We start from the raw sequence: 230,686 nt of genomic DNA, 5'->3' as shown, positions 1-230,686 counted from the left end.
CATATCTCCTATGAATGCGGTAAAAAAGATGCAAGACAAGCCAGTTATGCTCATTCATGGTACTGGAGATCAGCAAATCAGTTATAAAAATACAGAAATTATTTACGAGTCCTTAAAAGATAACCCAAAAGCAGAAGTATGGTACCCGCAAAATACGGAGCACATCGATGCCATCAACCATTACCCCACTGAATATTTCAAAACAGTAGATCGCTTTTTGGATGAGTATGTAGGAAAATAAATTCACTCCAAGAGAGCCGACTAGCGAAAAAGCTTGTCCTGACGAAGTAAAAATACCCAATAATATCAAGCATTTTTAGCCTGTAGTGCAGAAAACCACTACAGGCTTTTATTTGCGTTTTAAATGAAAATACATAGCAAAATAGCTATTATTTAAGCGAAAAAAACGGTAGTACGAGTACAGAGCATGTTGATAAAGACAAAAGACAAGTGTATGCTGTTTGCTGGTCAGGAGAAGATCCTTTTTGGAGATCATTTGAATAAAGACTCGGAATTGAATAAATGAACTAGAAAACAACGCGTTCTCTACAAGAGCAACGCGGCTTCAAATATCTCCTTATCCATTATCCCTTCTGCTTGTAAAATTCATGGTACAACTTCATCAGCGCGCGCTTTTCAATTCGTGACACATACGAGCGTGAAATTCCCAGTTCTCGTGCAATTTCCCTCTGTGTTCGTTCTTCTCCTCCAGCTTCCAGACCAAATCGGCCAATCACCACTTCTTTTTCACGGTCATCTAAAATATCCAGATTGCGATAGATTTTGCTCTTCTCGATTTTGAGCTGTACCTTATCTACAATATCGTCCGCCTCGGAACCAAGGATATCAATTAAAGTAATCTCGTTTCCTTCCTTGTCAGTCCCTATAGGATCGTGGAGAGATACGTCTTTGCGTGTCTTTTTCAGGGACCTTAAATGCATCAGAATCTCATTTTCTATACAACGGGCTGCAAATGTTGCCAGTTTTGTTCCTTTTCCGGTCTGAAAGCTTTCAATAGCTTTGATCAGTCCAATGGTGCCGATGGATATAAGATCCTCCAAATCTTCGCCGGTGTTATCGAATTTTTTTACAATATGGGCCACCAGCCTTAGGTTATGTTCAATAAGTGTGTTACGGGAATGTGCGTTGCCTTCGGCAAACAGCTTTAGGTGTCGAGCTTCCTCTTTCTCAGTCAATGGCTGCGGAAAGGCGTTGTTTTTCACATAGGAAACGAGTAGCGTCAATTCCTTGATGAACAGAGCGATAGCACTAAATAGTCCGGGCACGGATGACACCTCCTGAGGTAGTTGCGAACTTACCGGCCTTTGTTACTTACCGGGCTTGCGGTCTGTTTATTGTATGTAGGCAGGTGCCCATCCGTGCCTGTACTCCGAAAACTGCTCCGTAACAATTTGCCGGATATCTTTCTCGAGCAATCTCCAATACTTAATTTGAAACTTAGAGATCTCTTCGACAAATCAACGCACTCCTATAGCCAGAGGGAAACACGGGATAGCTTTACATTATTCATCACTTGATTTCCCCATTTTCTTTCAGTAGAGTATTAACTTTTTTCTAAATATGACATCGGAAGTGGGGAATAGACTATCGTATCTCCATCTTCATCTCGTTTTAAAATAATAGCGAACTCAGCACCATTACTCTCATCGCCTCTTGGCAACGGGAAGATCATTGCGGGACAACGCAACTCATAATTATGAGGAAATTCTTTTTGAAAATCCTCTAAAGCATAATTCAGAATTGCATCTATTTTATCAGTAAGCACATGAAATCCACCTATTACAAAATCATTGGACTCTTGGGAAGCGGTATACTTCTCAAATAATTTGGTTTTGTATTCCTCAACAGTATTAAAACAAACTTCCCAATCCAAAGGGAATACGCCATCTGCTAAATAATAAGAGTATATTTTCATATTCCATACATTCTCCTTCTCGCACCTAAAATAGTTTTTATATTGTTTCTCTCAATCTTTTTCGATATAAATTAGCCTAGCCTTTAGAATGAGCTTGTTAAAGACCCGAAAATAGCACCCTTTTCTTATTTCCTCCTATATCGTTTGAATTTTTTAATTACGTAGGTTCTTATCCCGTCCATTGCTAGTATAGTCATGAAATAACTGGTTGCTATTATAATGCTTGGCCACTCATTTATGATTATGCCTTTTTTAATTAAGGAATACATTCATTGAGAGTTTCATATAGATCATATACAACAACATATTTAGCAAATTAGAAATAATAACTAAGGGAGGTAGTTCAACATGACAAAATTCAGTCAAAATCCAGATAGTTATTCGTTTTCCATGGAACCTGTCGTTATAGCTGAAGATAACGTTTCAACGAATGGAGATACCAAAAATACTTTTCCGAAAAATGTTTTGATCGATAATAATCTCTATTGGGAGAGCAGCTTAAGTGGTAAAGGTGGGGAAATCATCTTCAAATTAGATACGGGAAAAACGATCAATGATATCCTCTTAGCCCAGCCACCTTCTCGCGCTTTTATACTTTCGTTTTCGTTTCATGGCTCGAGTGACGGAGAAAACTGGTATAGGTTAGGACAAGTCGAGGCTGTACCAAGCACTGCAAAAATAACCTATCAGTTTAGTAATGAAATTCCTTTTTCATATTATAAAATAGCTGTACTTTCCTCTGGATTGAATAATACAACCACCTATTATGGTATCCGATACATTCAACTAAGAACCGCGCTAATCAATGGCGTTCCTGCCTACAGAGCGTCCAATATAAATCCCGCTATTGCGGAATAAGCCAGTACAAAATACAAAAAGGAGGCTGGACAACGCCTCTATGAGTAATGGCTATACTTGAGACAAAAGTTATTCTTACATTCCTAAAATTTCTAGTTATAAGTGATACTTTCTTGCTTTATAACTGAGACTTATCCTCCAACAATAACATAATCACACCCTAATATGATCACTCGTCATTCTATAACTGTGAAGAGAAATGAGAACCAGTAGATTCCTTTTAGCTACTGGTTCTACTGAACCGCAACAGCGACACAACATCCGTTTGAGTAAACTGTAGGCGATCTGCCCGGCTAATAAAGTCTCAGACATATACCAAAAAAAGTATAGCCAAATTCGTCTCATGTATTACCGTAACTCATACCTGCGTCAATATGCCGGAAGTGTATTCAATAAGATATCCTTTTTCACGAGCATATTTGATTGTGTTTCTAATCCGACGCTGAAACTCCATTGGTGATTTAACCTTTCCGATATGAATTTCTATCGTATTATCCCACCGAAAATAGCCGTAAATATTCGTCCCTTTACCAGGAACTCGTAGCCACCAGACTATTCGTGTTAAAGCCAAGCAATCCAAGAAGAATGCCATAATGTCGATTGACAACCATGAAACCGGTGCATGACCTAAATACAAGAATAATCCAACGAGAAAACTAAATATAAAACTTATGCAAACAGTTTCAAGCGAACGCCCTTGATAAAGCCTGAAGCAAAATTTGAATAAAATCCCCCTTTTCAAGTCCTCAATTATTGGCATACATATCGACCTGCACCCAGCTACAGGCTGGCCACTTCTCCAATCGATCTGATTGACTCCGCAGCCGCTTCCAGGTCCTCAATCAATTGAACTCAATAGGTTTCAATATATTTGATTACTTGATCTACAGTCGAAAAAGGTTCTTTATCTAACTTTACCAATCGATCAAAAACCTTAATTTCAAATCCCGATTCATTTCTCCATACTTCAAACCGGATGTTCTCCTCTACCGCCGGCCCTCCAATTGTAACTTGATCTCCTATCAGCATACCTTCAAGATTAGCTTTTCGACTTAGGCTTAGTTTCATAAAACTCATCCTTTCCTTATTAATTAAGTCCAACTGATCGACTCCACAGCCCGTAGCAGTTATTCAATCAATCTTTACCTCTAAAAATTTTCTCCCGCTGGATTGATGGCTGAACCGAAACATTGTTATCTCCTGACTACAATCAATCATTTTAAGCCCATTATCTTCAAACAGGCATTCGCATATCCTTGTTTTTATAGATTACAACAGTAATCTCCTGTCGTGCTCTCGTTAGCATTTGGTACAGCATTTTGTCCATACGATAGGGAGGTGCCCCCGCTTCTCTAGTAGACAAAAGCTGCCCAGAATCGTTGTAATAAAAACGCTCGTTTATTACAACGGCAACTTTATCAAATTCTTGTCCAATAACATGATGAGCGTTTCGATTTCCCACTGAGTACTTATCAATTGCGATCCCCATGGTTTTTGTACACTGCGGCTTTAACGCAGCCCCGTTGTTTATTTGCACTCCACCTAGGCGACATTCTTTAGCTTAGCGTATTGTTGCAGGTGTAAGGCTTTTGCCGAAGCCCAACCGCCGATGACAAATTGACATCGGACAATTTGTCCGATATAATCAAAACAAAACGGACAAACTGTCCGAATTTATAATATGAAGGGTGAAACTGGGATGTATATTGAAAAGTTGTATTTTTTACCTGTAGGTGAATGTTTCCTAGATCAATCGGCAGTTAATCGAACCCTTGCCCCCGGGAAATTAGTCGGAATGCCTGTGTGGTCTTTTCTATTGGAAACGACCAGCGGGCCGATACTCATCGATACGGGAATGCCCGACGCTTTTATCAACAATCCCGATTACTACAAGAGGACTAGACGTGAAGGGCGCGTCGTCCCCAACATGTCTGACGGCGACTCGATCGTAAATGTGTTAAAGCGTGTCGGTTATCGACCTGACGATATTCAAATGGTCATTAGCTCCCATTTACACTTGGATCATTCTGGGGGAAACGGGCATTTCCGCAATACGCCGATCCTTATTCAAAGGGCAGAGTATGATGCGGCCATAAACAATGAGGATTACTCTCCATTAGAGTGCAGGCTGCCCGATTTACAATATCAAATCATTGAGGGTGACCATGAATTGATTCCGGGGGTTCAAATTTTATTCACTCCGGGTCATTCCCCTGGCCATCAATCAGTCCTTGTCACAACGGAAAAGTCGGGTCCAGTGCTACTGACAATTGATGTTGCTTATACTCGGGAGAACTTCGAGAATAGCGTACCGTTCTTGACATTCGATCAAGAGATGGCTGCCAAATCGATTACTCGCATGCAGGAGTTAATTCAGGATGTTCGGCCGTCCTATGTTTTCTTGGGACACGATAGAGATCAGGCGCAAAAATGCCGCACCTTTCCTGACTTCCTGTAATGGAGGGACAGGCTATGGATACTCAATCAATGGCTTTATCCGGCAATGAGCGGAAATTAATGGGGACACTTTGCTTGCTCATTATTTTCGGAAACATCAATATGACCATGTTTAATTTGTCTATACCTTCGATTTCCGCTGACTTTGCCCTGACCTCCTCGCAGGTGAGCTGGGTTATGGTCGGTTACAGCATTTTGATGGCTATCGGCGCCGGTACTTACGGCAAGTTAACGGAGTCCTTTTCCTTTCGCCAGCTGTATGTCATTGGTTTAATCCTTTTAGCTTTCGGCTCTATGATCGGCTTTTTTGCAGCTTCATACTTGCAAGTTATCATTGGAAGACTGCTGCAGGCAGCAGGGGCCTCATCCATCTCTCCCCTGTCTTATGCGGCAGTAACCCTGTATTTTAAGCCTACAGTCAAGGGACGGGTGCTGGGAACCTTATCCGCCACGATTGCCTTTGCTTCCGGCTTCGGGCCTGTGTTCGGCGGTTTCGTGGAGCAATACTTTGGTTGGCGTGCTTTGTTCATCGTGTCCAGTCTGAGCCTATTTGTTATCCCTTTGATATTCAAGTATGTTCCTGACAAGAAACACGACCGCGGTTCATTCGATTTTCTCGGAGCTGTTTTGTTCTCCGCGGGACTGGCGTTGGTGTTGCTAGGGGTTACGAACTATTGGTTTATGCTCATTGCAGGAGCAGCAGTTCTTCTATGGTTCGGTACTCATATTCAGAAAAAAGAACATCCATTTATCGATGCATCTTTCATGAAAAATGCTCCTTACCGACGAATTCTATGGATTGGATTCCTTACCTTCGTATGAAACACGGGGTTAACCTTTACTCTTCCTGTCATGATGAAGAATTCCTTTCATTTACCAACTAGTAAAATCGGTCTGCTGATGCTTCCCGGTGCCGCCTGTGCAGCCTTGCTCGGATCCCGGATCGGAGGTTGGACAGATCGTTTCGGAAGCTCCCGCGTGCTTGTCATATCGCAAAGTCTCGTCATCAGCGGATTTATACTACTGGGGGTATCCGTACATTTGCCGCCATGGATCGACGCTATATTGATCATTATCCTTATGATTGGATTCAACGGTGTCCTCACCTCTAGCAGCAATTTAGTTTCGACGACACTCCGTTCGGCTGAGCTGGGTGTGGGGATGGGTATTTTCACACTGGCCTATCTCCTAGGCGGAGCATTCGGCCCTGCGCTGGTCGGCCGACTGATTGATCTAAAGATGCCTTTTTTTGTTGTTTATTTTACCATTTCCCTGTTGGCAATCCTGACATACTTATTCGCAAGAAAAGCAAATCCTAGCGGAAGCTATGGTAATTAGTTTGGTAGACTTACGACATGTCCGAAAGATATGGAGGATGAATAGATGAGTAAATTAAATTTCCAACTGTCCTTTGCTGCTATTCATGAGCTGGCCGAGGGGATCCGAACAAGGAAAATATCCCCGGTAGAGATTACAGAACATGCGCTTCACCGCATCGAACGTTTGAATCCGAAACTGAACGTTTTCGTTACCCAAACGTCCGAACTGGCGATTGAACAAGCGAAGCAATCGGAACGCGATATTATGCATGGTCGGTACAAAGGGCCCCTTCACGGGATCCCCATCGTTCATAAGGATCTATATTACACTAAAGGGATCCGAACAACTGCCGGTTCAAAAATATTGAACAGCTTCGTCCCCGATTACGATTCGACGGTTGCAGCTAAGCTACATGAGGCTGGAACAGTTCTGCTAGGCAAAGTACAGACTCACGAGTTCGCTGCGGGATTGACAACAACTAGCCCGCACTTCGGTCCTTGCCTCAATCCGTGGAACACTGAACTTGTAACGGGAGGTTCAAGCGGCGGTTCGGCTTCTGCTTTAGCGGCTGGACTTACTTATCTGGGCACAGGCTCGGATACCGGAGGTTCGATCCGCATACCCGCTGCTTTGTGCGGTGTCGTAGGGATGAAGCCGACGTACGGTCGGGTCAGTCGGTATGGTATCATTCCAATGGCCTGGTCATTGGACCACCCGGGTCCGTTGACCCGCTGTGTCATGGATGCGTCCCTGTGCTTGGATGTGATGTCTGGCTTCGATCCAAAGGATGAATCGACTGTCGATCTGCCTGCGCCAGGTATCAAGATGTATCCGAATGGTCTCAGGGGTGTGCGTATCGGATTGCCGACAAGCTACTATTACGAGGATTTGATGCCGGAAGTGGAAGCTGCGATGAAGGCCGCTATCAATAAATTCCGAGAACTGGGAGCAGAAATCATCGAAGTTAGCCTGCCCCTGATCAAACATGTTAGAAGTGCGACGATGGCCATTATGATGACGGAAATGTACTCGTACCACGAGAAGTGGCTTGAGACAGAATTGGAACAGTATGGACCGGACGTCCGAATGTTTCTTGAAAGCAGTAGAGATATTCCGGCTTCCATTTACCTTCAGTCTCAGCGGGCCCGGCAACTAATTGTCAATGATTTTTTGAATGCATTGTCCGGAATCGACATCTTGTTGACGCCGGCAACACCGATCACTGCGCCGCGTGCAGATGATGATGCTAGTGTATTCAGATTGAACTCATTTACGCTTCCGACCAATTTGACTGGCTTGCCTAGCCTGAGCATGCCTTGCGGCTTCTCACCTTCCGGTCTGCCGATTAATATGCAATTGATTGGCCGCCCCTTCGAAGAAGCGACAGTACTAGGTATCGGCAATACTTATGAAATGAATACAGACTGGCACAAGAGACATCCGGATTTGTAAGCCTGACTATATTTGATGGAGGGTAATCTATGGATCAAAAGCAACTTAACTCTGAAGTTAGCAGGAAAGCATCAACCGTAACCGGAACAGATACGACGAGCGACAAGAAAAAAGCATACGAGCAGTTTATTCATACGATCGCAAGTTTAAAGGAACTGGACCTATCGGGCATTGAACCGCATTTGCCTCCAATTTACAAAAAGCACTATACCAAGAAATTAAAAAAAGCTCATCGGTCACCCAAATGAATGTATTTTTAATTTTTCACGAAATGTATTATAATTATGAAGACGGACAACATGTCCTATACACGAAAAACGGACATATTGTCCGTTTTTCGTGTTAAATAACAGTTAAATTAATGATGAGGGGAGATATTTATGGTAAATTCAGAATCGCAATCTGTCTCTCTGAAAATTCCCAGAGAGGAGTTAAACCGAAGACGAATTTTGGCGGCGGCTAGAGAACTTTTCATCAAAAACGGTGTTTACAATGTCAATATGCATCAGATTGCGAAGACTGCTGGAGTAGGACAAGCAAGCCTATACCGCCGCTACTCGGATAAGGGCAACATATGTCAGGAGATCGCGTATGAAGAATACCAACCTTTGTTTGATGAAGTTCAAGCATTTCTTGATCAATCCCCAGAAACCGCTGCCTTGGACCGGCTTTACCATGTAATCGTAAGATATGTCTCTTTTTTAGAGGCGAAAGTTCCTTGGCTCTGTGAGGTCAGCCGGGCCTCAACCGGGCATCGTCCGTTACAATCTCCGTTATGTCAATGGATGCGCAATATAAGCAGAAATCTGCTAAATGAGGCCGTTGAACAGGGAGACGTATCCGGGGTGGACATTTCATATACTATTGAAGCCCTGCTGGCCGTGCTTCACAATATCGATTACCATCTCCAAGATGAAGGCTTTACAAGCCAACGAGTTCTTGATGGATTACACCGCATATTTATTGAAGGTTTAAGAGCTAATAGACATTAATTGAGGGGCTGGCCACAAAGCCACATAACATGGATGAGGGATAGTCCTGCGTAACTCCTCTTTTTATCTCATAATGGTATATTGAATGTACAAAGAAACCATATCCTTTCAAATGGTCGGGTGGTACCTCCATTTTACCCAGGAACGGTTTCTTATTGTTTTACAATTGGAGAATAGGACGTCCCTAGTCATTTTTATGACTTATGGGACAACCCTTTTTTTCTGCCAATGGCTGCTATGCGAGTTGAAGAGATTTGTACAGCACTTGGGGATTTTATTAAAATTTAGTCTATCTTTCTCCTTACGGATATACAGTAATACTTCGTGCATAGATTTATATAAAGTATGGTAAGATACCCACGTGTATTCTAATACTGTACAAACTGTTATCCGGCCGGCTTTTTGGAGCAAATAGGAAATCACGAAGTCTACATCAGCCTTATATTTATTGATTCTTTCCTGTCTTAGTTTCTCTTTAGTTTCTTCTATTTTTGAAGTTATTTTATTGTTTAATTCGTTATAATTCGTGATTATATTGCTATAAGACATCCCTAAAAATGTGACTACATCCCTTAATGTAATTTGTTCATGATCGTGTGTTTTGATGTACTCATTTGCAAGTGACCAAAGGTATTTTTCCTTTAACTTTTTCTTGTTGTGGTTTTGCTTTCTAATTGCTTTAGAGATTCTATTACCCAGTCCGTGCTCCCAAGGCAGAAAATGGAATTTTTAGATATCGAGCAATTGCCTTATGAGATATTTTAAGATTTTCATACACAAATGTTTGAAGAGCTTTCTCCAATTGATCTACAAGTTCAGCACTGTTATAATTCTGACGTTCTATTGTTTTCCTTTGATAATGTTCTTTATCAAATAGGGCATTAAATATAAAATACCGTTGCACAGCAGGATCAAATAAATAATAGTAGAACGTTAATATTCCAACCTAAAATCGCTCTTGAGTTCTGAAGTAATCCGAGTTTACCCTCCCAATTTAAAAGCCCTCTAAAAATCTGTACCAAATCACTACTACATGTTCTGGTTGGACCGAATTTTTTAGATAACTCCCTTGACAAAAGCTTATTTTTATTTAAATATCCCATGATCTTGTACACAGTATTATTGGACCTTTCTAGTCGACGTGCTATTTCACTCACCGATTGTGTATTCTTTAGAATCTCCCGTGTTCTCTCAATCATACCAACCCAGTCATTAATTGATTTCCACATGTTATCTGAGGTATCAATCCCGTATTCCATCCAACATACTGTACAGATGGAATGCCTATTATATTTCTGACCTTGTACCATATGTTAGCATATATAGAATATATATAGTAAATAGAAACACAAAAAAACCAATAGAAACAAGGGGTTTTGTTTCTATTGGTTTAAAAATGTCTCAAACATATACCCAAAAATGTCTCAGTTATCAACCATATCAGTCTCAATTATTACCGTTACTCACAGCCCCCCTCCCTAATTTTGGTTATTTCATTTGAAGCATATTATAAATCATCTCAGCAGCTTCCGCACGCGTAACTTTCTGTTTGGCACGGAAGCTGCCATCTGGATATCCTTGCACTAAATTAATCTCGGTTAGGCCAAGCACATCCTTTCTGGCCCACTCAACAATTTGAGAAGAATCTGAGTATACATTGCTTTCTTGCTGTGGTGTAGCCTTGATAATGTTATTCACCATTTTAGCGGCCTGCTCCCGATTTATGACCCGATCTGGACCGAAGGCTTTGCTACTAAAACCTCGAGCAACTTGATCCTTAATTGCTGTTTTGAGCAGATCAACATACCATGCAGATAGATCAATATCCTCGAAGTCTAGAGTCACATCTGTTTCGAGCGGTAATTTAAGAGAACGAACAAGCATCGAAGTAAATTCCATACGTGTTACGGGTCTATTCGGTTCAAAAAGTGTGCTGGATGTTCCTTTAACTATACCCAAATTAGCAAGCGTATTTATCTTCTCTCTATTAAATACCCGATCAATGTCACTAAAATGATTTGGCTTCGTCTCGATTGTTGAGCCTTGAAAGAACTCTGTTTTTGTTTCTATCGGTTCCTCGACAACAGGCTGAATCGGTTTTACACCCCCCGCGCCTCCTGCTCCAACACCTGTGTCCACAGCATTCCCTGTAGTTTTACCACTCGCTTCTTTTGCCTCTGTGCGTTTTCCTTGACTATTTTCTGCCCAAAGTTGAACGGTATACAATTGCTTTTCTCTCAGCTGTCTCCAGATAAAAGCTCGATCCTTACCACGATATAGGACTACTCCTTCACTAGCGAGAACAAAAATATCATTTTCATGCTCTGACTCCCAATGGATGATAAATTCACTATTGGTTGTTTCTGTCTTCGAAAACGCAAATGCTGAAGACGGTAACGTCTCGACCTGACCTTCTGATTGCTTACCTTCACCGCTTGTGTTCACTGGCTTAACAGTAATATGATACAATGTAGAACTATCTAATCCGTCTACTTTAAACTCTTGAGTAGTCGTATGGCCGATAAGCATCTCGTTTTTGTAGACATTGTAAGCATCCGCACCTGGAGCTTCTGGCCATGTAATAAGCAAATCGGTATCCGTTACGCTTTTCACAACCAACCTATGATTTGGTATTTGACCTGGCAATGTACGATACGTAAAGGGAGCAACGTCGCCTTCTCCCGTAGTATTCATCGCCTGTATACCAAACGAGTAAATTATACCAGGCTGGATATCTGAAAGTATGATGCAAGCTTCTCTAGTGTCAAAAACTTCCCCTGTATCTTTGCGGATTACTGCATATTGGGAAGCACTCTTAATTTCATTCCATGTCAGCGAAATCTGTCCATTCCCAAGTTCCGTAACTTTTACATTTTGTACTTGAGGCGGGAGTGTCAGCAGTTCACCCAACGCTGGCGGGCTGTAACCACTGCTGTTCCCACTACTCACTTGAAAAGTGTAGTTTTTCCCACCTGTTAAACCAGATACAACTACCCGTGGTTCCGTACTATAATAATTTTGACCGTTGATTGTTACCTTATATTGAGTTACCCCGTCAACCGGAGCCCATATCAATGTGGCATCGTGCTCGCGAACATCTACAGCTGCAAGTTGTAAGGCCGAATTAGGTAGCGTTAATGCATTGATAGAAGCATCCAAACCTGTACCACTTCGATTGTAAGCCCGAATTTTTATATTGGCAGATCTACCTGCTGGCAAACCTTCAAAAGTATAAGAATGGATACCACGCGGAATTTGCACCTTTGGTTCATCGTTAACATTCAAAATGTACCCTTCAGCCCCCTGCACATCTTGCCACGCTACACCAACAGAATATACATCCTTCGTTACACTTGAAAGTGTAGTTACCCGTTCTGGTAATGTCATAACGCCGAGATGAGCATAGTCTCCAAATCCTGTTTCATTTTCAGCAGATATACGATAGTTATACTCCGTTCCCGCCTGAAGCTCAGTATCGGTGAATTCTGTATACACATCGTTATATACCGAGACCTTATCTCGCTCTAGAGCATAGTAGGTGGCAGTGATTACAGAATTCCACTTCAAGTCGATTCCATCTTCTCTTACGGTTACATTCCGGAATCCGCTTGGGCTGTCTGGTAGACTTAAAAAAGATACATGCTTTGCTGCCCCCTCTCCCATGGCGTTTATAGCGGATACAGAAACTTCATAATACTTACCAGGCTCCATCCCCTTAATCGGATTATACACATCTTGTGTAACCGTATCCTTAAATATGATTTCTCCCGTGCTTGCGTCCGCTGCTGTAATAATATATTTATTAGCTGAAAAAACTGGCGTAAAGTCGGCCAAGATTTCTGCTGAATAACGAGAGACCGGTCGCAACTGAACATGCTCAGGGGCATCAGGTAACGTTAATACACGGACTCGATTAGAATATGCATTGCCTCCTACATAATTACTGCAACGCAGTTCATACTCATATTCATGTCCTCCCAATAGCCCTGTATCTGTAAAAAAATTTGTCGGATGGTTAACATCCCAAACCTCATTTGTTGTTAGATTTCGGACTGTATAGACATAACCATCATCAAGACCAGAGGGGAGAGTCCATTGCAAATCAACCTCTGTGTTGCGTACAGATGTCGCCGAAAGCACAACCGGCTGCGGTTGCTTTTGAATGCGAAGTGCACTGCTGACCGTTTCATACATGTTTCCTGCCTGGTCTTTCACCTTCGCATGGACATACCATTCACCTTCATTTGAAAGATCCAACTGGACTATGGGATCGACTGCAGCCTCCCAGTTTTCAGGTGAATCGGAGCTGTTCGTGACTTTGTACTGCCTTGACGATGGTTCAATCCCTGAGTACTGGTCAGCATATCGCATGTTCACATGAATATTAGTATCTTTCCATTCACGCATATTGGGTGTCAGTTGAATGCTCGGCGGCTCCAAATCGATATAAGACATTGCGTTCACCGGAACGCTTCGATTTCCAGCTGCATCTACAGCTTGAGCAGTCACTTTTACAATTCCCGAACTATTTAATATTCCCGATGAACCAGGCACATAAGCGCCAGAACCCAATTGATATTCATAATGCACTGCTGTAGTATCCGTTGCACCCGAGAGTGTAAACTGTACTGGTTTATTGATATATCGGTTAGGATTCGTTACCTCAGAAAACATAACTTTCGGAGGGGTGGGTTTGGTACGATCAATCATGACCGATTGAGTCACAATGGGACTAGACACATCAAGATTATTGATCGTCCGCGCTGATAGTTCGTAACTCCCTTCTGCATTTAATGTAAAAGTGCCGTTATATGTCAGCCACTCCCCAGTTGGACTCAAACGATACTGTGTCTTCTTAATTCCATTTGTAGAGTCACTTCCTGACTCAATGGCAATGTCCACATCACGGTTCGTTGGACCCGTTTCGCTAGCCCGTATAACAGGAGCCGTCGGCCCCTTTTTATCAACGGTGACTTCTTTGCTTACCTCCAGGCTCACATTACCGACATTATCAATGGAACGAGCATAAATCGTGCTTTTGCCATCTTGGTTCACATGAAACACTCCACCATAATCCTGCCAAGCCTGATTCACAACACCGGACAATCGAAATTGAGTATGGGCTAGTCCAGAATAATCGTCTGCGCCCGGTTGTAATGAAATGGTATATTCATTACTGTTTCCTGTTGCATCTATAATGGGGGGAGTGGGTGGCATCCTGTCTATTCGGACATTGGCGGAAGAAAGACCACTATACTGGTTATTGACGTCCACTGTTCGGGCATAAATTGTATTTACACCATGATCATTGACAGTGAAGGGACCAATATATTGCTGAAATGCTACTCCATTCAGGCTATATTCATAGTACTTTAATCCTTCAGGAGCCACATCCCCATTGATCCACACGGTTACAGGCTCTTTCGTCCACCCTGTAACCGCCTGTCCCTCTGTGTCTGCATGAATCTGGGGTGGTTTAGGCATCAAGTCTGATTTGGGAATAACACGGATTCCAAACTTGGATATTTCATTACTTGTCTGTTGACTAGTTCCCATCGCTCTGAAATATCGTACATCCCTTAATGTAATAGAGTCAGTGATATCTATCCATTTCCCCTGGTAATAGCTATCGGCATAGAATTTCGTTACATTGGTCCATGTATATAAATTCGTTCCGTTGGGTCTCCAGCTGTCGCCTGCGGCGGCATTAGATGTATATATATCTGTATGATAAGACCCCTCAATGTAAACAAAAATCCTGTAATCCGAAGTCTTAATAGATCTTCCAATATCAATAAAACGATTTGTCGGCTGTTTAGTTCCATCACATGTATACCTTGCCGACCCCATGCCAGTGTATACTTCCGTTGCTCCTACTCCACTTCCTGACCAAGAGCCCCAACTATCGCCTCCACCTGGCAAATTATTTTGGCAAAAAGGACCTCCGATGATTTCTTGGGTAGCAGCCGATACCCTTTCCGGAAATATGGGAATGGCCATTAATAAGAGGAGTAAAGCCAGTACTCCATACACCCATTTATTGTGCTTCCTAACCTTTCGTTTATTTTTTCGATACATACACTTCTCCTTACTTTATTTTATTTTCAAAGAGTTCTACGTACTCGCTTTGACTAAAATAGAAAAAGCACCTCAAACGAAGGCAATAATGCCTAGGTTCGAGGTGCTTCCTCAAGTTCACGAGTATGTTTTGAAGTTATTATACTTCGTTTCAAACAGGATGTAAACAGAACAGCAAAATGAACTGTAATAAATTTTCGAAACACTCATCCCAGAGACCCTTTGACGCTTTAATTGACCTGAACACCCAAGTTCCGAAAAAATCCCCGCATATTCTGCATGTAAGAATCCTCAGTAGCAGAAGATTCCTTAAGAAGATTTTGCATACTATTCATAAACGCGGAAGCTGAGGATGTATCCGCTTTGTCAAACCGATTCGTTAACTGTGGTTTATTTAACAGCTCTTCAGTCTGTTCTGTACGTTCCTTGTATTTATTAATCCAATCGGGGTTTTGAGGAACCTTTTGTGCAAAACTCAACAGCTGGCTTAATCCATTTCCTCCACCCTTAATGTCATTCATGAACGCAGTATATTTTTGAGGATCGACCTGTTTCATCACTTCCGACAGCTTGACGTAGTCCTCAGGGGCACCTATCGGACGATCTGTAGGAGTCGTGTAGCTAATATCTCCGGTCTCTGAATCAATGGTTCGTGTCAAGGCAATACCAGCTATCTGGTTCATGGTTTGCATAAATTCCTTGGCTTTATCGCCTTCCATATAATGATCCGCAATATACTTGGACTGGGAAACTCCCATCTCCAGCAATACCGCGCGCTGCTTCTCATCCGTTACCGTTCCATCGACGATAAAATTGGATTGAATCATATTGTACACAGCATCGGATACTTCTTCCGGTTGGCCCTCCAAAACCCGGTTTAATGCATCGTTGATCTGAGTTGTGCCAAAATACTTGGCAGCATGTGACACGATATCCCCCTCAGCCAGCTTTCTGCCAGCTTCACTAATCTCCACGGTGTCCTGAACGACGAACCTGGACACTTTTTCTTCATGTAGCTGGGGGGACGGAACTTGCTTGCTTGTCGGATTGATCCGTAAGCTACCAGAGCTAAGAACCGCTTGTTGTGCTTTAAGAGGTTCAAAATTCATTCTACTTCCTCCTGTCATGTTTGTAACAGGCAATCTAAGGCGTATGTACGATGTAATGTAACCCTGTTGCTATATATATCGGACAAAGCATATATGGAATGAATATATGCTTTGTCCTAAAAATGAACAATTTTTGAAGCAAGATCCTGACTCTGAATATAAATTGTTAAAATAAACAATCTGACGTTGTCATTGCTTTATAGACAGTACATCAACCGCCATAAATGCTATAAGCAAAGTGATATACAATATCTGTAGCTGTAAGTGAAGTACCTGACACCTGGGCAGCTACACCTGAAAGATCATAGTAATGTGTAAAGCTTATGGGACCAGACAAGTATTCTGCAATACTTCCCGTAGAATGCGGCAGGGAAAGGGTCACACTAAAGGCTCCATTTTGATCCGTATAACCAGTACCTGTACGAGTTCGATTCCCGCTGCTTTCAGTCCAGTTCTGGTTCAACCATGTCACATTAACTGGTGCATTTGCTACTGGATAATTATCCGTTGTAGTAACAACACCCTTTACAGTCAGGCTGGTGTTTCCATTAACCCGATAATGGCGACCGTAAGAGTAGGATGGATAGTCATTCGGACCGTTTTTAGAGTCATAACCGTTAATTACAATTTTTCCAGCCCGAAGTACTGGTTTAAGTGTGAGTGCATATAAATGGTCCGGTGAATACTGGTTTGTGGTGTACACTCGCACATAGTAGGTTCCCGTATTCAAAGTGACATTATGATTGGTTTGCGGCAGAAGCGCCATTTGGTTGCCACTAAGAGCCCCATAAACTTCCGCTTTGTAACCGTAGCTTTCCGAAGTGCTGTCCAGTTTGACATTCAAACCATCATAATTGCGATTCGCAGGAATTGTGATTTGATACCAATCATTGTCAATTCCTGAATGAATGGAGCGTGAATTAAGGGTAGATCCCCCTGTACTAAATGTAAAGTTATAGGCATGAAAAGCACTCTCATCCGGTTCATAGGCATCATATTGGGAGTTTACATCCACGGTTAAATAGAAAGGATCATTTATGCTCGATCCCTTTTTGGAATGGACTGCAACTGCGTAAGCTTTCTCAGATCCGGTAGCATTGCGGCTTCCTACGTTTTCAGGAAGTGATGCCGATCCCTGTTCATACTTGTTAAAATAGGTTCCATAGGTGGAGGCGTCAATAGCATTGGGGTTGATATCCCCTGTTGTCATATCAAATTCGTACAAGTATAAGTCATAGTCAAGCTGCTCTGAAAATGGACCATCCAACTGTGCCTGCAACAATTCACCTGGCTTCACATAAATCGGATATAAAAACTGCGTGCCTCCCTCTTCCGTAATTGTACCTGAATACGTAGCAGAAGAAGCTGTGGCTGCCGTTGGACTAGCTTTCAGGGAAGGAAGGGTCTCCCTTTTCAAAGAGAATGTCTCTGGTGCTTTAAAATTGATATTTTCCTGCATGTTATAAACGGAGGATGTAATACCTTCAGGCTTGTCCACCCGGGTTAAATGCTCAATAACATCTTCGTTGTTCGTTGTTAGCTGAAAACTGGAATCAGCTTCAATAGCTTGTTTTTCCTTGTTCAACTCTGTACCTTGACTCGCGTTTGCAGTCATCCCAAAAGCAAACAGGAGCATCAAGCTTAGCATAACTGAAATAGCCTTTCTGAACCTCTTCATACTGAAATCCCCTCTCAAATGGTTTAAGGAATTCCCGCTATTCCCTGGAGAATCAGGGTATCTTCTAGGCTGTTGTCTCTATCATAAAACATTCTTGGTTCTAATGGAATATATTGTAGCAAATATTTTTAGTCGTCATTTCCTAAAATAGAAAGCTCTAGAATCCATAGATTAAATGATAATACTAGGATAATAGACTTACTTTAGACACCTTTTTACCATAAAAACCCTACCATTCTCTTATTTATACGATATAATAAACTGATATGGGTAGTTCTTTTAGACTAATCAATATATCTAATTACCCATAAACATACATAGAAAAAGGGGAATACAGATGAAAAAACTTAGTATATTTATGTTAGTATTGTGTTGCTTTTCAATTTTGGCAGCTTGCTCTACCGATCCGGTAAAAAAAGATTTAATTACCTATGTGAATGATGGAATGCTTCCATTAACACAAGATGAAAAAGCAGTAACTGAAAAATATGAATCTGTGACCGGGGATAACTTCACAGATGATGAAACACTATATAATACGTTACGAGATGATATTATCCCAGAATACACCAAATACCTCGATAAAGTTGAAGCAGTAAAGACGGAAACTCCTGAGGTACGGGCCGTCCACGAAACCTACATCAAGGCGGTTAGCACTCAAAAAGAAGCACTCATTACGATGATCGATGCGTTGGAAAAAGGAGATCTAAACTTAATTAATGAAAGTAACACCAAGCTTAGCGAGGGTAAAAAGCTATTTAGAGATTTTGGTGAACAGGTTAACACACTGGCTAAAGAGCACGATGTGAAGATCAATAAGAAATAAATTTTAAAGCTCCCATCTCGGGAGCTTTTTCTATATCCTAGGAATACTCGAAGCAAATTATCGCTTTCCTTAATTCTCTATCATAAAATAAGTAAACCTTATCGGCTCCAAACGCTTGAAAATAATATCCGGTGAAAGAACCGATATAGGTAAATGTCTCACCATTGGCACGTTTAGGCACATGAAGCAGATTGGTTTGCTCGAACTTGAGCATTTCTTCCAAGGATTCGTCATATTCCTTGATGTAGCTTTGGGCCTCTTCAGACTGAAATGCGATGTCATCCAGAATACCGTTGACTTCGGGAAAGCTTAGCCCCCAACCACTGGATTGTTTTTCCTCAAAATCGTGAGTGAGCTCTTCCACAGACTTTTTGGCCTCTCCAAAGGAGGAATATGGATAAATTTTATGGTTTTCCAGGAAAAATGCTTTGCGAGCTTCGTAGTCTTGTTCATTAGCTATGTACACCTGTTCCAGTCCGTCCAGTGCCATGACTTCTCTCTTCATACGTAGGTACGCTTTATCTCCGGTAGATTTCAGCGCTTCATAGGTAGCCTCCAACTGCGCTTTCTGATGAAGACTAAAATAATTCCAGTCTGCTTCAAATTTGTATTTGCCGTCAATTACATCGAATCCCAGCATATCTTCCTTGGTATATAAGGTATGAAATTGCTGAGTATTTTCACCCACACAGCCTTCGTGGATTTCTTTTACGGAAACAAAATGAAGCCACTCGTCCTGCTCTGGAAATAAGAACTGGAGATTAATCGAGCAAATTGGCAGAAAGTGCTTGCGGTGATGTTCAAGATCGCTGGCAAATACGTCCTCGTATGCTGGAAAACGTTTGATAAATCTCTCTGGTATGTTCATGGATGCTCCTCCTAAATTGTACGGTTCTATGGTTGCTTTTCGATCCGAAACGTCCCCTCACTCGAAATCACGCTGTAAATTTCATCAAATCCTTCTTCGTAACTTGGGACCTCTAGTTTACTCATTACACTTTTAATACCGATTTCAGGAATATACTCTTTGCCTGTGCGCTGCTCATTACGCTTAATAGATTCTGCATAATCAGGTTCAAAATAGTAGCCTATGATTCTGAATCCCTTATTTTTACAAGCATCTATATATTTCTTTCGTTCTTCAACTGTTGGATTGGTATTGTCCACTACAAAACGTTGCATCGTTTCGATGGAGGTCTGAAGGTACATATTTTCCCTATTCCGTGTTTTAAGCATATCAAGATTTATTCGCATATGTGTTTTGAAGAATCGTTCTTTATAAAAAGTCGATTTGCCCGAAGCCTGAATTCCTATAAAAATGACACACTCCAAACCTCACACATCCTTGTCCAGGTATACATATTGGTTAATATAATCTCTATTTTGTGAAAAGATTGGCGTGTCATGATCAACATCCCACTTGCTTCTGACGGCTTCTCCTTTGTTATACTGTTGTTTGGTAATACAGATTCCCCGCTTTTGCCAGACCGGAAGGTCATTCCAGTTCAGCCCTTTTTCCACAAAAAGCTTGTCTTGAAGCTGATTTCCGTTCAATCCTTGTAGTTCTGAATGCCTGAAATGAGCTTGAGCTACCATAGAAATGCTGTTTTTAGTAGCGTCTTGTTGTCTCCATAGAAAGTAGTTTGCAACCTCATCGTGAGGCAAAACCCATGCTCTTGCATCAAAAGTAGCTAGAGGCTTATCTGGATAAACTTTCTGGATTTCCTCGTTAAATTTGGCAGTAGCCAGAGAGGCAGATATAGACACCATCTTTTGAAGATTATTTTCAAACCATGATTGTGTCGTTAATTTGTCGTAATTCGTAAGAAGCAGAGAGATTTCATCACTCTGATGGTACACCAGTTTACATCCCATAATATTATAGGCTAGATATTTGCACGTCTCCCATAACGCAAAGATTAGCTTCTCATCAAAAGGTTTCGTCATCCCACGTGTAAAGGTATGAAAATGAGCACCATCGATTCTGATAATTACGGGTAAACGGCGGGGTAAACTTAATCTATAAGCATTTTCATATTCCTTCATTCTATTTCCAAAATCATCTTTTTTCATAAACTATGTAGCTCCTTCGCTTTTCATAGTATCTATTAATCAAAGGTGCTGCTGAACTCTCCAACAATATACAATCCAATGTCGGTTTCACCTTCTCTTTTTATTTCACAGCAATATTATCCTCAAATACAAAAACGGAGATGGCTATATCTTCTTCCACTTTAATATCTGAAAAGAGATGCAGTAAGCGGGAATCCATATAATCCTCCAGTTCTTTATTGAACTGTGCAGGATAGATTTTTTGTACCATTTTGGTTCGAGCTGCATGCACCATCTCTCTTCCTGCATCCTCTTGCGCAAGAAACTTTTCGGATGGAGTTAAATTACCGTATAGCATTGTGATGGCCATATTATCTACAAAGGTTGTATGTATGCGTTCCGGGCCTTTTCCAAATAGCTCTTTACGTACTTTTCGAATAATTTCGTTAAAACCCGTTTCCTTTCTCATATCGCACCGCTCTCCTAAATCTACTAAAATCCTTGTTACTATTTCCATCATAACCGATTCCTATCATATAAAACAGAGATGAAGCGAAAGTGATTCTTGGAACATGCTTACCATTGAACGTCATAGAAAAGAAAACGCAGCCCGCCCGATCGGACAGACTGCGTATATTACTGAATCCAAACGGACTAGTCCTTCACCAGTCGATTCGATAGCATCAACATGATAAAAGAGAATAGGATAATGACGGCTACCCAGCTCCAGGAGAGTGTCATATTTCCGACCTCGGACGCGGTGTAAATCGCCGTAGGCAAGGTTTGAGTCTGTTCAGGAATATTACCCGCAAGCATCAGTGTAGCACCAAATTCCCCTAACCCTCGGGCAAATCCGAGAATGTACCCTGAAATAAGCGGTCGGTAGGCAAGGGGCATCGTAATATGGCGAAACACTTGCCATTCGTTGGCACCTTGCGCACGTGCAGCCTGCTCTACTTCGGGTTCTACAGCTTCAAAACCTGCTTTGATCGTCCGATAAGCCAGTGGAAAAGCAACAACTACCGCCGCCACCACTGCGGCTCCCCATGTAAATACAATCGTCTGCTGGAACAGGCTTTCAAAGGCAGCGCCAATCCAACTTTTCCTTCCCAGCAAGATGAGCAATATAAAGCCGACAACAGTGGGAGGCAAAACAAGTGGAAGAAGTAGAACGGTCTCAATCACACTGATTCCTCTCCGCAGCTTGCAGTTCGCCATCATCCGAGCTACCACAGTTGCTAATAAAAAGACAATGATGCTGGCAACGACAGCGACTTTAACAGATACGATAACCGGAGGAAGAAAAGCCGACCAATCCAACGGGACCCCCTCCTTTATCTGTGAATTCTATTTCCCGGTTGTTTCTGCTGGAGCTGAAAATCCATCTTTACTAAATACGCTCATGGCTTCATCTGTACGCAGAAAATCAACAAACTCGCCCGCTTCCTTGCTGTGCTTGGTTGCCTTTACGATGCCTTCTGGATACAGGATAGGTGCGTGCAATTCCTCAGGTACTTCTAGCGCTACGACCGTTTTATCGGATGATTTGGCATCCGTCAAATAAACGAGTCCAGCATCGGCATTGCCTGTTTCAACATAATTTAATACCTGTCTTACGTCTTTGGCGAATACCATTTTCGGTTCCAGCTTGTCCCATAATCCGGCCTTTGTCAGCGATTCTTTGGAATACTGTCCGGCCGGAACAGTAGTAGGTTCCCCAACGGCAAGCTTCATGTAAGAAGGACTTGTCAGATCATTGAGCGTAATACCCTTGTTGTCTGTGCTCTTGGCTTTATCTTGCGGAACAACCACAACCAGTTTATTTTGAAGCAGTACGCTATCTTTTTCCACTAATGATGCATCGGTTAAAGCCTTCATTTGCTTCATACCTGCCGAAATAAATACGTCAGCGGGTGCACCCTGCTCAATTTGTTTCTGTAAAGTACCGGATGACGCATAGTTAAAGGTAAGCTTGATATCTGGGTGCTGCTTTTCATACTGTTCCTTGAGCGTATTCAGACTATCTTGAAGACTCGCAGCGGCAGATACGATCAACTCTGTTTTAGGCGCAGACGCTGTCGACTGTACAGCAGCTTGAGACGAGCATCCAGCCAGAACCAATGCCAACAATCCAACGAAGGTGAATATGTACCCGAATTTCTTTTTCAACTTGTTCTTCCCCTGTCCTCTATATTCCGTAATGAGGTGACAGTGCGCAGCTCATTACGGTCTGAATCTATTGGGTTAACCCAAATATTTGTGATAAATAGACCTCGCCTCGGCGATATCCTTGGTGCCATGGATCAGAACGCGTCCATCCTGAAAAAGAACCAACCGATGCGCTCCAATGACAACGGACACTAGATATGGATTATGCTCCACTTGGCCCCCCTGACGGGATAGCAGACGGGCCGCTTCGTTCAGATTGCGTACAGCGCCCGTGACCGGTCGGATCTGAACCGTATCACGTCCGCACAGTACAGCCGTTTTAGCCTGATGCTCCAATTGTAGAAATGGATACACCGGATGCTCTCCACACGTCGGGCAATCCGTTTTTTTCATGGCGCTGATTTGGATCGCCTGATGTTGATTATTCCATAGATCGAAGGAAATCAGCTTGCCCTGCAAGGCTGAATTGTCCCCAGTGAGCAGCTTCAATGCTTCGGCACTTTGGTAAGCTGCCACCATCTGTACAGCCGGGCTGATCACACCGACCGTATCACAGGTTGCGCCGCCGAGCGGTACGGTTCCGAGCAGGCAATGCAGACAGGGTGTCTGTCCTGGAACGATCGTAAAGGTTGTTCCGTAACTACCTACACACGCTCCATAAATCCAAGGGATTTGGTGCTTGACGGCGTAATCGTTAATAAGCAGACGTGTATCAAAATTGTCAGTAGCATCTACGATGAGGTCCACTCCTGCTGCAATGTCGCCGATTTCCTCTAGTGATACGTCTTGGACGAGCGCGCGGATGTCTACGTCCGAGTTGATTTGCTGCAATCGCCTCTGGGCGGCCACTGCCTTGGGTATCTGTTCACGAGCATCTGCTTCGTCGTAGAGCTGCTGGCGTTGTAGGTTACTCCAGTCTACATAATCTCGATCTACCAGCGTCAACCGTCCGATGCCCGCTCGCACCAGCATATCCGCGTTGGCCGTTCCTAGTGCTCCAGCACCTACCATTAACACATGCTTGCTGCGGATATTTTGTTGTCCTGTCAGCCCGATCTTTCCGAATAATTCTTGTCTTGAATATCTGGCGTGGGACGCCTGCGTGTGTGCTTCTGCATCCACATCCGTTGTTGGGTCCTTTTTCATTTCAGACATCGTTATTTACGCCCCCATACTTCTAATCCATTAATTGCTGCAAGTCGATCAGACAAGATAAAAGTTCAGATGTCCCGCCTAACTCAAAAGTTATGGGGTGTTATGAGGATTCCAGCCACCCAGTTGGTGCCCCTTCCACTCGGAGCCATCCTCCCACACTTCCTTTTTCCAAATTGGTACGATTTGCTTCAAGCGTTCAATAGCATGGCGACTGGCTTCGTAGCAAGCATCACGGTGTGCAGCAGAAACGGCAATCACGACACTGGTCTCTCCAATCCTTACCGTACCAAGCCGATGTGTAATGGCAGTGCGCGTTGACGGCCAGCGATCAGCAATTTCGTCACCAATTTGCTTCATCGTGTTCATCGCCATCGGCACATATGCTTCATATTCAAGCAGCACCGTTCGCTGACCTTGTGTAAATTCCCGAGTCGTGCCATTAAAGGTCAATGAAGCCCCATGAGAAGGGTCGAGTACCTTTGAGGTTACCTCATTGGCATCAATCGGGTCGTAGGTAATAGCATATAATCCGCATTTAGAAACGACCGTCTCCATTCCGGGAGCTGACTGATGAAGAGCAATTGCGTCTGTTGGAAGCACAAGTTCATCTGGAGAAGCCAACTTTTGATGATGGGTAAAAAAACAACTAGACAGTTGTGAAGCTACCTCCGGGTACAACTCATTCAGCCTGGTTCGAATGTCTGCAATGGTCACCGTTTCCTGTGATAGTTCCACAGTGAGCACGTCACCAAATTGCTCCGCCATACCTGCGAATAATTGAATATGGTATTGCAAATGCATCTGACCCCCTTTGTTCCCTTATCTATCGAATTCACCTAGCCTGCTACTGGAGCTTATCCTCCTGAAACCGGAGGAATAATTGCAATTTCATCATGTATACTAACCAGATCCTCAGGAGCGGCATAGGCTTGATTTCTGGCAACAAAAGCCCCCTGCAACTGGGCCGCTGCTTCAGGGAAATATTGGGACAACAAGTCTTTTAATGCGTTGACGGTCATCGTCTCCTGATCAGCAGGCACCGTAATCATAGGTCTTCCCATCAGTTCTGCAAGTCCGGCAAATACTTGAATATGATAGTTCATTAAGTAGGTTCCCCCCTTTCAGTACAAGGACTAACCATCGCATATACACCAAGAAAAACCAACATGAACTAATACCTCGAAAGGTTTTATTCCATGCTGGTTAACTATGATGGTCTACATTGATATTTTTATATTATATTTTAGATTCAACCAGTTCATCAATCCGCTCCGTGTGCGTATACACATTCAAAGAACGACTTCGTATAAAACCGATGGTAGTAATCCCCAGATCCTCTGCCAATTCAAGTGCAAGCTCTGTGGGAGCTGACTTGGACAAAACAACCTCACAACCAATTTTCGCAACCTTCAACAAGATTTCAGATGAGATGCGCCCACTGAATACGATGATTTTATCTTGTAATATAATATCATGCTTTAGGCAGTGCCCATAGATTTTATCAAGCGCATTGTGGCGGCCGATATCCATTCTGGACAGGATTATTCCGTCTTTGTCACACAGCGCAGCATTGTGAACGCCACCCGTCTCCTGAAACGTATGTGCCGAGGTTTGCATCAAATTCATCAGGCGGAAACAGTCATCAAAAGACACCGTAACATGGGCATCATTCATTCTTTTTGCCACTTTAGCATCATTTATAAAGTAAAATCCCTGTCTACTTTTTCCGCAGCAGGAGGTAATGTATCGTTTGGAATGAAAGTTTTGATAAAACTCATTCATCCGACGGGTTTTAATATGAACAAAACCTTCTTTTTCCTGAACCCAAATATCTTCGATATCATCATACCGTTGAATGACGCCTTCAGAGGCCAAAAAGCCTACTACCATATCCTCTACATACTCTGGTGTACAAACCATGGTGGCAAATTCCTGCTGATTGATTTTTATGGTCACTGGATACTCCGTCACCACTGTGTCTTCAAAACGCTTGATCTGACCGTCCCGATAACGTAGGATCTCGCGTTTTACCTCAGCCGGCTTTTCCATGTGCTCAACTCCCTTGTTTCTGACAGGCTGGCTCTCCGGTCACCCGCCGATATGTGACATTTCAATTTTGGACGATGCTTGCTTCGTATGAGTCAATCGTTCCTCTGAATAGCGGTCGGTACGTCCTCTCCAAACACGCTCAATGTAAGATCTAATCTCATCATCGGATTGCTCGGACCGCAGCATCGTGCGAAGCTTGTACCCTTTAGACGCAAACAGGCATGTGTACAAGGAGCCCTCAGCAGAAATTCTCGCCCGTGTACATGTGGAGCAGAAAGCGTCCGTAACGGATGAAATGATGCCGATTTCCCCGTCTCTGTCCAGATACCTGTAGCGCGTCGCCACCTCACCTTTGTATTGGGGTGGAACAGGTTCTAACGGCATGTGCTCATGGATGGTTTCGATGATCTGCTGCTTGGAAACAACCTGATCCAATTTCCAGCCATTGGTGTTACCTACATCCATAAACTCAACAAAGCGCAAAATATGCTTTTTCTTTTGAAAATAGTCGGCCATAGGCACAATATCCTGATCGTTAAAGCCCTTTTGCACGACCATATTTATTTTCACCTGCATTCCCGCTTGAGCTGCAGCCTCAATACCTTCCAGCACCGCCTTGACACTGCTTCTCCCCCCGTTCATGCGGCGGAATCGATCGTCATCCAGCGAATCCAGACTAACCGTCACTCTCTTCAGCCCCGCCTCCCGTAGTGGCGCTGCATATTTAGGCAAAAATACACCGTTCGTCGTCATAGCAATATCTTCAACCCCATCGAGTTGAGTTAACGAATGAATGAGTGAGGACAAATCTCTTCTCAGCAACGGCTCACCCCCAGTAATACGCAGCTTTGTAACGCCGAGCGAGACAAAGATACGCGAGAGGCGGGTAATTTCCGCAAAGGTCAATATTTTTTCTTTTGGCAAAAAAGGATAGTCATGGCCAAATATTTCTTCAGGCATACAATATCGGCACCGAAAATTACATCGGTCTATGACGGATATTCTCAAGTCCCGTAACGGACGATTCCATTGATCGTCGCTGCGGTTCGCCATCCCGTTCACCTCAATCCGTCTTCATTAATAAATCTCTTTTAACTGTAAACTGAACCAAAAAACCGGCATCACAACAACTTCTTCGCTTATGAATATCGAAGAATCTGCTAAATGCCGGTTAATTTATCTACATCAGGATTTTACGAATCCTCACATCATGTGATATAGAAAAATCAAACTAACAAGCGCTGCGCCAAATAAAATATACGCGATTCCCACGTACACTCCATTCACGAATGCTCTCAAATAGATACATTCCTATTGTTAGCAATCCTGGAACGTTTGTCAATGATTTTTCGCTTTCTCAATTGATAATCATTATCAATTAAAAATTTTAATAAATCACCGTTGAACTATCTTAAATTTTACGCTATAGTTACACCAGATGACATGCAGAAAATGACATATTCAATTTATTGATATACAGGCGGTGCGTACTGTCTGGTATTAATACATACTCCAATGGCGGATTGGCCTCCAGGACCTAGAGCTTGGTCACTACTCCACCATAAACACAAGTGCTTAAACACGAGCACTTGTGTTTATGGTGGAGTTTTTTTGTTCCCAATTTTAAAATTCAAAATCTGAAAGGAGCCTGAACCGTGGCGGATAATACGATCAAAATTACATTAAACGGACAGGAACTGAAAACAAATAGCAGCGCAACCATTCTTGAAGTGATCAACGAAAACAATATTGCCCACCCCCAACTGTGTTACGTTCCCGAAGTGGATCCAATCCGCACCTGTGACACATGTATTGTGGAAGTGGACGGAAAGCTTATGCGTTCCTGCTCAACGCTTGCTACAAATGGAATGGATATTCATTTACATTCAGATCGCGCAAAAGCGGCACAAACCGAGGCTATGGACCGTTTGCTGGAGAATCACCTCCTCTACTGCACGGTGTGCGATAACAACAACGGTAATTGTAAACTGCATAACACCGCAGAGCTTATGGAAATTGAACATCAAAAATATCCATATCGACCGAAGGTTGATCCCACAGAAGTAGATATGTCCCACCCTTTTTACCGCTATGATCCCAATCAATGTATTGCATGCGGCCAATGCGTAGAGGTATGTCAGAACCTGCAGGTCAATGAAACACTGTCCCTCGACTGGGAGGCTGAACGCCCTCGCGTGATCTGGGATGATGGAGTTGCCATTAACGATTCCTCCTGCGTCAGCTGCGGTCAGTGTGTAACGGTCTGCCCATGTAACGCCTTGATGGAAAAGTCCATGCTGGGAGAGGCCGGCTTCATGAGCGGCATAAATAAGGATTTATTAAATCCAATGGTTGATCTAATTAAGGAAGTGGAGCCAGGCTACAGCGGTATTTTTGCAATTTCGGAAGCTGAAGCAGCGATGCGTGAAACACGTACGAAAAAAACTAAAACCATCTGCACGTTTTGCGGTGTAGGTTGCAGCTTTGAGGTTTGGACCAAAGGCCGCAAAATTTTGAAGGTACAGCCTACCTCTGAGGGGCCTGTTAACGGCATTTCGACATGCGTCAAAGGGAAATTCGGCTGGGATTTTGTGAATAGCGATCAACGTTTGACCTCGCCTTTAATTCGTCAAGGAGACGAATTCGTGGAAGCAACCTGGGAAGAAGCCTTGAGCCTGATGGCCAGCAAAATGGGAGCTATCAAAGAAATCTACGGAGGCGAGGCACTCGGTTTTATTTCTTCATCCAAATTTACCAACGAAGAAAATTATCTGATGCAAAAGCTGGCTCGTCAGGTGTTCCAAACGAATAACGTTGATAACTGCTCACGGTATTGCCAATCTCCTGCATCATGGGGGCTACAATATACCGGAGGCATCGGCGGCGACAGTGGCACGATTAAAGACATTGCCTCCGCAGGTTTGGTCATACTAGTCGGCTGTGCGCCGGGAGAAGGACATCCCGTGCTGGCTACCCGCATCAAACGTGCGCATAAGCTGCATGGTCAAAAGTTGATCTCGGTAGACCTGCGCAAGCATGAAATGGCAGAACGCGCAGATTTGTTCATGCGTCCGAAGCAAGGTACTGATTATGTATGGTTATCCGCTGTAGCCAAATACATCATTGAGCAAAACTGGCATGATGCTAAATTCATTGAGAAACATGTAAATTTCTATCCTGAATATTTGAAATTGCTGGAGAACTTCACCCTGGAATTCGCTGAGCAGGAAACTGGTATTTCCCAAGAGACGCTCATTCAGGTAGCGACCATGATTCACGAAGCGGATGGCACGGCCATTTGCTGGGGCATGGGCGTGACGCAAAACATCGCAGGCTCCTACACTTCGATCGCGATTGCCAACCTGCTGCTGGTGACTGGCAACTTTATGCGTCCAGGTGCAGGCGCATATCCGCTTCGAGGGCATAACAATGTTCAGGGTGCTGCCGATATGGGTACCATGCCAGATATTTTTCCTGGCTATCAGCCCGTAACGAACGATGCCATTCGGTCCAAGTTCGAAGCGGCCTACGGCGTACAAATTCCAAGCCAGCGCGGACTGGACAACATTCAAATGCTGGAAGCCATTGAGACGGGTAAGCTCAAAGGTATGTATATCGCTGGAGAAGAAATGGCATGGGTGGATGCAGACTCCAATCATACCCAAGAAATGCTGGCGAATTTGGATTTCCTTGTCGTTCAGGATGTATTTCTGAGCAAGACAGCTGAATTCGCTGATGTCATTTTGCCAGCTGTACCTTCACTCGAAAAGGACGGTACCTTTACGAACACCGAACGTCGTGTACAGCGTTTATATGAGGCCCTCCGCCCTGTAGGAGACAGCAAACCGGATTGGTGGATTTTCAGCCAATTTGCCAAGCACATGGGATTTGATTGGGATTACAGTCATCCGAGTGAAATTTTTGAGGAAATGGCGGCGCTCACTCCATTTTTCTCCCAATGTAATTATGACGTATTGGAAGGCTGGAACAGCTTCCATTGGGGATCGCCGGATGGTAGCAACACTCCGCTTCTGCATACCAACGGCTTTAACTTTCCAGATAAAAAAGCACGCTTGGGACTCTTCGAATATGTACCACCAAAAGAGTATCCCGCTGAATTCGATCTGACCTTAAATAATGGCCGACTGCTCGAACAGTTTCACGAAGGGAATATGACGACAAAGTCAACAGGCCTTCAGCTCAAACTCCCAAAAGTATTTGTGGAAGTGTCCCCTGAGTTGGCAGAGGAGCGCGGAGTTACAGACGGATCGCTGGTTCGACTGGAATCTCCCTATGGGGCGGTCAAGCTGCATGTTCTGGTGACGGACCGGGTACAAGGAACAGAAATTTATGTACCGATGCACTCTACCAGTCATGAGGGTGCTGTCAATCTATTAACTGGTGGAGCATTTGATGTAGTCACCCGTACACCTGCCTATAAACAAACCAAAGTACGGATGCAAGTTTTGGAATTCGATGGTCAAAATCCACTCCCACATATCAATCCACGTTATAAAAAGCGGCATCCGCAAAATGGGGTTGAAGTGAACCGTAAGTGGAATCGTCCCGGTTACATCGATTTGGTAGATCAAAAATAAGGAGGTCGAACCATGGCTAAGCCTATTTCAATTGTGAGAAAACGTATATTGACAGCAGAAGAACAGCAAAAACAATCGCTGGATCAACTTACTGCCGACCTGGCAGACAATGGGGCAGCATTGCAGAAGACGCTTGAAATTGTACGTGAACTGCATAACAGTGGTCTTCTCGAAGCAGCTCAGTCTATGCTAAAAGCCAAAGAAACCATTGCCAAAATCGCTGTAGGACAAGCGACGCGCAAGCCTGTGACGAACATCATCAATAATCTAATGGGTGCAGCAGGGATGCTGTCCGAGGTAGACCCTGAGCTGATGAAAAAACTGGCAAGCAGCGTCACTACGGGCCTGAATGAAGCCGAAGAGCACCTAAAGCAGAATAAAAAGACGCGGCTGCGTGATCTTATGAAGGCAATGAATGATCCAGATGTAAACCGGGCAATGGGGTTCGGTATTCATTTTCTCAAGGGCGTGGGAAAAGGTTTGTCTGATAAATAGCTTAATAGATATGAAAGTGGAAGGCTACTAACCACAGATAATAAAAAGAGCTGGCTCCGAAAAAAACGGGGCAGCTCTTTTTATTATTTTTTATCCACCTGCAACAAGGTCACTGTTTTAAGAGAAACGGCATCTTTTATTTGCTCCTCCGCGATAACCTTAAGTTTTAGCAAGCTGGAAATTTTTGAAGTGTCCGGCTTGGAAAACAAACGCCATAATTGAGGATCAGGCAATGAATCATACAATTTCGCATGATCGTATTCCTTGCGGTGCTGCTGTACAATCCTGACTCGGTAGTTGCCAATTTCCCAATCGGATCCTTCCTTCTCTGCACAATGGGCGGTAATGTCATTGCGCAAATCAGCCAGTTCACCTTCAATTTCTTTTTGCTTTTGCTTTAACTGGTAATAGCGACGCACCTTGTCTTCCAATTCCATCACGCTCCTCTGCTTACATATGTATGTTGGCAGATGCGTTTTAGGACAAGTTTTATCATGTTAGGATGGAAGGTGTATCTATAACTGTAACAGCATTTCCCGGGTAATGGTAACGTCGACCAATTGAGTCCTCATTACTTAAATTTTATTTCAGGATTTTTGCAAAATCCTCATTTAGGTACATTCGCCCCTGGAGTTACAGGCCCCGCTCCTTTGGACTTCCCCTTGCGCTTCATATAATTGGCCCAGTATGCCGTCAAAATAGGCACCAAAATGGAGGTCACTATGACCGAAGCGGCTACTAATGCCGTTGCAGATTGGGCAACAGGTAAAAATTCAGGCTTGATATTGGCAACAATGACTGGATTCGCTACTGCTGCACCTGCGGTGCTGGAGGCTGCAATCCCTGCCGTACCGTTGCCACCCCCAATATATTTGTCCGCTAGAATCAATGGAATACCTGTAAAGATAATTACAAAAACACCCAACAAAATACCTAACACACCTGTCTGGACAATAACACTCAGGTCAATGGAACACCCCAATGCAAATCCAAAAAATGGAATAAGGGCTTGTGTCGCGTTTCCAAAATATTTACGGAAATCATGATCCAGATTGCCCAACATAAAGCCGACCAAAAACGGTAATACGGCCCCGACAAATGTTTGCGGTTCAAAAACGGCCAGTCCGGTACTCCCTAAAATAAGCATGGTTACCAACGGACCCGATTCCAGTGACATCAGCACGAATGCTCCTGCCTCTTCCTTGGAGCCATACTGCTGCATAATGGAGGCGTAGAGACCGCCGTTCGTCATATCCATAGCCGAGATCAGCGCCAGCACCGACAAACCTGCAAATAGCCCACTTTCTACGCCGCCAACCGGCAGCAATCTAGACGCAATGATCGCCACGACCCAAGCGACCGCGATTTTAGTCAATACGAGCGTTCCTGATTTACGCAATACGGTGCCTGTCGCTCGCACATCTATGGAAGCGCCCATACAAAAAAACCACACTGCCAAAATGGGCACCGTACCGGTCATCAATCCCTTGGTAAAAGATCCAAAATAGTCGCCTGCCCATGGAGTAAATGTATGAAAAAGTGCGCCGATAAACAGCGGCACCAGCATAATGCCCCCTGGAATTTTATCGATGTTTTGTTTGATTTTCATAACTTCATTCAACCCTTTCGTTTTTGCCAATGCAAAAACAAGGCCGTTTTACTTGCGGCTTAAGCCGAGCTCAGGAATCAGTTTTGCGAAAGTATCATGACTATCCTTCAGTTGACGCGCGAATGCTTCTGCATCCTGGACACGCAATCCTAACCCATGCTTTCGCATTTCCTCCCTGAATTCCTCGTCTTTCGTCCCCTTGATCAGTGCATCCGCTAACGTTCGAGCCACTTCATTGGGTGTATCCTTAGGTACAGCCAGCCCTCTCCAGGTGCCGATAAAATGGACACGCAGCCCAGTCGCCTGCTGAAGTGTCGGCACTTTTGGAAACGCTTCCGAAATGGTGTCTGCCTGGATCGCCAGTATGCGAAGTTTTCCTTCGTCCACGTATTTCTTCACCTCTGCGGGACTGACAGGTACAGCGTCCACGAATCCGCTCATTAAAGCAGAAACAGCTGGACCTGCTCCCTCATAAGGGATATGGGTGAAGCGGACTCCGCTTTTCTGCTCCAGCATCGCGGCAGCGAGGTGCCATATACTTCCTGTGCCTGCATTACCCATTTTTAGCTTGCCTGGATGAGCCCTAGCATCCTCCAGAAATGCTTTCGCCGTCGTCCACGGGGCGTCCGCCCGGACCGTAATGGCAGAAGGGTCCATATTGGTCTGAAGCAGCGGCTTAAAGCGCTCATAGGTGATCGGCAGCAGCCCCAAATGTGGCAATGTAGTCAGTTCAGCGACCAGATACGTTACGGTGTAACCGTCCGCCTGCGCCTCAGCTCCCTCCATCAACCCAACAGAACCACCACCGCCTGTTCGATTAACGACGATGATCGGCTGTCCGAGATGCTTTTCGGCGGCCTTTGCCAACGCTCTTGCGGTAATATCCGTACCGCCCCCCGCCGCATATGGAACGACAAGCGTTACTGGCTTCGCAGGAAATATACGACTGTGATCCTGCAGGGTGCGGTGATCCACATATTCACTGATACTCAAGGCAGAAAGCATAGCCACTCCTGCCGCAACCAGCACATATTTTTGCCATGGCTTTTTCTTCATTACGTTTCCTCTTCTCCACAAATAAACTGGGCCTATTGCGCCCGTCGTCACCTCCAACGTTTTTGGTCATTTGTTCACGCTTACATGAAGTCAATGTACCGCAACGTGGAGGCCCACATCTATCGTCTAATCTTCGTGTTTATCTTCCATTTCACCAAAGTATCGATCTTTTGACCGATCTGCATATTCATTAGAGGATTTGTTGATTTGTCTGAATTTCCCTGGGGTCACTTGCTTATACTTGCGAAATACACGAATAAAGCTGTTCTCGTTTCGATACCCGACCTGCTCTGCAATTTCACCAATTTTCAAATGCGTTTCACACAGCAATATGCATGCCTTTTTGACACGTAATCCAGTCAAATAATCATATACGGTAGTCCCCGTTTCCTCTTTGAACATACTACTCACCGAAGACACGCTCATGTGAACATGATCCGCAATTTCCTGAAGCCCGATGTTCAAATGCAAGTGATGTTCCATATAGTCGATCATCTCTTGTACACGTGCAAAATCTTTGGACTGTTGGCGTCCATGCCATTTCTCTTCAATATCAGTCAACATGATGGCCAGCAGCGCCTCAATGTCTTGAAGGTCTAGCGTCAGAATCTGATTCCAATGATAATCAGCGAGCTGATCTGGCGGAGTCACGCTTTGAGTGGTACACCATTTTAACAAATCTTCCAGTAGTTCATGAACAAATAGGTAGACCTGGTTTGGAGATGTCCTAAAGAGTCGAAGTTCTTCTACCCACTGGCTGACTAGCTTTGCACTTGCACCAGGTTCCTGCGACTCCACAGCACGAATCAGATCCACACGCCGATGGTCCAGTAATCTTGCATCCTGAGCCTGATCCTGTGGCTGCATATCCACTATGCAATCCTGTTTGACATTTATGTTGCTGCTCAAATTCATATGTGAACGTCCATACCCCTCATACAAACGCAAATTAAGCGCCTCTTTTCCTTTTATAAAAGACGCCCGTGCCTCTTGAATATCTGTGACCCTATGCCCAATCCCTACCGAAATCGTCATAGGAAGATATTCCCCAACAACCTGAATTAGCCTGTCAACGCTGTTGCGAAGCCATGCTCTCTCTTTAGCAGCTCCCTCCGCTTCAACTTCATATGTGCTTTCTCTGAACTGCAGCAGTACAACCAAACCACTCTCTTCCTCCGGCGCACTAACTGCTTTCCAATGAGGCTCAAGCATCTCCAGCAAAATATTGTTCAGCGCATATTTGAGCAGCATTTTGTCCTCGTCTGGAAAGCTTGCAGTCCACGTAGAATACCGATCAATCGACACGATCATAACAACCAAAGAATTATTAGCCCAATCGGAAAAATACTGCTCCCATTTCGTTCGCATTTCCTGTACACCCATTCTACGCTGGAAGACATCTTCTATATATTTGGAACGCAGCTCCGGCAAGCTTCGCTCTACCACCAATGATTTACGGTGAAATTCTCCAACCAACTTGCTAATCACAGGTTCCAGATCATACAATCCTCCCTGACGCGTTCCCTTGTTGCCTAAATTCAAGAGATTATTAATTTTTTTCATAGGGCGAAAAGCGGCATAACTGTAATAGTACACTGCCGAGCACCCAGCCAGGATAGAGATCAAGGCCAGCCACAGCATCATATTGCGCGCCAGCTTCACATTTTTCAGTAGCTTGTCCATCGGTACAAGTGATACTAGACGCCAGCCCGTGACATCAGAAAAGGTCTGGTTCGCCATATATTCCATATCCCCGATTTCTACATAAGCATAAGGATTCACATCCAGCTCTTTCAAAACCCTGCTCATATCATTTAAGGGTATGGACGATCTCAGCTTGGGATAGATCAGCTCGCCCTCCAGATCATAGACGTATTGCGAGTTGGATAAATGAATATACAGTTTGGAGAAAAAACGGTCGTAATCCAGATTGATTAACACCGCACCCCTGACCTGTCCATTCTCTACTATAGGCCTAGCCAGCGAGAGCAGCTCTATCGTGCCATGCTGTTGATCCGTGCCATACCATCTTCGCTTAATCAATAGCGGCTTTTTTTGAATGTCCTGAATCCAGGGAACCCAGGTTGTATCCGGTGCTTGATTCCAATCTGGCAAATAACCATAATTGCTGGACACGAGAGCATGATTATCCAAAGAAATGACTTCAATCGAAAAAATTTCTTCGTGTGAAGAAAGGGTTTTCAAATATTTCTGAAGCCGATCTATGACAGTAACGTTGTTGGATAACGACTTTCCATCCTTCGTGACACGTACAAAAGCCTCTACATCGAGATGATAAGCCGCATCCAGCGCCTTGTTGTCCGACTCACGGAAAGCCCGATTGGTCACATCCAGATTGATTTGCAACAATTCTATATTAGGTGTGTTCAGCTCGGTATCCAAACCTTCACGGTATCTTGAATACGATAGCAAGCCGATCACGCTGATCACGAGCGACACGCACAGCGTGAGCAGCAGAATCAGTCTTGTCTGCTTATTTTTCAGTATCAAACGAAGCTTAAGTCGCAACATACCTGTAACTTCATCCTTCCGGACTACGTTGTCCATCTTCCTCTTACTCTATATTAGATGACATATTACCTCTACATCTATTTGACGCATGAAGTGGAATTTCCTGCCTTTACAAATCAAACTTAACAGAAGTCACATCATTAAAAATAAAAAGAAGAAGTCTCCCTGTAGAGGGTAAACTTCTTCTTTATTTACTTTGCCTGTCCTATTTCACGAAGCTTTTTCTCCCATTGGTCAGTCATTTCTACACTTGCAGGAATTGATTTACCGATCGATTGGATGAGTATTCTACCTTTTGAGGTTGAGTAAACCAAGTTCCTTTTTATTTCAATGTACTTTTGTTGCTTGAGTTTACCTATCATCCTCGAATGGTAGCTTAGTGCCCAAACCATTACGCTTCCCGGCACTTTCCAAACCCACCAGCACGCCCAACACGCAAAAAGAGACCGCCCCGAACGGAAGCCCGGGAACGATCCTTTTAAAGATCCATTTAACAGTGCTTTAAACAATTCTTTTACTACAAGCTTCAGTTATCTGCTTAGATCCGTTCCGCCTGAGGCGATCACTTTTTTATACCAGTAAAAGCTTTTTTTGCGGATACGCTTCAGCGTCCCATTCCCCTCATCGTCCTGGTCCACATAGATGTAACCGTACCGCTTGCGCATCTCCGAAGTGGAAGCAGAAATCAGGTCGATGCAGCCCCAACTGGTATAGCCCATCAGTTCTACACCTTCGGCGATCGCTTCAGCCATCTGCTCGATATGCTCGGCCAAATATTCGATGCGGTAATCATCCCGGATGTTGCCGTCCTCTTCAACAATATCTACGGCTCCAAGCCCGTTTTCAACAACAAACAACGGAATCTGGTACCGGTCATGCATCTCTTTTAACACGACCCGCAGGCCAGTCGGATCGATCTGCCAGCCCCACTCAGACGTGCGCAGGAACGGATTGGACAAGCCTGAAGAGAGATTCCCCTCCGTTTTCGCCGTAATGCTGTCATCCGTGCTGACAACAGAGGACATGTAGTAGCTGAAAGACAGGAAGTCTACGAGATTTTCCTGTAAAATCGTTTCATCCTCCGGCTGCATTTTGATGCTTATCCCATGCCGCTTAAGATGATGCTGGATATAAGAAGGATAATAGCCCCTTACCTGAACATCGGTGCAGAACTGGGCCATCTGGTTCTCACTTTGAGCTTTCTCCACATCTGCTGGACGGCAGGAATACGGATACAGCAACTTGCGGGCCAGCATACAGCCAATTTGAAACTGCGAGTTGATCTCTCGCGCGCGTTTGACGGTCAAGGCGCTGGCGACAAACTGATGGTGCAGAGCTTGAAAAGCGATCTGCTTGACATTGGCTTTGCCGTCCATTATGATACCTGCACCGAGAAACGGCGCTTTTAGAGTGCAGTTGATCTCATTGAAGGTCAGCCAGTATTTCACCTTGTCTTTGTAGCGACGTAATACCGTCTCCGCATAGCGGACAAACAGGTTCACTAGTTCGCGCGACTCCCAGCCGTTATACTTAGTGACCAGATGAACTGGCATTTCATAATGGGAGATCGTAACCAGCGGCTCAATGTTATATTTGCGTAATTCATCAAATACAGCGTCATAGAAACGAAGCCCCGCTTCATTCGGAACCGCCTCATCCCCATTCGGAAAAATGCGTGGCCACGAAATGGACAAGCGGAACACCTTGAAGCCCATCTCAGCGAACAGGGCGATGTCTTCCTTGTAGCGGTGGTAGAAATCAATCCCTCGCCGCTTGGGATAGTTGCCCTGCCCATTGTCCGCAATAGCGGCTTCCAGCTTCGACCGGGACATGGATAATAACTGTTCCAGACTCTGGCGCTCCTCCGGCGGACAATATTTGACCACATCGGCGGTGGATAGCCCTTTGCCGTCTTCGTTAAAAGCGCCTTCGACCTGGTTGGCCGCTACCGCGCCACCCCATAAAAATCCTTCTGGAAAATGTTTTAGCATCCTATACACCCCCTTTTTTTATTAGTTGGCAGTAGCCTTTTCCTCAGCCTGTTGTTCCTGCTCGTACGCCTCGGCGTCGGCTTTTTTGAAGAACGGGTAGTAGATCAGGAAGCTGACGGCGATCATGACCAACTGGAACGCAGCCACACGCCAGCCGCCGTTCATCCAGCCATTGACCAGAACCGGAATGCCCAGCGGTACCTGAATGCCGTGCAGTACCGGCAAAATCCCCAGTGAGGTCAGCAAAATCGCCAAACCGCTGCTCACAAGCGGAGTTACAATGAACGGAATCATGAACCGCACGTTCAGCACCAACGGCATCCCGAAGATAACCGGCTCGTTGACGCCGATAAAGCTTGGAATAATCGCCAGCTTGCCCAGCATTTTATAGCGTTTGGACTTAGCGGACAGCATGGCGATGATTAGCCCGAGCGTCGCCCCCGCGCCGCCGATCAATACATAGACTGGGAAAAACGGCGACCCAATAATATGACTGCCTTCCACGCCGCGTTGATACGCGTCCAGATTCTCAAGTCCCAGCGCCACCCAAATCGGACCGACAACAGAATAAACGACCAGCGTTCCATGAACGCCGAAGAACCAGAGCAGGTGGATAACGAAGATGCAGATCAGCATTGCCCACCAGGTTCCGCCCAGGCTCGTCAATGGCAGCTGAATGATGGAAAAAACAAACTCATGCATATTTCCATATTTTGTAGCCGCAAAAATCGCAGAAAGTATAAGCATCAGAACGGTAACAACAAAACCCGGCGTTAATGCGGCAAAAGATTTCTCGACGGTAGGCGGAACGCCCTTCGGCATTTTGATATAAAATTTCTTTTCAAGTACAAAGGTATACACCCTGCCGACAATTAGGGCCAAAATAATCGCCACAAACAACCCTTTGGCGCCCAGCCAAGAATAGGCCAACGCTTTGGTCGTGCCATCGTCGAGCATTCCCTTCGGCGTTACCAACAAAAAGCTCATCAGAGCGAGAATGCCCGCTGAGAAGCCCTGCTGCTTGTGCTGCATTGCGAAATTATAAGCGATTGAAAAAACCGCATACAAGGCGATCAGGTCCGTCGTTATCGTCGCAGGGATTGAGGTGTAATTTTTCAGACCCGTGCTTTCCAGAAAGTTCTGATAAGGCTCCAGCTTCAGGGCATTGATCAGGGAAAAAATAGCGCCTAGAATCAAAACGGGCATAAGGGCCATTAGACCATTGGAAACGGCGCTGATGTAGGTGTTCTTTTGAATTTTGGTGCTGACTTTCTGTATCTTGGCTCTCCATTCTGCGGCGCCTGCCATGAACTAGGCCCCCTTCTCCATCATTTTCATGGCCGTTGCCAGCACTTTGTCGCCGTCCATCAGGCCATAATCCATCATATCGATCGTTGTTACCGGGATGTTCGCGTATTCCACGGCAAGTTCGTCTTCAGCATGGCCCATTTGCGGCCCAAGCATTATGATATCGAATGGCGCCTGATCGGCAATATCGCTCTCCGCCACCGCATCGATGACAACCTCGATCCCTTGGGCACGAGCCGATTCCTTCATTCGTTCCACCAGCATGCTTGTCGAGAATCCCCCTGCACAGGCGAGCAGTATCTTTTTCATATTACTTCACCAATCCTTTTAATTGTTCTTCTAGCGCTTTGCGCTCTTTCACTTCTTCAATCAGTTCTACAGCCAGTTCCCGTACCGTCAGAGCATTCATCAAATGGTCTTGCGCATGGATCATCAGCAGCGTGATATCCGTTTTTTCGCCGCGGCCTTCAGCCTGAATAAGACCGGTTTGCACCTTATGCGCTTTGGTCAGGCTCTCCTTGGCGTTTTTGATCAGCCCGGCTGCTTCCTCAAATTGGCCGCTGCGCGCGGTGCGCACTGCTTTCAGACTAAGGCTGCGCGCCTCGCCACTGCTGGAAATAATCTGCATTACCATTTGTTCGTATTCCATCGTTATTTCACTCCCGTATCTTTTTTATAACAGGTTCTTTTATAGCAGGTTTTCTATCTCGTTCATAAATTGTTCATAGCTGTTTACGGCGAGCAGCCGGTTACGACTATCCTCCTTTTCCATGAGCACAAGCAGCAGCTTGCTGATTTCCTTATGCAAAAACAGCTGACCCGGTCGCAGATTAATCAGAAAAATCAACTGGACCGATTTGCCCTCATATATGACCGGCTTTTTCAACAGAGTAACATTGATACAATCGCGAATGGCACTCATGCGCATCGGGTGCGGGCCGGCGACGCCATTTTTATAGATGGTTGTGAATTTATTCTCCCGGAACAACACCTGCTCGGGAAAATCCTTTGCCGCAAAGTTCAAGCCGACAATTTCCTGGCAGCGCTGCTCCAACAGCTCCTTGTAATCCTCCGGCCCCGAGAGATGGAACAATTCCTTGCGGAACAGATCTTTGAAATCCATCAGCTTGTGGGACGGCTGAGTTCGGTTCATCTGCAACGACAGAATCTCCTTGATCCGCTGGATCTCGTGATCGTCCAAAAGCTGCTTGATGTGGATAACCGGCTTCTCCCTGATCTCCGTATCCAGCGGCACAGTGGTCAAAATAAGATCCACGGGCTTGCTGCTAAGATCCCCCAACTCGGCAATGGGCGCAGTAATGACCGAAGCTTTTGGAAAAACCGCCTCTAGCTTCAGCCGAATCAGGTGGGCGCTACCTGCGCCCGTTGAGCAGATCACGGCGATCCGCTTGAAGCGCTCCAGATTACGCTGCTGCATCCTTTCCAGATGGGTGGCGAAATGGAGGGCAACATAACCAGCCTCGTCACGCGACATTTTGAACCCATATCGCTCCTCGATAATCTCGGCAAAACGGAAAGAGATCACAAAGACATTGGCATACTGGCTGTACACATCCTCCACCAGCGGGTTGCCTAACTGGAGGTTGTAGTACAGGCGGTTAAGTAGCGGAAACATATGCAGAAGCAGCGCTTCCCGCAGTTCGTTATCCTCGTTGAAAGAAGTCAGAAATTCGCGGTCCAGCCTGTCCAAGATGGCACTGATCCCGTCCCGCAAATAAGCTTTGGTCTCGGCCGACATATGCTCCATAATCGTTTTACCGGAAATATGCAGTGCAAGATACTCGATTTCATCAGCGGGCAGCTTGATTCCGTAGTTGTATTCGATCCAGCTCGCTAGACTACGAGCGATATCAAGGTAGACCGGCTCAGTCGCGCTCTGCGGCTCCGGCCCGGAGACAATAAAATTGTGTTTGGAAATCCGGTACAGAAGAATGGACAGATGTGTCACGATATTATCCAGGAATACATCGGATATTCTTAGTTCCTTTTCTTTCAGCACCTGAAGCAGATAGACCTTCAGCTTCTCTTTGTCGAACTCCCGCTCATAGGCATGGAAATCTTCGGTGTGCTGGAGGGCATGGCTCGTCTGCAAAATGAAGTAGGAGAATGCTTTGCGGAAATCTTTTTCATCCCCTTCAATCTTCATGCCGTAATGGGCTCTGCGTGTCAGACTCAAGCGAAATGCGGCAAGCTGCTGCTCCACCTCTTTCAGATCAGCAATAATAGTCGAGCGACTGACGCCTATCTCCTCCGCCATTCGGTCCATAGACTGGAACGTATCGCTTTGCAAAAGATTGAAAAGCAGATACTGTTGCCGTGATTGCTTGTTGCCCTGATCCACCCGATCGCGCTGGACTAGCCCTTTTTCCAGGTAAACCTTGAATCGTTCGCTATTCTTTATCTCAAGCAAATATCCCTGATTGCGAATCATCCTAATCCGAAAGCCGTGTGCCTCCCCCATCCTGGCTAGAGAACGCAGCACATCCCGGATCGTTCGTTCGGAAAGTCCCACCTTCGTGATCAGCTCGCTCATTTTAACAGGAACCTGTCTGGTGAATAAAATATGGACAATCGTATATTCCTTCATCGGTCTCCCTCTTTTGTGATACTAGTATCGGATGAAGCCACGCTGCGTTAAATCTATAGTAACTTGGAAGCGTTATCTGTTAACAGTGTGTATTCTGCAGTTTAGAACGGCAGAAGTTAACGGAATGTCACAGCCGACCTTTGTCAAGGATAGCATATCCATTTTGAGAAAAGATGAATGTTAGGCCGGAAGGTCGTGAGATGATTTTTCTGGCAGTTCTCTTGGACTTCTTCAGCTTGGCCTCTGCTCCACAACATGCAAAAAAGACTTATTCCTCCTTATGTTCAAGTGGAATAGGCCTCTTCGGTGAAATTTTGGATATTTGATTCAAATTTGCCTAGGGTGTGTCTTCAAACTTAAGTAAGCCACACTACAATGGATGCCAAGGTCAAAAACGCCTTGAACGTACACGCTAATTTATCATAGCGAGTAGCCAAACGACGGTAGTTTTTTACTTTGTTAAAGAAACATTCTACTAAGTGACGTTCTTTGTAGATGTCCCGATCATATTTCGGGGGCACTCGGCGGTTTTTCTTACCCGCAATCACGGGGATGGCTCGCTGTTCTTCCAAAAAAGCTCGGATTGCATTCGTATCGTAAGCTCGGTCGGCCAAGACTTGCTTCATCGTCAGTTTCATGGCTTTAAGCATTTCGTATCCATGGACGGAATCATGCGCCTCGCCTCCGGTCAATTCAAAGCGAAGTGGGTTGCCTAACGCATCCACCACAGCATGAATTTTGGTGCTTAATCCACCACGGGAACGTCCGATCGCTTGCTTGCTTTGCCCCCTTTTGCGCCTGATCCATGCTGGTGAACTCGCACAATCGTGGCATCAATCATCACGCTTTCCTCATCGGAATCCAGCGAAACGTGTTTGAACACTTCATCCCAAATCCCTGCTTTCTGCCAGCGTCGAAAGCGGGTGTAGACAGATTTCCAATTGGGAAAGAAAGCGGGCAAATCACGCCAAGGGGCGCCTGAACGGGCCACCCATAGCATGGCATTCAACATGATTTGATTGTCCACTGCAGGACGTCCTCCTTGTGGTTTTCGTTCAGGTGGAAAAAGATCTTGAATCTGCCGCCATTGTTGATCTTGAATTTCATATCGTGTACTCATTTAATGGTTTTAACCAATATATTCCTACTTAAACACTTTGAAGACACGCCCTAGTGAAACATATTCATATGCAATTCCAAATGGATTAATAATACCAGACTTTAAGTACCTATTCGTCATGGCTTCACCATTAAACTTGGTCGTTTAAAAGCTTATTCCATACTATCCTCAAGCATAAAACCTACAGGACGACCAGATTTCTTTTATTTCTCTCTATAATCCAAGAATAAATCATCATTAACTAATGCAATATCACTACATCAAGCTGGTTCAATTTAACTTCACTTTTAAAATCCATATTACAGTGTTAGCTCGTCTTTTCCACCTGAAAACGATTCAGTTCCCGCTGCATCTCCTCGCGAATCTGGCGAAGCTCCTTTACCTTCTCAGCCGATTCCTCGAAGGAACGCTTCTGCTCCACCGTGGAAGCCGTAATCTCTTCACTGCCTGCGGCGGACTGCTGAGTGATTGCGCTAATATTCTCAATAGCTTGCTGCACCTGTACACTCAGTTCTCGTGATACATTCATGTCTATGGATAATTTGCTGACTTGGCCGGCAATTTGCTGCACTTTGCCACTAATCTCTCTAAACGATTCTCCGGTGGAGGAGGTTGCCTTCTCCTGCTCGCGGAACAACTCCTGACTTTGTGCCACAGAAGTCTTCACCTTATCCATAGCCTGCGTGATCCCCTCAACAGCGGTATAAATTTTCTTTACAGCAGATTCAGATTGACTCGCCAGCTTTTTCACTTCATTGGCAACAACAGCAAAGCCTTTTCCCGCTTCACCCGCACGTGCAGCCTCAATCGAGGCATTCAAGGACAACAGCGACGTTTGGCTGGCAATTTCAGATACATAACCGGTCATAGTTGTGATCTCAGCTGCATTAGATTCCAGCTCTCTAACGGTTTGTTCCACTTCGGACATTGCCGAACGGTTCTCTGCAACAATTCGCATTTGATCACTCATGACACGCGCACCCTGCTCAATGACACGCAAAGCATCCTCACTATACGTGGTTGATTGCGTAGTCTCCAGCAAATTAGATTCAAACTTCTGCTGCATATCATCCACCACGCTAACTGTCGATGACAGGTCCTCAGCAATTTTCTGACTTCCTATCGCAAGTTCCTCTGTTGATGTGCTGACTTGTGTCACAATTTCCTTCATGGCCTCATTGTGCTGATCAATATCCCGAGCCATCAGATCGACACGATTACCCGCCTGATCAATGGAGAGTACAATGCTGCGCAAGTTCCCGATCATAACACGGAAAGATTCATTGAGCTCGTCCAGCTCGTCTCGGCCCTTTGTTTGAGGAAGTTGAACAGTTAAATTCCCCTCGGCAATTTGCTTCGCTGCATCCGTTAACTTGCGGGTTCTAAGGGCAAGCTGCCTGGAGGTATATGTATTATATAGCCCAACCGCCACCAGAAGTAGAACTGCACCTGCCAAGGCTAATTGCCAAGTAAAACGAATACTTTTGGTCAGGTCTTCTGTGTATTGGTCGTAGCGCGCCTTGGTCAGCAGATCCAGCATAAATACATCGTTCTGAATCCCCTGGGCACGCATGGCCTCTCGTTTGGATTCTGGGCTGTTCTGAGCACTCATCGCTTTTTCCGTTGCTACTTTCAATTGGCTGAATTTTATTTTAATCGAATCCAGTCGCTTTTGCTGTGCTTCGGTCTGCATCATGCCCTGTGAAAGCAAAGTAATCGTTTTTTCAGACTGAGTTAGCTGATTTTGCACATCGGCTTTGTTGCTCTCCGTCATGGAAGTAGAATAATTTTGCAGTGCCTGCCCCGACTGAATCAAATAGGCATTAAGCTGCTGTACATTCAACATAGCTGGAACAAGATTACTACTTTGAGCGTTAATACGTAACAATTCAAAAATGATATAAGCTACTAAAGCCAGGCAAGCGATCAGGGAAATCATCGCGTTAAGCACCAGTTTACCTTGCAGTTTCATCAGCATTCATCCTCCGTTTGCGAAAATTTATTGGGTGGGTACAGTAAGTGTGCCGGATTTGATTTTTTCCATTAAATCATCCATTACCTTTTGCTGATCCGGATTCAGTGTCACGACACGAATAGGCGCCAAACCTATACCTTCTTCCGCAAGTCCAAACACCATATCCTTCTCCGTAAATTTTCTTTGATGGTCTGCAAAGCCTTTGACTACTGTATAAATTGCACTGTCTACGTTTTTAATCATTGAGGTCACCACCGCTTTTTCTGCAATAAAAAACTGGTCGCTATCGACCCCGATGGCGAATTTGTGCTGCTTCTGCGCTTCCTGTAGCGCACCTACACCGGTTAGCCCTGCTGCTGCAAAAATGACATCAATCTGGCCCTGATTGATCATGTCATCCGCAATTTTCGTACCCAGCTCCGGTTTGCCAAAATCTCCTGCATACGTTGCCGTAACTTTGGCATTAGGCTTGACTGATTGCACCCCTGCACGATACCCAATTTCAAACTTTTTCAACAGAGGAGATTCCGCACCTCCGAGAAAACCCACCTGTTCCGTACGACTCGTCAAACCGGCAACAACCCCGGCCATAAAACTGCCCTCTTCTGCTTTGAAGGTAATGGAGGCCACATTCGGCAATTCCGATGTTTCATCCACGATTAAAAACTTACGGTCCGGATTCTTTTTGGCAACAGCCTCCAAACTGTCCTTCACCATGTAACCCAACCCAATGATTAAATCTGCTTTTTCTTGAACAAGCTGATTAAAAGCAGCCTCATACGTCTTGGTCTCAGTTATTTCCCGGTATTCAAAAACAATCTTCCCCTCATCCCGTGCCTTGACCAAACCTCGAAAAGCCGCATCGCTGTAAGATTGATCACCCAGACCAATATCTGACAGCACGATTCCCACCTTAATGGGTTCGGCCTTGGTTTGTACGTCTGATTGCCCACATGCACTTAGCAATAATGCAAAGATCGTGACAATGGGAATCCACCTAAAAGTTAATAATACAGCTCGTTTTTTCATGACATATCACCTCAACATAAAATGCAAATCCCCAACATCTTTATATCGGTTATAGAGGTGAATTTGTTCATAAATTTTTCTGTAAATTCATTGTAAATGGATAATGACATTGGGTTCATCTTCTTCTACATGTAATAAGCGCCTCTTTTCGTACTGCTTTTATTGTACGAACTGTCTAAAATTATTTATTTCGTTTATCCGGAAAGAATAAAGTGTAATTTTTATGGTAAACGTAGGAACCCCCTTCAACCATCACTCTATGTTGAAACTGAAAGGAGCTACATTTAGAATGACTTCAACAAATTCAATTCCGCAGCCTAAAACATACGGTCCCTTAGGAAATCTGCCCTTGATCGATACCCATGCCCCTGTCCAGTCGCTGGTTAAGCTTGCCAATGAGTACGGTCCCATCTTTCGCATGGATCTACCTGAAGGAACGAACATTTATATTTCCGGTCATAAGCTGGTCGCAGATGCTTGTGATGAATCCCGTTTCGACAAACAGGTGTGGGCTCCCTTACAAAAAGTACGAGCTTTTGCCGGAGATGGACTATTCACAAGCTGGACTGAGGAGCCGAACTGGCGCAAGGCCCATCAAATCTTGCTGCCAAGCTTTAGTCAGCGGGCCATGAAGGGTTACCACAATATGATGCTTGATCTTGCTGTTCAGCTGGTGCAGAAATGGTCTCGGCTCAATCCAGATGAAAGTGTAGAGGTACCGGAGGATATGACCCGCCTGACTTTGGATACTATCGGGTTATGCGGCTTTAATTATCGTTTTAACAGCTTTTACCGCGACCAGCCCCATCCGTTCGTGACCAGTATGACACGCGCACTGGATGAAGCAATGGGTCAGTTGCAACGTCTCAATTTGCAAAACAAGCTGATGTTATCGAAGAAAAAACAGTTTAAACACGACATCGAAACGATGTTCTCTCTGGTGGACAGCATTATTCAAGAACGCAAAACCACGGGCAACCAAGGTGAAGAGGATTTACTGGCACGTATGCTGGAAGGCAAGGACCCGGAAACAGGTGAAGCCCTGGATGATGAAAATATCCGCTATCAGATCATTACCTTTCTCATCGCCGGTCATGAAACGACCAGTGGACTTTTATCCTTTGCCATTTACTATTTGCTTAAAAATCCACGAACACTAACCAAAGCCTATGAAGAAGTAGATCGCGTGCTCACCGATTCGCTGCCTTCCTATACTCAGGTGCGTGAACTCAAGTACATAAGGATGATACTGAATGAAGCCCTGCGGCTATGGCCAACAGCGCCCGCCTTCTCTCTCTTCGCCAAAGAAGATACGCTGCTCGACGGAACCTATCCGCTTAAAAAAGGCGACAGTGTCAATGTACTTATTCCCAAACTTCACCGTGATACCGAGGCTTGGGGCGAAGATGTTGAGGAATTTAGACCCGAACGCTTTGAGGACCCATCCGCCATTCCGCAAGATGCCTATAAACCGTTTGGCAACGGTCAACGGGCCTGTATCGGACAACAGTTAGCCTTACAGGAGGCCACCCTTGTGCTGGGTATGGTACTGAAACATTTTGAGCTGATTGACCATACTCATTATGAGTTGAAAGTCAAAGAAACGCTCACACTCAAGCCTGAGGGCTTCACCATTCAAGTACGTCCGCGCAGCACACAGACTACCGTCATGCTGCCAGGTGCCGCTCAAGAACTTCATGAAAAAGAGGAACAAAAAGTTGCAGCCCCCCATGCCGAAAAGCATGATACTTCTTTGCTATCTTTGTACGGCTCGAATCTGGGTACAGCTGAGGGACTTGCAGGTGAACTAGCCGATTTAGGCCGGAATTGGGGTTTCAACAGTAGCATTGCAACTCTAAATGATCGTGTGGACCATTTGCCTAAAGAAGGTGTGGTACTTATTACGACCGCATCTTATAACGGGCATCCGCCAGATAATGCAGATGCCTTCGTAGAATGGTTGAAGCAGGTAGACGAGGGACAATTGGCAGGCATAAGGTACGCTGTCTTTGGTTGCGGTGACCGGAATTGGGCCAGCACGTATCAGCGCATTCCAAGGATGATTGATGAACTGATGGCTGCCAAAGGGGCAGAGCGACTGTATGATCGGGGTGAGGGCGACGCCAGTGGTGATTTCGAGAAGGATTGGGAAGTCTGGAACCACGGCTTATGGCCGGAATTGCTGAATGCTTTCGGGATAGAGCACAGTGATACAGAACCTCAGGACACCAGCAGTCTGAGCATAGAGTTTGTAAGCGACGTACTAAGCGCTCCGCTGGCGGCCAACTATGAGGCAGCTACTGCCGTTGTTACTGCGAATCGTGAACTGCACGCTGCTGAAAGTGAACGCAGTACACGACATCTGGAGATCCAATTACCAACCGGATTGTCCTATCACGAGGGTGATCATCTTGGTGTTTTGCCACGTAATCCTGCTTCGTTGGTTAATAGGGTGATGCAACGCTTTAAGTTACAGGATCAGGACTACATCGTATTAAAAGGCAGTGACCGGGATGCGGCGCATCTCCCCTTGGATCGGCCTGTCAGCGTAGGAGATTTGCTCACTCTCAGTGTGGAACTGCAAGAATCGGCAACCAGAGCCCAGCTAAGGCAACTGGCATCCTTTACAGTGTGTCCACCGCATAAGAAAGAAATCGAAGCTTTGCTCGAGGATACTACTTTCGATCAAGAGATACGAAAGAAGCGCGTCACGATGCTGGATATTCTGGAGAAGTATCCAGCCTGCGAGCTGCCATTTGAAAACTTCATCTCGCTGTTACCACCACTCAAGCCTAGATACTACTCCATCTCCAGTTCTCCGCTTGAGTCGGAGAATTCAGCGAGTATAACCGTGAGCGTCGTGCGTGGACCAGCCCGTAGCGGAAAGGGCGAATATCTCGGTATCGCCTCCAATTATTTAGCACAGCTCCAACCAGATGATCCGGTTGTCATTTTTGTGCGAAAGCCTCAGTCTGGCTTCCGTTTGCCTGAAGACCCGACCGTGCCTGTGATCATGGTCGGTCCAGGGACTGGTATTGCCCCATTCCGCGGATTTCTCCAAACACGCCATGTGCTTAAGGAGAGAGGAGAACAGCTCGGCGAGGCGCATCTATACTATGGCTGCCGTGATCCAAAGCTCGATTATCTATACAAGCAAGAGCTGGAGGCCTGGGAGCAGGAAGGAATCGTCACGGTTCATACAGCCTTTTCACGTCTGCCTGGTCAACCCAAAAGGTATGTACAGCATGTCATGAATGAAGATGCAGACACTCTGATTCACTTGCTTGACGAAGGAGCGCATCTGTATGTATGCGGCGACGGTAGCCGGATGGCCCCCGACGTTGAAGACACGCTCTGTGCGGCCTATGCGGATGTACACCATACAAGTAAAGAAGAAGGACAGCAATGGTTGGAGCAGCTCCAACAGGATAAACGCTATGCCAAGGATGTCTGGACAGGCATCTGATGATAACGGTATAAGAGCAGCATCATATTCAATAATAAAAGGGACTGATTACTAGGCTTCAAGCTTGCCGCCAGTAGTTCAGTCCCTTTTATAATTATTTTTTACTCCATTTGGAAGCGATCACCTCTGCCCTACTTTCTATTACATCCATAACCTCCTCGCGGCGCTTTGACTTGAACAAATCAATCATGTCTTCCAAATCATTGCGGTCCAATAATTTAACCCCGTTGACAGCAGCAAGTGTTTTACAGGATTCCGTGTAACGTCCGGAGGTGATGACAACAGACTTATCGGCCGCATAATAACGCATGGAAGTGTAAATTTCCTGTACAGCTCCCAAGCCGACCGGATGTTGTACAGCATAACGCTTGGCCTGAATTACGACTCTGGCGCCTTCACGGTCTGTAAATACCAGATCTGCTCCAAAATCGCGGCTGCTGGTTGTTTTATAAATGTCCTTATAGCCAAGTGCGGATAATAGCCGCTGCAAATAAAGCTCAAATTCCGAGCCATCCTCCATACGATCTATATCCTGAATTCCGATTTTACGCGGGTCCAGATCACGTAAAATCCGATTCCGACGACCACGTATCATTCCCCTGATGATGAGCACAAGCAGTAATAGTAATACAATAAGTCCTATTCCTAATTCCTTATATGCCGATAATTGCTCCAGCAGCATTCCTCTTCCCCTTTTCTACAGCAGGCATGCAAGCGGTATATTCCTTAGTAGGGTTACCGTTACCACCTATCACACTGACACGGTTTTACACAAAAGCAACCCCGCCGAATTCGACGGGGCTGCCTTCATTTTATCTCAAAGTTGCCTACATTCTAAACTCCGCAATATTATTCACGATTCAGCAAAGATTCTCCGGCAATACCAGGCTGAGTCATTTGGTACGGGTCCAATATAATGTCCAATTCTTCCTCAGTCAGTACATTATATAGCAGACACAGCTCACGTACCGATTTGCCAGTCGTAATTGCTTCGCGGGCAATGCGTGATACGACCTCATATCCGAGGTGCGGATTGAGCGCTGTAATAATACCTACACTGTTCTCCACATATTCACGGCACCGCTCCACATTTGCTTCAATTCCTTCCACACAATGAACACGGAAAACGTGGAAGCCCTGCTTCATAATTTCCAGCGATTGCAGCAAATTGTAGACAAGTACAGGCTCCATCACGTTCAGCTCCAGTTGGCCTGCCTCCGAAGCCAAGCAGATTGTATGATCATTACCAATGACCTGAAAGGCAATTTGATTAATGACTTCACACATCACTGGATTTACCTTGCCCGGCATAATGGATGATCCTGGTTGACGAGCAGGCAGACTCAGTTCTCCCAGACCAGCGCGTGGTCCAGAAGCCATCAAACGGATGTCATTGGCCACCTTGGACATATTCATCATACAAATTTTCAAGGCAGCGGACACTTCGGTATAGGCATCCGTATTTTGTGTGGCATCTACGAGGTTTTCGTCTGCTTCCACAGGAAAGCCACTAACCTCAGCCAGTACCTCAGCGACACGCTGAATATAATGACGGTCTGCATTCAGGCCGGTACCCACTGCAGTTGCACCCATATTAATGGTTAGCAGGTGATCTTTGGTTGCACGAACGCGTCCGATATCACGGCCCAGCACACGAGCATAAGCCTGAAACTCCTGCCCTAATCGGATCGGCACTGCATCCTGCAAGTGGGTTCTACCCATTTTGATCACACTATCAAACTCAGTGGCCTTGCGGGAAAAAGCTTCCTGAAGCTCACTCATGGTGACTAACAGCTTATCAATCATACTTAATACAGCCAAATGTACGGCCGTAGGAAAAGCATCGTTCGTCGATTGCGCCATATTAACGTGATTATTAGGACTGATCTCCTGATAGTCTCCTCGCTGCTTACCAATCAGCTCCAGCGCCCTGTTTGCAATCACTTCATTTGTATTCATATTAATGGACGTGCCTGCGCCGCCCTGAATCGGATCGACGATAAAATGATCATGCAACTGTCCTTGAATAATCTCGTCAGCAGCCTGAATAATGGCCTCTGCTTTGGGGCGATGTAAACGGGTTAGTTCCATGTTTACCGTCGCTGCTCCCTTTTTTACGATCGCCATGGCTTTAATCAACTCAGGATGCAATCGTTGGCCTGTAATTGGAAAATTTTCTTTTGCTCTTAGAGTTTGTACACCGTAATAAGCATCTGACGGCACTTCCTTGGTTCCTAAAAAATCATGCTCCAGCCTCATATTCTTTGATTCCTCCGCTGTGTTTGCTACGTTCTTCAATTCAGTACAGTCAAATGACATAAAAAGACCTTTTCTGATTTCCTCTTCATTATACGTTCCGATTCCCGTGCTTTACCAGTCGAATAAACGCGGAAAAAGGTTATGTAATCCTATGACAAGTTATGATTTCCCGCAAATACCACGGTTATTCGGCAAATGCTCAGCTATGACTGGAATACGGATTTAATGGCTTATAATAATATCGAGTGGCGTGCAGCTGACCATCGGCTGATTGAGCGTAGTTCGGAATAACACCAGCTTCCACAAACCCGATCGACTCATATAATCTATTAGAAGGATCTCCCACCCGCGTATCCAGCACCAGTAGGGTTCTGTTATGACGCACTGCCTCTTCTTCGGCTGCCTTCATTAACTGTCGTGCGATCCCAAGCCTGCGTCCGGACGGATGCACCATAAGCTTTGCAATTTCTGCACGATGTGTAGCGTTCGCTTTTTGAGCCAACTGAAGCTGAACCGTCCCAACAGGTATTCCGTCCTTCTCGGCAATCCACAGAACTACACCGTCCTCAAGCACACTGTTCCAATAAGCTGCTGCCTCCTGATACCCCAGTGGCGGTAAGAAACCTATAGATGCACCATCAGCAACCACGTCGATCAACAGCCGGCTTAGTGAATCTGACAATACTTCGCTGAGCACTTGAACAGAGTATATTCTCACTTCGTTAGACATTGTAATTCCTCCTGATGAGTTCAATCACATGCAAGAAAGAAAGTAAACTATCCTTTTAGGATAGATTACTTTCCATGATACTTCGTTTGCTTAATCACCCTTACTTCTATGACTGCTCTGCCATATAAAAGAACTCCCATAGATGACCATCCAAATCCTGAAAACTCCAGCCATACATAAAACCATGATCTTGAGGCTCATTGGAGGGTTTGCCGCCTGCTTTCAAAGCTTTGTGGACGATCTCATCCACCTTTTCTCGGCTCTCCACCGATAGGGCAACAATCGCTTCTGTGCTTTTCGTGGCATCTGAAATTTCCTTGGAAGTGAACGCTTTAAAACGTTCTTCAACCAACAGCATGACAAAAATATGTTCACTAACAACCATGCAGGTTGCATGTTCATCCGTGAACTGAGCATTGAATTCAAATCCGATGGAAGTGAAAAAATCAATGGAGTGTTGCAGGTTTCTAACTGGTAAATTCACAAAAATTTGTTTAGCTGTTACTCCCACGACATTTCACCTCTGCATTCTATTCATTCTACTTTATCATACTACTTCTCCACAAAAGATAACTTAACTATCTTACAAAGTCAATCAATCTGACATTTATCTAGTTCTGTGATCGTTAAGTCAATTGGCTTTGATCACTCCCCATTTTCCTTATGATTACGCTTACAAACATACCCTATATTTAAGATACCACAAATTAGCCAATTTAGTACCTGAATTATGTAAAATGAATTCTTCTTGCCGTAGCATAATCAGATCATATTATTGTAAACTTGTTCTAATACAGAAAAAGGTGGCATTACACACTATGGAGCATTTGCTTAACGATCAGGTTAAAAATATTCAAATCAGCGGCATCCGCAAAATCGCCAATAAAGTTGCCGCATTACCCGGAACTCTGTCATTAACGATTGGGCAGCCAGATTTCCCCACCCCTGCGCATATTATGGAAGCTGCCCATCGGGCGATTGATGAAGGTCGGACCACGTATACACCTAATCCGGGACTACCGGAATTACGCGAAGCCGCAGCAGCGTTTGTAGATCGCAAATACGGCCTGAATTACCGAGGACAGGATGAGGTTATCGTGACGAACGGAGCCAGTGAAGCGCTGGATATTACCCTGCGCACGATTTTGTCACCCGGAGACGAAGTCATTCTACCTGTGCCGATCTACCCAGGATATGAGCCATTGATCCGTTTGTCAGGTGGCATTCCCGTGTTGGCTGACACCCGCAACAGCGGCTTCAAGCTAACGGCAGAGGTACTGAAACCGTATCTGACCGAGCGTACAAAGGCAGTCATTCTCGGGTATCCTTCGAATCCAACCGGACGAGTAATGAGCCGCGAAGAGCTGGAAGCCGTCGCAGATTTGCTCAAGGAACGCGACCTGTTTATCATTTCGGATGAAATATACAGCGAACTGATTTATGATACATCGCACGTATCTATTGCGACTCTTCCAGGTTTGCGGGAGCGCACCATCGTCATTAACGGACTGTCCAAATCACATTCCATGACAGGATGGCGCATTGGTTTTACACTTGCACCTGCTGAAATCACACAGCACATGGTCAAAGTGCATCAATACAACGTGACCTGTGCTAGCTCAATTAGCCAATATGCAGCACTAGAAGCCCTGACCGCTGGGGTGGATGATGCACTTCCGATGCGCGATGAGTACCGCAAACGTCGTGACTATGTACACGGAAGACTGACTGATATGGGAATTCCACTGGAGAAGCCCGAAGGAGCCTTCTATCTCTTCCCTTCCATCGCCCATTTTGGATTAAGCTCGATGGACTTCACCTTGAAGCTGCTGGAAGAGCAAGGAGTGGCTGTCGTGCCGGGAGATGCCTTTTCTTCCTATGGCGAAGGTTACATTCGCTTATCTTACGCCTACGGACAGGATGTACTGGAGCAAGGGTTGGATAAAATAGAGAGGTTTGTTAGAGGAATTGTGAGAGGTTAAGGTGGTTAGGGGCGCTACGCAGTCCATTTGATCTTCCGATCGCTGTTGCTGGGGGATTCTTTAATTGTATAAAACATTTAAAGGTAAGAATCCCTCAGCAAAGGCGAACGCTGCCGCTTCTCCAGATTCAATTGGCCCGCTTCGCTCGCTGCCCGCCTTAAAGCCCCACAATTTTCTAAGGTATGTGAAGTGGTAGGGTTAAAGACATTACTTACCGCTTCGCGCGGTGAGTACACAAAAAAGGCCCTTGAACCACCTACGTTGGTGGTTCAAGGGCCTCTTTTCACTCTTCCCCTACTCCCTCACCGTCGGCGTGGGATTAACAGGTACGTTGCTTTAAGCACGGCGCAGCGGAGGGGGCGGAATGGTGCTGGACAAGCGAAGCGGTCGCCTTTAAATTCCGATTTTCACCTTTACATATTCAATCATAAAAATCAGAATTTAACAGCGATGGTAAGCACCATCCGCCTCCGCAGCGGCCTCTAAAGCACCATTCCCTGATCCACAACGCCACTCCCCTACTTTAAATGCATTTTGAATTGCAGGAACAATTCATTATAGTGAGCGAGCATTCGCTTACCCAGATTGTTGTATACTTCCAGCTTATCTGTAATTTCAGATGGAGGATAGAAACGCTCATCGCCAGAAATATCCTCAGGCAGCAATTTCTTTGCATCCTTGTTTGGCGTGGAGTAACCTACAAACTCGGCATTTTGAGCGGCTACATCGGGCTGCATCATAAAATTGATAAATTTATGAGCCGCGTCCACATGGGTGGCCGTTTTTGGAATAACTATATTATCGAACCACAGGTTGGACCCTTCATCTGGCACGACGTAATCCAGCTTATCATTCTGATCCATGATTTCGGAAGCATCACCGGACCATACAACTCCAGCAGCAGCTTCCTCGTTGGCCAGCAGCATTTTAATCTCATCGCCAACCACTGCCTTGACATTGGGTGCTAGCTTCTCCAGCTTCGTCAAAGCTTGCTGCAAATGCGCCTGGTTCGTATCATTCAAGGAATAGTGGAGACTGTTCAACGACATGCCCATAATCTCCCTAGCTCCATCAACTAGCAACAGATTATTACGCAGCTTCGGGTCCCATAGGCCATCCCAGCTATGAAAATCAATGCCCTTCGTTAGCTCCGGGTTAAAGACAATCCCGACTGTACCCCAAAAATACGGAACCGAATATTGGTTATTCGGATCAAACGAAAGGTTTAGATAATGAGCATCTACATGCTTCAAATTCGGCAGTTTGCTGTGGTCCAATGGGAGCAACAGATGCTCCTGCTTCATTTTAGCCAACGCATATTCCGAGGGAACCGCTACATCAAATGAAGTTCCCCCCTGCTCGATTTTCGTCAGCATCGCTTCATTGGAATCAAATGTTTGATAAATGACGGTAATGCCCGTCTCCTTCTGAAACCGTTCCAGCAGCTCAGGATCAATGTAGTCTCCCCAGTTGTACACCGTCAGTGTGTTACCACCGGAGTAGCCTTGGCTGGAGTTCAGCCAGGCTGCCACGCCCATCAGGCCAAACGAGATAATGAAAATGGACAGAAACACGCGCACAAGCGACTTCATCTAGGCACCCCCATTTCCGCCGCAGGCTCTTTTTTACCATTACGATTCGCCTTGCGCATGATAAAGTAGTAGCCCACCACCAGCAGCACAGTAAACAGGAATATGAGCGTGGACAGCGCATTGATGGACAAGGAAACCCCTTGACGGGCACGTGAGTATATTTCCACTGATAAGGTCGAATAGCCACTGCCAGTCACAAAAAAGGTCACCGCAAAATCATCCAGCGAGTACGTTAACGCCATAAAAAAGCCTGCATAAATTCCTGGCTTGATAAAGGGCAAAATCACCTTGGTTAGCACATCCAGCCGGCTGGCACCCAAATCACGCGCGGCATCGACCAGAGATGGACTCATTTCCTGAAGGCGTGGCAAAATCATAATGACCGCAATCGGCACACTAAACGCAATATGGGATAACAAAACAGAGTAAAAACCCAGCTTAATCCCAACCATCGTGAACAAAATGAGGAAGGAAGCGCCAATAATAACGTCCGGGTTCACGATTAGTACATTGTTGAGCGACAGCAGCGTATTTTTGACTCGACGGTTCTGCATCTGATGAATAGCCAGCGCACCCATGATCCCAATTATCGTAGCCAATGCAGACGACAGCAAAGCAATCACCAAAGTGTTAATGACAATAATGATCAAACGGGTGTCTGCGAACACCTCTTTGTAATATTGAAGTGTAAAGCCTTCAAACTCGTGCATGGTCCCGCCGCTGTTGAAGGAATAGTACATCAAATACAAGATAGGTGCATACAACACGAGAAAAACAATCACCAAATAAATATTTCCGAATCGGTTTTTATTTGCCATGCCGCACCCTCCGTTTCGTTCGCGAGGTGAGCAGCATAATGATCGCCATCGCCAAAATCAGGAACACAGCAACTGTAGAGCCCATACCCCAGTCCTGAGTAACCAGAAAATGCTGCTCTATCGCCGTTCCCAGCGTAATCACACGGTTACCCGCAATCAGACGGGTAATCATAAACAGCGACAGCGCTGGAATAAACACAGCCATACAGCCGGATCGCACACCCGAAAGTGTTAACGGGAAAATAACCCTGCGAAACGCGGTCCATTTGGAGGCTCCCAAATCACGGGCTGCGTCCAGCAGTGAAGGATTCAAGCCTTCCAACGCGTTATAGATGGGCAAAATCATAAAAGGCACAAAAATATACACAGATACAAACACAAAGCTGGAGCTGGTAAACAATATTTGCTGACCACCCAACCCAACCATTCCTAGCACCGCATTCACCGGACCATAGGTTCCGAAAATCCCGATAAAAGCATACGTTTTGAGCAACAAGTTAATCCAGGTTGGCAAAATAATGAGCAACAGCCACAGCTGCTTATGCTTGGTGCGAGTAAGTAAATAGGCCGCCGGATACGCCACGAGCAGTGAACATACCGTAATCAGAAATGCATACCAAAACGAGCTAAGCGTCATGCTTAAGTAAACAGGTGTCAGAAACTGAGCGTAGTTGCTGAATGTGAGATGACCATCCACATCAAATAGTGAATAGTAAAATACAAGGACAACTGGCGCCGCCACGAACAGCACAATCCATAAATAGTAAGGCAGCAGATACGCTGCTCTTGTATTACCGGACATGCTGATCTACCTCTTCATAGGCTTCCAGACGCCGATCGAATTCTTCCTCTGTCTCCCCAAAGCGCATGACATGAATGGCTTCCGGGTCAAATTTCAGGCCGATTTCACTTCCCAGCTCCGCCTTTTTGGTAGAATGCACGAGCCATTCCTGTCCTGAATCATCATAGCAGCTTATTTCATAGTGAACCCCACGGAACAATTGAGTATCCACCTTTACCCGCAGCTTGCCTTCAGCAACACTCGTAATCTCCAAATCCTCGGGCCGGATCACAATTTCAATCGGTTCGTTCGGACGCAATCCTCCGTCAACACATTCAAACTGTCGACCGTTAAATTCCACTTGATAATCCGCGATCATACGTCCAGGAACAATATTCGATTCGCCAATAAAGTCAGCCACAAATCGATTAATCGGCTCATCATAGATATCATTTGGCGTGCCGCTCTGCTCAATCTTGCCTTTGTTCATGACAAATATTTCGTCTGACATGGCCAGCGCTTCCTCCTGATCATGCGTAACGAATATAAAAGTGATTCCCAGGCGCTGCTGCATTTCACGCAAAATATACTGCATTTCTGTCCGCAGCTTTAAATCCAGTGCCGACAAAGGTTCATCCAGTAAAAGAACATCAGGCTCATTGACGATAGCCCGTGCAATCGCTACACGCTGACGCTGCCCCCCGGACATCTCGGAAATTTCCCGTTCACCGTAGCCTTCCAGATTGACAAAGGACAACGCCTGTGTCACCTTTTCCTGAATGTCCTTTTTGTTCATCTTTTTGATTCGCAGACCAAAGGCTACATTTTCAAATACGTTCAGATGTGGAAATAGCGCATAATCCTGAAAAACCGTATTGACCTGCCGCTCATTGGCCGGAACACGATTAATGAGTTTATCATTCAAATAAATAGAGCCTTCTGTCGGCTCTGCAAAACCTGCAATCATACGCAAAATTGTCGTTTTACCACAACCGGAAGGGCCCAGCAGTGTATAAAACTTACCACGCTCAATCTCAAAGCTGACATCCGCCAGCACCGGGGGATCGTTGTCATATTGTTTGGTCACCCGCTCAAATCGGATGATGGTTTGCTCTCCCATAACACCCTCCTTCAAAAATTCGACTTCATTCCATTACATTCTCTTCATTAAACATAATTATTCAGGCTGTATCATTCACCCTTGAGACTTCCATATAAAATAGTCTGTCAGCACGCGGATGGCTACCTCAATGGCTTCCTCTGCAGGCTCCAGCTTGGCATGATGCAAGCCATAAGGCGTATCTACGCCAAGCCAGAACATCAGACCGGGAATTCGCTCCAAAAAATATCCGAAGTCCTCTCCCGTCATCGCTTCTCCGCATTCAACGAGCTGCACATCCTTCCGATTACTGACCCAGTTCATGAATTCCTCAGTCACCTTGGCTTCATTGTACACTTGCAAATAATTGGAGCCATAATGAATCTCCGCTTGACATTCAAACCCAGCTTCCACACCGCGCACCAGCGCCTCAATCCGCGATTTAACCAGCATCATCGTATCGGCAGACAGCGTACGGATTGTACCTTCCAAACGAGCGGTTTCCGCAATAATGTTCTGCTTCGTACCTCCACTAACCTTGCCAACAGTAATGACTGCTGCATCCAGTGGGTTCACGTTACGGGCTACCACCGTCTGTAATTGCCCTACCAGCTGGCAAGCAGCTACTACCATATCATTCGCCTTGTGTGGATAAGCAGCATGTCCGCCCGTACCCTTGAGATCGATGAAAAGCTCTGATGTATTGGCAAACAGGATACCCGGGCGAGTAGCAATTGTGCCTACAGGATATTCTGGTGCAACATGCAATGCGACAATTTCATCCGGCATCCAGTCGGCCAGCTCCGTGCTGTCCCGCATAGGCAAGGCTCCACCAGGTCCTTCCTCCGCAGGTTGAAACAACACGACCAGATCATCCTTAATCGGATGACTCGCAAAGTGAGTCACAATTCCCAATCCAATCGTCATATGTAAGTCGTGTCCACAAGCATGCATGTAGCCAGGATGAGTCGAACGGAAATCGTAACCCGTCTCTTCCTCGATGGGTAAACCATCCATATCACAACGATATCCATAGCGGCGCTTAGGAGCCGTTCCATGAATGAATACTAACACGCCCGTACGCCATGTACGAATCTCCAGCCGCTCCTGAGGGAGCGTTTCCAAGTAGTTCAGCAAGTATCGTTGTGTTTTATATTCCTCAAACCCTGGTTCGGGAATTTGATGCAGATCCCTTCGTATTTGAACAAAAGAACGATAATCGGCTGTACTCATTTTGCTGCTACGCCTCCTCTTTATAGCTCATCAGCTCTTACCTGGCAAAAGAACAAAAGGACAAAAGCCCGGCGCAGCCGCCGAGCCTTGTCCGTTGTGCTTCGTCCCTATGTTATGCTGTCAGTGTATCATGCTCCTGACAAGGAATCGTTCACCTTTGGTACATAAAGAACTTTGCCTTCTTACAAAACGCGCAGTTCTTTCAAAATCTCAGTTTTGGATTTGGTCTTGTCATCGACTTGTTTGATTACACGTGCAGGTGTACCCGCTACTACAGAGTATGGAGGCACATCTTCAGTTACAACCGCTCCGGCTGCGACAACTGCACCTTTACCAATGCGTACGCCTTCCAGTACAACCGAGTTCGCACCGATCAATACTTCGTCTTCTACGATAACGGGCTGTGCGGAAGGTGGCTCAATGACACCTGCAAGGACAACGCCTGCACCGATGTGGCACATGTTGCCTACTTTAACACGACCGCCAAGTACAGCATTCATATCAATCATAGTGCCTTCACCAATCGTAACGCCAATGTTAATTACTGCACCCATCATAATGACTGCGTTGTTACCGATGCCTACCATGTCACGGATATAGGCGCCTGGCTCAATGCGTGCATTAATGCCTTTCAAATCCAGCATAGGAACAGCGGAGTTACGGCGGTCATTTTCCACCACATAATCTTCTTCTTTAGCATTTGCGCTATCCAGTACCGGCTTGATATCGGCCCAATCACCAAATACCACACCGCTGTCTCCAGAAATAAAAGCTTGAACGTTCTCGCCAAAAGATGCGGAAGCCAAAGCCCCTTTTACATATACTTTAACAGGCGTCTTTTTCTTGCTGTTTTTAATCACGTTGATGACTTCTTGTGTATTCATTTCGATGGACATATTAAATCTAACAACTCCTTCATCGCTTCATACGACTTCGCAAGCCGGAATGATCTTATTCTCTCATCCTTTATAGCACAAAAGTGCAGGTCTCGCAATTACAGATTAGACCCTCGAAGCGCTAAGCTAGTACCTGAAACAACAAATTTCAGCAGTTTAACTGCCTTAAATTCATAATTATAGGCCAGCGTCCATCTGACTTTATATTAGGATTATTTATTAGCTTGCAGGCTCTCCAGCGATGTATAAATGAAGGATTCAAATCCTTCAGCAGGCTCCCCTTGTGGAATATTCACTTTCACGCTGAAAGCCCCTGTAGTATTTTCCACAACAATATACTGTTGTGTAATCTTCGAGCCGTTCGCTTGCAAGAACAGACGGCTGCTGGTCAGCACTTTAGGCACGTCTGCTTTGTCCAGCTTTTGCACCTTGCCAATGGAAGCCAAGTCCTTCTTGCCTTCTTTTTGAAGCTCATCTAAATTAAAGTTGGAGGGCAACTTCGTAATTTCGGCGTAGTAGTTATCATCTACCGCCAAAGCGACACGGTTTTGATCTGGGAACAGGGACATCGGGTCAAACACATACAGCGAATAGCCCTCTCCCTTTGCCAAGGTTGCTGTCTGCTTTTCCTTTTTCCCTTCAAGGGTAAGGTCAAAAGTTTGAGTTTTCGCACGTTCCCCGCCTACTTGTTGACCAGAACTTCCGTTTTGATTGCCATCTGTTGCAGCCTCTGTCTTTTGAATTTTCGTTAAAGTCAGTTGCTTCGCTGTCGCGTCGCCCTCTACTGCTTGTTCGTTATATTCAAACGCTACTGGATCACCTTCTTTAAGTCCAGCTATTACCGTATCCATCCCCTCCCCTAATTGGAAGGATTGGGCTTCGCCATTCATCTCAATCTCTACTGTATGCGGATCAGCAGCTCCGTTGTATACGCCTGTGCCTTTTTTAACCTGCGGTTCAGCAACCGGCTCTGGTGCGACTTGCGGCTGTTGCGTTTGCGGTTGGTCTGCCCCTGAAGGTGCATTGTTATTGGTTTGCGGTTTCGTACCACAGGCTGATAGAGCCAGCACTGCCACGACAGTCAGTAGTATGATTGAAAATGTGTTATGTTTTTTCATAAAATCCACCTCCACTATGTTAGACGAGCTTGTGCAGCAAAAGTTCTATGCAGCATCTCACTTAAAATCCTCCCTCTCGCTCCCGCTGATTATATTCTCAGTATTTTGCAAAATCCTAATACCATGGGAATGCCAGGTACGGTATAATGAGCTATATTAAACCTCATTTTCGAGATACCGTTAGAAAGAATTTTAACGTATTTATTTTCTTTCATACGGATGGAGCTGCCACATGAATCAAGCACACAAACCGTCGTTTTCCTTTGAATTATTGTACATCATAGGTATTATCGCTATTTCGTTCTCCTCGATCTTCGTCAGATGGTCTGAAGCCGAGGTGTCCGTCATCGCTATGTACCGTCTGTACCTGACCAATCTGCTTATGCTGCCATTGGTCTGGAAATACCGCACCGAGCTATTCAGCCTCACTCGCAAGCAGTGGATGCTGATCCTCTGGTCCGGTATCGCGCTAGGGCTGCATTTCTTGCTGTGGATGGGCTCGCTGCGACTGACCACCGTTGCAAGCTCTACTGTTATTATGACATTGGAACCGATCCTTGTCATGCTCGGTTCTTTTTTGTTTTTCCGGACAGGCACGAATCGCGCTATGCTCTTCGGAATGGGTATGGCCTTTGTCGGCTCACTGGCCATCGGCGCAGGGGATTTTCATGTCTCAGGACAAGCTCTGCTCGGAGATGCACTGTCCTTCTTGGGCATGATCGCCGTGTCCATCCACATGCTAATGGGCAAGCATCTACGCGAGCATTTGAGCGCTTTTGTCTATAACTTTTGGGTTTTTATCATCGCAGCCACATCGCTTGCGCTGTATAATGTGGTCAATGCTATACCTTTTACTGGATATGCGCCACGGGAATGGGGGCTGTTCCTGCTGCTTGCCATAGTGCCTACGCTGTTCGGACATTACCTGTTTAACTGGCTGCTCAAATACATAAACGCCACCGCGGTGTCGATGGCGGTACTCGGTGAGCCTGTTATTTCTTCCCTGCTGGCATGGGTGCTGCTCGGGGAAAGGCTGTCTACCTTACAATTTGGTGCAGGCTTTTTCATTCTGTTTGGAGTATGGGTTTTCATCCGATACGGAACGGATTTTAAAAAGCAAGTTGTCCACCAAAGTGAAATGCCTGACAATGAGCACCCCCTGAAGGTTAGCTCTTAGCTTATTACCCCATTTTCATAAACCATACTCAATGGATTAAATTCACTGTTAAAAAAAGGAAGGCGGAATCCTCTATGAAATCCATCGTATCTAAGCGCTGGCTGTTGGCCCGATTGTATGAACCCGACATAATCATTGCCGACTGCCGTTCCGTGCTCGGACAAGCCGGGGCTGGACGGACCGAATTTAATGAAGACCACATTCCTGGGGCGATTCACTTCGATTTGGAAGAAGACCTTACCGCTCCTCTAGGCGAGCATGGTGGTCGCCATCCACTACCTGATGTAGATACACTCGCTGCACGTCTGAGCCGTGCCGGGATCAATGCAGGTTCACGCATCGTCGCTTATGATGACCAAGGGGGGATGATGGCCTCCCGCTTCTGGTGGCTGCTGCGCTACCTCGGTCATGAGCAGGTATACGTGCTGGAAGAAAGCTACAGTGCTTGGAAGGAAGCAAAGTTCCCCGTTACGGCAGACCAGCCGATTCGCATTCCCTCGACCTTTGTGGCAAATATTCAGCCACAAATGCTCACAAGTATGAAAGAAGTACAACGTATATCCGAAGCTTCTGTTCCTGTTGGCTCCTATATCGGTTTTTCACCTATATTGATCGACTCCAGAGAGCGGCCGCGCTACCTGGGACTGGAAGAGCCTATAGATCAAGCAGCGGGGCATATCCCCGGTGCGGTGAATTTCTTCTGGAAAGAGGTCTTGGACGAAAAGGGTGCATTTAAAAATGCAGAGCAGTTGAAACAGCATTTTTCTGATCTTGATCAGGACGCTGAGATCATCGTATATTGCGGATCAGGCGTATCCGCCTGCCCGAATGTTCTGGCCTTGAATGAGGCAGGATTTAGTAATGTGAGACTCTATCCAGGAAGCTGGAGCGATTGGATCAGCTATGAGGAAAATCCGGTGGCGACCGGGGAGGAATAATCCGTTTTTAACGGATATAAAGGTTTTAAAGACAAACCCACTGCCTTAAGCGGTTAGACTCATGGCAGTGGGTTTGCTTTATTTATGTAAAGGATCTCTAGGTTTTTTTCGGAATATAGTTATCATTAGCTTTGCATACTAGTTAAAATATAGGGTTTAATTCCAACCACTTTTGAAGCAGTTTAATATCTTCATCTACATTTCTGATGACAGCAGAGTCTCCCCAAGTATTTGGAAGATAAGAAATGTATAGAGTGCCAATATTAAAAATTCTTCTGAAGGGAATAAAGAGGGTAATAGAATCTACTTCACTTTGGCTCATAGCTCTAACCTTGTTATATCCATTTAAGAATTGATATTTTCGTTCTTCTCTCTTTTTTAATTTCGTTTCGTCACATCCCATGCCAAATGGGAAAGCATACATAGATATGTCATATGCTCTCCATCCATTTCCACAGAAATCAAAATCAAAAAGGATAGGATTGCTGTTAGCGTCAACTCGGATATTCCCACTATAAATGTCGCCGTGACATATACCATATTGCGGTCTTTCAACAGTTAAATACTCTAGTTTATCGCTCACATTCTTTGCAACTTCCTCTAAAAAATGCAGGTCAAAATCATGAATGGTTGAGAACTGTCTGATAGCATCCATAGAATTATCTATAAATGAGGCAGCATCTAGATTCCATCGTTTTTTTCCAAGCTCATATTTGTCCCAAGCATTATGAATTGTAGCGATATAACTACCTAATCTCTCATTTAATTCAGCCGTTTCCTCAATTTGATTAAACTCATGTTTTCCAACAGACGTATATAGCACTCCATACCTTATCCCATTTGCAGTGTTGAACTGTGAAATAAATTTTCCATCATGTCTTGTAACTGGTGTAGTGATTTCAATGTCTGATAATTTTAGGTGATTGAGCAAATCTACCTCTGCTTGTATTTCTTCCATGCTTCTGATCCCTTGACGGTATACCTTAAAGAAATACTCTTTTTCGTCTGCATTAACTCTATATATGTCATGTATGCCTCTATAAAATAACCGGCATTTAAGTAAGCCATAAGAAAAATATTCTCTTAAAATGTACTCACGAAGTGCATCGGCAGATAGTACAGATATCTCCAACGGAAAAAAATCCAAATGAATATCTCCCTTCAATTTTATTTCTCATCGAATTTATCGATCATTTAATCCCTTTCCAGCGAGAATGTCCTGCATACATTTTTCAATCCTCGATTCCCGAGTTTTAGATTGTTTGGGCGCAGCAAAATGCATAATGTATGCTCTTTGTCGTCCCGGCGTCAATGCAGCAAAAGCAGTTTTCAAAGCAGGATTTTCATCTAATTTAGCTTGGAATTCTTCAGGAAAAATAAGTTCTGTATTCTTTTTAAAATCCACTTTTAAATCGGCTTTTTCCACTTCAACGGCTTCAATTATATACGCCTTCAAAATGGTGTCCATCTCAACAATTTCTTCAACATTCGTGAACCGAATCTGGCGCCCCGCCTGCGTATCCTCCCCAGGTTTGATTAGAATACCATTGGGGTCTTTTAACAAAGCACCTTTGAAAAACATAAGCGCACAGTGTTCTTTAAAGCCTTGTATTATAGCTATGTTACTATTCTGAAACATGTAACAAGGTTTACCCCACTTCAGTTCTTCAGTGAGCTGGCAGTCAAGCATGATTGCTCTCAACTTCTCCATTTCCGCCTTCCATTTGTTCACTTTTCCTAAATACACATCAACCTTAGGATTCATTTCCTCTCTATTTGTCATGTTAGCTCCCCACTTATTTGTTTTTGCTCATCATGTTTATGTATAAATATTTACAGAAAATCGATTTTCGATACGAATACAGAAGAAATCACGATATCAAGGGCAAAGCCGAAACGTATATTTTTATTATACGAATTCAGCCTATCGAAGAATAGCCGTCACATTGCTATATTTATTATATGTTCACCTCATCCCACCTATAAATTACATAACCCAAACTTCTTCGTTCACTTCTCTTGTCTTTATTTTCTCACTCCAACTCATTATTCTTGAGAATTCTACCGCACCCAATACTCCCCATAGCAATGGAAAGAATAGAAATATGGCATTTACTAGAGACAACAATATTCCCATCCCTACATCATCCATTGTTCTTATTGATTTAAAACAAATGTGCACCACTAGTGTCAGACTAAATAATCCCAAGCCTATAATACTTACTATTGGTTTGTCTTGCATTCTCATTTTTTATTCCCTTCGGTTCCAATTACATATAACGATTCTGTATTCACGATGTCCTAGCGTTCTAGGACTAACAGTCCGGCTGCCACTTGCGGCAGTTAATCAGTAGGATGTGTCTGTTGAATTACTTCCCCGAAATAGCTATCCAATATTTTGAACAACTATATATCTTAATTCATATTCTTGTTGTTTTTCTGCATGTGTCAGATATTCTTTTATAGAACCAGTTTCTAATATATTCAAATCATTAAAATGTTCAATTAAATTTTCTTCAGTAAAGAAGTGAGCATATTTCCCTTTCTTGTATTCATATGTTCCTTCCTCAACTTTTCTACCCACACCATTATTAAAATCGCGATCAGAAAAACACGTAAAATACATCACTCCCTGTTCCTTCAAATGCATCACACAATTCTGTATCAGTTTTTTTCGGTCTTCCAACAAAAATAAATGTAATAAATCATAACAATATATGCCATCATACCTTTTGCTTGTACGAAACTCTAACACCGATTCTCGAATAAAATTCGTTTTTAAATCCCATTCTTTTGCTAGATCTATAGCTGAACTAGATATCTCAATTCCATCAACCTGAAAACAAGAAGAGAGCATCTTAGTATTTCTCCCATATCCAGCACCAGGAACCAATATATGATGTGCATTATTCTTTTTGAACAAATCTATAGCTTGCGTTACAGTTTGACTTGGTTCACAACCCCAAATCATTCCTTCTTCAGCAAACCTTTTGTTCCAATAATCTCTCATATTATTCACCTGCCTATATACTCACATAGCTCTTCTTTTAAGCTCATCAATCTGTCTTATATGATGTTGATCATGCCAGATAAAATCTCTTAAATAAGATATTACAGTAAACTTCCCGTCAACATATTCTTTAGTAAACTTATCATCTTCCATACTCTCTATGCTCTGCAATATCATGTTACGGTACTGAATAGTCATTTCAATTAATTCTTCCTTCGTTTTTGTTTTCCCATATTCAACAGCATCCTGATTAAATTGATTAAAATCAATATGTGTTAATGTCAAAGGCGTATTGTTTAATATCGGATGTATGGCTGCTTCATAAAAGTATTTATCCCACAGCAGTATATGACTTACGATATCGTGAACTGACCATTTATCTTCGGCAATCTTTATTTGCCAATCCATTTCACGAATCTCAGAAACAAAACATATCCATTCCTTGAACTCCTCTAGTAACTGCGACTTTTCATTCATGGTTTCACGCCCCTCTTTTCAAATTTGAGTTAGTTAAAATAACATATTTGTATTCATGAACCCCAAAAGTGGGGTTTGCTAAAAATCTTTTTTATGAATTCTATAATGATTATATCTTTCAGCATCTATTTCTATCTCGCCTACAAACTTAAAATCACTTTTTTTTGAATAACTCTATTGGATGGTCCATTCTCAAGTAATACAATTGCATTTAACTCTTTAATATCCTTATTTTCAAATAAATACTAAATATCTTTACATTCTATAGCCAGGCTATACGTGGAATTCTCTTTAGAGTGCATAGCGCTTCCCCTTTGATTATATTGGTATTATAATGATTTGCACTAATTTCATTTAACTGTACCAAAAGAAATCTTCATATTAGGCGCATATACTAACCAAGATTTATCACTGAACTCTTTAGAAAAAGTTGCTTCTGCTTCATATTGTTTTTGAGCTTCCATTTCGTTTAATCCTCTGGCCAATAAATTTTTGAGTACCTCTGAAATATCATTAGGTTCTTGTCACAAGCCTTCTTCTTTCAAAGAACTATAAAGCATGTTTTTACTTTCCGTGTCTATGTTCTGATCAAGAAAGTTCACCTTATCGCTAACCCTACACCCTACATTTCTTAAGCCTAGCTGGCTTAGCATGATCGGTATTTGGATGCCTATATTTCCGTCCTTAGCCGTACGCTTATGATCTCTCTCATATAACTCCTGTAGAATCCCTAACCGGATGACATCGCTTTGTTCAATTCCGTCTAGATAATAATTCGCCATATTACCAATCCAATGTGGTTCAAAACAGATAACCATTCCATTATCCTGAACACAATCAAGCATCTTTTGTAGAATACTCTTTGGATTTGGCATATGTAATAAAAAAGCATGACTGACTGCTATGTCATACTTCTTTTCTAATTCCACTTTTTCAATATCACACTCTATAAATTCAGCATTATAAGAGAGTTTCGAAAATATTTCATTGGCTTGCTTTATTAATTCCATGCCTTTGTCAATGCCAGTATATGTTGATCCATTTGGTAGCAATGGAAGAAGCTTTAGTCCCAAATATCCAAATCCGCATCCATAATCTACGATCTCTACAGGTTTATTTATCTTCCACACCTTTTGTATAAGAAATTCCAAATAATCATCGTTATAGTACAACCAGCGGGTACTTCTTAGGTAATCAATTTTATTGTCCCAGTAGTATTCAGACATAAAAATCCCCCTTGTTATTTAATTACGTCGCTTCTCCCATAACTTGCTCTAATGACTAAATTCCTTTCTAATCATGTCCTTCTTCTCATCTATTATTTCCTTTAACTTAATAGCCTCTTTTTCTGTTATTTCTCCATTTATTCTTTCAGCTTCTATTTCTTCTTTAATATCCTCTAATAAGGCTCTTGTCTGATATAACCTCAATCCAGTCCATTCAGAAATAAAAAAATCATCCTCTACCGTACCATCTAGATTGAAGATCAGCCTGTAATAACCTATATGATTTGTTCGATACTCGATTCTAATTTTCACTTCAACATACTCAAGATCTCTATTAATTGGGTCTAAATATTCCAAGCTCTTGATATGTAAGGAAACATCCTCTATTAAGATCTTTAAATAATCTTTATCATAATCCCAAAATAACTCATCAAATTGCTCAGGCTCCTCGAGCCTATAGTTATTTAAATTAAGCCAAAAAGCCTCTAATGCCCGACTTCTTATATTGTGTTTGTCTACCCAATCTCTTAGCTTTTTTACATCCATAAGATCCATCACTCCATAAAATATTTTGCTGTATTTCAGATAATGTTTCGTGGCCAAGGAAGCGAAAGCGACCACAGTGTGAATTACTTAATTCAATTTCCTTTTAGGCTCTACTCGAACTAGCACCTCTTCCATAGTCATCTCTGGGGTAATAATTATCGTTTTGTTTAGTTTTCGACTTAGGCTTTTTAGGAAGTTCATGAGTATATCTATTTTTTTCTCTGAGTCTATCTGTATTGGTGAAATATCAAATTCAATAACGCTTCCTTCATAAAAATACCCACAAATATCAATTTCACTATATTCAATAGTTATCCCAATACTTGCTTCTTTTTTAATTCTTAACAATTCAGCAATATCCCTAATTCTTGTAATTAGCCCATCTATAGTCACTCGATAATTAATTTCGTTACTTTCCAAATACTCAAAAATTATAGCCCATATTTGGATGTCTGTATCCAATATATAAATGTCCCTTAGACTTCCATCTTCAAAGAATACTTCATTCGCTACTTCATCGTAATTCATGCAAACCTCCTAACACTCCGCGTTTCACCTAACGTGCTTATATTTCACGAGTCCTCACTATCTATTTGCTTCTAATCTTCGTTCATTCTATCTGCTCGTATCCAACTCATTTCCTCAATGTTTAATAATTCTTTAAACTCTTCTACTAATTCATGCTCAGATTCTAATTGTGTATAGTAACTATTATTTAAAATATCCTCTAATTGTTTTATTTGTTCATTATCCAGTTCAAAAAATCTAAATGTTTCTAAATTGCAATTTGTAAACTGTTTTGCTATTTTCTCATTGTATTCATTAGATCTCAGAACTTCTTCAATTAATTCAATTCTGATTTTGTCCCCTCTAGGGTCGACATATAAAAATTCAATGTGATCTTCCTCTGGATATCTTTCTTCTGCAAGCTTAATAATTGAAGTATCTAATAAAACATATGATATATGAAGACTTGCTATCTCTTGTGAATTGTAAACTACACGGTATCCCCAACAGTGATCTTCAAAATTATAAAAATATAACACTGGGATTTTTTCTGAAATTTGAAATAGGCTTTCCGGAATTTCTTCACTTTCTTCTGTGTCTTTGGTTATAAAAACAAACCATTTGTCATTTAAATCCTCCGCGTATACAGGATCATGCTTAAGAATTGCCTCTTTATATTTCAATAGTGATAAGCTTCCTGAAGTCAATTCACTCATTGTTTAGCTCCTTTTTAGTCATATTTCACTAATACTCTCTTCAAATTTATATTTTGTTAATTTATTTAATTCGATCACTTGTTCTTGATTAAAATAGCCCACTAGGCAGCCTTGATCTAAAATTGAAATATACAATTTCATGGATTGTTCAGTCTGTGTTAACTCATTAAATTTCTTGAATATCTCCATATCCAACCAATCATCATCTACTTTCATTTCCCATCTTATAAGTTCATTCTTATACTCAAAAGAGACCCATGCAGTACTATTCTGAATATCTACGTAATCCGTTATCTTATTTAATTTAAGTTTTGTCATATTCCCTAATCGCATTATTACTCTTGCATAGTCTCCATGGTCCTCAATACATTCAGCATCCAAATACCAAATTTCATCAGATACATTTATAAATTCACCATTGACTTCAACTTCTCCACCTAAAGTAAGTAGTAGCAAGTTGTAGGGATCTTCTTCATATTCACTTCTTGTAGTTTCTTCTAAAAGTAATTCTTTTTTTAAACCTGATCTCATGAAGATGCCCAATTCAGAAAGTTGGTTTAGTTGATCTTCAAATATTATCTTCTTTTTCTTAAATAAACCAAACAACTTAAACACCTTCTTTTTATAGTTTGCATCCCTTTCCTATAACGCTACTGTATTCATGAAGCTTGCCAGGGGTTGTCAGACCTGATTGCAGACCGAAGCTCCGAAGGGGCACAGCTCGAATATATTATGTTATCTGATGTTGCTACTACTTAGAATTAGCATTCAAATTATTAATCTGTTGTGTATTTTCTATTCTTAGTTTTTCTATGTGTTCATTAATTATATTTTGTCCTTCAATTGAATTAAGAAATTCTCTCACCTCATTATCTATTGCCCTTCTCCTATTATACAAAATGGATTGTTCTTTTTCGGTTTTAAACCCAATTAGTGTAATTGCTATACCCAAGCTAATTAGTGTAAAGGCGTCGCTAAAAGTATTAACTTCTTTGACAGAAATATTGATCTTTATATTAGGTAAAACGATTATAGCAATCACCGCACATCCAAGAAATATAGAACGTAAACTGAATAAAAATTTACTTAGCATTAATCCTTTCTTTATCCATATGCATTCAACAATAAATTCCAGCAAGTCATATAAAATAAGAAAGAACGCTGCAATTGAGATATATAACAACCATTTTCCAGTAGCATTCATAAAAGGGGTTAGTCTTAATACTGATAAAATAATAAAACCAACTCCAGTTATCTTAGTAAAAGTTGTGGTCAAGATACTCTTCCTCCTATTATACCTTTTAGGCTTTAATAATCGCAGATAACATTCTTGTATCTACAAACTCTCACTGGCTAAGTGACGCCAGCCCTGGCCGTGATGCGGTTAGGCAGTGGGTTGGCTGCCTAAATCCGTTTCTACAAAATACCTCGGGCAGACCAAGGAGTGTCAGTTACGCAGCGTATATATGTTGTTATCTGATGTATGATCTTCTTCAAATACTCTCTCTAATATTGTGTTCTCTGTGTTGTTGATTCCTTTAACCATTCTTTTAATCCATCTGTACTTATATAAATATCAGTTCCAATTCTAATAAGGGGAAACATCTTACCAGAATATGAACCAGTAGTCTTTAATATAGTCTCTTCACTAAATATGATTGTTTTTACTTGGGGTTCAGTTATATTCAAGTATTCAGCTGTTTCTTTGATTGTCATTAGTGGTTTATATTCTTTTTGATTTGTTCCGTCTTTATGCAGCTCTTTGTCTCCAGTATGACTAATAAACAAGCCACTAATAACAATTGATAAACCTAATATGAAAGAACTAATTATTGTACTTAGATTTAGTCGCTTCATTGCCCTTCTCTCCTATAAATAAAAATTATCCATTTAGTCGTATTTCAGATAACGTTTCTGCATTAATGAGCCCCGTCAGGGGTCATCTGCTAAAATCCCTCTTTGAGATAAATCTCATTTGGCAGACTCAGGTCGAAGCGTGAATTATTGTTATCAGAAGTTCATTTCTTCCGAAATACTCCCTAGCTGTTGACTCTATATATTCTTTATTCTACTTTTTTTGTATTATTCAAGTCGATCTGTTGCATGCAACTCATTATTAAAACTACCAATAAAGAAATTATAACTTCCCATTTCAATATTAATAATGTTTCTGGATCAGGATGCAATATACTTTGAGAGGATAGCCCCCAATTCATGTAGTTTAGGGCATGCGATAGTAATGTTGAAATTGATATTAATATCCAGTTCTTTATAAAGTAATAATTGTTATGATCTTTATTGAACCATCCATTAATGACTACCAAACAAAAAGGAATAATTATGGTTGTTCCCATTGCAGAAAAGAAAGTAACAATCCATAATTCTTCAAAAACATTTATCAGCATCCAAATAGGAAACAAAGTTAGATGAAATATAACTATTGGCAATATGTTAATGGTAAAAAGGTTTCTTCGTATTATTGCAACTAGCTTTGTAATTTCTATATCCCTCTTTCTATTGTGTTTTGAGCTAAAGAATTTCTAATTTTTTATAATAGTTTGTAATTTATCTATAACTTCATTCCGATCTTCACCGTTTACTTCACATACTCGAGCTGCTAAAGTTGGTGCCATCCATTCCTCAAGGAAATTGGGATTCATTCCAGATAGCATTAAATACTCTCTTAGATACTCTCTATTAAAAAATTCACGATATTCTCTCTTAATTAGCCAACCGGGAGCATTAGACGGTAGTGCATGTGATTGAATCATCATTGAAGTTCTAGTAACATCTGCCGCTTGATTACCAACCAAAACATTCATCCAATCAATAATTATAGGTCCCTTGGATGAAAGGATGATGTTGCCGGGATGAAAATCATAATGACAAAGTGCATTACCTCCAGGCAATGTATTAAGCACATTTATAACTATTTGCTTCTCATATTCTTTAATCATTTCAGCAGTATTAATTTTGTTGGTTAATTCAGTTTTTAGATTTGAGTTCATTTTGATCTCAATGTTATGCAATTCAAAATGAAGTTGCGCCATTAGCTTAGCATAATGAGAAATACTTAATTTCGTTGGATCTATTTGTTTTAGCATTGTTGGCCCATCAATTTTCTCATAAATAAGACACGACGTGCCCTTATACTCCAACAGGCCAGAATAATTAGGTGCTCTAAGATTTAAGTTATTTATAATCTTAGCATTTTTTGCTTCCTTTTTTGCCTCGTGCATTGAGTGGCTCTGATTATGAAAAATCTTTATTACTTCGGTTTTCCCCCATTCATAGACACTTGCAGTATTACCAATACCAAGTAATTCACCTATCATAATTTGCCCCTTTCTTCGCACAACAGGACGTTGCGTTTGCTTTCTCCAATTAACATTCCAACGCTTTGCTTGCTTCTGTTAGTTCATTATTGGCCTCTAAATATTTTAATATTTTTTCAATATCATCGTGGTCCATTGTGTTCGCTATAATTAGATGTTTAATATTAAACCCTGGTATTTTCATTTCTTTTTTAAAGTAATTCACTAATTTTTGAGGGGTTGTCACCAAACTCCATCGTTCACTTCCATCCGAAAAAGTATGGGTCACCTCCACCAAATCAAACTCCTTTGGATCATCATCAAACTTCCATCTTTCTAAATAAGGCACTTCTATATCTCCTTCGATAAAATGAGCTTTTGATATCCAAACTGCTTTTCCATGGTTTCCAGTAATTCTATACTTGTCCCTATCTTCTTTTTTTACGATGTATTTATTGCCCCTTGTAAGTGCATGAGCATAAACGCCTATACTCATACAAGTTATGATTGTTCCCTCCATCAATTCACTTCCATACCATATTTAATTTAATGAGGTTTCGCATAACGTTCCTCTACTTTTTCAACAACTAGCGGATAAGGGGTTGTCTACTGAAATGCCTTCTCAAAATCCATCTCGCAGACCAAGGTATCATAGGAGATGCTGCTTGAATATGATGTTAAGTGATGTCTTTGCTTCTTCGAATCAATGTACATTATTGTGTATCTATTATTCCAAAAGTATCATGAATGACTCTTTCATAGTTTGCCCATTCAAAATAAAAGGGACCTATATTTATTGGTTTGTTCTCATGCTCCGATTTGAAATCCTTCCATATTACAATTTCTTCTTCCCTGTCAATTTTCACTGAGATATAACCACACTCTTCATCTCCACACCAAGGACATACAAGTATTGGATATCTATAGTACATATGCTCATGTGGTTTCTTTAGTAAAAAGTATTGAATCATTTCTTTTTGTTGATCTTCGCTTCCCCATCCTAAGGATGGAACCAGATCGTGTTTCTTGAGCATTTGGTAAAGTGATCTTCCATCAATAATTAAATCTGCAAACTTTGTATTTTTATTTCCATCTTGTTCTGGGTCAAATTCATCATATCGGCTGGAAAGTTTAGTTTGTAGAGTATTTATCGTTGTCATTGGTTCCTCTCCTTGTTAATTATATTACATAGATTTCACTTAGCCTTCTTATATTCACGAACCCGCACCACTGGAGTAGTCGGCGCGATGTGGCAAGTTAGGACAAGGTTGTTCGTCTGAGCCTCATCGCAGCGTGCATATTATGTTCTGTGCTTTCATTACCATCTACAATTAAACTAATAAACCTTCAATTGTTGCTCATACTTATAATTATTAATTGAAATTTGCTTTGGATACATTGTCGGTGCACAAAGGTTATTCAAAATTCCCTGTCCTTCATGGTAATTAATAAAAATACTAGACTTATCATAAAGTTGTCTGAATAGTACTCTGATTTTATCAATATCATTTGAAGTAATTTGAACTCCAATTCTAATCAAATCTAATTGATCATATGGATCTTTAAATGTATCTATCAGTATAAAATGGCTTGAATCCTTTTTTGAATTAAAGCACATCACCAGTATTAACTGAATCATTAAAATATCTCTCGTAAATTTGTTTTAATGGAAAATCAATTTTCAAAATACTTACTATTTCTCTAATTAAAAAATGTTCTTCAAAATAGTCGTTATCATCATCAGGATAATTAATCAGCTCTGTTATGGAAAGGGTAGCAAAAAAATGGTATTTCATTTCTGTCACTCCTTTTGGCAATAATTGTACATAGCGTTTTCATATTCATAAACATCACTAACTTAAAGGTAGAAAACTAGCGCGAGCACTTAATCGGTGCAGGAGTGTCCAACAGTCACTTCATCGCCTGATGCTCCCAAAACCAAGGATCGACTTGCCTTATCCTTAGCATAGAATATTTGTTAGACGAAGCATTGCAACTTCTTCGAACCTAATTTAATCATTGTTCTAATGTGCTCGCTCTTTTATCTCTTTAATTACTCTTCTATATTTTTCTACATCATATTGAAAATTCAAGCCATGCGTATTCATTATGCTCTTTAGACCATCAAATTTATGTATTAATTCTTCTAAAAAATCGATTATTTGTATCCAAGTGAAAGCAAATTTATTAGAAGTCTTAACGAATTGTTCCTGAAAAGGCGATTGCTCAGTTACCCAAAACAATCTATCATCCTCATGACTGACTTCAACATAGTATCCGCCACAACCAAATATACCGCAAGTACAAGTGAACATAGGATACTTTCCTGGACAAATTAATGATTTTAAAAATTCGTCTTCAACAAACACTTCATCTTCGTCCAATTTATTTCCGTTTATATATAAAGCTATCCTCCAATCAATAATATGGACCATTCGCCCAGAATGTCTTGTTATATTTTTGTATTCTTTTCTTATGTCAATTTCCATATCTACTAACAGTACATCAAGTCTATTTTCATCTGTTTTTTTTAAGAAAATCGTCTTCATCGCTCTCCCCGAACTTCATTGTATAATCACAATATTTCGCCTAACGTTTCTATATTTCGCTGTCTGCTCTGGCTTCTTCAAAATCTCTCTGGCAGACAAGAGCTCTGCATGACCTGAAGCATAAATATTGTGTTATATGATTTTTTTACCGTCTCTATAAAACACTTGCAATTCTTAATTCAGCCTCCATTATTGCAAAGTATACATCCATGGCAATTTAAATAGATATCATGTTTTTCGCATTTAGGGTATCCTCTTGGGATTGTAGGATTATCATCACACTCTTCAATTTCTGTCCATTCTATATAATTATTCATGTCAACATCTTCTTTATTAAATGCTTTAATCATTAAGCCAAATTGATTCAAACAATTAACAACCCAATCTTGTCGTGGTTTATAGCTTAATTTCTCCCACCCTAAGCCATCTGCTGCATTTGAAATAGTATCTAGTATAAAATCTTTCTCACTTTTAAAAGAGTCTATAGTCCAAGGCATTTCATCAATATCAAAACCAACTGTTCCTATTCCAACTGCAGGCTGATCCCTTTGTGCTAGCCAAATAATTAATTCTTTTTCTCGATTCGTTTTAGCTAGTACTGATCCGCTAATAGCTAGAACTTCAATAAAGACTGATGTTAATCCATTTGACATACCTATGGGTTCAACTAAATCATTTAATTCTTTTGGTAATGAAATGGTGTTCGCCATACTATCCTCCAACACTTTTCAACTTGCTTTATATGGTGATTTAACACCTCTGTATTCATGAACCCCAAAGGGGTTATCTGCGAAATTCCTCTTCGATATCCATCTCGCAGACCAAGGCTCCATTCGGGAGCCGCAACTTGAATATTATGTGATTCGATGTTTTTCCTTCGAAAACCTTATTGAACCGATATCTACAATTCTCTGTTTAAAATAAACTCAAAATCTTCATCAGATACTAAATGATTATCTTTTATAAATGTCTCTAACTCATTTAAATAATTATTACAGAGTTTGATATATCTATCTCCATATTGATCTTGAATCTTATTTGAATTGGTTTCTATATTAATGATTTCTTTACGTGCTCTTCTTAAAAACAAGATTGAACTTGTATAATTGTCACTTAGACATAAAGAAATTGAATTATTAATATAGCAAACCAAGCCATAGAATACAGAATTTCTTCTTAAGCCTGTCCATTGCTTGTGAATCTCTTCTGTATTTAGTTTTTTGGCTAACTCAAAGACATGAGAATTTAAAAACATCTGATATTCCTCCATCTTTAAGCAGTTTTGCATAACTTTTCTGTATTCATGAACCCTGTCAGGGGTTGTCTGCTGAAATTCCTCTTCGATATCCAGCTCGCAGACCAAGGTTCCATAGGAGCTAACGAAACATAACTTCTTCGATTCACTTACAAAATCAGCCCTTTATGATCCTCGCCTTGGAGCTGTTTAAAATTCTCAATCAACTATCTATAAGTAATTCTCTTAATCGTAGACAAAATTGCTTCGCATGAAAATGCCAACATTTATTTGTAATCATAATCCCTTAATGATAGTTCTTGAACAATTTTTCTACTGTCCTTTATTCTTAGAATTTGCTTCGGTTTATCATATATCCGACCAAGCTTTATACAATATTCAATTAATATGGATTTTATTAAAGGTCTATATAAGTTAATGTAATAACATTCTTTCCAGTCGAATGAAATTTCAATAAAAGAAGTTTTATACTTCCTTGAATAAGCTCTAAATAGTACCTCATAAGGTTTCTCGTCAACAATACAAATGAATTGATAATGTCTAACAATGATTAGGATTGCTTTTTTTCGAAATACTTTCATCATTCACCTCAACATTACTTTATCAGCAATTATGTCTAATAGCGTTCTTGTGTTGCTAAACTCGAGAAGCTTAAAGAAGCGTAGCGACTGGCTAGCTTCGGTTCTTAGCCTCGCAGGATTGTTCACCTGACTTTCACTTTCAGGAAAACGATGTTATGTGATACCTCTAGTTCTTATTTAATATATTCTTCAATCCTTGTTTAATACTATTTGATCTCGTCTATTCTGGATTACTCTATTAAAAAATTTCTGTAGTCTTTTAAAGTCAATGCCTTTTTTAGTTCTATATTGGAAGAAATACACCACATATATTAGCACTCTCTTCTTAAAATGCTTTTTACATTGATTTCCTCAACGTTAATTTTTGTTCAACTCCTTTGTCAGTATTATTTCCAGAGGCTCGTTCTCAAGCATTAAACATCCAGCATCTCTATATCCAAGCTTCCTATAAAAATGTTGAGCTCCTTCATTCGACTGTGTTGAGGTCATGACCATCTCAAATCCCTTTTGTTTCATTAATTCCTCCCAATACTGGACAACTTTTTTACCAATGCCTGTTCCTCTGTACTCCTCATCTATCCATATCATATTCATAAATGGTGTGTTGTCCCAAAAAAATCCGTATCTCATCCAACCTATTTCTTGATTGGATTCTCTAATTATTAGAATTTCATTTTCTTTTATTTTTGGTCTTATCAGTGTTTTATGTATGTGCTTGTCTCTTAACGAGATATACTCATAATCTGATTCAATTGCAAAATCAATCTTCATTGTAAATCCTCCCTTTCATGCTTTTCATTAAATATCTTCTTGGTAACACTTAGCACTGATGTCTCATAACGTTGTACATTACATAAGTTTATAAAGTCTTTTCAAAAATGTATAAGTCACCTTCTTCTCTAACTTTGGTAAACCCACACTTTGAATAAAAGTGATGATTCTTCACACTCCAGCTAGGAGTATCCAGCCACCATTCAGTGCTATCTGGAAATTCACTTTCAATTTTCTCCATCACCTTCGTTCCGATTCCTTGATTTTTAAAATTTGGATCAATAAAGATTCTTCCTAGATTATGCACTCGATTACACTCTACAAATATCATAGCTCCCCCGATTATTTCTCCATTAAAGAGTACCTTGAAATATTCGCAATTCTGCATCATTTCTTCTTGCCAACTTATGGAATCATATCCTATGGGCCCAACGGTTCCATTAATATTAAAATGCTTTGATTCATCCTCAAAACTGGCCTTTTGTATTTCAGCAAGTTTTTGAGCATCATTTTTTCTAGCTTTTTCTAATGTCAGCACCCAACATACCTCCATTATTTTCTATTTTTTATTTTTTCTTGCACAGGTTTCGTCTAACCTCCTCATATTCATGACCCCCAAAGGGGTTGTCTGCTGAAATCCTCCTCGAACTCCATCCCAGCAGGTCAAGGCTCTGTGAGAATTCTTAAGCTTGAATATTATGTTATCAGAAGTTACCGAACTTCTTCATTATGCATTCAAAATCAATCTGCAATTTTTTGACTCCAAACTGAAATCAGTGCTTAACGTAAAGGATAAGGATGAAAATGGAATAACTTCGTCAAATACTAACTTTTAAGTCGAGCTTTTTTATTTTAAAACTTTTACATATTGGAATTATCTCAAGAATATAATCGTATCGATTAGAACAATCAAAAGAGTGTAATTATGGCATATATGATTAGATATAGAAATTTTTCCTTTGAAACAGTAGCCTTTCGGTAGCAAAAAATTTAGTCCATGGTCGATTTTGTGGTAGGAAATAAGTCATAAGGAGATGTAGAAATGGCTGTGATGCTTGAAGTAACATTAATCGGAATTTCTTATGGGCACAACTTGGATGGAGGGTCATTAGAAATATCCGGTGATCTTTATGTGAAAACAATAAATCAAAACCAGACGGAAAAAGAATCTTTTGTTATGTTTTCTACAAATACACCTGTGACAATAGGCGTTGGAGAGATGTATAGAATTGGTACAGCGGTGAGAATTGCTATTTCTTATGATCAACCCACAATATTTGCTAGGTATATAAGACTTGGTGGTTTCTTAAGCATCGGAAGTCCTAAGTATATAGATATAGACTATGTTTATTCTGCAGCTACTCAATATTATAGGGTTATTTTTCCTAATCAAGATGTTAGTAAATCTGCTGTAGCTCAATATTCGATTAGATGGTTACATTATATTTGACACTATTGCTCTAATATTAGTATAAAATGGAAACATTCCTTTTTATTATCTTCATTATGGGTGTCAGTCTCAAACAAGCCTCTACATTAGAGGCTCATCTGGACGATATTCGTTCGTGTCCCTCGACACCACAGTTCAGCAAATTCCAAAATTGTTCAACCATGACCGCTGACGGATATGGCATTGAACGGGTAATCCACCATTCCAATACCCCCACTGCTGCTGAAATTAAAAATTGCACCGTAATGTCCCTGTTCATTTCCTGATCGAGGTTGATCGAATCCAGATGCTCGCTCAGACTTTGCCGAAACATTGTCTCCATTTGGTTCCGAAAAACCGTACTTCCCTTGTTCGTCAGCATTCTAAAGTAGAATGAAGCATGCTGCTCCAAATATTCAAACGTGCGCAGTAGTGCTGTTTTGGAAGGGAGATGAAAGAAGTTATCTTCAGACATACAATTGCGTAGTAACTCTTTAATTTGAGCTTCCATGCATTGATCGCGCAGATCGTACTTATCAGCGAAATGCAAATAAACCGTTCCGCGATTGACATTCGCTTCCTCCGCAATTTGATTGATCGTAATTCTCTCGAATTCCTTTTCAGACATCAGCCTCATAAAAGCATCAATAATGGCTTGCCTCGATTTTTGAATACGCCTGTCCATATCCTTCTCCCCTTTGTACCATCCGAAAAAATGAACATTTGGAAGTCCTATGTTGAAAAATCAACAACCACGCTTGTTTTAACCATTGAACCCCATATACCGCTCTGATACATTCACTTTATAAAATTTATGTTGATGATTCAACATATGTTCAATTTTAGAGGAGCTGTAATCATGAAATCTATTGTTTTACAATCTTTGGAATGATTTAAATCATATTGAATTAGGAGGGTTTTAAAAATTGAAACTTACAGGAAACACGATTTTTATTACAGGCGGTGGTTCAGGGATTGGACGTGCGTTAGCAATAGCTCTCCACAATCTTGGAAACAAAGTTATTATCTCCGGTCGACGTAAAGAGCGTCTGGAGGAGACGATCAAAGCGAATCATGGCATGTCCGCAGTAGAATTGAATGTACAAGATCCTGCCAGCATAAAGGCGGCCGCCAAGCAGTTAATCGAAGAATACCCGGATGTTAATGTCTTGATTAACAACGCCGGCATCATACAGTCTGATGACGCGGCGGGCGTGATTGATGAGGATGTTTTGATTTCGACTGTCACGACAAACTTGCTAGGTCCCATTCGGTTGACTTCTGCATTCATCGAGCATTTGAAGTCCAAAGAAGAAGCGGTTGTCATCAACACGACTTCAATACTTGGATTTGTACCATTAGCGACAACTGCTGTATATTCCGCGACGAAGGCAGCACTTCATACCTATACGCTGTCCCAAAGGTACTTGCTTAAAGACACATCGGTAAAAGTAATAGAAATTGTACCCCCATGGGTTCAAAGCAACAACGATGAACCACGGGCGATGCCGCTTGCTTCATTCATTGATGCAACAATAAAGATACTCGGCACGGATACAGACGAAATTTTGGTGGATGAAGCGAAAATGTTTCGAAATAACCCTGGCCCGAACGAAAATGTTTTTGTGACCCAGCTTAACGATATGATGAATTCTGAACCTCCAAAGATCCATTGATCCATCTGTAATTTAATTTTCAAAAATTTAAGTGAACATGAAGTAAACACTCATCTCCGTCTACTTCATGTTCATTTTACTGCAACTTGTACGTGGAATAAGAAAAAGCGCCAAGCGGTCACACCCATGTTTATTTCTTAAATAATTTTGTTGATTTCACATAACGTTGGGTATTCCCGAAGTTCAAACAGCTTAAGGCACGTAATGCCGGGTGGCTCTGCCACTTAGCTGGTTGAGTTTGTCCGGTGAATTTGCTTTTCCGAAATGCCTCTTCTGGATCAAGGGTCGGGCTTGTCTCGGCCCGATGCTTGAATGTAATGTTATACAAAGGTACCATGAATTCATTGAATCTACTTAGAAATCCTGTTTAATTCAACATCACCATTCTCTCCATTCTTCTGTAATATCTTGATCTTCCTCAATTTCTAATCCAGCTAGTCTTGCTGCCTTATCTATAAATTCAGCCAGTTCTTCACGTTCCATCGTTTCAATAAAATAGTCGTTCTTTTCATTCAATTCATTAATCGTAATTACAATTTCTTCTACAGCCTTCATAATACCTTCAGGATGTTTAGTTTCTTGTAATAATATTAATTGGTTTAGATAGTTATTCAGGACTTTATCAGACATTAATAATCTCTCTTCCGTAAAAAGGTCATCTCCGTATTCAACCATTCTTTTGTTCCACAATTGAGTTGGTTTTTCATTAAATAGGTCCTGTAATGTCATTGGGCATATCCCTCATTTTCTTGTTTTTGTTTTAATAGATTTTTAAAATTGTTGCATAGTATTTCGCATATGAGTTTGCTTACTAACTTGCTTTTCACTTCACTTATCTAATTTTTTCTTTGATTCCTCTTTTTTCATCTGTTAGTACACCCTTAATGAAAGACCAAGTACGGTCAACATCTGGTCAGTACAATTGGCTTGGAGGGTTTATTCCCTTCTAAGTCTCAGATAATAAAAACCCACCTTCGGCTCTTAACCTTTAGGTGATTTTTTACCTTCTCTTGTTGTTATTGAGGCATGTTAAAAATGCAAGAATAGATGTCCAAAATAGTAACATTAGAGTCATCGCATCTTTTACTTCCATGGTCTCACTTTTCGAAGGAAAACCATGCCCACCCAAGAGTCAATTGTATCTATATTTTACCTGTATTCACATTAGCAAACAAGTGTTCTCATTTATTTTCTTGTATTTTTCTTTTATTCTATTTGTTATCCATCATTTCTAGCATATAACGTTTCTGTGTTCACGATGTTCCTCTGATTTATGCGAACGAAATGAGCGGCCGCCGTGCGTATGTGTCCGCCTGCCCCCACTCCCTGGCAATCCTCTTTGCCGGAGCCCCTGATGCGTGGATATGATGTTATCTGATGGATTGGCCATAAAAAACAGTTCAACTTTCCCTCTATGACAAAAGGCAAAGATGAACTGTCTTTAGTTCCTGTTAAAATCTCTATGAGCACAAGTAGCAACTTCTTCCCCCATCAAGCCAACAAAGCCTGAGCGATCTGATCCACAATGCCATTGATGCCTGTGGGTCCATAACAGCCGATCCATGTCGCGGCATCGACCGAGTGTATGTGCTGGCGCTCAACGGTATCAAGCATTCCCCAGACACGTTGTTCTGTCGCAGATATTCCCTCCTGCATGAGTTCATGGCTAAGCAAGAAGTAATGGCTGGCATGTACAGCCGGTAGTCTGTCAACTGTGATGTGATAGGCCGTGTCGGAGGTATCTGCCACAAATAACGGAACAGGCAGACCTAGATCATGGTACAGCACAGCCCCTGTACGATGAGAGGCAGAATGCACGCGAACCAGAGAATCCAGCGGACGGATCAGTGCCACGCTCTTGCCTGCCAGAACGGGAGCAAGTTCTTCGGACAGCAATGTGGTTCGTCGGTGATAATCCGCTATAATACGCTTTGCCTCTTCTCGTTTGCCTGTCAGTTCACCGAACAGAGTCAGAATAATCTGCCAGTTTTCATTGCGCTTAAACATGAGAACTGGAGCGATCCGGCTTAACTGTTCATAGTGCGGCTCATGTACCTCGGTGCAAATAATTAGATCCGGAGACAGTCGTTCCACTGCAAGCAGGTCGGGGTACTCATATGTTCCGAGTAATTCAGTATTCTGAAGTCCTGCCCTGATCGTTTGAGGGAAATGTAACACTGCATTGCCTAGTCCTACACTACCTGCTGGAGAGAGCCCCAGCGCAAGCAAATGATCGGCATATTGCACATCGAGTACAGCGATACGCTTCGGAGGTCCGATAACATGGTATTCCCCTCGCATATGGCATATCACCGAGCCTTGGGCCGACTCATATGAAGAAGCTGTGCGGTTCCGCTGCAAGGAATGAGCATAGTCTATATCTGTTTTCGAAGCGGCATCAAGCCTATAACGCAGCGGAGGGACGCCATAATATTTCTTAAACGCCCTACTGAAATAATACATGTCGCGATAGCCCATTCTGTCAGCAATTTCACCGACGGGAGTATCCGTGTAACGCAGCATCCGCGATGCACTCTCCATGCGCAACTGAATGACATACTCAGTCAGTCCGAGCTGCTTTTCTTGTTTAAATCGTCGCTGCAGCTGTCTTAAGCTGCATCCAGCAAGGGTTGCCAGCTCTTTAAGCTCCAGATTCCGGCGATAATGCGACGCTATATATGAAGCGACAACATCCACCATGTCAGACGCTTCTCCTCCATGACCACGTTCGTAATCCATGATTAGTTCGTAGATCATACCCTGAAGCAACGCATTGGCATGAAAACGTTCCATCCCTTCGCCACGACGCCATTTGGCAACGATTTTTTCTGCATTCTCAATCCATACTGCTTGGGTTACCGATTTTTGCACAAATGAAGTGCGCAACGGGTGTTTGCGATATGAAGGCAAAACAAGAGAGGCTCCCTCCATGGAAGAAGCCTTGTACATGATCACGATATAATAAATGTCGTCTGATCTGGCCGTCAGCGTTAAGGATGTCTCCTTAACAACATGACCAGCAAAAGAAGCTCCAATGTGGCAAACCTCACCATTCATTGCAAGCTCCCCTTCCCCTCCGTATGCCAGCAACAACACATTCGAAGTTAATTCCGTTTCGCGAAGAACACTGCCTGTCTGCAAAGTACCGCTATACTCGTCAAGCATCTTGATCGTTGTATCACTCCATAGACTTGTCTGTTCTTGTAGCGGCATTTCTCTCATCTCCTGACAATAGCATCCTTTGCTAGAGTGACTCGCATGACTGGGCTTAACCAATTAACTACAACCAGACCTGTTAGCAAAGTAAAATTGTTGCTGTTGTCATTTTAATTGAGATTTATTCTCATTGTCAATTTTCGGACATTTTCTGCAATATTCCCCTGATATCTGGTAATAAAAACAACAGGTGGTACGCTTGCTTTTCACGGCTGGAATGCTGTCCTTATTTTTTGTGAACCGGGTGAACGGATTTCTTTTTACACCGAACAAATGCCCGGGCGCACCTTGCGTCAGATATGAAAAATCTGCCTGGATGTGCTGACTTTCTTGCTCAGTATTGTCTACTTCAGGAGTATATAATGGGACAATGCGTATCATGATATTCTCCCAAAGGATACTCATCGAAAGAGGAGCAATCGCAGCAAGCGTCTTTAACAGCGGTGCAAGGTGTAACGCAAACATCTCCTTTACCACCTTTTCCCGCCACACTTCCCTGTCTCCAGTTAGTGCTTCTGCCCGAAGCCCGTTCATAGCCAGAAAAGGAAAACGCGTCTCCCCCTCATTAGCTGTGAGCATCGGATGATAGAGAAAGCTGTTGTCTAGCCGAAAAGAAACATGCTGATGATGAACGCTCATCGCGGTCAGTAACGGAGCAATCCACAGGTAGCCGATTCGCTTAGCTAACATCGAAGCAGCTACCCTCATGTCAGGCGCACCAATATACTCTTGAAGCCAGCTTAAATACTCTCGGCATGCAGCTTCTTCATGTAGTTGACTCAAAGCAATAATACGGACATTATCTTCAGACGGCTCACCAAGCCGAATCGAGTGTTCATCCACCGTTTGCTGCCATAAGTCAGTCGATAGATAATGGTCCATTTTAATTTGATCCCAACAGTGCTTCGGATGCCTGATCTACAATAATATTAATTGCAAGTGGGCCATAATAAGCGATCCAAAGTGTAGAATTAACATCATATGCACGGTTATTTTTGACTGCATCAAGGGATTTCCATACTGAACTGCTATCCAAAGCCTCCGCCTCTGCCGCAAACAACTCATCAGACAGAACAAAATAATGATCTGCTCCAATCTCAGGAACTTTCTCCATCGAGATTTCAACGGAGGTATCATCTTTGATCTTCTGGACTAATGCAGGCATTTTTAAGCCCAAATCCTCATACAGAATTCCGCCCGTTCGATGCTCAAGACCATGAATACGAATGCCTTCTTTTCTCGGACGAATAAGTGCTACCGTTTCCTCTCCCAATTTCTCCGACAGCTTCTCCTTCAGTCCTGCAATTTTGTCCTCATAAGCCTTGCGCACAGTTTCTGCCTCTGCCTGCTTACCTGTGATCGCAGCCACCGTAGCTAACGTATCTCGCCAATCCTCGTAGAAGTCAAGTACGATTGTGGGTGCTATTTTGCTTACACGCTCATACTCTTTCTCTTGAAAATCAGTCATTAAAATAAGATCCGGGTCCAATGCTACAATCGCTTCCAGGTTGGGCTTGTCCCGTGTACCTAAAACCTGTACGTCACCCGGCTTATCGCCTAAATATTCTGGAAATGTTGTATTGCCTTCAGCGATAACACTGCCTGCCGGTTGCTCGCCAATGGCTAGCAATTGATCCAGAAATTTGACATCAAGCACAGCAATTTTCTTTGGTTTCTCGTTAAGCGTATACTCACCCTTCTTATGCGAGATCGTAACCGGGAAAGCTCCGGCAGTCTGAGACGCTTCATTTGAAGGCGTTTCCGTTGGAGTTGTAGCAGACGACTCATTGCCGTCATTTGTACCTGCTCCGGCACCGCAAGCCGTCAGTACAAGAACAAGGGCCAGCATCCAGCCCATTAAAAATCGTGATTTATGGTTAGCATGTGCCATGCTTCCGGCAGCTTGCCTCTTTGTTCCTTTATTCATGGTGAATCCTCCTTATGTATGATAATGATTTTCATTATCGAAATATAAGGCGAGTATAATATATCTCCACATCGCGTTACCATGTACTTTTGCGACATTTCAGCCGGACTAATGCGACATGTAAACCGCTTACCCAACTTTAATTTTTCTGCAAATATACAATTGCAATTTGTAAATGTCCGAGTATGGAATATAAACTCCCGTAATCGAAAGCTTCTATATATATATCTTCATTTACAATTCTATCAGCTCTTTTACTAATTACTGCATAATCATCGTCTATTGTATCAAGCTAACAAAACCAAGAATCTCCCATTTTTTCTTTCCATTGATTCCTACCTCTTGCGTCAATGTACATTCCATATCCATTTGTTCCATTGAAACTACAACAGAGGTTTGTATGATAAATTTGTGGGTACTCTTCATTAAATTCTGAACGTGGAAACTCATAAAATGTTCCTTTGGATTCATAAGCCATATTCGGTGAAACATCTATCTTTAATACCCTTTCATCCGCAGATATTTCTAAAACATTTTGCTTTCTCCTTTTATCAAGTATTTCCTATAACGTTCTTGTATTTATGAACCCGTTAGGGGGTGTCTGCTGAAATTCCTCTCCGACACCCTTCTCACAGACCCAGGCTCCAAAGGAGCCGCTGCTTGAATATTATGTTATGTGATGCCACATCTTCTTCGAACTTTCTACCTACAATTATTTATGGATTTGAACTTTGATTTTAGATATTTGTTTATCTATTAAATTATAGATTTTTTCGATTTCATCTTCTTTGATCTTATTTTTTACCAATTCATTTTTAATTTCTTGTTGAAGTTCAATTAACGCTTTAAGTTTCAATGTTATATACCAGCCTGTCCATTCCGTAACTAGGCTATCGTCAAAGCATTCGCCATCGGTATAAAAGAACATTCTATAATAACCTATTCTCTTTTTTTTGTAGTAAATGTCTAACGTAGATATAACCTGCTGGGAATAGTGACTGTCTACAATCTGATAATCGGAATGAAAAATAGTTTTATACTCAATTGTATCTATTGAAGGCTTAATATTTTCTAGATTCAATTCATCAAAAAACAAACTAATTTCTTCTGGACATTCTTTCATGTAGTTATTGAATGTTACCCAAAAACCTTCTAAGGTTCTATCCATAATTTTATGTGTATCAATCCAGCTCTCTAGCGCTAAATTATCCAATTGAATCATCCATCTTTTAAAATCTTATGTGATTTCACATAACGTTCCTGTATTCATGAACCCGAGAACCTTAAGCCCCAACGGGGCGGCCGCGACGCGGTTAGGTTCGCAGGTTTTGTCCGCCTAGATCCACTCCATTGAAAATTCCTCGGGAGGATCAAGGAGCCGTCAGGTTCCGCAGCGTGAATAAGATGTTATGTGATGTCGACAACTTCCTCAAATTAGCTAAATGCCTAGTACTGAAATATAATTTTGGGATTTCAATCGCTCTTTAATCCATGTTTGAAATTCGTTAATTAATTTCCTCAGTTTTTCAATGTTATTTTCATAGTCTTTTATAAATTCATCTTCACTACATCCAAAGAAAAAGCCAATATGCTCTTTAAGTGTATTCATTTCGGGTTGTCCTTCAAGAAGATTTATTACTCTTTCTAATCTCCCTAGGATTCTCCACCAAATTTCCTTTTGAATCTCATTAAAAGCATAGTGATCATAAGTAGTATATTCACTTTCAATTGATTTCTCTATAAAACCAAATACTTCTTCGGTCAAAAAGATTGAAGTATCATTCCAACATTGACCAAGATATCTACCCGGCAAAATTTCAATATAACAAGTGCCTTCAAGTTCTTCTTTATTTCTTATTATCTTCATTGTGCTTACCTCTTAAATAATATCGTCGATTTCACATAACGTTCCTGTATTCACGACCCAGCACATGCTGGGTGTCCGGCGAATGCCGGACCTAGGACGAAAGTCCGCAGCGTGAATATTATGTTAGGCGATGGTATTCGTTCTTGAATTATTGTTTAGTTTCTAAAGCCATTAAGTTAATATCATTCAACCGAATATAAGGCTTATCATTTTTATTAAAGTATAATGTTGCTATAAAAATACAATAAACGCCTTTATTCCAGAGTATCTTTTTCAATTTGGAACTATTAGAGATGCTCTCGCTTAATAAAACAGAAAATTCATATCCTTTTCCATCCCATGCGCCACAGTTTAAAAATTGTTTATTCGATGAGATTGAATTAACTTCGCCCCAAAATATTCTTTTTTCTCCTTTGAGTGAATGATCTGCACTTTTAAAATCTATAATTAAATCAAAAGGATCTTTGTAGTTTTACCTTCAAAAATTATTGGGATATCAATATCATCTAAAAGATTATGAATCGCATACTTTAATAGTTTTTTCAATGTAATTTTACAGGACTTATGTTAAGCGTTGCTTCTGTCTTCCTGAGTTGACTTCATTTTGATCCTTTACTGACATAAATCTAATTTCTTGGTTCTAATTCTTGGCATACCAATTTAAAATCTCTTTATGCGTTCTTTCAATCTTTCTGTTAAATCGTTCTTTGTGCTCTTCTTTAATATCGTTGGGATCATATCCATACCATATCTCACAATTGATCAAAAGATCCCGAATCCCATCCATCGACTCCTGAAAAAGCAACATTAATATTTCCGTAGTTAAACGATCATGTTCGTCATCAGGAGCACCACCTTCAACTAAATTCACAGGATCAAATCTGTTAACGATTTCTCTTAGTTCTAAAAATGTCTTTGAATCTTTTGAGATCTTTATTTCACGATTCTCTTTAGAATTATTTCCGAAATCCATATATTCCCTCCGTGATAAATCTTTAAGTCCACTTTAACGTTTAACAGGCTTAAAACCTGTAAAGTGTTTGCTTTGTAGATTACACCTCTTGTTCGAATCCGCTTCGTCGATCTTGGTAATTCCTCGACTTTGAATCGTTCTTAAATGCGCTCTTCTAGAAGTTGCGCTTAACGTTCCTGTATTCATGAACCCGTAGGGTTGTCTGCTGAAATGCCTCCCTGAAACCCATCCAGCAGACCAAGGCTCCATCTGGAGCCGCTGCTTGAATATTATGTTATACGATGGAATCACTTCTTCGATTAACCAGCATCCATTCTTGATTCTAATCTTTCATTGTTCTGCTATATGTTCCAATAAATCTCCTGGCTGACAACCTAAAGCCGCACATAATTTATCAATCACTTCTAACGACACATATTCGTTCGTATTGAGTTTCGCCATTGTAGCAGACGAAATACCTGTCATTTTCAATAAATCCTGCTTCTTAATCTCCCTGTCGATCAATAATTTTTGAAAAGGTTTATAACTAATCATCTGATATTCCTTTCACACATCAAGTGAATTTTTCTTTAATTATATGAAAGTATATTTTCTTTATCAAAAACATCTTCAACATGTATTGACTTAATTATTTAATATGATAAAATTATATTTAATAAGTTGAAGTTTTATTCATAAAATCAAATACATTGGATGGTGTTCAAAATGCATAATTCTTTAGAACTCTTACTTGATTCACTGATTCATACTCGAATTGAATCTTTATATGGCGAGCTTATCAAAAACAACTCCAGCTACAACCAAATCTCATCCGAACGGAATCTTTACTTCAAGCAGTTACATGAAGGAGTACCGGAGAATATACAGAAGACCCTATTCCTTTACGATGATGCTGAGCTTTCTGTTCAAGCTATTTTAGAACGTGAAATTTATTTGCAAGGTTTTAAGGACGCTCTTCACCTGCATAACGAATTACATATATCTTTAGATTGAGAGCCTTCTGGCTCTTTTTCATTTTGATTCTGTCGTATAACGTTCCTGTATTTACGACCCAGCGTATGCTGGGTGTACGGCTTCTGCCGGACCAAGGGCGTATGCCCGTAGCGTGAATATATTGTTATCGGATGTTCTATTTTTCCAGCGAAAACCCTCTCAGAATTTCATTGTCTAATTTTTCTTCTAAGAGTTTATTAAGAGGTTTGTCTCTAGGTTCTATACATATTTCATCTATAATTATTTTAATAATATCTTTAAATTGTTCTTGTATAGTTGTAAATGGTATATACTTACTAGTGGTTTCATTGATCTGTATTTCTTCCCCATCTCTTGTGATTAAGATCGCCTCAAATTTATACTTATTCCAAATATTAATATATACTCCAAACCGATATTCAAGTGGTTCCTTCATCCAATCCTCTTTGAGCTTAATTATATCTAGTCGCTTATCATGAGGATTTTTCTTAACCTCAACAACTAAAAAATTAAATTTATTTGTTCTTCTTTTATGAAAAATAATATCGGGTCTTTTATTTTCATAATTTCGTTTTGTTACATCAACTTCTTTATTCAACCAAAAAATATACTTACTAAGTTCGTTACACAAATGATACGTTAAGTTCCATTCTGTCATGCCTGTTTGACTTGTATAATCAAAGAAGTCATGCTCATTCTCAAAAAAGTTTTGGATAGACGAATAGATTATATTTTTCACTAGGTTTTCCATGAATTTCACTCCTTTATGGAATTTCCGATAACGTTCCTGTATTCATGGCGTCCGACGAAGTCGGATGTGTCTGCTGAAATACCTTCCCGAAATGCATCCAGCAGACCAAGGCTCTGTGAGGAGCCGCTGCTTGAATATTATGTTAAGTGAAGTTACGGGTTTGATCTCTTGGCTTCAACTTTGTGTTTCAAATTTCTTGAAAATTCTTGTGCAGAATTTTGGACATTTCCTGTGTACTCTATCTCAGTTGCCAATTCAAAAATATAATCCTCTAAAATTTCTTTTAATTCATCTCCACTGCAAGTAACTTCTTCTCCTAGAAAGTATGTAATGACAGCTTCTTGCTGAGTGTCAAAAGTTAATTGCCATATCTCTTTACATTTCTCTTCTGCTCTATCCATCAATATACGTAAAGCATTTTCAGCATGATTCACTGAGTCAATTGCTTCATCTAATTCATCATCATTGATATGCCCTTCTTGTGTTATCTCCATCCAACTAGCTGGATAAAAACACTCAAGACTTTCATCTAAGTTTGAATTCAAATCCGAAAGCCTGCCCCAATATTCGCAAAAATCAATATACTCGGCGGTGACCATTTCAATTGCCTCTATCCAATCTTCCTTCTTATTAAAATCAAAAGGATAACTTCGATGCTTCATTCCAAGTATATGATTCAGTTGCTTTATTTTTTCTTGTTGGTCTTTTGAAATAAACATGATTATTTACCTCCATAAATAAGAGTTTAGTAATTTCACTTAACGTTCTTGTATTCACGAACCCTCACTGGCTTAAGGAGCGAACGCGCCGGGTCCGACGGACTTAGCCAGTGCAGGGTTGTCCGGCTGCTTCCACTCCCCCAAAATGTCTCTGCCGGACCGAGGGCCGAATGGCCCGATGCGTGAATATTTTGTTATCTGGTGCCAATGCCTTCTTGATTAACTTTCAAATGTTGCTTTGACTCGTTTTGAGTTTTTAAAATACAAAATCCATATTGATCCAAAAATAATTGTAGAGATTAAACTTGGGAGTTCATCTATTTTGTTAATTGTGAGAATGAAGTTTAAAAATCCAAATATTATAGTGATTATTTCAATTTGAATTATTATATTTGGTCCTTTCCTTTTCTTCTTCAATATAAGCACTAGAGAAACAATAATTAAGACTTCAGAAAATAAATAGATTCCGACAGAAATAGTTCTAGCAAGATTCCAACCAATTGTTCCAACTAACATATAAATATAAAATTCGAAATAAAGACCTATTAAATTACTTATAAGTAGATAAAAAGAATAGATCACAAAGAAAAGCAGCCAGCCTTTAATTCCACTCATACTATTCTGAGATAATTGCATTATTGGCTCCTTAATCTTTGTCTTTTATTTGCATTGAGCATTGGTTTCAGATAACGTCTTATTTACGAACTTCCGAAAGAATACTCTCTTCGTCATATTCACGAACTTCGTGAATCCTGCACTTTTCTCCTTATTCCCGCACTTTCTGCGTTTCAATCCTCCAGCCCGCTCATCCGATCCAACGGACTTTAAATCTGCCAATGTCCCGCCTGCTCACATGTGTATACCGCTCCGTCGTTCGCACACTCTGATGCCCTAGCAGTTCCTGAATATAGCGAAGATCAATCCCATTCTCCAGCAAGTGGGTCGCAAAGGAATGCCTTAGCGAATGGATACTCACCTGTTTGCAAATGCTCGCTTCAGCCAGCGCTTTTTCAAACACTTTCTGCGCTGAACGTTCCGTCAGGTGGCGGCCTTCCCTCTGCCCTGGAAACAGCCAGACTGCTGGCTGCTCCACCCCTATATACTGCTCAACCACCGCAAAAGCCGCTTCGGATAGCAGCGTTTGCCGATCCTTCCTGCCCTTTCCCTGACGAACTTTCAGTACTTTCCGTTCACGGTCGCAGTCTTCAAGACGCAACCTCACCACTTCGCTTACCCGCAGCCCGGATGTATACGTTAGGCACAGAATAGCCTTATGCTTTGGATTTTTCACTGCTTTCAACAGACGCATAACCTCATTCAGGGACAGCACATCTGGCAGTTTACTCTCCTTCTTCGGACGAACATAGGCGGCAATTTGGGCTGCTTTAGCACATGGCGAAAGTAAAATTTCAGCGCGCTGATCGCTTGGTTAACATAAGCGTTCGAAAGGCCTTTTTCGAGCAGCGCCAACGCATATTTTTGCACCGTCGCATCATTTATGCTTGCTTCGGTCCCTTGCAATCTTGCAAAAAAGCGTTCCGTTTGCGATATGTATGCTTTAATCGTCTTGCTGCTGTAGCCCCTTGCCACCAATGCATCGCGCATTTCTTGCCGCTGATCCGGGTTCCATTCACCTCGTTCCGAAGAAGAGGGAACCGCATTAGCCTGCGTGTCCCGCCGATCCAGCTATTCCCGGATGAACGGCAGCTCTTTATTCAAGCGCTCGTCGCACTCGAACTTGCAGCTCCGATACGCTTCCAACATGCTTTCTACAGCCAAGATACTGCAAGGAATGGTCCATATTTTTTCGTCTGGAGCCCATTTCCTGCCTGGTATGGATCGAATCCCATCTCGCTCCTTGACTCCGTATCGCTCCAACCGTACGCCGATCGTTTTTTCATCCCGATAAAGTAGGTTTATCTTCATCTCACTTGCCTCCTTAGTATATCAGCCGTTCAAAAAATTGGAAATCTAATTTTACACAAAAAAAGGGACTTAAGATGGATATTCATCTTAAGTCCCTGATTCTTTCAGAGTGAATTATTGATCCATTAAGTCCAATTTATATTATCATAAAGTGTCTTGTCTTTACTTGTCCAGTTCCTCCGTCACATCATCCCATAGCATCGCCGCCACCTACCATGTTACTCCACTTTAAACTGTTTTAATTCGTCTTGCAGCTTAGTGGACAATTGGTTTAATTGTTTGGAGAGTTCAGCAACCTGTTCGAAGCTCTCCAATTGTTCCTGCGTGCTGGCGCTGACCTCTTCGGTTGAAGCGGAATTCTCTTCTGTGGTGGAAGAGATGATCTCCAACGCCTGTAAAATCTCATCTTTGTGCTTGTGGACTTTGGAGGTGTTGGTGCTGATCTGGATCATTCGTAGTTTCAAATCTTCCAAATCCTTGTTAATGCTAAAGAACACTTGCTTCGTGTCCTCTACCGATCTGGCATTTTCTTCTGCAATTTTCAGACCGTGAACGGTATGCTCAACCGATACACTGGTTTTTTCTTCGATGACACGTACCTTCTTGTAGATTTCCTGTGTCGCCAGCGCCGTCTGCTCAGCCAGCTTGCGAACCTCTCCGGCAACCACAGCAAACCCTTTGCCCTGTTCTCCCGCACGTGCAGCTTCTATGGAAGCATTAAGCGCCAGCAGGTTGGTCTGTGTTGCAATTTGGTTGACCGTACCCACAATGCTCGAAATCTCATGACGGCTCAGATCGATATCCTGAATGATTGCCGACATCGCTTGGGTGGAATTATGATTTTCTTCCGCCCATTTGGATAGCTGGTCTACTACCGCAAGCCCTTGTCCGCTTTGTTCGACCGAGGTTTGCACCATAGATTCGATGGCTTTTGTATCATTGGCAATTTCGTCAATTTGTCCGGATAATGCTCCAGTTTTCTGCAAAATGTTATCTGTTTCAATGGACTGGTAGTTCGTCGCATTGGCAATTTCATTGATTGCTGTCGCCGTATCGTTCATCGTGATTGCAGTTCTGGAAGAAATGGATTGCAAATCATGAGAAGACTGATTCAAGACTTGGGCTGATCCACCCACCAATTGGAGCATACCTTGAATTTTTTGAACCATATTGTAAACTCCTTGATGAATTTGCCCGATTTCGTTGTTGGAATGCGTATCAAACTGAACGGTCATATCTCCATTCTCAATCATCTTGATTTTGGCGAGCAATTTCGGGATTGCTCTTAACTGATAGCGGAGCGTTATATAACAAATCACAACGAGCAGGATGGTGGCTGCCGAAAAACCGCCGATAATAATTTGGGTAAACGCTTTTAATTCTGCGAGCGCCTCTTGTTGAGAAATGGTTAAGCCTACAGACCACCCTGTATCTTTACTGGTTCCATACCCGATATAACGAGGTTCCCCATTATCATAAATCAACTGTACTCCGGACTCACCGGCAATCATTTTCTTGCCAATCTCGCCAAGATCTCCTGTGTTTTCGTTAATCTTTTCTTTCAGCACTTTATTTTGATCAGGGTGATACAAAATATCACCTGTTTTGGATGCAAGAATCGAATAGCCTGTGCTTCCAAGCGAATAGCTTTGCATAATGGCAGGGATGTCTTTTAAGGCAATATCAACAACTGCAAATCCGATTAATTGGTTACTTTTATCCTTGATTGGATAGAAAATGCCCATGATCATATTACCCGAATTGACGTCCTTATAGGGTTCTGAGTAGTATAAACCGTCTGCTTCAACAGCTGGCTTGAAGTATGGGCGTGTATGAATATCGAAGTCCGGCTTGGAAGTAATACCATCATTCTGTAAATAGAAACCTTTGCCAGCTATTCCCGCAATCCAAGCATCGGCAAAAGACGGCTCTGCCTTTACAATCGCTGCTAGGGTCGCTTCGGTTTCCGCAGCATATGGAGAAGTTTTCACCATCTCAGCCGATTCAGTAGTCTCTATATATTTCTTAAAGAGATTATTGGTTGACATTTGTTGGACAAGCGAGCCCTTTTCCTTAAATAACGCATCAAATTGACTGACTGTGGCCTGCGTCTTGGTCTGGAGCATGGCCTCTTGCTGCTTGACAAGCATGCTTTGCGTGCTTGAATACATGAACGTCCCCAAGGTTGCAAAAACGAGAACGATAATGACTAACAAGACCATGGCCAATGTGTTGGCCATGCTCAATGATTTGGATAGGCGATTCTTAATACTTTGTAACATGGTTTCATCTCCCAAAGAATAGTGAGCGAAAAGCTCTTAAATAATATGTCGGAAGTTTACAGTTGTATTAATATACTTTCCATTGAATTTTAATGAATTTTTAATAAACGCAATTTAAAGTTTCGTATCTTAGTCTTAAGCTATTGCTCCAAAGAAAAGCTTGGCTTAACAACTTTAGTTGCCAGTTGCCCCCTCATAGACTCCCTCAAAATTTGTTCTACAACCTAACAAAAGCAGCACAAAGAGCCTCCGTCAGACGCAGGCTCTTTACTAAAAGCTATGTATGAGAACGCAGGGTTTTGCGGACTTAGAGCGTTTCAGTGATCCGTAAGCTCAACCCTCATCCTCCGTCGTTAACCCAACTGCATCGTTGTGATACATGTATCGTCTTTCTCATATGTAGAGAATTCCGTTTGGGCCGTTTTACCTTCATTATTCACGCTAATGCGGTAGGTTTTGTCCCTTGGCAGCCATAGATCAATAAAACCATTGGGTTGTGATTTCATGGCAGCATTCTCCATGATGATATTCCCTTCGGAGTCGTGAACGGTCACATTGAACGCCCCATTTTTTATTTCGCCTTGGCAACCGGTTAGACTATGAGTTGCACAAGGGTGGGTCTCTTCTACATATGGCGCAATCGAAACAAAAAACTCGTTGTCAGGCAAATCATAAGTTATGGGTTGTGTATGGTCTCCATTAACAATTAACTGACGGGAATTAATGGAAGCGGACTGGGCTGTTGCCTTGCGTGCGCTGAAATCATGCACCAATTGCTTGATATCTGTTGTCCCGAGCTTGTCCGCTCCTTCTTTCTGCATATTTCCTGCAACCAGGTATGTCCCCAATGCCGCAACAACCAACCCTGAAGCGACCAAGATTCCTTTTTTCATCTGGAGTTCATCTCCTTGTCCGTTTTAAAACATTATAAGGGAGAACGCCCCGTAACGGACAAAATACGGTACTGAAGTCACCAGATATTCACATCTTTACTGTGATTGTTCAGAGGTATCTGCGTTACATTAGATGATCACCAAGGAGAAGAAAAGGAGCATGAGCAGCTCTCTGCTGGCTCAACGTACAAACACCCCACCACTCCTATGGAGCCATGGGATATAATCCTTTTTACCGATCCCGGTTCACGATATAATTCATTAAATGCTTCAAAAAAGAGATATTGCGTGGCACCTCTTTTAATGCTTCCATGGCAAGGCAGTAGTGCTCCCACATCTCTTTACTGGCACCTTCGTAACCAAGGATGGACACAAAATTCGAATTATTGTTATCCGAATCCTGACCCACAGGTTTTCCAAGTAAGAGCGTATCTCCTTCCACATCAAGCAAATCATCTTTGATCTGAAAAGCAATCCCCATATGATAGGCGAATTTCTGCAAAGCAGCAATCTCTGATTCCTCGGCCTGTGCGAGCATGGCTGGCATAACGAGACAAGCCTCGAACGCCACTCCTGTCTTGTAAAAGCACATCATATTCAGCTGCTCCAAGGTCAAAGCCTTTCCTTTGGAATCCAGATCCATCGCCTGACCCATACACATATCCTCTGCCTTACGGGCCGAGTATTGGATCAAGGCAAGCACAGTCTCAGCGTTGAACTGACTCAGTGATGCTTGCTCCCCGATGGCCTTCTGGATCAGATATAGTCCGGTTAATTCCGCAGTAGCGCTATTGTGCACCTGATGTAATGTCTGACGCCCTCTACGGGTAGACGCGTTATCCTGAGAAGGCAAATCATCAAAAATCAGGGAGGCTGTATGCATATATTCCAATGATCTTAGAAGAGGCACGATTGCCAATGCGTCTAAGCCATATTCGTTCACACCCATGACCCAGGTCAATATAGGGCGTATCCTTTTCCCATCCCCCTCAAGACTATAATTGGCAGCATCAATAAGCTGTTCTTTCATGGCCTCGATCCCAGAAGGCTTGGTTATTTTCAATTGGTTGTTAATCTGGTCCCGGACTGTTTTGACCGTATTCATAAAGTCTTCTTTTTCCCTCGAATCGTTTTTCAAATGGGTAATCATCTGGTCCCGAAGCAGCTTATCGAAGAAATCTACATCCTCTGCTTTGCCTACCATCTTCTGAATGAGACGATTAAATTCAGGATTTCCAGATGCAAAAATCTCCATTATTTCATTGTACTTTTCTGCACCTACCCGTTCTTTATAACGTTTGAGTCCATTTATTGCACGGTCCAGTATTACCTCGCGAGCCATAGCATCCGAGTCATACACGTTATGGATCAAATTAGAAATGACCGCCCAGTATAGCTCGAAGGGATTGATCAAATCCGATCTCTGCTGATGATATTTTAAATAATAGGTATAGGGTGTTACTGCACCATCCCTCATATCGTCAGCCATATCCGCAAAATCATCAGCAAGCTGGTTATAGATACCATAATAGAATGTTCGTTGCTCAAACCCTTCATCCTCAGGAGCACTAATGACGGAACGGACAATCAAGCGGGAAGAAGCAGATTTTAAAATCACGGGTATATAAAGCTCTTCATTGGTGTAATTAGTTCGCGCTAGATTCTTATCCCGGTCGATATCTTGAGAATGAAAGAAAACGTAGGACTGCTCGAAAAAGGTTTGCTGTGTGTCTGACCGCTGATGTGCCTTAATATACTCAAAAGCATCCGAGAGCTCCGAATGGATATAGCGAATAAACTTCATATGCTCGCCAGTCCAGTCGCCCAGCTCTGGCACAGATCCGGTAAGAAGCGCGGTACGTATCATGTGGGAGTATTGCTCTTTCTCTTGAACGGTCAACAGCTGAGAATCGAGAAGATCATCAATAAAAGGATAAGTCAACCCATAGGAATACCCAAGCCTAATCGCTTCATCCAGTCTGCGCGAACGCTCAACAGGTGGCACGGCTTCGTCCATTTCTTCCATCACATGCAGAATAACCCCAATGATGATTTTAATCAGTTTGCGCTGGGCGTGCTCTGCATCCATTTCCTCGGGAATATGAGAAGATACAGAGTTAAGCTTGTTGATTAGCCAGATTACAGTGGCTTCGATCCCTTCCTTTTGAGACCACCGATACACCCCGGCTATATTCATAAACTCCGGTTGATTTCTTCTATTAGCACGGGTGGGTTGAAGCAAATATCTTTTCACGTCAGCAATAACGCGCTGAATCCGGGTCTGTGTGTTCGCAGAATCTAGAGCCTTGCCTAGATCCCTCATGTAAATATAAGAGACACTTCGCTTCAGATAATCATCCAATTTGCCTGTGTAACTCAGCCATTGAATGTATCTGTCATAATCCCGAGTATCCGGCTTTCTCTTATTCCGCGAAAAGAAGGATAACCATGAAGAAGGACGGATATGATTCCTTTTCCATATATGGATATCTTCTGTAAGAGAAGTCACATAAGTCTTATCCTTGACCTGATTATAGAGTGATGCAAAATACTGGAGCGCCTTCTGCTCAGCCAGCTGGTATCCTGTATCGGCTCGAAATTTTTCATTCATATGATGCATTACCTCAACTTCTCATTTTGTTTAAACATGGTTGCATTTCTCCCTAAGGGAACGAATTTGGATCATGTTTTTATCTTTATACGGAAAAAAATCTGTGAAGTTACGAATAGATTATATCCTTCTATATATATGCTACAATTTCAGAGTAGAACAAAAATAATGATAGGGAGGCATAACGTTGAGTATTAGTCTAGTTAAAGGACAGAAGGTAGACCTAACCAAAAATAATCCACACTTATCCGTGCTGAAAGTAGGGCTTGGATGGGACCCTATGAGGGGTAGAAGCATGGATATTGATGCGTCAGCGCTGCTTCTTAATGAGAATGGCAAGCTGACTCAGACGAAAAATCTAGTATATTTCGGAAATAAAAATAGCCCTTGCGGGGCCGTCGTACATAGTGGTGACAACTTGACAGGACATGGTGACGGTGATGATGAAGTCATAACTGTATCCCTTCAACAACTACCACCTGAAGTGCATAGAGTCGTATTTATTGTGAATATATTCCGTTTTTTCAGCTTTGGTAGACGTAAGGATTTCAGTATGGTGAACAATGCTTATATTCGAGTATTGGATGCGTCGCAAGATGAAGAGATTCTCCGATACAATTTGACAGAGGACTATAAAGGGATGTGTAGCATCCGTGTAGGTGAAGTATACCGCTATGGAGGGGAGTGGAAATTCGGTGCTATTGGGGAAGGCAGCACCATTACCTCCCTGAATGAGCTTGTCAAAACGTATGAATAAGTACTTTTGGTGTTAAGGAAAAACCCACGTCTGACGTGGGTTTTTATACTATCTCTTCAACAGCCACCTGATACAGCAGAGAACCTTCACGGAGCAGCAGGCGATCTTTTCTGAAATCCTGTTCATGCGGTTGAAGGAACTTTTGATCGTCATTTAAAAAGCGAATGTGTTGTCCTTTGCTCAAGCTGCCTGGCTTCACATTCTTTTTCAAGACATATTGTCCATTCTTGCCATACCCGCCGTCGAACAAAAAGTGATATCCATCTGTAGCCACCCCGGAACAGCCGGAAATTCTCGGATTCATAAACGTAATATTCGTACGGTCGCTACCGGAAATATACCCTAATGAAAAGTCTGAATAGTAATAAAACCAGATTTCCTGTTCGCTGATCACGTTCAAAGCATAGCAATCATGAATATCTGCCGCTTGGTTCTCATATATTTTGTGTCCCTCTTTATTCCAGGCGACAAGGCCGGAGGACCCCACAGGCTCATTCCAACCATAATTCCCGAATATACCTTCATCAAAATAACTGGTCCAGATCGTACCTTCTTTTGTAGCCTGAACACTCTGGATACCGTCTCCAAGCAGTAGTTCATTCACAGTACGACCTTCATAATCAATAATTTTACCATTTAGATCGTATTGATCAGGTCCGTAATAATGGCATCGTGCTCCGACGAGTAACAAATAATCTTGTAGAGGCTGTACATAATGATAGTTGAACTGCTGCCCCTCCAAACACACCTCTTGAATGTGATCGTCTAGAATGAGTACCTTGTAAGTACGTTTCTCTTTAAGAGAGGCAGGCGTGAACATCCCCCGCACTCGTTCTGGGACTTTATCAATGAGCAAAATATACACGCGTCCATCAGGACCAAATTGGGTCGAAACGATCTCAAACCCTTCTATATTATTGGAAATATCGACAAATGAATGAAGCTGTTTATCTAGATGTGACAATGTAGTTCCTCCTCTGAGAGATCAGTAAAGTGAAGTTTTATTTGTATTGGATTTCATTTTGTCATAACGACAAGTAACTGAGGAGGGTGGAAGTATGGCGATATGGGTAGTAATCCCAAGTGATGAGTCATCGGCAAAATATAGTGAACAAAAAAAGCCGGGTTCTGCTTCATAAGAAAAGCAACCCAGCTTGATCTTTATAGATGTTCCCCTTAGAGTGTCTGGCCCTTGTCGGCCTTCTGCCATAAAGCCTCCGTCAGCTCATCAATCGTCTCTTTCATTGCCAGCTTCTCGCGCCAGTGACTCGGGATACTGCTTAGCCCATAATAAGCCCCTGCAATCTGGCCGTACACTGCTCCGGTCGTATCTGCGTCATCTCCCAGATTTACGGCCAGCAGTGCCCCCTCTTCAAATGAAGCCGAATGGTGAAATGCCCACAGCGCAGCCTCAAGGGAACGAATAACATAACCGCTTCCTTGGATTTCAGGCGGCTCCTTATGCTTGTAAGATCCCTGAATGATTTCTTCAATGGCTGCCGAATAAGCTGACTGTTCCTGCTGCCGCCACTTATAGCAGACGTCGGGTGATAACATGGATTCTTTGTCCGCTCCCCGCAGACCTGCCACAAGGATTGAAGCAAGCACGGCACAGGCCTCCACACTTTCGACTGCTCCATGGGTGGTGCGCGAGCTCAGCTCGGCGTACATTACAGCTTCTTCCGGGCGGTTCGCATAGGCCATGGCGACAGGTGCAAGCCTCATAATCGAACCATTACCAGCAGTCATGGGGTCAACGGACCCGCTATATGGATCTCTAGTGGCTTCGAAGCGATGCAGTGCTGCTCTCGTCGCACCACCGATATCAAAGCACGTTCCCGTGCTGCTCATATATCCTAGGTGATACCAATTGGTGTAGCGACGCATTTGGTCTGCTGGATCAAAGCTATCCTTTTGCACCATACTCTGCGCCAAACATAACGCCATAGACGTATCGTCCGTCCACTGTCCTGCCTTCAGCCCAAATACACCACCGCCTACAATATCCGTTACAGGTTCGAATGTGCCTGGACTGCTAAATTCTACTGTGGTTCCCAAAGCATCACCTACGGCCAGTCCAGCGAGACATCCCAAAAAACGATCCTTGATCAGTGCCATTTTGATGTACACTCCTTTGTAATTGTTATAACTAATGCATATATTTCCATATCACTAGGAAGGAAGAATATCCGGTACGCCATTTATTCGTCGTAGCTCAAGGCTGTACAACCGCTATCTGGATTTAATTCAATGAAAATTCCTGCCTCTTGATGGTAAATGAGTGGAAATCGCTCCGTATCTATATATTCGCGCACACCGCTTGAAAGCCGCCATACCTGAAGCGGGACTTCTTTTCCCCATAAGAATAATCGGTCGCCGCAAGCGGTCATATCCGCTTGGGGATATGGGTAAATCCCGTATTCATCAGGCTTGCAGTTTAGAGGCGGGATCGCAGAAAGCACACGTCGGTACCCTGGCTGAGTCATATCGAATAGGACAACCGCCGGTTCCACTCCCTCCTCTCCCCAATCGTCCTCCTCCAGTAAATCGGCATCCATCTGTCCCCATACCGCCAATGTATCAGGTCCTGTCCAGCATATTGGCCCATCCCAATCTATGGTTTGCCAAAGATGGCGAACTGACGGACCATTCTCCGATTCCCATGGGTTCAGCAGCCAATCGGATAGCGACCAAGTTCGAACCACTCCTAAGGGAGCCCATACCCATCCTGTATCCGCCATCCATTTTCCCTCTGGAGAAGCCAGCAGTCTCCCATGAAAGTAATCTAGATAATGCTCATCTTTGCTTTCGTTGTTATAAACAGGGCTAGGTCTTGCTGTCAAAAGCCTCCCTGTTTCTATATCCGTCAGATCCAGCCGGTTCCATTCCGTTCCATGAACAAGGATACACATACCGTCTTGATGTACAAATGCCAGGGGGAACATACTTTTATCATAGTGGTATTCGTCCCGCGATAATTGTATTTTTTCTTGAGCATGGATTAAATCATACACTGCCGCATGCCGGCCAAAACGATTGGATATGGCTACGTACTTGCCGTCAGGACTGGTAACTATTTGGACAGGTTGCATGGGATTAAAATCAGGGATACAAATACGTGTACATAATTCTGCGTTACCAGAATACAGCTCTAGCCTCCACAGTTCTGCTTGTGTGTTTAGTGCCAGTAGGGTTATGCTGCCCTGAGAGCCGCCTTTTACAGGATGAATGGCCGTAAGACGTCCCATAGTCTGTGGTAAATCAGGTAAAGAAACGTGATGGAATGGCATCATTTAACCCCTTTTACTCTGGATAAATCATAATGTATACCCGCATTTGCGAAGGTAGTTTTGTCGACAAAAAATCCGAGTTCAAGCAATGCAGTCAATAGTTTCATAAAAACTCCCGGTTTTTTCTTGCAGAATAATTTAAAATATGTAATTTCGCTAGGATTACTTTTGAGAACAAAATAGGAGTAATTCATCAAGATCAAATGGGAGATGAACTGCTCTGTTGGAGATTGATGCTCATTGATACAGTCAATCAGCACCTCTAATACCCTATTTTTATTAGAGTTATAGGCTTGTATAAATATCGTTGCTTCTGCAAACGACTTGTTGAAATCATCATACGGAAAATCATATACATCATGACTGCCCAAGATGAAGTTGACCAACTGGCCTTGCAAAATTTTTGTTTTTCCCAGCGTTGCTCGGGTATCCATATCCATCTTATTTTTGTTAATATGCTCATGCAACATGTCAATTAGAATGTGCAAATCATACTGCTGTGCGTCTTCCATCCTGTACATTATCCTATTATTTTCTATCGTTAGACGATCATAAATGTCATCTCCTAAACCCAATTCAAATAAGAGAAGGTGAAGAAAAAATAGCCTATCCTGAGTAAGCGAGAATTCATTTCCTCTCTCTGCTACATGTGAAATCTGATATTGATAATAAACACAACATAAGTTTTTTCTGCAATAAGCAACATCTTTATGTATATCAAACATGTTAAAAATAAGCGCAAGCAATCGAATCAGACGTTCAGCATCCGTTACGCTTAGAATGGGATGATCCATTTTGGTAAATAGCGACCTGTCAAATAAATCATGCCATCGCACTAAAGAAATATGATCCTGCTCATTTATATTCAGAGTTAATATTCTTAAATTTTGCTCTTGATCAGGATAGGAATAAAATAGATCTTCATGATTCAAATCAGAAATGCGCTCATTAAAGTATGCTCTTAATTTGTAATCGTATATTTCAGAAAAAGACATTTCTCTCCTCCTTACATCTTATTTTCGAACTCCTATATTGTAAAATTATTCTGGATCGACTGGCAAGGTAGCATAATTACAGAAACATATGTTCTTCATTTCTATATTATGATATCTTAATGCTAAAAGTAAAATGTGATGTCGCAGGTCATAACCTACGATTAGAAAGGAATACACACCTATGAAACAGTTAAGCGAAGCGCTTACCCGGTTTGTACACCAGCAAAACTTGTATAATGAAGCCTACGGGCTGTTCCAAGACCACGATATCCAGCCCCGTTCAGAGAGTATAACAGATTGCTGGGACAATCGGATTCCTCTATCTCCTGAGCTTGCGTACATGTATAGCCACTATGAAATGATCGATGCCAAGGCAGCGGGAACACACAAATTAAAAAACGCGGCAGTTGAAGTTGGGGATGCCGCAGTTCTCTTTTTTGTCGCACCAGAACATTTATATCGCCAACAACTGGGGTATCGCTTCGTTACGTCTGGTGAGCTTGTCCAAGAGTCTTCTTCGTGGCCCTCCCATCATGTTGTAATTGCCACGTTTAATGACGATCCACTCATTGTCGATACTAGCGCACCCGATTCTCCTGTATATGCTGCAATTGAAGGTGGCGCAGCGCAGCAGGTTGCCGACTCTTTAGCTAACTTCTTTACGGCTCTTTCCATCCTGATTGAAGGTGCCTGTACCTTTAAGGGAGAATTGGTAGATGAAGATACATACGAAACCAAAGCAGCATATATCGAGCACGTAAAACCATTGCTGCATCACTTACTGGGCGAGAACCAAACCACGTATTTGCTGAAATACCTATCCTTCTGTTAGAAATCCTATTTGTTAAAGAGAGGTGGGGCTTTTTATGATCTATATCGCATTACTGCGGGGCATCAATGTCGGCGGCAACAACAAGATCGAGATGAAGAAGCTCAAGCAAACGTTTGAACATGCAGGTATGGGGCATGTGACGACTTACATCAATTCTGGAAATATCATATTTTCCAGTCAGGAGCGGTCCAACCAGGAGCTATCGCTCGTATTGGAACAGGCGATTCTGGAGGATTTTAGCTTACCCATCCGTGTCATCGTCCGTAATATGAAGGAGATTCAGAGCATTATGGAAGCACTACCGAATGAATGGTCTAATGATACACAGATGAAAAGTGATGTAATGTTTCTGTGGGATGAAATTAACGATATTTCCGTTCTGGACAAGCTTCCTTTGAAACCGGGAATTGGGCATGTCATATATACGACCGGGGCCGTTCTGTTTTCTGTTAGCAAGGAACAAGTCACCAAAAGCGGGTTAACGAAATTAGTCGGCACCAAGCTGTATCAGCAAATGACGGTGCGGAATGTGAACACAACCCGGCAGATTTATAAGCTGATGCAAATGGCTGAACAGGAAGAGTTACGAGATTTGGACTCCTGACTGGATGACGAAAGCAATCTAGTAGAGTCTGCTCAAAAAGGGAGCCTTCTTACGGCTCCCAACTGTTTTTCTTCGTCCTTCATTTAAATACCCATCACCGTATGGTCCTCGTTAAATTTTAAAACCTTCGACCAGTCCATTCAGTCGAGCAGCGCTTTCCTTCACCTGATCAGACTGTTGTGCCACATCAAGAGATTTCTCCGTCGATGAAACCATATTCTCTGCAATGTGCTGGGTAGATATAGCAGACTGCTCGCTGGCGGTTGCAATCTCATGGATCGCTCTCGCCATGGTTTGGATGGTTTCATTTACCTGCTTAGAGGTGGCGTTCAAATCATTGACTGTGTTCGTATGCTCAACAGCATCAGTGTAATATTGTCCCGCTGTGTCCTCAAGCAGCTGATAATCCTTGCCCACCTGGGTTTGCAGGAAGTGCAGTAATTCTTCGGCATTGGTAGTCAGATTTTCTACAGACTGCACAACCTCTTGAGTAACACTCTGAATTTGGTCTACCGCGTGTTTGGAGCCGTCTGCCAACTTACGAATCTCATTAGCTACAACCGCAAACCCTCGACCTGACTCACCGGCACGAGCCGCTTCAATAGATGCATTTAGGGCCAGCAAATTGGTTTGTGCCGTAATTTCCAAGATAGACTGAGAAAGTATACGAATTTGATCTACTGCCTTGGCTCGTTCTAATGCTTCTGTCATCTTTGCATTAGCCTTCTGGTAAATTTCCTTGGCCGCTTTATTGGATTGACTAGCCGCCTGCTTCAACGTTTCGGCCTTTACACTTGTATCATAGGCAGACTGAGCTCTTTCTTGAGTTTTGACTGAGATGTACTCTGCTGCCCGCTGCATTTCATCCGCAGAATGATTCATATTTTCGGTGTATGCTGAAGTCTCCTCCATAGCTGCTGACAGCTGTTCGACCGTGGCGGATACATCGCGAATCCGTTCATTGAGATCTGTCATATTCAGATTCGTCTGATCGCTAAGCTGGTTAATTTGGCGCGACTCATTGATCACTCCCGTAATGACCATTGAGGTTGAATCTGTCATTTGCTGAATAGCACGAGCAATGACAGCGATCTCATTATTTCCTTTGAGCAAGGCAGGATCAAGGGCTGCCGTTAAATTGCCTTGGGTAATCTCTTCACAGTATCTCGTAATGGTGCTCATCCGAGAACGAATGTTTTGAATGGCCACAAAGGAGATTGTGATCAGAACAACCAGCACAAGAGCCAGAACCGTGATCAACACAATTGTGCGCATTTTAATCTCATTTTGTGTATTTTGATATAGGTTGGCGGATTGCTCATTGTTATAATCTGAAATGGTAGTCAGCATCGTAACTATGGCCGTACTAGATTTATTAATCCGACCTCTCTCTTCTGTGTCATAAGTTCCAGTATTTTTTTTGACGGCCATGATCTGTTCAATATCCTGAAAATACGTGTCTATACTGCCTCTTAGTTCCTCATACAATTTCTGTTCCTTTGCATCCAATGTCCTTTGTGAAAATTCATTTAGCCCGGTTGTAACACTATCCTTTCCTTTCTGTACCTGCTTATATTGTTTATCTGTATACTCTTTATTGTCGAGTATTTTTGTATAATTGGCCCGCATATTGTAGAAATCACTTTTGACTTCAAGAATATTGGTTTGGTGTTGAAAGCGATCCACATACAAAATACCTTGACCCTCTTTAGCTTGATACATACCGATAACCCCTACCAACGATACAATGAGCAAACCCACCAAGCTGATCACAATCATGGAGATCATCGTTGTCGTAACCTTTACATCTCTAAAACCTTTTCCTTTTTTTGTCCTGTCTGATAGCTTGTTACTCATCCAAACCCCTCCAGCTCGTCTATGGTTAATAGTTCACGCTGCTCTCAACTTTCACGAGTACTCCGATCCCCCCTTGATGCTGCCCTCCAAACAACAATATGAAGTAGATTACAAAACGTGATGCTATATATATCGGTAGAAAGCGCTTAAATTTATAAGTCAAATTACAGTACTGCAAAAATAATGAATATTATAACAGGAAAATTTATACATGGACTTGCTACGTAAATCCACAATTTTAGTACTTATAAGCATGGGGAGTTTGGTAAACTAGAGGGGAATGCCTGCATGAAGTGAGGCACATATGCAAATTAAGTTCTAAACACTGGATGATGGGAGAGAACGTATTGTGACAAACATACAAAATCAAAAGCAAGTATATATAATCCATGGTTACACCGCTTCGCCAGCAGATCATTGGTTTCCTTGGTTACAAGACAAATTACAGGAAGATGGGGTTTCGGTAGATATACTAGAAATGCCCAACTCGCAAGCGCCCAAGCTTAATGAGTGGATTGAGTATCTATTGCAAAATATTAAAGTTCTACATAAAGACACCTATTTTATTGGTCATAGCTTGGGATGTGTATCCATATTAAGGTACCTGCAGCAAGTAAATATCTCGGAACCGCTGGGGGGCGCCGTGTTCGTTTCCGGTTTTACTGACCCAGTGCCAAGCCTACCATCATTAGATGAGTTTACAATTGACCATTTGGATGATCAGCAAATTATGGCTTCACTAAAGGCACGTGCAGCTATAGCTTCAAAGGACGATACGATTGTCCCCTTTGCACTTAGTAAGAAACTAGCGGAAGATATGCAGGCTGATTTTCACGAAGTAGATCATGGGGGGCACTTTTTGCAAAGTGACGGTTTTACCACCTTACCGATGGTATATCAAGTGTTACTTGAGATGATGAATGCAAATGAATAGCATGTCAGGAGAGCCTTGTGTCAAAAAAGCAACGCGGATTGAATCCGTAAACCTAGCTACTATTTACTTTTAGCAAACGATAACAAGCCCCGATGATAAGCTATTCCATCGGGGCTTGTTAATTTGCTATGGCCTTCTTTACTTTATTGTTAGGTCTTCAATTTAAAACCCAGTGTGATAATTTCATGCGGCTTTACAGACTGAAGCAACTCATTAGAAGAATCCACTACGATGTCTTCTCCTGGTTGTTCAAGGATATTACTTTTATAAAAATCGTACTGCTGCGGCCCGGGCTTGATAAGTAATTCGGCTATACTATTGCTCATATTGTACCAGCGTAGCAGCACATCCCCCGACAGCTCATTCATTTTCATAGAGGAAAAGGCAAGCTCCGTGCTTTGCCAATCAAACGGCGCATAATCTGAAGCAACTGTACCCGCATGAATCCCCGTTTGTTTTACAATCCAAGGAATTTGGTATTGATAGGCTTCTGTATACGCGCCGGACTGAATACCGTCGCCATCATGTGGAATGATTTCCAGACGAGCGGTGTGCTCACCTGGGCACTGCGCTTCCGGCGTCGGAAACCATCCCCAATCCCCCAGCTCGCCAACTGAGCGAAGCAGCGTTATTGCAATCGTGTTACGACCATCACGCATGATTTCATATTCATTCAACCCGAGATTGGCTACGGTTAGACCCGCCTGTTCCCCGCTTACATCCACAAACGCCTGCTGATGCTGTGTGTTGCTTGGGTTTTCCCGCTCAGGTGCAGGTTCATTGTCCCGGATTGCAATTTCAAACATCGAGTCCACCCGATGCTCACCAGAAACTATATCTGTCGGAAACAGAGCACGAAGACGGTGATCCTTGGCCTGGTTGTTAAAGGTGGTTTCCATGGAAACCCCTCTGCTGTTCCTAGATAAAGAAATGACGGTCCGTATCGTCAGCGGAACGGTCTGCCAGGAGCGCTGAGCCTTGCGGTACGGATAATAAACCAGTTCTCGCTGCTCCTGCTCCAGCGTTTCATCCGCAGAGGCCGGGATTTCCCAATGATGGATAATCTCGATGGATGCCAGAAAAGGTGTATCTTCAAGCACACGAACGTCAGCAATCAAATCTTTGGTAGTCAGTGCCTGCTCCCCCTCGGGCTGTCTGAACATATACTCGTTGCCGATATCACCCACATTTTCATATACGCCAAGGTCTTTGTAGCTACGGGCTGTACGCTTATCTGTCAGGGTAAAAGAGCCGTTATCCGCAATTTCGACGTGGAGCAGATCATTTTCCATACTGCGACTGCCATGAAAAAGGGAAGAGGAGTCCGTCTCGACACTACTTCTCAGCCAAGCATAAGTTTTTAAGCCTAGCAGGGGCACACGTTCAACCTCAAAGGTAAGGCGAACCCGACGAGACATGTAAGGCTGGCGGAATCGGTCATCCGGCAAATCATAACCGAACTGGAGCCCGAGGTCCTCCATCTTGCATGCCACCGGACTCCCTTCACTGTCCACCAGTATACGCCCGGAAAGATCAACGTTCTTCGCTTGATGAGCAGCCTCCTCAGGCGTGTATCCTTCACGGAAGTACAGACGCACCACTTCCAGTTCTACCGACACTATACCACTGCGCTCCCAGCCTGACGTATTAAAAATCGCGAGTGGCAATGCATCTTCTCCAAAGCGGCTAAAGCCCGTCGTATCCACTGCTTGCACAATGACCTCTATGCTTTCATCCACAATGCTCTCGGCTACATGACGGCTCTTATCAAACCGGGTCACCATCTCACGGTGCACCTCGTCCACACTACAACCGCAAATACTGTCATGCGGATGGTTCTGCATCAGTGTTTTCCAGGCATAGGTGAACAAATGGTGAGGATAAGCCTGCCCCAGCAGATGTGCGATGGTCGCAAGCGGCTCTGCCACTTTTTCCAGCATCACTTGTCCCAACTGGTTCATCTGTTTCAAATACACCCGGGCAGAAGCCGTATTCACCAGCGTTCCCCAGCCATCCGTGCGCTGACTGCGAAGCTCTCCCTTCACGGACGAGAGTTGCCTTTGGGAAGTCCGTTTCAGAGAAGTCAGATAATCGTTGAAATTGGAATGAACAAACTTGATATCCGGATAAAGCTTCTGTGCCGTACGGATTGCTTCCGGTAAATCAAGCTGTAAAGGCTGATGATCGCAACCGTTCATGAACAGCAGCTCGCCCGTTGAAGCATATTTTTGCGCATCATCCAGTTTACGCTTCCAATACATTTTGGCTTCCGCCTCATCTATAGGAACCTCATTGCCGTTGGAATACCAGTTGGCGAATAAAATACCGAGTACCTCTGATCCGTCTGGCCCCGTCCATAACAGTTCCGAAAAGGAAGACTCGTAGCCTCTATCCGACACCGTATTGTTAAACCCTGTCGGCTTTACGCCCCTTCCAAAGAAAACATTCGTAATTCCCGACTGCTGCATGAACTGCGGAGTCTGCCCAACCAGACCAAACGTATCGGGGAAGTATCCGATCTTGGACGGACTGCCGTAACGCTCACAATCGCGGTGCCCAATCTGCATATTGCGTATATTGGCTTCGCCGCTGGTCAGAAAAGCATCCTGCAAAATGTACCAGGGTCCGATAAAAATACGACCATTGCGAATGTGCTGCTCAAGCCGTTTCTTATGCTCGGGCCGAACCTGTAGATAATCCTCTAGAATGATCGTCTGCCCGTCCAGATAAAAACTTTTATAATCCGGGTCCTGCTCCAGCTTATCCAGCAGAGAATCTATCAGGCTAATCAGGCGCATATGGTGCTTCTCATAAGGCAAATACCACTCCCGATCCCAGTGGGTATGCGAAATAATATGTGCTGTCGTCTTGCTGCCCGTGTATGTGTCTACTTCACTGCTTATCGCTTGATTGTTGATTGATTCATCCCTTTGCTCGCTCATCGCATATCTCCTCACCGTATGTCTTGACCTGCCATTGTTCACTGTATCACTTCAATCGTCACGTCCTCGGGACGATATACTGCTAGCAACTGACCTTCTCGACCCACAGCAAACAAGATAGAGCGGCTCCTTGGCAACAGAAAAGCGTAGGATAATCCAGTCTCCTTATCCCGAACACGCACTTGGGTATCCCGGGAAAACTCCGATACGAAAATATATAGGCCCCCATTCTTGAAATTCAGCTTACGTCCATATAGCCCCGGCTGATCGCCACCGTCTATCCATTCCAGCTCTCGCTCCACCCCGGCAGCAGCGAAGGCGTAACGATACAATTCGGCAATCGGCTTATCTCTGCCATTCAACTCCAGTGGAAGCGGACTCCAGATCAAGCGCCCCCTGCCAAGCGGCAGATTCACGACTTCATCACCCATCGCTCCATCCGCTTCCGGTGATAGTAGTTCCTCTTTAGCGACCTCAGCAATTCGCCGCTGACCGAATGAGACAGAGTAGGTTTGACCCTCCAGACTCAGTACTTCCTCCCGTTGGACGTTCCCCAGTATACGCTGCCCAATAATATCATCAACCCGGTCGGTCATTTTCCAGTAAGGATCAAGCCCCAGTGGCCCGGTGACTAGTAGCATCACACCGAAGGCTCGCACTATTTCTAGAAGATGCTCCAGCGATGTACTGTCGAAATTGTGCGCGCTGGGGACCATAATCAGTTTCGGTAACTGCCGCTTGAGCGAGTCCAGATGATACTCGGAGACGGCACGGAACGGCTGCTTGAGATTATAGGACATCACCCGGGTAAGCCGTGTCGTGGTATCGAAGGCAAGTGATCGGTTAGAGAAATCATTGGAATACGGGAATACAACAGCCGTTTCTTCCAGCTTCCGGTCTGTAAACAGATCGCGAATTTCATTCATAAAACGCCCAAAATCGTAAGATACCTCTGCTTCCGGCTTCTCGGTCCCATCCGCACGTAACGCACCGATGTGCGATTCATTGGCATTATCCATATAAAAGTTCGTATTCCATATCCAATGAATCGCACCCGCTCCGCCAGTCGAAAAGGCATACGCATACTTGCGCTCCAGCATGTCGCGCAGCTCCTCCTCCGAACGCTTGGCTCGACCATCCGGCGTCTCAACATACATGATTCCGGTTTCCTGCACGAGATTCGGTTTGTCTGGTGTTTTGGCAAAAATACCGTCCCACACCAAATGATCATTCAGCCACCATGAATGCACCGTCGTATAATCCACCACAGCCTCATAAAAAAACGGAGATGGCCGTTGCGCGCCCAGTGCCTCGTCCTGACCTACAGTTACCAAATGTCCGGGACAAAGCTCCCGAATCGTAGTCGCCAATTGCTCGGCCCACAGATTGTGCATTTCCATCGAAAATAGACAGTAATCCAGCCACTTGCCTCCCTTTTTGGCCTGATGCATATCCTGAACGTCGAAGTTGATCTCCTCCGGCTCGGGGATTGTGGCAGAAGCAAAGCAGGAAAGCTGCTGTGGCGTCATATTCCAGGCTTCCTGCAAAGCCTCAATGCTGCCATGGCGTTGCTCCAGCCATGTACTAAACGCCGCCTGTTCCCATGAGTCCCTCGCAGAGCGTGGACCGTCTGCGAAAATACGCGACGGATCAAACATCGAAGGCTCGTTAATTAGATCCCAATCCACATGGGTTGTAGCCGTGTGACGACTGACAATACTGCGAATGAATCGCTTTTGTGCTTCTACGCTTTGCGGATCAAGATAAGGGTTAACCCCTTCCCACGTTTCCGGCGTAAAAGAAAAGAACGTGAACGTCACCTGCAAGCCATGCCTTTTGGCTGTCAGCAGAAAAGCATCAATCGCGCGAAGTACCTCTTCCGAGGCGTGCCCGTCTATCTGCATCATGTTGCGATAAGCCGTCCATACCCCTGTACGAATCCAGTTGATGCCCGCTTTGGCCATCTGGGCCATATCCCGATCCCAAATTGCTGCATTGGGCAAAAACAAAAATTTCCGTGCCACATCTGAGGTCATATAGGTCATGCCAACAACAGGTAACGGACGCCCATCCTTTATAAAATAATCCCGACTACGCATGATGATCTGTCCTTCAGCCAGCAGTTCGGCATCCTGCCCCCAAAAGCCCTGTCGCAATATACGTACTTCACCATCCGATGATTCAGCTCGGCAAATGACCCGATATAAACCGCTTTGAATGGAAAAGCCAAGGGGAATACGTACAAAGTTCTGTTCTTTGCTAACCTCAATCTGCAAGCGATTGCTCCATACCTGCTGATTGTACTCATCCAATATTTGCTCCACCGTCAGGTCAAAGCTCCATACCTCGTGATTTCTGGGCGTGGCTCCTTCTCGCTGCAATTGCTGGGTTTGAAGTGTCAGTATGGCTCGTTCCCCGGACTCATAAGCAGCATAGTTTGGCTTGATAGATAGCTCCGTCATCCCCTTGGCGCAAAAACGTGCCCATTGGGCAAGCAACTGCTCACCATCCTGTTCCCAAAAGGAAGCTATCAACGGCACATGGATAAACATCCAGCGTGCGCCAGCAAACAGACCACGGGCATGCTCCCATAGCACCCCCGGGGCAGCAATATCCCGTCCGTCCTTACTTACTCCCTTGAGCAAAGGATAAATTTGCGTATTCATCGGCCCGGCAGAGCCCATTTGGTGCGGTAGATCGCTACTTTTGGTCGTATGTGGAACGAGATTCCACGTATCCGCCACCTGGAACAGAGACTCCTGACCACACAGCACAGGAATATCCTCAGATGCGACCAGGGAAGCTACCTTCGACGCATCCACTCGCAGCACCTCATGAATATGCAGCTCCTGATGATATGCAGTCTGCTCAGTCTCAATCCACCAATCTTCATGCTCATCAGCAGGATTGCGGACCGGAATCTTAAAGGGTGCTCCCCCGACGTTAAGCAGCCCCCCTCCCCTGTGGAGAAATGCCACGATTTCGGTCCAGGCGGACTTGGGGAAATACGGTGCATGCAGGTTGACAAAACAGCCGTTGTCCATATGCTTTAGCGTTTCAGCCAGTTCATCGGCTCCTACGACCACCACCTCTGCAACTCCCTGAAATGCCTCATCTGGCAACAGGCTCCCTATAGTGGGAAAGCCTTGCTCACTGAAAACAACGATGGATGGGTTTACTATGATTCCATTCATAACAAGCCATCCTTCATAGCCTTATACACAAGCTGTGCAAACAGACTGTTAGACCAAGCGAACCATTTTCGCGTAAAAACCGTAGGATCATCGGCATGAAAGCCTTCATGCATGTAGCCAGTGTCCCCATCTGTTGCTTCCAGCATCTGGATCATCTCCAGCTTTTCTTCTGCGGTCCGGGCCGTTAATCCTTGCATAGACAGGGCCATATGCCAGATGTAACCTGGCAGCGTGTGCGGACTTCCGATGCCTTTAGCCGCCTTGCCCTCAAAGTAAAACGGATTCTCCTGACTTAAAGCGAAGCGTCTCGTATTTTGATAGATAGGATCGTCCGCCGTCGTATAGCCCAAATACGGAATGGACATCAATCCCGGTGTACCCGCGTCATCCATCAGGCAGTAGTTGCCAAATCCGTCTGTTTCATAAGCATATATAGGTCCAAATACCGGATGGCGGTAAATACCGTACAAGCGGATACCGTGCTCCACCTCAGCCTCCAGCTCCTTCAGCTCGTTCAGAAAGTCCATATCACGGAATACCCATTCCGCAAACTCCTGCATCTGCCGCAAAGCAACCACTGCAAACATATTGCCGGGTATATTATAGTGAAAATCGCAAGCATCATCACTGGAACGGAAGCCCGACCAAATCATCCCTGTATAATTTACAGGCATACCGAGTCCCTGATTGCGCAAGGAATCTGTGGGAATGCCGTTATTACGCGTAAACCGATACGCAGATTGCTCTTGGTGACGCTGCTCCGTTTTGAACACATCCACTATTTTGCGCAGAGCCGACTTGAATTTTGAATCAAAAATATCGGTAAGCTCCGTTTCCTTCCAGTACATATAAGCTAGCCGAATGACAAAGCACAGCGAGTCGATTTCAAATTTTCTTTCCCACACCCATGCTGACATCTCCGTCTCATCGGTCGCATTCCAGTGCCAGTCATTCGCTGTCTCATTGAACGCATTCGCATACGGGTCTATGAGGACATAATGAATATGGCGCTTGATCAGCCCCCCAATGATGCGCTGTAAATCAGCATCCTCCCTGGCTAACGGCACATAATGAATGACCTGCTCTACAGAATCCCGCAACCAAAGAGCTGGAATATCCCCTGTAATGAGAAACGTTGTCCCATCATCCATTAGCTTGGTCGTCGTCTCCAGTGAATTTGGAAAACAGTTCTTAAACAGCTTCAGCAGCTTCGGCCTGTGAGCCAGTGCTTGCTCTGCTTCCTTAAGTACGTCCTGAACAGCCTGCGGCAAGTCAAGGTCGGGCATTGGTATTTTGGGAAGTCTGAATTGTTCCAATAGCTTTTTCGCTCCTTTATCTGACGGGAAACACCCGTGCGGTTATAGACTTTCTAATCCAGCATATCTATTGCAAACGTATCGTTTTAATTTCATAAGGTGTAAAAGACAGCGTAAGACATCCACCTTCCAGCTCAAGCAGCTGCACAGGTTCCTCCAGCGCATTCGACACGTAGGCTGCGTTGAACGTGTAAGGCCAGGTCAGCTTGATCGTTTCCCGTCCCCCGGAAGATTCGTACAAACGAAGAATCGTCCCCAGCCCATCTTCGACCGGCTTGATCGTATCCAGCACAACGTGACGGCTATCAAAATTAATGAACGATCCGCTGCTCGGCAGCACTCCGCTATTGTGCTTTTGCTGCTGCACAACAGGCACATCTTGGTTCAGCTCAGCCGCATGACGCAAAGTATGGGCGCTGCGCCAGTCTCCTACATGCGGATATAGCGAATACGTAAAATCGTGCTCGCCCAGATCGGCATCTTTATCCGGCCATTTGGGTGCTCGTAGCAGAGACAGACGGATGGTACTGTCTTGAATGTCGTAGCCATATTTGCAATCATTGAGCAGACTCACGCCATACCTGTGCTCGGAAACATCCGCAAATCGGTGTCCGCACACTTCGTACTGCGCCTGCTCCCAGCTCGTATTCCGATGGGTCGACCGCTCCAAAGCACCGAACGGAATTTCATAAGTCGCCTTGTCTGTAACCACGTCTATAGGAAAGCCTACCTTCAGCAGCTTGTGCGCTTCATTCCAGCTCACATGCGTCTTGAAATCAATTCGCCGCTCATGATGATAAAAGATTACATCCTGTGTCATTTCAGATTGATGAATTCGCCATCGGAAGCGCAGCACATCCTTCGTTTTTCCCTGAAGCACTACTTGTTTTTCCAGCAACTCGGCTTCTCCTGCTATCTGTTCCTCATAACGGTCATCCAAATCCCAGGCATCCCACAGCGTCGGACGGTCATGGAAAAAATAAAAACGGTTTGCCCGTTCCCCTTGCTTCAAAATTTCACGGTTTGCCGCTTTATCTAGCAGGCGAATCATTTCGCCCCGCTCGTTAAATTGCACCTTATAAAATGCCGTCTCCCAGATGTCCCCCAGCGGTCCGGATATCATAGCGATCCCGGGCTTCTCACCTGCTTGGGCCTGTTCTCGCTCCAACCAAATCGTTTTGTAGCCCAGTGCAGGAATATCCGGAATACGCACCGAAATGCCGCCTTCCTCCACATCGGTGTCCAGCCGCTCGGCTTCATCATTAGCGTAGTGGTAGGCATACCATCCCTGTGCCGATTCCGTAGCAATATGAATCACAGCATTACGGCTCCAGCCCAGGCTGTTAAACACCAGATACGGTGTTCCTGCTCTCGATCCTTCCGTGTTCACTTGAGCCGCCAGCGTCGTAATCCCCTGTTGAAGCCCGACATGTCCCCATTCGAAAATTTGCTGATACTCCTTATCCGAAGTGCCGTACACCTCGGTAATCGCCGAGCCAGGGATAATATCGTGGAATTGATTCAACAAAATCAGCTTCCAGCCCTCATGCAATGCCGAACAGATATCCTCCACCTGCTCCGGCTCCAGCTGTGGTAATGCCAGCGTGCTCCACAGTTCTGCCTCGCGGTAGACTCCCTCCGCTTTCCGGTTATTGCGTTTGTTGCGGGCGTGGGTCGTGTAGGTTCCCCGGTGCAACTCAAGGTACAAGTCACCATGCCATCTGGGAAGCTTCGGATGTGCCTGATCTATGCCTGTGAAAAACTGTCCCGCCGTGCTGAACCGACTCGCAGGCAATCCCACCATTAGCGGAGAACGCTCTATATATTCCAGCATTTCACGCGTAACTCCGCCCCCGCCGTCTCCATGTCCATAGAGCAACATGTGCTCAGGATGAGCCGATTTTTCACGATAGGACTGCCAGTGGTCACGAATGTCCTGTGGCCGTGTATTTTCATTCACGCCATGATTGAGGTAGGACAACATCGAAGTACCATCGATGCCCACCCAGTGGAACAAATCATAAGGAAACACATTCGTGTCATTCCAGCCAAGCTTGGTCGTCATAAAATAGTCTATCTTCCCATGCTTTAAAATCTGCGGCAGGGACGCACAGTAGCCAAACGTATCCGGCAGCCATTCGATATGAGAGGTTTGGCCAAATTCCTGTTGGTAAAAACGCTGACCATACAGCATTTGGCGGATGAGTGATTCGCCACTGGGTAGGTTCAGATCAGGCTCTACCCACATCCCCCCGACCAGCTCCCACCGTCCTTCGACGACTCTTGCTTTGATCCGTTCATACAGCTCTGGATCATTTTCCTTTACAAAAGAGAACAGTAGCGGCTGGCTCTGTGCATATTGATAGGCCGGGTACTCATCCATCAGCGCATCCACCGTTGAGAAGGTTCGGCTTGTTTTCCGTACGGTCTCGCGCATCGGCCACAGCCAGGCAATGTCAATGTGCGACTGTCCTACCATGTGCTCCAAAGCTTGCGCATTTCCGCCGATCTCCTGAACCTGATGAATGAGCTCCTTTTCTGTGGCTGATATCACTTCCCCTGCTCGAATGGCGTCTTCCTCCAGATTCGCAAAACGATCCATCACCCCATACAGAGCCTTCAACAGGCGTATTTTGCGGATATCGCCCTCAGGCAGTAATAGAGCGGCTTCGCTAATAACGGTAACGGTATACATGAGGCTTTGCACGGGCTTATTGGGCCGTACAAGATAGCTTGTAATAGAAGAAATCGGAGGTTGAATGACAGCCTGCCGATTGAGCGGATCTACGGGCTCAGGTACCGGATCAAACAGCTCAATCTCCAGCTCAGGGGAAGACCCGATGAGCTCTGGATTTAGCGTGACATAGGTATGATTGCGATCAAGCCCGTGATAGGAAGCACGATTGACTCGCAGCAACCCTTCCCCCCCGGACTCAAACACCAATCCAAAAGGCTCTCTCAACCACGCTGTTGGTACATTCAGCCGCATTCGAAAAAAATAAGTCGTCCCCTGACTGCTGAGGAATCGCTTGAGGTCCAGTCCCTCCGATAAAGGTGCGGCGTCTTCGTATTGACCTGGTGCCAGGTAAGTGGAGCGTGTAATGTTCCAGCTCCGCAAATCCAGCTTCTCCAGCCATTGGCATTCCGACAATTCCCGAATCAGGCGTTTGATACGCTCCATTATTCATCCTCCCGTACGATCAGCTCGGCACACAGGGTATCTTTGGAGTGCCTGCCTACTTGAATAGAAAATCGCCCAGTCTCAACGATTGGCTGTAGATCATGCCCTATATATTGCAGCTTGTCGGAGCCTACTACAAACACCACCGTCCGTGTTTCTCCCGGCTGTAATACAAGCTTGCAAAAGCCCTTAAGTTCCCTGATTGGACGGGTCACCGAACTCACCGTGTCCGAGATATATAACTGAACTACTTCAGCCCCTTCCCGGTCGCCCGTGTTGGTTACATCGACTGTAACCGTAACGGATTCGCCCACTCGGATTGAACTGGCGCTTAATGTAAGCTTTTCATAGCTAAACGTCGTGTAGCTAAGGCCGTAGCCAAACGGATAGCGCGGCTCGACATCGTCTTCCAGATACCGCTTGCCCCGGGAACGCTTGCCATTGTAATATACCGGCAACTGCCCCACTTGTTTAGGGATGGAAAGAGTTAAACGTCCCGAAGGGTTCACATCCCCAAATAAAATATCTGCGATTGCATGCCCTCCCTCCTGACCGGGATACCATGCTTCCACAATGGCATATGCGTGCTCCTCCACCCATGGCTCAGCAATCGGTCGCCCGTTCATATAAACGACGACAAGCTCCTTCCCCAGCCTGTAGACTTCCTGCATGAGTTGAAGCTGTACGCCTGCAAGCCCCAACGTCATCCGGTCAATGCCTTCGCCGCATTCCATGTCGTTCCAATCGTGATCCGATACCTTCGAGGCGCCGGTTTTCAGGTCAATCGTCCCTTCCCCGAAATCGCGGGCGCTGGACCCTCCAACCACCATCACCACGGTATCGGCCTCAGCCGCACATGCCAGTGCATTATCAAAGCCTTCCCGTGACTCTCCCTTAATCCGGCAGCCAGGTGCATACAGAACGCCTGAATGATCCTTGCCCAGTTTGTCACGGATACCATCAAGCACAGTGACCACACGGGATCTCTGCTGCGGTGATGTATAATCGCCCAGTTGGTTGTAGATCTGATCTGCATTCGGGCCGATGACCGCAATACGCTTGGAGGTTTTCGGCAGGGGAAGCGTGCTATTGACGTTTTTAAGTAGCACGATCCCTTCGGTCCCAAGCTGACGAGCCAACCGAATATGCTCCGCCTGACCAATTACCTGCTCCGCTCGTTCTGCATTCACATACGGTTTGTCAAACAGACCGAGCCTGTATTTTAACGTGAGCACCCTGCGAACCGCCCGATCCAGCACGCTCGTCTCCAGCTTGCCAGCCTGAACCGCCTCGACCAGATGACTGCCGAACATTTCCCCGGACATTTCCATATCAATTCCTGCGCGAATTGCCTGCACAGCGGCATCCAATCCATTTTCGGCCACATCATGTCCGCTCGCTAACATTTCAATCGCGCCACAATCTGTGATGATCAGACCGTCAAATCCCCACGCCTGACGAAGAGTATCGTCCAATAGCTCAGTATTCACTGTACACGGGACCCCGTCGATTTCGTTATAGGCTGGCATAACAGATTGCGCCCCTGCTTCCACCGCTTTTTGGAATGGATACAGATCGACCTCCAAAAGCTCGCGCCAGCCCATATGCACAGGTCCGGCATTACGTCCGCCTTCCGAGCTGCCATAGCCTGCAAAATGCTTTAATGTGGTAGCTACGCTATGTTCGCTGAATAAGCTTTCCCCCTGAAGCCCCTCCACTGCGGCAACAGCAAATTCGCCGATGAGATAAGGGTCTTCGCCAAAGCATTCCTCCGTGCGTCCCCAGCGCGGATCACGCACAACATCAAGCACGGGCGAATACGTGACAGCCCCGCCCTGAGCACGGGTTTCACTCGCAACCGCACGGCACATATCGCGGTATAGATCGACATTCCATGTGCTGCCAATGGACAGCGGAACCGGAAACACAGTGCCGTCAATCGCCATATGCCCATGAGAGCATTCCTCACCGATCAGTATCGGGATACCCAGCCGGGAATGCTCTATCGCATAGCGTTGGATCATATTCACAGCCTCCGCCCCTTGTTTGGCAGATAAGCCATTCTCCAAGGTCACTCCGGTCCACGGATCAGCGCGAAGTACCCCGTATAAGGAGCCGACTCCTCCATTTTGTACCTGCTGCTTGAAATCATGATGTAGGGACAATTCCCCGTCTATGTGCTTATACACTTGCCAGCCAAAGGGCTGCACAAGCTGCCCCACCTTTTCTTCTAACGTCATCAAACCGATTAAGTGCTTAACCCGTTCTTCGATCGGTTTGCTTTTGTCTTTATAAATCAACACGTTCATGTCACTCCTTCCCTGTTATTCCTTCACAGCCCCAACCGTAAGTCCCTGCACAAAGTAACGCTGGAAAAAAGGATAAGCGAATATAATAGGCAGCGTCGCCAGCACCACCATCGCCATCCGCGAGGTATCCTGCGGAATGGATTGAAGTGCAGCCAGGCTCATAGAGCTGTTTTGCGAATTTTGCTGGATGAACTGAATGCTGGATTCAATCCGCATCAACATAGACTGAAGCGGTACCAGATTGGGATTGTCAATATACAACAGGGCATTAAACCAGTCATTCCAGTAACCAAGCGTGCTAAATAAGCCAATGGTGGCAAGTCCAGGCAGAGAGAGTGGAAGCACGATTTTTAAAAAGGTGTAAAACTCGCCTGCCCCATCTATTTTGGCTGATTCGACAATGGCATCAGGCACGCTGGTGCTATAAAATGTGCGCAGGATCATAATATAAAAGGCATTCATGGCAAGCGGCAAAATCAAAGCCCAAATCGTATCCTTAAGCCCGAGCAATTGGGAAACGACCATATAGGTCGGGATCATTCCACCATTAAAGAGCATGGTTAAAATCGCAAAAATGGAAAAGAATCTCCGGTAACGGAAGCTCTTTCGTGAAATGGCGTACGCATATAACGAAATAAGGATGAGACTGATCACCGTACCGATGACCGTTACAGCAATCGTCACCCCATAGGAGCGCAGTAGCGTATCACTGGTACGAAATATGAAGCGGTAGGCTTCCAGACTCCATTGAGCCGGGAGCAAACGATATCCGTCCCGCGCCAGCGTTTTCTCATCGGTTAGGGAAATAATGACGACAAACAAAAACGGAAACACACATAGGAACGCGAACATCCCTGCTATCCCATTCAGAACAACATTCCAGCCCCGTGAAATATGATGGAAATCTCGTTTTTTTCTTTTTTTTCCAGAAGCCATAGTCCACACCCCTCTCCTCTTTTTTAGAACAAAGCGCTGTCTTTATCTATTTTTCGCACAACATAATTGGATAGGATGACGAGAACGAAGCCAACCACCGACTGATACAAACCTGCCGCCGTGCTCATCCCGATTTCGCCTGTCGTTTTCAAACCGCGATATACATAGGTGTCGATGACGTTCGTTACTGAGTATAAGGTGCCCGAATCCCTCGGAACCTGATAGAACAAACCAAAATCCGCATAAAAAATCCGTCCGACTGCAAGCAGCGTCATAATGATAATGATCGGCGAGAGCAAAGGGAGCGTCACATTACGAATTTGCTGCCACTTGCTGGCTCCATCTATCATGGCTGCTTCATACAATGATTTGTCGATACCCAAAATCGAAGCCAGATATACGACACTGTTATAGCCGATCGCCTTCCATAGACTGACTAGAATCAAGATATAAGGCCAATAGGCTGCCTCTGAATACCACTGAATCGGCTCGATGCCAAACCCTGCGAGAATTTGATTCAGCATCCCCCGATCCATGCTCAGAAAGCTGAAGGCAAAGTAGCCCACGATGACCCATGATAGAAAATATGGGAGAAACATGCCTGTCTGGTACAGCTTCGCCAACCGTTTATTAATCAGCTCGGAGAGCAGAATAGCCATAGCGACTGAAAACACAAGTCCAAGAATAATAAAGACCAGGTTATACAAAAGAGTATTTCGCGTGATGACATAGGCATCATTGTTATTGAACAGAAACTTGAAGTTATCCCAGCCCACCCATTTGCTCGTATAAATACTGGCCCAGAATCCTTCCCTGTTAAAACGATATTGCTTGAAGGCAGCCACAGTACCAACCAACGGCAGATATGAAAAGAAAAAGAACCAGATAGCGCCAGGCAGCACCATGAATAGCATAACTTTGTTTCGAATCACATTTCTGAAAAATGCGGCCATAGGTATCCCCTCCCAATCTGTAATGAGAAAATCAGCTAAAATAGCTATTGGAAAAAGACCGGGCGTAACTTACACCCGCCCGATCTCGCTTCTATTTCACAACCTAAAGGATTATTTGCTGTTTTGTGCCTTCCAGGCATCAAGCTGGGATTGCGCTTCCGCCATCACCTTATCCAGCCCAGCCTGCTTGAATTTCTCAATTACTTTCGGGAGATTCGTTTCCGGTTCCAGCGTGCCTGTCATCAGCGAAGCCCAAAATTGCTCTTTGACGTTCTGCACCGCTGCCATCTCCGTGGATACTTTACTGCTGTCAAAGTTGAAGCTCAGGATGGGAGAGTTTTTTCCTTCCGAGTTGAACTTCTTGAATTGCTCCCATTTGTCAGCAGGATCATTCGGATTCAGATACAACAGCATATTGTTGCCGAGTGAATACGAAGGCATGTCATAGTTTTTGGAATCAGCCAGATTTTCGATATACTGGCCATTTGTTTTTTTGTAATGCACTCCTTCAATCCCAGAGTCAACCATATTACGTAATACTGGATCTGTATTCAGCAGGTTCAGGAACTGCATCGCCTTTTCAGGGTTTGCCGAGTTAGCAGAGATCGCCATAATGGAGCCCTGTACAGACGTATTGGTCACAATTGGATCACTGGCAGGTGTCGATATCACCGGATAGCCGTAGCTGGCAGACCATAGATTATCGGCTAGTGGTTGAGTTTGCGCACGATCCAGAAACCAGTTTCCGGACGTAGTTAAATCATTAGTCGAGCCTGTAGTTGCAGCTTCCGGTGATACATATCCGGCCTTGTAATACTTATGCATCGTCGTCAGCGCCTGCTTCATTTCAGGTGTTTCCAAGATGTTTACGATTTTATAGTCCGTAGTATCCAGTTTGACAGCCATCGGCAGGTTTTGAATGATATAGTCATATGGAACATAGGGAACATAGTTTTTGTCCATACCGAATGCCGTTACGCCGGGCTCGTTTTCTTTAATCGTTTTGAGTAGAGGCTCCAGGCTATCCAGCGAGCGGACATTGGAAAGGTCCAGCTTGTATTGGGTTAGCAATTTTTTATTGAACCGCCATACCTCTTGCTGTGGAAGCTCCTTGTTGGCAGGAATGCCATAATGATGACCATCCACCTTGGAGCCTTCCAGAAACGCAGGATTAATCGTCTTTTTAATATCCTGACCGTACTTGTCAAGCAAGTCGTCCAGCTCCATGAATGCGCCCTTTCTGGCATTTTGTACATAATCAAAACCACCGGAAGCCGTAAATACAATATCCATGGGCTCTCCCGAAGCCACATTCACCTGCATTTTTTGCGGGTAGTCGCCCCAATCGACCATTTTCATTTTGATCGTGGCGTTGATTTTCTTTTGGGTGTACTTGCTAACCTCTTCCATCACCCGATCTACATCTTTTTGAGGTGTACCAATGGTATACCAGATCAGCTCTACCGGCTTTTCCGCTCCCTCATTCGTCGTTTCCCCGCCACCGCTGCTTCCTCCACATGCACTGAGAATGAGCGTCAAAACCATACACATCACTAGAACAAACGAGTAGCTTCTTTTGCTTTTACCCATGTATGATCCTCCCTTATGAAATGGAATCTGACCCTGTCGTTTCATTCATTTCTGTTTCAGGATTTTTGCGAAATCCTCATTGATGAAGCAACTACGTTAACCTTAACTAATGTAAGCACTTTCATAAAGAAGATAAACTTAATAAACCAAGGTACAAATTAAAGAAATCCATGTACACCTGGTATTTATCCCAATCCTTTATAGTCTGTCGGGGAAATGCCCACATATTTTCTGAACTGCTTATAAAAATATCCCGTCTCCCAATACCCTACGTTCCGCGCAATTTCGTTTACCTTGAGATTTGTGCTTTTAAGCTGCTCCTTGGCTTTTTCAATCCGGTATTGATTGATATATTCAGCAAAGGTTTCGCCCGTTTCCTTATGAAATAACTGACCGAGATAAACGGGATGAAGGTTGTACTGGTATCCTAATATTTTTAATGATAGCTCCTTGGCATAATGAACATGGATATAGGACAGCACCTGACTTACAATAGGGTTTTTCATATCTTGCAGTAGTGAATTGACCGTCTCTGTCGCCACATGCTGAAGCGCGCTCACCAGCTCTGCCCATGTCGTACAGCATTTTATCTGGTAAAGCCCCTGCTGAAACCGTTCCGACTCATTGGAATGCTTGATGCTTTCTAGCTCCATCTTGAACCGGATCACCAGTTCCAGCGCCATATTCCGCAATTCATCCGGGGTAACCCTTTCAAGATGCTGGATTTGCTCAAAATCACTCTGAATCCGTGCGGTAAGCGCATCTAGGTCTCTTGCTATAATCAGCTTCGCATAATCCTTCCATTCGATGGAACAAGTCTCGCCAGCATTTCTCCCGCCCTCCTCTAGCAACGTATAGTCAATGATCCGGCGGTCATCATACAGCATAAAATATTCCAGTGATTTTTTAGCTTCATTATAGCTGCGTGGAGCAGCAACAAGCGAACCGGCGCTGCCTATCCCGATATAAACTGTTTCTTCCCCGTCCGTTGACCACTGAACAGAAAAATCCTCCAACTGCATAATCAAGTCCTGTCTGCCCTCATCATAATTCGGCAGTGCGGCAATGATTACACTATCCGCATCAACATCGAGAAACAATGTTAAATCGGGCTGATGCTGAATGTACTGCCTTAACTGTTGATGCATTCCTACCGAATCCCCCTCCGTCCGTAACACGGCTACCGCCATGAAGGGGATATTTAACGAAAAACCTATCAATTCAGCACGTTCCTGAAATTCGGTAGGCGCAATCTGCCCTGTCAGCCAACGGTACAACGTATTTTCCTTAAGCACCTGCACCCCGAACGTCTCATATCGTTGATCCATCCAGAACCTGTCCAGCTTCTCCGTTGTATTGCATAAAGTGGATTCCAGTTCCTCCACATTAATCGGCTTCAGAAGATAATTTTCGATGCCCAGCTTCATGCCTTCCTTCAAGTAATCAAATTCATTAAATCCGCTCAAAATAATCACCTTCAAGTCAGCATGCAGCTTTCTCGCCTCATGAATCAGCCTGAGACCATTCATCGTTGGCATGGAAATGTCCGTAATGAGTACGTCCACGGGTCTGGAGGCCAGCGCTTCCAGCGCCAAAGAGCCATTTTCCGCATGTCCGACAACTTCTAGCCCAAAAGAGGTCCAATTCACAATATCGTATAATCCCTCAATGATAAAAGGCTCATCGTCTACAATAAATACTTTATACATATATGGCATCCATCCCTTCCCTGTTGGGGCATCGTACCCGAATCGTCGTTCCCTCACCGCTGCGGCTCTCCAGTTCAATCCCGTAATCGGCTCCGTGTAGAAACCGAAGTCGGGTGTGCACACTGCGTAGTCCAAACATTTGTCCGTTTTCCTCCTGGCGTTCCAGTTCCTCCAAAATCTCTTTCAAACGCTTCTCTTTAATGCCCTTCCCATTGTCACGGATCTCAACCAGCAGAACCTCCCCCGTTTCCCGCACATCAATGGTCAGCACATTATCATTCCGGTCGCTTTGGATACCATGAACAATATAATTCTCAATGATGGGTTGAAGCATCAGCTTCATGACAGAGCGGGTATACAACTCGGGGTCGACCGTAATCGTGTAATTGAACCTTTCCTTGTAGCGTATTCTGAACAACTCAAGATATAATCTGCAAGCCTCCAATTCATCTTTAAGCGTGTATATTTTTTTCTGCTGAACCAGGCTTTTGAACAACACCGATAAGCTATAGATCATTTCTCCTACATCCTTGGCTCCCTGGGAAATCGCCCTCATACGTATCACTTCAAGCGTGTTATACAAAAAATGTGGATGAATACGTGCCTGCAACGCCACAAGCTCCGTTTGCTTTTGTTTGATCTCTGCTTTATACACCCGTTCAATATATAGATTAAGTTCGTCCAGCATATCGTTGAAGCTTCGAGAGATTTGTCCCAACTCGTCCTCTCGGAGGTCCTGAATGCGAGCTGTGAGGTCACCATTTTTTACTTGACGAGTGAATTTAATAATCCGATTCGTTCGTTTAGCAAAGTTAATGACGAAGAATGCAGGGAACAACACAGCAAACAGAATACAGATGACACTGATGGTCAAAATCGTATTACGAATGCCCCGGTACGATTGAGCCATTTCCTCATGGGGGACTGCCCCAATCACGACATATCCTTCGTCCGGAGAAATCAGCTTGTTAATATACATATTTTTCTTCGTCTGAATGATCCCGGCATCGGAATCCACATCGTCATATAATGATCGGGTCACTTCGACATAAGGGTACGTTTTTCCGTAATAGTTATTCCTTGAATCGAACAGAACGGTTCCATTGCTGGACAGAACGATAATTTCTCCCTTCAGGTTGTTCCCGTAGCTGGCAAGTGCATTGGAGATACTTTTGGAATTTAGAAATACTAGAAGCTGACCGGTATTTTTGAGTGTTTGCTTATTGTTAATGGGGACTTGTAACGAATATAACGAGGGGCTCCACTGATCGACCGCCTTCCGAATCCAGTAATTCGGAGTAGAGACGCTTTTGCTTTCTGCAGCCATCACATCCGGTACAAAGGAACGCGCCGCATGCACCGGGAATTGCTTGAATTGCTTGTTCTCATTGAAAGTAGACAGATATTGCTGGTCGGCACTGTACAAAATCAAATTGCTGATATCGCTATTTTCATCCAACCAATTTTTAAAATAGGTGAGTACATCTGTTGAGTAATCATGACTCTCCATGTACATTTCGTCCATGCGGTGCTGTACATATTCGGAATACGCGTGGTCCATAAAAAAGGAAACATTCATTGAGAGAACCTCATTCCGGTACATATCTCGCACCATGTTCTGGACGGATTCATGCCGGAGATGGATATAACGGTCAACACTTTCCATAGCTGCTTTCTGGGTATCCAGTTCCCGCCGAACAATAGATTGCGAAATGGAAACATACGTGACATATGCAATTGTAATGATGGACAAAATCGCAATACAGGAGAACAACACGAGTATCCTCAGGAACATGTTGTTTTTAAAATAAGCAGTGTATCTAGTACCCCTTTTCATGGTATAAGCCCTCCAGAATCGTGATGCGTAAATAAAGTATACCATGTCCTTCGCAGGAGATAAGTAAGCGCATTCATGAAAAACGCGATTTTCTTTAATTTAAACGCTATATCTTTAATTTATCCTCTATGTAAAAACCGTTTTATTGATTATCTTTAGGGAGATAAATACTCGTTAGGGGGATGAGCTATGAAACGTAACAAGGTTCACAAGTTCGCTTTAAAATGGACTGCTCTGGTTTTGACTTCTGTCCTGTTCAGTCAAACCCTCTCTCCATCCGTGTATGCAGGCGATACCCTCCCGTATAAAGGAGAAAGCGCCAAAGGGCCGAATCAGCCTTATCAGCATGGATACGCCAGCTCACATATTTTGGACTGGACTCCCACCCAAGATGTCTATGGAGATATGCTTCGCGCCCGTGTCCCACTGCAACAACGAAACAGCCCCTTTACAGCCACACAGGCTCAGCCTGCTTTAAGCCCTGACACGCAAATGTTTACACTCAGCGGCGATTATGGCAACGCTTTCTTCGATAGCTATCCCTATACCAATAAATTCAGCCAATATTTGTTCAATTACTGGCAGTATACCGACTATTACGGCTACTGGCATGGCATGCCTACCGCCCATGTCCCTGAAGAGCTATACGATCCACAAAAGGATTGGACGGAAAAGTGGTTTGAGTTCGGCATTCTGAACATTCCAAATCCGGGTTATACGAATGCGGCGCACAAAAACGGCGTTCTCTCCATCGCCTGTATCTTTTTCTCGGATAATGACCGTGGACCGCAAACGTATAAGCAAATGCTCGTACAGGATGCTCAGGGAGAATTTCCGGTAGCCAAAAAATTGGTCGAAATGGCGAAATATTATGGCTATGACGGCTACTTCATCAACCAGGAGGAAGCTTCAAAAGGCGTAGCTACAGAGGACATTCCCCGGTACAAACAGTTTATGAAATACTTACGGGATCAGGGTATGTATGTGCAATGGTACGACTCCACTGTAAACGAAACCGGGAAAATTGCTTATCAAAATGAGTTTAATGCCGTGAACAGCCCGTTTGTCAAAGACAAGCAATATGGACAGGTGTCCGATTCTATTTTTCTGAATTATTGGTGGGACAAAGCGAAGCTGAAAAGCTCCCGCGACCATGCCAAGCAATTGGGTCTGAACCCTCTTAAAACTGTTTTTGCCGGGATTGAGGGCGGGAACGGTGACTTCGGCAGATGGAAGCAAAAATACGACCTTCGTCTGAACATTGGTGATAACGGGCAGCCGATGAACAGTATCGCAACGTTGGGAGCCGATTTCACACATAATGCGCTGGATGAAGAGCTTGGCGGGCAGGACACCAATCGCAGAGCTGACAATGCGTATCAATGGATGACCTTTATCCGCGACCGTGTCTGGTGGTCCGGTCCAAATCAGAATCCCGTCCGTGCACAAAGAAACTCAAGTGTAGATTTGTCTGATGTAAAAGCTTCAGGCGCAAACTGGGACGGTATCGCAGCATATATCGCTGAACGTTCTGTCATCCGTGGCCCCCATTTCAATACCAGCTTCAATACCGGACATGGCTTGCAGTATGTCGCGAATGGAACCATTTCCAATCCGAAGGAATGGTCCAACATTAATATTCAGGATATTCCAGTGACCTGGCAGTGGTGGATCGATACCAAAGGTAAACCGCTCTCGGTTGACTATGACTATGGTCCGAATTATACCAAAGGTACTCGGTTTACCTATCAGCCTGTGGGCGCTTATCAGGGCGGCAGCTCCCTCGTCGTGAATGGAGAGCTGAATTCAGATAACTTTTTACGCCTGTATAAAACGGATCTGTCGGTTAATCAGAATTCAAACTTGTCCATCACGTACAATAAGCCTTCCTCTGATGACAGCTCAGTACTGAGCATCGGACTTATGTTCAAGGATAACCCCAGCCAAGTCGTAAAAGTCAGTATCCCTAACTCTGGTAAACAAACCACGGGCTGGGTTAGCCGCAATTTGGACTTGAGTCCCTATCAAGGAAAAACAATTGCAGCTTTCGGTTTATCTTTTGAAAATACGAATAAAACAATCAAAAACTATCAGATGAATATCGGCCAAATCAAGATAACAGACGGTTCTGCCCGGAAACCAGCCGCGCCGACAGGATTTAAAATCACCAAGGCCCTGACCGATACGAACGAAATGCTCGTAGCCTGGGACCTTGAGGATTACTCCAAAGTTAAACAATACAATCTGTATGAGAACGGCTCCTATATCGGCGGAATTTATGACTCAACCTATTATATTAAATCCCTAAACCATAAATCCGGTGAATTAATGCTTACCGCAGTTGGGGCTGATGGAACGGAAAGCGAACCGGCTCGATTAAGCTACGATCTGAATGCTGCCGTCAGTCATATTAAGGTGGAGACGAAAGAAAACGGGGAGGCTACAGTAACGTGGAAAAATCCCTCTAAAGCGGACGGAACGGTTAAATTGACCTTAATCACCGACTATACGGACACCGTATTCCATAAAACCATTACGGCGGACAATGGCGCTGAAACGGCTACGTTTACCGATCTGCCCACAAATGGTGATCGCTACACCCTACGTATCGCCATCGGCAATCATGAACCTGTAGCCTATACCGGGCAGCTCGCAGACACGATGATAGAGCCTTATGCAAAAGAGAATGTGACAGTCACCGGATCAACCTATACGCTTGCTCTACCCACCTTGAAGGACTGGCATTATTTATATGTATACGAAAACGATGTGCCCAAACTATTTGGTGTAACTTATGTATCAAAAAAGTTTCCTTACATTGTCCGGGGAAGAACAAAATTAAGTGAACTCACTTTTACCCCTACTTCTCGTACCAGCTCGCTAAAGATCGTGCTTGAAGATTACGCTGGCAATCAGGCCACCACATATGTAAGATAGCTTGGTGCAAGAATTCCGAGACCGTCGATTCGTTGTTCGAACAACTAGCTCAAATTCAGCTATAGGGACGTGAGCATACGGCACAATAGCGAGAAAATCCAATTCAATGGACTTCTCGCTATTGGCTATATATTGGGCAGAATCATGCACCTATCAATATAATGCCCATTTTTCCGTACACAGCTCTATAAATGAATGGGCAACCTGTTCACATTCGTCATACCCCAAGCTACCAGAATGAGCAAAAAGAATGGGGTATTCGTTGTTTCTTTTTTCCTCTCTCATATCAAACATATAGTGGTTTCCGCACCCATCCATCGCAAACGACACGGCACCCGGCATATACTCTGGCAGCTCGTAGGCGAGGTTCATTTCTCTCAAATCCTCGGTATTGAAAAATTGAAAATAACGTTCTCCATTTTGAAATTCCCCGCCATTAGAGTATTTCAGCAATTCTATGTAACTATCAGGAAATTGTTCTTGGGGCAGATGCCAGCCCACAGGATCTAGCGGTTTATATTGATCATAAAATGGAGACGATTTCGGGAAAGGGTTCACTTGTCTTTGTTGGATTTCGTGAATTTCCTGCTCCGATAGCTTGATGTTCCATGTGCTCAAAAAATCCGCGATTTGTTCACCTGTTGCTTCCGGGCATTTTACAAACTGTTGCTCAAAATGAATACTCCACATAATAACCAACCTCCCTGCCTTGACGTCTCTAAAAGTTGTTGTTGCTACCTTTTTCAACCTTCTCCATCTTTTTCAACCCATTCAGCCACACTTTCATGAGGTTGAAGGTTCTCACGTTTATAGTAAAAAACGGTCTTGAGCTCGTAATCCAAGCTTTCAGCAGCAATGAAAAATCGGGTACCAAACGTTTGATCCTCCATACAAATCACAGGCCCCTCATGAAATCCGTAAGAGACGGTTTTTAACATTTCCAATTCCTTGTCATTAGCCAGTCTAAAGCATTCAATTGAAAATACACCGCCCGGACAGGAAAGAAACGAGACCTCGTAAAATGTAATCTCTATGTTGTGATAATAGCTAAAGTCAAAGCTCCCTGCTAGTACCAGCTTGGGGCGACTTGTATAATCATAAATGTAGTAATGATCAATGTTATTTTGAGAAAGTATTTCATTCAGCTGCACCAGTTTGGATTGAATGGAATGATTCATGATCTTATGTCCCCCTCCCCACTCGCGGCTATTCCCGATCCGTCACCGCCTGCCACGCTTCTGTTATGGCTATAGGTGATTTGTGGCTGGTCTCTCCGCCACCTTCCTGAGTCCATAGCGGCGGATAATAAGCAAATACCTCTCCTGGCTGAAGTTGCTCCATATCCGACTGCCAACCATTCCAACGGAATGTCTGGTAGAACAAGCCCAAATCTCCCTCAGCCAACCAGCTCAAGAAACCGGAATAGGCCAGTTCAGTGGATTCCCACTCCAATGCATCCGGTGCAAAATAGTAGATGTGGCCGCTGCGTCCAAACTTCCCTGTATCCAATCCAAAGAAGCCACCTGCTGCATCATAGGCCACAATCAGCATTCCCCCAAGTGCAGGGACGCTCACTGGCTCTTGCAGCCCGTTCCACGAAGCCAAACTACCGTAAATTTCAGGCCCACCTGCACCCAGTAAGGTGATCCATCCGTGGTCAAATATGATCCCTCCTGTTTCATAGGCAACCGTTCCCAAGTACGATTTTGTGCTCACTTGCAAACGGTAGAGCGAATCTCCCCTAGCAGATTCCGATTCTGCCGGTACAATGCGATATGGATTATTCCCTTCTTGCAGAATATTTCTGACCTCTTCCCATGCATGGTTGTCCTGATCCACCAGCTCATCAACCGTTAACGTATGCATATCCATTCTCCTTCCTGTATTCCGATATCTATCTTTCAACCCTTGAACTGATTTTCGAAAACCTGCGTTTGCTCTAAAATCACCCACTGATTCAGCTCGTCGTAGCCTTGGACAATCGCCGTGATCTCATGCCTCGGATAACTCCACTCAGATGGGGTCTTTTCCGCATATGAATGGGTGTCTGCCAATCCGACTGCATTGTGCTGGAAAATATGAATAAGTGTTCCGTGTGGAAAAAAGGCTTCAATATAACCCTTTACCTTAGTCCCAACGGGCAGTACGGTTTTGACTTGATGCCATTCCTTGTTAAAGGTGTGAAGATTGCTAGACCAGATTTCTTCAAACTCTTTTTTTGTAATTTTCGTATAATAGGGCTCTGTATCATCAATCGCTTTCTCTGCTAACAAGAAATGATATTGCTCATGCTTGCGATTAGAAGCAATATACGTGCCGTCATCCTGAATCACAATTTGCCGATAGGCTACACCGTCTGAGTCTATTTCAAAATACCAGGTTCCCATGCCTGGTTCCGGACAATCTTTAAGATATTTCATTGGTTCCTCCTAAAAAGGATGTATAACCGCATCATTTTATCTTTCTTTTTCCGCTATAGCTCCTTGCCAAATAAGCGAGATATTTCGAACGTGTCAGTCCTCCTGTTTGGCGGTTGAACTCATCATACGAAATGTCTTCCGGGAATCCGAATTCGGCCAGTGCTTTTCGACGCTCCTCCCGATACAACGGATTATCCAGCGTTTTGTGCCACTCCCGCTCTTCCCAAGGACCAAAACAGTCCGTAATAATACCTGAATACACACCGTTATTTAAAAATTCCCGCGAAGACTTGAACACTGTCTCCCCTTCCGGTTTGGAAATTGTGCCCGTTCCCCAGGACAGTCTATATATTCTTTCATTACTGCTATCCGTGCTAATGCCGTAACCCATCGGAAACACAATGTCCTCTTCCGCCAACGGTTTATGCCCTACCCGCTCGTAGGCCCCACGCATAAAGGAATCATCCATAACAATCCAGGTTGTATCCGATAACGGGGCGGCTGTGATGGATTCCAAAGTTATTGAACGGTCACGACTTGTGCACAAATACGGACGTACGAATAAAGGCATCGTCATGACACTGTTCCATATGCTCTCCTTTGCAAACAACTGATCCTTTTGCATTTGGCGCAAATCACCGACGACCAGTACATACCCATCTGTGAAAAGGTCTATTTCCACACGAAAGATGTCTCCTGGAATGGTTTTATAGCGCTGGTTTTTCATATGCTTTAATCGATCCAGCTTACGATCATAGTCGTTAGGCACAAGTGACGGGTAACGTTGAAGCCAATCCATGATCTCTTCTTTACTATGTAAATGCTCACATCCAGTGATGGGCAATCTCACGCCAGTTTTGCTATTCACAACAGTAACATAACTAATAGGACGATCTCTTCGAATGCCTGCTGAAAAGGTCACACCTTCTGCTGAGATGCTCGAAACACTTGTATAATTCAGTTTTTTCTCTTTGCCACGAGCCGTTTTAGGCAGAACAACTGCCCGATCACGGGTAAAAATCTCTACATCAGCTTCTCCATAAGCATCCTCTTTAGAAGAAATTCGCTTGCGAATAACATCTCCATCCATACAAATAAAATATCCTTCTTTAATTTCTACCACGTCCCAATGTTCTTCCAGCGTCTCCAGCCCAAAATAGGGTCGTAACGCGTTCGTTAACCAACTATTCATCTGCTCCTCCTGTTCCGAGTTTAATTCAATAGACTTCATTTCTGTTATTCCAGAAATTATAACATAACACGGCATGTAGCTCGTTTATTCATACATTGTTCCAGCTTGGGCCAACTCCTCCTGAATCCAGCTACTGCTGGTAGACAGTTGGAGCAAGTCGGCCGCAATCTGTTGGACCTGTTCTTGCAATACGTGTGGCTGATCTGTTCCTTCCAGAAAGCGACTCACAAAATGAAGAAATATGTCTACCTTTCTAAGCAGCATCAACACAGGCAAAGCGTCGATCTCGGGTTGGCTTAAACGGATCTGGCGGCTGAAGCCCTGACAAAAATCACGAACAGCCGTTGTCTCCTCCGGTTGCCCCAAAAATCCTGATAAGATGACCGCCGGTTCCATCACCCGAACGTCTAACGTGCAAAATTCAAAATCAAGCAGTGCAGCCACCTGGCTATGATCAGAATCCTTTACTAATAAATTAGAAGCGTTCAAATCTCCATGTACAAGCTGATGCGGCAACTCTTCCAATGCACGAAGCGAATTTGTAATCTCTTCATATACTTTTCCTATCAGGCGCAGCTCTTCATGTAAATTCTTGAGAGGCTCCGGCGGGTTTAAACAAAAGCCTTGGATTACTTCCGGGCTACATAATGGATAGGATTGCTGCAAAGCATAATACGGCCGATAGACTGGGGTCATATCAAGATTAAGTGTTGCAAGCACGGCAGACAATTCACCAGCTGCCTCGCCAAAAGAATGGGCAAAGCTAGGGTCCTGCTCCAAGGGTGATATACCTTCTATGTATTCGAATAGACACACATATTTGCCACTATCCTTCTCAACCTGTGCAAGTGTCTCTCCTGTAATCGTTCGAATTGGCATTGGAACCCTGAAGGATAGAGATTGCTTGCTCAGCGCCTGCAAAACCACATGCTCAAATTCAATTTTGTCCCGATCCCTGTGTGTATCGTAGACGCGCAGCACCCCGCTTCGCCCACCGCTCTTAACAAAATACGTCGTATTATTCCAGCCTCCGGTTCGTCTCTGCAATCTTCCGTTCCACTCTGGCCAGTTCCGTCTTAGTACCGCTTCCAAGGATATCCCCCTTTACTTACTAGCTTATGAATTTGCCGATATTATAACATATAGACGCCCAATTCAAATTGGACGTCCTTGTGTATTCTTCATTTTCTCATTTGTTTGTTTCGGATATTTTGCGGGGTGGCACCATACGCGGTCTTAAATTTTTTATAGAAAAAACTCATGCTGTTATATCCCACCTGCTTAAATATCATTTCGAACGGCAGGTTGGTATTCACAACCAAAGAATAGGCGGCATTAAGCTTAATGTTGGCAATCAGCTCAGTGTAAGTAAGACCCGTAACTTTTTTTAACTTGTTACTTAAATACGTGCTATTGTAATTAAAATGGTTAGATAATTGCTGTAGGCTTAAATGCTGATAATGCTCTTCCATGTAATTCAGAATAGAGGTAATATGATTTTCCTGCTGGTTTACATGAATATTATGCTCGATCTCCAATACACGGACCAATTCTCCAAATACAATTGGCAAATAAGCCTTGACCAACTCCATAGAGTCCTCTTGCCTGGAAAAATATTCGATTAAGATTCTACGCAATATATACTGAAGGTTCTCATTATGCTGTGACTCAAAAATAATAAAGTGATTATGGTGCTGATGCTGGAGGACAGAGTTGGCGAGAAATTCGCCGATCAAACTTTTTTTCTTGGATAGCCGCTGTAGAAAGAGGGACGAGATCGTTTCTCTTTGCAGCAGGATATTAATCAGTATATCGTTTTCTCCCAAAGGAGAGATGCTGTGCGGCACATCCTTATCCAGAACACACACTTGACCTTCACAAAGCTGAATCTCTTTGCCTGCTATAATTTGGTTGCATTTACCTGAGTAAACATAGTTTAATTCAATAAATTCATGCATGTGCTCTAGCATCGGAGCAAACCTGTTGTGCTTGCTAATATAAATATCATGTTCTCCGAAAAAGAATAAAGCGGGCATTCGATACATATTCAGATTCATATCAAAAAATCGCTCATTCTCCGATTCTTTAGAGAGATCATTAATCACCTGATTGCTTTGTTGTTGCAGAAGCTCAATTTCAGTTTTACTTCTCAGCAACTGATCCAACTCATGCAGGTTCATAAACACAGACTCCTCCTTCAGACTCCATTAACTGTGAATTGCCGTCTGTGTTTTGCTTTCCTTTCCTCTAATAGCGATTCCCAGACAGAGGAGCGCAGCAATCATAAATACAATCGCTGAAACGAGAAAGGAAAATGAGGCAGTTTCATTCCCAGACAACACCCCAACTAACTTGATGACATAAGGCGAAGCAAACGCTCCCAAATTGGAGCCCACCATTGCAATCGAAATAGAAATCGTCTCACTACCCTTAGGTACGATTTTAGTTAGTATAGTAAAAATATAAGGAATAAACAGCGCAAAGCTAAAGCCAATAATCAGCATGGCAACCGTAACCATCGTTACACTCTGAGCAAACCACAGCAGGACAAAGCCTGTTGCTGTTAATAGACTGGAGATAAAAGGTGCGTAATTTCTGAACCATTTATATATTCTACCAAACAAGAAGCCTGCAATCATAGTTGATAAGGAGAACAGCGTTAAAGCGGTTCCTAAAAACCCTGCGTTAAGCATACTCTTTTCAGCAATCATAATACCTGTTTTGGTATACACAATCATGATAAAGGTCATAAACAGGAATAGTGCAGCCCCTAAGCCAAGTACAGGTAGGGATACTCCCCTACTCTTGTTACCCGTTCCTGTCGTGCACACTGTAGGCTCCCCACGCTCTGGTTCAGGGATGATAAAAAAGAATAACAGTGCGATCGGAATCGTGATCGCATAGCACAAAAAGGCAAACGGCCAGTCGATTAGGGCAAGCTGTCCTGCCACAAAGGTAGCCAAGCTGCTTCCGAGCCCTTGTACAGCGCTTTGAAAGCCTACCAATTGAGCACGTTCGTCCCCTTCAAAAAAATCACTAATTAAACTGACAGCCAGCGAATTGAACATCCCCAGGCCTGCGCCTAGCACCAAACGCAACGCGAGAATCCATGTAATGTTCGTAGTGAGCATAGGAAGTATTCCGCCGATGACCACGAGCAAAAGTCCTAGCAGGACTGTATTTTTTTTACCCAGGCGAGAAGAGATCGGACCACTCAGCAGCACAAACAGCATCATCGAGAAGGACGGGATCGTAACTACGCTTTCAATCAGCGAACTGGAGACTCCCGGTAATTGGTTCAGCATCATCGGGATGACAGCCGAAATAGCACTCGCTGATGTCAGGACTAAGGAAATAGACAGCAACGCCGTTTTAAACCATATTTTGTTTTTGATATTCATCAAGCTTCTCACCTCTAGTCTATGTTATTTAGCCCTGGTTGTATTTGTATTGGAACGTATACTGTCCAGACCCGGCGGTAAACGTCAATTCATGGTCTCCACTCTTTTGGAAAGTCGCCTGTTCTCCGGTAGAACCTAATTTTCCGGCCAGCTCTCGTGGCACATTACCAGGCGGATACTGAATGGACGGGTATTGTGTGGTAATGGTCTGTTGTAGCGTATCCAGCTCCATAACGCCTGAAAGCGTAATCTCAGCTGTCGTATTATGTGGTACGTGAACCGTCATCTGCATTTCCTCATTCACGATTTCCCAATGGACAGCAAGCGCACCATATGGTGTCTCCAGCTTGCCATGGGCCGAAGTAAGATTAATAGGCGGTTTGGGTGCTAACCGTGACTTTTTGTAGCCCGCTTCAAGCACATCGATTCCGGCAATATTTTGGTACATAAAGTCTCCAACTGAACCGTACGAATAGTGATTGAACGAATTCATATCAGTGCTCCAGAAGGAGCCGTCCACTTTGATGCTGTCCCAATGCTCCCACATGGTCGTGGCCCCACGTTCAACCTGATAGAGCCAGGAAGGATAATCATTCTGGAATAAAATTTTATAAGCTACATCTGTATAGCCATTGTCGGATAAAACTAGGCATAGATAGGGCGTGCCCACAAAGCCGGTATCCAGATGCATATCATTTTTTTCTATCAGCCGTACAAGCTCCTGGATCACTTGCTTTTTATAGCTTTCTGGTACCAATCCGAAGTGCAAAGCCACAACCTGTGCAGTTTGGGTATTCGAAGTCAGCTTGCCAGCGTCATCAAAATAACGGTTCGCAAAAGCGGCTTTAATCCCTTCATGCAGGCTTTGATAGGTGTTGTAATCGGTATAGCGATTCAGCAGTTTGGCCGTCTGCGCCAAAATATGAGTCGAATACGCAAAGTATGCAGTCGCTACCAGCGTTCCATCGGTCGCCCCAAAATAGCTTCCTTCCTCGCTGTCCAGCGCCAACCAGTCTCCCAGCTGCAAACCACTATCCCACAGATGCTCCTCAGTCCCCTGGGCACGGATATAATCGACCCATGCTTTCATACTGTCATACTGCTGGGCTAAAATTTGCTTATCCCCATAACATTGATAGATCGTCCACGGACATATAACCGCCGCGTCCCCCCATGCTGCCGTCGTTTTGTCCATATTATCTGCAAAGGTTCCTTTGAGGACGTCCGGCACGACAAAAGGCACAGCCCCATTCTCCAGCTGGTTGTAAGCCAAATCTTTCAGCCACTTTCGGAAGAAGGAAGCACTATTCATATTGAAGCTGGCCGTTCTGGCAAAAATCTGTGCATCGCCGGTCCAGCCTAATCGCTCATCACGCTGCGGGCAATCGGTCGGTACATCCAGGAAGTTCCCCTTTTGTCCCCATACAATATTGTGCTGGAGTTGATTGAGCTTTAGATCGGATGTCTCGAACAAGCCAATTGTCTCCATATCTGAATGCAAAACAACGCCTGTAAAATCTTCAATCGCTACGCCAGCCGGAAAGCCCTCTAGCTTCACATATTGGAAGCCTTGAAAAGTGAAATGCGGCCTAAATATCTCCGTCCCCTTGCCGCTGCAAATGTACGTAATCTGCTGCGCTGCATCCCGAATGTTATCTCGGTAAAAGTTCCCTTGCTGATCCAGCACTTCACCATGTATCAAATTCAGAACCGTACCCTCAGGAGCTTCAACTTTAAATTCCAGCCAGCCTACCATATTTTGACCCAAGTTAAGAACCAGTTCGCCTTTAGGCGTTTGAATCAGTTCAACAGGCTTTAATCGGTTCATTACACGGACAGGCTCGTTCTCCTGAGCAACCAGATGACTTAACGGAAACGGGACGACCTGCATCATTTTCCGTTCATTCAAGGAGCGATGCTCGCCTGCCTGCTGCTCCAATCGGGCATCATAGATTTCGCCGTTATAAATATCCGACATCAAAATGGCACAGCTCGTTTCCTCCCAGGAAGAATCTGAGCAAATGAGTTCTGAACGGCCATCTTCATAGCTAATCTTCATTTGAAATAACAAAGCATTCGTGTTCCCGTAGGTATCCTTGCGCTTTTGCCAGCCTAGATAGCCGCTGTACCAGCCTTCTCCTACCGTGGCTGTGATGCGATTATGTTGTTCTCGAATGGTAGAAGTCACATCATAGGCTTGCACCTGGACACGATCGTTATAATCTGTCCATCCCGGGGTAAAATAGGCATCGCCTACTCTTTGTCCATTTAGCTCCAGCTCATATAGACCAAGGCTTGTGGCATAAATGACTGCTTTTTTTACTTTTCCCTCAACTGAAAAACACTTGGAGGAAGCAAAAGGGGCTCTCGTCTGAAACTTTTCATGGAGGCTTCGCTCCTTCACTGTAATCCATTCTGCCTTCCAGTCCTGCTCAGAAAGCAGCCCCATTTCCCAAAAGCCAAACTCACTCCATTCCGATTCCTCCGGTTCGGTGTCACCTGCTCCCTGAGCCCATACTTTTACCCGGTAATAATATCGTTGTCCGGATTCCAGTGGAGGACCTCCATAGGGAAACAAAATAGATTGCTCCGAATAGGAAAAATGATTCCAAATCAGCGGTTCAAAAGTAGGATGTATGGATACTTGCAATTGGAAGCGTTTTTGGAAAACGTATATGTTGTCAGATTCAATTTGCCAGCTTAGTCGCGGCTTTAGGCAGCTCAGTCCAATCGGATTGTTTAAATGTTCACATCTAAGCGCTTTCACTTTTAGCATTCGTATGTCCTCCCTGAGGTCTTCTTTTGTGTTTCTATACTCAAATTAAAACGCTTCCAATAGTTGTGCGCAATGTTGTATCCCTGCATGTTGTATGCTTGATTTACAGGTGTTGAATGTCCAACCCTTATATTGAATCTTAAAATGGGTCTATTAGAAAAATATGTACGTGTATACATCGCTGCTACACTAAGCGATCCCGTCTCAAAAGGAAATCGCTTGTTTTATATACATATGGATTGTAGTATTAAGCCGATCAAGAAAGGAGAATCACAGTATTGGAAACGAACTACAAAAGGCTGCTGGATCAGATGATGGCACCCTATGATGAAATGCTGCAGAGTCTAATAAGTGATCACGCCGATTTTTCGAAGGTTGACTATTTGGAGCAACACAATGAGGAATATGGAAAAAGTGATGCCAATTATACCAATCGCTTGAAGGTGCTTTTGGCTATGTATAATCGTGAGGATCGAGATGCCCCGCATTACGAACCGATTGTGAGAAGGCTGCTCGTGAATGAGATTATAGATAGGGAAACGAACAGTTTTCAGGGGATTGGCGATGCTCTGTATTACGCCATTTTTTCACTGCAAAAGTATGAGCGTGAGCAGGACCAAATTTTGTTCCAGCAGGCCAAGAAGGCCAATTTCGATACATATGCCGGGTTTGACCCTGAGTTGATTTTGGAAACATATTTGTTCAGCAAAGATACAGCTGATCTTGAGGATTGCATCAATATCGCAAGTGAGCTCGGGGAAGATATGTATCTATCATTATTTATCGATTTGTGGATCAGAGAGCAGACGGATTGGAACAAAGAAAATTTACAGGCACTCGTTTATCATGAGAGATGGCGCAACCATCCAGAAGGTGAAATTGAAGCCCTTAAAAAGCTGGCCGAAATGGAAAAAACAGAAGGAAATCATCATAATTACTGTTCTACTGCATCTAACTTGGCAGAGAAGTTCATTGAAACAGGTCGATTGGATGAAGCGTGGGAAACGATGGTAACCATTATTCCGCTTATTACGAAGGAAAAAGAATGGTTCCTGTACGGACTTGGTCGCAATATTATTACCTCCTGTATCCATATCATCTTGCATTTTGGGGCAGAAAGCCTGCAGGCCTCTTCATTATGGCAAACAATAAAAGGGATTCTTCAACCTGCCGCTAACAATATGGGGACCAATCAATATCAGCTTGCTGTATCTGCCAGCAAATTTATGGCAGATACCGAATTGGAGCAAACGTTAATCAGAAACCAAAAGCACCGTTAATAATCCAGTTGCAACAAGGAGACTGTCGCGTGTACTGCAAAGAACCAGGCACTCGACTCAGTGGCTCGCCGTCCGGTCGCCCCTCGAAGCGAGGGGCAGCAAAAATACGGATTGCAGTGCATGGCCTTCTCTACAGATTTCCGGTCACGATAATACCATCTGCTTGCTTCAGATGCGCTCTGACCCATGCTGTAAAGGAATCGATAAATAGGCGTAATTCTGGCTCCTTGGCAGGCCAAGTATCCAATTGTGTTAATATTTCATGCCATACCGACGCCTGAATCGGATTATCCCAGCAGGGGTCAAAAGCCTCATACGTTTCTCCCGTATCAGGATCGACAAGTGGATATTTGGACTTTAACGCAGACAGCACGATATCAAAGTCATCTGCGTAGATGAATATCATCTCCTCCAGCTTCGGTTCATCAGTATCCCCATAACGCAGCGGTTCAAAAGTATATCCAATATTGGCTCGTGGACCCCTATAGCGATAGATTAGTGTCTGAATCTCTTTTTTGTCCTTCTTACTCAATCTCACCCACCCCTTTCTTCGGCTATAACTCGAACCAATCCGCAGCGCATTTCTCTTCTTCCAGCACCCTGCACATTCCTTCCCTCAACCTCATCGCATCTCCGCCGCCGATATGAAATAGACAATAGATATAAGGTTCATTATCTTCTAAACCTTCAATATTTCTTGCCTCTTCCAATGAAATCTGGAGCGCTTCAGGCCAATCAGAATTATTCTGAAGCAGGACAAAACCATCCTCATCCCTTTGCATCCGATATCCGTCAATCCTAGGCAATGCTTCAGCTAAGCGTTCCATTAGCGCTTTAATATCCTTAACATTTGCGACCTTAATTCCATACTCCCAACCCATCTGCATTCCTCCAACACGTTTTCAAAAAATCTGACTTAAAGACCTGAGTGCGTACAAGCTGTATTTTTTGTTTAATGCCACCCATTTTTGCCGGATTTCCATAAGCTCTTTACTTCCTTCTGGTTTTCCTGAAATTTCTTATAACTTATTATAATAGATATAGGCTTCCGGTGAGTATACTCCGGAAGCCTATGGATTCATCTAATCACTCTTTTATTTATCATGCCTTGTCAGGCACAGGCTTACTATTCCCGTCTCCCTTTTTTACCCCCAGCATAACGATAGCCATACAAGCAACCAGAACCGCTATAAGAATAAAGGGAATATATTTGTCTACTCGATATAAAGTGGTCGTCAAAATAGGAGCAATGATCGCGGAAATTCCCTGTATCGCAGCTACCAGCCCTGCTGCTCCCCCTTGCTGTTCTTGACTGACCGAAAGCGAAGCACCTGCCATAAATCCGGGCATCAGTAAGCCCGTGCCTATGCCAAACATAAAGAACGCTGCATAGTAAAGGGCCCAGCTGGCTGAAATCAGAAAAAATGCCATTCCAGCAATCAGGAATAGAGAACCGAGCAAAATCATCGGCTTAGGCTGCCATTTAAGCCATTTCATTTGGATGATCTGCACGATCAGCATCGCTGCTCCGGAGAACATAAGTCCAAAGGAAACAACTCTTGCTGTTTCTTCGGATGTAAGACCTAACTGATCTTGAAAATAAAAACCACCTATAACCTGAATAGTCACAATACTAATCATCGTAACCAAGCCTGCAAACAAATACATTCTTAGACCTGGCTGGAGGGGATTAATTCGAGCAGGTTTTTGCTGAATAACAGGCTGGGCGGCCGGAATCGCCAGTAGAGACACCACGAATGCAACAGCGGCAATGACAATTCCAAAGTATAAGGGCCATAACAGTCCTATTAAAGTAAAGGCACCTGCAATCGCGGGGCCAAATACCAGCCCAAGCCCATTCGCCGCACTAATAATAGCCATACCACTTCCACGCTCTTCACCCTCCGTTACATCCCCCATATAAGCTTGGGAAGATGACAGCACCGCCGGGATAAAGCCGCCAATTAAGCCGCGTGTAACAATCAGCAGGACTAACAGCAGTCCCCCACTGAGCCAACCCTTTAATCCTGCAAAAAGGGTAAGCGTAAACAACAGACAGCTTACACACATCCCTATAAACCCAAGCAAAATCACAGGCTTGCGGCCCTTTGCATCACTCAGATTTCCCCATACTGGAGCCATTAAGGCCATCGTTATAGAACCAAGCGATATAATTATTCCGGAATGGCTTTCTCTTAAGCCTAATTCACGAATAAGGGGCGGCATAATTGGAGCAATGAGCATGAGCCCTAGCATAGCCACAAAAACACTGAAAAAGATGCTCCCTTTTATTCTATTCATCCTCGCACACTCCTCTGTTATAGATTCTCTCTATGTAGAAGTATACGGAGCATACCAAAAAGCTACTGCCTATAGACGGATAAATTTGCGGTTAAACGGATTTAATTTAGCCTATAAAACAGCAGCCAGGCTGAAAGGGCTTAATTTCCTGACGAGTTTTTACGATATATGATGTACAGTCTTTTTACCTTTAGTAACAAAACGCAGTTGTGGGTTGAGTCTGTATATCGATCTCTAAGGGGGAAATCACAGTGAAAACAAAGATAGGATCAATCATGAAGGTGAGATCGTTAAGGGCGAAGTTAACCATAATGTGCTTGATTATTTTAATTGTACCTACTTTTGTGATTGGAAGCAGTTCTTATGTTGTTTCTAAGAATGAAATGAATGAATCAGGCAAAGTGGCACTTAAGAATAGTGTGCAAATGGTAATTGGTATGATTAGTTTCCTCAATGGGCAAGTCGAAGCCGGTAATTTAACATTGGAGGAAGCACAGGAAAAACTGCGCATCGAACTGCTCGGTGTAAAAGATGCTAATAACAAAAGACCGGTAAAGATTAAATATACTGTAGGTAAAACAGGTTATCCGTGGGCAGTCAACCAAGATGCGGTTTCCGTGATGAACCCTTCAAATGAAGGCCAGGATTTAATAAATGCCGTATCCGAAGACGGTGTGCATGTGGGAAAAGAGTTTGTAGAAGCCGGTACAAACGGCGGGGGATTCGTCACTTATAAATGGGCTTTACCTGGTACAGATCAAGTAGAGACGAAAATCTCGTACGTTGAGAAGGATCCTTATTGGGGGTGGATCATCGGTTCTGGAGCATATTTTAACGAATTTAACAGCGGAGCGACCAAAGTCCTTTATATTGTCCTGATTATTACGGCTGTTGCGGTTATTCTGGGAGCAGTTATCGTAAGCTTTGTTTCGGGACGTTTTACGAAACCTATTATCACGATTGCAAAGCGGCTTAACTCAGTTGCGGACGGTGATTTAACAGTCCAAGAAGTCAAAATGAATTCAAAAGATGAGATCGGTGAGCTTGCACAGGACTTCAATCATATGATTAAAAATATTCGATTTCTGATCGGTGAGGTAAACCTGTCCACCAAGCAGGTCGCTGCTTCCTCAAAAGAATTGACCCTTGGAGCAGAGCACACTGGACAGGCAACCGAGCATATCACCGTCGCAATTCAGGAATCGGCGGCCGGTGCGAAGGAGCAGCAACTGATGCTTCAGAAGACAACCAGCTCGCTTGAGGAAATTTCAATAGGTATGCAACGGATCACGGATAGCTCCTTGACTATTGCTGAATCGTCTGCAGACGCGATGGAAATGGCAAGCCTTGGCGGTACTGCTGTACAACATACAGTGAAGCAAATGGACTTGATTAACCATTCTGTCAATGAAACCGATGCGGTTATGAGAATGTTGGATGAACGCACTCAACAGATCGACACGATGCTACATGCCATTACGGATATCGCACAGCAGACCAATCTGCTTGCCTTAAATGCTTCGATTGAGGCTGCCCGTGCAGGCGAAGAAGGCCGCGGTTTCTCCGTAGTTGCTTCAGAGGTAAGAAAGCTGGCCGAACAATCGAATCAGTCTTCCGGGCAGATTTCTGAGTTGATTCAGAATATGCGCAAAGATATGGAGCATTCGCTTCAGACCATGGAACGCGTAAAACAGGATGTCGACTCCGGCATTAAAATTGCCAATGAGACGGAGCAGCAGTTTAATAAAATTGTGGCGTCCACCAATCATATCGCACAGCAAACGGAAGAGCTTGCAAGCATCACGGAGCAAATAACCGCAAGTGTCCAGGAAATTTCAGCAAGTGGAGAAAACGTATCGAGTCTGGCGCTCCAAGCGGCGGACAACTCGCAGAATATTGCAGCGTCTGCAGAAGAACAGCTAGCTTCGATGCAGCAGATCACCAGCCTGGCAACGACCTTGTCGGATATGTCACAGAAATTACAGGATCTAACGGTCAAATTTAAATACTAACGGAATAAGTCTTTCCAAAATATCACGCTAAACTGTCATTCATATTATGAGGTCAACCATTTCTTTCTGGTTGACCCTATTTGCATTTGCTCTGAGAAATTACGGAAAAGGCTCGCAAATCGTGATCCCCTTCTAGCGATGTGAATTGGGCACGGTTTTTATCGATTTGGTTCAGAATTGGTTCAGAGGCATTTAGTATAGTAAATCAGTAGTGTAAGAAAGAAAAATTATATTAGTAGGTTAGTCATCATGGAGGATCCTAGTAAGTTCATCGTGACACCGGAATTTTATGGAGGAAATTTATGCGTAAAATCAAGTCTTTTTGTTTATCTTATCTTGCTATTATCGTTTTATTTGGAACCTGGACATGGAGTTTTTCCGAGAGTGCTGTGTATGCAACCTCCCCACCAGTACCTAGTGTAACGGATGCTGTGTATGCTACTGAAACCACAGTAACGAGTTGGACAAATCCTTCTAAACAAGGTCAATCCGTAACGTTTAGCATCAAAACCATCTCAACTCCACAAATTACGAAGGATTTAACCGGCACGGTGGTCCTTATGGATGGTACGGATATATTAGATACGCTGACGATGAGGCCAAATGGCATTGCGAATGGATATGCCACTGCCACTTACACCACAAGTAATCTAAGTGTGGGAAGTCACCCGATTACGGCTATATATAGTGGGGATGCTCGATTTATTCCCAGTACATCTGAGCCATACATTCAGGTCGTAAATGCATCTGCACCTACACCTTCACTGAGACCTACAGTAACTACAGTATTGAGTTCGACGAATCCGTCTAGTCAAGGTCAAGAAGTAAGGTTTAGCGTGAGGACAACTTCAAACCCACAAACGTCGGGCGATTTAACTGGAACGGTCATTCTTATGGACGGCACGAATGTATTAGATACGCTGACGATGGAGCCGGTGGGCATTTCGAACGGCTATGCCAATGGGTACTACACTACAAGAGACTTAAGTGTGGGAAGCCACGCGATCACTGCTATATACAGCGGGGATGCTCGATTTGCCCCGAGTACATCTGAAGCGTATATACAGGTTGTAAATGGAAATGCAAGCACTGGTGGTACTGAAAACACTGGCGGAACTGGTGATACTAGCAATAACGACAGCAGCAGTAGCAATAAAAAAGATAAGAAGGATAACACGGATAGCAGTGATTCATCTTCTTCCAGTGAAACAACCACACCTTCATCACCATCGGTTTCTTCAACGGTTTTACCGACTCCAGAAATCATGCCAGTAGAGCAATCCGAGGTTGCGCATGAAAAATATATAACGGGTTATCAGGATGGTACTTTCCGACCGGACCAGTCGATTACACGGGCTGAAACCGCTGCAATGATGGCTAGGATTATGAAGTTGGAGACAAAAGAAGGCTCAACGACATACAAAGATGTACCTAGCACGTATTGGGCAAAGGATTCGATTATAGCACTTACGACACAGCACCTCATGAATGGGTATGCAGATGGAACATTTCGACCAGAGCAACCCATTACCCGTGCAGAAATGGCAGCAATACTCGCATCCTGGAAGCAGCTTAAAGGAACACAAACCACAGCTTCTCCTTATACCGATATCGAAAAACATTGGGCAAGAGATTCCATTGTAGCGTTAGCTAATGCAGGATGGATTACCGGCTATAATGATGGAAGCTTCCAACCCAATAAATATATAACACGCGTAGAAACCGTTACAATTTTGAACACAATCTTAAAACGAGGACCCCTGGAAGGAACCATTCAGGCTACATGGAAGGATGTACCAACAGATTACTGGGCATTCAAAAATATTGAAGAAGCGTCTCGTACCCATACTTCAACCATCAATACAGATGGCATTGAAACTTTCGTGAAATAAGCACCAAATAAAAAGGCTGGAGTCCTATCTATACAGGGTTCCAGCTTTTTGTTTACTTAATATTTTTTAACATGGTCAAAACAGAATTTTTAAAATAATTTCTTTAAAGATGATGGCTTCACTCCGTATTCCCGGAAAAATTGCTCTGAAAATGCACTCACATTACTGTATCCTACAGCCATCGCAGCTTCTGTTACATTGCTTTCCTGGCTTCGAAGCAGCTTCATCGCATATTCAAGACGAATTTGGCGCAAATGTTCAAATACAGTTGTTCCAAAACATGCTTTGAATCCTTTTTTTAATTTAAAATCATTTAATCCAACCTTTTTTGATAATGCGATCAGTGAAGGAGGATCAATCATGCTGGATTCAAGGATTTGCCGAGCCATATGCAACTTTCTGACATCTTCTTTAGATAGGCCTTCGGGCATGGGAGTTAAATCAAATAATTGAATCATAAACCTATTCAAAATCTCTAGTGCCGCTGCTTCCATTAATAAAGGCGATCTATGCACACTTTTCAAGTCTTTGATCAAATGTTCAATCATCACTATACTTCTGTGATCCAGTTCAAAACTAAGATGATGGAACGCAGCACCCTTCAGAATTTGATTAAATTCAATAGCTACCTGTCGACGAGCTGCCAACTGTGAAGCTGCATAATTAAACAACGAGACAGGAATGCCAAGCGCAAAGGATTGGTATTGTTCGTTAACAGGAGGATGGAAATATGCTTTGAAATCCTGTAAAAAAATAAGAGCACCCCGCCCTATCGGGAGCGTGTAGTCCAGACCAGCTATATTTACATGACGTTGACCCGAAAGTGCAAATTGAAGTTCAATCATTTGTCCTCTGGAGGCAAAGTTCGTCGGATAAGGCTCGTGATATTGAATATGCGAATACACAATCTCGATTCCGCTGTAAGTCGTAACTCGGTAAATATGTCCGTCGCCCGCTTCCGGTAACATCATATACGTATGCTCGTTTTGTTTTCTAAACGGAGTTTTTTCTAAATAATGCTGATATATTAATGATAACGAATTTGAATTCACTAGCGTCCACCTCAAAGGTTTTCATTCATTCTGATACCACAAATGAGAATCGTTATCATTAATATTAGCTGAATTTGACTGGTTTGACCAGGCTTATTGGAGTATGCTGTAGAGATATTCGGGGAATCTATTAATCCCAATCCATATAAAACGTTGCCTTCAATTTACCCTTCTCACATGCTGGGCAGCTCAAATGAACCGGCACATTGTTTTCAATGTGTTCCTGCTGCATAACACTCGCGCATCTAGGACAAGCATAAGAAATTTTATACTGTGATGAGTCCGATTCCATCTCAATAAACAATTCATTGCGGATGGCCTGACAGACCGGGCACACATACAGAGCGTCATAAGCATCATATCTCATCGAAGGGTTGCCTATGAATTCCTCAATACGCCGTTTAAGGGCAGCATCCTGTACAAACGAAGCAATGGATTCCAAACGCATATATAATAAACCAAACCCCACAAATATGTTCTCAGTATACGCACAGATATCACAGTCCAGCTTGTACGCTTCCCCCATTTTTATCCTCCCCAGCTCTTCTAAGGTTATTGAAGCCTCTACCTATTTCTTTACAAGACTTGCTGCATGCGTGACCCGGTTTCTCCCGCCACTCTTGGAAGCATACAGTGCCAAATCTGCTTGATGAACTATCGATTGTTCCGTATCCGCTTGCGTAACCGTTGCCACGCCAATACTCACAGTAATGCTGTAATCTCCCCAATCCCTTGAGGCCGTCGTGGAGCGATATCTTTCTGCTGCACGAATGGCTTCCTCTGCGTCGTTGCCCGGAAGAATAATGACAAACTCCTCGCCACCATAACGAGCGACAATATCCATCTCCCGTGACATGGATTGTAGTAATTCAGCCAGATTAGTGAGCACCAGGTCGCCCACCGGATGACCATAAGTGTCATTAATGCTTTTGAAACGATCAATATCAATGATCAGCAACGAGAAAGGTATTCCGGTCTCTTGAAAGGAGGCTAGGCTGATTTGTAATTGATCTTGAAAATATCTTCTATTTTTAAGCCCAGTTAACGGGTCGGTTGACGCCATCGTTTCTAGCTGGTGATTGATCCGCACTAGTTCCTGCTGTTTGATTTCATATTCTTCGTGCAACCGTTCAAGCTTCTGGTTTGCTTCATTCGTCGCCTGATATAATTCCTGAAGCTTGGTTTTGGTCTGTAGTATATCTTTCTCATGTTCAATCCGCTTACGCATCATAAGCACTACACAATCAATAACAGCTTCTCCATTGCGTTCCTGCCGAACTCCGTTTAGAAGTACAGGCACATCCTGTCGATCACTTGTGCGAAACGAGAAGTACATCTCATCAACATGCCCGTACAACTGGATGTAGGGATAAAAATAAGTATGAAAAAATAGCTTGTTCGTAACAGACATTGTCGTTTCAATCGGCCGCCCGAGCAATTGATCATGTTCATAAAGAAGCATGTCCAATAAAGTTTGATTTACCGATTGAATGATCCCAGCGTCCGAAATTGAAAAGTATCCACAGGGAGCTTTATCTAATTGAATATCCATTGCATGACTGCCTTTCTTTCGATATTACACACTGGCTAAATATTCTTTGATTAAATCGCTCGTTTCTCCTGGTTGGCTTAAATGAGGATAATGCCCCTTTGCTCTCATCTGCTGAAGTCTGCTGTTTCTAAGATGGGTATGCAAATAATCCCCTACCTCAATTGGAGCAATACTATCGTCTGAGCACTGGAGAATAAGCGTAGGAACCGAAGCATGCTGAAGATCGACACGGCAATCTGAAAAAAATGTAACCTCTGCGAATTGCCGTGCAATATGAGGATCTCTGGAGCAAAATGCCTTTTCCAACTCTTCGGTTAAGTCCCCTCGCTCGGGATTTTGCATAGCAATGGGCGCCATGTAACTAGCCCAGCCAATAAAGTTCATTTGCATCATATCCAGTAATTCATCAATATCACTCTTATCGAAACCTCCATAATAAGAAGGCAGGTCATTCACATAGCGTGGAGAAGGACCGAGCATGACAATGCGTTCAAAATATTGAGGGCTTCGGATGGATGCGAGCATTCCGATCATGCTGCTAACGGAGTGTCCGACGAATATGGTATTCCGTAATTCTAACGCTTCCATAATATCCAGCACATCTTGAGCATATCCTTGCAAGTCACTGTATTTTTGGGAATCATAGTATTTTATTTGGGAATCTCCAGAACCAACGTAATCAAATAAGACGATTTGGTAGTTGTCGATAAAGCTAGGGACGATATAACGCCACATATCCTGATCGCATCCAAAGCCGTGAGCAAATACAATCGTCTGGCTGCCTGTACCCAACACTTTTACATTATTACGTCGGAGAATATCAACGGTCATTGTAAATCACCTCTCTGAGGTAGTATCTGTTCTATGGCTTCTCTTCCCTATTATATCGGAAAAGATTTGATTATGGATAATGGATCTCATTCATAAATCCAGCGTTTAATGATCCCCTTTACCTTGTGCACATGTTGCTGTGATGGGGAACAAATAATAACTAATTCGTTTTTCCCATTCGTATCTAACCAATAGTGAACGTCATCCCCCTCATTAACCGTTTCATGAATGATTCTGATGGATTTATGACTTATTTTCGATTTAGCCGAAAAAATGGGGTTCATATCCATAACTTTCTGACCATTAGAAAAGGATGTGTTGTAATAAGGAATCCCCCAGTTCTCTTTATCCTGATGTTGTACTAAATTTAGAAATACACGCACCCAATAATCCTCTAGTTCTGTGTAACTCTGTTCATTCAACCCATTCAAATTCATATATGTATCCACTCCAAATGATTTAATAAACTTAAAAAAGTCTCGCCCTGTGATCACATTTCCATGACGGAATGCACAATTCACAGACCGAGACTTCTTCCAATCTTTATTTTACATCCACATCATTCGTGATTTTCTCTATTAAACCTCTCAAGCCTTGGTTGGTATCATTTAATTGATCAATAATATTCATGAACTCCGATACAAGCTTGGCCTGCTCCTGGGAAGATACAGTAATCTGCGTAATCTCTTGTTCCATACTATAAACCGATTGTCTGACAGCTTGCAAGGATTGCTCGATTCGACCAGTGGCTTCCTTGGTGCCCGTAGACATCTTGCGGATTTCTGCGGCAACAACCCCAAATCCTGCTCCTGCCTCACCCACCCGAGCAGCTTCAATGGCTGCATTTAGTCCAAGCAAGTTTGTCTGCTCTGAAATTTCCTTGATGTAGCCAGCCACCTCAGTCACATTACCAGAGTCCTCAACCGCCTTTTTCGTATTGCTTAAAATTTCCTCGGCTGTCGCACTAAGCTCCTCCGAATGGGCTGCTACATGCTGAATCCCTTCCACTAGCTTGCTTGTAACATCCTCTGCTTGGCCCATCAACTTCTTCAGTTGATCCTGATTATCCATACTATAGGTGATGCACATTACTGCCTCAATCTCATTCTGTTCATTCTTTATCGGATGAAAGTATGAATCAGCAGCAAACCCGAAAACTTCGGCATCATAGCGAACTCGGGTCTTTTCTCCGTCTACTAGCATTTTGAAGTTCTTGTGTACATCAGGGAGAGGGTCGCCTGCCTTGAAATCATAGACTAAACTTTTCCCCGACTGAAAGAATAGAAATTTTTCTTTATCCATTACAGATATTAAAACATCATGTCGTGCAGCTTCTCTAATAAACGGCATGGCAGACAAAACAGCTTCTACTTGATTCATAATATGTATCCACTTCCTTATATTTTGTTATCCACCCTACCCTTTATTTCGACATTTTCACCCCATGTGTTTAGTAAAATTAACATACTATTGACTATGGTGATCTCCTAATCTGTATACATTCACCGTAGTTTCCTGAAGGGAAGCTGGTTTTAAATCCAAACAGCGCATACCTACTGAATAGGCATGCGCTGACTGCATCACTTTTTGAAGACACACACTAATATTTAGTCCAGCTGTTCCCCATTAGTTTCGATCACACTCTTATACCAATAAAAGCTCTTCTTTCTGGATCTGGCAAGTGTTCCTTTACCTTCATTATCCTTATCGACGTATATGAATCCATAGCGTTTTTTCATTTCACCGGTTCCCGCACTTACTAGATCAATACATCCCCAAGGTGTATAACCTATTAAATCTACTCCATCAGCAATGGCTTCTTTCATTTGCTCAATGTGCTGCTTTAGATAATCAATTCGATAAGCATCTTGAATGGAGCCGTCTTCTTCCACTGTATCCACAGCGCCCAGACCATTTTCCACAACCATTAACGGGATTTCATATCGATTATAAATGTTATTGAGGGACCATCTCAATCCCTGCGGATCGATTTGCCAGTCCCAGGCGCTTGCTTTTAAATAGGGATTCTTTAATCCCATGGATAAATTCCCACCCACCTTCTCCTGATTGGGGTCTGCACTGACACAAGTGGATGAATAATAACTGAAAGTATAAAAATCTACGCATCCTTCTTTTAAGACGTCCTCATCATTGTCCTGCATCGTAATTTGGATATTATGTTCTTTAAAATATCGTTTGGCAAATCCGGGATAAGCACCTCTTACTTGAACATCTGAACATAGGAAATTACTCAAGTTATCCTTTTGTTGAGCGAGCAAAACATCATCGGGGTTACAGGTAAGTGGGTATGAACACATATAAGCAATCATACAGCCAATTTTAAAATCCTTATTGATTTCATGCCCCAGCTTTACTGCCTTTGCACTGGCTACAAATTGATGATGCAAAGCTTGATACAGGTCCTGCTCATCCTTCACTGTAGCATGGGCAAGCTCTCCATTCCCCTCTGGCATCATCGCTCCAGCCATGAACGCCCCAAAAGACAAGGTTAAGATATTGATTTCATTAAAGGTGAGCCAGTATTTTACAACATCTTTGTATCTGTTAAAAAGAACTTCACAATATCTTACATAAAAATCTACCACTCTGCGATCTGACCAGCCGTTATATTTTTGGGTTAAATGAAACGGTGCTTCATAATGTGAGATCGTAACCAACGGCTCAATGTTGTACTTTTTTAATTCTGCGAACACACGATCATAGAACTGCATGCCTTGCTCATTCGGCTCTGTATCATCTCCGTTAGGAAATATTCTGGACCAAGCGATGGACATTCTAAAAACCTTGAAACCCATTTCAGCAAATAATCGGATATCCTCTTTATAATGATGGTAGAAATCAATAGCCTCGTGACTTGGATAGTTCATTCCTTCTTCCAATACAGGCGTAATTCTTCGGGAAATAGTATGCGTCCCGGCTGTTATTACATCAGCAGTGCTTAGTCCCTTACCATCCACGTTATACCCACCTTCAAATTGGTTAGCAGCCGTGGCCCCTCCCCATAAAAATCCTTGTGGAAACTCCTTGGTTATATTATTGTTCATAGTTCATTCCTCCTAAAATATGGGTAGCTTAGACCATGACCGTCAACAAATCCTCTTTATAACCAATCGTCTTCTTCTCCGTTTCAATAACATCCAAGTAACTAGCAGTGTTGGCAACAATTACAGGAGTAGTCAGAACATAACCAGCCTCTTGGATAGCCTCCAGATCAAACTCCATGAGCAATTGTCCCTTTTTGACGGCTTCCCCTTGTTTTACTTTGGGATAAAAATGTTTACCTTTTAATTTGACTGTATCCTTACCTACATGGATGAGAATTTCCACGCCCTGATCACTGGTAATTCCGATCGCATGACCTGACGAAAATAAGGAGGTTAATACACCATCTACAGGTGAAACGACCTTGCCTTCGGAAGGCTCAATGGCAATCCCTTTACCCAGAGCACCTGTCGAAAATGCTTCATCAGTTACCTCAGATAAAGGTTTTACATCACCCTTTAACGGACTAATTACCGTCTCCTGTCTTATTAATACTTCTCCTCCTTTTGCTGCTCCCGTTGAACTAACTTCTTTTTTCGTTTCTTTCACCTCATCATCTTTAAATCCGCCAAAAAACATAAGCAAGAAGCCTAATACGAAACTTACCAGGATACCAATAACAGCCCCATAAAATCCGCTGTCTATCCCTGACGGATTAATATAGCTCGGAATCGCGAAAATGCCTAAGCCGCCAATGATATAGCCTTTCGTTCCCATCATTCCGATAATACCGCCACCTACTGCAGACGCTATACAGCTTAAAATGAATGGTTTCTTACGTGGTAATGTAATCCCGTAAATCGCGGGTTCTGTTACACCAAAGATCCCGGAGATGACAGCTGGAATGGAAAGGGATCTCAGCTTTACATTTTTGGTTTTGAACAAAATTGCCAGTACGACACCTGTTTGAGCAAAGGAGGCTCCCAGCGTTGCAGCAAGGATCGGATCGAATTTGAGCACCGCCAAGTTGTTCATAGCGATAGGAACAAGACCCCAGTGCAGTCCAAAAATAACAAATACCTGCCAGAAAGCCCCCATGATAATACCTTCAATCATCGGGCTTAAGTTATACACAAAGAGGGTGGCTGCGCCAAGCAGTTGACCTGCCCAAGTCGAGAGTGGTCCAATCACAATCAGCGCTAAGGGTACAATAACTAACAAAGTGAAAAACGGAACCAAGAATGTTCTCACTACGCTAGGGATGACCTTTTTAAAGAAATTTTCTATTTTTGAGCCTACATAGGTGGATACGATGATCGGAAGAACCGTTGATGCATAGCTCATCAGAATGACCGGAATACCTAAGAAGGTGATATATACCGGTGACTCAAATATAGTGCCGCTAAATAAAGTGTATAGCGGTTTACCCGAGGCTGTTATCGTGCTAAAGGTTGGATAAACAAGTGACGCCCCGATCGCCATACCTATAAAAATGTTGGCATTGAATTTTTTAGCTGACGTATACCCCAGGAAAATAGGGAAGAAGTAGAACAAGCAGTCTCCTAATGCATTGAGAATTTGATAGGTACCCGATGTAACAGTCAGCCAGCCTATAGCTACAAACAAGGCCGTAAAACCCTTAATCATACCCGTGGCACTCAAGACACCCAGCGTGGGTGTAAATACACCTGAAATGGTATCAATAAACCTATTGAACAAACTGACTTTTTCACCTGATGTTTCTTCTGAATCACCTGCCTGGAAGCCGCCTATCGCAGCAACATCCGCATAAACCTCGGGCACATGATTACCGATCACAACTTGGTATTGTCCCCCGCTTTTTACCACCGTGACGACACCATCCATACTTTTCAGAACCTCTGTATTGGCCTTATTTTCATCCTTTAGCTTGAAGCGCAAGCGTGTAATACAATGAGTTAGACTATTTACATTTTCTTTGCCGCCGACATTTCTGATGATGTCTTTTGCTAATGTCTCATACTTCATTGTAACTGCCCCTTTATTTGTATTTATAAAAAAAGGCAAAACCAAAATAGATCAAATTCGATCTAGGTTGGTTTCGCCTGCATTACCAGTAACAATCCAAGGAGTTATTCAATTGGTCATTGAGTTACGCGCTGAATATGAATCGTTATATACAGTTTTTCTTCATCTGACAATACCGTGTCCAAGTATTTCTCAATTTTCAGCATACAACTGTAAGCTTTTTTGTACTTTGCTTTCACTTGCCTTAATAGAAAATCATCTTCCAGTGCTAATTTTTCTTTTTGAATTAACCGCTGAAAGAAAAACCTTAAATGTGTAATAAATCGTTCATAGCTAGTCGAGTGTTCATCCAGGGTAATATTGTAAGAGTACTTAATAATATTTAGGATATCCTGTATTTTTTGAGTTTGCTGAGCGACATCCGCTACTTTATGGTAGGAGCTGTTGACTTGAGCATTGATTAAATGAAGAGCTATATTACCTGCTTCATCTTCAGACAATCGTTTACCTGTTTCGTCTTCAATAAACTCCAGCGCTTTTAAGCCAACTCCAAACTCTTTAGGATAAAATTTTTTAATTTCCCAGATGAGCGGATTTGCATTTTTAAACCCTTCATCAAACATTTTAAATGCATTGTTCATGTGATCTGTAAGCGAAACATATACATAGTCGCTCAGCTGTGCTTCCAATATGCTTTTTCCATATTCAATGATGTCATAGCATAACGAAACATATTCTGTAGGGACATCCTCTAACAGTAATTTAAATTTCTCTGAAGCATCTTTTTGTTTAAGTACAAACACCTTTTCAATTAAATGCTCTTCTACTTGTTCTCCTGCATTCTTTTTGAATGCAATTCCACGACCCATAACAACAAATTCATGCCTTTTTGAATCTTTGGCTATTATGGCGTTATTATTAAATATCTTTGTTATGATCATTCTGGCTGCCCCCCTGATCCCGCAATAATCTAAAAAAGGATTTAGATGCTGGGCGATATTTCAGATAGGTCACAAGACGGTAATAGCCGATCAAGCTTTCGCTGTAAACCAAACTATAATGTGTAGATTTATAAACCCATTAAAATGAAAGCGTATTCATAAAGAGGAATAAGCCCTACACTATCACTCACCTTTCTACGTTATTGCAAATCTGTATACAAAAAGAAAAGGCAAAACCCAACACATGGAAGTCCAGTTCCATGTCCCGGGTTTTGCCTTTTCAGTAACAATCCCAAGATCATAATAACATCGAATTTAAGTTTTGCCAACAAAAATGTTTGCGCTTTCTTTTTGGGAATATCCACATCGAATACGGCACATTACCCGTATAAAAATGTCAGCCGCCAATGTAGGACATGTTAATTTTTTTTCTGTTGTTTGCAGTCTGTTCTGTACGTTCATCGGAATACCGATCTATGCGTTGTTCCCATACTGAAGTAATCGCATCAAGTAATTCCTGATCATTCGCCCCGTTACGAAGCATCTGGCGCAAATCAAATCCGTCTGAAGCAAACAAACACGTATAAAACTTACCATCAGAAGATAAACGGGCACGCGTGCAGGATGAGCAAAACGAATCCGAAACCGAAGTAATAAAGCCAACTTGCGCGTCGCTGTCTTTATAACGGTAACGTTTTGCCACTTCTCCAAAGTAATTCTGATCTACCGGCTCCAACTCGTACTCATTCTTAAGGCGCTCCATAATTTCTTCTTTTGTTACTACCTTTTTGAAGCTCCATCCGGTATCGTTACCTACATCCATAAATTCAATAAAACGAAGAGTTATTCCCTGGTCCTTAAAATAAGCAGCCATCGGCAAAATCTCAGAATCATTAACACCTTTTTGAACCACCATATTGACCTTAATCTCAAAACCGATTTCTCTTGCAAAATCGATCTGCTTCAAAATAAACGCAGGCTTAATGCCCCGTCCATTCATCTGCCCAAATAGCTCGGGGTTCAGAGCGTCTACACTGACATTAAGCCGTCGCAGTCCCGCGTCATAGAGGCGTTGCGCCTGTTGCCCTAGTAGCAAACCATTTGTAGTCAACCCTATATCCTCAACTCCACTGATAGACAAAATACTAGAGACAAGGTCGGGAAGGTTCGGTCGCATTAACGGCTCACCACCTGTGAGTCGTATTTTTTTGACCCCAAGGCCTACAAAGAGCTCCGTAAGCCGATGAATCTCTTCAAACGATAGGCATTCGCTTTTGGGAAGAAAGGCAAAATCGTCGCCGAAAATTTCTTTTGGCATACAGTAGGAACAGCGAAAATTGCAGCGATCCGTAACAGATATACGTAAATCACGAATCGGACGCCGCAATGGGTCCTTCAGCGGATGTGAACTCATGTGACCACCTTCTTTTTTTCATTAGCTGTATTTGACGTTGCGGACATGGACACATGACAAGCACTTTCACTAGCCGCCGCTGACAGGCGGAATAAAAGCTGCGATATCTCCATCCTGCAGTACATCTGTAAGCAACGCATACTCCTCGTTTACTGCAATTCGTGTAGAATTGATCGGCATATCCGGGTATTTATCTGTGATCCAACTGTATAATTCCCCTACAGTTTGGCCTGCCAAATCTGCCATTTCTTCGAATTTTCCCGTTACTTCACGGAGTCCCGCAAAATAGTACAGCTTAATCATGACTGATTTCCTCCGGCTTTTTCTTTTGTTGTCCGATCCATTGTGTTCCGTTTTCCCATATCTCTCGCTTCCAGATCGGAACGATTTCCTTGATTCGTTCGATTGCGTATTCATTCGCCTTATACGCATCCGAGCGGTGTGGTGAAGAAACAGCGATGACAACGGCAATATCACCGATCTGAAGCTCACCAATCCGATGTGCAATTGCTACTCTTGTCCCTTCCCATTTCTGTTCAATTTCGTGGCCAATCTCTGCAAGCTTTTTCTCAGCCATAGGCACATAGGCCTCGTAAGCAAGATATAATGTCCGTACGCCTTGGGTCCACTCTCTTACGTGCCCTGTAAACACGGTCACCGCTCCCGCTTCTGGTCTTAAGACATAATCTGCATAAATCTGCGGAAGAATGGGCTCCGTCACGATTTCAAATACACTCATCTTTTCCACCTTCCAGCCACCTGGCAAGCTACTCTGCTATGAAAACTCTGCTCACTATTTATATTTCCTGGATCTATATCCCTTGTTTAACCGAACAACTGATGGTATAGCTTTTGACCTCTGGCAATACTTCCAATACCGTGAATGAGGAGCCTTCCGTTTTTAAATAAAATCATTCGGTGCTCAAAGGCATAAAATTCAACGAAATAAGGGGTCCTTTTTACACGTTCCGCCATAAGCCTGCCCATTTTCTCTGCATCGTCCAACGTAATCGGACGATGAGGGTCTGGAAGAACCTGCACTACATCCCGTCCGCACAGCGAAGCATACGCCGAGCGACGGGATGCGGTCAGTGTAGGAAACACAGGATGCTCTCCACAGGTCGGACAATTCTGATTGCGGATGCGGGAAATCCCTATGTCCATCTGCGTATTTTCCCATAGATCAAATAAATGAACCTTGCTGCGCATTTTATCACGTTTACCGCTCAGCCACTTCATGGCTTCTGCACTTTGGAGAGCAGCCGTCACTTGAACTGCGGGCGAGATGATTCCAGCCGTATCGCAGGTCTGATTGATTGCCGGCAGCGATGGCAGTAGGCAACGAAAACAAGCTGACTTGCCCGGCACGAACGGAAAAACAACGCCTGTGCTTCCAACACAGGCGCCGTAAATCCATGGAATTTCAGCCTTTCGTGCAGCATCGTTTATAAGCAGCCGGGTTTCAAAATTATCCGTTGCATCCATCAGCAATGTGCTTTTACCAGCAAGCTCTTGAGCAAGCCCGGTATCCAAGCTGTCGAGATAGGTATACAAGCGTACGTCTTCTCGTATCGCCTTTAACCTTTTTTCAGCAGCCGTTACCTTGGGGAGCATTTGTGCAGCATCCTGCTCCGTGAATAACTGCTGGCGTTGCAGATTCGACGTCTCCACATAATCACGGTCAACCAGGTGAATCTCTCCGACGCCCGCTCTTACTAATGTTTCAGCGATGGCGGAGCCTAGTGCCCCGCAGCCGATAATGGTAACAACAGCTTCAGACAGATTACGTTGTCCTTCACTGCCGATGGGTCTAAATAAGATCTGTCTTGAATAACGTTCCTTCATCACAATGTCCCCCTAACGTTGAAGAGCGATCGTTAACTTTGTGCTTTTTCCTGTGGCTCTCGCTAGAAACGTTAAAGGTGTCTTTATAATTTCTCCACTCTTAATGCTTTACTGCTGAAGTTCCTTTTGTTTCTCAAAGCGGTTCTGCTCGGCAGTTACGGGGAAACGTCCTTGATAATATAGCCATATGACGAGAATCAGGCTAGCGAGTGCCACTTGGGAGAGTAACATGAACCCAATGGAATATTGGCCAGTAGCCGCATGAATCGTCGATAACAAGATCGGAGGGAAAAAGCCACCCAGGCCACCCATCATGGATACAATTCCGTTCACTATGCCCGCCTGTTTATTAAAATAAAATGGAACTAGCTTGAAAATGACACCGTTCCCGATTCCCGCACTCACAGCGATAGCCAAGCACCCTACGGTATACAGGGTGATGTCTGGGGAAAAAGCCAAAAGAATCGCAGCGACCGTGTATACAGCAAACGTACCTACCAGCAGGAACAAGGGCTGAAAACGATCCGCCAGCCAGCCACCGATCGGGCGGAAGAATGTAGCAATTGCGATAAAGCCTGCTGTACGCATCCCTGCATCCACTTTATCCAGTTCGAAATTCGATACGAGAAAATTCGGTAGATACACCGTAAACGCTACAAATGAGCCAAACGTAATAAAATAAAAGAGCGAGAAAAACCAAAGCTTTTCATTTTTGTAAACCCCTTTGATTTGCTCCATAATGGGCGTCTTGACTTTAGCTTCATGACGGTCCCCAAAGAAGAAATTCAAAACGATAAAAACAAGCAATAGGATAAGGTACAGCTTGACTGTAAGTGCCCATCCTACCTGTGTCGCTACAATCGGAGCGGAGAAAGTCGTTACCGCTGTCCCCAGGTTGCCCACACCATACATCCCGTTGACAAAGCCATGTCTTTCTTTCGGATAGTACTTGGGCAGTGAAGTTACTCCAACCGAGAACACCGCTCCCCCAATCCCAAGGAACAAGCCACCGATAATTAAATCCGTCATCGTCGAAGCTTCACTGATATAGTAGACCGGAAACAAAAGCAAAACAAAGCTAACGAGGAAAACGATTCTCGCCCCGAAGATATTGGCATAATAACCAAGCGGAATGCGCAGAATCGATCCAAGCACGACCGGAATCGCCGTAACCATGGCCAGTTTTCCGGGTGGAATCGCAATATCCTCCGTAATGAACGGCATGAGGGAAGAAATGATGACCCACACCATGAATCCAAGAATCAGGTTCAATGTTTGTAGCGGCAACTGCATTTTTCTAATCATTTAACTCACCTTTTCAACTTTATTCTGTCGAATGTTTGATTTGTATTTTTCTGTTCCCATTGTAGCCGCTAGCCGTTCCTTTCGAATATAGGGGACTCCCCTTTCCCGGTCAGGGGAGTCCCTGAAAATAAAAAAGCCGCTTCTCGTAAGAAGCTGCTTGATTCATTGTAGATATATTATTGGATTAAAAATAATCTTCTTCATAAACTAGAAATCCAGCATTTTTTTCTTTAAAGCATATTGGACCAGCTCAGGCCGGCTTTTTAAGTTCAACTTCTCCATGATTTTAGCTTTATTCGCTTCCACGGTTTTGACAGAAATGAACAGCTTTTCGGCAACTTCCTTGTTACCGTATCCCTTTGCAACCAAAGGGAGAATCTCCAGCTCGCGCTTGGACAGAATCTCATACGGATCTTCGGTTTGTGATGTTGTGTCTTTCTTAATGAACTCACGCACGAGAGAAGTGGCCATTTTAGGATGGATATACGTCCCGCCCCCATGAATGGTACGTATGGCAAGCAATAACTCCTCATCTGGCGCATTTTTCAAAACGTACCCTGAAGCACCATTCTTCAAAATATGAAATAGATATTCTTCGTCGTCATGCATGGTCAAAATCAGAATTTTAGTATCAGGATGGTCCTCTTTAATCTTGCCTGTGGCGATCAATCCACTTTCGCCTGGAGGCATGCTGAGGTCCATAATTAGAATATCCGGCTGATGTTTGGCTACCATAGTATACGCTTCAATCCCGTCCGCAGCCGTTCCGACAACCTCCATATCCGATTGGAAGTTGAGAATCATGGAAAATCCGCTTCGTACAATGGCATGATCATCCGCTAATACAATTTTGATCAAGTTTCTATTCCTCCTCGTGTCCAATCGGAATTTGTAAAAAGACTTTGGTTCCTTGGCCAACATTCGAAAGGACGCCAAAACTTCCACCTACCAGCTCTGCTCGCTCCTGCATACCATACAAGCCAAGTCCTGTTCCAATAGGCTTGCCCCCCTTATCAAAGCCAATCCCATTATCCTCTACAGTCAAACGAAGCGCGTGTTCGTGCTCCGACAAAGTAACTTTAACGGTATCCACCTGGGCATACTTTAACGCATTGAGCACAGCCTCCTGACAGACGCGATAAATGACTGTTTCTTTTTCGCTTCCATACCGCTTCTGGGGAAGATCAGATACGAACTCAACCACTAGACCAAAACTTTGCTCGACCCGCTTAAAGTGGGAACGGAATGCCGCCTCAAGTCCAAAATCATCAAGGGTAGCAGGACGAAGATCCACAGACAGGTTGCGGATATCATCCAGCAAGCGTGTCATGGATGCTTCTGTTTGTTTCATGTTTTTAATGAGCTGCTCATCATTCGTCATGTATTTTAATACCCGTAGTTCAACAACCGCGCTCATCAATTCCTGGGCGACGCTGTCGTGCAGCTCTCTGGAAAGCCGTTTACGCTCGTTTTCCTGTGCTTCAATAACATGTTTCATCATTTTGTTCTGATACAATTTCTCCTGCGTCTGAAATTGCGGGGTCAAATCTCTCAGCATCAGCACCCGGATTCCATTTGTAGAATCAATCGTATGAAAAGAAGCTGCATAGGGAACCATTCCATTGCTTTTCGTCTCCAGATAAACCTGAAAAGAAGCAAAATTGTTGGATTCAGGCACATTGAAATAACAGTCGAGGCAGGTACGGGGCTCTGTGTCGCTTGTATAGCCTCTGCATGTTCCACATAAGGCCCTGTCCTGTCCTTCATAGAGTTGAATGAGAACGTCATCGTCTACAATCTCCTCAGCCGCCGGGTTCATGGCTAGGGTTTTCCCTTCCCTATCAAAAAAGAAGATAGCTTCTGTACTGTTCTCAAACATCTTCACCATTAGCGCACTCAAAGAGTCTGTCCCTATAGACAATGTCAATTCAGATCACTTCCTTCCCGTTCAACTCTCCAATTCCCCTATGTGCCAAGGTTTCCAAATCACGCATCATAGCTTCGGTCATCAGCTGTTCTTCTCGAAATCCACCCAGCAGCACACCCGCGACGCGAGCATCATTCCACAGGGGCACAGCGCCGAGACTCTTGAGCTTCTCGGATTGAACGATTGGATAGTTAAACAGGTTGTCTGCCCCAACAAATTGATGAACAGATGGAATAAAGATAGATTTCCCGGTTTTAAACACGACTCCTGCTATGCCCTTTCCAGATTGCAGTACAATCCGCTTAAATCGATCATTCAAATTGCCAGCGGCGTTTTTCCATTTAATGACGTATTGATATTCGGCCGGTTCAACCAGAGCAAGTGCCATAAAATCATAACCGAAATGTTCGCGTATTCGCTCAAGCTCCCTTTGATAATCCATCTTATTATTCATCACTCTCTCCTAATAAAACTAGGAAAGAAGGCAGGGCCCGCTTTCCTAGTTTGATTTATGTCTTCTGTAAAGGATATAACTTCTGCGCACATAATTCAACGGAACACTCCACACATGTACAAGCCGGGTAAACGGCCAGAATGCAAAAATCGCAAAACCCATAAGGACATGAAGCTTGAACGAGATCGGTACGTCTCTCATCAGTGTAGGGTCAACACGGAATATGAACAAACCGCGGAACCAGATCGAGATAGTCTCCCGATAATCAAATTCCGGCTGAACCGCATTCGTTACGAGAGTGGCAAACATCCCCATGCACACAAGCGCCAACAGCAATACGTTTACAATCAAATCAGAAGCTGTACTTAAACGACGCACATTACGAATTGTAAAACGTCGAGAGGTAAGTATCAACATCCCAAGGAACGTCATGGCTCCAAATATTCCACCAATATAGACCGCTCCAATGTGATATAGATGATCGTTTACCCCCAGTGCATGCATCCAGGTTTTGGGTATACCCAGACCAGACACATGACCGAAAATAACTGGAATGATCCCCAGGTGGAATAAGAGGCTTCCGATCATCAATTGTTTCTTTTCAATAAATTCGCTCGATTTTGCCGTCCAATTGAATTGGTCCGTTCTATAGCGGAAGATATGGCCTACGATAAAAATGACCACACACATATAAGGGAAAATGACCCATAAAAACTGCTCCATCATCATAGCGTGGCTGCCTCCTGTTCTACGCAAGCTTTAAGCGTTTCGCGCAGTCCCTTGACCAGATGAAAATACGGGCTTTCCATTTTTTCCAGCGCTTTAAGCAAATGATAAGTGCCGTCTTCCAAAATCGCGATCGGCATGCGGAAATTTTCTGTCGTCTTTGCATCCTGTACCCATTCGGCGGCATACAGGAATTCACACATGAGCGGTAGGTAATCCGGCAGCTCACCATCTGGCATTTCAAGACCATACATTTCATAGAGAACCTTTAACTTTACCAGCATTTGTCCTCTTTCTTTTGCATCTTCACACTTGAAGTAAGTCATATATAGTGCGCAATTTTTTTGAAAATCGAAGGTTTCTGTATACAGTTCCTGGATCTCTTCCATACTAAACTCTTGCATAAGAGACCAGTACTTATGAGCATGCGTATACGCAGGATGATCCGGATCAAATGATGCTTCCAGAAAAGCCGGATGAAAATCCAGCTTTTCCGGGTACATGAGTTGTTGGGCGAAAAACCCGAATGAAGGCTTGAATTCATACAGTTTCGCTACATTAATCACGCCAAATACCCCCGTAGAAGTTTTCTTCATACATTTGCTTGCCTGATTTCGAAGGCTCTTCCATTCCCGTGGAGCTTGCCAGGCTACAACCGCTACAGCCAGCTCCTGCAACTCCACAACCTTCCATATTCCCTAAGGTATCACCGTAACCAGCAGCTCCTTGGGCGCGATATGGATTAGAATAACCCTCTTTATGCGATGTTGGAATAACGAAACGGTCCTCGTATTTGGCAATGGCCAGAAGCCGGTACATCTGCTCGGCCTGACGTGCTGTCATGCCGGTGCGTTCCAGACGGCTTTCATCGAAAGATTGTCCTGTGGACTGGGCACGCATATAGGAGCGCATCATAGCCATCCGCTGCAGCGATTCTTTCACCGTCTGGGTGTCGCCCGCCGTCAACATATTGGCAAGATACTGAATAGGCGTGCGCATTTCTTCGATAGCTGGAAAGATCATATCTGGATTCTCGATGGAGTCTTTCCCTTCAAAGTAATTCATGATCGGACTAAGTGGTGGTACATACCAGACCATCGGCAGCGTGCGGTATTCCGGATGAAGCGGGAATGCCAGCTTATACTCAATAGCAAGCTTGTAGACCGGTGAGTTCTGCGCAGCCTCAATCCAATCTTGCGAGATCCCATCTTTTTTTGCCTGCGCAATTACCGCTGGATCACTTGGGTCTAAGAACAAATCACACTGTGCTTTATACAGATCTTTCTCATCCTCTTTAGAAGCAGCCTCCTGCACCTTATCCGCGTCATACAATAGAACGCCAAGGTAACGAATTCGTCCGGTACACGTCTCGGAGCAGACGGTTGGCAACCCGGCTTCTACGCGCGGGAAGCAGAAGGTACATTTCTCTGCTTTGTTCGTCTGCCAGTTGAAGTACACTTTCTTATAAGGACAACCCGTCATGCAATATCTCCAGCCGCGACATGCTTCCTGATCCACAAGCACGATGCCATCCTCGTCCCGTTTGTACATGGCACCTGAAGGGCAGGATGCGACACAGCTTGGATTCAAACAGTGTTCGCAAAGCCGAGGAAGATACAGCATGAACGACTTCTCGAAATTGAATTTAATCTCTTCTTCAATTTTCTGAATATTGGGATCGAGAGGTCCTGTCACATGGGTACCTGCCAAATCATCCTCCCAGTTTGGCCCCCAATTCAGATCCATTTTTTCGCCTGTTACAGCAGATTGTGCACGCGCGACCGGAGAATGCTTCTGCTCTTTGGCGTTGGTCAAATGTTCATAATTGTAAGTCCAGGGTTCATAATAATCCTTCATTTCAGGCATATCGGGATTGTAGAAAATTTTACCGAGCGCTATCTTGGACAGCTTGTTCCCTGACTTCAGTTCAAGTTTCCCTTTGCGAAGCTGCCAGCCCCCCTTATACTGTTCCTGGTCTTCCCAGCGTTTTGGATAACCAATACCGGGCTTCGTTTCCACGTTGTTGAACCACATATATTCCGCACCTTTGCGGTTTGTCCAAGTTGTTTTGCACGTCACGCTGCACGTATGGCAGCCAATACATTTATCCAGGTTCATGACCATGGCAATTTGAGCTTTAATCTTCAAGCCAGTTAACCTCCTTCATTTTACGTACCGCTACGTACACATCGCGCTGGTTGCCGATTGGACCGTAATAGTTGAACCCGTAGCTAAGCTGAGCGTATCCGCCAACCATCTGGGTCGGTTTGAGATGAATTCTTGTTGGCGCATTATGACTGCCCCCGCGTGTATCCGTGATTTCGGAGCCTGGCACTTGAATGTGCTTATCTTGAGCATGGTACATAAACATCGTTCCTCTTGGCATCCGGTGACTGACAACTGCTCGGGCGGTTACGACACCGTTACGGTTGTACACCTCCAGCCAGTCATTGTCGGCAATAGCATGAGTTGCTGCATCTTCGTTATTGATCCATACCGTTGGGCCTCCACGGAACAACGTAAGCATATGCTGGTTATCCTGATAAGTGGAGTGAATATTCCATTTCCCGTGTGGAGTCAGATAACGAAGCACAAGTGAATCCTGGCCACCCTTGATTTCCCGATCATGTGTACCGAATACCATCGGTGGCAAAGTCGGTTTATAGATAGGCAGCGACTCCCCAAACTGCTGGAAGATTTCATGATCGATATAGAAATGCTGTCTTCCTGTCAAAGTCCGGAACGGAACGAGACGCTCAATATTCGTGGTAAATGGCGAGTAGCGACGTCCCTGTTTGTTAGAGCCACTGAATACCGGTGTCGGTATAACTTCACGCGGCTGCGCTGTAATGCTTTGGAACGTGATCTTCTCGGCGGCGCGGTCGGCTGAGATGTCCATTAGCTTCACACCGTGATCCTTTTCCGCCTCTGCGTAGGCTTTTTGGGAGACACGACCATTCGTTGCAGACGAAAGATGAAGAATCGTATCAGCCACTTGACGGGCTGTCTGGATCTTCGGCAGTCCATCTTTAATGGACTCATCGTAATAAACCCCGTTCAGCTTCTTCAATTCCTCATATTCATCCGCTACCGAGAAGCTAACGCCATGCGCGCCCGTTTTTCCAGTAGCCAAATTTGGACCGAGCGAGACATATTTATCGTAAATTTTGGTGTAATCGCGTTCTACGATGCTGAAATTAGGCATGGTTTTACCCGGCACAGCTTCGGCCTCGCCTTTCGTCCAGTCCTTTATAAGACCCATCGGTTGCGCAATTTCGCCTATGGAGTCATGCCCAAGCGGTGCAGTTACAAGGTCTTTATATATTCCCGGTAGATGCTCTTTGGCCATGTTCGAGAAGGTTTCAGACAACTGACGGTAAATATCCCAGTCCGAACGTGATTCCCAAAGCGGATTTACCGCAGGATTAAATGGATGCACGAACGGATGCATGTCTGTCGAGGACAAATCCGTCTTCTCATACCAGGTTGCCGCCGGAAGTACGACATCCGCGTACAATGGCGTTGTGGTCATCCGGAAATCAAGTGCGACCATCAAATCAAGCTTTCCTTCCACATCTTCCCGCCAGACGATTTCCTCAGGCTTCTGATCTTCGTTCGGCCGGGCAAGCAGCGCGTCGGAGGCTCCGAGCAAATGCTTCATGAAATATTCCTGTCCCTTGGCCGAGCTGGAAATGAGGTTGGACCGCCAAATAAAGAGCGAACGCGGAAAGTTCTCCGCTGCCCCTGGATCTTCAATAGCAAAACGAGTCTTACGCGATTTAATCTCTTCCACAGTGTGGTTAATGATTTCCTCGTTTGACTTCTTGCCTAATTGCGCCGCCTCTTCGGCGAATAGCAGGCTGTTTTTATTAAACTGCGGGTAAGAAGGCATCCAGCCCAACCGTGCAGCAAGTACATTGTAGTCCGCCGGATGTTGGTAACTGACCTCTCCCCCAGTCGGCGATTTCAATGTGTCGGTGCCGCTTTCTTCATACCGCCACTGTTCAGTTGCAAAATAGAAAAACGAAGTAGCATTTTGCAACCGAGCCGGTCCCTGCCAGTCTTTGGCAAAGGCAATCGTTGACCAGCCTTCAATAGGACGGCACTTCTCTTGACCTACATAATGCGCCCAGCCTCCACCGTTAACACCTTGGGAAGCCGTCAGCACGACCAGGTTCAAGATGGAGCGATAAATGGTGTCACTGTTAAACCAGTGATTGATCCCCGCCCCCATAATGATCATGGAACGTCCTTGAGTGTCGATGGCGTTCTGAGCAAATTCGCGAGCAACTTGCACTACGACCGATGCCTTGACTCCCGTGATCTTCTCCTGCCAGGCAGGAGTGTAATGAGAAGCTGCATCGTAATAATCCTTTGCATTATGAGGGCTATCATTGCGAGCGACACCATACTGACTCATCATCAAATCATATACGGTGGCTACGAGGCGCTCTGAACCATCAGCCAGACGTACTTTTTTCGCCGGAATGACACGTTTGAATGTTCCGTTACCTGTGTTATCAAAATAAGGGAATACGATTTCTTCCCATTGCTCGTCATGACCTTCCACCGTGAGCGCAGGCTCAACCTTGGTTCCATCTTCCCGCTCCAAGATCAGATTCCATTTCTTATCCTGCTCCCAGCGCTGTCCCATTGTTCCGTTCGGGACCATCATTTCCCCTGCTACTTCATCGAAAATGACCGGTTTCCAATCTGCATGCTGTGAAGCATCTCCCAGATCACTCGCCCGCAGAAAACGTCCACCTTTCCAGGCCCCTTCGTGGGGATCAAGCAGAATCATGAATGGCATATCTGTATATTGCTTGGCATAGTTAATGAACATGGGTTCCTGACGTTCCTGGTAGAACTCATCCAGAATGACATGGGTCATCGCCTGTGCCACAGCGGCGTCTGTACCCGGATTAGGTGCAAGCCAGTTGTCAGCGAACTTCACATTTTCCGCCAAATCCGGAGCCACGGATACGACCTTGGTTCCTTTATAGCGTACTTCCGTCATAAAGTGGGCATCCGGCGTCCGGGTAAGCGGCACATTCGAGCCCCACATGATCAGGTAGCCCGCGTTGTACCAATCTGAGGATTCAGGTACGTCCGTTTGCTCACCCCAAATTTGGGGAGAAGCAGGCGGAAGATCAGCATACCAGTCGTAAAAGCTCAACATTTCCCCACCAAGCAATGAAATGAACCGCGCTCCCGAGGCGTAGCTTATCATTGACATCGCTGGAATGGGTGTGAAGCCTGCGATCCGGTCAGGACCGTACTTACGAATGGTATAAATTAATTGCGCCGAAATCAGGTGTAGAACATCATCCCAAGCCACACGAACATGCCCGCCTTTGCCGCGAGCCGATTTGTAGAGCTTGGCTTTCTCCGGGTCTTCCACAATGCTGGCCCATGCGTCTACCGGATTGCTATGCTCCTTGAGGGCAGCTTGCCATAGTCGCAATAGCTTACCGCGCATATATGGATATTTCACACGTAACGGGCTGTATTCATACCAGGAAAATGAAGCACCACGCGGGCATCCACGCGGCTCAAATTCTGGCATGTCTGGACCGCAGGAGGGATAATCGATTTGCTGATTTTCCCAAGTGATGATGCCGTTCTTAACAAAAACCTTCCAGCTACAGGAGCCGGTACAGTTAACACCATGCGTCGTGCGAATCACTTTGTCATGAGACCAACGCTGGCGGTACACGTTTTCCCATTCTCTATTTTTTTCTTCAAGGATTGACCAATTTCCAGAATAGCTCTCGATTGGCTTGAAGAAGTTGAGACTATATTTTTTTTTCATCGGTGATCAACGCTCCTTTTCAGAATAAATCAGCCCGTTGCAAACCCGCGGAGAGGATTCATTCGCTTACTCTCATTATGTAATTCATTCCTCTCCGTTCCCATTAGGGAATGTCCTATAGCGCTATAGAAAATCCCTCGTTCTAAGGAAAGATACAAAAAAAGCCCCCCTCTACCAGAGGGAAGCTTGTATGAATAGATTAATTGTTCTTTTGGCCTGTTAACAGGAGCATTATAAAGGAAATGAATATGATCGAGCATGTCCAAGCCCAGGCCATAGGAAGATGACCAGAATCCACTGCAATATAGATGGCTGTAGGGATCGTTTGTGTTTTACCCGGAATATTTCCGGCAATCATCAGCGTAGCACCGAACTCGCCCAGCCCACGGGCAAAACCAAGTATAAAGGCCGCTTTAAAAGAAGGGAAAATCAAAGGAAAGGTGATATATCGGAAGACCTGCCATTCATTTGCCCCCATCGAGCGCCCTGCGTTTTCCAAGTCACGATCCACTGCAGCGAATCCCATTCTCAGTGTCCGATAGACTAGGGGAAAAGCCACAACCACCGCGGCCACGACCCCAGCCCACCATGAGAATACAATAGGCTCGCCAAACCAATGCTCCACCAAACGTCCAAACCCACTTTTTCGTCCGAGTAAGATTAGCAGTAAAAATCCAACTACCGTCGGCGGGAGCACCAAAGGCAGCATAAGCACGGTTTCAACGAGTGTTTTCCCTTTAAATAATCCTAACCGCGACATGGACCATGCCGCAAACAAGCCTAATAGGATCACCAAAACGCTGGATAACAGTGCAATCTGTAACGATAATCGAATCGGAGGCCAATATTCGCTCCAATCTATAGCCTGCATGCTCACTTCGGTATGGTAAATCCATACTTAGCCATAATGTTCAGAGATTCTTGCGATTGAAGGTATTCATAGAAGCTTTCGGCTTCTTGGATGTGTTTGGAAGCTTTGATGATCCCGATAGGGTACTCAACCGTTGAATAAGTTTTAGAGTCCACCTCAAAAGCAATTTTCGCCTTTTGCGAAGTTAACGCATCTGTCTTATACACAAATCCGACATCTGCGTTACCCGTTTCTACATATTGCAGCACTTGTCTAACATCTTTTGCCTGAACAAGCTTGTCTTGTAACACATCCCAAAGCTTAATGTTCGTCAGTGCTTCCTGTGCATATTTGCCTGCAGGAACACTCTCAGGAATACCGATTGCTACCTTTTTCACTTCTTTTTGCATTAAATCCTTTACACTCGTGATGCTCGTCGTCCCGTCAGCAGGGATCACCGCTACCAACTCGTTCGTCAGCCATGTTTTTTGTTTATTGCTCTCTATTAAATGCTGATCTACGAGAGACTTCATGTTTTTCTTCGAAGCAGACAAAAACAAGTCCGATGGAGCTCCTTGCTCAATCTGCTTTTCCAGTGCACCAGAACCACCAAAGTTGAAATTCAATTGAATACCTTTATGGGATGATTCGTACAATGTCTGGATTTCTTTAAGTGCATCTGTTAAGCTCGCAGCCGCGGAAATGGTCAGTTCTACAGTTTCAGTCTTTTTCGATGAATCCTGGCCGGAGACCTCGTTCTGGACCGCGCTGCTACCACTTGAAGCTGATTGTTGCCCCGCACCGCACCCTGCTAGTAATAACACAACACAAAAAGCAAAAAAGAGTGCCTGGCTATGTTTGATAATTTTTTTCATTTTGTTTGACTCCTTACGTCTAGCCTGTCATGAAGTGATAGGTTTCATTATGAATGGGGTTGTGCCTGTCTGGTACGTTCAACTAGTGTACAATTCTCAAGAAGAATATGATTATAAATGTCCGCTTCCAGGTCCTCCAAACGCTTCAATACAAGTCGATGTGTGCCACAAGCTTCCTGTAACGGCTCAAAGCCATTGGTAATCAAACGCAGCTCCTGCAGTGAATCCACAACCGCTTGGTGTTCGTCTTGCAACTCGGATAAGTGAAAAAGAAGTGCGTCCACACGCTCAAACGTCGAGTCCTGAAAAAACGCTTGAATCAACGGAAACAGAAGACTTTCCTTGAATTGAATATGTACCGTTAACTTCTGTTTAAGCAAGGTATAAAGTTCATTCACTCGCTTCAGGTGCGAATAGCGTTCGCCATGAACCCGTGTTAGCTTGGTAATATACGGTGTGAGCGCCGCTAGTTCTTCACACAACTTTGTATGATACTCATCCTGAATATAGGCGATCAGTTCTTTGGGTTCTAGTGAGGAGGGTTGCATTTGCTTATGCTGTGCCTGATTTTCCTCCACTTCATGCACCCGCGCCAGCAGTTCACCAGCGTGCAGCCCCCGGCTGGCAGCCGCTTCACGGAGCGATATTTTTCCGCCACAGCAGAAGTCAATCCGTAGTTTACGGAACAAGTCACTTGTTTTGGGTACTTCTTTTACAATGTCCGCTACCCATGTTTCTTCCGTTAACTGGCTCATTTTCATTCCCCCATCTTACTTCAGTTTTATACTTAACTCTCATTTTATGTCTCTCTCAAGGCTGAACCAATTAGGGCGATCCCTTTTTCACTCGTGGAAAGAGCCTGATTATAAAAAACCTGAGACCAGCTGTTCAGCTGCTTCTTTGCCTTGAGCGATACAATCCGGAATGCCAACCCCTCCATAACCAGCACCACATAAAAATACACGCGGAAAATCCTGTGACAAATCATGTCTCACCTTCGCCATCTGCTCTTTGTGTCCTATCGGATATTGTGGCATGGATTGATTACACCGACTGACTTCAGTTAATTCAGGTTCAGCATCGATTCCCATTAAATCCTTCAGGTCTTTGCGCGCCGCAGCTACAAGTTCATCGTCTGTCATCTGAACCCATCCCTGTGCGCCTGCATGCCCAATGTAAGTCCGTAAGAGTGTATACCCTTCAGGTGCGGTATGGCTCCACTTTGTCGATGACCAAGTACAGGCCGTAATCATTTTTCCTTCTTTGCGGGGAACTAAAAATCCAGTTCCCTCATAGGCAAGATCAAGGTCTGAATTTTTATACGCCAGGGAAATATTCGCTACCGAAACGTAGTTAATCTTATGGAGCCAGCTCACACTTGCGATATCGGAAAATAATGTGGCCGCTTCAAAGGCTGGAACAGCGCAGATCACTGCATCTGCAGCTATGATTTGCCCATGGTCTAGAACTACTTGATAACGATCCTCTTTTCTCACCTCAGCCACACGCTGTCCCATCACAAAATGGACGGTGTCGAGCTTTTCCTTTAACCGATCCACAATGGTCGATAATCCATGTCGATAGGAAAGAAACATGCTTTTCTTAGCGATATCCGGCAATTTGTTAGGTGCACCCGACTTTCTCCCCGCTCCTTTAGCCATACCTATAATCAAACTTCCATGCTTTTGTTCCATCTGCTTAAATTGAGGGAAGGTTGACTTGAGGCTAAGAGAATACGTATCGCCAGCGTAAATACCAGATAGCAAAGGCTCAGTAATCTGCTCCAACACCTCTTTACCTAGACGCCGCTTGATAAAATCCCCCAGAGATTCATCCATATCGCCTTGCTTGGCTGGAATAATTAAATCCAGAGCTGCGCGCGCTTTTCCCAGTGGAGAGATTAACCCTGTCCGAATGAAGGGAGTTAGCTTCGTTGGAATACCTAAAATAAAGCCCATCGGCATGGTATGCAGCTTGCCTTTATGCAAAATGGAGGCCGACTTGGCCTTCGGGTTTGTTGCCACTAAATCGGCTTCCAGCCCCAATTCCATAGTCAGATCCAATATAGCCGTCTTTCTGGCCAGAAAAGCATCCGGTCCTTTTTCGATCATAAAATGGTTTTGGCGAACCGTTTGCAGCTTTCCTCCCAGACGGTCGCTTTTCTCCACCAGTGTAATCTCCACTTCAAGCTGCCTGTCCTCCGCCAGCTTTTTCACATAATAGGCAGCACTTAAACCGCTTATTCCTCCACCAAGGATCACAACTCTTTTAGCATTTTTATTCATGAGCACACGTTTCCTTCCCCACTTCAGGCATATATGCACAATAAGGGTCACTCTCCAAATAGTCTCCTGTGATGGCAAAAGCCCTTGCTCTGGAGCCTCCACAGACTGTATTGAATTCGCAAACTCCACATTTGCCTTTAAGCAGAGATTTATCCCGAAGATGGTTCATAATCGGAGATTCCCGATAAATATGTGCCAAACTATCCTTTCGTACATTTCCGCATGTTAACGGCAGGAACCCACTCGGGTACACTTCGCCAATATGACTGATAAAAACAAATCCATCTCCATCATTTACGCCTTTAGGCGCGCGTCCCAAAACATCTGCCCGTTTAGGTTCGAACATTGCACCGTTCTTCACTGCTTTACGCTTTTCCTGTAGGACAACCCTTCGATAATGAGGTGCTTCGGTAGCCTTTACACCGTAGGGCATCTGTTGCTGTATCTGATACAACCACTTCATTACAGCCTCATGCTCATCAGGAGTAATCATATCTTTTTCCATACCACGCCCGGTTGGAACGAGAAAAAACAAGCTCCATAACACCGCCTGCATTTCCTTTACCTTTTCTGCAATTCGCTCCAGATCGTGAAGATTGTATCGGGACACGGTGGTGTTCACTTGGATAGGGATGTTCAATTCCTTCAAATATCCAATTCCCCGCATGGTCGTATTGTAAGAACCCACAGTCCCGCGAAAATGATCATGAATGTCCGCACATGAACCGTCCAGGCTAAAAGCCCATCGTGATAATCCAACCTGCTTTGCTTTTTCGACCGCTGCTCTTGTCACTTTTGGGGTAGCACTGGGTGTCATGGAAACCGATAGCTTTTTCTCCTCAATTGCATATTGAGCCAACTCAAATAAATCAGGACGCGATAACGGATCTCCACCTGTGAAAACCACCAGTGGTTGATTCATTTCAGCGATTTGATCGAGCAGCTTTTTGCCCTCTTCAAATGTCAGCTGACGAGGGTCAGGCTTATATTGGGCTTCCGCTCTACAGTGAAGGCATTTTAATGCGCAAGCTCTCGTTACCTCCCAAATGACGATAAACGGGTCTACGCGATAATTTCGTGGCGTTTGCAAAGATATCATTGATGTCTCTCCTTTTTAAAAATATAAAAACAGCACAGATACATAGAGCATCAATGAAAATCCAATTTCAGCCATGCCTACATGCTTTGCCTTTAACTCGAATTTAGGAAGCCATATAGCTCGTATGAACAAAATTAAAAATGGAATAACCAAAAACACCTTGATCCAGGCGGCCAACAGCACAATGATCAGATGATAGATAATAGACGCATAATAGTAACGTGGATTTTTTCTTTCACGGATGATCGTTTTAACATAAAGAGCCGTTCCTATGAAATAACATACCAACAGCAAAAATAGCTCTGTGGTTAATGTCCAATCTCCACCTTCTCCAATATGAACAACAGGGTATATAAAAGAACAGAAAAGCAGAATCGCGGTAATGTCATTTAACAAAGCACGCTCATTCTTCATTTTGGCGTAATACATATTAGCCATAAAAAAGAACAGGAGCAGAACTCCGTACCAGATCAACGCAGGTTTAACCCATACTAGAGAAGCCAAAAGAGGAAGGAGTATTGCTCCGTATATAACAACAGGTTTACGGTATCTTTTACTGTTTCCCGTTTTGATCCATTGGAGAACAGGAAAACTAAATAAATAGATAAAAAACCAGCATACGAATAGAGGTATATGAATGAATTGTTTTGGAGAAGCAGCTAAGCCAAACAAAAATGGAAGAATGAGCATTGCCCAGGCTCCATGCTGATTGGGGATGTATCTACTGATCCCTTTCAAAGTCTTGATCCTTTTTTCACAATGTGTAACATCTTTATAGCTTCGGTTAATCGACTCATCATCCATTCCCCCAAAATTCAATTTTTCACCCTACTATAATTCTAAGTATTCTGTCCAATTGAACCAATCAGGGAGTTCCCTTTTTTGTTTGGGGGAATAGCCTAACCTGAAGATAAACCTTCACTTTCTTTATAAAAACGTACCAAAATAATAGTCCAGCGCTTCCTGGGAGTATCCGTCATCTCCTTGCCAGGCTGCTACCGAATAAAAATCATCATTGCCGCCGCGGCGTCTACGAGGTGTGTCCCGTGGTGCCAGCAAGCCAGCATATCCCCATACCTCCATAACCACGTCGCGTTCATTTTTGCTGGATGGGAACACATCTTTCCAGCGCTTCTCCAATTGCCGCGCACCATTCTGAGCCTCACAGTCCTGAACGGCTTCCAGCATGTTATGAAGGATAGCCAGATCCTCATCCGAAACCTGGAACTCCTCTTCTTGACTAAACAATTCAAGGTCCATCCAGCAGTAAAGAAGGTGATTCAGCCGAATACCGCCCCATTTGATCCGTTCAAAATTTAGAACATTCAAATCCTTATTGACGTATTCCTTATCGGACATTAGTTTATGAAAATTACAATCCCCACAGCTGCTGTAATTGGGCAGGACGACAGGTCGCTCCCCATAGGTATGCATAGGCAGTTTTGCGGTTAATGCCCAGCTTGATAAGGCGCTTCGCAAATGAACCTTTTTCGTGGAAAGACTGTGCAAAAACGCCGCTGCCACTCGCTCTTTTGTAGCCTTTTGCTGATGCAACTCATGTAACCTATTTATCATCTCATCATGCGTAATGGTGATCGGATCGAACATCAAGCCCTTGCTTTTGGCATATTCAAAATCCTCACCCGAAAAGGGTCCTCGCTCCTGCTTCCAGCCGCTGGACCAGAAAGTGTTCATGAGTATTTTCTTTGCTTTTTTATCCATCACACTTCTCCTTACTTATGCCAACAGTCTCACCTACAAGATCGCTATTCACCTTTATACTTAAAAGCAACGGCCGTATTTCCCGACCGCGGGTCAAAATAAGAAGAGATTTTCCCCCAGTCAAGTTCATATTCCATATAGGGGTAAGGCTTGGTTTGACGATAGTTTGGCTTTACGGACAAATGTCGTTGTAACAAACGATCATGCTCCCTTTGACGCTTTCTTTCCCCTTCTTCAGACCAATTATCCCATGAAGTTGGAAATTCATTGCCTTGGAGCGAAATCTCCACAACCACTAGACTTGTATCCTTAAAGCATACAGACACAAAAAAATACCGGTGCAGCAAAGGAACCTGATCAAAATGATACCAAATGTAATCATTCCCTAGCTTTCTTACAGAATGAAAATATTTCGTGTACAAATCGGTCTCTAACAACTGCTCTTCTGTTAAAGAAGAATAAATCGCGTGCTCATTATCAACTTGAATGATGCCCGATTCCCAGTCATTCATTGCTGCCACTCCTTAAACTGATATGCCAATCTTCTACAGCTACTCTTTATCCTCGTTTGTCCACATGATGGAAAATGGCCTGCCAGGACCGATCCAGCACACGCGTATGTAATCGTCTGGCATAAACATTTCTCACGATGGCAAGAACGATCACACCCACAAATACAACACTAAGTATCGTAATAGAGGGAACCCAGTGGTCAAACATGGCATTCGCCAACACTTGCAGCAGATGCCGCTCCGGCTGCAAATATTCCACCACTGCAACGATAACTGCTGCCAGCAATATAATCACAGATAGGATCATAAGCATTGCATTGATTACTTTGTACCTGGCAAGCCCTTGCTGAAAAATGCGAGTGCTAGCATATTGCTCCAGCAAGATAATTTGCTTGTGAAAATCATCTTCCACCTGCTCTACAGGCAGGTCGTGCTTTTGAATCAATGCATGTGCTTTCTTCAGTTCGGATTGAATAAATAGGCTGCTCTGGATAGCAGATCCTAACTGACCTAAAACATTCATATCTTTTTACCTCATTTCAATAGTTTCTAAATTACGAGTATATCGTTCCACACTGAACATGACAATGTATGGAAAATTATAAACAAATGATAAGATAGGATAGTCTAATATAAAACAGAAGGGAGATTGGTCATGCAGTCTGTTGATCACCAACTCTATCTGGCTGAAAGCCATCGTATTCCTAAATTATCCATGTCACGGTACATTCAATATTTTAATATAAATGTCAAACCATTTTTGGAACAATGTATGGTTGAGCATACGATCCAAGGCTATGAAGTCTACAGATTCAGATTGACGGCAGAAAAGCGCGGAGAATTCGATTCATGGAACTTCCTGCTGCTTCTACAAGTTGAAAGCAAATCGGTCGCCGAGCAATATGTGAAGTTAAAGCAACAGCTGATAGGCTTCCCAAAAGAAATAGAGGTACGCAGCGAATTGATGATCAGCACGCCCCAATCGAATTACCCCACACCACCGCAACATGTACAGCGACGTGCATTCAAACCCTTTTTTGCTGTTGAATATGTAGATGTGCAAGCCCCATATTTGGATGAATTTCGGCACATTATGATTCACAATAACGGCCCTGCCATGCGAAACATTCTTGAGCATAAAAAGTGGTGCTACATGATGATTGCCCTTGAAACATTGGAAGTGTGGTACCATCATCACGCCTTTCCGACATGGAATCAAATTCATATCATTGGCCTTTACCCAGAAGCTATGCTCCATTATAAAAAAGATTTCGAAGAAGGCTTGCAACAACATGCCGGAGTTACTTTTCAGGAAAACTTCGATAGACTCAAAAGTATTCGAACCATGCTGTACAAAACGATCGCTTCCAGGCTCTTCCCTACATGAGCTTATTAATAGAAATCAAAGTAACCTCGCCAGGTTCCTTCATTCTGATGCTTGGCAAAATAAAAGCTACCCCCATCGACAATATTCAATTCGGCTTTGGCATCTGACGCAATCTGAAACACAAATTCACAGCCTTCGCCAAAGTCGATGCCTGGTTGAATAAAGCTGGGATAGCCACCCATTTTGTGAACCGCATATATGTCCTCTACGATGTCCTCGAAATAGTCGGGCTCCTCCTCGTCCATATCTTTGAGGGCATTGCCGTATTCCTCAGGAATATCTTCACCGTCCCAGACCGGATAATCATTCTCTATGAGCTCGGGGAACAGCGGAAATGCTTTGATTTGCATAAATGCCGGACCAAAATCTTTTTCAACCAAATCCTCTACCGACGTATACTCACGAATACACATATATCCTTCCATATCCTCATGATCCAGTACATCGGGAGACAGGAAGACTGTCAACAGCTTGATATCACGTATAGCTTGAGGAACAAAAGGCATAGCAGGCAGATACAATTGCATGATCGGAACCATAACATTTCCCTGTACATCAATCGGCTGTTCCTCTGTCGGTAAAGCTACTGTGACTCTACCGATCCAGCTCTGATCAAGGGAACCCGACGGTCTGCGTCCCCCTGTATGAAAAATAGTAGCTTTACGTCTTAGAATCGTTCTTAGCTTCTCAATGGAGTTGCTGGACAACGAAATCACTCCTTTCTAACCTAGAATAGAAACATCACAACATCCTCGCCTGCTCTACAACCAAACTCACTTAAGCGGTCTTCCATCTCTTGAATCTGGCGCAGATAGTCTTCCTGTACAGCTGGCAGCTCCTGTTCATTCACTAATGTCCCACCGAGTCTGGCGCGCGCATATTCGGCACCTTTCCACATCGCCTCAAACACAGCTTGCGGCTGCACCGTTCGTACCGCATCCATACTGAAAATCAAATCTGCAAAGCGATCTTCTGCGAGTGTACTCAACCAAAAGAAGCCGGGATCGGTTCCCGTATGTACGCTAAATAGTTCATCATAGCCTCCCGGACCGTGATGGTGTGCATGGAAAATATCCATATCTCCCCACTCCATTCCAAGGCTGAGCATGACATCCCAGATGTCCACTCCACGGTAAGATTGACCTTGATCTGCTACCAGCCTAAGCATGACAGTGTGTTCCCTCTCACCTTCCTGATCTACAAATGCTTGAAGTTTTTCCGCTTTTGCACGTGCATGAGCAGCGTCCTCCCGAGGAAGCACACGAACGGTACCCTTCTCCTCAAATCGCGCTGGCAGTGTGTTCATAAAGTCAGTAACCTTGGCTTCTTCCAATCGAATCTGCATCTCTACATTATCGAATATATCCATACAAATACAGATTTTATCATAATGGCATTCGCCTGCCGGTCTGCGTCCCACACTAGTCCATATCTGCAAATCATGGACATGCCCATACACAATATACCCCTTAAGCAATTGCAAAATATCTTCATCTGACAACGTAAAACCACTGAATTCCACATCAATCAGCCAATAGATATTAGCATCTGGCTCCACTTGATGGATTCCTTTTATGGTCTTCACAGGCTTCTGTACCAACTCTACGGCAAGAATGCTAGATACATCCTCACTCCCATGTTCTGGTAAATTCAAGAATTCCCCTCCTTATTACCTGTTTTCACTTAACAGTTTCCTATAATTCTCAATCTATATTAAACTATAAATCACCAAGCACAAAATAGTATAAAAACGGTGCTGGGTCGTTGAACATGATTCGTAGAAACTCAAAGCTTCGAAAGGGGAGAACTCATGATGCAAAAACTTTGGCAAAAAGGAAAGGCTTTGTCCCTGCCTATTATGGTGTCTACATCGCTGATTTCTGGAGCGCTGTTGGTAAATATACCTGCAGCGAATGCAGCTGCAACCAAGGAATTGCTTCAGTTATCCGGGCAGGCTACTTACTATGGAGAGGTTGAGAATGGTCAGCCACACGGGCGCGGTACGATCAAATGGAGCGAATATAAGCAGTATTCGGGTGATTTTGTGAATGGCAAGCGATCAGGTACTGGGAAATATATAAATCAATACACGGATGCAGATGGACAACATCATAAAGTCGTATATAGCGGAACGTGGAGCAATGACACCATAAGTGGCAAGGGTACGCAGACTGATAAAGTGACGCAAACGGACGGAACGATACGTTCGAATGAAATCCAAGTCGGTACTTTTCAGAACAATGGATTACAGAACGGCTACCAAGTGATCCATGCTGTAGCCGATCCAGACTACAGCTTTACTTATAAAAATGGTAAAGAAGTGCTAAATATTTTGCACAGTAATCAGGATCTGGTCCAAAGGTGGCAGCAAGGAGAGCTTTTCTCCGTAAATTATAAAAATGGCTCCGTTCAAAAGGAATACTCCATGTTCCCTGAAGAGGTCGCAACCAAAGAACGTCAAAGACAAGCGGCCATCAAATATCTCAAAGGGATTACCGCCAAGATCACCCCTCACTTGCAGCAGTTTGAAAAGCTGTCCAAGCAGGTTCCTTTAAAATAAGCTAGAGTGTCGCACATTATATAGTAGCTTCTATGCATGATGGCCTCTCATTCTTATGGAAAGCTCCATTTGAACAGAGAGGCTTTTTTTCATTTTCTTCATGAGTAACATGTAAGAATTTCGGATCATAACAACTACTACTATTTTCCCTCATACCCCCTCATGAACTCATACAAATGACTTATTTTTCACAAAAACCCCCTCCTTTTTTTGCTAACCACCGCTAGAATCACTAAAATATTAAGTAATTATTTTAATCATCCGAGGTGGACATCATGGCTAAAATTATGGTTCCTCCTGAGAAACTAGAGGCGGTTTCCAGGCAGTTCGCACAGGCACGTGAACTGGGAGCACAAATTTGCGGACAACTGTCACAGCAAATTCAAATGCTAGAGAATAGCTGGGCAGGAACGACACAGCAGCGCTTTTATCAGGATTTTCATAAAGCACGTGGACAAATGGATGCTTTTACTCAAACGGTCGGTTCTGTCAGCACAGAGCTGCGTTCCATTGCAGTAAAATTCAAGGAAACAGATACCCAAGCAGACACAGGGATTAACCAAGGAGATCAGAGCGGACAGATTAAGAGCAATGAAGGAGCAACTTCTGGGAAAAAAGGGAACGACCCAGCAGATATAGCCATTAACAGCCTGTCAGAAGCCAATAAATGGCGGGGACAATTGGGCTTTGCCGGGACAGCGATCTATAGCGGTCTGGCTTCCACACTTGTGCTCACCAAAACAGTAGAATTCAAAAAAAGTCTGAAAAATCCCACTCGGGCGGTTATACATAATGCGGCATGGGTGAAAGGCAAAGGTAACAATGCTTTTATGCGTAATTTGGGCAAAAGCATAAACCGCCAATTCGCTAAACCAGGTATTGTCATGAAAGGCTTAAAGGGCTTTGACCGTTTAGCCGGAAAGCTGCAAATGGGTAAGCTCGGCCTTGGATTCAACAAAGCCAATAGCTTTCCTCAGTGGACGCGCAACGTCATCGCCGGGGTGGAAAAAGGACGTTACGGCATAGCCACCCGCCAAATTCCCGGCATGATCGCCAAAAAGCTGTACCCTATTAATGCCACCATGAATATTGTGGGCGAGGGCATCAGTCTGGCTGGAAAATGGAAAAGTGGGAAGCTTACCGGAACGGATGTGGCTGTATCTGCTTCTAACGTAGCGATCAAAACTGCCGCAACTTATGGCGGTGCTGTCGTTTTGGGGTCCGTAGGCGGTGCTATCGGCGGTCCGGTTGGTGCAGCCGTCGGTGCATACGTTGGCGGTACAGTGGGAAGCTGGGCAGGTGGAAAAGTCGCCAAGTTCGCCGAAAAAGGGATACGCTGGGCCAGCAAGCTATTTAAATAACATACACTTAACAGATAGAGAAGGAGCCTGACTATGGACAAACAAACGGTAATTTTAACGCTTGAGGAACTAGGCTTTGCCTTGACTGCACTGGGTGCAGAGGATATGGCTTCGGGTCTGCTCCAATCCTATTACGGGCAACTAACGGAAGATCGCTGGGAACTGCTTTTTCATGCTGCAACACATAGCCTGGTATCCAAGGGCTTGATGGAACAACAGAATGACGGGCAACAGCAGCTTGAATTTGATGCGTTCATTGTTGAAATGCTAGCTCATCTGGTACAAAGCCGCCAAATGTTGCGTGGATACAAGGAGCAACAGGACAAGCAAAATACATTAACGATACACCATGGAAATGGCCGTTTTTTGTATCACCTCTCCAGCCACAATGAACTCCATTTCTTTCGCTGGTCTTCCCCAGAAGACTGGCATCACGACATTGATCAATTATTCGACCTGTTTTCCCCAAACTTCAATGCACACAGCCGATACGTCGATCTGACAGAAGAACAGTGGAATGAGTTAACCTCATCCAACTTCACGATGCAGCAAATGGCAACGTGGAAGCTTCAAGAGTCGGCTGAGCAAATGATACAAGACTGGCGAGAAGATTTTAATCGTAATCACTGCAGCCTCGATAATTTGAGCCAGATGGTATACACGGACACGGATGAAGAGGGGCCTTCCGTTACAAATCTGCTATTTGTTCTTAAAGGAACGAATGATGTGTGGATCGTAAGAAATACAGAACTGGATATGCATGCCACCCCATGTCTGCGCATTGAAAGTGTGACTGAATCAGACTGGAGAGAACGGATAACTCAGTTCATTCAGGCGTTTGTACCCGACGAGGCGGTATTCCGTGGATAAAATTGTATATCGCAGATCTCTGGCATTTTGGAAAGCCCTTGGTAGCTTGATGTTTGTGCTGATTTGTCTGTTTTTACTGTTGCTCATTTTTATCGACGAAGATATCTCTGCTCTGCAAATCTTCTTCTTTATTACGTCTGCTATGATTGGACTTCCTTTTTTCGGTAGTTATTTGGTGGTCTGTTTGAACAGAACGCTTCGTAAGGATACCTTCCTGTTCATCTTTGATGAACACAGTATTTCCGACGGTATTCGAACTGTCCCGTGGTCTGCAATCACTAAAGTTGAATTCGAGGGAGCCTCCATCCGCAAATGGTTGCGCCCTCGTTTCCCCACCTTTATTTTTCATCTGAATGACCGCAGCACCTGGGAAGTCAGCACCGATTATGTGTTGAACGATATGGAACTGAATCAAGCCGGGAAACAACTGCGAACTCTCATTAACCAGTATGGCAAGCCGAAGAAAAAACGTTTTTGATTTGCGCTCTCATTCCATGAATTTCTTTTATTCCAGCTTATTCTTTATGCTTGAAAGACACCCGTTGCTGCGATGCGCTGTACCGCCTCTAGCAGTCTTTCTTCACTGTTCACCAGGCTGACCCTCACATAAGAAGCTCCTGCACGACCAAACCCTTCTCCAGGGGCAACCGCAACTTGCGCCTCGTCCAATAAAAAGTTTGCAAAGGAAGCCGATGTATACCCTTCCGGCACCTTGAACCAGGCAAAAAAAGACCCTTGGGGAGCGGCAACATCCCAGCCAATATTTCGTAACGCTGCAATGAGAACATCACGTCGCCGCTCATATAACGCCGCGAGCTTCCGTACTGGCTCCTGGGTGCCCAGCAATGCGACAGCTCCCGCATCTTGTACCGCGCCAAAAACAGTACTGTAGGCATGCGTATGATAATGCTTGAGCGCACCAATAACGGACGCATTTCCAACCGCAAAGCCAAAGCGCCATCCAGCCATGTTATACGTTTTGGAAGCTGTATACGTCTCGACACCATATTCCTTGCCGCCAGGGATTTGCAATAGACTAATCGGCTTATGCCCGCCAAATCCAAGAGCACCATATGCAAAGTCATTCATAACCGGAAACTGGTGCCGAGCAGCATAATCCAGTGTCTTCGTCAGGAAATCTACGGAAGCTACCGCTCCTGTCGGATTGTTCGGATAATTAATCATGAGCAGTTTGACCTGCTTTGCGATTTCTTCAGGTACGGTTGTATAGTCCGGCAAGAATCCATGTTTCTCATCCAGAGGAATCGTATGAATACGAGCTCTTGCCAGCGCAGCAGCGGAATAATATTGGGGATATGCGGGATCGGTGGTCAACAACCAATCACCGGGATTCAGCAACGCCTGCGGAATCCCCATTACACCTATGGCTGAGCCATTGAATACAGCAACTTCCCGGTCAGGGTCCAGCTCCACTTGATACTCCCGTTGATAGAACGCAGCGACAGCCTCCAGCGTGCTTCTTTTCCCATGAAAAGGCGGGTAGCCCTGATTGATCGGTTGATCGACCGCTTCCTTCAAAGCGTTGATGATATGCGGTGGTGTTGGCTGATCTGGGTTGCCGGCTGCCAAATTAATTACATCTATTCCTTTACTTTTATACAGATTCACTTTGTCATCAATTGCGCTAAAATAGTTGTCAGGGAGAGCCTTGACGAGATCAGAGGATGAAAAAATCACGTTTATCTCCACCTTCTATCCATAAGATACAGACTAGGTAAGTCAGCCCACATAAGATAATACCTCAGTTATTTAAAATAGCTTGGCAGCTTGTAGCCTTCATACACAGGATTCGATTGGATGTACTTTTGGAATTCATCCGAATGATATCCCTCAATAATGTCTTTGACGAAGGGCTTGTCCTTATTCTTGCGGTCCACAGCTACCACATTTGTGAACGGGTCTGTCATATTTTCAAGCTTTAATGCCGAGGTCAACTTCATTCCATTCGATACAGCAAAGTTCCCTTGTATAGCCGCAAAATCAACATCCTCCAGTGCACGTGGCCCCTGTGCCGGGTCGGTAGCAACAAATTGCAGATGATGCGGATTAGAGGTGATATCGTTCACCGAAGTTTGCAATGGATCGATATTGTCCTTTAAGGTAATCCAACCTACTTCCTTCAAAATGTTCAGCGCACGCAGCATATTGACTGGCTCGTTGGGCAGGTTGATTTGGGCTCCAGCACTGATTTCGTCAAGGCTGGTATGCTTGCTGGAGTACAATCCCATTGGAGGAGTCGGAACTTGCACAGCACCAACCAGATCAATATTCTCCCGCTTATTCATTGAATCCAGATAGAGCGAGTGCTGGAACACATTGGCATCAATATCTCCATTAGCCACGGCTACATTGGGCTGAACCCCGTCTGTAAACTCTTTATATGTAATCTTATACCCCTTCTTCTCCAAATATGGAGCCACACCATTCTTAAACTGATCGCTATATGGACCGGGATTAAAGCCGATATGCAGTGTTTTCTTTTCTTCGTCCGCAGCGCTGTCCGACGTATTCTTGCTGCCACAGCCTGAAATAAAAAGCACAACTACGCCCAGCAGCAATATAAATGAAATCCATTGTTTCTTCATTTTGAGTCTCCCCCTGCTCCTTGATATGGTCTAGTTTTGGTGAGTTAAAATATTTAAAACTTTTAAAACATAGTAATTTGATATGTTTTGTAGATATTACAATGATTTTTTATTCACTGTCAACAACATTTAAATTACGTATCTTCCGCAAAACTAAAAGGGGGTCGCTTCGGGCTATCACTTCACCAATTTGTCATATAAATCCGTTTCAAATATACCCCTATAGGGTATATTTGAATATAGAATAAAATCCAAAAGGAGTTATAAATATGAAAAAACAATGGGCTTTGCTCGCTGGTACAATTATGATTATTTTGAGTGGGTGCGGGAACAGTAACACGCCAGCCCAGGAGCATACGACAAGCAGCAGTCAACAGCATGACGCATCAGATATGAACCATTCCACCTCCAGTGAGCTTCCTGCTGGACTAAAAGAAGCTGAAAACCCAGCCTTCAAAATTGGCAGCCAAGCGACCATTCAAGCCGATCATATGGCAGGCATGAAGGGCGCTACGGCCACGGTTGTAGGTGCTTATACGACTACTGCTTATACAGTCTCCTATACACCAACCACTGGAGGAGAAAAAGTGAATAATCATAAGTGGGTTATTCATGAAGAGATTAAGGATGCGGGCAGCGAGCCCTATGCAGCTGGCACAGAAGTTATTCTGGCGGCAGATCATATGAAGGGGATGGGTGGGGCTAAGGCTATCATAGATTCCGCTGAGCCAACGACCGTATATATGGTAGACTATACGCCGACTACTGGAGGAGAGCCTGTCAAAAATCATAAATGGGTGACGGAGAGTGAGCTTTCAGCCAATTAGAACTCTTTTATCATAGGTTGCTTGTGATCGCCAAAGGGAGCCGGGCAACGGCTCCCTTGTACAGCTTTATTGGGTTTGGACAAACCTAGTTGGCTTCACTTCTAGCCAATGTTCAATGTTCATATGTATCTGCTAGAGTCAGTTGATTTAACGCGGCATACGCAGAATGGCTGCCTTCAGTGCCTTGGTCCCTTCTTCGCTTTTTAAATAATCCGACGGTGTTTCGTGACCAAGTGCGGGAATTTTTCGATCCATCCAAGTCAGCAAATACTCGCCCATGTCGGGCAGCAGCACGATCTGAATTTCCTTTGGAATTTTACTTTTGGCCACCTTTGCCCTTATCACCGGATCTACCTGATCATATCGCTCCTGATAGATCTGAACCATGTTGGCCCAGCTTTCCGGCTTAAACTCTTTTAAATATGACTCTCTCATCCATGAACCCTCCTTATGATCTCAGACAACGCTTCTCATGCTGGAGCAACCATTCTTTTCTCCATAGGCCACCTGCATAGCCAGTTAGTTTCTGATTTGATCCGATAATTCGGTGACATGGAATCACAATGCTCAGCTTATTTTTGCCATTCGCACTGCCAACGGCTCGGATTGCTTTTTCGTTTCCAATAGCGAGAGCAATATCTTTATAAGCTGTCGTTGTACCGTAACCCACGGTCACCAGCGCATTCCATACTTTTTGCTGGAAGTCCGTACCTTCAAAAGCATAAGGAAACGAAAATTCAAAGCGCTCACCTTTAAAATACTCGTCAAGCTGGCTGGCGCATTCCTCTAATACTTGGATTGGAGCTTCTTCTGTAAGCATCGTTAAAGGCTCATTCCGATTAGAGAACATAATGGAATAGACAGCCTCATTGGTGCCCCGTATCTCTATCTCTCCAATCGGCGATACATAATTTAATACGTATAACTTGCTCATCAAGGATATCCACCTTCCTTTTCTAATCCTTATTCAAATTTCTATACTCACTAGGAGAACATTGGTTCAAGCTGCGAAACGACTTATAGAAATTGGAGGGACTTTGGAAGCCTGTCTCATAGCAAATTTCAAGATTCGTAAGATCTGTATTTTTAAGAAGATAAGCTGCCTTATCTACTCTTATTTTTTCCAAATACATACGCGGGGTTTCCGAGGTTTCTTGTTTAAAGATCCGATCCAAATAAAAAGTGCTTATTCCAACATGATCCGCAATATCCTGCAATACTAGTTTTTCTTTATAATGGTTGATTAAAAAAGCTATCACATTCTGGACAAGCCTGATATACGGCGAATGATCTGTATGAGGCTGGCATCTTTTGCAAGCGCGAAAACCCGCTTTTTCCACGGTGTCCACATCAAAGTAAAACTCGACATTGATTTTTTTCGGCTTTCGGGATCGACAGGAAGGTCGGCAATATATACGGGTTGTTTTCACAGCGGTAAAAAACACCCCGTCATATTTACGATCACATGCTATAATTTTCTCCCACATTTCTTCAAAAGAAAGACTAGGTTTAGCCATGATCAAAGAATCCGTCCTTTCTCTAGTTCATACTCACATAGTTCATAATTTTGCACAATTCGATTCCAGTCGCTCCGAAGTGCAATATATAGACGAACTAAACCATTTCGATCTATATATTGTTCATTGGAAGTCGCTTATGGGATTTTTGCAAAATCCTCATATAAAACTGAAGTATCTTGAAGGTTGATCAACTGTTCCGCATTCTTTTGCAAAGCAACTATTATCTTATCAGAAAACGCATTTCCAAAGCTAAACCGTTTGACTCCTAACTGCTGAAGCTGGCGGACATTCGTCAGACCTGGCAAAGATAAAACATTAAGCGGAGCATGTATATGAAATACAACCTCTCTGATCTCTTCATCACTCTTTAAACCTGGAACAAAAATTCCATCCGCACCACTATCCACATACGCTTTGGCCCTTTCTATGGTCTCCGAAAGTGGAGTCTCCATCTGCAAAAATGTATCTGTTCTTGCATTTATAAAAAACTCTTTAAAACCATGAACATCCAAGGCAGCTCTTATTTTGGACAGCAGGTCACTGTGCGCCCTCACTTCTCGAAGTCCCTTTTGCTGTTTTAATGAATCCTCAATATTAATCCCCGCCACTCCGACATCGGCTGTCCTTAATACATGCTCGACAATCGTTGCCGCATCCTCCCCATATCCTGCTTCAATATCTGCCGACACAGGAACTTGAACATGCTCTGCAATAGTGCGAATGATGCTTATATGCTGGTCAAAATCAATAAGCTCTCCATCTGCAAACCCAAGTGTATTGGCAATCCCCCAACTCGTTGTACCTATCGCCTTAAAGCCTGCCTTCTCCAGAGCCACGGCAGATAGCAAATCCCAAGCATTCCCCAAAAATAAAGGTTCCTTTGAAGTATGAAGTGCATGAAATTGCTGGATTTTGTTCATAAATATAGCCTCCTAATAGGTGATGTGTCTCATTCTATCAAGAGGCTGTATTTGTTTCGTCCTCATTCTTGCACATATGGTCTGTGAAATTGCTTTTTATGTTAACGAAGCTATTGAAAAACAGGATACTTTTTAAACCAATTCATAGACAAGACTTCCCTTCATTCCATACTATATTTAAAATTTAAATTTCATTTTAAAGAAGTATGCCATACACTTAAAATGTATTATTTCACATTATAAGTAAAATGCGATTGTTTTCATCGCCGACATGAGTGTACATTGTTGACTTGTCCATGATTTTGCTTTACTTTTAAAGTATTACTCATATTTTCCAGATCCATCATACAAAGACCGTTCCAGAAGCCCCAAACCTGCAAGCTTCTGAAACAGTCTAGTAAAATAGCGTATTTATAAACTAAAGACCGTTAGATGATCCGATAGCCGGATGGCAGTCTGCCAGTACTGCGGATATTACGGATTTGCTGCAACGTCAAACGTTGATTGGTAGAGATAATAGATTCCACATCATTCCCGCGAATCAGATCATCCAGGTCGGCGATGCTGCGATTGCCTCTATACACACGGAAGTTACCTCTAAACCGCGTGCCAGTAAAGAGTACAAGTGTAGCATTGCTGCTGGTAGAAAAGAAACGCAGACTTTCGATGCCGTCGAGAATATTATCGGTGTTGCGGATACCTAGGTTTCCTCTGAATACTCTGCTAGAACCCCGAAAATTTTCTTCATTGTAGACTGTAAGGCGTGGATACGTTTGAGATACGTATGCTTTATTAGTCATGTAAATTCCTCCTTTCAACTTTAGCATATGCTTCCCTATTCAATTGGCGCGGGCCTCACAGCATTCATCTAAAAATGGTTATGTGTTGAATAGAGTAGACGCAGACTTGAAAAAGGAACATACGTTCTGTATAATTTATCTTAGTAATTTGGAAAATCCTGAACTAACGGAGATGCAGACATGGACGATAAATTTATTGAGGAACTACGTGAAATTAGCAGGAACGACAAGCGAAGATCCGAATTTCTCATTAAAGGGATGAAGGAAACGCTTCAGGAAAGAAAAGAAAAAAACTTTATCGAAAGATGGATTTGGCGACAAAAAAATAAGAAGCTTATAGCGCGGAAGTTTAAATCCTAGTAGATATAACAACAGCTCTTCGTAGCAGTTTATTTTCATAGCATATACAAGTACATTAGATCAAACCTCATTTTTTGGGGAGGCAAAGCCATGATTGAGCAGCTTGTCCCATTCGATGATCTATTAAACCACAATCCATTTTTGATTGATGAGGTTCGATATAATTTGCTTCATCGAATATGTGAGTCAGAAGAATCAACATGCCTTAAAACGTCTGATGGAAATATGATTTTCGCTCAATCACCCGGACATAAGGCTTGGCTATGGATTTCGCAGCAAATCATCGGCAACCATAAGTTAACCTATATCGAAGAACTCTTACATTATTTAGAAGGAACCAACCTATCAGGTGTATGTGGTGATGTCGAAACAGCCGAGAATTTCGCACATGCTTACGCCGAGCGGCATACTGCTCAGGTACATACTCATATGGTTATGGAATCTTATTTCTGTCCTGAATACAACAAACCTTCCGGCGTTGAGGGGATCATACGACAAGCCACTTCAGAGGACGTACAGGTAGTTGCCCAGCTTCTAGCTGGTTTTTCAAAAGATGCTTTAGACCGTTCAGTTGATCCGACTAGTCAAATTTCAGCTGCGAAGGCAGCGATTGAGACAGGGAATTTATATCTTTGGATTGTAAATAGTATGCCCGTGTCCACGGCTAACATTGCTCATCGTTCTCCAAGGCATGGCCGTATTAATGCTGTTTATACTCCCCCTACCTGGCGAAAAAAAGGTTTTGCCAGCGCAATTGTATCGGGGTTATGTTCCATTTTAAAAAATGAGCAGCTAACCCCCATGCTTTACGCAGATGTAAAAAATTCAGTTTCCAATCAAGTTTATAAAAATGTCGGTTTTAAAGAAGGCGGCAAAATTACTGATATTGCGTTTGGATAGACCCTCCTGCTGTCAGAGAGCATATGATTGCTCATTCAAAACAAACAAGCCCAGCGATGCCATCTACCGCTGAGCTCATTTTTCTATAATTCTTTATTCTGTTACACCCAATTCCGTGTGAACCGAAGATCTTCGTGAAAGTAAATATACAGCTACCATGGCGATAGCGACACTAGCTGCTCCAAACCAAGGGATGGAGGCCAGCGAAACCTGACCAACAACTACACCGCCAATTCCGGCTCCGGCTGCCATAGCAAGCTGCATAGTAGACTGGTTGAGACTCAGCATCACACCGGAAGATTCCGGTACGAGAGTGACCAAGTTATATTGTTGAGTAGGTCCGGTTGTCCAGGCTGCGAACGACCATAGAATCAATAAAGCAAATACTGCCATCAAAGAATGAGCGGCAAAAGGAAGTAAGAGTAAGGAAATACCGTGCAACATCATGCCCCCTAATAATGTAAAGGGTATACCCTTTTTATCCGCACTGTATCCACCAATTTTTGACCCGATTAGACTGGCAATTCCGAAGGCGAGTAATACTGAGCTTAGCATATCCTCTCCTACACCTGATACATTCAGCAAGTACGGTGAGATGTAAGTATACGCGAGTGAATAACCTCCTAGCCAAAAAAAGGTAATGCCTAATCCCAAGGCAACTTCAGGCTTTTTCAGAAGTGCAAACTGCTGCAGTAAAGGGATCGGTTGATCTCCTTTCAAGCGAGGGATTGTCATAGCGATAACGATCAAGGCAATAATCCCCGCTAAAGCGATGCCGAGAAATACGGTTTTCCAGCCATATGCAGAAGAGATCATTCTCCCAAGCGGCACACCTATAATCAGCGAGGCTGTAAAACCCATAGTGACTGTAGCAATAGAACTGGCCTGCTTGCCAACTGGGGCTATTTTTGCAGCAATGCTCAGTGCAGTAACCACGACCATCCCCGCCCCGAGGGCCATCAGAATACGTGCGGCAATAAACATCCCAAAACCTGGCAAGACAAAGGAGAGCATATTGGCTACTGCAAATAATCCTAAGGAACTCAAGAGCAGGTTGCGTCTGTCCCATTTAGCGGTTACTGCCATCAGAATCGGCGTGCCTATCGCGTAAGCAAGAGAAAAGACGGTAATCAGCTGGCCCGCTGCGGACACCGTAATCCCCATGGTTGTCGCAATCTGATCCAAAATACCTGAGATAATGTACTCAGATGTACCTACCAAAAAACTGACAATGGCCAAAATGTACACCTTCCACGTGCTCTGCATTTTAAAAAACGCCTCTTTTCTTTTAGTATTTTTATATTTTTGTATTTTTACAAATATCGAAATTAAGACTAAAAAAAATTATGTCAACAGGAACGGGGCATATTTCTGTGCTGCTTCCACATCCAAGCTGTAATAAATAAACGTCCCCTCTTTGCGGTATGTGAGCAGTCCCGATTCTGCCATTTGCTTCAAATGGTGTGATAGCGTTGAAATCGCTACACTGTTCAGCTTCTCGCCCAGTACAGAGCAGCATTGATCACTTTCCTCTTTTAGCAGAAGTGCTATCTTGAGACGAGTCGGTTCTCCAAGTGCTTTATATATTTTTACAGCTTGCTGCATCTCTGTTGTCTCTTTCACCCTGTTCGTCTCCCTTCGGTTCCAGTCTTAATTTCGATGTTTGTCGAAATTAACTTAACACAAACATTGGTAAAAGTAAACCCGATTATGTTAAAGTCGCATCTTTTTTGGACTCTATAGTGTGAATAATGGTCTTCCTCATCTTATAATAAAAATAATCCCCCATCGGCAAAGAAGGATAGGGGACAAAACAATCTGAATGCAGAGATGGAACCACGGATTTTATTGCATGGAGTTAATTTGTGCTTGCCGTGGGTCTGACAATGATTTCATTCACATCTACATCCGCAGGCTGCTCCATGGCATACACAATGGAACGAGCAATGGCATCCGGCGAAATCGAAATACGGCGGTATTCTTTCATTCCCTGCCGAGCCTCTTCATCTGAAATACTGTCGGCAAGCTCGGATTCGGTTACTCCCGGTGATACCAGCGTTACACGAATATCCCCACCAACCTCCATACGCAACCCCTCAGAAATCGCCCGGACTGCATACTTCGTTGCGCAGTATACTGCTGCAGTCGGCGTTACACTATACGCGCCAATAGAAGCAATATTGATAAACTGACCAAATCCTTGTTTTTTCATGATGGGAAGCCCTGCCGCGATCCCATGCAGAACGCCTCGTATATTAACATCAATCATGCGGTCCCATTCTTCTACTTTCAGGGCTTCCAATTTTGAAAGAGGCATCACTCCTGCATTGTTCACAATGACATCCACACGTCCAAACCGTTTTTCAGCGTACTTAATGAACGCTTCCATCTGCTCCCTTTGGGTCACATCCAGTTGCATATAATCAGCCGATCCCCCTTTTGAACGAATTTCGGAGGTAAGAGCCTCCAGTCGTTCTGTGCGTCTGGCTCCTAATACAACATGAGCCCCATGTTGAGCAAGTAAACGAGCAGTTGCTTCACCGATTCCACTGCTTGCTCCTGTAATAGCTGCAACTTTCCCTTTAATATCTAACATGCTTATTCCTCCTTTAGTTAAGAAATTATTGAAGTAGATGCTTTCCCTTTTCACATGTTTATTGAGCATTGTTTCTACATCTTTATTATGAGACGATGGTGATTGGAGATGGTAGAAGAATCAGAGCAAGTTATTGCCTAATCCTCCAAAGACACTTAATATGAATTCAAATCCATATCGAAAAACAAAGCGCATCTCAAAGTAAATTTGTCCACTGAAGAGTGAAGATTACTACGGTGTAAAAAAGGGAGGGGCATAGTGAAAGCAACCGAAATTGAGAGTTCTACCACGGAAAAGCAAGCCGAATTGACCAGTCTCATAGAACAATTTACAAGTCACGACGGAGTTCACGCTACAGATATCCCTTCACTTCACTTCGTCCGAAGTTCGAATACCACCGTTCCGATTTATCAGGTCCATGAACCCGCCTTATGCATTGTGGCTCAGGGGAAAAAAGTCGTGATACTCGCAGATGAAAGTTATTATTATGGCACATCCGACTACCTTGTGGTTTCGGTAGATTTACCAATTTCCGGGCAGGTGATACAAGCCTCAGCAGAAGCCCCGTATTTGTGCTTCCGGCTCAATTTTGATCCGTATCAGGTTTTGGATCTCATCAAGGAGTCTACTTTTCCTACTACCTCAATACCTGATTCCAGGCGAGGCTTGTATGTAAGTCAAACCAACTCCCTACTGTTGGATGCCGTGGTAAGGCTCGTACGTCTTTTGGAAAGACCGCAGGATATTCCGGTGTTGGCTCCATTAGTTATACGTGAGATATTGTATAGGATTTTACAGGGGAAGCAGGGAGAGTCCTTAAAACAACTGGTCATGACTGGTAGCCATTCAAACCGGATCGCAGAAGTCATAAAGCGAATTAAACAAGATTATGATAAGCCGTTGCGAATTGATGAATTGTCCCAACTGGCTAATATGAGTCCTTCGTCGCTACATCGTCATTTTAAAGAGGTTACAGCTATGAGCCCAATGCAATATCAAAAACAATTACGTCTGCAAGAAGCCCGTCGCCTGTTGTTATCTGAATCAGCAGATGCGGCAGATGTCGGTTTTCAGGTAGGCTACGAGAGTCCCTCTCAATTCAGTCGTGAATACGCTCGTTTGTTCGGCCTCCCTCCAATTCGTGATATCAAGCGCTTGCGTGTAGATCAGGATTACCTCCAATCATAATCGCAGGGATGTACAAACAGCACAAAAAAGCTGCCTCGGGTAGAGAAGCAGCTTTTCATTTTATATACTTCGAGGCAAAGCTCATCACTCATTCAGCATCAGTACGGATTATCCAGCTTGGCGAACAGAGCACGAATAACATCCTTCTCTGCCGTAGTAAGCTGTTGTCCTGCCTGCCATTGTTTAATCTCTTTCTTGACTTCCTTCGGGTCTCTATAGCTGAGAGCATACCCGATGCCCCCTATACCTTGTACGCGGTTGGTTTTGTCCATATTTGCCAATGCTCGGATCATCGTAGTTTTGTCCCTTGTAAACAAATCTTCCATAAGATTATCGTATTCTTCAGTTAGCGCTCCATCCAAGCCAGCAGTGCCCTTGATCACATTCGGGAAACTTTCCGAAGGAACCAAAGCGCGCTGTTTATAGAGATAATCAATGATTTCCATGCTTTGATGTTCACTAATTTCGTTCATCTTCCCCCAATGGATACCTGCCAAATGGTCCGTAATATGACGTACTTTTGCTTCATCACTGAGGGATGAATCCTTATAAAAGGACAGTACAAGTTCCTCTTTACTTTGCTGGGTATGCTGCGTACTGGTTGCACTGGCCGCACTTTGCTTGGGCTCCTCATTGCTTGCTCCAGACGGCGACGCAGGGTCAGCATGGGGAGTACATCCTAGGATTACAGCCAGCAATAATGTAGTACAAGCTCCAGAAACGAACATGCTACCTTTTGACATGAATCCACTCTCCTATCCATATCTATTACGCCTGCAGCCATTCATCCATGGTTATAACGGAATAGGGTTCAGAGCTAGACTTACTTTACTCGTCATGCCCAACCGTAGGCTTACGGATCACGGAGACGCTGGATTCCCTGACAATCAAACGAGGCTCAAACTGTATACGCTCATAATCCCCCACGGTCTGTTCCTGAATTCGCTTAAGCAGCAGTTCCGCAGCCAGGCGTGCCACCTCTTCCCCCATGATAGAAACTGAGCTGATCTGCGGGGTCGTTACCGTAGCCCACAAATTGTTATCAATACCGACCACTGCAACCTCTTGCGGTACTTTTACACCCAAATCCTTAAAGCGGTTTACGATTCCTATGGCCACCATATCATTAACTGCATAAATCGCATCCGGCATATTTTTCAAGCTGTAAAAATAATCGGCTGCCCGTAGCCCGGTCTCGAAGGAAAAGTCATCGCCAAAATACACCAGTGAAGGGTCCACATGCTGGAGAGACTGCTCATAAGCGAAGTATCTCTCCTCGATTTTGTCCTTCGCTGCACCTGCATAAGCAATTCTCGTTCTTCCGATTTTAAGCAAATGCTCCATCACAAGTCTTCCCTCTTGCCGGGCCAGACTGACGATATCCGCTTTGACGTCTTCACCCAGCTTCTTGCCATAGTTAATAATAGACACAGGAACGTTCGCTTTGTTAATCAGATCAACCAACATTTTGGGATACGCCAGCGGCATAATGATGAGCCCGTCTACATGCAGCTTCTTAACCTCACGCACCGTTTCAAGCTCCATCCTGGCATTCCCGGCCGTATTGATCTGCACGACACGATAACCGTGCTGCTTGGCAGCCTGTTCTACGGACCAAGCAATCTCTGGAATGATTGCGTTCCGGATATCTGGTACAGCCAGCGCAATTTGGCGTGTCTGCCGCACCTTTAGACTCTGAGCTGAAGTGTTAGGCGTAAAGCCCATTTCTTCAATCACTTGCAAAATAAATGCCTTCGTCTTGGGGCTGATACCCTCGCTATCGTTAATAGCCCTGGAGACAGTCGCAATACCGACCCCTGCCCGCTTGGCTACATCCTCTATGGTTACTTTCTTTTGCTCTGACACACCCAAAATCCTTTCACGCTCGGAATCGTTTTCTCTCTATGCACATAAACTCTCTAATATAGATATTATACCACAGAATGAGTCTCTAAAAATTGAATTCGTTTTCTTCTAGTCTCTTCCTCACCTGAATAATTCATAAAAACTCTTTTGTACAGAGCAACAAGTCAAATATAGCGCCATAGTCACAAGTGATTATATTCACAAAAAAATCAAGTGCTTTTTGCATTAATTTGGTTTGACAATGTGTAAAAATTGTGACATATTATTTTTCGGAAACGTTTCCTTATTCATTCACTTTTATAGCAGCAATGATCATATATTCATCAAGGAGATGACAAGACATGCAAGCATTGAGATGGCATGGAGTAAAAGATTTACGTTTGGAAAACATTGAGCAACCCGCTGCCCTTCCAGGAAAAGTAAAAATCAAAGTAGAATGGTGTGGCATTTGCGGAAGCGATCTTCACGAATATGTAGCAGGACCGATCTTCATTCCTGAAAACGCTCAGCATCCACTGACCGGCGAAAAAGCTCCGATTGTGATGGGACATGAATTTTCTGGACAAGTCGTTGAAATCGGTGAAGGTGTAACTAAAATTCAGGTTGGCGACCGTGTAGTCGTAGAACCGGTTTTTGCATGTGGAGAATGTGATGCATGTAGACAAGGCAAATATAACCTTTGCGATAAAATGGGCTTCCTCGGTTTGGCAGGCGGCGGCGGTGGATTTTCTGAATATGTCGCAGCTGACGAGCACATGGTTCACAAAATTCCAGAAAGCGTATCTTTCGAGCAAGGCGCTTTGGTAGAGCCTTCGGCCGTTGCTTTGTATGCTGTACGTCAAAGCCAACTGAAAGTCGGCGACAAAGCTGTCGTGTTTGGCGCTGGTCCTATCGGATTGCTGGTTATTGAAGCGTTGAAAGCTTCGGGCGCATCTGAGATTTATGCAGTAGAGCTTTCCGAGGAGCGTAAAGCTAAAGCTGAAGAGCTGGGTGCTATTGTGCTTGATCCTAAAACTTATGATGTTGTGGAAGAGCTGCACAAACGGACTAACGGTGGCGTAGATGTAGCCTATGAAGTCACTGGAGTACCTCCTGTGCTGACTCAAGCTATTGAATCCACTAAAATTAGCGGACAAATCATGATCGTCAGCATTTTTGAAAAAGAAGCTCCGATTAAACCGAACAATATCGTTATGAAGGAACGCAATCTGACTGGTATTATCGGCTACCGCGATGTATTCCCGGCTGTCATCAGCTTGATGGAAAAAGGGTATTTCCCTGCTGACAAGCTTGTGACCAAACGTATTAAGCTCGAAGAAGTAATCGAGCAAGGTTTTGAAGGTCTCCTGAAAGAAAAAAATCAGGTTAAAATCCTGGTATCTCCGAAAGCCTAATATCGAAAAAATAGATGTCTGCCCTGTGCAGGCATCTTTTATTATAAAACCAGGTTGCACGGCAAGCGTCCATGTAAATGAAAAGACAAAACAGCGCTCTCCTACTATGGTCTCTGCCGTGAAGTAAGAATAGCGCTGTTTTATTATAATCTAGATGATTGAGTTACATTATTTCATTACATTTTTCAGAACATCATCAATCATTTGACTGTTTGCAATTGTACCTGTATACAGCCAGCTGGAATCCTTGCCAAAGTCGTATACATGGCCTTCTTTGACTGCCGGAATTCCTGCCCAGACTGGATCTTTAATAATCTCATCCTTGCTCACATTTTTGCTGTTCACGATAAAGATATAATCAGCGTTCAGCTCAGCCAATTTTTCCAGCGATAAGTTGCTCCAGTTCGCCTTGGCTGTTTTGGAAATTTCCTGTACGACCTGTGGAATCTTGAATCCCAAATCCTTGTACAATACATCACCGCTGGATAAATTCTGGTTCACCACATATACGTTTTTATCCGTTACCCACAATGCCGCAGCCGTTTTTTGTCCTACCGTCTGACTGAGCTTGGCTTTCGCCTCTGCTGCTTTTTTGTCGTAATTGCTTAATGCCTGCTTCGCTTCACTGCTCTTATTCAGCACCTCACCCACGGTCAGCAGCTCTTGGCGCCAATCATTATTCATATTACTGCCCACAACGTAGGTTGGAGCAATTTTGGAGTATTGATCATATTTGTCGCCTTCCACCATGCTAGCACTGTCCATAATGATCAAGTCAGGCTTGAAGTTCAGAACCGCCTCGAACGGAAGATCTGAAGCGATGGCAGGAACATCTTTCAGTTCTTTTTGCAGGTAAGCTTGAACTGAATTTTTACCCACCGACCATTGGGCTACCGGTTTAACACCCAACGCCACCAGATGATCCTCCAGATAAGAAGCGAGCACACGCTGAGGCTGAGCCGGAACCTTCACCTCATGCCCAAGTGCGTCCTTCAGTACCCTTTCCTGTGATGCTGATTCTGCTGATGTATTATTGTTCCCTTGCGCAGCGCCATCGGTTGCCGCAGGACTGGATGCGCCTGAGCACGCGCTCAGCAGCAAGGTAAAACTAAGCAATACAATAAATGCCATGGAATGCTTTGTGTTTCTATTCATTTGTAAAATCCCTTCGTCATGGTTTTGATAATGATTATTATCCTCAATACCAGTATGCAGGGCACCACCTGTTGAATCAATGGAACATTCAGACAGGCTTGATGGATTATCCAGACGCATATCACTAACAAAAGCAGATGAATATAAGCTGTCCCGATAATGAACCGGGGATACGCCAGTATATTTTTTGAATGCCCGGCTAAAGAAATAGACATCTGAATACCCCACACTCACAGCAATATCCTGCAAAGTGGCATCCGTCTTCCGTAAAAGCTCCTTCGCCTTGTCCATCCGTAATTGAATCAAGTACGTAATCGGGCTACTATCCGTTTGTTTTTTAAATAACCGGGTCAGGTGTCGCGGACTACATTCCAATAAGCCGGCCAGACGTTCCAGCGTGATGGACTCCGCATAATGAGCCTGCATAAATCGAATTGCCTGTGCCACGACATCCCGCGTGGAGGTCCGAGCCTGCGGTTCCTGCGATTGGCGCATACATTCATATGCAAAATCATAGAATCGACCCTGCGCCTGAACTTTGGATAACGCCTCTTGATCCTGCCATGTGTTCGCCAGTAGCTGCAGCTTTTGATATAGTATAGCCGGATAGGGCGGTATGAAACCATAAGCTGCCGAAGGTTGATGATAAACTGTGCGTCCTGATAAAGAAGTTGCTTTATATAGTACAAGAATATATTCGATCCCGCATGATGAAGGCTTGATATTCAGGTCAAAACCTTTGCTGACATGCAGTACATAGCCTGAGTGGGATGCATCTTTCCAATCATCAGCCAAGCGCACGCTACCCTGTAGCATAAACACAAAGGCATGCGCTGGGAGACGATATAATTGAACCAGCTCTTCCGCTTCCAATCGAATGTGCCGGACATCCATGACACGGATCGACGAATGAAGCCATACGGACAGCAGCTTGTTCAGTTCATCAGCTTCATGCCCCTTGCTCATCCCGGATTGAGAACCTGTCTGCTTTTGCCGATCCTGCTTCACGTATCAAAGCCTCCGCTTCATAAATTCATACTTTTTTCCAAACCAACCTCATTATATATCATCCTTTACTTTGGCTACCATGAAACAATTATTCCCGCGCGAAACAAGGTGAATATAACATAAAGACAGAATGATATCGATATTACAACAATCGTCAACAATATCATTCTGCCTCTGTTTCTACATTTTTTCCTCTATCTATTTTAATCTCCCTACCAGATCCTATTTCTTTCATTTCCTAATTGGATATTTTCATGTAGTATAAGTCTAATTGAAGTAACCCTGCTTGGGCTATGCTGAAGCTGTACACTATGATGAAGGAGGATTTCATATTGAAATCAAATGAAGCAACTTTACACAAAAAGCTTCGACCACGGCATATTACCTTTATGGCTATGGGTGGAGTCATCGGGACGGGTATTTTTAAGGGTAGCACCGAAACGATTAGCTTGGCAGGACCTGGAGTTATTTTATCCTATGTCTTCGCAGGACTGCTGCTCTTGGTCGTTATGGGTGCGATTGCCGAGATGGCTACCGTCTACCCCAACATGAATATGAAGGATTTTATTCGCAAGGCTTTTGGAGAACGACTTTCTTTTATTATCGGCTGGTTGTATTGCTTCATGTGGCTGGCTGTCTGTGTCATTGAGGTCATTGCCGCGGGAAGCTTCCTGCAATATTGGCTGCCAGATGTCCCTCTATGGCTCCTCAGTTTAGCGAGTGCGGCTTTCATTATTGTCGTCAACATGCTGAGTGTCGGCGGTTTAGGGGAGCTGGAATTTTGGCTGGCAGGCATTAAAATTGCCATGATTATTATCTTCATTGCCTTGGGTGGCTGTATACTGTTTGGGATTATCCCCACTGAAACTCCACCTTATTTAAGCAACTACGCTCAGCACGGCGGGTTTTTCCCCAATGGCTGGCTGGCAATCTTTTCGGCATTGCTGGTCGTTACCTTTTCTTACGGAGGGTCTGAGCTGATCGGATTGACGTTGACGGAGACTGAAAATCCAGAAAAGGTACTGCCTAAAGTGGTTAAAAGCTTTATTCTTCGCGTTGTTTTGTTCTATACGCTGCCTATTCTCATTATTTGTGGCTTGATTCCCTGGAACCAACTGGATGCAAGTACCAGCCCGTTTGTACAGGTATTGTCTTCTGTAGGGCTTCAAGGCTCAGCTCATGTCATGAACTTTATTCTGATCACTGCTGTACTGTCAGCCGCCAATTCGGGAATTTACGGGGCTACACGCATGCTCCATTCGCTGGCGATTAATGGAGAAGGTCCCAAGTCACTCGCTCGCCTGTCTTCAAATGGAGTTCCGGTGAACAGTCTCAAACTGTGCGCGGTCATCCTGATTGTTGGCTCCATGGTCGCATACGTCGCTCAGGACGGGCTGTTCCGTATTTTAATGGCTGTACCTGGCTTTGTCGTGCTGCTCGTCTGGAGCTGCATCTGCCTGTCCCAATTGAAACTGCGCAAATCTTATCCAGTGGAGCCTACCTTCAAGATATGGGGATTTCCTTATGTGACGGCGGTTACGGTCGGATGCCTATGGGTCATTGCCTTCCTGTTCTTGATTGACCCGCAAAATCGGATTAGCATCAGCGTATGCGTGGCTTTCATGGCATTTTTGGTCATCTGGTCTTTGGTGAAGTTCCGGAGAAAGCAGGCTTAAACAGCTCATGATTCAATCTTATCTGTTTCCCGTTTCATATGCTTTTCTGGCCTTCCCTGTTGCTGCGTTATTGTTTACACTTCCGTTCCTTATCGTGCAATATCGCAGACATGGCTATATTCACAAGGCTAGAGCGTGGCTGCTTTACTTGATGCTTTTATACTTGATGAACGCCTTCTTTTTAGTCATACTACCGCTTCCGGCATCGCGTCATAATGCAGCTTTGGCCGGGGGAGCTTTGCAGTGGATGCCCTTGCAGTTCGTGCAAGACATCATAAGAGAAACATCCGTTTCACCTGCTCATCCTTCCAGTTATTTGCATCTGCTGAAGGAGCGTGCTTTTCTGCAAGTGGTTTTTAACGTAATGATGACCATGCCTTTCGGTATGTTCTTACGTTATTACTTCCGTGCACGATGGGGCTGGTGTCTGATTCTGTCCTTCGCCTTGTCTCTCTTCTTTGAGGTGACACAGCTGACAGGATTGTATGGATTTTTTGACCATGCGTATCGTGTATTTGACGTGGACGATCTGATGGCCAATACTTTGGGCGGTATGCTGGGCTTTCTGCTCGGCGAATGGTTTTCACGCTTTCTTCCCCGCTTGGAGCATCTGGACAAGCATGTGGACATTACAACCAAACGGGTGTCCTATACGAGACGAGGAGTAGCCTTCTTAGTGGATTCTATCCTTTGGACAGGGTTACTCGGCATGATGGAGTCCCTGCATGTATCTGCTGCTTTCTGGATTTCCAGCGGGATATACTTTATGGTGGTTCCTTACCTGACGAATGGACGGACTCCAGGGAAATGGCTGGTACGTATTCATCTTACAGGGAGAGGAAAACGAGTTTCCCTGTGGGAGCTCATCAAGCGGTACAGTCTCTTGTACTGGTTGTATTTTGGACTGAATTACGTACTGGGTGGACCTGTGCTGCGGTCTCAAGTGTCCCCTTGGGTAAGTGTGCTGATCGGTCTTGTGCTATTGGTGTTGAACGGATGGTTCTTTCTCCATCTGGTCATACGCCTGTTCAAGAAAGCACCGTTATTTTATGAGGAGCTTAGCCATACTTCTCACCAGATTATATGGCCCAAGCGTGATCATCCACCTCAGTATGACACTGCTGACTCTGGACAGACACCAGATGCGAATATAGGTCAAGGATCACCCTAAGACTAAAGGACGTCATCAATTCCCGAATCAGCGTTACATCCGGCAAACTAAAAACAGGCGGAGCAAAGGATGTCCTTTGCTCCGCCTGTTTTTTTATGTCGCGTATAGATATAACTTAACTTATTTCCACTGTGCAATTTGATCAATCGGCAAACGTGTGGACGGGTGCCCCTCGTTGATTCCTTTACCCATCGAAATGAGCATAACAGGAACATAACGATCTTTGTCCATACCAAAGGCCTCGGCAATTTGATCCTTTTCATAACCACCGATAGCGTTGGTATCGTAGCCATGAGCGCGTGCCACCAGCATAAGCTGCATAGATACCAAACCACCGTCGATCAGAACTGTTTCTCTGTTCACAACGGGATCAAGGGCAGCAAAATGGGCTGTTACTTTTTCCTGTTGCATTTCTTTAATGTCTTGTGGCATATAGCCCAGTTCTACAGCTTCTCCAAAGATTTGTTCGAAATTATCAAAGTTGTTCAGATCCCCAAACACAGCGATTACAGCAGAAGATGTCTCCACTTGACGTTGGTTGAAACGAGCCAATGGTGCCAGAGTTGCTTTACCTTCTGGGCTGTCAATCACAAGGAAACGCCAAGGTTGCAGATTAATGGAAGATGGTGCGCGTGTAGCTTCTGTCAAAATCTCTGTCATTTCCTCGCGGCTGATCTTCACGGACGGATCGTATACTTTTACCGAACGGCGTCCCAATGCGATTTCTTTAAAATCATTCGTTTTTACAATATTGGATGTATTCGTATTACTCATTCCAATCTCTCCTTTGTTCCTCTGTGGGTAAATGTAAAATTACAATGTTGTCAGTCCATACTGGATATATGACTATTCATCACTTGCAGCATATCAGCTAGCTGCTGCCGCTGGGTCTCGTCGAAGCTCTGTAGCAGCTGAGCTACAAACTGCGAGCGCTCCTGCTTAAAGATGACAATACGCGCACGCCCATAATCGGTTAGGCTTACCAAGGTAACCCTGTTGTCCTCTGGCTTCGTGCGTCGTGTGACCATTCCTGTCGCTTCCAGTTGCTTCAAATGACGCGTAACGGCTGCAGCGTCAATGCCAACCTCTTTTTGCAGCAGCGTTTGACTAATCTCCTCCACTTGATACAGCTTGCATAATAGCTGCAATCTGGATGCGCTGACTCCTGCACACCGCTCGAACTTGGAGCTAATCTGCTTGTTCAGTAGCAGCAACATATCAAAAATATAATCAGCCTCGGATGGTGTCTGGGTGATATCAATCTCTCCTCCCTTTAGCATATCGCTGGGCCTTGTGATCCAACCTTTGATCCATCAATTATTGATCTATCAAGTAATATACATCCTCTTTAGCAATAAATCAAGTCCCTGAGAAAAATAAAGTGCCTCATGCCAAATAAAAGCTGAGCGACTCACACGGAGCCGCTCAGCTTCAATTTTGCTTTTATTAGCTAGGTTATTCAATCATTGTACAATGGAGAAAAGGAATTGTGACGTTGAGTTAGATAATTCCGTGAGACAGCATAGCATCAGCCACACGCACAAATCCGGCGATGTTCGCTCCGACCACCAGATTGCCTGGCACGCCGTATTCCTCAGCCGCCTTCACGCTGTTAGCATAGATATTTTTCATAATATCATGCAGCTTGGCATCCACTTCCTCAAAGGTCCATGACAGGCGCATGCTGTTCTGCGACATTTCGAGCGCCGAAACCGCTACTCCACCTGCATTGGCAGCTTTGGCTGGTCCAAACAGAACTCCGTTCTCCAAAAATACTTCAATGGCCTGTAGCGAGGACGGCATATTCGCACCTTCACCGATAGCTTTTACGCCATTACTTACCAGCAACTGTGCTGCTTGCTCGTCGATTTCATTCTGTGTCGCACATGGCAGTGCGATGTCGCATGGGATTGACCAGATTCCAGAGCAGCCTTCTGTATAGATTGCGCCTGGACGCTCTTTCGTATACTCGCTAATCCGCAGACGATTCACTTCTTTAAGCTGCTTCACCAGCTTGAGATCAATACCGTCTGGATCATAGATATAACCATTCGAGTCACTACATGCCACGACTGTAGCACCGAGTTGCTGTGCTTTTTCAATCGCATAAATGGATACGTTGCCAGAGCCTGACACAACAACACGTTGTCCTTCAAAGGACAAACCTTGAGCTTGCAGCATCTCGTTTACAAAATACACACAACCGTATCCAGTCGCTTCTGTTCGTGTGAGACTACCTCCGTAATGAATCCCTTTACCTGTCAGGACGCCGCCTTCATGTCCTCCGCGAATCCGCTTGTATTGCCCGAACATGTATCCGATCTCACGGCCACCTACACCAATATCCCCTGCCGGAACGTCGGCATCTGGGCCGATATATTTATACAGCTCCGTCATGAAGCTTTGTGTAAAACGCATCACTTCGTTATCTGATTTACCTTTGGGGTCAAAATCCGAACCGCCTTTGCCACCACCGATTGGAAGACCCGTCAACGCATTTTTGAAAATTTGCTCAAAGCCCAAAAATTTGACGATACCCAGGTACACAGATGGATGGAAGCGAAGTCCACCTTTATAAGGACCAATCGCACTGTTAAACTGTACGCGGAAGCCACGGTTGACCTGTACATTGCCTGCATCGTCTACCCAAGGTACACGGAAGGTAATGACACGTTCTGGCTCCACCAGCCGTTCCAAAAGCCCCTGCTGCATATACTTAGGATGCTTAGCCAATACCGGAATTAGCGAATCCAAAATTTCTTTGACGGCCTGATGGAATTCATTCTCATGAGGATTGCGCGCGATAACCTTCTCAAAAACGGACTGCACATATTCGGCTGCTGCTTGTTGACTCTGCTCTGGACGGATCATGGTCATTATTTAATACACCCCTTTTATAATTAGCCCCTCTGTTAAATGACGGAATGACTTTTATTCTGCACCTTCGAGAGTGGAACTTTATGTATTCATAAAATTTAGTTAACTATACATGATTTTTTATATAAATACATCCAATTTCCCTATAAAAGATTTTTGTATCCTTCATTAAATAACTCTATGAACCTACCACTGCCTGTTATATTCCTAAAGCCAAATCCCTTGATTTACGGGCTTTTTTCACGATTTCTAAGGCTCTAACACCTTACTCTATGTGGCATTATAATGTGAACAAATTGAAACTAAAACATACATCATATCTGGAAAATATGGATATAAAAAAGGAGGCTAGCGCTCAGGGCGCAGCCTCTTTCCCATCCGTAAGAATGTAACAACTCACCATTACGGAAATATTCTGTTACACATAAAAGGCTTCAAGCTGACGTACAATTTCGGCCTCGTCATGCTCTACCACCTGCTGGTGTTGCGGCTTGGAGAACAATTGTTCAATTTGCGCCGGGAACTCTTGCTTAATGTCCACCAGACGGATCGCCTCATCGAATTTGGCCGGATGTGCTGTCGCAAAGGTCACACAGACTTCGTCCGCGCCATTATACGCCTCATACGCGGCAATACCGCAAGCCGTATGCGGATCAAGCAAATAATCGTATTCAGCTTTGTACTTTTTGATCAGCTCCAGACACTGCTCATTCGAAGCACCCAGCGCTTCAAAATCCTGCTGGACACGCTGCAAATCTTCTGCACCGATCACAATCCGTCCCTCTGTTTTGAGGTTATTCATGTATTCAGATACCTTGGCTGCATCCTCTCCGAGGAAGTAGTACAGGTATCTTTCGAAATTACTTGCCACCTGAATGTCCATGGAAGGACTGTATGTGCTTTTGAAATCGCCCGGCTGGTATTCGCCTGTCTTCACGAAGCGCTCCAAAATATTATTTTCGTTCGTGGCAATGATCAGCTTATGGATGGGTAGACCCATTTTCTTCGCAAGAAAGCCGGAAAAGATATTGCCAAAGTTGCCGGATGGCACGCTGACATTGATTTTCTTCGTACCCGCAGACTCCTGCGCCCGGAAATAAGCATAGAAGTAATATACCGTCTGCGCCAAAATACGCACAAAGTTAATCGAATTAATCGCCCGCAGATGATGTTTGGCTTTGAAGTCCAAATCTGCAAACAGGTCCTTAATTACTTTTTGACAATCGTCAAAGTTCCCTTTTACAGATAGATTCAGCACGTTCTCATCGTCTACTGTCGTCATTTGTAGCTCTTGTACCTTGCTCACTTTTTGATGCGGATGCAAAATACAGATTTTGATGCCTTCCTTGCCACGCACGCCTTGAATCGCTGCTGCTCCCGTATCGCCCGAGGTTGCACCCAAAATATGAATAATCTCATTCTGCTTTTTGGACACATAGGAATAAAATTCACCCATAAATTGCAGCGCCACATCCTTAAACGCAAACGTAGGCCCATGGAACAGCTCCAAAATAGACAGGGAATCGTTGATCTTCTTCACTGGCGTAACTTCCGGATGACGGAAGCTTACATAACTGCGCTCCACCAGCTGTTCCAAATCTTCGCGAGGAATCTCATCATTGATATACAGCGCAAAAACTTCCAGCAGCAGCTCTCTGTAGCTCAATGTCGCCCATTGCTCCAGCGTAGCTGCCGACACGGTCGGAATCTGCTCCGGCACCATTAGTCCTCCATCGTCAGCTAACCCCATGAGCACAGTATCAATAAATCCCTTGGCTTCTACGCGACCTCTAGTGCTTATATATCTCATATACATCCCCCAATAAAAATTCAATTCGAACCTTTTTTCGAATATATTATTGTCTATAATACCCTGTCGCGGTGCTGTAACCAAGCCTTTTTTTCATATTTTAAAGACTTTCTCCTACTTTACCATACCCCGATGCATCAGGCATCTGTCATTGCTAGACAATCAGAACGTCAGGAACAGGTCGTAAGTCTGAAAAAAGAAGGCTGCTCCAGCCATTAGGAGCCTGAAATCGAAAGTGCAGCCAGCTTGAGCGAAGGAGATGTGCAGCTTCCTGTAAAATGCAAATCGTTGCCAACTTCCTCTACCTGCTGTAGTACATCAAAGAAGTTGCCTGATACGGTAATCTGATTGACCGCTCTGACCACCTGCCCCTGCTCAATCCAGTATCCCAGACAAGCCAGCGAAAAATTACCGGACGCCGTATTGGTACCCGCATGCAGCCCTTGCAGCTCGACGATCATCAACCCGCGGTCCGTCTTGCGAATCATCTCCTCCAATGTACACGTGCCTGGCGCCACGTACAGATTATGATACGACACCCCAATTTTACCGTTATAGCTGCCTTTGGAAGCATGAGAGGTACTCTGTACCCCGGCCTTGCGGGCCGTCTTGCGGTTATGGAAATACGTCCGCAATTCGCCAGCCTTGATGATCTCGTTGCGGCGTGTCGCACTGCCTTCCGCATCAAACGTGCTGCCTGCCGGAACGTTCTCCATTAGCGGATCATCAATCAGCGTGATATGTTCGCTTGCCACCTTTTGCCCCAGCTTCCCAGCCAAGCGTGAAAAGCCTTTATCCACCGACTCCGCAGAAAATACCGACGTGTACGCAGCCAGCAATTGCGCGGCTGCATCATGACGGAAAATGACCGGATAGTTATCCGATTGGATCGTGTGCGCCCCCAGCTTGGAAACAGCCTCTTTCACAGCTTTATGCGCCACATCCGCAATATCGATCTCCTCCACGCTCCGCAGCGAATAATCATGCCAGCCCCCGGTAACCGTCTCGCCATGATCTGCTGCAATCACATATACATAAGCGGTCGCCAGACTTTTGTGACGATGACAATGCAGTCCTTTGGTATTCACAATCAGGACCTCATTCTCACGAACGCTGACCGAGCAATGTCGAGCCATCACGATTCGTGGATCTGCGGCAAGCGCTGTACGCTCCATTTCCAGCGCCGCTTCGATCAGAATCTCAGGAGCTGTGTCGACAAGCGTTGAGGCATAAGCAGGCTGCTTAGGGTAGCTCTCAGAGCCTACAAACAGCTCATCCTGCTCCTCGCTCTCCAATATATCCGCGTTGCTACGTGCTTCTTCCAATAAAAAGTCGATCACATCTGGTTCCAGCTTCTCCGTAGAGGCATAGCCCATTTTTCCGTTAATGACGCCACGGAAGGAAAGTCCGCCATTTTCAACGATGGTATATTGGTCAATTTCTCCCTTCAGTACCTTTACCGAGGTAGAACGTCCATTTACATAGTAGATTTCCATATCCGCGTAGCCCATTTCCCGACCTTTCGCGAACAACGCTTCCTGAAATTGCTGAATATTCATTGCCTATTCCCCCTTTCGTCCGCCGACGGTCATTTCGGATACACGAATCGTCGGTTGTCCGCAGTTGACCGGAAGACTTCCACTGACCGAGCCGCACATCCCCTGACCATGATCCAGATTGTTGCCGACCATATCAATATTTTGCAGGGTTTCAATGCCTTTGCCGATCAGCGTTGCGCCTTTGACCGGCTCGGCAATTTTACCGTTGCGAATCATGTACGCCTCTTCGACTGCAAAATTAAACTCGCTCGTCGAGGTGTTCACCGAACCACCGCCCAGCGATTTGGCATAGATCCCGTACTCTGTATTGGCAATGATCTCTTCACGGGTAGACTCGCCATTCGCAATGAACGTATTGTTCATACGGGATGCAGGCGCAAATTTATAGGACTGTCTTCGTCCTGATCCCGTCGCAGGTACACCCATCTGGCGCGAGCCCATGCGGTCGACCAGATATCCTTTTAAAATGCCGTTCTCGATCAATACGTTGCGCTGTGTCGGCGCTCCTTCATCATCGATATTGAGCGAGCCCCACGCATTCGGAATTGTTCCATCATCTATAGCTGTAACGAGCGGTGAAGCCACCTGCTGTCCGATCTTATTGGCAAACACGGAAGTTCCATGCGCCACCGCCGTAGATTCCAGCCCATGCCCACACGCCTCGTGGAAAAGAACGCCGCCGAAGCCATTTTCAATCACGACAGGCAGTCTACCGCTAGGCGCATATCCCGCTTTCACCATCGTAGACGCAATGCGAGCAGCGTGTCTGGCATTTCCTTCGATATTCAAATTCTCCAGGAATTCCGTCCCTGCATACGCTCCCGGCCCACGGAACCCGGATTGTCTATGCTCCCCATCCGTCGCAATCGCGCTTATTCTCATGCGTGTATACGTACGGGTATCCTCCACCAGCAGCCCGTTGCTATTGGCGATTAATACGTTCTGGATCGAGTTGCTAATCCCAACAGAGGTTTGCGTGATGGAAGGATCGTATTGGCTTGCCGCCTCATGCGCCCGTCTCATCATGTCGATCTTGGCGCGTTTCTGTGAACCGTCAGGAATGATCGCAATCGGATGTTGGTTAGGGATCGCATGGGGATGGAGTGTAATCGTGTGTGTACCTGGCGCTCCACCGCCACGAATAGCCTTAGCAGCCGATTTGGCCAGTCGGATCAGGCTCTGTTCGCTCATATCGCTGGTGTAAGCATACACCGAGAAATGCTCCTTCATAATCCGAATGCCAATCCCGAAATCCCGGCCTGACAGCGCCGTATCCACGACGCCCCCAGTCATGCCCAGTTGCCCATTGGTGCGGTCCTCGACGAACACCTCTGCAAAATCTCCGCCCGTCTCCAGCGCAGCTTGCAGCATATCCTGAATCTGTGTTGGATGTATCATCACGTTCCTCCTCGTTTTTGCCATGTTTCATATTGTACGTTTAAGTAATCAAGAACATATGCGGGTTCATGTTTATTTCCCATAACTTTACTATACATGATGTGGGAGTGGGTGTAACTATCTGGGTGACGGTGTTTGAAGGAGCGTGAAGATTTATGCGCGGGGATGGAGGGATTGAAATGAGAAAACCCGATCAGACCGTGAAGGGTCATGTCGGGTTAGCTTGAGTTGCGTGATTACTGGTTGGGTTGAGCAAGTACGTGCATCTAAGGTCGCTACGTGCACGGATCATTCTTCCGATCGCTGTTGCCCCCAGACTTTTTTGATTATATTTTAACGGTAAAATCCAGGTTCAAAGGCGAACGCTCCGCTTCTTCAGAACAATTCCGTCCCCTTCGCTGCTATGCTTGGGTTTGCTTCATTTTGTTTGCCAAAATACTTTTTTTCAAACGAACTTTAAACAGTTCTCTTCGTAAATCCAGTTCCATGATATGAAGATGGTCTGCTGCTTCTTTGACGGTTTCCATGTGCAGTACGCTTGCCTTTTGAGAAATGATAGCTAACGCATCCCAAATGAGCTTTGTGCAGGTTTTAAGTCTCTCTATGTGTTCATCTTCTTGCTGTACCAAGCTCTCGTATTCTTTAGCCGTATTTTCAGATGAGTTTGTATGTTCCATGCTCTTTAGTATCTTAGGTAGGGTATCCAAGTTATCATCTCCTTTTTATTCAAAGTGTAACAAAGGATGATAACGGATGTGGTACGTGTATACGTAATATTGGAAGAATTAAATGCTATTCTAGCTTCACACGAAGATTTTGTTTCTAGATTAATTTTGATCAGGAACAGACTTTGTACCGCCATTCCACAGGATCGATTTATTCGGTATACGTTCTAATTTATGTAGATGTTCCTTTGATGGTTTCAATACTTTCTACGCTTTGAAATATTCACGTTGCTGCGTCTTCTCATTGAATATCAACTTCTGCTGTTGCAAATCTTCAGCACACTTTTCCACTTTCCATATACCTTCGATGATCGTATCCTTTTCATAATCTGGAATGACGTCAATACGTGGACTATATGGAACTGATTGTGCTGCGGAACGACCCACATCAAGTGCAGCTTCCCACTTATGGATATTGGTGAGTGGTGGCAATTTGTCGAGTGTAAAATATTGATACAAATCAGCTCAGCAATATACTTTTCTTGGATAAATTCTGTTCGCTGTGTACGTCCCATCGCAGGTGACTTGATCGAACGGGCATATTTTCTTTCATTGTAGTAGATGCCATCTCGTAACATACGTTCAAGCACGGCAAGTTAGAATGGATCATCTTCGTCAATTTGATCAGCACTGAGCATAAAGATGACTTCGGTAACATCGGTGGAAGGATCAACGTTCAGCTATGACTCGCTTGAGTTGATCAAGATATATGCTGTCCAACATAGTGATGGTACGAGTGCTAGATTGCGACGCACAAAGTTAGTCGCCTACATGAGCGATCTCCTTAAAGTGGAACAGATTGATGTATTGATTTCGTGTTGGATTAGTGGACAAATTTTAGCCTCCTATTTGGTGGTTTGGATAATATGGTTGTGAACATGGATAGCGCATGCATCTCTGCGATAAACAGAAACAAATATTCGTATTTGTTATAATAGATTACACGCTCGAATCTCAACATAATGAGGTGAAACTTTCAAAGGCAATAGGAGTAAGAACATTCCATAATGTTTTCTGAAACCACCAATCATCAATATACTTCCGTGCCGCTATAACAACATGAACGGCATGACAAAAAGACCCAACTTGTCCTCTGTAATAAATGCTTGCAATTGCCTTTTATCCAAAGTCCAATGTGCTCCCCAAAACCTTTGTATTACTTCCATTTTACTTAGTTCAAGAGTTTTCACAATTTAATTTACAGGCTCTGTATTCTCCTCAATAAATTTAACTTCTACTTTGCCAACAGAAAAAGAAACCCTGCGTCCCCTTAATAATTTCCGGTAAATTTGGTAAAGCACATTTTTAAACTCAAACAAAATAGCATCTTGAATTTTTGATTCAAATATAAGATTCTCTTCTAATATCTCACCACCAAATTCCTCAATAAAGAATCCTGAATTAACCAGCTTAGTTTCGCATTTTTCAGGTCTGCTTTTAAATTCAATAGCAACATCTATAAATTGGGCAGTTTCAATATTTTCAAATCTCATAGTCGCCATGGAAAAGTAGAATCCGTTGTCTAACGTACCCTTTACAAAACTATTTTCAATAAGATTCTTCCCATCTATAATTGCTGAGTTTATACCTCTAAGCTGATTTGCTGATATTGAACTTTCCTCCGAGTTAGCCCCATCATCATCACGTTTAACTTTCAGTTTTATTATTTCTTCAAATTTCCATGGTGAGTGGTCATGTTGAAAAAATTCATTAAATAACTGAATCCTTTTCTCACAAGACAACATTCTCAAACTTATTTCAGAAAAATCAAACTTTATGTCATTATTCTTTTGATGGATATAGTTAATTACTTGTGTAACTTTGCTATAATCATTGCTAGCTAAAGTATCAAAATCCAAACTACAAGTATCTTTTTGTTGGTTCACAGTTACTTCTACTCTTCTGTCAGTTCTATCTAACAAATCAATCATACTCGGTTTATATTCTGTATAATTTATAATAAATTTCCAATCTCCATTTTTAGCTTCTGATACAGTCACCATTGTATTTTCTTCATCATTATCTAGACGAACACCGTTAATTTCCAATAGTGCACTTTTAAGATCGTCTACTTGCTCTTTTGGCAATTCTATTCTTCCGGTTTTTTTGTAATTATGTTCCGTATCAATTTTTTCTTTAAGTTCTAGAAATCTCTTCCTTGAAAAATAATGATCTGCTCCAAGCTTAGCTACATCTTTTCTTTTTACTGCTTGTACAAGTATTCCTTGCTCTTGAAAAAAGCTTCTTGAGTCCTTACTATTCATAAATTGCTCAATTACCTTTCTCACATGTAATCTATTGGGGTATTTTTTTAGCTGCATTATATTTTTCCTCACTTAACTATTTATTGTATTCCTCAGGAACATTAGCAAGCCTTATCATGTAGTCAATAGTGATTTCTAAACCCGATCCTTGTGCAATTAAATCTTTTCTTTTGGATCTAATAAATTGTTCGATTTGTACTCTAAAAGTTGTATCATCATTATACAAATAAATCCTTAGTTCTTGAGCGTCCTCAAGTTGAAAAGGTTGTATACAAGAGTACATAAAATTTAATTCTTCTAAGGTAGGCTCAGCAAAGAAGAAGACGTGACTAATTTCACTGGTTAATGTGTTTCCTCTAAATATTTGTTTTTCCTTACTTTTAGCAAAAATATAACTTGAAAACAAATGAACTATATTAACATGATCTCTTCTTGAAGGTGAGCTTTTTCCCCCGCTATATGTATCGCTAGGATAAAAAAACTTAAACTCCGAAACGTTGGAATCTTTTCTTATATAAATAACTTTTTGAATCAACGAGCACCATCTTAAAATTTCATTATTTGAAGCTACATAGATGGTGACTGGGTTGTTCCTTTTAGAAGTAAGCTTCAATTGTTTTAAGTATTCTCTGTATTTATCCTCTTCGAAGCGTTCAGGTTCATTGCACCATATCATTAGAAGCCCTACTCTTACAATTGGGCAACCCAGTTGTTGCAAAGTTTCATTAGTACCTGCACATTCAATGGTCATTTGTAATTGCTTTACAAAGTCCTCAATTTCAGCTTTATTTATGCCATCCCATTTTCTGTGTTTAGATTCTACTATTAGTCCAACATCTTTTTTGCTATATGGATCGTAAAATGAAAAGACTAAATCAATTCCATGAGGATTGACTCTATCTCGTGTCTTTGTTTTATGTGCAGGTTTATTCACACAATCAATGTCAAAGTTCGAATCACCAACTTGAGTCCATCCCAAATTCTGTAGGATATTTTTAGATTGTGTAGTCCATCTATCACCTTGATATTGCTGTTCTTCTGACAAAATTATTCCCCCTCAAAAAAACTGAAAATTAATTCCCTTACATTATCTATATTAGTACTTTTTAATGAATCATAGATTAACTTTACCGAATTATTGATCAGATCAAAATTGAGTGTGTACCATCCTCCATTGTAATAAATCTCTATACTAGTTTTAGAGGGAGAGGTTGGTATCTTTTTAAGTGTTTGTTGTGCATCCAAATTTGTTTTGAATTCCAAAGTGAGTGCACTAAGAACTACGTTAAAAAATTCCACATTATAATATTCTATTTTTTTTATTTGATACTGTTTACTTGAGATTTTATTTAAAATCCCCTTCAACTCTACTCTGTACGAGTAAAAACTTATATGTGCTTCTTTTTCTAAGTACCTCTCTAAATTACTACATGCAGCTTTACTTCCATATATCACAGCATAATTTCCACTTTTCGAAAACATACAACTAGCTTTATATGCTTTACTTAATACCTCAGGAGTTTCTTCTTCTGAGCTATTATCGTAGAATAGTTCTATGGAACGTATTGTACGATAATAATCCATTGTTATATTTTCATCAGTAACTAGTAGATCAGTAATCCATTCACTTGAGTATTCTAATGGAGAGGTTTCAAGCAGATCATATAGGGCATTTACCCGAAAGTTATTAAATCTCCTATACAAAGCAGTAAACATAGACTACACTCCTTTTAATAATACAAGCATTTTATTTCATCAACCTGCCGTCTTCCAAAATGAACAAACAGAAAGAGAACAAATGTTCGTTATTATTATAACAAGGATTATATTCCCAATAAAGCTTAAAAATAATTAGTACATATATCTGATATTCCTATTTATTTTCCACTTCTTTAGCTTCAGCGCTTTTTTATAAAATAAAGGATACTAAAAGGGCATTCTTTTCTCTCAACATCAGAAATAACATTCTCCCAAAAAACACCATCAATATCTTGTTTATTGATATATTCGGATAACAAAGGTTCGCCCTCCTATATTACACGATTCTTTTTCCACCTTTTTAGCCTATCAGCAAGCGCAACCCCATTAATCAACTTAATGTTCAACCTCTCCGCCGCCTCTTTAGCAGCCCTTGTAAAATTACTCGTCGTCACAATCCAAGCATCATAACAACCGTGTACCTGCTTACCAGCCTTGAGCCGGAGTACTATATCATTCCCGACATCACGTTTCCAGCGTTTGCACTGAACTGCGATTTTATAACCCTCTTTACCTTTGAGAATCAAATCGACTTCATGATCACCTGATCCACCAACTCGCTGTACTGAATAACCTTGATCTGTATAATAAAGCTCCATTAATCGTTCAAAATCTGTTCCTGATAGTGTATCAACATTAGCTTGGAGAATCTGTGCATCAGTTAGTTTTTTACTCGTTATTTTCCCTTTTACCTTGCTTACCCCATTGTTCGTGCTAGCAGTTCTACTCCTACCAGTTTTTTTCGTACCAGCGACCTTACTTTTCTTTTTCTGTCGTTGCTTTCGTGTCCACATCGATCCAAATATTTCTCCAAGAATCACAGAGCCAAGTAAGATGCCAAAAAGGTACCCCCAATGTAGACCAGGTATTTTAAAACAAATAGTAAGTCCGACTATAACAAATAACCCTCTCAATACATAAGCAACTTGCCTGCCTTCTGCATAATAAGTTCTTGCCACTCACTTTCACCTCATTGGAATATCTCAGCTTATATCGAAGGACTATATACCCACGACCAAGGGAATAAAAAAATCCAAATCCCTACTAAATTCTGCATAAATATTCTTTATTTCTTACACTATAGCATATACATGGGGATATATGGAACAAAAAAAGCCCTTAGTTAATACTAAGGACCTAATTTAGAGTATATATAATTTTTGCTAAATTCCATTTTAATCCCGACTAATGAGGCTTGACAGAGCCTTCTGTAACCTTATTTATCTAATATGCTTCTCTATTTTTTCAAACCATACAGTTTCCCCACAACATCATCGCATATCCCTCAAACCATTCCGACCATGATGAAGGATTTTTCTCAACCACTCGATTATTATTCTCGTGCAACACTATTTTTTGAATTGATCTTCTTACAACCTCAAAGAAATTCTCTATATCCCCCTAATATCTCCGATAAATCCCATCATTTACTCATACTAGATCGGCTATTAAAGAAATTCCTTAAATCATATTTACAATTACATCATTCCATCATATTAAATATTGTTTTGTCTTCACGTGCCCGAGCCAATTCCAAAGGTGTTTTTCCATTATCATCTTTAGCCTGAATGTCGGCCCCATATCTTAATAGGATTTCAACTGCTGCTGCATTTCCCTTGCTGACAGCTCTATGCAAGGCCGATTGCTTATACTGGTTCCTACATTCAATATTAGCTCCATGATCCAACAGGAATTGAATACCCAAAACGTTATTACAATCCGCAAAATTATGTAAAGGGGGAAACGGTTTCTTTTCGCAATTCACATCACAGCCCATCTCTAAGATATCATTTAACAGAGCTTCATCTTTACAATGAAGAGCGATCCCGAATCCCTTCTTTTCTACCTCTTTTTGATAGATATCCGCATATTCCGTATGTATATAATTCACAATATCACTTGAATATCTAAATGCAATTTCAAGCGATGTTTCAGCCAACGCACGTTTTCCTACATTTGCCCCTTTTTCTGCTAAAAGTCTAAATGCCTCTAAATTATTGTGTTTACAGCAAAACTGCAAAGCTGTACCGCAATATTCCAGAACCTTTTCTAAATTAGATTTACTTGCGTTCGCAACGAGTTCCTTGATTCCTTCCATATCATTCATATAGCATGCAAACACTAGGGTTTTTTTTATTTTTTCGGCCTTTAATGATTTCCATAAGGTTACTTTACTTTCCTCTCCCTCCGGTTCCAAATCATATCTCTGGTAGATAATCAATTCGAAGACATCACTATCAAAAAGTTCTGGATTCATATCGTTGACAATACTATATTCGATTAAATTCCCAGCTTCCACTTTGATACAAAGAATCCCCTTTCCGATCATTATCTTCTCAATCTCATTTGTATATTTTTCAAAAAGAAAAACAGTTACATCACTAACATATGAGACTTCATTTTCAACAATCCTATAATACCCACTGGTAAACGAATTCTCAGTGCCTGATATTAAATAGATATAAGTTTTCCCTTTAATCACAGATTCATCGACAATCCTGTTAACCAATTTTTTTCACACTTATCATACATTCATGCCCCCATGATTATATCTTCTCTGTTTATGTTATATTAGCATGAATTTTCTTCGCCAGTAAAAAATCAAACTTATTGAGCCCATTCAATTGTGTGAACATGGAGTTTAGCCTTCTTGAAATTGAAGCCATTTAATGCCGTGCTTCCATCCTGCGAAGGTTGAGTCTGCGTTTATGTAATCCACAAAGATAAATATGTTACTAATTTATTATTACTTCACAGAAACACACAACACTCCGTGTGCCTTTTGGATAAAAATAATATGTTCCCACATTCAACCCTAAAGTTTTTTTAAATGCAGGGACATATTCAAATTGCTCTTAAACCCTCATGCATCAATGATTCTTATCTCGATATTACTACCACGGACTCCACATATACCGAGACGATGGAAAGCATATTCTTCCTCTTACCTCTGAAATTTCAATAAAGGAACCCTCTCTTGGACACCCTCACAATCAATTAATGGCAGGTTTAGGATCGCTCTTGAACTCGTCAACCGCACCCATATCTTAACTAGTGCTCTATTCTTCCGAGATTTAGTGGTAATTCCCGGTTTACCTAGCTATGTCAAGGATTTATTTCAGAAATTGAGTTGCAAAAGTTGAGTAACTTACACAAAAGATAAATATAGCTATAATATGTTTCTAATAGGATTCGAATCCCATTTATGCATGATTTCTCTATTGGCCAGTAGGGAAGATAGAAAACTGATTTAGTTCGATCAAAGGACATGATTACATAGAAAACAGCTTCTAGATTCCTCTTAATCAGCCTATATCATTTTTCTACACGTCATGCTATTGAACACATTCATGTTTTATAGGAGGAAAGTCATGAAAATGAATAAAGTTTTGATGGTAGGCTCATTGGCATCTGCTTTAATTTTGAGCTCTTTTTCTAGTGTATTTGCCCAACCAGAGGTTAATTCTACCGCATCCCATGCGGACATTTTTATCGATTCATCTGTTCAAGGGAAGGATCGAAATGTTCTCCTAAACTTTATGGTAGATTTGGAGCCAAACGCACGTGAAAATGTAGTCTATGAAGATGCTAATGGAAAGCTGTATGCGAACAAACCTGAGTTACTCGAAAAAGTATTTAAATACAAAAAAACTTCTGACAATATAATCGAAACCCCTGATGGCAAAGAAGGATATGCTTTACCGGTTGATAATTTACCAACCCAAATTGTTCTTCATAACGAACAATCTAAACAGGATGACAATAAAACTTCTGTTAGTAATAGTGTTTATAAAGATTCTTCTTGTGCGACCACTTCAAAATCACAAGGAGAAATTGGTACACAGGCTACACAACATCCATGCACAGGGAGTACAGGTCCCTATAGAAGGGTAACTTCTAATGCTAATTATTCATGGCAATCTCATTATGTCTACTTACCTGGAGGATCAGAGATTCGAGATAACAACAATAAAGCATCTTCCAGCTATAATGGTGATGCAGGCTATGTATATGTCGGAGGACAGGGTGCTAATGGTGGCGGTGTAGATGCTGGACTTATTCATAGTACATTGTATGATAATTGGGGAATGCTGATCAGCGTAGATAATGACCCTATAGGTTACTCACATCGGTTTAAGAGCAAACAAAATGTAAATATGAAGTTTTCTATACCTTCATCTAACAATATAGCTCTTACCGTTAGCGGAATTGATTATACTACCAACCAGAACACAACAATAACCATAGGACGCCAAGCACCAGGTTTCATTCCTGGAGGTGGGAATATATTAAAACGATTAACTACAATTGGCCAAAAGCCGCAAAATTTTCACAGTGGTTCTTATCTTCATAATGCCCACTGGTATAACAGTCTAATTGGAAATAGCTCAATGAATTACCATACTTGGTCTGCAGCCGATACCAATGCCAGTGGCACATGTTCATTTACAACTGATGTTGTAAGAGTAAATTATATAAATGCAGGTGAAGAAACTGATAATATAGATATTTAAAAGTTAATCCCTAAAAGAGAACGTATTAAGGAGAGTTTCCTTTGATGCGTTCTTTTTTCCTTTTTTTCGCAACTAATTGTAATTATTGGAGTAAAATATCTAGTGCAGTATAAATGAATGGAGGGCAATATTATATGAAGTTGTGTAAAAGTATTGTTTTATTTTCTTTGGCGGCCTTATTATTGTTTTCGTTAAGCATGGGGCACGTAGATGCGAAAGCGACTGTCATTAAGGCACCAGTGATTCTTAAAATCAACCAATATTACATCTTATACACATCACCTGACGCGCCATACATCGACAAACAACAGCGCTTTATGATTCCATTACGTGCAGTAAGCGAGTTGCTTGGAGCGACAGTAAATTACGATGTGCCTAAAAAAACAGCCACAATTTCTTGGGATCACAAGAATATAGAAGTTACAATTAACTCTAACAATGTAACGTATAATGGAAAAAACACGAAAATTGATACTGTACCTGTTCTTAAACAAAAACAAGTTTTTATTCCTGCCAAGGTACTACTTGACGGCTTAAACATTAAGGGCAGCTGGGAGGATCAATTGTTAACGATTAAAGATAATAAATTCAAAAAAAGTAAAGTGATTTCCTATTTAGAGGGCGGCTACGATCCAAATACAATCCCCTTAAGCACGGAAATAGATACCAATAAAATTCGCCCGCTATCTTATGAGCTAACCTTACCGGGAGCTGATAGCAGCTCAAAAATGGCAACATTATCTATAACCGCTCGAAATATATCTGGTAAGGATTTGAAATTAGGTAGCGAAGACCTTCGGCCCACTTTCATTACAGATATAAGCTACCAATACGATAAACAGGATAGAGATCGACCTGCAGTGCAAGCAGGGGCAACTTTTACGCGTACCTGGAACAAAATAGATCTTTCGTCTACAAGTTCTTCAAACAATTTTCAATCCAACCCTCTTAAATATATTGTAGCTATCGGGAATACTAAAGATTAAATCAGCGGATCTAGAAGACCCTAGACATGTTTAGAACTATAGGAACATCAATTTCCAATAACTTCTCAAGCAAGGCATGCTGATATATTAAAATAAACGATTTTAAATCTATATAAAGGATTATTTAAGCAAAAGCGCCCATACTTTACTGGGCGCTACTTGTAGCCCTCTTTGCCTTTGAGAATTATTTTGCGTAATAGAGAAGAACCTAAAGATTAAACATAATGATGAAATCAGTGAATCTCACAATATGAACAACACTACAGAACATGAGATAAGGAATATAATTCAGCTTTTATCGAATATAGCAAGATCATTGAATGAGAGAAAAGCTTTTTATGATGAAAAATCTCGAAATAAAAAACTACACTTTCTAAAAATATTTAGTATCTCGCAATAAGAGGGGCACGCCGCCCCTCTTTACTGTTTTCCCAGACATCTTCCAAGTTATTTGTCATTGTGCAATGCAGTAACAACCCTAAAGCGTTTTTTGAATGCAGGAACATATTCAAGTTGCTCTTAATCCCTTCTATCTCAATGCTTCTCATCTCGACATATTACGACCACGCACTCAACGTGCCTTGAGTGTACAAAAATGATGCCCTAAGGCCTGATCGCCCCTTGGCGGAAAATCTATCGTTTTTAGATCAGAGTCTTATGTCTTTCTTTTTTTTATTTTCTACTGAAAGTGTCCCTCCTGATCCATCTGTCCCAAGGCAGTCTTGGTTTTTCTAACTTTCTGACAATCCTGTCAAACATAAAACCAGTAAAATAATTTATTGCTCAACTACCCCAAAATCATCCACATAAACATATGCTGTACCAGGATTCTTGTAAGCATACACTGTTGCCCTGGTAGCGCCTGCTCCGGTTGTAAAAGGAATGTTTACCATTGTCCAGGATGTACTGTCAGATGTTGCGGATACATCCGTTCCTTCAAAGCCATTAACGCCAATCTGAATCCGCTCTCCTATGTCTGCTTTAACCCAGGCGGTACACATATAGCTGGTATTAGGAGTTAGCCCCGTAAGTATCTGCTCGATACCATCTTCTCCGGGTCCCAATCTAACACTCTTAGAGCCGCTTCTTGGTACCGATACACTTGCAGCAGTATCTGAATATGTTGCTGCCCATGGTGAGATTATCCCTTTCTCGAAATCAGATTGCCTTACGTTATTAACATAAAGTAAGCTGACACTCTCAAAAACCGGGTCCGGAGGTGAAGAAAAATCATGCCCGGCAGTCCAGTCAGTTCCACCGAACTCATATGCTCCAATATCCGGTGCCGAACCAACATAATCATTCGTGATTCCAGATATTACAACCCCTGCATTAATAGCTGGAGAAGTAGACTGCAACCTGAAATCATATGCTGTGGGATTCACAAATAACGGATTGGTTTCTGAGGTAATATTATTTCCCTCTATATGAGTACCAGGCAGTGTAAAGGCTGTAGTAAAGATATTGTTAAAAATTCTGTCGCCGTACATATCTGACTGAAAATTACTTCCCCAATATCCTACATTTCCGTTACTGTAGGTGGTATTGTTATAAATCAGGTTAAAATTACTGGGTGTATTCAATCTTATCCCTGTATAGTTTCCCCATACAACATTATGATGCACAATATAGCCCTTGCTACCGTTATCCAGATAGACACCAGTGCCGGAATAATTCTTTGCCAGATTATCATGGATGTAATTATGATGAATTACCGTCCCTTGCCCATCCCAGGCAAATTCATAGAGTATTCCGCAGTCTTTTGTCAGCTTTCCTGCATTGTACAGATTATTATATTGTATCTGGCTGTTTTGGGTAGGCATAAATATCAGATGACGCCCAGCGTTATATACCGTATTATGACTGATTAGATGGTTTGCCCCCAATAGATAGATTGCCGGAATATCCGCTGCCGAATAATTTGCTTCATGAATAAGATTATTAATTACCTTATTTCCTGTTCCCTCTATACTCACCAGATTACCGGAACTGTAGGTCAAAGTACTGTCTCTAAGCTCATTATTGGTACCGGACATAAATATCCCTGTACTGTATTGTCTGGTAACATCCGAATCATGACTGACATATTCCGCAATCATATTAGAAACTTTACAGTAATTAGAATTAGACATTTTAATGCTGGAGGCAAAGATATTAATTCCGGTAATATTTATGTAAGAGTGGGAACTTAAATCAAATGCATAAGTCCGCTTCTTTGCTTCTACTGTCAAAGTATTCGGATCAACTCCACCAGGTGCCCATAAATAAAGTCTGCCAGTAATGCTGTCATAATACCATTCTCCCGCACTGTCAAGATCTTTAAGATTACCAGTAATATAATAGCTGTTACCGCCTGTCGCTGCAGTATCTATTTGATCAAAGGTAATGGAGCCGTCACTTGAGCTGGTAATGGTACTTTTATAAGATTTGTAGCCTGTTCCCGGAACACTCCAAACCGTTTTGCCAACCCAGTATCCAGGTGCCTGAGTTAAGTCTCCATCCTTGATGGTTGTAGTGGAACCGGAATCAACTGTTGCATATGCTAAATTTAAGGGATCAAGTGTTGGTGAATTGGGCCATCTGGCTTCAAATTGCATTTGCTTATTAACAAATATCTGATTTTTTGTTCCAAGGGAACCCTTCATTTCCGCATAATAGATGGATCCGGAGTAATTTTTCCAGCCAGTAACCGGATCGGCACCGGATACCGTTACGTTCTCTCCTGTATAAGCCTCAAAGTTTATGGGTTTTGCAGAAGTTCCGGAAGTATGAAGTGTTACTGTTTCCCGATATGTACCACCTCGTATGATGCAGGTATCTCCGGCTGTCATGGTATCTGCTGCCTTTTGTATGGTTTTCCATGGATTTGATAGTGTACCGGTTCCAGTGATGTCATTCCCCGTTGTAGAAACATAATATACGGAATTTGCCTTTACAGTTTCCACACCCAGATTAAAAGTAAATACATAAATCATCATAATTACAACTAAAAATCTAAAGCCTGTTCTCTTATTCATAGCTTACCTCCTGGAATGAATTCTATTTTTAGATACGGCTTCTACGCCTGGGCTTAAGTTCACTGCTAGATATGTTCTAATATAGAAATTTGTGTATATATAAGCCCTTAATTATTTAATCGACTTATACCGACTTAAAGTTTATGATTCTTTCGGCGAAGCTTCTCCGATACTGAACCCATCCAGCCATTTCATTGACCATGCATGGTATTATTTTCTTTCCGAAATGGGTGCATGAGCATCCAGAGATTAAAGTACGCTATCAAAATGATTTCATCCCTCTGATGGAAGAATCGCGTGAAAAGTATGAGACTTATCCGAAGCATGTAGTTCCTGAATTCGCATATATTACTTTCATTGAAAATGCAGGTGTGAACAACGAGAAGTTGATTGCCCAGGCACCTTACGCGGGCATGACAGATGATATTCGTGCGGGTAAGTTGCAAGCATAGTCAATCAAGACGGATTGAACTGAAAAGCCTGAGCCTGTGTCCCATAACGTAAGACAAATTAAAACACCTACCAACCTGGTCATACCCTGTCTACTTGACAGGGGTATGACCAGATTGGTAGGTGCCCAGCATCTTTTTTAATGTTCTCTATAACCATCTAATCTCCATTGGCTATTCTTCTTTCTCTTTTTCATCATGAAGCATCATCTCTAATACAACATATACAAACTGTGCTCCGTCCTTCATGCCCTGCCAGTACAAAGCTTCATTCTCCAATGCTTGCTTGTAATGATGCTTATCCTCCCATTCCGAGAATTCAGGTCTGTTCACAATATCCATCTCAGAAAGTCTCTTCGGTTCCTCTGGGCAGGGCATTAGGATCAATATTTACGCTAATTCCCAGTCGGTCAACAACAGGTTCTCAATCGTACTTTTATCGCTTCCATTATTCCCCGCAAATACATACATCATTGGTATATGTTGACCTTCCCTGCATCTGTTTTATTAAAGTAATTGAACCACAGCAAGTTGATTGCACGTCACAGTAGGGAATAACCTTATTTTGTTCAACTCCAAATCCTTACGTTCAAAAATGGTATCCGATCTCGGCACTTGCATATTACCATATTCCTATATTAACTCATGTTACACTTCCCTCTCATCCTCCTACTTCCAAAAATAAACATAGTAAATCCCCCAACCAATGGGTCATTCTGTAAACTAAATCTTTCTTTTAACCGATAAATACATATGCTGGGTTGTTTATTAAATATCACCTCTCGTTTTTTAATACCAAACACCCCCCGTAATACATTACATAGATGACGTGCTTTACTTGGAAATACCCATCGCATCTAGAAAGGAGTCATGAACTCACTTGAGCGTATTATTAGATGGGATTGGATATGAAAGCCTACGCTTTTATGGTCCCTTTCAGCCCCTACACATCGAACAACTTCAAATAACACGTACAATTAACGATCATGCCTATTTATATATCAGTGGCATGCTCTCCGAAGAACAGGGAGCAGCTTGTATCAGTCATAATATAGAGCAAGAGCCGATTGCGATTCGTCAGTTGAATGATCAGGGACAATCGCTGAGAAGGCTGTTCCATGGGATTGTCACGCGTATGTCCGTACATTGTGTGCGAGGCGTATATACGTTTGAACTGGAGGCTGCTTCCCATTCATACCAGATGGATATTAAGCGTAAAAGGCGCTCCTATCAAGATATTCACCGCACCTATGATGGTCTGGTCACTGCGCTGGTTCGAAAATATCAGTATGGAGATGCCATTGATACGATAAGCAACCATGCCAAATTGGAGACATTTGTTTTACAATATGAGGAGACGGATTGGGCGTTTTTAAAACGTCTTGCTTCTCGCTTTGGTTCCGTCCTTGTGCCAGAGGTAACCGCAGCTTCGCCCAAGGTTTTCTTCGGTATGCCAGAAGGCAAGCAACATAAGGTAGAGCGGGACGTATTTTATCGTGTACGAAAAACGTTTCATGAGTTGGATGCGGAAAAGCCGGGAGAACGTGCTGGCTCGTATGTCACCTATATGATTGAAAGCCTGCAATACTATGCACTAGGCGACCTTATCACGTTACCTATTGGACAAGGCAAAGAACTGGTCGTGGTTCATGCAGTGACTACGCTAGCGGATGGCCTACTGCGCACCCGTTATGATCTTCAAACCGAACAAGATATCCGCTATGCCCGGTATGAAAACGATCAGGCTACTGGAATCTCGCTGACAGGAACGGTGCTCAAGGTACAGCAGGATTTTGTACAGCTGCAACTGGACATTGACCCGAAACAAGATCCTGCCAAAGCGTGCTGGTTTCCCATCGCCACCCGTTATGTCGCGGAAGAACATAGTGGCTGGTACGATATGCCTGAGATCGGGGAACAGGTGGAATTGTATCTGCCTACCCACCGCGAACAAGATGCCTATGTCACGGATTCAGTGCGACAACAACGCCACACCAATGGACAGCCAAATGTGAAGATATGGCAACATGTGCAAGGTAGCGCCGTCGAAATGTCTGAACATGAGCTGACTCTATCCACCTCTGGTGAATTTTCCATTACGCTGCATGAAAGTAGCGGAATTACCATCAACAGTCCTGGGAATGTGCAGATTCAGGGTGGTCACGTCAAGCTTGATGCTGGGCAGGAACTTTCACTAGAAGCTGGAACGGCACTGTATCTAAAAGGCGGAGCCAGCAGCATGGTACTGGACGGTGAGACGGATACCAAGGCTCCGGTGATTTATCAGGAAGGTACGGTGAAGGCACCTGTTTTCGTAGCTGACCTCCCTCCTGTTCCAGAACCGCCATTGATGAACATAAAGGCATATGAGGCGGCACAATCCGCAGCTAGGGATTCATCTAGCAACCAAGCCTCTACCCCTAAAGCAAAAGTCACCAGTCCAGCAGAGCATCAACAGGCAAATGCCTTGATGGGTACGGTGTCCAAGCTATTAGGCTCCATTCCAGTGATGGGAAAAGTGGTTGGCGTTGTTGCAGGAGCGCTAAGTGGACCTGCAGGAGGGGTGATTCTGAGAGCAACCGCAGCGATCCCTGTTCGGAGCAAAGGAACCCCTTCCGTTGGAGGTAGTAAGGGGAACGGCATTCATCCGTTGAAACACTTGGCTGGTCTAGCATTACAAGGGTTAATTACTCAGTATGAACATGAGCAAGCGAGACATGCCTACTATAGCAAATGGATTCTGGGGAAAGTGTATACAAGCGCACGTCAA

The 230,686-nt window shown here is 43.6% G+C and carries 206 protein-coding genes and 4 pseudogenes (1 of these 210 cut by a window edge); 42 read left to right on the top strand and 168 right to left on the bottom strand.

The window, feature by feature from the left end:
• Positions 1 to 241 carry the 3' portion of an alpha/beta hydrolase gene (locus HFE01_RS13525; RefSeq protein ID WP_107733269.1) on the top strand. Its footprint begins 734 nt before the window's first position, so only the last 241 of its 975 coding nucleotides appear in the window; its start codon lies off the left edge, out of view; its stop codon occupies positions 239 to 241.
• 343 nt (positions 242 to 584) lie between these two features.
• On the opposite strand, the gene sigK is transcribed toward HFE01_RS13525, so the two are convergent.
• Both sigK and HFE01_RS13515 read right to left on the bottom strand, forming a co-directional pair.
• The gene (sigK, locus tag HFE01_RS13520; protein ID WP_025365394.1) at positions 585 to 1,286 is read right to left on the bottom strand and encodes an RNA polymerase sporulation sigma factor SigK; all 702 of its coding nucleotides are present in this window, start codon (positions 1,284 to 1,286) and stop codon (positions 585 to 587) included.
• A gap of 278 nt (positions 1,287 to 1,564) precedes the next feature.
• Entirely contained in the window at positions 1,565 to 1,936 is a 372-nt protein-coding gene (locus HFE01_RS13515) for a hypothetical protein (RefSeq protein ID WP_025365395.1), read from the bottom strand.
• Between the two features lie 348 nt (positions 1,937 to 2,284).
• Here HFE01_RS13515 and HFE01_RS13510 point away from each other — a divergent pair, with 348 nt between their 5' ends.
• Positions 2,285 to 2,794 (top strand): discoidin domain-containing protein, encoded by a 510-nt coding sequence (locus tag HFE01_RS13510; RefSeq protein ID WP_025365396.1) that lies wholly within the window; start codon positions 2,285 to 2,287, stop codon positions 2,792 to 2,794.
• Positions 2,795 to 3,646: 852 nt separating this feature from the next.
• Here the strand turns inward: HFE01_RS13510 and HFE01_RS13505 are convergent.
• Positions 3,647 to 3,895 (bottom strand): hypothetical protein, encoded by a 249-nt coding sequence (locus tag HFE01_RS13505; protein ID WP_107733268.1) that lies wholly within the window; start codon positions 3,893 to 3,895, stop codon positions 3,647 to 3,649.
• Positions 3,896 to 4,028: 133 nt separating this feature from the next.
• Positions 4,029 to 4,283: a hypothetical protein gene (locus tag HFE01_RS13500; protein WP_146169070.1), complete on the bottom strand. Its 255-nt coding sequence runs from the start codon at positions 4,281 to 4,283 to the stop codon at positions 4,029 to 4,031.
• A 210-nt stretch (positions 4,284 to 4,493) separates the two neighbouring features.
• On the opposite strand from HFE01_RS13500, the gene aiiA reads away from it, so the two are divergent.
• From aiiA to HFE01_RS13475, 6 genes and pseudogenes are all read left to right on the top strand, one after another.
• Positions 4,494 to 5,252 (top strand): quorum-quenching N-acyl homoserine lactonase AiiA, encoded by a 759-nt coding sequence (gene aiiA / locus HFE01_RS13495; protein WP_025365400.1) that lies wholly within the window; start codon positions 4,494 to 4,496, stop codon positions 5,250 to 5,252.
• Between the two features lie 14 nt (positions 5,253 to 5,266).
• The gene (locus HFE01_RS27325; RefSeq protein WP_243208193.1) at positions 5,267 to 6,073 is read left to right on the top strand and encodes an MFS transporter; all 807 of its coding nucleotides are present in this window, start codon (positions 5,267 to 5,269) and stop codon (positions 6,071 to 6,073) included.
• An 18-nt stretch (positions 6,074 to 6,091) separates the two neighbouring features.
• Positions 6,092 to 6,589: pseudogene (locus HFE01_RS27320) on the top strand (MFS transporter); the annotation flags it as partial.
• A gap of 45 nt (positions 6,590 to 6,634) precedes the next feature.
• Positions 6,635 to 8,023, top strand: coding sequence for an Asp-tRNA(Asn)/Glu-tRNA(Gln) amidotransferase GatCAB subunit A (locus HFE01_RS13485; protein ID WP_025365402.1), 1,389 nt, complete (start codon positions 6,635 to 6,637; stop codon positions 8,021 to 8,023).
• A 29-nt stretch (positions 8,024 to 8,052) separates the two neighbouring features.
• A complete protein-coding gene (locus HFE01_RS13480) occupies positions 8,053 to 8,271 on the top strand; it encodes a hypothetical protein (RefSeq protein ID WP_039276151.1) in 219 nt (72 codons plus the stop codon).
• Between the two features lie 132 nt (positions 8,272 to 8,403).
• Positions 8,404 to 9,015, top strand: coding sequence for a TetR/AcrR family transcriptional regulator (locus HFE01_RS13475; protein WP_107733266.1), 612 nt, complete (start codon positions 8,404 to 8,406; stop codon positions 9,013 to 9,015).
• Positions 9,016 to 10,503: 1,488 nt separating this feature from the next.
• Here the strand turns inward: HFE01_RS13475 and HFE01_RS13470 are convergent.
• The 3 genes from HFE01_RS13470 to HFE01_RS13460 form a co-directional block, all read right to left on the bottom strand.
• Entirely contained in the window at positions 10,504 to 15,093 is a 4,590-nt protein-coding gene (locus HFE01_RS13470; RefSeq protein ID WP_107733264.1) for a fibronectin type III domain-containing protein, read from the bottom strand.
• Between the two features lie 230 nt (positions 15,094 to 15,323).
• Positions 15,324 to 16,202 carry a hypothetical protein gene (locus tag HFE01_RS13465; RefSeq protein WP_107733263.1) on the bottom strand — a complete coding sequence of 293 codons (879 nt, stop codon included), beginning with the start codon at positions 16,200 to 16,202 and terminating at the stop codon, positions 15,324 to 15,326.
• 211 nt (positions 16,203 to 16,413) lie between these two features.
• Positions 16,414 to 17,880, bottom strand: a complete 1,467-nt coding sequence (locus HFE01_RS13460; protein ID WP_019688099.1) for an Ig-like domain-containing protein — start codon at positions 17,878 to 17,880, stop codon at positions 16,414 to 16,416.
• Positions 17,881 to 18,217: 337 nt separating this feature from the next.
• Between HFE01_RS13460 and HFE01_RS13455 the strand changes: the two genes are divergently transcribed.
• Positions 18,218 to 18,706 (top strand): hypothetical protein, encoded by a 489-nt coding sequence (locus tag HFE01_RS13455; protein ID WP_019688100.1) that lies wholly within the window; start codon positions 18,218 to 18,220, stop codon positions 18,704 to 18,706.
• Positions 18,707 to 18,743: 37 nt separating this feature from the next.
• Here the strand turns inward: HFE01_RS13455 and HFE01_RS13450 are convergent, their stop codons facing one another.
• The 11 genes from HFE01_RS13450 to moaA (HFE01_RS13400) form a co-directional block, all read right to left on the bottom strand.
• Positions 18,744 to 19,574 carry a siderophore biosynthesis protein gene (locus tag HFE01_RS13450; RefSeq protein ID WP_107733261.1) on the bottom strand — a complete coding sequence of 277 codons (831 nt, stop codon included), beginning with the start codon at positions 19,572 to 19,574 and terminating at the stop codon, positions 18,744 to 18,746.
• 26 nt (positions 19,575 to 19,600) lie between these two features.
• Complete coding sequence (locus tag HFE01_RS13445) at positions 19,601 to 20,038, bottom strand: AAA family ATPase (protein ID WP_016821666.1); 438 nt, start codon at positions 20,036 to 20,038, stop codon at positions 19,601 to 19,603.
• Positions 20,039 to 20,041: 3 nt separating this feature from the next.
• A complete protein-coding gene (locus HFE01_RS13440; RefSeq protein WP_090889490.1) occupies positions 20,042 to 20,779 on the bottom strand; it encodes a tRNA(His) guanylyltransferase Thg1 family protein in 738 nt (245 codons plus the stop codon).
• A gap of 100 nt (positions 20,780 to 20,879) precedes the next feature.
• Positions 20,880 to 21,227 carry a Na-translocating system protein MpsC family protein gene (locus tag HFE01_RS13435; RefSeq protein ID WP_107733260.1) on the bottom strand — a complete coding sequence of 116 codons (348 nt, stop codon included), beginning with the start codon at positions 21,225 to 21,227 and terminating at the stop codon, positions 20,880 to 20,882.
• A 185-nt stretch (positions 21,228 to 21,412) separates the two neighbouring features.
• The gene (modB, locus tag HFE01_RS13430) at positions 21,413 to 22,078 is read right to left on the bottom strand and encodes a molybdate ABC transporter permease subunit (RefSeq protein ID WP_016821669.1); all 666 of its coding nucleotides are present in this window, start codon (positions 22,076 to 22,078) and stop codon (positions 21,413 to 21,415) included.
• A gap of 27 nt (positions 22,079 to 22,105) precedes the next feature.
• Positions 22,106 to 22,927: a molybdate ABC transporter substrate-binding protein gene (gene modA, locus HFE01_RS13425; protein ID WP_107733259.1), complete on the bottom strand. Its 822-nt coding sequence runs from the start codon at positions 22,925 to 22,927 to the stop codon at positions 22,106 to 22,108.
• 75 nt (positions 22,928 to 23,002) lie between these two features.
• Positions 23,003 to 24,082: a thiazole biosynthesis adenylyltransferase ThiF gene (locus tag HFE01_RS13420; protein ID WP_025365412.1), complete on the bottom strand. Its 1,080-nt coding sequence runs from the start codon at positions 24,080 to 24,082 to the stop codon at positions 23,003 to 23,005.
• A 90-nt stretch (positions 24,083 to 24,172) separates the two neighbouring features.
• Positions 24,173 to 24,877 (bottom strand): molybdenum cofactor biosynthesis protein, encoded by a 705-nt coding sequence (locus HFE01_RS27610; protein WP_107733614.1) that lies wholly within the window; start codon positions 24,875 to 24,877, stop codon positions 24,173 to 24,175.
• A 59-nt stretch (positions 24,878 to 24,936) separates the two neighbouring features.
• Positions 24,937 to 25,185, bottom strand: coding sequence for a MoaD/ThiS family protein (locus HFE01_RS13410; RefSeq protein WP_044788042.1), 249 nt, complete (start codon positions 25,183 to 25,185; stop codon positions 24,937 to 24,939).
• 133 nt (positions 25,186 to 25,318) lie between these two features.
• A complete protein-coding gene (gene fdhD / locus HFE01_RS13405; protein ID WP_016821674.1) occupies positions 25,319 to 26,131 on the bottom strand; it encodes a formate dehydrogenase accessory sulfurtransferase FdhD in 813 nt (270 codons plus the stop codon).
• 39 nt (positions 26,132 to 26,170) lie between these two features.
• Positions 26,171 to 27,184 (bottom strand): GTP 3',8-cyclase MoaA, encoded by a 1,014-nt coding sequence (gene moaA / locus HFE01_RS13400; protein WP_044788043.1) that lies wholly within the window; start codon positions 27,182 to 27,184, stop codon positions 26,171 to 26,173.
• A 602-nt stretch (positions 27,185 to 27,786) separates the two neighbouring features.
• On the opposite strand from moaA (HFE01_RS13400), the gene fdhF reads away from it, so the two are divergent.
• Complete coding sequence (gene fdhF / locus HFE01_RS13395) at positions 27,787 to 30,729, top strand: formate dehydrogenase subunit alpha (RefSeq protein WP_044788044.1); 2,943 nt, start codon at positions 27,787 to 27,789, stop codon at positions 30,727 to 30,729.
• A 12-nt stretch (positions 30,730 to 30,741) separates the two neighbouring features.
• Positions 30,742 to 31,224 (top strand): helical membrane plugin domain-containing protein, encoded by a 483-nt coding sequence (locus tag HFE01_RS13390; protein WP_044788045.1) that lies wholly within the window; start codon positions 30,742 to 30,744, stop codon positions 31,222 to 31,224.
• An 83-nt stretch (positions 31,225 to 31,307) separates the two neighbouring features.
• Here HFE01_RS13390 and HFE01_RS13385 read toward each other — a convergent pair whose 3' ends face one another.
• The 12 genes and pseudogenes from HFE01_RS13385 to HFE01_RS13330 all read right to left on the bottom strand — a co-directional run bounded on the left by HFE01_RS13385 (position 31,308) and on the right by HFE01_RS13330 (position 46,452).
• Positions 31,308 to 31,661, bottom strand: coding sequence for a hypothetical protein (locus tag HFE01_RS13385; protein ID WP_107733258.1), 354 nt, complete (start codon positions 31,659 to 31,661; stop codon positions 31,308 to 31,310).
• 170 nt (positions 31,662 to 31,831) lie between these two features.
• Positions 31,832 to 32,833, bottom strand: a complete 1,002-nt coding sequence (kdgT, locus tag HFE01_RS13380) for a 2-keto-3-deoxygluconate transporter (protein ID WP_017428226.1) — start codon at positions 32,831 to 32,833, stop codon at positions 31,832 to 31,834.
• A gap of 48 nt (positions 32,834 to 32,881) precedes the next feature.
• Entirely contained in the window at positions 32,882 to 33,889 is a 1,008-nt protein-coding gene (locus HFE01_RS13375) for a tripartite tricarboxylate transporter substrate binding protein (RefSeq protein WP_107733257.1), read from the bottom strand.
• Between the two features lie 126 nt (positions 33,890 to 34,015).
• Positions 34,016 to 36,457, bottom strand: a complete 2,442-nt coding sequence (locus HFE01_RS13370; RefSeq protein WP_107733256.1) for an AraC family transcriptional regulator — start codon at positions 36,455 to 36,457, stop codon at positions 34,016 to 34,018.
• 494 nt (positions 36,458 to 36,951) lie between these two features.
• A complete protein-coding gene (locus HFE01_RS13365; RefSeq protein ID WP_107733254.1) occupies positions 36,952 to 38,412 on the bottom strand; it encodes a glycoside hydrolase family 1 protein in 1,461 nt (486 codons plus the stop codon).
• A gap of 21 nt (positions 38,413 to 38,433) precedes the next feature.
• A complete protein-coding gene (locus tag HFE01_RS13360) occupies positions 38,434 to 39,720 on the bottom strand; it encodes a PTS sugar transporter subunit IIC (RefSeq protein WP_107733253.1) in 1,287 nt (428 codons plus the stop codon).
• Positions 39,721 to 39,723: 3 nt separating this feature from the next.
• Positions 39,724 to 40,029, bottom strand: a complete 306-nt coding sequence (locus tag HFE01_RS13355; protein WP_107733252.1) for a PTS sugar transporter subunit IIB — start codon at positions 40,027 to 40,029, stop codon at positions 39,724 to 39,726.
• A 1-nt stretch (position 40,030) separates the two neighbouring features.
• Complete coding sequence (locus HFE01_RS13350) at positions 40,031 to 40,369, bottom strand: PTS lactose/cellobiose transporter subunit IIA (RefSeq protein ID WP_107733251.1); 339 nt, start codon at positions 40,367 to 40,369, stop codon at positions 40,031 to 40,033.
• Positions 40,370 to 40,408: 39 nt separating this feature from the next.
• Positions 40,409 to 42,328 carry a BglG family transcription antiterminator gene (locus HFE01_RS13345; RefSeq protein WP_167438414.1) on the bottom strand — a complete coding sequence of 640 codons (1,920 nt, stop codon included), beginning with the start codon at positions 42,326 to 42,328 and terminating at the stop codon, positions 40,409 to 40,411.
• A 356-nt stretch (positions 42,329 to 42,684) separates the two neighbouring features.
• Positions 42,685 to 43,448 (bottom strand): annotated as a pseudogene (locus HFE01_RS13340) (IS5 family transposase).
• 307 nt (positions 43,449 to 43,755) lie between these two features.
• The gene (locus HFE01_RS13335) at positions 43,756 to 45,420 is read right to left on the bottom strand and encodes a methyl-accepting chemotaxis protein (protein WP_107733249.1); all 1,665 of its coding nucleotides are present in this window, start codon (positions 45,418 to 45,420) and stop codon (positions 43,756 to 43,758) included.
• 27 nt (positions 45,421 to 45,447) lie between these two features.
• On the bottom strand, positions 45,448 to 46,452 hold the full coding sequence (locus HFE01_RS13330; protein WP_107733248.1) for a BMP family lipoprotein: 1,005 nt from the start codon (positions 46,450 to 46,452) through the stop codon (positions 45,448 to 45,450).
• 289 nt (positions 46,453 to 46,741) lie between these two features.
• Here HFE01_RS13330 and HFE01_RS13325 point away from each other — a divergent pair, with 289 nt between their 5' ends.
• Positions 46,742 to 49,918, top strand: a complete 3,177-nt coding sequence (locus HFE01_RS13325; RefSeq protein ID WP_167438415.1) for a bifunctional cytochrome P450/NADPH--P450 reductase — start codon at positions 46,742 to 46,744, stop codon at positions 49,916 to 49,918.
• Between the two features lie 94 nt (positions 49,919 to 50,012).
• Here HFE01_RS13325 and HFE01_RS13320 read toward each other — a convergent pair whose 3' ends face one another.
• The 4 genes from HFE01_RS13320 to HFE01_RS13305 form a co-directional block, all read right to left on the bottom strand.
• Positions 50,013 to 50,600: a restriction endonuclease gene (locus HFE01_RS13320; protein ID WP_107733246.1), complete on the bottom strand. Its 588-nt coding sequence runs from the start codon at positions 50,598 to 50,600 to the stop codon at positions 50,013 to 50,015.
• Between the two features lie 167 nt (positions 50,601 to 50,767).
• Complete coding sequence (gene aspA, locus HFE01_RS13315; protein ID WP_107733245.1) at positions 50,768 to 52,177, bottom strand: aspartate ammonia-lyase; 1,410 nt, start codon at positions 52,175 to 52,177, stop codon at positions 50,768 to 50,770.
• A 199-nt stretch (positions 52,178 to 52,376) separates the two neighbouring features.
• Complete coding sequence (locus HFE01_RS13310; RefSeq protein ID WP_107733244.1) at positions 52,377 to 52,907, bottom strand: GNAT family N-acetyltransferase; 531 nt, start codon at positions 52,905 to 52,907, stop codon at positions 52,377 to 52,379.
• A gap of 106 nt (positions 52,908 to 53,013) precedes the next feature.
• Complete coding sequence (locus tag HFE01_RS13305) at positions 53,014 to 53,418, bottom strand: VOC family protein (protein WP_107733243.1); 405 nt, start codon at positions 53,416 to 53,418, stop codon at positions 53,014 to 53,016.
• A gap of 307 nt (positions 53,419 to 53,725) precedes the next feature.
• Between HFE01_RS13305 and HFE01_RS13300 the strand changes: the two genes are divergently transcribed.
• Positions 53,726 to 54,889: an aminotransferase A gene (locus HFE01_RS13300; RefSeq protein ID WP_107733242.1), complete on the top strand. Its 1,164-nt coding sequence runs from the start codon at positions 53,726 to 53,728 to the stop codon at positions 54,887 to 54,889.
• Positions 54,890 to 55,407: 518 nt separating this feature from the next.
• Here HFE01_RS13300 and HFE01_RS13295 read toward each other — a convergent pair.
• The 7 genes from HFE01_RS13295 to HFE01_RS13265 form a co-directional block, all read right to left on the bottom strand.
• Positions 55,408 to 56,481, bottom strand: a complete 1,074-nt coding sequence (locus HFE01_RS13295; RefSeq protein WP_016821690.1) for an ABC transporter substrate-binding protein — start codon at positions 56,479 to 56,481, stop codon at positions 55,408 to 55,410.
• The gene (locus HFE01_RS13290) at positions 56,478 to 57,299 is read right to left on the bottom strand and encodes an ABC transporter permease (protein WP_016821691.1); all 822 of its coding nucleotides are present in this window, start codon (positions 57,297 to 57,299) and stop codon (positions 56,478 to 56,480) included. Before HFE01_RS13290 ends, HFE01_RS13295 begins: the two co-directional genes overlap by 4 nt.
• Positions 57,289 to 58,101 carry an ABC transporter permease gene (locus HFE01_RS13285; RefSeq protein WP_016821692.1) on the bottom strand — a complete coding sequence of 271 codons (813 nt, stop codon included), beginning with the start codon at positions 58,099 to 58,101 and terminating at the stop codon, positions 57,289 to 57,291. Before HFE01_RS13285 ends, HFE01_RS13290 begins: the two co-directional genes overlap by 11 nt.
• Positions 58,091 to 59,200: an ABC transporter ATP-binding protein gene (locus tag HFE01_RS13280; protein ID WP_016821693.1), complete on the bottom strand. Its 1,110-nt coding sequence runs from the start codon at positions 59,198 to 59,200 to the stop codon at positions 58,091 to 58,093. The genes HFE01_RS13285 and HFE01_RS13280 overlap by 11 nt, the downstream gene beginning before the upstream one ends.
• 75 nt (positions 59,201 to 59,275) lie before the next feature.
• The gene (locus HFE01_RS13275) at positions 59,276 to 60,412 is read right to left on the bottom strand and encodes an N-acetyldiaminopimelate deacetylase (RefSeq protein ID WP_016821694.1); all 1,137 of its coding nucleotides are present in this window, start codon (positions 60,410 to 60,412) and stop codon (positions 59,276 to 59,278) included.
• 182 nt (positions 60,413 to 60,594) lie between these two features.
• Positions 60,595 to 61,308, bottom strand: coding sequence for a 2,3,4,5-tetrahydropyridine-2,6-dicarboxylate N-acetyltransferase (gene dapD / locus HFE01_RS13270; RefSeq protein WP_013372273.1), 714 nt, complete (start codon positions 61,306 to 61,308; stop codon positions 60,595 to 60,597).
• A 212-nt stretch (positions 61,309 to 61,520) separates the two neighbouring features.
• The gene (locus HFE01_RS13265; RefSeq protein WP_016821695.1) at positions 61,521 to 62,426 is read right to left on the bottom strand and encodes a hypothetical protein; all 906 of its coding nucleotides are present in this window, start codon (positions 62,424 to 62,426) and stop codon (positions 61,521 to 61,523) included.
• Between the two features lie 232 nt (positions 62,427 to 62,658).
• Here HFE01_RS13265 and HFE01_RS13260 point away from each other — a divergent pair, with 232 nt between their 5' ends.
• Positions 62,659 to 63,603 carry a DMT family transporter gene (locus HFE01_RS13260; protein ID WP_016821696.1) on the top strand — a complete coding sequence of 315 codons (945 nt, stop codon included), beginning with the start codon at positions 62,659 to 62,661 and terminating at the stop codon, positions 63,601 to 63,603.
• A gap of 74 nt (positions 63,604 to 63,677) precedes the next feature.
• Positions 63,678 to 64,541, top strand: coding sequence for a sulfurtransferase (locus tag HFE01_RS13255; protein WP_017428242.1), 864 nt, complete (start codon positions 63,678 to 63,680; stop codon positions 64,539 to 64,541).
• Between the two features lie 142 nt (positions 64,542 to 64,683).
• On the opposite strand, the gene HFE01_RS13250 is transcribed toward HFE01_RS13255, so the two are convergent.
• The 21 genes and pseudogenes from HFE01_RS13250 to HFE01_RS13145 form a co-directional block, all read right to left on the bottom strand.
• Positions 64,684 to 65,688: a phosphotransferase enzyme family protein gene (locus HFE01_RS13250; protein ID WP_016821698.1), complete on the bottom strand. Its 1,005-nt coding sequence runs from the start codon at positions 65,686 to 65,688 to the stop codon at positions 64,684 to 64,686.
• A gap of 36 nt (positions 65,689 to 65,724) precedes the next feature.
• Positions 65,725 to 66,324 carry a YdeI/OmpD-associated family protein gene (locus HFE01_RS13245; RefSeq protein WP_167438686.1) on the bottom strand — a complete coding sequence of 200 codons (600 nt, stop codon included), beginning with the start codon at positions 66,322 to 66,324 and terminating at the stop codon, positions 65,725 to 65,727.
• Between the two features lie 204 nt (positions 66,325 to 66,528).
• Positions 66,529 to 66,789 carry a hypothetical protein gene (locus tag HFE01_RS13240; protein ID WP_017428245.1) on the bottom strand — a complete coding sequence of 87 codons (261 nt, stop codon included), beginning with the start codon at positions 66,787 to 66,789 and terminating at the stop codon, positions 66,529 to 66,531.
• A gap of 138 nt (positions 66,790 to 66,927) precedes the next feature.
• Positions 66,928 to 67,551: a class I SAM-dependent methyltransferase gene (locus HFE01_RS13235; protein ID WP_107733241.1), complete on the bottom strand. Its 624-nt coding sequence runs from the start codon at positions 67,549 to 67,551 to the stop codon at positions 66,928 to 66,930.
• A gap of 21 nt (positions 67,552 to 67,572) precedes the next feature.
• Positions 67,573 to 68,028, bottom strand: coding sequence for a DinB family protein (locus tag HFE01_RS13230; RefSeq protein WP_107733240.1), 456 nt, complete (start codon positions 68,026 to 68,028; stop codon positions 67,573 to 67,575).
• Between the two features lie 350 nt (positions 68,029 to 68,378).
• Positions 68,379 to 69,254, bottom strand: a pseudogene (locus HFE01_RS13225) (class I SAM-dependent methyltransferase).
• 48 nt (positions 69,255 to 69,302) lie between these two features.
• Positions 69,303 to 69,800, bottom strand: a complete 498-nt coding sequence (locus HFE01_RS27315) for a hypothetical protein (RefSeq protein WP_017428251.1) — start codon at positions 69,798 to 69,800, stop codon at positions 69,303 to 69,305.
• 87 nt (positions 69,801 to 69,887) lie between these two features.
• Positions 69,888 to 70,328, bottom strand: a complete 441-nt coding sequence (locus tag HFE01_RS13210; protein WP_107733239.1) for a protein export chaperone secb — start codon at positions 70,326 to 70,328, stop codon at positions 69,888 to 69,890.
• Between the two features lie 71 nt (positions 70,329 to 70,399).
• A complete protein-coding gene (locus tag HFE01_RS13205) occupies positions 70,400 to 71,023 on the bottom strand; it encodes a hypothetical protein (protein ID WP_031461877.1) in 624 nt (207 codons plus the stop codon).
• Between the two features lie 18 nt (positions 71,024 to 71,041).
• Positions 71,042 to 71,638 carry a hypothetical protein gene (locus HFE01_RS13200; protein ID WP_243208191.1) on the bottom strand — a complete coding sequence of 199 codons (597 nt, stop codon included), beginning with the start codon at positions 71,636 to 71,638 and terminating at the stop codon, positions 71,042 to 71,044.
• A 136-nt stretch (positions 71,639 to 71,774) separates the two neighbouring features.
• Positions 71,775 to 72,299, bottom strand: coding sequence for a hypothetical protein (locus HFE01_RS13195; protein WP_017428255.1), 525 nt, complete (start codon positions 72,297 to 72,299; stop codon positions 71,775 to 71,777).
• 230 nt (positions 72,300 to 72,529) lie between these two features.
• A complete protein-coding gene (locus HFE01_RS13190) occupies positions 72,530 to 72,880 on the bottom strand; it encodes a MerR family transcriptional regulator (protein ID WP_019688133.1) in 351 nt (116 codons plus the stop codon).
• Positions 72,881 to 73,563: 683 nt separating this feature from the next.
• Positions 73,564 to 74,358 (bottom strand): phosphotransferase, encoded by a 795-nt coding sequence (locus HFE01_RS13185; protein WP_107733237.1) that lies wholly within the window; start codon positions 74,356 to 74,358, stop codon positions 73,564 to 73,566.
• Positions 74,359 to 74,407: 49 nt separating this feature from the next.
• Positions 74,408 to 74,833: a hypothetical protein gene (locus tag HFE01_RS13180; protein WP_243208190.1), complete on the bottom strand. Its 426-nt coding sequence runs from the start codon at positions 74,831 to 74,833 to the stop codon at positions 74,408 to 74,410.
• A gap of 217 nt (positions 74,834 to 75,050) precedes the next feature.
• Positions 75,051 to 75,497 carry an oxidoreductase gene (locus tag HFE01_RS13175; RefSeq protein ID WP_107733235.1) on the bottom strand — a complete coding sequence of 149 codons (447 nt, stop codon included), beginning with the start codon at positions 75,495 to 75,497 and terminating at the stop codon, positions 75,051 to 75,053.
• A gap of 447 nt (positions 75,498 to 75,944) precedes the next feature.
• Positions 75,945 to 76,133, bottom strand: coding sequence for a hypothetical protein (locus HFE01_RS13170; RefSeq protein WP_107733233.1), 189 nt, complete (start codon positions 76,131 to 76,133; stop codon positions 75,945 to 75,947).
• Positions 76,134 to 76,361: 228 nt separating this feature from the next.
• A complete protein-coding gene (locus tag HFE01_RS13165) occupies positions 76,362 to 76,886 on the bottom strand; it encodes a hypothetical protein (RefSeq protein ID WP_107733232.1) in 525 nt (174 codons plus the stop codon).
• Positions 76,887 to 77,065: 179 nt separating this feature from the next.
• Complete coding sequence (locus tag HFE01_RS13160) at positions 77,066 to 77,596, bottom strand: hypothetical protein (RefSeq protein ID WP_107733231.1); 531 nt, start codon at positions 77,594 to 77,596, stop codon at positions 77,066 to 77,068.
• 191 nt (positions 77,597 to 77,787) lie between these two features.
• Positions 77,788 to 78,249 (bottom strand): hypothetical protein, encoded by a 462-nt coding sequence (locus HFE01_RS13155; protein WP_146169068.1) that lies wholly within the window; start codon positions 78,247 to 78,249, stop codon positions 77,788 to 77,790.
• A gap of 830 nt (positions 78,250 to 79,079) precedes the next feature.
• The gene (locus tag HFE01_RS13150) at positions 79,080 to 79,493 is read right to left on the bottom strand and encodes a GNAT family N-acetyltransferase (RefSeq protein WP_076157288.1); all 414 of its coding nucleotides are present in this window, start codon (positions 79,491 to 79,493) and stop codon (positions 79,080 to 79,082) included.
• A gap of 88 nt (positions 79,494 to 79,581) precedes the next feature.
• Positions 79,582 to 80,031, bottom strand: coding sequence for a GNAT family N-acetyltransferase (locus HFE01_RS13145; RefSeq protein WP_107733230.1), 450 nt, complete (start codon positions 80,029 to 80,031; stop codon positions 79,582 to 79,584).
• Between the two features lie 504 nt (positions 80,032 to 80,535).
• Here HFE01_RS13145 and HFE01_RS13140 point away from each other — a divergent pair.
• Entirely contained in the window at positions 80,536 to 80,943 is a 408-nt protein-coding gene (locus tag HFE01_RS13140) for a hypothetical protein (protein WP_107733229.1), read from the top strand.
• 94 nt (positions 80,944 to 81,037) lie between these two features.
• On the opposite strand, the gene HFE01_RS13135 is transcribed toward HFE01_RS13140, so the two are convergent.
• Positions 81,038 to 81,607, bottom strand: a complete 570-nt coding sequence (locus HFE01_RS13135; RefSeq protein ID WP_107733228.1) for a TetR/AcrR family transcriptional regulator — start codon at positions 81,605 to 81,607, stop codon at positions 81,038 to 81,040.
• A 241-nt stretch (positions 81,608 to 81,848) separates the two neighbouring features.
• Between HFE01_RS13135 and HFE01_RS13130 the strand changes: the two genes are divergently transcribed.
• Positions 81,849 to 82,598 carry an SDR family oxidoreductase gene (locus tag HFE01_RS13130; RefSeq protein WP_107733227.1) on the top strand — a complete coding sequence of 250 codons (750 nt, stop codon included), beginning with the start codon at positions 81,849 to 81,851 and terminating at the stop codon, positions 82,596 to 82,598.
• 378 nt (positions 82,599 to 82,976) lie between these two features.
• On the opposite strand, the gene HFE01_RS13125 is transcribed toward HFE01_RS13130, so the two are convergent.
• From HFE01_RS13125 to HFE01_RS13090, 9 genes are all read right to left on the bottom strand, one after another.
• Positions 82,977 to 83,327 (bottom strand): hypothetical protein, encoded by a 351-nt coding sequence (locus tag HFE01_RS13125; protein WP_025365449.1) that lies wholly within the window; start codon positions 83,325 to 83,327, stop codon positions 82,977 to 82,979.
• Positions 83,328 to 84,089: 762 nt separating this feature from the next.
• Positions 84,090 to 85,811: a helix-turn-helix domain-containing protein gene (locus tag HFE01_RS13120; RefSeq protein ID WP_107733225.1), complete on the bottom strand. Its 1,722-nt coding sequence runs from the start codon at positions 85,809 to 85,811 to the stop codon at positions 84,090 to 84,092.
• 108 nt (positions 85,812 to 85,919) lie between these two features.
• The gene (locus HFE01_RS13115) at positions 85,920 to 86,696 is read right to left on the bottom strand and encodes a (2Fe-2S)-binding protein (RefSeq protein ID WP_107733224.1); all 777 of its coding nucleotides are present in this window, start codon (positions 86,694 to 86,696) and stop codon (positions 85,920 to 85,922) included.
• 1 nt (position 86,697) lies between these two features.
• Positions 86,698 to 87,741, bottom strand: coding sequence for an ABC transporter substrate-binding protein (locus tag HFE01_RS13110; protein ID WP_107733223.1), 1,044 nt, complete (start codon positions 87,739 to 87,741; stop codon positions 86,698 to 86,700).
• Between the two features lie 292 nt (positions 87,742 to 88,033).
• Positions 88,034 to 88,219, bottom strand: a complete 186-nt coding sequence (locus HFE01_RS27070; RefSeq protein ID WP_207714773.1) for a hypothetical protein — start codon at positions 88,217 to 88,219, stop codon at positions 88,034 to 88,036.
• A 234-nt stretch (positions 88,220 to 88,453) separates the two neighbouring features.
• Entirely contained in the window at positions 88,454 to 88,963 is a 510-nt protein-coding gene (locus HFE01_RS13105) for a hypothetical protein (protein ID WP_243208189.1), read from the bottom strand.
• A 216-nt stretch (positions 88,964 to 89,179) separates the two neighbouring features.
• On the bottom strand, positions 89,180 to 89,608 hold the full coding sequence (locus tag HFE01_RS13100) for a hypothetical protein (protein ID WP_107733220.1): 429 nt from the start codon (positions 89,606 to 89,608) through the stop codon (positions 89,180 to 89,182).
• Positions 89,609 to 90,248: 640 nt separating this feature from the next.
• On the bottom strand, positions 90,249 to 90,581 hold the full coding sequence (locus HFE01_RS13095) for a hypothetical protein (RefSeq protein ID WP_107733219.1): 333 nt from the start codon (positions 90,579 to 90,581) through the stop codon (positions 90,249 to 90,251).
• A gap of 330 nt (positions 90,582 to 90,911) precedes the next feature.
• Entirely contained in the window at positions 90,912 to 91,115 is a 204-nt protein-coding gene (locus tag HFE01_RS13090) for a helix-turn-helix domain-containing protein (protein ID WP_010345194.1), read from the bottom strand.
• A 171-nt stretch (positions 91,116 to 91,286) separates the two neighbouring features.
• Between HFE01_RS13090 and HFE01_RS13085 the strand changes: the two genes are divergently transcribed.
• A complete protein-coding gene (locus tag HFE01_RS13085; RefSeq protein ID WP_107733218.1) occupies positions 91,287 to 91,574 on the top strand; it encodes a hypothetical protein in 288 nt (95 codons plus the stop codon).
• A gap of 136 nt (positions 91,575 to 91,710) precedes the next feature.
• On the opposite strand, the gene HFE01_RS13080 is transcribed toward HFE01_RS13085, so the two are convergent.
• The 9 genes from HFE01_RS13080 to HFE01_RS13040 all read right to left on the bottom strand — a co-directional run bounded on the left by HFE01_RS13080 (position 91,711) and on the right by HFE01_RS13040 (position 100,744).
• The gene (locus HFE01_RS13080; protein WP_107733217.1) at positions 91,711 to 92,304 is read right to left on the bottom strand and encodes a hypothetical protein; all 594 of its coding nucleotides are present in this window, start codon (positions 92,302 to 92,304) and stop codon (positions 91,711 to 91,713) included.
• Between the two features lie 152 nt (positions 92,305 to 92,456).
• Positions 92,457 to 93,023 (bottom strand): hypothetical protein, encoded by a 567-nt coding sequence (locus HFE01_RS13075; RefSeq protein ID WP_107733216.1) that lies wholly within the window; start codon positions 93,021 to 93,023, stop codon positions 92,457 to 92,459.
• Positions 93,024 to 93,242: 219 nt separating this feature from the next.
• Entirely contained in the window at positions 93,243 to 93,638 is a 396-nt protein-coding gene (locus HFE01_RS13070) for a DUF2569 family protein (protein WP_174822156.1), read from the bottom strand.
• Positions 93,639 to 93,828: 190 nt separating this feature from the next.
• Positions 93,829 to 94,332: a tyrosine-type recombinase/integrase gene (locus tag HFE01_RS13065; protein ID WP_243208188.1), complete on the bottom strand. Its 504-nt coding sequence runs from the start codon at positions 94,330 to 94,332 to the stop codon at positions 93,829 to 93,831.
• 8 nt (positions 94,333 to 94,340) lie between these two features.
• Positions 94,341 to 94,628 (bottom strand): phage integrase N-terminal SAM-like domain-containing protein, encoded by a 288-nt coding sequence (locus HFE01_RS13060; RefSeq protein ID WP_107733215.1) that lies wholly within the window; start codon positions 94,626 to 94,628, stop codon positions 94,341 to 94,343.
• Between the two features lie 81 nt (positions 94,629 to 94,709).
• Positions 94,710 to 94,949: a hypothetical protein gene (locus HFE01_RS13055; RefSeq protein WP_107733214.1), complete on the bottom strand. Its 240-nt coding sequence runs from the start codon at positions 94,947 to 94,949 to the stop codon at positions 94,710 to 94,712.
• Positions 94,950 to 95,167: 218 nt separating this feature from the next.
• Positions 95,168 to 97,231 carry a methyl-accepting chemotaxis protein gene (locus HFE01_RS13050; protein WP_107733213.1) on the bottom strand — a complete coding sequence of 688 codons (2,064 nt, stop codon included), beginning with the start codon at positions 97,229 to 97,231 and terminating at the stop codon, positions 95,168 to 95,170.
• A gap of 353 nt (positions 97,232 to 97,584) precedes the next feature.
• Entirely contained in the window at positions 97,585 to 98,124 is a 540-nt protein-coding gene (locus tag HFE01_RS13045; protein WP_107733212.1) for a CueP family metal-binding protein, read from the bottom strand.
• Positions 98,125 to 98,356: 232 nt separating this feature from the next.
• On the bottom strand, positions 98,357 to 100,744 hold the full coding sequence (locus tag HFE01_RS13040; RefSeq protein ID WP_107733211.1) for a polyprenyl synthetase family protein: 2,388 nt from the start codon (positions 100,742 to 100,744) through the stop codon (positions 98,357 to 98,359).
• A gap of 178 nt (positions 100,745 to 100,922) precedes the next feature.
• On the opposite strand from HFE01_RS13040, the gene HFE01_RS13035 reads away from it, so the two are divergent.
• Positions 100,923 to 101,492 (top strand): TerD family protein, encoded by a 570-nt coding sequence (locus HFE01_RS13035; protein ID WP_040103221.1) that lies wholly within the window; start codon positions 100,923 to 100,925, stop codon positions 101,490 to 101,492.
• A 43-nt stretch (positions 101,493 to 101,535) separates the two neighbouring features.
• On the opposite strand, the gene HFE01_RS13030 is transcribed toward HFE01_RS13035, so the two are convergent.
• From HFE01_RS13030 to HFE01_RS13015, 4 genes are all read right to left on the bottom strand, one after another.
• Positions 101,536 to 102,456 (bottom strand): hypothetical protein, encoded by a 921-nt coding sequence (locus tag HFE01_RS13030; protein WP_107733210.1) that lies wholly within the window; start codon positions 102,454 to 102,456, stop codon positions 101,536 to 101,538.
• Between the two features lie 212 nt (positions 102,457 to 102,668).
• Positions 102,669 to 103,610, bottom strand: a complete 942-nt coding sequence (locus tag HFE01_RS13025; RefSeq protein ID WP_167438685.1) for an ADP-ribosylglycohydrolase family protein — start codon at positions 103,608 to 103,610, stop codon at positions 102,669 to 102,671.
• Between the two features lie 83 nt (positions 103,611 to 103,693).
• Positions 103,694 to 104,782 carry a hypothetical protein gene (locus HFE01_RS13020; protein WP_107733208.1) on the bottom strand — a complete coding sequence of 363 codons (1,089 nt, stop codon included), beginning with the start codon at positions 104,780 to 104,782 and terminating at the stop codon, positions 103,694 to 103,696.
• Positions 104,782 to 105,777, bottom strand: coding sequence for a hypothetical protein (locus tag HFE01_RS13015; protein WP_107733207.1), 996 nt, complete (start codon positions 105,775 to 105,777; stop codon positions 104,782 to 104,784). The genes HFE01_RS13020 and HFE01_RS13015 overlap by 1 nt, the downstream gene beginning before the upstream one ends.
• Before the next feature lie 181 nt (positions 105,778 to 105,958).
• On the opposite strand from HFE01_RS13015, the gene HFE01_RS13010 reads away from it, so the two are divergent.
• Positions 105,959 to 106,609, top strand: coding sequence for a hypothetical protein (locus HFE01_RS13010; protein ID WP_016821742.1), 651 nt, complete (start codon positions 105,959 to 105,961; stop codon positions 106,607 to 106,609).
• A 34-nt stretch (positions 106,610 to 106,643) separates the two neighbouring features.
• Positions 106,644 to 107,213, top strand: a complete 570-nt coding sequence (locus HFE01_RS13005; protein WP_016821743.1) for a DUF1697 domain-containing protein — start codon at positions 106,644 to 106,646, stop codon at positions 107,211 to 107,213.
• Between the two features lie 111 nt (positions 107,214 to 107,324).
• On the opposite strand, the gene HFE01_RS13000 is transcribed toward HFE01_RS13005, so the two are convergent.
• Positions 107,325 to 109,070: a methyl-accepting chemotaxis protein gene (locus tag HFE01_RS13000; RefSeq protein WP_167438684.1), complete on the bottom strand. Its 1,746-nt coding sequence runs from the start codon at positions 109,068 to 109,070 to the stop codon at positions 107,325 to 107,327.
• Between the two features lie 349 nt (positions 109,071 to 109,419).
• On the opposite strand from HFE01_RS13000, the gene HFE01_RS12995 reads away from it, so the two are divergent.
• Positions 109,420 to 110,004, top strand: a complete 585-nt coding sequence (locus HFE01_RS12995; RefSeq protein WP_025365474.1) for an RBBP9/YdeN family alpha/beta hydrolase — start codon at positions 109,420 to 109,422, stop codon at positions 110,002 to 110,004.
• A gap of 149 nt (positions 110,005 to 110,153) precedes the next feature.
• Here the strand turns inward: HFE01_RS12995 and HFE01_RS12990 are convergent, their stop codons facing one another.
• The 10 genes from HFE01_RS12990 to HFE01_RS12945 all read right to left on the bottom strand — a co-directional run bounded on the left by HFE01_RS12990 (position 110,154) and on the right by HFE01_RS12945 (position 129,971).
• Positions 110,154 to 112,946, bottom strand: coding sequence for an alpha-mannosidase (locus HFE01_RS12990; protein WP_181955928.1), 2,793 nt, complete (start codon positions 112,944 to 112,946; stop codon positions 110,154 to 110,156).
• A 38-nt stretch (positions 112,947 to 112,984) separates the two neighbouring features.
• Entirely contained in the window at positions 112,985 to 116,140 is a 3,156-nt protein-coding gene (locus HFE01_RS12985) for a beta-galactosidase (protein WP_167438683.1), read from the bottom strand.
• Entirely contained in the window at positions 116,137 to 117,456 is a 1,320-nt protein-coding gene (locus tag HFE01_RS12980) for a glycoside hydrolase family 125 protein (RefSeq protein ID WP_167438682.1), read from the bottom strand. Before HFE01_RS12980 ends, HFE01_RS12985 begins: the two co-directional genes overlap by 4 nt.
• 67 nt (positions 117,457 to 117,523) lie before the next feature.
• Entirely contained in the window at positions 117,524 to 120,637 is a 3,114-nt protein-coding gene (locus HFE01_RS12975) for an alpha-mannosidase (RefSeq protein ID WP_167438681.1), read from the bottom strand.
• Positions 120,637 to 122,946, bottom strand: a complete 2,310-nt coding sequence (locus HFE01_RS12970) for a glycoside hydrolase family 3 N-terminal domain-containing protein (protein ID WP_167438680.1) — start codon at positions 122,944 to 122,946, stop codon at positions 120,637 to 120,639. Before HFE01_RS12970 ends, HFE01_RS12975 begins: the two co-directional genes overlap by 1 nt.
• 15 nt (positions 122,947 to 122,961) lie before the next feature.
• Entirely contained in the window at positions 122,962 to 123,882 is a 921-nt protein-coding gene (locus tag HFE01_RS12965) for a carbohydrate ABC transporter permease (protein ID WP_016821751.1), read from the bottom strand.
• Between the two features lie 23 nt (positions 123,883 to 123,905).
• On the bottom strand, positions 123,906 to 124,835 hold the full coding sequence (locus HFE01_RS12960) for an ABC transporter permease (RefSeq protein WP_016821752.1): 930 nt from the start codon (positions 124,833 to 124,835) through the stop codon (positions 123,906 to 123,908).
• A 111-nt stretch (positions 124,836 to 124,946) separates the two neighbouring features.
• A complete protein-coding gene (locus HFE01_RS12955; protein WP_107733198.1) occupies positions 124,947 to 126,425 on the bottom strand; it encodes an ABC transporter substrate-binding protein in 1,479 nt (492 codons plus the stop codon).
• A 185-nt stretch (positions 126,426 to 126,610) separates the two neighbouring features.
• Entirely contained in the window at positions 126,611 to 128,134 is a 1,524-nt protein-coding gene (locus HFE01_RS12950; protein ID WP_107733613.1) for a response regulator transcription factor, read from the bottom strand.
• Positions 128,127 to 129,971: a sensor histidine kinase gene (locus HFE01_RS12945; protein WP_107733197.1), complete on the bottom strand. Its 1,845-nt coding sequence runs from the start codon at positions 129,969 to 129,971 to the stop codon at positions 128,127 to 128,129. Before HFE01_RS12945 ends, HFE01_RS12950 begins: the two co-directional genes overlap by 8 nt.
• 189 nt (positions 129,972 to 130,160) lie before the next feature.
• Here HFE01_RS12945 and HFE01_RS12940 point away from each other — a divergent pair, with 189 nt between their 5' ends.
• A complete protein-coding gene (locus HFE01_RS12940) occupies positions 130,161 to 132,908 on the top strand; it encodes an endo-beta-N-acetylglucosaminidase (RefSeq protein ID WP_107733196.1) in 2,748 nt (915 codons plus the stop codon).
• 153 nt (positions 132,909 to 133,061) lie between these two features.
• Here the strand turns inward: HFE01_RS12940 and HFE01_RS12935 are convergent, their stop codons facing one another.
• From HFE01_RS12935 to HFE01_RS12895, 9 genes are all read right to left on the bottom strand, one after another.
• Complete coding sequence (locus tag HFE01_RS12935; RefSeq protein ID WP_031461930.1) at positions 133,062 to 133,598, bottom strand: SMI1/KNR4 family protein; 537 nt, start codon at positions 133,596 to 133,598, stop codon at positions 133,062 to 133,064.
• A gap of 53 nt (positions 133,599 to 133,651) precedes the next feature.
• Positions 133,652 to 134,086, bottom strand: coding sequence for a hypothetical protein (locus HFE01_RS12930; protein WP_019688168.1), 435 nt, complete (start codon positions 134,084 to 134,086; stop codon positions 133,652 to 133,654).
• 28 nt (positions 134,087 to 134,114) lie between these two features.
• Complete coding sequence (locus HFE01_RS12925) at positions 134,115 to 134,774, bottom strand: DUF2625 domain-containing protein (RefSeq protein WP_107733195.1); 660 nt, start codon at positions 134,772 to 134,774, stop codon at positions 134,115 to 134,117.
• A gap of 35 nt (positions 134,775 to 134,809) precedes the next feature.
• Positions 134,810 to 135,328, bottom strand: a complete 519-nt coding sequence (locus tag HFE01_RS12920; RefSeq protein ID WP_107733194.1) for a hypothetical protein — start codon at positions 135,326 to 135,328, stop codon at positions 134,810 to 134,812.
• A gap of 31 nt (positions 135,329 to 135,359) precedes the next feature.
• Complete coding sequence (locus HFE01_RS12915; RefSeq protein ID WP_107733193.1) at positions 135,360 to 136,520, bottom strand: immunity 26/phosphotriesterase HocA family protein; 1,161 nt, start codon at positions 136,518 to 136,520, stop codon at positions 135,360 to 135,362.
• Between the two features lie 84 nt (positions 136,521 to 136,604).
• Positions 136,605 to 137,612: a phosphotransferase gene (locus HFE01_RS12910; protein ID WP_107733192.1), complete on the bottom strand. Its 1,008-nt coding sequence runs from the start codon at positions 137,610 to 137,612 to the stop codon at positions 136,605 to 136,607.
• An 89-nt stretch (positions 137,613 to 137,701) separates the two neighbouring features.
• Positions 137,702 to 138,700 (bottom strand): AraC family transcriptional regulator, encoded by a 999-nt coding sequence (locus tag HFE01_RS12905; protein WP_107733191.1) that lies wholly within the window; start codon positions 138,698 to 138,700, stop codon positions 137,702 to 137,704.
• A 27-nt stretch (positions 138,701 to 138,727) separates the two neighbouring features.
• Positions 138,728 to 139,921, bottom strand: a complete 1,194-nt coding sequence (locus HFE01_RS12900; protein ID WP_107733190.1) for an MFS transporter — start codon at positions 139,919 to 139,921, stop codon at positions 138,728 to 138,730.
• A 28-nt stretch (positions 139,922 to 139,949) separates the two neighbouring features.
• Complete coding sequence (locus HFE01_RS12895; protein ID WP_107733189.1) at positions 139,950 to 142,697, bottom strand: alpha-L-rhamnosidase; 2,748 nt, start codon at positions 142,695 to 142,697, stop codon at positions 139,950 to 139,952.
• A 278-nt stretch (positions 142,698 to 142,975) separates the two neighbouring features.
• Between HFE01_RS12895 and HFE01_RS12890 the strand changes: the two genes are divergently transcribed.
• The gene (locus HFE01_RS12890) at positions 142,976 to 143,977 is read left to right on the top strand and encodes a hypothetical protein (protein WP_107733188.1); all 1,002 of its coding nucleotides are present in this window, start codon (positions 142,976 to 142,978) and stop codon (positions 143,975 to 143,977) included.
• 130 nt (positions 143,978 to 144,107) lie between these two features.
• Here HFE01_RS12890 and HFE01_RS12885 read toward each other — a convergent pair whose 3' ends face one another.
• The 3 genes from HFE01_RS12885 to HFE01_RS12875 all read right to left on the bottom strand — a co-directional run bounded on the left by HFE01_RS12885 (position 144,108) and on the right by HFE01_RS12875 (position 146,278).
• Positions 144,108 to 144,515, bottom strand: a complete 408-nt coding sequence (locus tag HFE01_RS12885) for a hypothetical protein (RefSeq protein ID WP_243208187.1) — start codon at positions 144,513 to 144,515, stop codon at positions 144,108 to 144,110.
• A 16-nt stretch (positions 144,516 to 144,531) separates the two neighbouring features.
• Positions 144,532 to 144,858, bottom strand: coding sequence for a hypothetical protein (locus tag HFE01_RS12880; RefSeq protein ID WP_107733186.1), 327 nt, complete (start codon positions 144,856 to 144,858; stop codon positions 144,532 to 144,534).
• 220 nt (positions 144,859 to 145,078) lie between these two features.
• On the bottom strand, positions 145,079 to 146,278 hold the full coding sequence (locus HFE01_RS12875; protein WP_107733185.1) for an MFS transporter: 1,200 nt from the start codon (positions 146,276 to 146,278) through the stop codon (positions 145,079 to 145,081).
• Positions 146,279 to 146,529: 251 nt separating this feature from the next.
• Here HFE01_RS12875 and HFE01_RS12870 point away from each other — a divergent pair, with 251 nt between their 5' ends.
• Positions 146,530 to 148,290 carry a methyl-accepting chemotaxis protein gene (locus HFE01_RS12870; RefSeq protein WP_107733184.1) on the top strand — a complete coding sequence of 587 codons (1,761 nt, stop codon included), beginning with the start codon at positions 146,530 to 146,532 and terminating at the stop codon, positions 148,288 to 148,290.
• Between the two features lie 302 nt (positions 148,291 to 148,592).
• Positions 148,593 to 150,182, top strand: a complete 1,590-nt coding sequence (locus HFE01_RS12865; RefSeq protein WP_107733183.1) for an S-layer homology domain-containing protein — start codon at positions 148,593 to 148,595, stop codon at positions 150,180 to 150,182.
• 89 nt (positions 150,183 to 150,271) lie between these two features.
• Here HFE01_RS12865 and HFE01_RS12860 read toward each other — a convergent pair whose 3' ends face one another.
• From HFE01_RS12860 to HFE01_RS12715, 30 genes are all read right to left on the bottom strand, one after another.
• Entirely contained in the window at positions 150,272 to 151,234 is a 963-nt protein-coding gene (locus HFE01_RS12860) for a helix-turn-helix domain-containing protein (protein WP_016821772.1), read from the bottom strand.
• A 130-nt stretch (positions 151,235 to 151,364) separates the two neighbouring features.
• Positions 151,365 to 151,760: a hypothetical protein gene (locus tag HFE01_RS12855; RefSeq protein ID WP_107733182.1), complete on the bottom strand. Its 396-nt coding sequence runs from the start codon at positions 151,758 to 151,760 to the stop codon at positions 151,365 to 151,367.
• Between the two features lie 42 nt (positions 151,761 to 151,802).
• A complete protein-coding gene (locus HFE01_RS12850; protein WP_117289337.1) occupies positions 151,803 to 152,786 on the bottom strand; it encodes a sensor domain-containing diguanylate cyclase in 984 nt (327 codons plus the stop codon).
• 24 nt (positions 152,787 to 152,810) lie between these two features.
• The gene (locus HFE01_RS12845) at positions 152,811 to 153,617 is read right to left on the bottom strand and encodes an alpha/beta fold hydrolase (protein ID WP_019688184.1); all 807 of its coding nucleotides are present in this window, start codon (positions 153,615 to 153,617) and stop codon (positions 152,811 to 152,813) included.
• Positions 153,618 to 153,703: 86 nt separating this feature from the next.
• On the bottom strand, positions 153,704 to 154,054 hold the full coding sequence (locus HFE01_RS12840; RefSeq protein WP_217484724.1) for a hypothetical protein: 351 nt from the start codon (positions 154,052 to 154,054) through the stop codon (positions 153,704 to 153,706).
• 106 nt (positions 154,055 to 154,160) lie between these two features.
• Positions 154,161 to 154,997 (bottom strand): methyl-accepting chemotaxis protein, encoded by an 837-nt coding sequence (locus HFE01_RS12835; RefSeq protein ID WP_102998936.1) that lies wholly within the window; start codon positions 154,995 to 154,997, stop codon positions 154,161 to 154,163.
• Positions 154,998 to 155,224: 227 nt separating this feature from the next.
• Positions 155,225 to 156,682, bottom strand: a complete 1,458-nt coding sequence (locus HFE01_RS12830) for a glycoside hydrolase family 1 protein (RefSeq protein ID WP_102998937.1) — start codon at positions 156,680 to 156,682, stop codon at positions 155,225 to 155,227.
• 28 nt (positions 156,683 to 156,710) lie between these two features.
• Positions 156,711 to 158,627, bottom strand: a complete 1,917-nt coding sequence (locus HFE01_RS12825; protein WP_102998938.1) for a beta-glucoside-specific PTS transporter subunit IIABC — start codon at positions 158,625 to 158,627, stop codon at positions 156,711 to 156,713.
• 116 nt (positions 158,628 to 158,743) lie between these two features.
• Positions 158,744 to 159,568 carry a BglG family transcription antiterminator LicT gene (gene licT / locus HFE01_RS12820; RefSeq protein WP_025365497.1) on the bottom strand — a complete coding sequence of 275 codons (825 nt, stop codon included), beginning with the start codon at positions 159,566 to 159,568 and terminating at the stop codon, positions 158,744 to 158,746.
• Positions 159,569 to 159,965: 397 nt separating this feature from the next.
• Positions 159,966 to 160,982, bottom strand: a complete 1,017-nt coding sequence (moaA, locus tag HFE01_RS12815; protein ID WP_016821781.1) for a GTP 3',8-cyclase MoaA — start codon at positions 160,980 to 160,982, stop codon at positions 159,966 to 159,968.
• Positions 160,983 to 161,051: 69 nt separating this feature from the next.
• A complete protein-coding gene (locus HFE01_RS12810; RefSeq protein ID WP_016821782.1) occupies positions 161,052 to 161,285 on the bottom strand; it encodes a MoaD/ThiS family protein in 234 nt (77 codons plus the stop codon).
• Entirely contained in the window at positions 161,278 to 161,721 is a 444-nt protein-coding gene (locus HFE01_RS12805; protein ID WP_026065414.1) for a molybdenum cofactor biosynthesis protein MoaE, read from the bottom strand. The genes HFE01_RS12810 and HFE01_RS12805 overlap by 8 nt, the downstream gene beginning before the upstream one ends.
• Positions 161,722 to 161,807: 86 nt before the next feature.
• Positions 161,808 to 162,827 carry a ThiF family adenylyltransferase gene (locus tag HFE01_RS12800; RefSeq protein ID WP_126665919.1) on the bottom strand — a complete coding sequence of 340 codons (1,020 nt, stop codon included), beginning with the start codon at positions 162,825 to 162,827 and terminating at the stop codon, positions 161,808 to 161,810.
• A gap of 108 nt (positions 162,828 to 162,935) precedes the next feature.
• Positions 162,936 to 164,132, bottom strand: a complete 1,197-nt coding sequence (locus tag HFE01_RS12795) for a nitrate/nitrite transporter (protein ID WP_017426864.1) — start codon at positions 164,130 to 164,132, stop codon at positions 162,936 to 162,938.
• A gap of 207 nt (positions 164,133 to 164,339) precedes the next feature.
• Positions 164,340 to 164,987 (bottom strand): response regulator transcription factor, encoded by a 648-nt coding sequence (locus HFE01_RS12790; protein WP_038978085.1) that lies wholly within the window; start codon positions 164,985 to 164,987, stop codon positions 164,340 to 164,342.
• A 7-nt stretch (positions 164,988 to 164,994) separates the two neighbouring features.
• Positions 164,995 to 166,059 (bottom strand): PAS domain-containing sensor histidine kinase, encoded by a 1,065-nt coding sequence (locus tag HFE01_RS12785; protein WP_017426863.1) that lies wholly within the window; start codon positions 166,057 to 166,059, stop codon positions 164,995 to 164,997.
• Position 166,060: 1 nt separating this feature from the next.
• Positions 166,061 to 166,513 (bottom strand): GAF domain-containing protein, encoded by a 453-nt coding sequence (locus HFE01_RS12780; RefSeq protein ID WP_016821790.1) that lies wholly within the window; start codon positions 166,511 to 166,513, stop codon positions 166,061 to 166,063.
• 45 nt (positions 166,514 to 166,558) lie between these two features.
• Positions 166,559 to 167,242: a respiratory nitrate reductase subunit gamma gene (gene narI / locus HFE01_RS12775; protein ID WP_013372381.1), complete on the bottom strand. Its 684-nt coding sequence runs from the start codon at positions 167,240 to 167,242 to the stop codon at positions 166,559 to 166,561.
• Positions 167,239 to 167,805, bottom strand: a complete 567-nt coding sequence (gene narJ / locus HFE01_RS12770) for a nitrate reductase molybdenum cofactor assembly chaperone (protein ID WP_126665921.1) — start codon at positions 167,803 to 167,805, stop codon at positions 167,239 to 167,241. The genes narI and narJ overlap by 4 nt, the downstream gene beginning before the upstream one ends.
• Positions 167,798 to 169,387: a nitrate reductase subunit beta gene (narH, locus tag HFE01_RS12765; protein WP_017426862.1), complete on the bottom strand. Its 1,590-nt coding sequence runs from the start codon at positions 169,385 to 169,387 to the stop codon at positions 167,798 to 167,800. The genes narJ and narH overlap by 8 nt, the downstream gene beginning before the upstream one ends.
• Positions 169,377 to 173,051, bottom strand: a complete 3,675-nt coding sequence (locus HFE01_RS12760) for a nitrate reductase subunit alpha (protein ID WP_167438679.1) — start codon at positions 173,049 to 173,051, stop codon at positions 169,377 to 169,379. Before HFE01_RS12760 ends, narH begins: the two co-directional genes overlap by 11 nt.
• A 199-nt stretch (positions 173,052 to 173,250) precedes the next feature.
• Complete coding sequence (modB, locus tag HFE01_RS12755; RefSeq protein WP_016821794.1) at positions 173,251 to 173,928, bottom strand: molybdate ABC transporter permease subunit; 678 nt, start codon at positions 173,926 to 173,928, stop codon at positions 173,251 to 173,253.
• The gene (modA, locus tag HFE01_RS12750) at positions 173,925 to 174,776 is read right to left on the bottom strand and encodes a molybdate ABC transporter substrate-binding protein (RefSeq protein WP_044787706.1); all 852 of its coding nucleotides are present in this window, start codon (positions 174,774 to 174,776) and stop codon (positions 173,925 to 173,927) included. Before modA (HFE01_RS12750) ends, modB (HFE01_RS12755) begins: the two co-directional genes overlap by 4 nt.
• Before the next feature lie 47 nt (positions 174,777 to 174,823).
• Positions 174,824 to 175,531 (bottom strand): DUF542 domain-containing protein, encoded by a 708-nt coding sequence (locus HFE01_RS12745; protein ID WP_044787707.1) that lies wholly within the window; start codon positions 175,529 to 175,531, stop codon positions 174,824 to 174,826.
• A gap of 108 nt (positions 175,532 to 175,639) precedes the next feature.
• Entirely contained in the window at positions 175,640 to 177,061 is a 1,422-nt protein-coding gene (hemY, locus tag HFE01_RS12740; RefSeq protein WP_044787708.1) for a protoporphyrinogen oxidase, read from the bottom strand.
• Positions 177,054 to 178,160 carry a TIGR04053 family radical SAM/SPASM domain-containing protein gene (locus tag HFE01_RS12735; RefSeq protein ID WP_044787710.1) on the bottom strand — a complete coding sequence of 369 codons (1,107 nt, stop codon included), beginning with the start codon at positions 178,158 to 178,160 and terminating at the stop codon, positions 177,054 to 177,056. The genes hemY and HFE01_RS12735 overlap by 8 nt, the downstream gene beginning before the upstream one ends.
• A 15-nt stretch (positions 178,161 to 178,175) precedes the next feature.
• Positions 178,176 to 178,964, bottom strand: coding sequence for a YwiC-like family protein (locus HFE01_RS12730; protein WP_044787712.1), 789 nt, complete (start codon positions 178,962 to 178,964; stop codon positions 178,176 to 178,178).
• A gap of 123 nt (positions 178,965 to 179,087) precedes the next feature.
• Positions 179,088 to 179,882, bottom strand: a complete 795-nt coding sequence (locus tag HFE01_RS12725; protein WP_044787713.1) for a hypothetical protein — start codon at positions 179,880 to 179,882, stop codon at positions 179,088 to 179,090.
• A 44-nt stretch (positions 179,883 to 179,926) separates the two neighbouring features.
• Entirely contained in the window at positions 179,927 to 180,394 is a 468-nt protein-coding gene (locus HFE01_RS12720) for a hypothetical protein (protein ID WP_044787715.1), read from the bottom strand.
• A gap of 46 nt (positions 180,395 to 180,440) precedes the next feature.
• Positions 180,441 to 180,917 carry a DUF6097 family protein gene (locus tag HFE01_RS12715; RefSeq protein ID WP_044787716.1) on the bottom strand — a complete coding sequence of 159 codons (477 nt, stop codon included), beginning with the start codon at positions 180,915 to 180,917 and terminating at the stop codon, positions 180,441 to 180,443.
• Between the two features lie 132 nt (positions 180,918 to 181,049).
• Here HFE01_RS12715 and HFE01_RS12710 point away from each other — a divergent pair, with 132 nt between their 5' ends.
• Positions 181,050 to 181,781: a hypothetical protein gene (locus tag HFE01_RS12710; RefSeq protein WP_107733179.1), complete on the top strand. Its 732-nt coding sequence runs from the start codon at positions 181,050 to 181,052 to the stop codon at positions 181,779 to 181,781.
• A 5-nt stretch (positions 181,782 to 181,786) separates the two neighbouring features.
• On the opposite strand, the gene HFE01_RS12705 is transcribed toward HFE01_RS12710, so the two are convergent.
• Together HFE01_RS12705 and HFE01_RS12700 are read right to left on the bottom strand one after the other, a co-directional pair.
• Complete coding sequence (locus HFE01_RS12705; protein ID WP_243208186.1) at positions 181,787 to 182,497, bottom strand: DUF1963 domain-containing protein; 711 nt, start codon at positions 182,495 to 182,497, stop codon at positions 181,787 to 181,789.
• Between the two features lie 11 nt (positions 182,498 to 182,508).
• Positions 182,509 to 183,435, bottom strand: a complete 927-nt coding sequence (locus HFE01_RS12700) for a cell division protein ZipA C-terminal FtsZ-binding domain-containing protein (RefSeq protein ID WP_044787722.1) — start codon at positions 183,433 to 183,435, stop codon at positions 182,509 to 182,511.
• A gap of 159 nt (positions 183,436 to 183,594) precedes the next feature.
• On the opposite strand from HFE01_RS12700, the gene HFE01_RS12695 reads away from it, so the two are divergent.
• From HFE01_RS12695 to HFE01_RS12680, 4 genes are all read left to right on the top strand, one after another.
• Positions 183,595 to 184,341 carry an MORN repeat-containing protein gene (locus HFE01_RS12695; protein ID WP_044787723.1) on the top strand — a complete coding sequence of 249 codons (747 nt, stop codon included), beginning with the start codon at positions 183,595 to 183,597 and terminating at the stop codon, positions 184,339 to 184,341.
• 275 nt (positions 184,342 to 184,616) lie between these two features.
• Entirely contained in the window at positions 184,617 to 185,702 is a 1,086-nt protein-coding gene (locus HFE01_RS12690) for a WXG100 family type VII secretion target (RefSeq protein WP_044787725.1), read from the top strand.
• Between the two features lie 33 nt (positions 185,703 to 185,735).
• Positions 185,736 to 186,572, top strand: coding sequence for a hypothetical protein (locus HFE01_RS12685; RefSeq protein WP_044787727.1), 837 nt, complete (start codon positions 185,736 to 185,738; stop codon positions 186,570 to 186,572).
• Positions 186,565 to 187,050: a DUF5381 family protein gene (locus HFE01_RS12680; protein WP_044787728.1), complete on the top strand. Its 486-nt coding sequence runs from the start codon at positions 186,565 to 186,567 to the stop codon at positions 187,048 to 187,050. The genes HFE01_RS12685 and HFE01_RS12680 overlap by 8 nt, the downstream gene beginning before the upstream one ends.
• Positions 187,051 to 187,094: 44 nt before the next feature.
• On the opposite strand, the gene HFE01_RS12675 is transcribed toward HFE01_RS12680, so the two are convergent.
• On the bottom strand, positions 187,095 to 188,270 hold the full coding sequence (locus HFE01_RS12675) for an aminotransferase class I/II-fold pyridoxal phosphate-dependent enzyme (protein WP_044787729.1): 1,176 nt from the start codon (positions 188,268 to 188,270) through the stop codon (positions 187,095 to 187,097).
• 68 nt (positions 188,271 to 188,338) lie between these two features.
• Entirely contained in the window at positions 188,339 to 189,178 is an 840-nt protein-coding gene (locus tag HFE01_RS12670) for a MetQ/NlpA family ABC transporter substrate-binding protein (RefSeq protein WP_044787731.1), read from the bottom strand.
• 269 nt (positions 189,179 to 189,447) lie between these two features.
• On the opposite strand from HFE01_RS12670, the gene HFE01_RS12665 reads away from it, so the two are divergent.
• A complete protein-coding gene (locus tag HFE01_RS12665; protein WP_044787733.1) occupies positions 189,448 to 190,005 on the top strand; it encodes a YdhK family protein in 558 nt (185 codons plus the stop codon).
• A 147-nt stretch (positions 190,006 to 190,152) separates the two neighbouring features.
• Here the strand turns inward: HFE01_RS12665 and HFE01_RS12660 are convergent, their stop codons facing one another.
• The 5 genes from HFE01_RS12660 to HFE01_RS12640 all read right to left on the bottom strand — a co-directional run bounded on the left by HFE01_RS12660 (position 190,153) and on the right by HFE01_RS12640 (position 193,245).
• Positions 190,153 to 190,440 carry an antitoxin Xre/MbcA/ParS toxin-binding domain-containing protein gene (locus HFE01_RS12660; RefSeq protein ID WP_044787734.1) on the bottom strand — a complete coding sequence of 96 codons (288 nt, stop codon included), beginning with the start codon at positions 190,438 to 190,440 and terminating at the stop codon, positions 190,153 to 190,155.
• A gap of 13 nt (positions 190,441 to 190,453) precedes the next feature.
• Positions 190,454 to 190,939, bottom strand: coding sequence for a methylated-DNA--[protein]-cysteine S-methyltransferase (locus tag HFE01_RS12655; protein ID WP_044787736.1), 486 nt, complete (start codon positions 190,937 to 190,939; stop codon positions 190,454 to 190,456).
• 22 nt (positions 190,940 to 190,961) lie between these two features.
• The gene (locus HFE01_RS12650) at positions 190,962 to 191,522 is read right to left on the bottom strand and encodes a bifunctional transcriptional activator/DNA repair enzyme AdaA (protein ID WP_044787754.1); all 561 of its coding nucleotides are present in this window, start codon (positions 191,520 to 191,522) and stop codon (positions 190,962 to 190,964) included.
• A gap of 137 nt (positions 191,523 to 191,659) precedes the next feature.
• Positions 191,660 to 192,445, bottom strand: a complete 786-nt coding sequence (locus HFE01_RS12645; protein WP_044787737.1) for an isocitrate lyase/PEP mutase family protein — start codon at positions 192,443 to 192,445, stop codon at positions 191,660 to 191,662.
• Between the two features lie 428 nt (positions 192,446 to 192,873).
• Positions 192,874 to 193,245, bottom strand: coding sequence for a hypothetical protein (locus HFE01_RS12640; RefSeq protein ID WP_016821817.1), 372 nt, complete (start codon positions 193,243 to 193,245; stop codon positions 192,874 to 192,876).
• Positions 193,246 to 193,425: 180 nt separating this feature from the next.
• On the opposite strand from HFE01_RS12640, the gene HFE01_RS12635 reads away from it, so the two are divergent.
• Both HFE01_RS12635 and HFE01_RS12630 read left to right on the top strand, forming a co-directional pair.
• Positions 193,426 to 193,605 (top strand): hypothetical protein, encoded by a 180-nt coding sequence (locus HFE01_RS12635; protein WP_013311365.1) that lies wholly within the window; start codon positions 193,426 to 193,428, stop codon positions 193,603 to 193,605.
• Positions 193,606 to 193,695: 90 nt separating this feature from the next.
• Positions 193,696 to 194,505 (top strand): GNAT family N-acetyltransferase, encoded by an 810-nt coding sequence (locus tag HFE01_RS12630; protein ID WP_167438678.1) that lies wholly within the window; start codon positions 193,696 to 193,698, stop codon positions 194,503 to 194,505.
• Between the two features lie 93 nt (positions 194,506 to 194,598).
• Here HFE01_RS12630 and HFE01_RS12625 read toward each other — a convergent pair whose 3' ends face one another.
• The 3 genes from HFE01_RS12625 to HFE01_RS12615 all read right to left on the bottom strand — a co-directional run bounded on the left by HFE01_RS12625 (position 194,599) and on the right by HFE01_RS12615 (position 197,101).
• Entirely contained in the window at positions 194,599 to 195,771 is a 1,173-nt protein-coding gene (locus tag HFE01_RS12625; RefSeq protein WP_044787740.1) for an MFS transporter, read from the bottom strand.
• Between the two features lie 78 nt (positions 195,772 to 195,849).
• Positions 195,850 to 196,128 (bottom strand): ArsR/SmtB family transcription factor, encoded by a 279-nt coding sequence (locus tag HFE01_RS12620; protein ID WP_016821820.1) that lies wholly within the window; start codon positions 196,126 to 196,128, stop codon positions 195,850 to 195,852.
• A 235-nt stretch (positions 196,129 to 196,363) separates the two neighbouring features.
• A complete protein-coding gene (locus tag HFE01_RS12615) occupies positions 196,364 to 197,101 on the bottom strand; it encodes an SDR family oxidoreductase (protein ID WP_016821821.1) in 738 nt (245 codons plus the stop codon).
• Positions 197,102 to 197,359: 258 nt separating this feature from the next.
• Here HFE01_RS12615 and HFE01_RS12610 point away from each other — a divergent pair, with 258 nt between their 5' ends.
• Positions 197,360 to 198,289, top strand: a complete 930-nt coding sequence (locus HFE01_RS12610) for an AraC family transcriptional regulator (protein ID WP_044787741.1) — start codon at positions 197,360 to 197,362, stop codon at positions 198,287 to 198,289.
• Between the two features lie 98 nt (positions 198,290 to 198,387).
• On the opposite strand, the gene HFE01_RS12605 is transcribed toward HFE01_RS12610, so the two are convergent.
• Positions 198,388 to 199,032 carry a hypothetical protein gene (locus HFE01_RS12605; protein ID WP_044787742.1) on the bottom strand — a complete coding sequence of 215 codons (645 nt, stop codon included), beginning with the start codon at positions 199,030 to 199,032 and terminating at the stop codon, positions 198,388 to 198,390.
• A gap of 85 nt (positions 199,033 to 199,117) precedes the next feature.
• The gene (locus tag HFE01_RS12600) at positions 199,118 to 200,155 is read right to left on the bottom strand and encodes a LacI family DNA-binding transcriptional regulator (RefSeq protein ID WP_016821824.1); all 1,038 of its coding nucleotides are present in this window, start codon (positions 200,153 to 200,155) and stop codon (positions 199,118 to 199,120) included.
• 341 nt (positions 200,156 to 200,496) lie between these two features.
• Between HFE01_RS12600 and HFE01_RS12595 the strand changes: the two genes are divergently transcribed.
• Positions 200,497 to 201,549 (top strand): 2,3-butanediol dehydrogenase, encoded by a 1,053-nt coding sequence (locus tag HFE01_RS12595; protein ID WP_016821825.1) that lies wholly within the window; start codon positions 200,497 to 200,499, stop codon positions 201,547 to 201,549.
• A 168-nt stretch (positions 201,550 to 201,717) separates the two neighbouring features.
• Here the strand turns inward: HFE01_RS12595 and HFE01_RS12590 are convergent, their stop codons facing one another.
• Positions 201,718 to 203,712 carry an AraC family transcriptional regulator gene (locus HFE01_RS12590; RefSeq protein ID WP_080902335.1) on the bottom strand — a complete coding sequence of 665 codons (1,995 nt, stop codon included), beginning with the start codon at positions 203,710 to 203,712 and terminating at the stop codon, positions 201,718 to 201,720.
• A gap of 332 nt (positions 203,713 to 204,044) precedes the next feature.
• Here HFE01_RS12590 and HFE01_RS12585 point away from each other — a divergent pair, with 332 nt between their 5' ends.
• Together HFE01_RS12585 and HFE01_RS12580 are read left to right on the top strand one after the other, a co-directional pair.
• Positions 204,045 to 205,388 carry an amino acid permease gene (locus HFE01_RS12585; RefSeq protein ID WP_016821827.1) on the top strand — a complete coding sequence of 448 codons (1,344 nt, stop codon included), beginning with the start codon at positions 204,045 to 204,047 and terminating at the stop codon, positions 205,386 to 205,388.
• A 7-nt stretch (positions 205,389 to 205,395) separates the two neighbouring features.
• On the top strand, positions 205,396 to 206,559 hold the full coding sequence (locus tag HFE01_RS12580) for a VanZ family protein (RefSeq protein WP_044787744.1): 1,164 nt from the start codon (positions 205,396 to 205,398) through the stop codon (positions 206,557 to 206,559).
• A 120-nt stretch (positions 206,560 to 206,679) separates the two neighbouring features.
• Here HFE01_RS12580 and HFE01_RS12575 read toward each other — a convergent pair whose 3' ends face one another.
• The 13 genes from HFE01_RS12575 to HFE01_RS12515 form a co-directional block, all read right to left on the bottom strand.
• Positions 206,680 to 207,333, bottom strand: coding sequence for a nitroreductase family protein (locus HFE01_RS12575; RefSeq protein WP_016821829.1), 654 nt, complete (start codon positions 207,331 to 207,333; stop codon positions 206,680 to 206,682).
• Positions 207,334 to 207,383: 50 nt separating this feature from the next.
• Entirely contained in the window at positions 207,384 to 207,776 is a 393-nt protein-coding gene (locus HFE01_RS12570; RefSeq protein WP_026065410.1) for a MarR family winged helix-turn-helix transcriptional regulator, read from the bottom strand.
• Between the two features lie 283 nt (positions 207,777 to 208,059).
• The gene (gene gdhA / locus HFE01_RS12565; protein WP_019688217.1) at positions 208,060 to 209,436 is read right to left on the bottom strand and encodes an NADP-specific glutamate dehydrogenase; all 1,377 of its coding nucleotides are present in this window, start codon (positions 209,434 to 209,436) and stop codon (positions 208,060 to 208,062) included.
• A gap of 418 nt (positions 209,437 to 209,854) precedes the next feature.
• The gene (gene thrC, locus HFE01_RS12560) at positions 209,855 to 211,246 is read right to left on the bottom strand and encodes a threonine synthase (RefSeq protein ID WP_044787745.1); all 1,392 of its coding nucleotides are present in this window, start codon (positions 211,244 to 211,246) and stop codon (positions 209,855 to 209,857) included.
• A 215-nt stretch (positions 211,247 to 211,461) separates the two neighbouring features.
• Entirely contained in the window at positions 211,462 to 212,805 is a 1,344-nt protein-coding gene (locus HFE01_RS12555) for a TldD/PmbA family protein (protein ID WP_167438677.1), read from the bottom strand.
• Positions 212,806 to 212,808: 3 nt separating this feature from the next.
• Positions 212,809 to 214,203, bottom strand: coding sequence for a TldD/PmbA family protein (locus tag HFE01_RS12550; RefSeq protein ID WP_019688220.1), 1,395 nt, complete (start codon positions 214,201 to 214,203; stop codon positions 212,809 to 212,811).
• A gap of 401 nt (positions 214,204 to 214,604) precedes the next feature.
• Positions 214,605 to 214,910: a hypothetical protein gene (locus HFE01_RS12545; protein ID WP_243208185.1), complete on the bottom strand. Its 306-nt coding sequence runs from the start codon at positions 214,908 to 214,910 to the stop codon at positions 214,605 to 214,607.
• A gap of 225 nt (positions 214,911 to 215,135) precedes the next feature.
• The gene (locus HFE01_RS27310) at positions 215,136 to 215,360 is read right to left on the bottom strand and encodes a hypothetical protein (RefSeq protein WP_243208184.1); all 225 of its coding nucleotides are present in this window, start codon (positions 215,358 to 215,360) and stop codon (positions 215,136 to 215,138) included.
• 761 nt (positions 215,361 to 216,121) lie between these two features.
• Positions 216,122 to 217,249: a hypothetical protein gene (locus HFE01_RS12535; protein ID WP_167438676.1), complete on the bottom strand. Its 1,128-nt coding sequence runs from the start codon at positions 217,247 to 217,249 to the stop codon at positions 216,122 to 216,124.
• 19 nt (positions 217,250 to 217,268) lie between these two features.
• Entirely contained in the window at positions 217,269 to 218,237 is a 969-nt protein-coding gene (locus tag HFE01_RS12530) for a PD-(D/E)XK nuclease domain-containing protein (RefSeq protein WP_167438675.1), read from the bottom strand.
• 2 nt (positions 218,238 to 218,239) lie between these two features.
• Positions 218,240 to 218,908, bottom strand: coding sequence for a hypothetical protein (locus tag HFE01_RS12525; RefSeq protein WP_167438674.1), 669 nt, complete (start codon positions 218,906 to 218,908; stop codon positions 218,240 to 218,242).
• A 314-nt stretch (positions 218,909 to 219,222) separates the two neighbouring features.
• On the bottom strand, positions 219,223 to 219,909 hold the full coding sequence (locus HFE01_RS12520) for a restriction endonuclease (protein ID WP_167438673.1): 687 nt from the start codon (positions 219,907 to 219,909) through the stop codon (positions 219,223 to 219,225).
• 524 nt (positions 219,910 to 220,433) lie between these two features.
• The gene (locus HFE01_RS12515) at positions 220,434 to 221,432 is read right to left on the bottom strand and encodes an ankyrin repeat domain-containing protein (protein ID WP_243208183.1); all 999 of its coding nucleotides are present in this window, start codon (positions 221,430 to 221,432) and stop codon (positions 220,434 to 220,436) included.
• 889 nt (positions 221,433 to 222,321) lie between these two features.
• Here HFE01_RS12515 and HFE01_RS12510 point away from each other — a divergent pair.
• A complete protein-coding gene (locus tag HFE01_RS12510) occupies positions 222,322 to 223,464 on the top strand; it encodes a hypothetical protein (RefSeq protein WP_167438671.1) in 1,143 nt (380 codons plus the stop codon).
• A gap of 134 nt (positions 223,465 to 223,598) precedes the next feature.
• The gene (locus tag HFE01_RS12505; RefSeq protein ID WP_167438670.1) at positions 223,599 to 224,450 is read left to right on the top strand and encodes a copper amine oxidase N-terminal domain-containing protein; all 852 of its coding nucleotides are present in this window, start codon (positions 223,599 to 223,601) and stop codon (positions 224,448 to 224,450) included.
• A 776-nt stretch (positions 224,451 to 225,226) separates the two neighbouring features.
• Here HFE01_RS12505 and HFE01_RS12500 read toward each other — a convergent pair.
• Entirely contained in the window at positions 225,227 to 227,467 is a 2,241-nt protein-coding gene (locus tag HFE01_RS12500) for a right-handed parallel beta-helix repeat-containing protein (RefSeq protein ID WP_167438669.1), read from the bottom strand.
• Between the two features lie 200 nt (positions 227,468 to 227,667).
• Here HFE01_RS12500 and HFE01_RS12495 point away from each other — a divergent pair.
• Positions 227,668 to 227,919, top strand: a pseudogene (locus HFE01_RS12495) (phenolic acid decarboxylase); the annotation flags it as partial.
• 171 nt (positions 227,920 to 228,090) lie between these two features.
• On the opposite strand, the gene HFE01_RS12490 reads toward HFE01_RS12495, so the two are convergent.
• Entirely contained in the window at positions 228,091 to 228,249 is a 159-nt protein-coding gene (locus tag HFE01_RS12490; protein WP_193373338.1) for a hypothetical protein, read from the bottom strand.
• Positions 228,250 to 228,796: 547 nt separating this feature from the next.
• Between HFE01_RS12490 and HFE01_RS12485 the strand changes: the two genes are divergently transcribed.
• Positions 228,797 to 230,686 (top strand): contractile injection system protein, VgrG/Pvc8 family (locus HFE01_RS12485; RefSeq protein ID WP_260403073.1); only part of this gene is annotated, 1,890 nt, incomplete at its 3' end.

It is taken from the genome of Paenibacillus sp. EKM10P (genome assembly GCF_011800655.1).
Taxonomy (GTDB): domain Bacteria; phylum Bacillota; class Bacilli; order Paenibacillales; family Paenibacillaceae; genus Paenibacillus; species Paenibacillus polymyxa.
This window is presented reverse-complemented; position numbering and strand designations above follow the sequence as displayed.

What these genes read in the sequence shown, in the direction of transcription:
- HFE01_RS13515 (WP_025365395.1), bottom strand. Translation starts at nt 1,936, where the DNA reads ATGAAAATATACTCTTATTATTTAGCAGATGGCGTATTCCCTTTGGAT.
- HFE01_RS13510 (WP_025365396.1), top strand. Translation starts at nt 2,285, where the DNA reads ATGACAAAATTCAGTCAAAATCCAGATAGTTATTCGTTTTCCATGGAA.
- HFE01_RS13500 (WP_146169070.1), bottom strand. Translation starts at nt 4,283, where the DNA reads ATGGGGATCGCAATTGATAAGTACTCAGTGGGAAATCGAAACGCTCAT.
- aiiA (WP_025365400.1), top strand. Translation starts at nt 4,494, where the DNA reads ATGTATATTGAAAAGTTGTATTTTTTACCTGTAGGTGAATGTTTCCTA.
- HFE01_RS27325 (WP_243208193.1), top strand. Translation starts at nt 5,267, where the DNA reads ATGGATACTCAATCAATGGCTTTATCCGGCAATGAGCGGAAATTAATG.
- HFE01_RS13485 (WP_025365402.1), top strand. Translation starts at nt 6,635, where the DNA reads ATGAGTAAATTAAATTTCCAACTGTCCTTTGCTGCTATTCATGAGCTG.
- HFE01_RS13480 (WP_039276151.1), top strand. Translation starts at nt 8,053, where the DNA reads ATGGATCAAAAGCAACTTAACTCTGAAGTTAGCAGGAAAGCATCAACC.
- HFE01_RS13475 (WP_107733266.1), top strand. Translation starts at nt 8,404, where the DNA reads ATGGTAAATTCAGAATCGCAATCTGTCTCTCTGAAAATTCCCAGAGAG.
- HFE01_RS13470 (WP_107733264.1), bottom strand. Translation starts at nt 15,093, where the DNA reads ATGTATCGAAAAAATAAACGAAAGGTTAGGAAGCACAATAAATGGGTG.
- HFE01_RS13465 (WP_107733263.1), bottom strand. Translation starts at nt 16,202, where the DNA reads ATGAATTTTGAACCTCTTAAAGCACAACAAGCGGTTCTTAGCTCTGGT.
- HFE01_RS13460 (WP_019688099.1), bottom strand. Translation starts at nt 17,880, where the DNA reads ATGAAGAGGTTCAGAAAGGCTATTTCAGTTATGCTAAGCTTGATGCTC.
- HFE01_RS13455 (WP_019688100.1), top strand. Translation starts at nt 18,218, where the DNA reads ATGAAAAAACTTAGTATATTTATGTTAGTATTGTGTTGCTTTTCAATT.
- HFE01_RS13450 (WP_107733261.1), bottom strand. Translation starts at nt 19,574, where the DNA reads ATGAACATACCAGAGAGATTTATCAAACGTTTTCCAGCATACGAGGAC.
- HFE01_RS13440 (WP_090889490.1), bottom strand. Translation starts at nt 20,779, where the DNA reads ATGAAAAAAGATGATTTTGGAAATAGAATGAAGGAATATGAAAATGCT.
- HFE01_RS13435 (WP_107733260.1), bottom strand. Translation starts at nt 21,227, where the DNA reads ATGAGAAAGGAAACGGGTTTTAACGAAATTATTCGAAAAGTACGTAAA.
- HFE01_RS13420 (WP_025365412.1), bottom strand. Translation starts at nt 24,082, where the DNA reads ATGTCTGAAATGAAAAAGGACCCAACAACGGATGTGGATGCAGAAGCA.
- HFE01_RS13410 (WP_044788042.1), bottom strand. Translation starts at nt 25,185, where the DNA reads ATGAACTATCATATTCAAGTATTTGCCGGACTTGCAGAACTGATGGGA.
- fdhD (WP_016821674.1), bottom strand. Translation starts at nt 26,131, where the DNA reads ATGGAAAAGCCGGCTGAGGTAAAACGCGAGATCCTACGTTATCGGGAC.
- moaA (WP_044788043.1), bottom strand. Translation starts at nt 27,184, where the DNA reads ATGGCGAACCGCAGCGACGATCAATGGAATCGTCCGTTACGGGACTTG.
- HFE01_RS13390 (WP_044788045.1), top strand. Translation starts at nt 30,742, where the DNA reads ATGGCTAAGCCTATTTCAATTGTGAGAAAACGTATATTGACAGCAGAA.
- HFE01_RS13385 (WP_107733258.1), bottom strand. Translation starts at nt 31,661, where the DNA reads ATGGAATTGGAAGACAAGGTGCGTCGCTATTACCAGTTAAAGCAAAAG.
- kdgT (WP_017428226.1), bottom strand. Translation starts at nt 32,833, where the DNA reads ATGAAAATCAAACAAAACATCGATAAAATTCCAGGGGGCATTATGCTG.
- HFE01_RS13375 (WP_107733257.1), bottom strand. Translation starts at nt 33,889, where the DNA reads ATGAAGAAAAAGCCATGGCAAAAATATGTGCTGGTTGCGGCAGGAGTG.
- HFE01_RS13370 (WP_107733256.1), bottom strand. Translation starts at nt 36,457, where the DNA reads ATGGACAACGTAGTCCGGAAGGATGAAGTTACAGGTATGTTGCGACTT.
- HFE01_RS13365 (WP_107733254.1), bottom strand. Translation starts at nt 38,412, where the DNA reads ATGCTAAAACATTTTCCAGAAGGATTTTTATGGGGTGGCGCGGTAGCG.
- HFE01_RS13360 (WP_107733253.1), bottom strand. Translation starts at nt 39,720, where the DNA reads ATGGCAGGCGCCGCAGAATGGAGAGCCAAGATACAGAAAGTCAGCACC.
- HFE01_RS13355 (WP_107733252.1), bottom strand. Translation starts at nt 40,029, where the DNA reads ATGAAAAAGATACTGCTCGCCTGTGCAGGGGGATTCTCGACAAGCATG.
- HFE01_RS13350 (WP_107733251.1), bottom strand. Translation starts at nt 40,369, where the DNA reads ATGGAATACGAACAAATGGTAATGCAGATTATTTCCAGCAGTGGCGAG.
- HFE01_RS13345 (WP_167438414.1), bottom strand. Translation starts at nt 42,328, where the DNA reads ATGAAGGAATATACGATTGTCCATATTTTATTCACCAGACAGGTTCCT.
- HFE01_RS13335 (WP_107733249.1), bottom strand. Translation starts at nt 45,420, where the DNA reads ATGAAACTGCAAGGTAAACTGGTGCTTAACGCGATGATTTCCCTGATC.
- HFE01_RS13330 (WP_107733248.1), bottom strand. Translation starts at nt 46,452, where the DNA reads ATGAAAAAACGAGCTGTATTATTAACTTTTAGGTGGATTCCCATTGTC.
- HFE01_RS13325 (WP_167438415.1), top strand. Translation starts at nt 46,742, where the DNA reads ATGACTTCAACAAATTCAATTCCGCAGCCTAAAACATACGGTCCCTTA.
- HFE01_RS13320 (WP_107733246.1), bottom strand. Translation starts at nt 50,600, where the DNA reads ATGCTGCTGGAGCAATTATCGGCATATAAGGAATTAGGAATAGGACTT.
- aspA (WP_107733245.1), bottom strand. Translation starts at nt 52,177, where the DNA reads ATGAGGCTGGAGCATGATTTTTTAGGAACCAAGGAAGTGCCGTCAGAT.
- HFE01_RS13310 (WP_107733244.1), bottom strand. Translation starts at nt 52,907, where the DNA reads ATGTCTAACGAAGTGAGAATATACTCTGTTCAAGTGCTCAGCGAAGTA.
- HFE01_RS13300 (WP_107733242.1), top strand. Translation starts at nt 53,726, where the DNA reads ATGGAGCATTTGCTTAACGATCAGGTTAAAAATATTCAAATCAGCGGC.
- HFE01_RS13295 (WP_016821690.1), bottom strand. Translation starts at nt 56,481, where the DNA reads ATGAAGTCGCTTGTGCGCGTGTTTCTGTCCATTTTCATTATCTCGTTT.
- HFE01_RS13290 (WP_016821691.1), bottom strand. Translation starts at nt 57,299, where the DNA reads ATGGCAAATAAAAACCGATTCGGAAATATTTATTTGGTGATTGTTTTT.
- HFE01_RS13285 (WP_016821692.1), bottom strand. Translation starts at nt 58,101, where the DNA reads ATGTCCGGTAATACAAGAGCAGCGTATCTGCTGCCTTACTATTTATGG.
- HFE01_RS13280 (WP_016821693.1), bottom strand. Translation starts at nt 59,200, where the DNA reads ATGGGAGAGCAAACCATCATCCGATTTGAGCGGGTGACCAAACAATAT.
- HFE01_RS13275 (WP_016821694.1), bottom strand. Translation starts at nt 60,412, where the DNA reads ATGAGTACAGCCGATTATCGTTCTTTTGTTCAAATACGAAGGGATCTG.
- dapD (WP_013372273.1), bottom strand. Translation starts at nt 61,308, where the DNA reads ATGTCCATCGAAATGAATACACAAGAAGTCATCAACGTGATTAAAAAC.
- HFE01_RS13265 (WP_016821695.1), bottom strand. Translation starts at nt 62,426, where the DNA reads ATGAAAAAACATAACACATTTTCAATCATACTACTGACTGTCGTGGCA.
- HFE01_RS13260 (WP_016821696.1), top strand. Translation starts at nt 62,659, where the DNA reads ATGAATCAAGCACACAAACCGTCGTTTTCCTTTGAATTATTGTACATC.
- HFE01_RS13255 (WP_017428242.1), top strand. Translation starts at nt 63,678, where the DNA reads ATGAAATCCATCGTATCTAAGCGCTGGCTGTTGGCCCGATTGTATGAA.
- HFE01_RS13245 (WP_167438686.1), bottom strand. Translation starts at nt 66,324, where the DNA reads ATGACAAATAGAGAGGAAATGAATCCTAAGGTTGATGTGTATTTAGGA.
- HFE01_RS13240 (WP_017428245.1), bottom strand. Translation starts at nt 66,789, where the DNA reads ATGAGAATGCAAGACAAACCAATAGTAAGTATTATAGGCTTGGGATTA.
- HFE01_RS13235 (WP_107733241.1), bottom strand. Translation starts at nt 67,551, where the DNA reads ATGAGAGATTATTGGAACAAAAGGTTTGCTGAAGAAGGAATGATTTGG.
- HFE01_RS13230 (WP_107733240.1), bottom strand. Translation starts at nt 68,028, where the DNA reads ATGAATGAAAAGTCGCAGTTACTAGAGGAGTTCAAGGAATGGATATGT.
- HFE01_RS27315 (WP_017428251.1), bottom strand. Translation starts at nt 69,800, where the DNA reads ATGGATGTAAAAAAGCTAAGAGATTGGGTAGACAAACACAATATAAGA.
- HFE01_RS13210 (WP_107733239.1), bottom strand. Translation starts at nt 70,328, where the DNA reads ATGAATTACGATGAAGTAGCGAATGAAGTATTCTTTGAAGATGGAAGT.
- HFE01_RS13205 (WP_031461877.1), bottom strand. Translation starts at nt 71,023, where the DNA reads ATGAGTGAATTGACTTCAGGAAGCTTATCACTATTGAAATATAAAGAG.
- HFE01_RS13190 (WP_019688133.1), bottom strand. Translation starts at nt 72,880, where the DNA reads ATGAAGCGACTAAATCTAAGTACAATAATTAGTTCTTTCATATTAGGT.
- HFE01_RS13185 (WP_107733237.1), bottom strand. Translation starts at nt 74,358, where the DNA reads ATGATAGGTGAATTACTTGGTATTGGTAATACTGCAAGTGTCTATGAA.
- HFE01_RS13180 (WP_243208190.1), bottom strand. Translation starts at nt 74,833, where the DNA reads ATGAGTATAGGCGTTTATGCTCATGCACTTACAAGGGGCAATAAATAC.
- HFE01_RS13175 (WP_107733235.1), bottom strand. Translation starts at nt 75,497, where the DNA reads ATGACAACGATAAATACTCTACAAACTAAACTTTCCAGCCGATATGAT.
- HFE01_RS13170 (WP_107733233.1), bottom strand. Translation starts at nt 76,133, where the DNA reads ATGAAATACCATTTTTTTGCTACCCTTTCCATAACAGAGCTGATTAAT.
- HFE01_RS13165 (WP_107733232.1), bottom strand. Translation starts at nt 76,886, where the DNA reads ATGAAGACGATTTTCTTAAAAAAAACAGATGAAAATAGACTTGATGTA.
- HFE01_RS13160 (WP_107733231.1), bottom strand. Translation starts at nt 77,596, where the DNA reads ATGGCGAACACCATTTCATTACCAAAAGAATTAAATGATTTAGTTGAA.
- HFE01_RS13150 (WP_076157288.1), bottom strand. Translation starts at nt 79,493, where the DNA reads ATGAAGATTGATTTTGCAATTGAATCAGATTATGAGTATATCTCGTTA.
- HFE01_RS13140 (WP_107733229.1), top strand. Translation starts at nt 80,536, where the DNA reads ATGGCTGTGATGCTTGAAGTAACATTAATCGGAATTTCTTATGGGCAC.
- HFE01_RS13135 (WP_107733228.1), bottom strand. Translation starts at nt 81,607, where the DNA reads ATGGACAGGCGTATTCAAAAATCGAGGCAAGCCATTATTGATGCTTTT.
- HFE01_RS13125 (WP_025365449.1), bottom strand. Translation starts at nt 83,327, where the DNA reads ATGACATTACAGGACCTATTTAATGAAAAACCAACTCAATTGTGGAAC.
- HFE01_RS13120 (WP_107733225.1), bottom strand. Translation starts at nt 85,811, where the DNA reads ATGCCGCTACAAGAACAGACAAGTCTATGGAGTGATACAACGATCAAG.
- HFE01_RS13115 (WP_107733224.1), bottom strand. Translation starts at nt 86,696, where the DNA reads ATGGACCATTATCTATCGACTGACTTATGGCAGCAAACGGTGGATGAA.
- HFE01_RS13110 (WP_107733223.1), bottom strand. Translation starts at nt 87,741, where the DNA reads ATGAATAAAGGAACAAAGAGGCAAGCTGCCGGAAGCATGGCACATGCT.
- HFE01_RS27070 (WP_207714773.1), bottom strand. Translation starts at nt 88,219, where the DNA reads ATGGCTTATGAATCCAAAGGAACATTTTATGAGTTTCCACGTTCAGAA.
- HFE01_RS13105 (WP_243208189.1), bottom strand. Translation starts at nt 88,963, where the DNA reads ATGATTCAATTGGATAATTTAGCGCTAGAGAGCTGGATTGATACACAT.
- HFE01_RS13100 (WP_107733220.1), bottom strand. Translation starts at nt 89,608, where the DNA reads ATGAAGATAATAAGAAATAAAGAAGAACTTGAAGGCACTTGTTATATT.
- HFE01_RS13095 (WP_107733219.1), bottom strand. Translation starts at nt 90,581, where the DNA reads ATGGATTTCGGAAATAATTCTAAAGAGAATCGTGAAATAAAGATCTCA.
- HFE01_RS13090 (WP_010345194.1), bottom strand. Translation starts at nt 91,115, where the DNA reads ATGATTAGTTATAAACCTTTTCAAAAATTATTGATCGACAGGGAGATT.
- HFE01_RS13085 (WP_107733218.1), top strand. Translation starts at nt 91,287, where the DNA reads ATGCATAATTCTTTAGAACTCTTACTTGATTCACTGATTCATACTCGA.
- HFE01_RS13080 (WP_107733217.1), bottom strand. Translation starts at nt 92,304, where the DNA reads ATGGAAAACCTAGTGAAAAATATAATCTATTCGTCTATCCAAAACTTT.
- HFE01_RS13075 (WP_107733216.1), bottom strand. Translation starts at nt 93,023, where the DNA reads ATGTTTATTTCAAAAGACCAACAAGAAAAAATAAAGCAACTGAATCAT.
- HFE01_RS13070 (WP_174822156.1), bottom strand. Translation starts at nt 93,638, where the DNA reads ATGAGTGGAATTAAAGGCTGGCTGCTTTTCTTTGTGATCTATTCTTTT.
- HFE01_RS13065 (WP_243208188.1), bottom strand. Translation starts at nt 94,332, where the DNA reads ATGCGTCTGTTGAAAGCAGTGAAAAATCCAAAGCATAAGGCTATTCTG.
- HFE01_RS13060 (WP_107733215.1), bottom strand. Translation starts at nt 94,628, where the DNA reads ATGCGCGATGCATTGGTGGCAAGGGGCTACAGCAGCAAGACGATTAAA.
- HFE01_RS13055 (WP_107733214.1), bottom strand. Translation starts at nt 94,949, where the DNA reads ATGAAGATAAACCTACTTTATCGGGATGAAAAAACGATCGGCGTACGG.
- HFE01_RS13050 (WP_107733213.1), bottom strand. Translation starts at nt 97,231, where the DNA reads ATGTTACAAAGTATTAAGAATCGCCTATCCAAATCATTGAGCATGGCC.
- HFE01_RS13045 (WP_107733212.1), bottom strand. Translation starts at nt 98,124, where the DNA reads ATGAAAAAAGGAATCTTGGTCGCTTCAGGGTTGGTTGTTGCGGCATTG.
- HFE01_RS13040 (WP_107733211.1), bottom strand. Translation starts at nt 100,744, where the DNA reads ATGCATCATATGAATGAAAAATTTCGAGCCGATACAGGATACCAGCTG.
- HFE01_RS13025 (WP_167438685.1), bottom strand. Translation starts at nt 103,610, where the DNA reads ATGGCACTGATCAAGGATCGTTTTTTGGGATGTCTCGCTGGACTGGCC.
- HFE01_RS13020 (WP_107733208.1), bottom strand. Translation starts at nt 104,782, where the DNA reads ATGCCATTCCATCACGTTTCTTTACCTGATTTACCACAGACTATGGGA.
- HFE01_RS13015 (WP_107733207.1), bottom strand. Translation starts at nt 105,777, where the DNA reads ATGTCTTTTTCTGAAATATACGATTACAAATTAAGAGCATACTTTAAT.
- HFE01_RS13010 (WP_016821742.1), top strand. Translation starts at nt 105,959, where the DNA reads ATGAAACAGTTAAGCGAAGCGCTTACCCGGTTTGTACACCAGCAAAAC.
- HFE01_RS13005 (WP_016821743.1), top strand. Translation starts at nt 106,644, where the DNA reads ATGATCTATATCGCATTACTGCGGGGCATCAATGTCGGCGGCAACAAC.
- HFE01_RS13000 (WP_167438684.1), bottom strand. Translation starts at nt 109,070, where the DNA reads ATGAGTAACAAGCTATCAGACAGGACAAAAAAAGGAAAAGGTTTTAGA.
- HFE01_RS12990 (WP_181955928.1), bottom strand. Translation starts at nt 112,946, where the DNA reads ATGAGCGAGCAAAGGGATGAATCAATCAACAATCAAGCGATAAGCAGT.
- HFE01_RS12985 (WP_167438683.1), bottom strand. Translation starts at nt 116,140, where the DNA reads ATGAATGGAATCATAGTAAACCCATCCATCGTTGTTTTCAGTGAGCAA.
- HFE01_RS12975 (WP_167438681.1), bottom strand. Translation starts at nt 120,637, where the DNA reads ATGGAGCGTATCAAACGCCTGATTCGGGAATTGTCGGAATGCCAATGG.
- HFE01_RS12970 (WP_167438680.1), bottom strand. Translation starts at nt 122,946, where the DNA reads ATGAACGTGTTGATTTATAAAGACAAAAGCAAACCGATCGAAGAACGG.
- HFE01_RS12965 (WP_016821751.1), bottom strand. Translation starts at nt 123,882, where the DNA reads ATGGCTTCTGGAAAAAAAAGAAAAAAACGAGATTTCCATCATATTTCA.
- HFE01_RS12960 (WP_016821752.1), bottom strand. Translation starts at nt 124,835, where the DNA reads ATGGCCGCATTTTTCAGAAATGTGATTCGAAACAAAGTTATGCTATTC.
- HFE01_RS12955 (WP_107733198.1), bottom strand. Translation starts at nt 126,425, where the DNA reads ATGGGTAAAAGCAAAAGAAGCTACTCGTTTGTTCTAGTGATGTGTATG.
- HFE01_RS12950 (WP_107733613.1), bottom strand. Translation starts at nt 128,134, where the DNA reads ATGTATAAAGTATTTATTGTAGACGATGAGCCTTTTATCATTGAGGGA.
- HFE01_RS12945 (WP_107733197.1), bottom strand. Translation starts at nt 129,971, where the DNA reads ATGAAAAGGGGTACTAGATACACTGCTTATTTTAAAAACAACATGTTC.
- HFE01_RS12940 (WP_107733196.1), top strand. Translation starts at nt 130,161, where the DNA reads ATGAAACGTAACAAGGTTCACAAGTTCGCTTTAAAATGGACTGCTCTG.
- HFE01_RS12935 (WP_031461930.1), bottom strand. Translation starts at nt 133,598, where the DNA reads ATGTGGAGTATTCATTTTGAGCAACAGTTTGTAAAATGCCCGGAAGCA.
- HFE01_RS12930 (WP_019688168.1), bottom strand. Translation starts at nt 134,086, where the DNA reads ATGAATCATTCCATTCAATCCAAACTGGTGCAGCTGAATGAAATACTT.
- HFE01_RS12925 (WP_107733195.1), bottom strand. Translation starts at nt 134,774, where the DNA reads ATGCATACGTTAACGGTTGATGAGCTGGTGGATCAGGACAACCATGCA.
- HFE01_RS12920 (WP_107733194.1), bottom strand. Translation starts at nt 135,328, where the DNA reads ATGAAATATCTTAAAGATTGTCCGGAACCAGGCATGGGAACCTGGTAT.
- HFE01_RS12915 (WP_107733193.1), bottom strand. Translation starts at nt 136,520, where the DNA reads ATGAATAGTTGGTTAACGAACGCGTTACGACCCTATTTTGGGCTGGAG.
- HFE01_RS12905 (WP_107733191.1), bottom strand. Translation starts at nt 138,700, where the DNA reads ATGAACCTGCATGAGTTGGATCAGTTGCTGAGAAGTAAAACTGAAATT.
- HFE01_RS12900 (WP_107733190.1), bottom strand. Translation starts at nt 139,921, where the DNA reads ATGAATATCAAAAACAAAATATGGTTTAAAACGGCGTTGCTGTCTATT.
- HFE01_RS12895 (WP_107733189.1), bottom strand. Translation starts at nt 142,697, where the DNA reads ATGCTAAAAGTGAAAGCGCTTAGATGTGAACATTTAAACAATCCGATT.
- HFE01_RS12880 (WP_107733186.1), bottom strand. Translation starts at nt 144,858, where the DNA reads ATGGGTTGGGAGTATGGAATTAAGGTCGCAAATGTTAAGGATATTAAA.
- HFE01_RS12875 (WP_107733185.1), bottom strand. Translation starts at nt 146,278, where the DNA reads ATGAATAGAATAAAAGGGAGCATCTTTTTCAGTGTTTTTGTGGCTATG.
- HFE01_RS12865 (WP_107733183.1), top strand. Translation starts at nt 148,593, where the DNA reads ATGCGTAAAATCAAGTCTTTTTGTTTATCTTATCTTGCTATTATCGTT.
- HFE01_RS12855 (WP_107733182.1), bottom strand. Translation starts at nt 151,760, where the DNA reads ATGGGGGAAGCGTACAAGCTGGACTGTGATATCTGTGCGTATACTGAG.
- HFE01_RS12850 (WP_117289337.1), bottom strand. Translation starts at nt 152,786, where the DNA reads ATGGATATTCAATTAGATAAAGCTCCCTGTGGATACTTTTCAATTTCG.
- HFE01_RS12845 (WP_019688184.1), bottom strand. Translation starts at nt 153,617, where the DNA reads ATGACCGTTGATATTCTCCGACGTAATAATGTAAAAGTGTTGGGTACA.
- HFE01_RS12840 (WP_217484724.1), bottom strand. Translation starts at nt 154,054, where the DNA reads ATGAATTTGAATGGGTTGAATGAACAGAGTTACACAGAACTAGAGGAT.
- HFE01_RS12835 (WP_102998936.1), bottom strand. Translation starts at nt 154,997, where the DNA reads ATGAATCAAGTAGAAGCTGTTTTGTCTGCCATGCCGTTTATTAGAGAA.
- HFE01_RS12830 (WP_102998937.1), bottom strand. Translation starts at nt 156,682, where the DNA reads ATGAACAATAATATAACCAAGGAGTTTCCACAAGGATTTTTATGGGGA.
- HFE01_RS12825 (WP_102998938.1), bottom strand. Translation starts at nt 158,627, where the DNA reads ATGAAGTATGAGACATTAGCAAAAGACATCATCAGAAATGTCGGCGGC.
- licT (WP_025365497.1), bottom strand. Translation starts at nt 159,568, where the DNA reads ATGATCATAACAAAGATATTTAATAATAACGCCATAATAGCCAAAGAT.
- moaA (WP_016821781.1), bottom strand. Translation starts at nt 160,982, where the DNA reads ATGAGTTCACATCCGCTGAAGGACCCATTGCGGCGTCCGATTCGTGAT.
- HFE01_RS12810 (WP_016821782.1), bottom strand. Translation starts at nt 161,285, where the DNA reads ATGATTAAGCTGTACTATTTTGCGGGACTCCGTGAAGTAACGGGAAAA.
- HFE01_RS12805 (WP_026065414.1), bottom strand. Translation starts at nt 161,721, where the DNA reads ATGAGTGTATTTGAAATCGTGACGGAGCCCATTCTTCCGCAGATTTAT.
- HFE01_RS12800 (WP_126665919.1), bottom strand. Translation starts at nt 162,827, where the DNA reads ATGAAGGAACGTTATTCAAGACAGATCTTATTTAGACCCATCGGCAGT.
- HFE01_RS12795 (WP_017426864.1), bottom strand. Translation starts at nt 164,132, where the DNA reads ATGATTAGAAAAATGCAGTTGCCGCTACAAACATTGAACCTGATTCTT.
- HFE01_RS12780 (WP_016821790.1), bottom strand. Translation starts at nt 166,513, where the DNA reads ATGAATAATAAGATGGATTATCAAAGGGAGCTTGAGCGAATACGCGAA.
- narI (WP_013372381.1), bottom strand. Translation starts at nt 167,242, where the DNA reads ATGATGATGGAGCAGTTTTTATGGGTCATTTTCCCTTATATGTGTGTG.
- HFE01_RS12760 (WP_167438679.1), bottom strand. Translation starts at nt 173,051, where the DNA reads ATGAAAAAAAAATATAGTCTCAACTTCTTCAAGCCAATCGAGAGCTAT.
- modA (WP_044787706.1), bottom strand. Translation starts at nt 174,776, where the DNA reads ATGAAAAAAATTATCAAACATAGCCAGGCACTCTTTTTTGCTTTTTGT.
- HFE01_RS12745 (WP_044787707.1), bottom strand. Translation starts at nt 175,531, where the DNA reads ATGAGCCAGTTAACGGAAGAAACATGGGTAGCGGACATTGTAAAAGAA.
- hemY (WP_044787708.1), bottom strand. Translation starts at nt 177,061, where the DNA reads ATGAATAAAAATGCTAAAAGAGTTGTGATCCTTGGTGGAGGAATAAGC.
- HFE01_RS12735 (WP_044787710.1), bottom strand. Translation starts at nt 178,160, where the DNA reads ATGATATCTTTGCAAACGCCACGAAATTATCGCGTAGACCCGTTTATC.
- HFE01_RS12730 (WP_044787712.1), bottom strand. Translation starts at nt 178,964, where the DNA reads ATGGATGATGAGTCGATTAACCGAAGCTATAAAGATGTTACACATTGT.
- HFE01_RS12725 (WP_044787713.1), bottom strand. Translation starts at nt 179,882, where the DNA reads ATGGATAAAAAAGCAAAGAAAATACTCATGAACACTTTCTGGTCCAGC.
- HFE01_RS12720 (WP_044787715.1), bottom strand. Translation starts at nt 180,394, where the DNA reads ATGAATGACTGGGAATCGGGCATCATTCAAGTTGATAATGAGCACGCG.
- HFE01_RS12715 (WP_044787716.1), bottom strand. Translation starts at nt 180,917, where the DNA reads ATGAATGTTTTAGGTCAGTTAGGATCTGCTATCCAGAGCAGCCTATTT.
- HFE01_RS12710 (WP_107733179.1), top strand. Translation starts at nt 181,050, where the DNA reads ATGCAGTCTGTTGATCACCAACTCTATCTGGCTGAAAGCCATCGTATT.
- HFE01_RS12695 (WP_044787723.1), top strand. Translation starts at nt 183,595, where the DNA reads ATGCAAAAACTTTGGCAAAAAGGAAAGGCTTTGTCCCTGCCTATTATG.
- HFE01_RS12690 (WP_044787725.1), top strand. Translation starts at nt 184,617, where the DNA reads ATGGCTAAAATTATGGTTCCTCCTGAGAAACTAGAGGCGGTTTCCAGG.
- HFE01_RS12685 (WP_044787727.1), top strand. Translation starts at nt 185,736, where the DNA reads ATGGACAAACAAACGGTAATTTTAACGCTTGAGGAACTAGGCTTTGCC.
- HFE01_RS12670 (WP_044787731.1), bottom strand. Translation starts at nt 189,178, where the DNA reads ATGAAGAAACAATGGATTTCATTTATATTGCTGCTGGGCGTAGTTGTG.
- HFE01_RS12665 (WP_044787733.1), top strand. Translation starts at nt 189,448, where the DNA reads ATGAAAAAACAATGGGCTTTGCTCGCTGGTACAATTATGATTATTTTG.
- HFE01_RS12660 (WP_044787734.1), bottom strand. Translation starts at nt 190,440, where the DNA reads ATGAGAGAGTCATATTTAAAAGAGTTTAAGCCGGAAAGCTGGGCCAAC.
- HFE01_RS12655 (WP_044787736.1), bottom strand. Translation starts at nt 190,939, where the DNA reads ATGAGCAAGTTATACGTATTAAATTATGTATCGCCGATTGGAGAGATA.
- HFE01_RS12650 (WP_044787754.1), bottom strand. Translation starts at nt 191,522, where the DNA reads ATGGCTAAACCTAGTCTTTCTTTTGAAGAAATGTGGGAGAAAATTATA.
- HFE01_RS12645 (WP_044787737.1), bottom strand. Translation starts at nt 192,445, where the DNA reads ATGAACAAAATCCAGCAATTTCATGCACTTCATACTTCAAAGGAACCT.
- HFE01_RS12640 (WP_016821817.1), bottom strand. Translation starts at nt 193,245, where the DNA reads ATGACTAATAAAGCATACGTATCTCAAACGTATCCACGCCTTACAGTC.
- HFE01_RS12635 (WP_013311365.1), top strand. Translation starts at nt 193,426, where the DNA reads ATGGACGATAAATTTATTGAGGAACTACGTGAAATTAGCAGGAACGAC.
- HFE01_RS12630 (WP_167438678.1), top strand. Translation starts at nt 193,696, where the DNA reads ATGATTGAGCAGCTTGTCCCATTCGATGATCTATTAAACCACAATCCA.
- HFE01_RS12625 (WP_044787740.1), bottom strand. Translation starts at nt 195,771, where the DNA reads ATGCAGAGCACGTGGAAGGTGTACATTTTGGCCATTGTCAGTTTTTTG.
- HFE01_RS12615 (WP_016821821.1), bottom strand. Translation starts at nt 197,101, where the DNA reads ATGTTAGATATTAAAGGGAAAGTTGCAGCTATTACAGGAGCAAGCAGT.
- HFE01_RS12605 (WP_044787742.1), bottom strand. Translation starts at nt 199,032, where the DNA reads ATGTCAAAAGGTAGCATGTTCGTTTCTGGAGCTTGTACTACATTATTG.
- HFE01_RS12595 (WP_016821825.1), top strand. Translation starts at nt 200,497, where the DNA reads ATGCAAGCATTGAGATGGCATGGAGTAAAAGATTTACGTTTGGAAAAC.
- HFE01_RS12580 (WP_044787744.1), top strand. Translation starts at nt 205,396, where the DNA reads ATGATTCAATCTTATCTGTTTCCCGTTTCATATGCTTTTCTGGCCTTC.
- HFE01_RS12575 (WP_016821829.1), bottom strand. Translation starts at nt 207,333, where the DNA reads ATGAGTAATACGAATACATCCAATATTGTAAAAACGAATGATTTTAAA.
- HFE01_RS12570 (WP_026065410.1), bottom strand. Translation starts at nt 207,776, where the DNA reads ATGTTGCTGCTACTGAACAAGCAGATTAGCTCCAAGTTCGAGCGGTGT.
- gdhA (WP_019688217.1), bottom strand. Translation starts at nt 209,436, where the DNA reads ATGACCATGATCCGTCCAGAGCAGAGTCAACAAGCAGCAGCCGAATAT.
- thrC (WP_044787745.1), bottom strand. Translation starts at nt 211,246, where the DNA reads ATGAGATATATAAGCACTAGAGGTCGCGTAGAAGCCAAGGGATTTATT.
- HFE01_RS12555 (WP_167438677.1), bottom strand. Translation starts at nt 212,805, where the DNA reads ATGAATATTCAGCAATTTCAGGAAGCGTTGTTCGCGAAAGGTCGGGAA.
- HFE01_RS12550 (WP_019688220.1), bottom strand. Translation starts at nt 214,203, where the DNA reads ATGATACATCCAACACAGATTCAGGATATGCTGCAAGCTGCGCTGGAG.
- HFE01_RS12535 (WP_167438676.1), bottom strand. Translation starts at nt 217,249, where the DNA reads ATGCAGCTAAAAAAATACCCCAATAGATTACATGTGAGAAAGGTAATT.
- HFE01_RS12525 (WP_167438674.1), bottom strand. Translation starts at nt 218,908, where the DNA reads ATGTTTACTGCTTTGTATAGGAGATTTAATAACTTTCGGGTAAATGCC.
- HFE01_RS12510 (WP_167438671.1), top strand. Translation starts at nt 222,322, where the DNA reads ATGAAAATGAATAAAGTTTTGATGGTAGGCTCATTGGCATCTGCTTTA.
- HFE01_RS12505 (WP_167438670.1), top strand. Translation starts at nt 223,599, where the DNA reads ATGAAGTTGTGTAAAAGTATTGTTTTATTTTCTTTGGCGGCCTTATTA.
- HFE01_RS12500 (WP_167438669.1), bottom strand. Translation starts at nt 227,467, where the DNA reads ATGAATAAGAGAACAGGCTTTAGATTTTTAGTTGTAATTATGATGATT.